The organism is Dyella sp. SG609, from assembly GCF_012275375.1.
GTDB classification, from domain to species: Bacteria; Pseudomonadota; Gammaproteobacteria; order Xanthomonadales; family Rhodanobacteraceae; genus Dyella_D; species Dyella_D marensis.
The window spans coordinates 1-213,286 of sequence record NZ_JAAZQJ010000005.1 but is presented as its reverse complement, the minus strand read 5'-3'; the positions used below and the strand labels follow the sequence as shown (position 1 = coordinate 213,286).

At 67.4% G+C, this 213,286-nt stretch carries 183 protein-coding genes; 106 read left to right on the top strand and 77 right to left on the bottom strand.

All coding sequences use genetic code 11. The features are described from left to right. The 16 genes from FHW85_RS11410 to hrpB all read left to right on the top strand — a co-directional run. On the top strand, positions 1-2,381 hold a 2,381-nt coding region (locus tag FHW85_RS11410), incomplete at its 5' end, for a YadA-like family protein (RefSeq protein WP_210427762.1). Between the two features lie 376 nt (positions 2,382-2,757). Further along, the gene (locus FHW85_RS11405; RefSeq protein WP_167253485.1) at positions 2,758-3,174 is read left to right on the top strand and encodes a hypothetical protein; all 417 of its coding nucleotides are present in this window, start codon (positions 2,758-2,760) and stop codon (positions 3,172-3,174) included. Further along, positions 3,171-5,159, top strand: coding sequence for a PPC domain-containing protein (locus FHW85_RS11400; protein ID WP_168648312.1), 1,989 nt, complete (start codon positions 3,171-3,173; stop codon positions 5,157-5,159). Before FHW85_RS11405 ends, FHW85_RS11400 begins: the two co-directional genes overlap by 4 nt. A gap of 79 nt (positions 5,160-5,238) precedes the next feature. Next, positions 5,239-6,747: a YadA-like family protein gene (locus tag FHW85_RS11395; RefSeq protein ID WP_168648311.1), complete on the top strand. Its 1,509-nt coding sequence runs from the start codon at positions 5,239-5,241 to the stop codon at positions 6,745-6,747. Between the two features lie 236 nt (positions 6,748-6,983). Next, positions 6,984-8,714, top strand: a complete 1,731-nt coding sequence (gene gspE, locus FHW85_RS11390; protein ID WP_167253489.1) for a type II secretion system ATPase GspE — start codon at positions 6,984-6,986, stop codon at positions 8,712-8,714. A 168-nt stretch (positions 8,715-8,882) separates the two neighbouring features. After that, positions 8,883-10,100 carry a type II secretion system inner membrane protein GspF gene (gene gspF, locus FHW85_RS11385; RefSeq protein WP_168648310.1) on the top strand — a complete coding sequence of 406 codons (1,218 nt, stop codon included), beginning with the start codon at positions 8,883-8,885 and terminating at the stop codon, positions 10,098-10,100. A 119-nt stretch (positions 10,101-10,219) separates the two neighbouring features. Continuing rightward, on the top strand, positions 10,220-10,624 hold the full coding sequence (gene gspG, locus FHW85_RS11380) for a type II secretion system major pseudopilin GspG (protein WP_343203571.1): 405 nt from the start codon (positions 10,220-10,222) through the stop codon (positions 10,622-10,624). Between the two features lie 96 nt (positions 10,625-10,720). Continuing rightward, positions 10,721-11,167, top strand: coding sequence for a GspH/FimT family pseudopilin (locus tag FHW85_RS11375; protein WP_168648479.1), 447 nt, complete (start codon positions 10,721-10,723; stop codon positions 11,165-11,167). A gap of 137 nt (positions 11,168-11,304) precedes the next feature. Beyond that, positions 11,305-11,676 (top strand): prepilin-type cleavage/methylation domain-containing protein, encoded by a 372-nt coding sequence (locus FHW85_RS11370; RefSeq protein ID WP_343203693.1) that lies wholly within the window; start codon positions 11,305-11,307, stop codon positions 11,674-11,676. Positions 11,677-11,747: 71 nt separating this feature from the next. Beyond that, complete coding sequence (locus FHW85_RS11365) at positions 11,748-12,455, top strand: prepilin-type N-terminal cleavage/methylation domain-containing protein (protein ID WP_282597533.1); 708 nt, start codon at positions 11,748-11,750, stop codon at positions 12,453-12,455. Next, positions 12,452-13,324, top strand: coding sequence for a type II secretion system protein GspK (locus tag FHW85_RS11360; RefSeq protein WP_168648308.1), 873 nt, complete (start codon positions 12,452-12,454; stop codon positions 13,322-13,324). Before FHW85_RS11365 ends, FHW85_RS11360 begins: the two co-directional genes overlap by 4 nt. Then, positions 13,321-14,496, top strand: a complete 1,176-nt coding sequence (locus tag FHW85_RS11355) for a PilN domain-containing protein (protein ID WP_168648307.1) — start codon at positions 13,321-13,323, stop codon at positions 14,494-14,496. Before FHW85_RS11360 ends, FHW85_RS11355 begins: the two co-directional genes overlap by 4 nt. Then, a complete protein-coding gene (gspM, locus tag FHW85_RS11350) occupies positions 14,493-15,146 on the top strand; it encodes a type II secretion system protein GspM (RefSeq protein ID WP_168648306.1) in 654 nt (217 codons plus the stop codon). Before FHW85_RS11355 ends, gspM begins: the two co-directional genes overlap by 4 nt. After that, positions 15,143-15,895 carry a general secretion pathway protein GspN gene (locus tag FHW85_RS11345; protein ID WP_167253498.1) on the top strand — a complete coding sequence of 251 codons (753 nt, stop codon included), beginning with the start codon at positions 15,143-15,145 and terminating at the stop codon, positions 15,893-15,895. Before gspM ends, FHW85_RS11345 begins: the two co-directional genes overlap by 4 nt. Before the next feature lie 3 nt (positions 15,896-15,898). Further along, complete coding sequence (gene gspD, locus FHW85_RS11340; protein ID WP_168648305.1) at positions 15,899-18,289, top strand: type II secretion system secretin GspD; 2,391 nt, start codon at positions 15,899-15,901, stop codon at positions 18,287-18,289. 243 nt (positions 18,290-18,532) lie between these two features. Further along, positions 18,533-21,043, top strand: a complete 2,511-nt coding sequence (hrpB, locus tag FHW85_RS11335; RefSeq protein ID WP_168648477.1) for an ATP-dependent helicase HrpB — start codon at positions 18,533-18,535, stop codon at positions 21,041-21,043. A 161-nt stretch (positions 21,044-21,204) separates the two neighbouring features. Here hrpB and glk read toward each other — a convergent pair whose 3' ends face one another. Then, complete coding sequence (gene glk, locus FHW85_RS11330; protein WP_168648304.1) at positions 21,205-22,224, bottom strand: glucokinase; 1,020 nt, start codon at positions 22,222-22,224, stop codon at positions 21,205-21,207. A 45-nt stretch (positions 22,225-22,269) separates the two neighbouring features. Continuing rightward, positions 22,270-23,619 carry a GH1 family beta-glucosidase gene (locus tag FHW85_RS11325; protein WP_168648303.1) on the bottom strand — a complete coding sequence of 450 codons (1,350 nt, stop codon included), beginning with the start codon at positions 23,617-23,619 and terminating at the stop codon, positions 22,270-22,272. 153 nt (positions 23,620-23,772) lie between these two features. On the opposite strand from FHW85_RS11325, the gene ugpC reads away from it, so the two are divergent. Together ugpC and hemB are read left to right on the top strand one after the other, a co-directional pair. Beyond that, the gene (gene ugpC, locus FHW85_RS11320; protein ID WP_168648302.1) at positions 23,773-24,867 is read left to right on the top strand and encodes a sn-glycerol-3-phosphate ABC transporter ATP-binding protein UgpC; all 1,095 of its coding nucleotides are present in this window, start codon (positions 23,773-23,775) and stop codon (positions 24,865-24,867) included. A gap of 117 nt (positions 24,868-24,984) precedes the next feature. Then, positions 24,985-25,977: a porphobilinogen synthase gene (gene hemB / locus FHW85_RS11315; protein WP_168648301.1), complete on the top strand. Its 993-nt coding sequence runs from the start codon at positions 24,985-24,987 to the stop codon at positions 25,975-25,977. A 167-nt stretch (positions 25,978-26,144) separates the two neighbouring features. Here the strand turns inward: hemB and FHW85_RS11310 are convergent, their stop codons facing one another. Further along, positions 26,145-26,525: a tautomerase family protein gene (locus FHW85_RS11310; RefSeq protein WP_167253516.1), complete on the bottom strand. Its 381-nt coding sequence runs from the start codon at positions 26,523-26,525 to the stop codon at positions 26,145-26,147. 10 nt (positions 26,526-26,535) lie between these two features. Next, a complete protein-coding gene (locus FHW85_RS11305; RefSeq protein ID WP_167253518.1) occupies positions 26,536-27,123 on the bottom strand; it encodes a DUF4865 family protein in 588 nt (195 codons plus the stop codon). A gap of 114 nt (positions 27,124-27,237) precedes the next feature. Here FHW85_RS11305 and FHW85_RS11300 point away from each other — a divergent pair, with 114 nt between their 5' ends. The 3 genes from FHW85_RS11300 to FHW85_RS11290 all read left to right on the top strand — a co-directional run bounded on the left by FHW85_RS11300 (position 27,238) and on the right by FHW85_RS11290 (position 31,439). Next, positions 27,238-28,134: a LysR substrate-binding domain-containing protein gene (locus FHW85_RS11300; protein ID WP_168648300.1), complete on the top strand. Its 897-nt coding sequence runs from the start codon at positions 27,238-27,240 to the stop codon at positions 28,132-28,134. A gap of 97 nt (positions 28,135-28,231) precedes the next feature. After that, the gene (locus FHW85_RS11295) at positions 28,232-30,070 is read left to right on the top strand and encodes a monovalent cation:proton antiporter-2 (CPA2) family protein (RefSeq protein WP_167253522.1); all 1,839 of its coding nucleotides are present in this window, start codon (positions 28,232-28,234) and stop codon (positions 30,068-30,070) included. Positions 30,071-30,317: 247 nt separating this feature from the next. Continuing rightward, positions 30,318-31,439, top strand: coding sequence for a glycosyltransferase family 9 protein (locus FHW85_RS11290; protein ID WP_168648299.1), 1,122 nt, complete (start codon positions 30,318-30,320; stop codon positions 31,437-31,439). On the opposite strand, the gene FHW85_RS11285 is transcribed toward FHW85_RS11290, so the two are convergent. Both FHW85_RS11285 and FHW85_RS11280 read right to left on the bottom strand, forming a co-directional pair. Then, entirely contained in the window at positions 31,424-34,888 is a 3,465-nt protein-coding gene (locus FHW85_RS11285; protein WP_168648298.1) for an ankyrin repeat domain-containing protein, read from the bottom strand. The two genes, FHW85_RS11290 and FHW85_RS11285, sit on opposite strands and share 16 nt — an antisense overlap. 69 nt (positions 34,889-34,957) lie before the next feature. Next, complete coding sequence (locus tag FHW85_RS11280) at positions 34,958-35,248, bottom strand: YcgL domain-containing protein (protein WP_167253528.1); 291 nt, start codon at positions 35,246-35,248, stop codon at positions 34,958-34,960. A gap of 313 nt (positions 35,249-35,561) precedes the next feature. Between FHW85_RS11280 and FHW85_RS11275 the strand changes: the two genes are divergently transcribed. Next, positions 35,562-37,001, top strand: a complete 1,440-nt coding sequence (locus tag FHW85_RS11275) for an outer membrane protein transport protein (RefSeq protein ID WP_167253530.1) — start codon at positions 35,562-35,564, stop codon at positions 36,999-37,001. Positions 37,002-37,065: 64 nt separating this feature from the next. Here FHW85_RS11275 and FHW85_RS11270 read toward each other — a convergent pair whose 3' ends face one another. The 5 genes from FHW85_RS11270 to FHW85_RS11250 all read right to left on the bottom strand — a co-directional run bounded on the left by FHW85_RS11270 (position 37,066) and on the right by FHW85_RS11250 (position 44,739). Further along, positions 37,066-38,247 (bottom strand): M35 family metallo-endopeptidase, encoded by a 1,182-nt coding sequence (locus FHW85_RS11270; protein ID WP_168648297.1) that lies wholly within the window; start codon positions 38,245-38,247, stop codon positions 37,066-37,068. 174 nt (positions 38,248-38,421) lie between these two features. Then, complete coding sequence (locus FHW85_RS11265) at positions 38,422-39,834, bottom strand: coniferyl aldehyde dehydrogenase (protein ID WP_168648296.1); 1,413 nt, start codon at positions 39,832-39,834, stop codon at positions 38,422-38,424. 4 nt (positions 39,835-39,838) lie between these two features. Beyond that, positions 39,839-42,286, bottom strand: a complete 2,448-nt coding sequence (locus FHW85_RS11260) for a TonB-dependent receptor (RefSeq protein ID WP_168648295.1) — start codon at positions 42,284-42,286, stop codon at positions 39,839-39,841. A gap of 67 nt (positions 42,287-42,353) precedes the next feature. Continuing rightward, positions 42,354-43,502, bottom strand: a complete 1,149-nt coding sequence (locus tag FHW85_RS11255) for an SO2930 family diheme c-type cytochrome (RefSeq protein ID WP_168648294.1) — start codon at positions 43,500-43,502, stop codon at positions 42,354-42,356. 10 nt (positions 43,503-43,512) lie between these two features. Next, entirely contained in the window at positions 43,513-44,739 is a 1,227-nt protein-coding gene (locus FHW85_RS11250) for a parallel beta-helix domain-containing protein (protein ID WP_167253540.1), read from the bottom strand. Between the two features lie 318 nt (positions 44,740-45,057). On the opposite strand from FHW85_RS11250, the gene FHW85_RS11245 reads away from it, so the two are divergent. After that, entirely contained in the window at positions 45,058-49,842 is a 4,785-nt protein-coding gene (locus tag FHW85_RS11245; RefSeq protein WP_168648293.1) for an RHS repeat-associated core domain-containing protein, read from the top strand. Continuing rightward, positions 49,839-50,228 carry a hypothetical protein gene (locus tag FHW85_RS11240; protein WP_168648292.1) on the top strand — a complete coding sequence of 130 codons (390 nt, stop codon included), beginning with the start codon at positions 49,839-49,841 and terminating at the stop codon, positions 50,226-50,228. Before FHW85_RS11245 ends, FHW85_RS11240 begins: the two co-directional genes overlap by 4 nt. Positions 50,229-51,169: 941 nt before the next feature. Here the strand turns inward: FHW85_RS11240 and FHW85_RS11235 are convergent. Beyond that, a complete protein-coding gene (locus FHW85_RS11235) occupies positions 51,170-51,463 on the bottom strand; it encodes a hypothetical protein (protein WP_168648291.1) in 294 nt (97 codons plus the stop codon). A 176-nt stretch (positions 51,464-51,639) separates the two neighbouring features. Between FHW85_RS11235 and FHW85_RS11230 the strand changes: the two genes are divergently transcribed. The 5 genes from FHW85_RS11230 (at position 51,640) to FHW85_RS11210 (ending at position 54,351) form a co-directional block, all read left to right on the top strand. Continuing rightward, a complete protein-coding gene (locus FHW85_RS11230) occupies positions 51,640-52,383 on the top strand; it encodes an alpha/beta hydrolase (RefSeq protein ID WP_168648290.1) in 744 nt (247 codons plus the stop codon). Between the two features lie 325 nt (positions 52,384-52,708). Next, on the top strand, positions 52,709-53,035 hold the full coding sequence (locus FHW85_RS11225) for a hypothetical protein (RefSeq protein ID WP_168648289.1): 327 nt from the start codon (positions 52,709-52,711) through the stop codon (positions 53,033-53,035). Between the two features lie 473 nt (positions 53,036-53,508). After that, positions 53,509-53,766, top strand: coding sequence for a hypothetical protein (locus tag FHW85_RS11220; protein WP_168648288.1), 258 nt, complete (start codon positions 53,509-53,511; stop codon positions 53,764-53,766). A gap of 11 nt (positions 53,767-53,777) precedes the next feature. After that, entirely contained in the window at positions 53,778-54,122 is a 345-nt protein-coding gene (locus tag FHW85_RS11215) for a DUF6572 domain-containing protein (protein ID WP_168648287.1), read from the top strand. Between the two features lie 4 nt (positions 54,123-54,126). Then, positions 54,127-54,351, top strand: coding sequence for a hypothetical protein (locus tag FHW85_RS11210; protein WP_168648286.1), 225 nt, complete (start codon positions 54,127-54,129; stop codon positions 54,349-54,351). Between the two features lie 63 nt (positions 54,352-54,414). Here FHW85_RS11210 and FHW85_RS11205 read toward each other — a convergent pair whose 3' ends face one another. From FHW85_RS11205 to FHW85_RS11190, 4 genes are all read right to left on the bottom strand, one after another. Beyond that, positions 54,415-54,714 carry a hypothetical protein gene (locus FHW85_RS11205; RefSeq protein ID WP_168648285.1) on the bottom strand — a complete coding sequence of 100 codons (300 nt, stop codon included), beginning with the start codon at positions 54,712-54,714 and terminating at the stop codon, positions 54,415-54,417. Positions 54,715-55,458: 744 nt separating this feature from the next. Next, positions 55,459-56,058, bottom strand: a complete 600-nt coding sequence (locus tag FHW85_RS11200; RefSeq protein ID WP_168648284.1) for a hypothetical protein — start codon at positions 56,056-56,058, stop codon at positions 55,459-55,461. 10 nt (positions 56,059-56,068) lie between these two features. Further along, complete coding sequence (locus FHW85_RS11195) at positions 56,069-57,523, bottom strand: pectin acetylesterase-family hydrolase (protein ID WP_168648283.1); 1,455 nt, start codon at positions 57,521-57,523, stop codon at positions 56,069-56,071. Between the two features lie 206 nt (positions 57,524-57,729). Beyond that, a complete protein-coding gene (locus FHW85_RS11190) occupies positions 57,730-58,815 on the bottom strand; it encodes an AraC family transcriptional regulator (protein WP_167253557.1) in 1,086 nt (361 codons plus the stop codon). Positions 58,816-58,984: 169 nt separating this feature from the next. On the opposite strand from FHW85_RS11190, the gene FHW85_RS11185 reads away from it, so the two are divergent. Continuing rightward, the gene (locus FHW85_RS11185; protein ID WP_168648282.1) at positions 58,985-59,800 is read left to right on the top strand and encodes a phosphatase PAP2 family protein; all 816 of its coding nucleotides are present in this window, start codon (positions 58,985-58,987) and stop codon (positions 59,798-59,800) included. Between the two features lie 66 nt (positions 59,801-59,866). Beyond that, the gene (locus tag FHW85_RS11180) at positions 59,867-61,243 is read left to right on the top strand and encodes a hypothetical protein (protein WP_168648281.1); all 1,377 of its coding nucleotides are present in this window, start codon (positions 59,867-59,869) and stop codon (positions 61,241-61,243) included. Positions 61,244-61,272: 29 nt separating this feature from the next. On the opposite strand, the gene putA is transcribed toward FHW85_RS11180, so the two are convergent. After that, a complete protein-coding gene (putA, locus tag FHW85_RS11175; RefSeq protein WP_168648280.1) occupies positions 61,273-64,428 on the bottom strand; it encodes a bifunctional proline dehydrogenase/L-glutamate gamma-semialdehyde dehydrogenase PutA in 3,156 nt (1,051 codons plus the stop codon). Positions 64,429-64,756: 328 nt separating this feature from the next. Here putA and FHW85_RS11170 point away from each other — a divergent pair, with 328 nt between their 5' ends. The 5 genes from FHW85_RS11170 (at position 64,757) to FHW85_RS11155 (ending at position 69,041) form a co-directional block, all read left to right on the top strand. Next, on the top strand, positions 64,757-65,242 hold the full coding sequence (locus tag FHW85_RS11170) for a DUF2244 domain-containing protein (protein ID WP_208399646.1): 486 nt from the start codon (positions 64,757-64,759) through the stop codon (positions 65,240-65,242). Positions 65,243-65,262: 20 nt separating this feature from the next. Further along, positions 65,263-66,207 carry a cytochrome c oxidase subunit II gene (gene coxB, locus FHW85_RS11165; protein ID WP_167253563.1) on the top strand — a complete coding sequence of 315 codons (945 nt, stop codon included), beginning with the start codon at positions 65,263-65,265 and terminating at the stop codon, positions 66,205-66,207. Between the two features lie 54 nt (positions 66,208-66,261). Then, a complete protein-coding gene (gene ctaD / locus FHW85_RS11160) occupies positions 66,262-67,878 on the top strand; it encodes a cytochrome c oxidase subunit I (protein ID WP_167253566.1) in 1,617 nt (538 codons plus the stop codon). 67 nt (positions 67,879-67,945) lie between these two features. Beyond that, positions 67,946-68,080: a hypothetical protein gene (locus FHW85_RS22490; protein ID WP_279589675.1), complete on the top strand. Its 135-nt coding sequence runs from the start codon at positions 67,946-67,948 to the stop codon at positions 68,078-68,080. 73 nt (positions 68,081-68,153) lie between these two features. Further along, entirely contained in the window at positions 68,154-69,041 is an 888-nt protein-coding gene (locus FHW85_RS11155; protein ID WP_167253567.1) for a cytochrome c oxidase subunit 3, read from the top strand. A gap of 154 nt (positions 69,042-69,195) precedes the next feature. On the opposite strand, the gene FHW85_RS11150 is transcribed toward FHW85_RS11155, so the two are convergent. Next, positions 69,196-69,411 carry a twin transmembrane helix small protein gene (locus FHW85_RS11150; RefSeq protein WP_167253814.1) on the bottom strand — a complete coding sequence of 72 codons (216 nt, stop codon included), beginning with the start codon at positions 69,409-69,411 and terminating at the stop codon, positions 69,196-69,198. A 59-nt stretch (positions 69,412-69,470) separates the two neighbouring features. Between FHW85_RS11150 and FHW85_RS11145 the strand changes: the two genes are divergently transcribed. From FHW85_RS11145 to FHW85_RS11095, 11 genes are all read left to right on the top strand, one after another. Further along, positions 69,471-70,211, top strand: coding sequence for an SURF1 family protein (locus FHW85_RS11145; RefSeq protein WP_168648279.1), 741 nt, complete (start codon positions 69,471-69,473; stop codon positions 70,209-70,211). Next, positions 70,208-70,810: a hypothetical protein gene (locus FHW85_RS11140; RefSeq protein ID WP_168648278.1), complete on the top strand. Its 603-nt coding sequence runs from the start codon at positions 70,208-70,210 to the stop codon at positions 70,808-70,810. Before FHW85_RS11145 ends, FHW85_RS11140 begins: the two co-directional genes overlap by 4 nt. Further along, on the top strand, positions 70,810-71,970 hold the full coding sequence (locus FHW85_RS11135) for a COX15/CtaA family protein (RefSeq protein WP_167253572.1): 1,161 nt from the start codon (positions 70,810-70,812) through the stop codon (positions 71,968-71,970). The genes FHW85_RS11140 and FHW85_RS11135 overlap by 1 nt, the downstream gene beginning before the upstream one ends. Positions 71,971-71,972: 2 nt before the next feature. Continuing rightward, positions 71,973-72,881: a heme o synthase gene (gene cyoE, locus FHW85_RS11130; RefSeq protein ID WP_167253574.1), complete on the top strand. Its 909-nt coding sequence runs from the start codon at positions 71,973-71,975 to the stop codon at positions 72,879-72,881. Between the two features lie 379 nt (positions 72,882-73,260). Further along, positions 73,261-73,494, top strand: coding sequence for a hypothetical protein (locus tag FHW85_RS11125; protein ID WP_167253576.1), 234 nt, complete (start codon positions 73,261-73,263; stop codon positions 73,492-73,494). Between the two features lie 167 nt (positions 73,495-73,661). Beyond that, positions 73,662-76,322 (top strand): magnesium-translocating P-type ATPase, encoded by a 2,661-nt coding sequence (mgtA, locus tag FHW85_RS11120; protein ID WP_168648277.1) that lies wholly within the window; start codon positions 73,662-73,664, stop codon positions 76,320-76,322. A 102-nt stretch (positions 76,323-76,424) separates the two neighbouring features. After that, positions 76,425-78,083, top strand: a complete 1,659-nt coding sequence (locus FHW85_RS11115) for a Na/Pi cotransporter family protein (protein WP_168648276.1) — start codon at positions 76,425-76,427, stop codon at positions 78,081-78,083. 334 nt (positions 78,084-78,417) lie between these two features. Beyond that, complete coding sequence (locus FHW85_RS11110) at positions 78,418-79,512, top strand: efflux RND transporter periplasmic adaptor subunit (protein ID WP_168648275.1); 1,095 nt, start codon at positions 78,418-78,420, stop codon at positions 79,510-79,512. Next, positions 79,505-82,600, top strand: a complete 3,096-nt coding sequence (locus FHW85_RS11105) for a CusA/CzcA family heavy metal efflux RND transporter (RefSeq protein ID WP_168648274.1) — start codon at positions 79,505-79,507, stop codon at positions 82,598-82,600. Before FHW85_RS11110 ends, FHW85_RS11105 begins: the two co-directional genes overlap by 8 nt. Positions 82,601-82,602: 2 nt before the next feature. Beyond that, positions 82,603-84,057 carry an efflux transporter outer membrane subunit gene (locus FHW85_RS11100; protein WP_168648273.1) on the top strand — a complete coding sequence of 485 codons (1,455 nt, stop codon included), beginning with the start codon at positions 82,603-82,605 and terminating at the stop codon, positions 84,055-84,057. 196 nt (positions 84,058-84,253) lie between these two features. After that, complete coding sequence (locus tag FHW85_RS11095; RefSeq protein WP_168648272.1) at positions 84,254-87,004, top strand: Ig-like domain-containing protein; 2,751 nt, start codon at positions 84,254-84,256, stop codon at positions 87,002-87,004. 177 nt (positions 87,005-87,181) lie between these two features. Here the strand turns inward: FHW85_RS11095 and FHW85_RS11090 are convergent, their stop codons facing one another. The 6 genes from FHW85_RS11090 to dnaG all read right to left on the bottom strand — a co-directional run bounded on the left by FHW85_RS11090 (position 87,182) and on the right by dnaG (position 93,399). Continuing rightward, a complete protein-coding gene (locus FHW85_RS11090) occupies positions 87,182-88,012 on the bottom strand; it encodes an oxidoreductase (protein WP_168648271.1) in 831 nt (276 codons plus the stop codon). A 109-nt stretch (positions 88,013-88,121) separates the two neighbouring features. Further along, positions 88,122-88,817 (bottom strand): SGNH/GDSL hydrolase family protein, encoded by a 696-nt coding sequence (locus tag FHW85_RS11085; RefSeq protein WP_343203699.1) that lies wholly within the window; start codon positions 88,815-88,817, stop codon positions 88,122-88,124. Positions 88,818-89,053: 236 nt separating this feature from the next. Then, positions 89,054-90,286 carry a serine hydrolase domain-containing protein gene (locus tag FHW85_RS11080; protein WP_168648270.1) on the bottom strand — a complete coding sequence of 411 codons (1,233 nt, stop codon included), beginning with the start codon at positions 90,284-90,286 and terminating at the stop codon, positions 89,054-89,056. 128 nt (positions 90,287-90,414) lie between these two features. Beyond that, entirely contained in the window at positions 90,415-90,876 is a 462-nt protein-coding gene (locus FHW85_RS11075; RefSeq protein ID WP_168648269.1) for a GNAT family N-acetyltransferase, read from the bottom strand. Positions 90,877-90,914: 38 nt separating this feature from the next. Then, positions 90,915-91,541 carry a DedA family protein gene (locus FHW85_RS11070; protein WP_167253594.1) on the bottom strand — a complete coding sequence of 209 codons (627 nt, stop codon included), beginning with the start codon at positions 91,539-91,541 and terminating at the stop codon, positions 90,915-90,917. Between the two features lie 118 nt (positions 91,542-91,659). Next, positions 91,660-93,399 carry a DNA primase gene (gene dnaG / locus FHW85_RS11065; RefSeq protein ID WP_168648268.1) on the bottom strand — a complete coding sequence of 580 codons (1,740 nt, stop codon included), beginning with the start codon at positions 93,397-93,399 and terminating at the stop codon, positions 91,660-91,662. Positions 93,400-93,475: 76 nt separating this feature from the next. Here dnaG and FHW85_RS11060 point away from each other — a divergent pair, with 76 nt between their 5' ends. Next, a complete protein-coding gene (locus FHW85_RS11060) occupies positions 93,476-94,123 on the top strand; it encodes a GNAT family N-acetyltransferase (protein ID WP_168648267.1) in 648 nt (215 codons plus the stop codon). Here FHW85_RS11060 and FHW85_RS11055 read toward each other — a convergent pair. Next, positions 94,120-94,290 carry a DUF1328 domain-containing protein gene (locus FHW85_RS11055; protein WP_167253600.1) on the bottom strand — a complete coding sequence of 57 codons (171 nt, stop codon included), beginning with the start codon at positions 94,288-94,290 and terminating at the stop codon, positions 94,120-94,122. The genes FHW85_RS11060 and FHW85_RS11055 overlap by 4 nt on opposite strands. Before the next feature lie 150 nt (positions 94,291-94,440). On the opposite strand from FHW85_RS11055, the gene FHW85_RS11050 reads away from it, so the two are divergent. Continuing rightward, positions 94,441-94,749 (top strand): hypothetical protein, encoded by a 309-nt coding sequence (locus tag FHW85_RS11050; RefSeq protein ID WP_168648266.1) that lies wholly within the window; start codon positions 94,441-94,443, stop codon positions 94,747-94,749. 37 nt (positions 94,750-94,786) lie between these two features. Here the strand turns inward: FHW85_RS11050 and FHW85_RS11045 are convergent, their stop codons facing one another. Continuing rightward, positions 94,787-95,230 (bottom strand): GatB/YqeY domain-containing protein, encoded by a 444-nt coding sequence (locus tag FHW85_RS11045; RefSeq protein ID WP_167253604.1) that lies wholly within the window; start codon positions 95,228-95,230, stop codon positions 94,787-94,789. Between the two features lie 199 nt (positions 95,231-95,429). Then, complete coding sequence (gene rpsU, locus FHW85_RS11040; RefSeq protein WP_014404075.1) at positions 95,430-95,645, bottom strand: 30S ribosomal protein S21; 216 nt, start codon at positions 95,643-95,645, stop codon at positions 95,430-95,432. A 55-nt stretch (positions 95,646-95,700) separates the two neighbouring features. On the opposite strand from rpsU, the gene tsaD reads away from it, so the two are divergent. The 4 genes from tsaD to FHW85_RS11020 all read left to right on the top strand — a co-directional run bounded on the left by tsaD (position 95,701) and on the right by FHW85_RS11020 (position 98,653). Continuing rightward, the gene (tsaD, locus tag FHW85_RS11035) at positions 95,701-96,750 is read left to right on the top strand and encodes a tRNA (adenosine(37)-N6)-threonylcarbamoyltransferase complex transferase subunit TsaD (protein ID WP_343203692.1); all 1,050 of its coding nucleotides are present in this window, start codon (positions 95,701-95,703) and stop codon (positions 96,748-96,750) included. Between the two features lie 128 nt (positions 96,751-96,878). Beyond that, the gene (folB, locus tag FHW85_RS11030) at positions 96,879-97,238 is read left to right on the top strand and encodes a dihydroneopterin aldolase (protein ID WP_167253606.1); all 360 of its coding nucleotides are present in this window, start codon (positions 96,879-96,881) and stop codon (positions 97,236-97,238) included. Positions 97,239-97,246: 8 nt separating this feature from the next. After that, positions 97,247-97,729, top strand: coding sequence for a 2-amino-4-hydroxy-6-hydroxymethyldihydropteridine diphosphokinase (gene folK, locus FHW85_RS11025; RefSeq protein ID WP_168648265.1), 483 nt, complete (start codon positions 97,247-97,249; stop codon positions 97,727-97,729). 75 nt (positions 97,730-97,804) lie between these two features. After that, on the top strand, positions 97,805-98,653 hold the full coding sequence (locus tag FHW85_RS11020; RefSeq protein ID WP_167253610.1) for a DUF6159 family protein: 849 nt from the start codon (positions 97,805-97,807) through the stop codon (positions 98,651-98,653). A 57-nt stretch (positions 98,654-98,710) separates the two neighbouring features. Here FHW85_RS11020 and FHW85_RS11015 read toward each other — a convergent pair whose 3' ends face one another. Together FHW85_RS11015 and FHW85_RS11010 are read right to left on the bottom strand one after the other, a co-directional pair. Continuing rightward, positions 98,711-99,457 (bottom strand): pteridine reductase, encoded by a 747-nt coding sequence (locus FHW85_RS11015; protein ID WP_168648264.1) that lies wholly within the window; start codon positions 99,455-99,457, stop codon positions 98,711-98,713. A gap of 76 nt (positions 99,458-99,533) precedes the next feature. Then, entirely contained in the window at positions 99,534-100,298 is a 765-nt protein-coding gene (locus FHW85_RS11010) for a hypothetical protein (RefSeq protein WP_168648263.1), read from the bottom strand. Between the two features lie 227 nt (positions 100,299-100,525). On the opposite strand from FHW85_RS11010, the gene FHW85_RS11005 reads away from it, so the two are divergent. Next, positions 100,526-102,676 (top strand): TonB-dependent receptor, encoded by a 2,151-nt coding sequence (locus tag FHW85_RS11005; RefSeq protein WP_168648262.1) that lies wholly within the window; start codon positions 100,526-100,528, stop codon positions 102,674-102,676. A 58-nt stretch (positions 102,677-102,734) separates the two neighbouring features. Beyond that, positions 102,735-103,937: an SAM-dependent methyltransferase gene (locus FHW85_RS11000; RefSeq protein WP_168648261.1), complete on the top strand. Its 1,203-nt coding sequence runs from the start codon at positions 102,735-102,737 to the stop codon at positions 103,935-103,937. 36 nt (positions 103,938-103,973) lie between these two features. Here FHW85_RS11000 and FHW85_RS10995 read toward each other — a convergent pair whose 3' ends face one another. From FHW85_RS10995 to FHW85_RS10980, 4 genes are all read right to left on the bottom strand, one after another. Beyond that, on the bottom strand, positions 103,974-105,977 hold the full coding sequence (locus FHW85_RS10995; protein ID WP_246866726.1) for an LTA synthase family protein: 2,004 nt from the start codon (positions 105,975-105,977) through the stop codon (positions 103,974-103,976). Positions 105,978-106,057: 80 nt separating this feature from the next. Next, a complete protein-coding gene (locus tag FHW85_RS10990) occupies positions 106,058-107,287 on the bottom strand; it encodes a multifunctional CCA addition/repair protein (RefSeq protein ID WP_168648260.1) in 1,230 nt (409 codons plus the stop codon). 32 nt (positions 107,288-107,319) lie between these two features. Then, positions 107,320-108,255 carry a complex I NDUFA9 subunit family protein gene (locus FHW85_RS10985; protein ID WP_168648259.1) on the bottom strand — a complete coding sequence of 312 codons (936 nt, stop codon included), beginning with the start codon at positions 108,253-108,255 and terminating at the stop codon, positions 107,320-107,322. Positions 108,256-108,265: 10 nt separating this feature from the next. Further along, positions 108,266-110,374 (bottom strand): transglycosylase SLT domain-containing protein, encoded by a 2,109-nt coding sequence (locus FHW85_RS10980; protein ID WP_168648258.1) that lies wholly within the window; start codon positions 110,372-110,374, stop codon positions 108,266-108,268. Positions 110,375-110,597: 223 nt separating this feature from the next. Here FHW85_RS10980 and FHW85_RS10975 point away from each other — a divergent pair, with 223 nt between their 5' ends. Then, on the top strand, positions 110,598-112,199 hold the full coding sequence (locus FHW85_RS10975; RefSeq protein WP_168648257.1) for a glycoside hydrolase family 17: 1,602 nt from the start codon (positions 110,598-110,600) through the stop codon (positions 112,197-112,199). Here the strand turns inward: FHW85_RS10975 and FHW85_RS10970 are convergent. The 5 genes from FHW85_RS10970 to FHW85_RS10950 all read right to left on the bottom strand — a co-directional run bounded on the left by FHW85_RS10970 (position 112,116) and on the right by FHW85_RS10950 (position 115,946). Beyond that, the gene (locus FHW85_RS10970; RefSeq protein ID WP_168648256.1) at positions 112,116-112,526 is read right to left on the bottom strand and encodes a hypothetical protein; all 411 of its coding nucleotides are present in this window, start codon (positions 112,524-112,526) and stop codon (positions 112,116-112,118) included. The genes FHW85_RS10975 and FHW85_RS10970 overlap by 84 nt on opposite strands. After that, a complete protein-coding gene (locus FHW85_RS10965) occupies positions 112,523-113,323 on the bottom strand; it encodes an endonuclease/exonuclease/phosphatase family protein (RefSeq protein WP_168648255.1) in 801 nt (266 codons plus the stop codon). The genes FHW85_RS10970 and FHW85_RS10965 overlap by 4 nt, the downstream gene beginning before the upstream one ends. A 97-nt stretch (positions 113,324-113,420) precedes the next feature. After that, positions 113,421-114,077 carry a thiol:disulfide interchange protein DsbA/DsbL gene (locus FHW85_RS10960; protein WP_167253630.1) on the bottom strand — a complete coding sequence of 219 codons (657 nt, stop codon included), beginning with the start codon at positions 114,075-114,077 and terminating at the stop codon, positions 113,421-113,423. 112 nt (positions 114,078-114,189) lie between these two features. After that, a complete protein-coding gene (locus FHW85_RS10955) occupies positions 114,190-115,083 on the bottom strand; it encodes a thiol:disulfide interchange protein DsbA/DsbL (RefSeq protein ID WP_168648254.1) in 894 nt (297 codons plus the stop codon). Positions 115,084-115,154: 71 nt separating this feature from the next. Continuing rightward, positions 115,155-115,946, bottom strand: a complete 792-nt coding sequence (locus tag FHW85_RS10950) for a c-type cytochrome (protein ID WP_167253634.1) — start codon at positions 115,944-115,946, stop codon at positions 115,155-115,157. A 126-nt stretch (positions 115,947-116,072) separates the two neighbouring features. On the opposite strand from FHW85_RS10950, the gene yihA reads away from it, so the two are divergent. Next, on the top strand, positions 116,073-116,729 hold the full coding sequence (gene yihA / locus FHW85_RS10945) for a ribosome biogenesis GTP-binding protein YihA/YsxC (RefSeq protein ID WP_167253636.1): 657 nt from the start codon (positions 116,073-116,075) through the stop codon (positions 116,727-116,729). A gap of 4 nt (positions 116,730-116,733) precedes the next feature. Here yihA and FHW85_RS10940 read toward each other — a convergent pair whose 3' ends face one another. Then, positions 116,734-117,234, bottom strand: a complete 501-nt coding sequence (locus tag FHW85_RS10940; protein ID WP_167253638.1) for a GAF domain-containing protein — start codon at positions 117,232-117,234, stop codon at positions 116,734-116,736. 58 nt (positions 117,235-117,292) lie between these two features. Here FHW85_RS10940 and bioD point away from each other — a divergent pair, with 58 nt between their 5' ends. From bioD to FHW85_RS10920, 4 genes are all read left to right on the top strand, one after another. Further along, the gene (gene bioD / locus FHW85_RS10935; RefSeq protein ID WP_168648253.1) at positions 117,293-117,973 is read left to right on the top strand and encodes a dethiobiotin synthase; all 681 of its coding nucleotides are present in this window, start codon (positions 117,293-117,295) and stop codon (positions 117,971-117,973) included. A gap of 48 nt (positions 117,974-118,021) precedes the next feature. After that, a complete protein-coding gene (locus FHW85_RS10930; protein ID WP_168648252.1) occupies positions 118,022-118,372 on the top strand; it encodes a hypothetical protein in 351 nt (116 codons plus the stop codon). A gap of 102 nt (positions 118,373-118,474) precedes the next feature. Continuing rightward, a complete protein-coding gene (dcp, locus tag FHW85_RS10925) occupies positions 118,475-120,667 on the top strand; it encodes a peptidyl-dipeptidase Dcp (RefSeq protein WP_167253644.1) in 2,193 nt (730 codons plus the stop codon). A 139-nt stretch (positions 120,668-120,806) separates the two neighbouring features. Continuing rightward, positions 120,807-121,190, top strand: a complete 384-nt coding sequence (locus FHW85_RS10920) for a hypothetical protein (protein ID WP_168648251.1) — start codon at positions 120,807-120,809, stop codon at positions 121,188-121,190. A 48-nt stretch (positions 121,191-121,238) separates the two neighbouring features. Here the strand turns inward: FHW85_RS10920 and FHW85_RS10915 are convergent, their stop codons facing one another. The 4 genes from FHW85_RS10915 to FHW85_RS10900 form a co-directional block, all read right to left on the bottom strand. After that, positions 121,239-122,123 carry an AraC family transcriptional regulator gene (locus FHW85_RS10915; protein ID WP_168648250.1) on the bottom strand — a complete coding sequence of 295 codons (885 nt, stop codon included), beginning with the start codon at positions 122,121-122,123 and terminating at the stop codon, positions 121,239-121,241. A gap of 90 nt (positions 122,124-122,213) precedes the next feature. After that, complete coding sequence (locus tag FHW85_RS10910) at positions 122,214-122,999, bottom strand: DNA-binding domain-containing protein (RefSeq protein ID WP_168648249.1); 786 nt, start codon at positions 122,997-122,999, stop codon at positions 122,214-122,216. After that, the gene (locus FHW85_RS10905) at positions 122,996-123,844 is read right to left on the bottom strand and encodes a DUF692 domain-containing protein (protein ID WP_168648248.1); all 849 of its coding nucleotides are present in this window, start codon (positions 123,842-123,844) and stop codon (positions 122,996-122,998) included. Before FHW85_RS10905 ends, FHW85_RS10910 begins: the two co-directional genes overlap by 4 nt. A 161-nt stretch (positions 123,845-124,005) precedes the next feature. Next, positions 124,006-124,287, bottom strand: coding sequence for a hypothetical protein (locus tag FHW85_RS10900; protein WP_167253654.1), 282 nt, complete (start codon positions 124,285-124,287; stop codon positions 124,006-124,008). Positions 124,288-124,563: 276 nt separating this feature from the next. On the opposite strand from FHW85_RS10900, the gene FHW85_RS10895 reads away from it, so the two are divergent. Next, a complete protein-coding gene (locus FHW85_RS10895; protein WP_246866725.1) occupies positions 124,564-125,025 on the top strand; it encodes a DoxX family protein in 462 nt (153 codons plus the stop codon). A 58-nt stretch (positions 125,026-125,083) separates the two neighbouring features. Here the strand turns inward: FHW85_RS10895 and FHW85_RS10890 are convergent, their stop codons facing one another. From FHW85_RS10890 to FHW85_RS10880, 3 genes are all read right to left on the bottom strand, one after another. Beyond that, complete coding sequence (locus FHW85_RS10890; RefSeq protein ID WP_167253658.1) at positions 125,084-126,451, bottom strand: glutamate--cysteine ligase; 1,368 nt, start codon at positions 126,449-126,451, stop codon at positions 125,084-125,086. Between the two features lie 245 nt (positions 126,452-126,696). Further along, complete coding sequence (locus FHW85_RS10885; RefSeq protein WP_168648246.1) at positions 126,697-128,016, bottom strand: sensor histidine kinase; 1,320 nt, start codon at positions 128,014-128,016, stop codon at positions 126,697-126,699. A gap of 67 nt (positions 128,017-128,083) precedes the next feature. Then, entirely contained in the window at positions 128,084-128,749 is a 666-nt protein-coding gene (locus FHW85_RS10880; protein ID WP_167253662.1) for a response regulator, read from the bottom strand. 386 nt (positions 128,750-129,135) lie between these two features. Here FHW85_RS10880 and FHW85_RS10875 point away from each other — a divergent pair, with 386 nt between their 5' ends. Further along, a complete protein-coding gene (locus FHW85_RS10875; RefSeq protein WP_168648245.1) occupies positions 129,136-130,755 on the top strand; it encodes an FAD-binding protein in 1,620 nt (539 codons plus the stop codon). A gap of 119 nt (positions 130,756-130,874) precedes the next feature. Here the strand turns inward: FHW85_RS10875 and FHW85_RS10870 are convergent, their stop codons facing one another. The 3 genes from FHW85_RS10870 to FHW85_RS10860 form a co-directional block, all read right to left on the bottom strand. Next, entirely contained in the window at positions 130,875-132,248 is a 1,374-nt protein-coding gene (locus FHW85_RS10870; RefSeq protein ID WP_168648244.1) for a gluconate:H+ symporter, read from the bottom strand. A gap of 190 nt (positions 132,249-132,438) precedes the next feature. After that, the gene (locus FHW85_RS10865; RefSeq protein WP_167253668.1) at positions 132,439-132,840 is read right to left on the bottom strand and encodes a RidA family protein; all 402 of its coding nucleotides are present in this window, start codon (positions 132,838-132,840) and stop codon (positions 132,439-132,441) included. Between the two features lie 33 nt (positions 132,841-132,873). Beyond that, a complete protein-coding gene (locus FHW85_RS10860; protein ID WP_168648243.1) occupies positions 132,874-134,352 on the bottom strand; it encodes a D-aminoacylase in 1,479 nt (492 codons plus the stop codon). Between the two features lie 225 nt (positions 134,353-134,577). Here FHW85_RS10860 and FHW85_RS10855 point away from each other — a divergent pair, with 225 nt between their 5' ends. Both FHW85_RS10855 and FHW85_RS10850 read left to right on the top strand, forming a co-directional pair. Beyond that, the gene (locus FHW85_RS10855) at positions 134,578-135,828 is read left to right on the top strand and encodes an amino acid deaminase (protein ID WP_210427760.1); all 1,251 of its coding nucleotides are present in this window, start codon (positions 134,578-134,580) and stop codon (positions 135,826-135,828) included. Positions 135,829-135,847: 19 nt separating this feature from the next. After that, positions 135,848-136,777: a sugar kinase gene (locus FHW85_RS10850; RefSeq protein ID WP_168648241.1), complete on the top strand. Its 930-nt coding sequence runs from the start codon at positions 135,848-135,850 to the stop codon at positions 136,775-136,777. 60 nt (positions 136,778-136,837) lie between these two features. On the opposite strand, the gene motB is transcribed toward FHW85_RS10850, so the two are convergent. Further along, entirely contained in the window at positions 136,838-137,833 is a 996-nt protein-coding gene (gene motB, locus FHW85_RS10845; protein WP_168648240.1) for a flagellar motor protein MotB, read from the bottom strand. Then, positions 137,830-138,699 carry a flagellar motor stator protein MotA gene (gene motA, locus FHW85_RS10840; RefSeq protein ID WP_167253678.1) on the bottom strand — a complete coding sequence of 290 codons (870 nt, stop codon included), beginning with the start codon at positions 138,697-138,699 and terminating at the stop codon, positions 137,830-137,832. The genes motB and motA overlap by 4 nt, the downstream gene beginning before the upstream one ends. A 175-nt stretch (positions 138,700-138,874) precedes the next feature. Here motA and FHW85_RS10835 point away from each other — a divergent pair, with 175 nt between their 5' ends. Continuing rightward, positions 138,875-139,177, top strand: a complete 303-nt coding sequence (locus FHW85_RS10835) for a hypothetical protein (RefSeq protein WP_167253680.1) — start codon at positions 138,875-138,877, stop codon at positions 139,175-139,177. A 103-nt stretch (positions 139,178-139,280) separates the two neighbouring features. Here the strand turns inward: FHW85_RS10835 and FHW85_RS10830 are convergent, their stop codons facing one another. Next, the gene (locus tag FHW85_RS10830) at positions 139,281-139,955 is read right to left on the bottom strand and encodes an outer membrane beta-barrel protein (RefSeq protein ID WP_168648239.1); all 675 of its coding nucleotides are present in this window, start codon (positions 139,953-139,955) and stop codon (positions 139,281-139,283) included. Positions 139,956-140,186: 231 nt separating this feature from the next. Between FHW85_RS10830 and FHW85_RS10825 the strand changes: the two genes are divergently transcribed. After that, complete coding sequence (locus FHW85_RS10825) at positions 140,187-141,455, top strand: N-acetylmuramidase domain-containing protein (protein WP_168648238.1); 1,269 nt, start codon at positions 140,187-140,189, stop codon at positions 141,453-141,455. A gap of 58 nt (positions 141,456-141,513) precedes the next feature. Here FHW85_RS10825 and FHW85_RS10820 read toward each other — a convergent pair whose 3' ends face one another. Continuing rightward, positions 141,514-142,149: a YceI family protein gene (locus FHW85_RS10820; protein ID WP_167253686.1), complete on the bottom strand. Its 636-nt coding sequence runs from the start codon at positions 142,147-142,149 to the stop codon at positions 141,514-141,516. Positions 142,150-142,366: 217 nt separating this feature from the next. Between FHW85_RS10820 and FHW85_RS10815 the strand changes: the two genes are divergently transcribed. Next, complete coding sequence (locus tag FHW85_RS10815) at positions 142,367-143,287, top strand: winged helix-turn-helix domain-containing protein (protein WP_343203691.1); 921 nt, start codon at positions 142,367-142,369, stop codon at positions 143,285-143,287. Positions 143,288-143,435: 148 nt separating this feature from the next. Here FHW85_RS10815 and FHW85_RS10810 read toward each other — a convergent pair whose 3' ends face one another. After that, a complete protein-coding gene (locus FHW85_RS10810; RefSeq protein ID WP_168648237.1) occupies positions 143,436-144,947 on the bottom strand; it encodes an MFS transporter in 1,512 nt (503 codons plus the stop codon). Positions 144,948-145,110: 163 nt separating this feature from the next. On the opposite strand from FHW85_RS10810, the gene FHW85_RS10805 reads away from it, so the two are divergent. The 3 genes from FHW85_RS10805 to FHW85_RS10795 all read left to right on the top strand — a co-directional run bounded on the left by FHW85_RS10805 (position 145,111) and on the right by FHW85_RS10795 (position 147,185). Then, on the top strand, positions 145,111-145,980 hold the full coding sequence (locus FHW85_RS10805) for a LysR family transcriptional regulator (RefSeq protein ID WP_168648236.1): 870 nt from the start codon (positions 145,111-145,113) through the stop codon (positions 145,978-145,980). 63 nt (positions 145,981-146,043) lie between these two features. Further along, entirely contained in the window at positions 146,044-146,643 is a 600-nt protein-coding gene (locus FHW85_RS10800) for a hypothetical protein (RefSeq protein WP_168648235.1), read from the top strand. Positions 146,644-146,702: 59 nt separating this feature from the next. Next, positions 146,703-147,185, top strand: a complete 483-nt coding sequence (locus FHW85_RS10795) for a hypothetical protein (RefSeq protein ID WP_168648234.1) — start codon at positions 146,703-146,705, stop codon at positions 147,183-147,185. Positions 147,186-147,224: 39 nt separating this feature from the next. Here the strand turns inward: FHW85_RS10795 and FHW85_RS10790 are convergent, their stop codons facing one another. Further along, positions 147,225-149,435 carry a prolyl oligopeptidase family serine peptidase gene (locus tag FHW85_RS10790; protein WP_168648233.1) on the bottom strand — a complete coding sequence of 737 codons (2,211 nt, stop codon included), beginning with the start codon at positions 149,433-149,435 and terminating at the stop codon, positions 147,225-147,227. Positions 149,436-149,939: 504 nt separating this feature from the next. Here FHW85_RS10790 and FHW85_RS10785 point away from each other — a divergent pair. From FHW85_RS10785 to FHW85_RS10750, 8 genes are all read left to right on the top strand, one after another. Beyond that, positions 149,940-150,128 (top strand): DUF6229 family protein, encoded by a 189-nt coding sequence (locus tag FHW85_RS10785; protein ID WP_167253698.1) that lies wholly within the window; start codon positions 149,940-149,942, stop codon positions 150,126-150,128. Between the two features lie 71 nt (positions 150,129-150,199). After that, entirely contained in the window at positions 150,200-153,070 is a 2,871-nt protein-coding gene (locus tag FHW85_RS10780) for a type 2 lanthipeptide synthetase LanM family protein (protein WP_168648232.1), read from the top strand. A 13-nt stretch (positions 153,071-153,083) separates the two neighbouring features. Further along, positions 153,084-154,730 (top strand): ATP-binding cassette domain-containing protein, encoded by a 1,647-nt coding sequence (locus tag FHW85_RS10775; RefSeq protein WP_167253702.1) that lies wholly within the window; start codon positions 153,084-153,086, stop codon positions 154,728-154,730. 276 nt (positions 154,731-155,006) lie between these two features. After that, the gene (locus tag FHW85_RS10770) at positions 155,007-155,594 is read left to right on the top strand and encodes a porin family protein (protein WP_167253704.1); all 588 of its coding nucleotides are present in this window, start codon (positions 155,007-155,009) and stop codon (positions 155,592-155,594) included. Positions 155,595-155,734: 140 nt separating this feature from the next. Next, complete coding sequence (locus FHW85_RS10765) at positions 155,735-156,175, top strand: hypothetical protein (protein ID WP_167253710.1); 441 nt, start codon at positions 155,735-155,737, stop codon at positions 156,173-156,175. A gap of 58 nt (positions 156,176-156,233) precedes the next feature. Next, complete coding sequence (locus FHW85_RS10760) at positions 156,234-157,076, top strand: SAM-dependent methyltransferase (protein WP_168648231.1); 843 nt, start codon at positions 156,234-156,236, stop codon at positions 157,074-157,076. 90 nt (positions 157,077-157,166) lie between these two features. Continuing rightward, positions 157,167-158,081 (top strand): M14 family metallocarboxypeptidase, encoded by a 915-nt coding sequence (locus tag FHW85_RS10755; protein WP_168648230.1) that lies wholly within the window; start codon positions 157,167-157,169, stop codon positions 158,079-158,081. Positions 158,082-158,111: 30 nt separating this feature from the next. Further along, entirely contained in the window at positions 158,112-158,672 is a 561-nt protein-coding gene (locus FHW85_RS10750; protein ID WP_168648229.1) for a hypothetical protein, read from the top strand. Between the two features lie 8 nt (positions 158,673-158,680). Here FHW85_RS10750 and FHW85_RS10745 read toward each other — a convergent pair whose 3' ends face one another. Both FHW85_RS10745 and FHW85_RS10740 read right to left on the bottom strand, forming a co-directional pair. After that, positions 158,681-160,093 (bottom strand): FUSC family protein, encoded by a 1,413-nt coding sequence (locus tag FHW85_RS10745; protein ID WP_168648228.1) that lies wholly within the window; start codon positions 160,091-160,093, stop codon positions 158,681-158,683. A gap of 87 nt (positions 160,094-160,180) precedes the next feature. Next, entirely contained in the window at positions 160,181-161,041 is an 861-nt protein-coding gene (locus FHW85_RS10740) for an aldo/keto reductase family oxidoreductase (RefSeq protein ID WP_168648227.1), read from the bottom strand. Between the two features lie 99 nt (positions 161,042-161,140). Between FHW85_RS10740 and FHW85_RS10735 the strand changes: the two genes are divergently transcribed. After that, on the top strand, positions 161,141-162,043 hold the full coding sequence (locus tag FHW85_RS10735; protein WP_168648226.1) for a LysR family transcriptional regulator: 903 nt from the start codon (positions 161,141-161,143) through the stop codon (positions 162,041-162,043). Positions 162,044-162,140: 97 nt separating this feature from the next. Here the strand turns inward: FHW85_RS10735 and FHW85_RS10730 are convergent, their stop codons facing one another. After that, positions 162,141-164,777 (bottom strand): TonB-dependent receptor, encoded by a 2,637-nt coding sequence (locus FHW85_RS10730; protein ID WP_168648225.1) that lies wholly within the window; start codon positions 164,775-164,777, stop codon positions 162,141-162,143. 588 nt (positions 164,778-165,365) lie between these two features. After that, positions 165,366-165,542: a hypothetical protein gene (locus FHW85_RS10725; RefSeq protein ID WP_167253724.1), complete on the bottom strand. Its 177-nt coding sequence runs from the start codon at positions 165,540-165,542 to the stop codon at positions 165,366-165,368. A gap of 142 nt (positions 165,543-165,684) precedes the next feature. On the opposite strand from FHW85_RS10725, the gene FHW85_RS10720 reads away from it, so the two are divergent. The 8 genes from FHW85_RS10720 (at position 165,685) to FHW85_RS10685 (ending at position 175,363) form a co-directional block, all read left to right on the top strand. Then, positions 165,685-167,169, top strand: coding sequence for a serine hydrolase domain-containing protein (locus FHW85_RS10720; RefSeq protein ID WP_168648224.1), 1,485 nt, complete (start codon positions 165,685-165,687; stop codon positions 167,167-167,169). Between the two features lie 73 nt (positions 167,170-167,242). Next, positions 167,243-168,241, top strand: a complete 999-nt coding sequence (locus tag FHW85_RS10715) for an alpha/beta hydrolase-fold protein (protein ID WP_210427759.1) — start codon at positions 167,243-167,245, stop codon at positions 168,239-168,241. 95 nt (positions 168,242-168,336) lie between these two features. Next, entirely contained in the window at positions 168,337-168,711 is a 375-nt protein-coding gene (locus FHW85_RS10710) for a hypothetical protein (RefSeq protein WP_167253728.1), read from the top strand. Between the two features lie 62 nt (positions 168,712-168,773). Then, entirely contained in the window at positions 168,774-173,573 is a 4,800-nt protein-coding gene (locus FHW85_RS10705; RefSeq protein ID WP_168648223.1) for an RHS repeat protein, read from the top strand. Positions 173,574-173,578: 5 nt separating this feature from the next. Next, positions 173,579-173,920, top strand: coding sequence for a hypothetical protein (locus FHW85_RS10700; RefSeq protein ID WP_168648222.1), 342 nt, complete (start codon positions 173,579-173,581; stop codon positions 173,918-173,920). A gap of 179 nt (positions 173,921-174,099) precedes the next feature. Further along, complete coding sequence (locus FHW85_RS10695) at positions 174,100-174,633, top strand: hypothetical protein (protein WP_168648221.1); 534 nt, start codon at positions 174,100-174,102, stop codon at positions 174,631-174,633. 83 nt (positions 174,634-174,716) lie between these two features. After that, a complete protein-coding gene (locus FHW85_RS10690) occupies positions 174,717-175,067 on the top strand; it encodes a hypothetical protein (RefSeq protein WP_168648220.1) in 351 nt (116 codons plus the stop codon). A 44-nt stretch (positions 175,068-175,111) separates the two neighbouring features. Beyond that, positions 175,112-175,363 carry a hypothetical protein gene (locus FHW85_RS10685; RefSeq protein WP_168648219.1) on the top strand — a complete coding sequence of 84 codons (252 nt, stop codon included), beginning with the start codon at positions 175,112-175,114 and terminating at the stop codon, positions 175,361-175,363. A gap of 90 nt (positions 175,364-175,453) precedes the next feature. Here FHW85_RS10685 and FHW85_RS10680 read toward each other — a convergent pair whose 3' ends face one another. Next, positions 175,454-176,068 carry a TetR/AcrR family transcriptional regulator gene (locus tag FHW85_RS10680; protein ID WP_168648218.1) on the bottom strand — a complete coding sequence of 205 codons (615 nt, stop codon included), beginning with the start codon at positions 176,066-176,068 and terminating at the stop codon, positions 175,454-175,456. 98 nt (positions 176,069-176,166) lie between these two features. Here FHW85_RS10680 and FHW85_RS10675 point away from each other — a divergent pair, with 98 nt between their 5' ends. Continuing rightward, positions 176,167-177,294 (top strand): MBL fold metallo-hydrolase, encoded by a 1,128-nt coding sequence (locus FHW85_RS10675; RefSeq protein ID WP_168648217.1) that lies wholly within the window; start codon positions 176,167-176,169, stop codon positions 177,292-177,294. A gap of 4 nt (positions 177,295-177,298) precedes the next feature. Here FHW85_RS10675 and pgaD read toward each other — a convergent pair whose 3' ends face one another. The 4 genes from pgaD to pgaA are packed head-to-tail and all read right to left on the bottom strand — an operon-like array spanning position 177,299 to position 182,990. Then, entirely contained in the window at positions 177,299-177,772 is a 474-nt protein-coding gene (pgaD, locus tag FHW85_RS10670; protein WP_168648216.1) for a poly-beta-1,6-N-acetyl-D-glucosamine biosynthesis protein PgaD, read from the bottom strand. Continuing rightward, positions 177,769-179,016, bottom strand: a complete 1,248-nt coding sequence (gene pgaC / locus FHW85_RS10665) for a poly-beta-1,6-N-acetyl-D-glucosamine synthase (RefSeq protein WP_168648215.1) — start codon at positions 179,014-179,016, stop codon at positions 177,769-177,771. Before pgaC ends, pgaD begins: the two co-directional genes overlap by 4 nt. Positions 179,017-179,022: 6 nt before the next feature. Further along, positions 179,023-180,921 carry a poly-beta-1,6-N-acetyl-D-glucosamine N-deacetylase PgaB gene (gene pgaB, locus FHW85_RS10660; protein WP_168648214.1) on the bottom strand — a complete coding sequence of 633 codons (1,899 nt, stop codon included), beginning with the start codon at positions 180,919-180,921 and terminating at the stop codon, positions 179,023-179,025. A 2-nt stretch (positions 180,922-180,923) separates the two neighbouring features. Further along, positions 180,924-182,990 carry a poly-beta-1,6 N-acetyl-D-glucosamine export porin PgaA gene (pgaA, locus tag FHW85_RS10655; protein ID WP_168648213.1) on the bottom strand — a complete coding sequence of 689 codons (2,067 nt, stop codon included), beginning with the start codon at positions 182,988-182,990 and terminating at the stop codon, positions 180,924-180,926. 422 nt (positions 182,991-183,412) lie between these two features. On the opposite strand from pgaA, the gene FHW85_RS10650 reads away from it, so the two are divergent. Continuing rightward, entirely contained in the window at positions 183,413-184,093 is a 681-nt protein-coding gene (locus FHW85_RS10650) for a response regulator transcription factor (RefSeq protein WP_208399927.1), read from the top strand. Then, the gene (locus FHW85_RS10645; RefSeq protein ID WP_167258621.1) at positions 184,083-185,087 is read left to right on the top strand and encodes an Hpt domain-containing protein; all 1,005 of its coding nucleotides are present in this window, start codon (positions 184,083-184,085) and stop codon (positions 185,085-185,087) included. Before FHW85_RS10650 ends, FHW85_RS10645 begins: the two co-directional genes overlap by 11 nt. A gap of 12 nt (positions 185,088-185,099) precedes the next feature. Here the strand turns inward: FHW85_RS10645 and FHW85_RS10640 are convergent, their stop codons facing one another. Both FHW85_RS10640 and FHW85_RS10635 read right to left on the bottom strand, forming a co-directional pair. After that, positions 185,100-185,807, bottom strand: a complete 708-nt coding sequence (locus tag FHW85_RS10640) for an aspartyl/asparaginyl beta-hydroxylase domain-containing protein (RefSeq protein WP_168648212.1) — start codon at positions 185,805-185,807, stop codon at positions 185,100-185,102. A 136-nt stretch (positions 185,808-185,943) separates the two neighbouring features. After that, positions 185,944-187,281, bottom strand: coding sequence for a carbohydrate-binding protein (locus FHW85_RS10635; RefSeq protein WP_168648211.1), 1,338 nt, complete (start codon positions 187,279-187,281; stop codon positions 185,944-185,946). 376 nt (positions 187,282-187,657) lie between these two features. Between FHW85_RS10635 and FHW85_RS10630 the strand changes: the two genes are divergently transcribed. Then, on the top strand, positions 187,658-188,038 hold the full coding sequence (locus FHW85_RS10630; RefSeq protein ID WP_167258615.1) for a YciI family protein: 381 nt from the start codon (positions 187,658-187,660) through the stop codon (positions 188,036-188,038). A 66-nt stretch (positions 188,039-188,104) separates the two neighbouring features. Here the strand turns inward: FHW85_RS10630 and FHW85_RS10625 are convergent, their stop codons facing one another. Continuing rightward, positions 188,105-188,947, bottom strand: coding sequence for an META and DUF4377 domain-containing protein (locus FHW85_RS10625; RefSeq protein WP_168648210.1), 843 nt, complete (start codon positions 188,945-188,947; stop codon positions 188,105-188,107). Between the two features lie 197 nt (positions 188,948-189,144). Between FHW85_RS10625 and FHW85_RS10620 the strand changes: the two genes are divergently transcribed. Continuing rightward, entirely contained in the window at positions 189,145-189,834 is a 690-nt protein-coding gene (locus FHW85_RS10620; protein WP_167258611.1) for an alpha/beta hydrolase, read from the top strand. A gap of 6 nt (positions 189,835-189,840) precedes the next feature. Here the strand turns inward: FHW85_RS10620 and FHW85_RS10615 are convergent, their stop codons facing one another. Next, positions 189,841-190,770, bottom strand: coding sequence for a sulfotransferase (locus tag FHW85_RS10615; protein ID WP_168648209.1), 930 nt, complete (start codon positions 190,768-190,770; stop codon positions 189,841-189,843). Positions 190,771-190,943: 173 nt separating this feature from the next. Here FHW85_RS10615 and FHW85_RS10610 point away from each other — a divergent pair, with 173 nt between their 5' ends. Beyond that, on the top strand, positions 190,944-191,420 hold the full coding sequence (locus tag FHW85_RS10610) for a putative toxin-antitoxin system toxin component, PIN family (RefSeq protein WP_168648208.1): 477 nt from the start codon (positions 190,944-190,946) through the stop codon (positions 191,418-191,420). A gap of 15 nt (positions 191,421-191,435) precedes the next feature. Further along, a complete protein-coding gene (locus tag FHW85_RS10605) occupies positions 191,436-191,621 on the top strand; it encodes a CPXCG motif-containing cysteine-rich protein (RefSeq protein ID WP_167258605.1) in 186 nt (61 codons plus the stop codon). Here FHW85_RS10605 and pncA read toward each other — a convergent pair. After that, the gene (gene pncA, locus FHW85_RS10600) at positions 191,618-192,268 is read right to left on the bottom strand and encodes a bifunctional nicotinamidase/pyrazinamidase (protein ID WP_167258603.1); all 651 of its coding nucleotides are present in this window, start codon (positions 192,266-192,268) and stop codon (positions 191,618-191,620) included. The two genes, FHW85_RS10605 and pncA, sit on opposite strands and share 4 nt — an antisense overlap. A gap of 184 nt (positions 192,269-192,452) precedes the next feature. On the opposite strand from pncA, the gene FHW85_RS10595 reads away from it, so the two are divergent. Further along, positions 192,453-192,830: a hypothetical protein gene (locus FHW85_RS10595; RefSeq protein ID WP_167258601.1), complete on the top strand. Its 378-nt coding sequence runs from the start codon at positions 192,453-192,455 to the stop codon at positions 192,828-192,830. On the opposite strand, the gene FHW85_RS10590 is transcribed toward FHW85_RS10595, so the two are convergent. Next, positions 192,827-193,753, bottom strand: coding sequence for a LysR family transcriptional regulator (locus FHW85_RS10590; protein ID WP_168648207.1), 927 nt, complete (start codon positions 193,751-193,753; stop codon positions 192,827-192,829). The two genes, FHW85_RS10595 and FHW85_RS10590, sit on opposite strands and share 4 nt — an antisense overlap. Before the next feature lie 98 nt (positions 193,754-193,851). Here FHW85_RS10590 and FHW85_RS10585 point away from each other — a divergent pair, with 98 nt between their 5' ends. From FHW85_RS10585 to FHW85_RS10575, 3 genes are read left to right on the top strand one after another with little or no spacing between them, the layout of a single operon-like run. Beyond that, positions 193,852-195,045 (top strand): MFS transporter, encoded by a 1,194-nt coding sequence (locus FHW85_RS10585; protein ID WP_168648206.1) that lies wholly within the window; start codon positions 193,852-193,854, stop codon positions 195,043-195,045. Between the two features lie 19 nt (positions 195,046-195,064). After that, positions 195,065-196,123 carry an SDR family oxidoreductase gene (locus FHW85_RS10580; RefSeq protein WP_343203690.1) on the top strand — a complete coding sequence of 353 codons (1,059 nt, stop codon included), beginning with the start codon at positions 195,065-195,067 and terminating at the stop codon, positions 196,121-196,123. Positions 196,124-196,157: 34 nt separating this feature from the next. After that, complete coding sequence (locus FHW85_RS10575) at positions 196,158-197,177, top strand: zinc-binding alcohol dehydrogenase family protein (protein WP_168648204.1); 1,020 nt, start codon at positions 196,158-196,160, stop codon at positions 197,175-197,177. A 48-nt stretch (positions 197,178-197,225) separates the two neighbouring features. On the opposite strand, the gene FHW85_RS10570 is transcribed toward FHW85_RS10575, so the two are convergent. Together FHW85_RS10570 and FHW85_RS10565 are read right to left on the bottom strand one after the other, a co-directional pair. Continuing rightward, the gene (locus FHW85_RS10570) at positions 197,226-198,593 is read right to left on the bottom strand and encodes an FAD/NAD(P)-binding protein (RefSeq protein WP_167258591.1); all 1,368 of its coding nucleotides are present in this window, start codon (positions 198,591-198,593) and stop codon (positions 197,226-197,228) included. A gap of 46 nt (positions 198,594-198,639) precedes the next feature. Continuing rightward, positions 198,640-199,206 carry a cysteine dioxygenase family protein gene (locus FHW85_RS10565; protein ID WP_243868253.1) on the bottom strand — a complete coding sequence of 189 codons (567 nt, stop codon included), beginning with the start codon at positions 199,204-199,206 and terminating at the stop codon, positions 198,640-198,642. Between the two features lie 197 nt (positions 199,207-199,403). Between FHW85_RS10565 and FHW85_RS10560 the strand changes: the two genes are divergently transcribed. Next, a complete protein-coding gene (locus FHW85_RS10560; protein ID WP_167258589.1) occupies positions 199,404-199,703 on the top strand; it encodes a hypothetical protein in 300 nt (99 codons plus the stop codon). Positions 199,704-199,783: 80 nt separating this feature from the next. Here the strand turns inward: FHW85_RS10560 and FHW85_RS10555 are convergent, their stop codons facing one another. After that, a complete protein-coding gene (locus tag FHW85_RS10555) occupies positions 199,784-200,452 on the bottom strand; it encodes an energy transducer TonB (RefSeq protein ID WP_167258587.1) in 669 nt (222 codons plus the stop codon). Between the two features lie 190 nt (positions 200,453-200,642). Next, positions 200,643-201,473, bottom strand: a complete 831-nt coding sequence (locus FHW85_RS10550) for a universal stress protein (RefSeq protein WP_168648203.1) — start codon at positions 201,471-201,473, stop codon at positions 200,643-200,645. A gap of 287 nt (positions 201,474-201,760) precedes the next feature. On the opposite strand from FHW85_RS10550, the gene FHW85_RS10545 reads away from it, so the two are divergent. The 3 genes from FHW85_RS10545 to FHW85_RS10535 all read left to right on the top strand — a co-directional run bounded on the left by FHW85_RS10545 (position 201,761) and on the right by FHW85_RS10535 (position 203,318). Continuing rightward, a complete protein-coding gene (locus tag FHW85_RS10545; protein ID WP_167258583.1) occupies positions 201,761-202,195 on the top strand; it encodes a hypothetical protein in 435 nt (144 codons plus the stop codon). 113 nt (positions 202,196-202,308) lie between these two features. Next, complete coding sequence (locus FHW85_RS10540; RefSeq protein WP_168648202.1) at positions 202,309-202,974, top strand: hemolysin III family protein; 666 nt, start codon at positions 202,309-202,311, stop codon at positions 202,972-202,974. Next, the gene (locus FHW85_RS10535) at positions 202,971-203,318 is read left to right on the top strand and encodes a TfoX/Sxy family protein (protein ID WP_343203689.1); all 348 of its coding nucleotides are present in this window, start codon (positions 202,971-202,973) and stop codon (positions 203,316-203,318) included. Before FHW85_RS10540 ends, FHW85_RS10535 begins: the two co-directional genes overlap by 4 nt. Before the next feature lie 33 nt (positions 203,319-203,351). Here the strand turns inward: FHW85_RS10535 and FHW85_RS10530 are convergent, their stop codons facing one another. Next, positions 203,352-205,127, bottom strand: coding sequence for a DUF885 domain-containing protein (locus tag FHW85_RS10530; protein WP_168648201.1), 1,776 nt, complete (start codon positions 205,125-205,127; stop codon positions 203,352-203,354). Between the two features lie 90 nt (positions 205,128-205,217). Then, positions 205,218-205,700 carry a DUF456 family protein gene (locus FHW85_RS10525; protein ID WP_168648200.1) on the bottom strand — a complete coding sequence of 161 codons (483 nt, stop codon included), beginning with the start codon at positions 205,698-205,700 and terminating at the stop codon, positions 205,218-205,220. Positions 205,701-205,795: 95 nt separating this feature from the next. Between FHW85_RS10525 and FHW85_RS10520 the strand changes: the two genes are divergently transcribed. Continuing rightward, positions 205,796-206,452 carry an RIO1 family regulatory kinase/ATPase gene (locus FHW85_RS10520; protein ID WP_343203688.1) on the top strand — a complete coding sequence of 219 codons (657 nt, stop codon included), beginning with the start codon at positions 205,796-205,798 and terminating at the stop codon, positions 206,450-206,452. A 16-nt stretch (positions 206,453-206,468) separates the two neighbouring features. Here the strand turns inward: FHW85_RS10520 and FHW85_RS10515 are convergent, their stop codons facing one another. Then, positions 206,469-207,245, bottom strand: coding sequence for a ferredoxin--NADP reductase (locus tag FHW85_RS10515; RefSeq protein ID WP_167258573.1), 777 nt, complete (start codon positions 207,243-207,245; stop codon positions 206,469-206,471). 561 nt (positions 207,246-207,806) lie between these two features. Here FHW85_RS10515 and FHW85_RS10510 point away from each other — a divergent pair. Together FHW85_RS10510 and FHW85_RS10505 are read left to right on the top strand one after the other, a co-directional pair. Continuing rightward, on the top strand, positions 207,807-208,481 hold the full coding sequence (locus FHW85_RS10510; RefSeq protein WP_167258571.1) for a response regulator: 675 nt from the start codon (positions 207,807-207,809) through the stop codon (positions 208,479-208,481). A 196-nt stretch (positions 208,482-208,677) separates the two neighbouring features. Further along, positions 208,678-212,565, top strand: a complete 3,888-nt coding sequence (locus FHW85_RS10505; protein ID WP_168648198.1) for a transporter substrate-binding domain-containing protein — start codon at positions 208,678-208,680, stop codon at positions 212,563-212,565. Positions 212,566-213,286: the final 721 nt, after the last annotated feature.

The following is a 213,286-nucleotide window of genomic DNA, read 5'->3' as shown; positions in this document are numbered from 1 at the left end:
CCAGCGTGGCGGTCGGCGGCAACGCGGTGGACGAAGACGGCGCGGCACTGCTGAACGATGCCAACGGCCAGCCGATCACCACGGCCGCCACCAGTGCAGGCGTCGGCGGCACGGCGGTGGGTGCGAGCGCGAAGGCGAGTGCACTTGGCGCATCCGCTTACGGTCTTGGCGCTGAAGCCTCCGGCTCGCTGAGCACGGCACTCGGCACGCTGGCGACGTCCAGCGGCTCGCAATCCGTCGCCATCGGCTACGGCTCTTCCGCCACCACGGCATCGAGCGTGGCGCTGGGCGCCGGCTCGCAGGCCACGCGCGCGAACACCGTGTCGGTGGGCAAGGCCGGCGCGGAACGGCAGATCGCCAACGTCGCCGCCGGCACGCAGGCCACGGATGCGGTGAACAAGCAGCAGCTGGATACCGCCGTGCAGGGCACCGCATCGAATCACTACTTCACCGCCGACGGCGCGAAAGACGGCAGCGACGATGCCGCAGCCTTCGGCGTGCACAGCGTGGCTTCCGGCGCCAGCAGCATCGCCAACGGCGAAGAGAGCGTGGCGGTGGGTTACCGCAGCTTCGCCAACGATGCGAACGGGACGGCGGTGGGTGCGAATGCCAATGCATTCGGCGTGGGTGCCTCGGCGTTCGGCAGCGGCGCCAACACCAATGCCGACTATGCGACGGCAGCCGGTTACGGCGCGGTCGCTTCCGGGAAGAACAGCGCCGCGTTCGGCGCGGGTGCGCAGGCGGCAGGCGCCGCCAGCGTGGCGGTCGGCGGCAACGCGGTGGACGAAGACGGCGCGGCACTGCTGAACGATGCCAACGGCCAGCCGATCACCACGGCCGCCACCAGTGCAGGCGTCGGCGGCACGGCGGTGGGTGCGAGCGCGAAGGCGAGCGCACTCGGCGCATCCGCTTACGGTCTGGGCGCCGAAGCTTCCGGCTCGCTGAGCACGGCACTCGGCACGCTGGCGACGTCCAGCGGCTCGCAATCCGTCGCCATCGGCTACGGCTCTTCCGCCACCGCGGCATCGAGCGTGGCGCTGGGCGCCGGCTCGCAGGCCACGCGCGCGAACACCGTGTCGGTGGGCAAGGCCGGCGCGGAGCGGCAGATCGCCAATGTCGCCGCCGGCACGCAAGGCACCGATGCGGTGAACCTCGCCCAGCTGCAGGGCGCGGTGAGCGCTAGCGTCGGCAATGCGCTGACGTACGACGCGGCCGACAAGAGCCAGGCCACCCTGGCCGGCGCCAGCGGCACGCGCCTGTCCAACCTCAAGGCCGGCGCGCGGCGCGACGATGCGGTGACGGTCGGCCAGGTGCGGGACGTGCTGCGCCTGATCGGCGGCAACGCGGACGTTGACGGCAACGGCGCCCTGGTCGCCAGCGCCTTCACCGTGCAGGGCGGCAGCTATACCAGCGTGTTCGACGCGATCGGCGCGCTCAATGGCTCGGTCAGCAACATCTACGCGGGCATCGGCGATCTCAATAACCGCCTCACCGCGCTGGATCAGCGCGTGACCACCGGCGACGGCAGCTTCGGCGGCCGGCTGGCGGTGGACGGCACAGGGCCGGCGAGTGTCGCAACGGGTTCGAAGGGCGTCGCGCTCGGTGCGGGCGCGGCTGCCGGCGGGGATCACGGCACGGCGATCGGCGGCGACAGCTACGCGGCCGGTCCCAACGACACCGCGATCGGCGGCAACGCGAAGGTCAATGCGGATGGCAGTACGGCGGTGGGTGCGAACAGCACGATCGCCGCCGTCGCCACCAACGCGGTGGCGGTCGGCGAAAGCGCCAACGTCACCGCCGCCTCGGCCACGGCCATAGGCCAGGGCGCATCCGCCAGCGCCGCCGGTGCGGTGGCGCTGGGCCAGGGTGCGGTGGCCGATCGCGCCAATACCGTGTCGGTCGGCAATGCGGCCACGCAGCGGCAGATCGTCAACGTCGCCGCGGGCACGCAGGCCACGGATGCGGCGAACGTCGGCCAGGTGGACGAAGCGCTGACCACCGCCAAGAGCTATGCCGATGCCGGCGACCGCCAGACGCTGACGCAGTCGAAGGCCTACACCGACCAGAAGCTCGGCAGCTTCGCCAGCAGCAGCGACCTGAGCGCCCTGCGCGAACACGTCGACGGGCAGTTCCGCTCGGTCAATACGCGCGTGAGCCGCGTCGGCGCGATGGGCACGGCGATGGCGCAGATGTCCTTCAGCACGCAGGGCATCAATACGGAGAACCGCGTGGGCGTGGGTGTCGGTGGCTACCGCGGGCAGGCTGCCTTGTCGGTGGGTTATTCCAGGCAGCTGTCGCCGCGGGCGAATCTGACCTTCGGCGCGGCGGTGGCGGGCGGCGGGGAAAGCTCGGGCGGCGTCGGCCTGGGCGTGGGCTGGTAAAACCTGGCATCGGGCGGAGAACTATCCGCCTGATGCCGCAAGCTGGTCAGCTTCACCAAGGCCGGTGCGTCATGCACCGGCCTTTTTTTATTGCGGCACTTGCTCCTTAAGAAATGTCCGAAAGTCGACGAACCGTGAAGGCACTTCACGGACTTCGCTGTCCATAATCGGGTCGCCATGCCGGGTCTGCTCGGGCATGGAGATCGAGCGTTTCGCCATCGCGCGCGGCCGGATACCCCACGGTCGCGCGGCATGTTCCATCGCCCTTCGACCGCACCGCCGGCCTCCGCCGGCGGCGGGCAAGTGCGGCCGCTCGAACGTCCGCGCCCCAGCAGTTTCCGCGCGGCGCACTTCATCGGATTGAGGAGTACAGGTTTTGAAGAACGAGACAAGCACGCACGCTCTGGGCCTGGCGCTGATCGCGCTTCTGGCGACGGCGGCATCGGCGGCGGAGCAGCCGGCGAAGGCGCCGGCGGCGACGCAAAGCCATCAGGTCGTCTTCCGCGACCCGCTTACCGGCGAACTGCGCGCGCCCACCGACGCGGAGATGGCGCGGCTGCAGCGCGCCACGCAAGGGGATCAGGCCTTGCTGCGCGCGCTCGGCACGCCGGCGAAGGCCGACGAGCGCCTGCGTTGGCGCGAAGTCGATCTCGGCAACGGCAGCAAGGGCAAGATCGCGACACTCCCCGACCGCTTGCAGAGCCGGCTGGTGATGGAGCGCGGTGCAGATGGCGAATATCGCATGCATCACGCGGCCGGTGCCGCCGCTGCCGCGCCGGAGGCCACCCCATGAGCCGGCGCAAACCATGGCTGATGCTGCTGGCCGGCGGTCTGATGGCCGCAGCGGGTGCGGCGCCGGCGGAAATCCGCATCAACAATCGCGATGTCGGTACCGGCACGGGACTGGACGATCCGGCCGCCGCGGCGCCCGTCGGCGGCAACCCCGGCAAGACCCGCGGCGAGCAGGCGCGCATCGTCTTCGAATATGCGGCCTCGCTGTGGGGCAGCGTGCTGAAGAGCCGCCCACCGATCATCGTGGGCGCTTCGTTCAAGAAGCTGGCATGTACTGCCGATGGCGCAACGCTGGGCCAGGCAGGCCCCGCCAACATTTTTACTTTCGCTTCGGGGGCGGGTATCCGGCCGGGTGTCGCTTATCACATCGCTTTGGCCAAGGCGTTGAGCGGGCGGGATCTGACTCCCGGGGCGGTGGACATCAATGCCGCGTTCAATGGCGCGATCGGCACGCCGGGATGCCTGGAAGGGTCGGGCTGGTACTTAGGCCTGGACGGCAACACACCGCGCGGCCAGAGCAACTTCCTCAACGTCGTATTGCACGAGATGGCGCACGGCCTCGGCTTTCTCGGCTTCGGCGATGTGGAAACCGGAGCGCCGGCGATGGACGGCGATGGTACGCCAGTGCCCGACATCTATTCGCTGTTTGCCTACGACAATGCCAAGGGCAGGCGGTGGTACGACATGTCCAACGCCGAACGCGCCAGCTCGGCGTTGAACGATGGGCATCTCGTCTTCACCGGCGCCAACGTCAGGGCCCATGCGCCGCTGGCGCTGGGTACGCGCAACGCGTTGCAGGTGACCGCGCCTGCGGCGATTGCCAAGGAGTACGGCTTCTCCCCGCTGGCGCTTGGCCCGGCGGCGACTCCCGCCAATTTCAGCGGAACCGTGGTACGCGCGGTGACCGGAAGCAATGCACAAGGCTGCAGCGCTTTCGACAACGCCGCCGCGGTGGCGGGCCATATCGCGCTGATCGACACCGGCACCTGCGACGGCGTGACGAAGGCGCGCTTCGCGCAGGCGGCCGGAGCCACCGGCGCGATCCTCGCGTACGACCCGGCCGGGCCTGACGTCTCGATCCATGCCGGCGCCGGTGTTGCGGTCACGATTCCGACTTTGCTGCTGGAGCAGGCCGAGGCCGATGTGCTCAAGGGGAATCTCGCCGGCTTGAGCGTGGCCATGCGCGCGGTGCCGGCGGGCATCGATCCGTCCGGCTACGTGCAGCTCTATGCGCCCAGGACCGTGCAGCCCGGGTCGTCCTTCGTGCATTTCGACACGCGTCTTTCGCCCAATGCGTTGATGGAATTCGCATTGAGTCCCGATCTGAAAGGCCATATCGACCTGGACCTGACCCCGTCGCTGTTCCTGGACGAAGGCTGGCGCGTCAACAGCGGCGGCCAATTGCTCGGTACCTGCGATACCGGCGTGCCGACCTGGGTGCCGGGCGGCGTGATCGTGGGCGCGAATATCGCGGCGCAGGCGAAGATGCTCGCGACCACGTCCGCCACCGTGGGCGACTATGCGGCGGGTATACGTGGCCATGCCGCCATGCTGGCCCGCATCGGCCTGCTGAATGCCGTGCAGGCGAGCAGCCTCAATGCGTGTCTCTCCGACGCGGAGCTGGCCAGGCAGTACGCCAGCTGGCGCCAGGGCGGCAATGGCGGCACGGCCTTCATCGAACTCGACAGCGGCAAGGCCTTGCCCGCGCTGGCGGGTGCGGCAGGCAGCGAGCGGCTCTATCTGCTGACCGTGCCGCCCGGCGCGCGCTCGCTGAACATCCGCAGCTTCGGCGGCACCGGCGACGTTTCGCTGGTGGTGCGCGCAGGCAACGAGCCGATGCCGACGAGTTATTCCTACCTCTCCGTGCATCCCGGCAACAGCGAGAGCGTGGTGGTGGCGCGTCCTGCGGCGGGTTCCTACTTCATCAAGCTGGTGGGCCTGCGGCCCTACGCCAACGTGAGCCTGCAGGCCACCTACAGCATGTAACAGCAGCGCCGCAGCGCCGCCGCGCGAGTGCGCGGCGGCGCGGCGCGCGCCTGTCCGACCTTTGAGGAGTGCCATTCCGATGAACAAATCTTGCAACGACAACCGCCGTGCATCCTCGGCTTTGCGTGTGTCCGTCTTGGCAGCCTGCCTGGCGCTGTACGGGATGACCGATGCGTCGGCGCAGAACGCGCCCACCGGCACCACCACCGGCGGTGCCGGAGCCACGGCCAACGGCGACCGCGGCACGGCGCTGGGCGAGAACGCGCTGGCCGACGAGGCCGACGCCACCACCACCGGCGCCGGCAGCGCCGCGCTGGGCGTTGCCGCCAGCGCGTATGGCGCCAGCAGCATCGCCAACGCCAGCGAAAGCGTGGCGATGGGTTACCGCAGCTTCGCCAACGATGCGAACAGCACGGCGCTGGGCGCGAATGCCAGCGCGTTCGGCTATGGCGCCTCGGCCTTCGGCAGCGGCGCCAGCACCAATGCCGGCTATGCGACCGCGGCAGGCTTCGGCTCCGTGGCATCCGGCCTGGCCAGCACGGCCTACGGCGAGAGCGCGCAGGCGACCGCCGCCGGCAGCGTCGCCATCGGTGGCCGCGCGCTGGACGGCGATGGAAAGCTGGTGCTGACGGACGATGCGGGGGCGCCGATCGAAGCGGCGGCCACCAGCAGCGGCATCCTCGGTACCGCCGTCGGTGCGGGCGCCAGCGCCGCCGGAGCGGGAGCCTCGGCTTTCGGCGCGGGCGCGGAAGCTTCCGGCGCGGATAGCGCAGCGCTGGGTTCGCTGGCCAAGGCGCGTGCCGACAAGGCGGTCGCCATCGGTTCGGAAGCGACCGTCACCGGCGCGTCGGGTGTGGCGCTGGGCGCCGACAGCAGCGCCAGCATGGTCAACAGCGTCGCGCTCGGTGCCGGCTCGAAGGCCTTGCGCGCGAACACGGTGTCGGTGGGCAGCGCCGGCGCCGAACGCCAGATCACCGACGTCGCCGCCGGCACGCAGGCGACCGATGCGGTGAACCTGAGCCAGCTGCAGAGCGTGCTCGGCAGCTCGGTGGGCAGCATCAATGTCGGCCTCGGCGAGTTGAGCAGCCGCCTTGCCGCGCTCGATCAGCGCGTGGCCGCCGGCAGCGCCAAGGATCCAGGCCCGGCCATCGGCTACACCCCCGACCCGGCGGCCGCTACCGGCAGCCAGGTGCAGGAAGCGCTGAGCACGGCCAAGAGCTACGCCGACGCCGGCGATCGCCAGACCCTGACCCAGGCCAAGGCCTATACCGACCAGAAACTCGGCAATCTCGCCAGCCGCCGCGAGCTGGACGACCTGCGCCGCCACGTCGACGACCAGTTCAATACGCTCGACACGCGCATCAACCGCGTCGGCGCGATCGGCGTGGCGATGTCGCTGATGTCCTCCAGCACGCAGGGCTTCGATGGCAGCAGCCTGGGGGTGGCGGTGGGCGGCTATCGCGGCCAAGGGGCGCTGTCGGTCGGCTTTTCGCGGCAGATCAGTTCGCGGGCGCGGTTGACCCTGGGCACGGCGATCGCCGGGGGCGGCGAAACCGCCGGAGGCATGGGCCTGGGCATAGGTCTTTAAGGCATAAGGAGAAAGCCGCGGCGCGGCATCGGCGCGATGGTCCGATGCTGCGCTGCACTGCTCTATTGTCCGATTAAGACAGATATTTTTGCCTTTTTCTTACGACATCTCAGTGCCGCGGGAGCATGCTCGCCACTGCCACGATGGTTGTGTTAACAATGGCGCTTCACTCGCCCGGCAGGGGCGATGCACGGAGCATCGCGGGCGCGACCTGGACTTGAGATGTGGGGTGTGTGATGTCGGCAGTGGCCAAGCCGGCGCCCGGCGATGGAGCCGCAGAAAGCAACCGCGAAGCCGCGGTATGCGACCTGCTGGTGGCGCGGGGGCGGCTGAAAGACAGCGATCTGGCGCGCGCGCGGCGGCTGCATGAAGAGTCGCCCGAGGGCACGCTGACGGCGCTGATGGCCCGCCTGGGCCTGGTGTCCGAGCGCGACCTGGCCGAGGCCTGGTCCGAATTGCTGCACACGCCCCTGCTCGCCGCGCGCGAGGCGCCGGAGTTGCCGCCGGCGGAACTGGACCTGTCCCCGCGCTTCCTCAAGCTGCACCACGTGGTGCCGGTGCGCGACGGCGACGACGGCCTGGCCCTGCTGGTGTCCGATCCGGCCGACCCCTATCCGCTGCAGGCGGTGGAACTGGCCGCCGGGCGGCCGGTCACGCTGCGCATCGGCCTGCGCTCGGAAATCGACGACCTGATCGAGCGTTATTACGGCTCCGGCCGCTCCGCCATGGGCACCATCGTGGAGAACCTCGACGGCGGCGCCGCGGTGGAGGACGACGTCGAGCACCTGCGCGACCTGGCTTCCGAAGCGCCGGTCATCCGCCTGGTCAATCTGATCCTGCAGCGCGCGGTGGAGCAGCGCGCCTCGGACGTGCACATCGAGCCATTCGAGAACCGCCTGAAAGTGCGCTACCGCATCGACGGCGTGCTGCACGAAGTGGAAGCGCCGCCGTCCAGTTCCACCGCCGCGGTGATCTCGCGCGTCAAGATCATGGCCAAGCTCAACATCGCCGAGCGGCGCCTGCCGCAGGACGGCCGCATCCAGCTGCGCGTGCAGGGCAAGGAACTGGACCTGCGCGTGTCCACCGTGCCGACCAGCTTCGGCGAGTCGGTGGTGATGCGTATCCTCGACCGCGAATCGGTGGTGTTCGATTTCTCCACCCTGGGTTTCACTTCCGCTTTCCAGCAGCGCTTCGTCGACGTGCTGGAGCGCCCGCACGGCATTTTGCTGGTCACCGGCCCCACCGGCTCGGGCAAGACCACCACGCTGTACACCGCGCTGGGCAAGATCAACACGCCGGACGTGAAGATCATCACCGTCGAGGACCCGGTCGAATACCAGATCGAAGGCATCAACCAGATCCAGGTGAAGCCGCAGATCGGGCTGGACTTCGCCGGCGCCCTGCGCTCGATCGTGCGCCAGGATCCGGACGTGATCATGATCGGCGAAATGCGCGACCTGGAAACCTGCCGCATCGCGATCCAGTCCGCGCTCACCGGCCACCTGGTGCTGTCCACCCTGCACACCAACAGCGCCGCGGGCGGCATCACGCGCTTGCTGGACATGGGTGTCGAAGACTATCTGCTCGGTTCCACCGTCAACGGCATCCTGGCGCAGCGCCTGGTGCGCCGGCTGGATCCGGAAACCGCGACGCCTTACGAAGCGCTGCCCGAGGTGATCGAGCAGTTCGAGCTGCACAAGTACACCGACGAGCGCCCGATCCGGCTGTGGAAGCCCGGCAGCAGCGCGGCCAATCCCACCGGCTACCGCGGCCGCCGCGCCATCATGGAGTTCCTGGTGATGTCCGACCCGCTGCGCCGCCTGGTGATGCAGCGCGCCGACGCCGGCGAGATCGAGCGCCAGGCGCGCGCCGAGGGCATGCGCACCATGTACGAGGACGGCATCGCCAAGGCCGTGGCGGGCATCACCACGCTCGAGGAGGTGTTGCGTGTCACGCAGGAGGGCTGAGAGCCGGGAATGGGGAATAGGGAATAGGGAATCGGCGCAAGGTCCGACGCTGCCGTTATTCCATGCGCCCTATGAAAGATCTGCCGCCCCAGCTTCCAAGGCTTGCGCCGCGCTGCTCCCTATTCCCAATTCCCTATTCCCTATTCCCCGCGCGAGCGGCAGCGGCACATGAGCCAGTTCCACTACCGCGCCGTCAGCGACACCGGCGACATCCTGCACGGCGAAATGGAAGCGGCCAGCGTCGACGAGGTGATCGCGCGCCTGCAGGACCAGGGCCACACCCCGCTGGAAGCGCGCCCCGCCAACGAGGCCGGCAGCAGCGGCAGCTTCGGCGGCCTGTTCAAGCGCGGGCCGTTCACCGGCGACCAGCTGGCGCAGTTCACCCACCAGCTGGCCACGCTATTGGGCGCCGGCCAGCCGCTGGACCGCGCGCTGGGCATCCTGCTGGACCTGCCCGAGGGCGAGCGCGCCAGGAAGCTGATCGAGCGCGTGCGCGACCGCGTGCGCGGCGGCACCACGCTGTCGCAGGCTTTCGACGAAGAGCACGGCGTGTTTCCCAAGCTCTACATCAGCCTGGTGCGCGCGGGCGAGGCCGGCGGTTCGCTGGAAGACACCCTGCGCCGCCTGGCCGACTACCTCGAGCGCAGCCAGCAATTGCGCGGCAGCATCGTCAATGCGCTGATCTATCCCGCCTTCCTGATGGTCGGCGTGCTCGGCTCGCTGGTGCTGCTGCTGGCCTATGTGGTGCCGCAGTTCGTGCCGATCTTCGAGGACATGCAGGTGCCGATCCCGCTGATCACCCAGGCGGTGCTGGCGCTGGGCAACCTGATCCAGTCGTGGTGGTGGCTGCTGGTGCTGCTGATCGGCGGCGGCATCTTCGTGTGGCGCGCGCGCATGCGCGACCCGGCCTACCGCCTGGCCTGGCACGGCAAGTTATTGCAGAAGCGGGTGGTCGGCCCGCTGCTGCTGAAGGTCGAGACCGCCCGCATCGCCCGCACCCTGGGCACCCTGGTCAAGAACGGCGTGCCGCTGCTGTCGGCGCTCACCATCGCCCGCCAGGTCACCTCCAACCGGGCCCTGGACGAGGCGCTGGCCCAGGCTGCGGAACAAGTGAAGGGTGGTTCGGGTCTGAGCCTTGCGCTGGCCCAGTCGCAGCGCTTCCCGCGGCTGGCCCTGCAGATGGTGCAGGTGGGCGAGGAGGCCGGCCAGCTCGACACGATGCTGCTGAAGGTGGCCGACACCTTCGAACTGGAGAGCAAGCGCGCGATCGACCGCCTGCTCGCCGCGCTGGTGCCGGCGCTGACCATCGTGATGACCATCCTGGTGGCCATCATCATGGCGGCGATCCTGCTGCCGCTGCTCAGTCTTACCAGCAATATTCAATGAGAGGGAATCACGTCATGAAACGTTTCGTTGTCGGGAATCGGGAATCGGGAGTAGGGAATAGGGAAAACCGCCGTACCGCGCGGCGCACTGCTTTTCCGATTCCCGATTCCCGATTCTCTATTCCCCGCCGTACCAGCGGCTTCACCCTGCTGGAAATGCTCGCGGTGATCGTGCTGATCGGCATCATCGGCGCGGTGGTGGTGACCCAGGTCGGCAAGAACGTGGACAAGGGCAAGTACGGCGCCGGCAAGGCGCAGCTCACCACGCTCAGCCAGAAGGTCGAGAACTACGCGCTGGACAACGGCTCGCCGCCGCAGCAGCTGCAGGACCTGATCGCCAAGCCGGCCAATGCGCGCAACTGGCAGGGTCCGTATGCGAAGGAATCGGAGCTCAAGGATCCCTGGGGCCATGCCTTCGGCTACAAGTACCCCGGCGAGCACGGCAACTTCGACCTCATCTTCTACGGCCAGGACGGCCAGCCCGGCGGCGACGGCTACAACGCCGACGTGGGCAACTGGCAGTAAGCGATGAAAGGGGAACGGGGAACGGGGAACGGGGAACAAGGAGCGGCGGTACGCACCGCCGCTTTTTCCCGTTCCCCGTTCCCCGTTGCCCGTTCCCTGCGCGCTTCGCGCGCACACGGCTTCACCCTGCTGGAAATGCTCGCCGTGATCCTGCTGATCGGGATCGCGGCGGCGGCGGTTTCCGTGTCGGTCTCGCAGGGCCTGGCCAGCGCGCGCGTCAATGCGGCCAGCGTCGAGATGGCCGCGGCGCTGCGCGCCACGCGCGCGCAGGCGATCGTCACCGGCAAGGAGCAGGTGTTCGACGTCGACATCCGCAAGAACACCTATAAAGGCGCCGACCATCGCGACGTGCGCCTGCCCTCGGGCATGAAGCTCTCGATCACCAGCGCCAAGGAAGACCAGCCCGACAGCAGCACCGGCCGCATCCGCTTCTTTCCGGACGGCAGCTCCACCGGCGGCCACATCACCCTGCAGCGCGAGCAGCGCAAGTGGCAGGTCAATGTGTCGTGGCTGACCGGCGCGGTGAGTGTGGTGACGACGTGACTAAGAGGGAATGGGAAATAGGGAATAGGGAATCGGTGCAAGCGCGCGATGCCCAGCCCGGTAGCGCGCCGCTTTCCTATTCCCTATTCCCTATTCCCTGTTCCCATCGCGCACAGCGCGGCTTCAGCCTCCTGGAAGTGATCGCCGCGATCCTGCTGCTGGCGATCGCCTTCACCGCGCTGATGCGCGTCACCGGCGGCTCGATCGGCCTGACCAACAACGCCGCCGACTACACCCGCGCCGCGCTGTGGGCGCACAGCCTGCTCGATACCGTCGACGCCGAGGGGCCGCTCAAGCCCGGCCGCAGCGAAGGCCGCTTCGACCAGCAATACCGCTGGCGCCTGACGGTGACGCCGTGGACGCCGGTGGACGTCGACCCGCAGCAGCAGCTGTCCTCGCTGGTATTGACCAAGCTGGATCTGGACGTGCTGTGGGGCCAGGGCCGCAGCGAGCGCACCGCGCACTTCAGCACGCTGCGCCTGACCATGCCGCCGAATGGGCCGCAGTGATGAAGTGCCGGGGAACGGGGAATGGGGAACGGGGAACACGCAGGTTGCGGATATGCCGGCGACGCTCCCGTTTGTCCATACGTCCATGTTCCCCGTTCCCCGTTCCCTGTTCCCGGCGAGCACAGCATGGCTTCAGCCTGCTGGAGGTACTCGGCGCACTCGCACTCATGGCACTGCTGCTGCTGGGCGTGTATTCGGGCGTGCGCACCGCCACGCGCAGCGTGCGTTCCGGTTCGATCGCGGTGGAGCGGCTGGACCAGTTGCGTTCGGCCCAGCAGTTCATGCGCCAGGAACTGACCCAGATCGCGGCGGTGCCGCAGGGTCGCGATCAGAACGGAGACAGTATCTATTTCACCGGCGATGCGCAGAGCATGCGCTTCGTCGCGCCGCTGCCGGGTTATCTGGGCAAGCTGGGGCCGCAGCTGCAGGAGTGGAAACTCGTGTCCAACGACAAAGGCGGCTCGCGGCTGGAAGTGCGCTTCGCGCTGTTGCCGCCCGACGGCAGCAATCCCAAGCCGCTGGGCGAACCCGAAGTGCTGATGGACGACGTGCGCGAAGGACATTTCAGCTATCGCACGCCGGACCTGCCCGACCAGCCCGGCACCTGGCAGGCGACCTGGCCCGACCCGCGCCTGCTGCCGCGCGTGGTGCGCGTGGAGCTGAAGCTCGACGGCCTGCACGACTGGCCGCGGCTGGATGCGCCGCTGCGCATCGATCCCACCGCCGGCCAGCAGATGGACCTGCTGCGTGGCCTGCGCCGCCAGCCGGTGACGCGATGAGCAGGCGCCAGGCCAGCGCGAGCCCGGCACGCCAGCGCGGCGTCGCGCTGCTGGTGGTGCTGTGGGCCTGCACCCTGCTGGCGATCGTGCTCGGCGGCTATGCGCTGCTGGCGCGCAACGAAGGCCTGCAGGCGCGCTACCAGTTCGCCCAGCTGCGCGCGCATTACGCGGCGGAGGCGGGCATCAACCGCGCCATCTATGCGCTGCTCACGCCCTCGCCGGACCGGCGCTGGATTCCCGACGGGCGCGTGTATCCGCTCCAGTACGAGGACGCCAAGGTCGGCATCCGCATCGTCGACGAAACCGGCAAGGTCGATTTCAACGCGGCCTCGCCCGAGGTGCTCAAGGCCTTGTTCCGCGCCGCCGGCATGAACGACGGCGCGGCCAACGACCTGGCCTCGCGCGTGGTCGAATGGCGCAGCTTCGGCAACCCCACGGACATGAACAACAACGCGGCCTACCTCGCGGCCGGCCGCGACTACGGCCCGCGCCACGGTCCGTTCGCCAGCCTGGAGGAAGCGCAGATGGTGCTGGGCATGGACCCGGCGGTGTATCGCAAGATCGCATCGCAGATCACGATCTGGTCGGGCCGCAATGCGCCCGATCCGAACTACGCGCCGGCGCTGGCCATGCAGGCCATTCCCGGCATGACGCCGGACCAGGCGAACGCGGCCTACGCCGCAAGACAGCAGGCCGGTACTACGCAAGGCCTAGGCGGCAGTCAGGGCGTAACGCATAGTATTCGTTCGGAGGCAACGCTACCGGACGGCACGCGGGCGATCCTGCGTGCCACGGTGCGGTTGCAGGGAGCCAGGGCCGGAACGCAACCGTACGCGGTGCTTCGCTGGCAGGAGGGAGACGGGGAATGAGCATGACCAGCTCGCTGCGACCGCAGCTCGAACAGGTGCGCCGCGCATGGCGGGCTTCGCCGTTGCCGCGGTTCTTCGCCTGGTGGGGCGGCGAGCTTGCCGCGCTGCTGCCGGCGGGCCTGCGCGCGCGCTTCGGCGGCGGCGCGGCCTGGCATCTGCTGGAGCGCGCCGGTGGCGACTGGCGCCTGCGCCGCGACGGTTCGTCCGAGCCGCTGGCGCAATGGAGCGACGAACTCGAAGCCTCCGGCCAGCAGGCCGCGCTGGCCGACGGCCTGCGCGGCGTCGATCGCGAGGACTTGCGCCTGGCCCTGTGCCTGCCCGCCGCGCAGGTGCTGCGCCGTCCGCTGCTGCTGCCCGATGCCGCGCGCGACACGCTGCGCCAGGTCGGCGCGTTCGAGATGGACCGGCAGACGCCGTTCCGCCCCGAGCAGGTGCGCTACGACATCCGCGAATTGAACGCGCCGGCGCCGGCCGGCCGCATCGCCGCCGAACTGGTGGCCGTGCCGCGCACCACGCTCGACCCGCTGCTGGGCCGGCTCGGCCAGCTCGGCATCGCGGTGGACGCGGTGGACATGGCGGTCGACGCCGGCCGCTGCGGCGTCAACCTGCTGCCGCCGGAACAGGCGTCGCGTCGCACGCGGCCGCGCCAGCGGCTGAATCTGGCCCTGGCCGCGGCGATCGTGGTGCTGGCCGGCCTGGTGCTGGGCGAGTGGCTGCACAACCGGCGCGATGCGCTGGAGCAGATGCAGGCCCAGGTCGAGACCATGCGCGGCGAGGCGCAGAAAGTCGGCGCGCTGCGCCAGCAGCTGCAGGACATCGCCGGCGCCGCCGGCTTCCTGGCCGAGCGCAAGAAGAACACTTCTTCCGCGCTGGCTGTGCTGCAGGATCTCAGCCAGCGCCTGCCGATGACCGCGTGGCTGGAACGCCTGAGCATCGACAACACCGGGCAGGTCGGTTTCCAGGGCCAGAGTCCGCAGGCGGCACGCCTGATCGATGCGCTGAAGGATTCCACTGTCATCGCCAATCCGAATTTCCAGGGCACCATCCAGGCCGACCCGCAGACCGGCAAGGAACGCTTCTACATGGTTGCGCAGCTGCGCAAGAAGATCCCGGCCAAGCCGGCGCGCCCGGGCGCGCCGGGCGCGGCCGCCAGCAGCGGAGAACAGCCGTGAAGCTGGCCGCGATGAAACCCCGCGACAGCCGCATCGCGGCGCTCCTGCTCCTGCTGGTGGCGCTGGTGATCGCTTATTTCGCGCTGCTGCACTGGTGGTTCGTGGCGCCGATGCTGGACGTCAACGCGCAGATGGCCGACCTGCGCGACACGCAATCGCGCTTCGCCGCCGCCATCGCCGAGAAGCCGCTGCTGGACAAGCGCATCGCCGCGCTGGGCCAGGGCCAGGCCACCAGCAATGCCTTCCTGCCCGAGGACGATCCCAATGCGGCCGCCGCCGGCATGATGCAGCGCGTGGTCGACGTGGTCGCCGCGCATGCCGAGGGCGGCAGCTGCGAAGTGACGCAGAAGATGCCGGTGCCCAATCCGGCCACCCACGACGAGCCTTACCGCAAGGTGGCGGTGAGCATCAGCCTGCGCTGCGACATGCAGCCGCTGGCCGCCGTGCTGCACGACCTGGAACAGGGCACGCCGTATCTGTTCGTCAACGAGATGAGCGTCTACCGCAACCCGGTCGCCGCGCAGCAGAACAACAGCGCGCCGCCGCTGGAAGTGCAGTTCACGCTGTGCGGCTACGTGCGCCAGGCCAGCGGCGGCGCGCCCGCCACGCAGGCCGCGCCGCAGCAGCCGGGCGGGGAGGACGACGCATGAACGCCGCCGCGCAGCGCCGCCTCACCCCCGTGCTCGGCGGCATCGCCGGCGTGCTCGCCCTGCTGCTGTGCGTGCTGCTGGCCGGCGTCGGCCGCGGCGTGCACTGGAATCCGCCGCGCCCGACCGAACCCCTGCCGGACATGCACGACAGCGCCGCCGACCTGCCGCGGCCGCTGCCGCTGGAGCAGTTCGGCATCGTGTGGCAGCAGCCGGTGTTCAATCCCGACCGCAAGCCGATCACCCGCGCCGCCAAGGGCGGCGCGAGCCTGGGCGAGATGCAGCTGACCGGCATCATCCTCACCTCCAGGCTGCACATGGCCCTGCTGCACACGCGCGGCCAGGACGCCGACGTGCGCGTGGCCGAAGGCGCCTCGCTGCCGGACGGCAGCTGGAAGCTGGTGGAAGTGAAGCCGCGCTCGGCGGTGTTCGAATCCGGCAGCGGCCGCACCGAACTGGAACTGCCCGCCGGCGCGCCGATCGACGCGCCCAAGGCCGACGGCCAGCCGCCGCCGCCACCGCAGCAGCCCGGCAACATGACCGGCCCGATCGCGGTGCCGCCCGGCGCCGTGCAGCGGGTGGGGCCGGGCATCGCGCCGCAGCCGCCGCCCGACAACAACGAACCCCGCCCGCAGCAGGCCGACAGCTCGCTGCAGGCCGAACGCATCCGCCAGCTCAAGGCCGCCATCCAGAAGCGTCGCGCCGAACAGCAGCAACAGCAGCAAGCCGGCAATCCTGAAGGAGCACACTGATCCATGTCCCCTTACTTCACCAAGCCGGCATGCCGCATCGGCAGCCTCGCACTGGCGGTCTGGCTGGCCGGCTGCGCCTCCATGCCGCCGCCCAAGGACGACGGCGCGCTGCAGCGCGAGGCCATGGCCGGCACCGAAAAGCCCGCGCCCGCGCCGCAGCCGCTGAACACCGGCGTCGGCCCCGCCGACAACAAGACCATCGCGCCGCAGATCAGCGAAGGCAGCGGCAACTTCATCAAGCCCACCGCGCTGGCCACGCCGCGCACGCCGGCCAGCGGCGACGGCGCGGTCACCTTCAACTTCGAGAACCAGCCGGTGCAGGCGGTGGTGAAAGCGATCCTGGGCGACCTGCTCAAGCAGAACTACACCATCGCGCCGGGCGTGCAGGGCAACATCTCGTTTGCCACGGCGGAGCCGGTGGATTCCAGCCAGGCCATGCCGATCCTGGAAACGCTGCTGTCGTGGACCGGCAATGCGCTGATCAAGCGCAACGGCGGCTACGTGGTGGTGCCGGCCAAGGAAGCCGTGGCCGGCAATCTGGTGCCCAGCCTGGGCGCCGCGGCGCCCGCCGCCGGCATGCAGGCGCGGCTGTTCCCGCTGCGCTACATCTCGGCCGCCGAGATGCAGAAGCTGATCAAGCCGTTCGCGCGGCCGGACGCGATCCTGCTGGCCGACCCCTCGCGCAACCTGATCGTGCTGGCCGGCTCGCCGCAGGACCTGGCCAACTACCAGCGCACCATCAACACCTTCGACGTGGACTGGCTGCGCGGCATGTCGGTCGGCGTGTTCAACCTGCAGCGCGCCAGCGTGGCCGAGCTGATGCCCAAGCTGGACGGCATGTTCGGCGCCAAGGGCGACACGCCGCTGGCCGGCATGCTGCGCTTCATCCCGATCGAGCGCACCAATGCGCTGGTGGTGATCAGCACGCAGCCGAACTACCTGCAGGAAGTGGGGCAGTGGATCGAGAAGATCGACCGCGGCGGCGGCAACGAGCCGCAGCTGTTCGTGTATGACGTGCGCAACATCAAGGCCTCGGACCTGGCCCAGTACCTGGCGCAGATCTACGCCAGCGGCAACGGCGGCGGCAGTTCCGGCGGCCGCGTCGGCCCCGGCCTCAACGCGGGCACGCTGGGCGGCAGCGACAACAGCTACGGCTCCGCCAGCGGCATGGGCAGCACCGCCGGCAGCTTCGGCAGCAGCACTACCGGCGGGCTGGGCGGCAGCAGCGGCGGCCTCAATGGCGGCATGAACAGCGGCCTCAACAGCGGCATCAATTCCGGCGCCGGCTTCAACGGCGGCGACGCCAGCAAGACCGGCGGCTTCGGCGGCCCCGGCGCCTCGATCGGCAGCACCTTCGGCTCGCAGCAAAGCAGCGGCGGCGCCAACCAGGCGCCGCAGCAGTACAGCTCCGAGGACGGCAGCGTGCGCATCAGCTCGGTGGACGCGAACAACCAGCTGCTGGTGCGCGCGCGTCCTTCGCAGTGGTCGGAGATCGAATCGGCGATCAAGCGCCTGGACAACACGCCGCTGCAGGTGCAGATCGAGACGCGCATCCTGGAGGTAAAGCTCACCGGCCAGTTCCAGTTCGGCGTGCAGTGGTACCTGGAAGGCCTGATCGGCGGCACCAACAACGGCAACGGCACCTACACGCCGGGCCAGCCGGGCAACCAGCAGCAGTGGGGCCTGGGCCAGGGCGGCGTCACCTACAACCCCGGCACCAGCACCTCGGCCGGCGACGCGTTCTTCTACTCCTTCATCAACCACAACCTGCAGGTGGCGGTGCGCGCGCTGGAGCAGAACGGCAATACCAAGACGCTGTCGGCGCCCTCGCTGGTGGTGCTGAACAACCAGATCGCGCAGATCCAGGTCGGCGACCAGGTGCCGATCAACCAGACCAGCGTGAACCCCGGCGTGGGCACGGCCACCTACAACCAGGTGAACTACCTCAATACCGGCGTGATCCTCAACGTGCAGCCGCGCGTGAATCCCGGCGGCCTGGTCTATCTCAACGTGCAGCAGCAGGTGAGCTCGCCGAGCTATCCGGCCGGCCAGTCCAACCCGACCATCTCGCAGCGCTCGATGGGCACCCAGGTGGCGGTGCAGAGCGGGCAGACGGTGCTGCTGGGCGGCTTGATCTCGCAGCAGGACGGCACCACCGACGTCGGCATCCCCGGCCTCAACCGCATCCCGGTGCTGGGCCGCCTGTTCGGCTCGACCAACCGCAACCGCACGCGCACCGAGCTGATCGTGCTGATCACCCCGAAGGTGATCGGCAGCAGCGAGGAAGCCAAGCAGATCACCGACGAGTACCAGCAGAAGTTCGAATCGCTGGCGCCGCTGCGCCAGCAGGCGGCGGGGGCGGCGCCGGCGTCGCAGCCGTATCCCACCAAGTAACGCGCGCACTTACCCCCTCTCCCCTGCGGGGAGAGGGTTGGGGTGAGGGGGGCCTACGGAGCGGTGAAGCGCGAGCACAAAAGCGAGCGACGCTTCGTCGATCTTCCGTAGCGAGCCCCGGCCCCTCATCCGCCTGCCGGCACCTTCCTCGCTCCTCAAAGCAGAGCACATCCATGTGCTCTCCCCGCGTGCTCCCCGGAGGGGCGAAGGGTCTCTCCGTTGAAGGCCGTTATCATTCCGGCGATGACTCTCGCCTTCCCCATCACCCCGCTGCTCCCCGAGATCCGCGCCTCCCTCGCGGCGCATCCGCGCCTCGTGCTGGAAGCGCCGCCCGGCGCCGGCAAGACGACCCAGGTGCCGCTGGCCTTGCTTGGCGAAGCCTGGCTGGCCGGCGGCAAGCTGCTGATGCTGGAACCGCGCCGTATCGCCGCGCGCGCCGCCGCGCAGTTCATGGCGCGCCAGCTCGGCGAGGAGCCGGGGCAGACGGTCGGCTATCGCATCCGCTTCGAATCCAAGGTCAGCGCGAAGACGCGCATCGAAGTGGTGACCGAAGGCATCCTCACGCGGCTGATCCAGGACGACCCGGAACTGGGCGGCATCGGTGCGATCCTGTTCGACGAATTCCACGAGCGGCATCTGGCGGGCGATCTGGGCGCGGCACTGGCGCTGGACGTGCAGGCCACGCTGCGCCCGGAGCTGCGCCTGGTGGTGATGTCCGCCACGCTCGACGGCGAACGCATCGCGCAGTGGCTGGACGCGCCGCGCATCAGCAGCCCGGGCCGCAGCTTTCCCGTGCGCGTCGACTATCCGCCGGCACGCACCCAGGAAAGCACCGAGCATCAGCTGGCCCGCGTGGCGCGGCTGGCCCTGGAGGAAAACGACGGCGACGTGCTGGCCTTCCTGCCGGGCCGCCGCGAGATCGCGCGTGCCGAGGCGGTGCTGGCGCAGACGCTGGAGCGCGGCGACGTCGACGTAGTCGCGCTGCACGGCGAGCTGTCGATAGCGGAACAGCAGGCCGCGCTGAGCCCGGCCGAGCCGGGCACGCGGCGCATCGTGCTGGCAACGAACGTGGCGGAATCGAGCGTGACCTTGCCGGGCATCCGCGCGGTAGTCGACAGCGGCCTGGCGCGCGAGCCGCGCTTCGATCCGAATTCCGGCTTTACGCGGCTGGAAACGGTGACGATTTCGCAGGCGTCGGCGGATCAGCGCGCCGGACGCGCGGGCCGCGTGGCCGAAGGCACGGCGTATCGGCTATGGCCGCAGAGCAAGCGGCTGGATCCGTCGCGGACGGCGGAGATCGCGCAGGCGGAACTGTCCGGTCTGGCATTGGAACTGGCGGCGTGGGGTGTGACGGCCGAGAGCGGCAGTCTGCCGTGGCTCGATGCGCCGCCGTCCGGTGCGCTGGCGCAGGCGCGCGAACTGCTGATCGCACTCGGTGCGCTCGATGCGAGCACGCGCATCACCTCGCTCGGTCGCCGCATGCTGGAACTCGGCGCGGCGCCACGCCTCGCCGCCGCGGCGATGCGCGCGCCGCCCGAACTGCACGCACTGGTCGCCGACCTGCTCGCGCTGATGGAAGCGCGCTCCCCGCTGCGCGGCGAACAGGCGCGCAGCGACGATTTCCGAGCGCGCGTCGATGCGCTGCACGCCTGGCGCGACCGCCGCACCGCCGGCGCGCGCGGCGGCGCCGATACCGGCGCGCTGGCCGCGATCGAACAAGCCAGCAAGGGCTGGCGTCGTCGCTTGGATTTGCGCACCGCCGCCAGCGGCGTGCCGGACAGCCACGCGGTCGGCGATCTGCTGCTGCATGCGTTTCCCGATCGCGTGGCGCGGCGCGACGACAACAATCCCCTGCGCTACACGCTCGCCAACGGCCGCGGCGCGCGCCTGCACGAAGGCACGGCCCTGCTCGGCGAACCCTGGCTGGTGGCGCTGGACCTGCGCTACGAGGCGCGCGACAGCCTGATCCTGGCCGCCGCGCCGCTGGATCCGCGCGTGCTGGAACGCGACTATCCCGCGCAGTTCCGCCGCGAGCGCGCGCTGCGCTGGAACGACGAGCGCAATGCGGTGGAGGCGTTCGAGGAACACCGCTATGCCGGCATTGTGCTGTCGCGGCGCAGCGTGCCGGTGCAGCCCGGAGATGCCTTGCCCGCGCTGCTGGCGGCGATCCGCGCGAAGGGACTGGATGCGCTGCCGTGGAGCGAGCACGCACGCCGTCTGCGGCTGCGCATGCAGGCGGTGCGGGAATGGATGCCGGAGCTCGGCCTGCCGGACGTCAGCGACGACGCGCTGCTCGCTTCGCTGGAAACCTGGCTGGGGCCTTATCTCGACGGCAAGCGCCGCTTCGATGCGCTGAGCGCGGAGGAACTGTCACAGGCGCTGTCGTCGCTGTTCGATTACGAACAACGCCGCGCGCTCGAGGCGCACGCGCCGGAAAACCTCACCGTGCCCAGCGGGATGAGCCGCCGCATCGAATACGCCGCCGGCGAACCGCCGGTGCTGGCGGTGAAGCTGCAGGAACTGTTCGGCCTGGCCGATACGCCGCGCGTGGGCAATGGCCGCGTGCCGGTGACGCTGCATCTGCTGTCGCCCGCGGGGCGGCCGATCCAGGTCACGCAGGACCTGAAAGGCTTCTGGGAGCGCACGTATCCGGAAGTGAAGAAGGAACTGAAGGGGCGCTATCCGCGGCATCCGTGGCCGGACGATCCGTGGAGCGCGACGCCGACGCACAGGGCGAAGCCGCGTGGCACCTGAACTCCCTCTCCCCAGCGGGGAGAGGGCTGGGGTGAGGGGGACCTACGGAGCGTAGAAAGCGGCAGCCTGAAGGCGAGCGATGCTTCGTCGATCTTCCACCGCGAGCACCCGCCCCTCATCCGGCTGCCGCCACCTTCTCCCCGGAGGGGAGAAGGGTTCACTTAGCCGGCTGCCGGTACCAGCGGCCTGCCGCTCTCCAACACCGCAAACGCCGCCGCCCCCAGCAGCCCGGTCTCCGGATGCACCATCGCGATCGTCGGCACCTGCTCCATGGTCTCCTTGAAGCGCCCCTTCGATTCGAAGCGTTCGCGGAAGCCGCCGCGCTGCAGCCACGGCATCAGGATCGGCAGCACGCCGCCGGTGAGGAAGACGCCGTCCCAGCCGCCCAGGCTCAGCACCAGGTCGCCGGCCACGCTGCCGAAGATGCCGGCCAGCGTTTCCACCGCGCGCACGCACAGCGGGTCGGTGCCGGCGTTGGCGTGGGCGGTGATGTCTTCGGGGGTGTATTCCTCGGCCTTCAGGCCTTCGATGTCGGCCAGGGCCAGATACAGATTGACCAGGCCGTTGCCGCAGATCATCCGCTCGTTCGACACGCGGCCGAAGCGCGCGTTGAGGCGGTGCAGGATCTCCACGTCTTCCGCCGTGTGCGCGGCGAAGCCGGCGTGGCCGCCTTCGGTTTCCAGCACCGTCCAGCGGCCGTCGCGCAGCAGCAGGCCGGCGACGCCCAGGCCGGTGCCGGGGCCGACCACCACGAAGGTCTGCGCGTGATGCGCGCCGATCTTCGGCGGCTGCGGCGCGCCCACCGGGGTGAGCTCGGCGGCGGCCAGCAGCGGCACGGCCATGCCCTGGGCGGCGAAGTCGTTGATCAGGCGCACCGAGTCGAATTTCAGCTCCGCGGCCAGCTCGTGCGCCGACACCTGCCAGGGATTGTTGGTGACCTTCACCGTCTCGCCGTCGACGATGCGGCCGGCGGCTGCGATTACCGCGCGCTCGGCCGAGCGGCCGCTGTCGGCGAAGTACTGGCGGATGGTGTCCGCCATCGACGGGAAATCCTTGACCCGGTAGCGCCGCACGCTGTCCAGCAGCAGGGGTTGGGGCAGGGCCGGGTCGGCCAGGGCGAAACGGACATTGGTGCCGCCGAGGTCGGCGAGCAGGGTGTTGGCGCTGGAAGTCGAGCTCATGAAAGGTCCTGGCAACGGATCACGCAAAGCGTGCCGGGTGCGGACTCAATCGTCCAGCACCGCGCCGTTGCTCTCGATGACCCTGGCATAGAGTTTCGCGGTCGCCTTCGGCGTGCGCTTCTGCGTGGCGAAATCGACATGGTACAGGCCAAAGCGCTTGGAGAAACCCAGGGACCATTCCAGATTGTCCAGCAGCGACCAGGCGTAGTAGCCCTTGAGGTTGACCCCGGCGTCGATCGCCTTGTGCAGCGCGCGCAGGTGCTTGCGCAGGTAGCCGGTGCGCAGCGGATCGTCCAGCACGTCGCCCTCGGCCACCGGCGGATCGTAGAAGGCCGAGCCGTTCTCGGTGATGTACAGCGGGATGTCGCCGTAGCGCTGCTTGAACCAGGTGAGCGTGTCGGTCAGGCCCTGCTCGAACACTTCCCAGCCGGTCTCGGTGTAGGTCTTGTTGGGCTGGCGCACCGGCGAGGCCTTGAGCGGGTACTGGGCCGGATCGTTCTTCACCACCGCGCGGGTGTAGTAGTTGATGCCGACGAAGTCGACCTTCTGCCGGGTCAGCTTGAAGTCGTCCTGCGGGAAATCCGGCCAGGCCTCGCCGAAGATTTCCCTCAGCTCCGGCGGATAGCTGCCGAGCAGGGCCGGATCGGCGAACTGCTCGTTCATGTAGGCATGCGCGCGGCGGGTGGCGGCCAGGTCTTCGGGGCTCTGCGAGTGCGGGTACTTCGGCTCGATGTTGAACACCACGCCGATCTCATGCTTGCCGTGCGCGCGATACGCCTGGATGCCGGCGCCGCTGGCGCGCATCAGGTTGTGCGCGGCGATCGGCGCCTCGTACTTGCTGCGGTGGCCCGGCGCCAGCGCGCCGTGCAGATAGCCGCCGTCGGTGACCACCCACGGCTCGTTGAGCGTGGCCCAGCGCTGCACGCGGCCGTCCAGCGCCTTGAACATCACCTCGGCGTATTCGGCGAACCAGTGCGCGCTGTCGCGGTTGAGCCAGCCGCCGCGGTCGTCCAGCGCCGCCGGCATGTCCCAGTGGAACAGGGTGGCGTTCGGCGCGATGCCGTGCTCCAGCAGCTCGTCGACCAGGCGCTTGTAGAAATCCAGGCCCTTCTCGTTGACCCGGCCGGTGCCTTCCGGCAGCACGCGCGCCCAGGCGATGGAGAAGCGGTAGCCCTGCAGGCCCAGCGCCTTCATCAGCTGCACGTCGTCCTTGTAGCGGCGGTAGTGGTCGCAGGCCACGTCGCCGGTGTCGCCGCCGACCATCATCCCGGGGGTGTGCGCGAAGCGTTCCCAGATGCTCGGGCCGGCGCCGTCGGCCAGCGGGGAGCCCTCGATCTGGTAGGCGGAGGTGGCGGCGCCCCACAGGAAGCCTTCGGGAAAGCGGTAGCTGGTCATGGTGGATGTCCCGGATGCCGCATCGCGGCTTGATGTAAACGTTTACATTGGAGAATATCCGAATGTTTCCCGCTTGTGCAGCCCGTCCGGCTGGCCGGCGCCCCGCCCGCATGGTTCGATCGGCCGTGCCTTGAGAGAAGAGAGACGTCATCGATGGCCAAGGTCCGCCTGGACAAGCTGCGCAAGGTCTATCCGAACGGCCACGTCGGCGTGGCGGAGGCCAGCTTCGAGATCGCCGACGGCGAGCTGCTGGTGCTGGTCGGCCCCTCCGGCTGCGGCAAGACCACCTTGCTGCGCATGATCGCGGGGCTGGAATCGATCAGCGGCGGCACCCTGAGCATCGGCGAGCGGGTGGTGAACGAGGTGGCGCCGAAGGACCGCGACATCGCCATGGTCTTCCAGAACTACGCGCTGTATCCGCACATGACCGTGGCCGAGAACCTCGGCTTCGGCCTGAAGCTGCGCGGCCAGCCCAAGGCCGAGATCGACCGCCGCGTGGCCGAGGCGGCCAGGATGCTGGAGCTGGAACAGCGCCTGGATGCGCGCCCCGCCGCGCTGTCCGGCGGCCAGCGCCAGCGCGTGGCGCTGGGGCGCGCGCTGGTGCGCGACCCGAAGGTGTTCCTGCTGGACGAGCCGCTGTCCAACCTGGACGCCAAGCTGCGCCTTTCCATGCGCGTGGAGATCGCGCGCATCCACCAGCGTCTGAAGGCCACCATGGTCTACGTCACCCACGACCAGATCGAGGCGATGACCCTGGGCCAGCGCATCGTGGTGCTGAGCGGCGGCGTGATCCAGCAGATCGACACGCCGATGAACCTGTACGAGCGCCCCGCCAACCTGTTCGTGGCCGGCTTCCTCGGCAGCCCGGCGATGAACCTGCTGCGCGGCGTGCTGTACCGCGACGGCGGCTGGAAGCTGGCCATGCCGCAGGGCGAACTGATGCTGGGCGAGCTGCCGCAGGGCGCGGCGCTGGAAGCCTGGCGCGACCGCGACGTGGTGGTCGGCCTGCGCCCGGAGGATCTGCTGCTGCAGCCCGGCGCGCACGGCGCCGCGCTCAGCGCGCAGCTGGAGGTGGTGGAGCCGGTGGGCAACGAGGTCTTCCTCAACCTGCGCCATGGCGAGCTGGCCCTGGTCTCGCGCATGCCGCCGCGCGAACTGCCGGCGCCCGGCAGCGAGCTGCACTTCGGCTTCGCGCCGGAGCGGCTGCATTTTTTCGATGCCAAGGGCGAGGGCGCGCGCATCGCGTAGGTTGGGGTGAGCGCCAGCGAACCCCCACGGGGACAGCGCGGCAAAATGCCCGATTCCCAGGCGTTGCTCCCGCCTGGCGCTAACATGCACGGGTTCCCGTCCCGACGAGACCCACTCATGAGCTTCCCCGCCATCCGCATGCGCCGCATGCGCCGCGACGCCTTCTCCCGCGCGCTGATGCGCGAGCACACCCTGCTGCCCAGCGACCTGATCATGGTCGCGTTCCTGATCGAAGGCGAAGGCCAGCGCGAGCCGGTGCCGTCGATGCCGGGCGTGGAGCGGCTGTCGATCGATGGCCTGCTGGACCTTGCCGGCGAATGCGTGCGCTTAGGGATCCCCGCGCTGGCGCTGTTCCCCTCGCCGGGCCAGCAGGTAAAGACCGAAGACGCCCGCGAAGCCTGGAACCCCGACGGCCTGATGCAGCGCGCCACGCGCGCGCTGAAGGCGGCGTACCCGCAGCTGGGCCTGATCGGCGATGTGGCGCTGGACCCCTACACCACCCACGGCCAGGACGGCCTGATCGACGGGAACGGCTACGTGATGAACGAGCCCACCGTCGAGGCGCTGATCAAGATGTCGCTGGCGCAGGCCGCGGCCGGCATGGATTTCGTGGCGCCCTCGGACATGATGGATGGCCGCATCGGCGCCATCCGCGAGGCGCTGGAAGACGCCGGCCATATCCACACACGCATCCTGGCCTACTCGGCCAAGTACGCCTCTTCGTTCTACGGCCCGTTCCGCGATGCGGTCGGCTCGGCCGCGAATCTGGGCAAGGGCGACAAGCACACCTACCAGATGGACGTCGGCAACAGCGACGAAGCGCTGCGCGAAGTGGAGCTGGATATCGGCGAAGGCGCCGACGCGGTGATGGTGAAGCCCGGCATGCCGTATCTGGACGTGCTGCGGCGGGTGAAGGATGCGTTCGGGATGCCGACCTTCGTGTACCAGGTGAGCGGCGAGTACGCGATGTTGAAAGCCGCTTCGATGAACGGCTGGCTCAACGAGAAGGCGGTGGTGCTGGAATCGCTGACCGCGTTCAAGCGCGCCGGCGCCGATGCGATCCTGACCTATTACGCGATCGATGCGGCGCGCTGGCTGCGGGGCGAATAACCGCTCTTAGCTCCCTCTCCCCTCCGGGGAGAGGGTTGGGGTGAGGGGTCGGGCGGAGCGATGAAGCAGAGGCGGTAAGCAAGCCACGCCCTGTCTAACCGTCTTGGCGAGCACCCGCCCCTCATCTGCCTGCCGGCATCTTCTCCCCGGAGGGGAGAAGAGTTGCACTAGACGTACTGCGCTATTCCATTACCAAACGACCAGTTCTCCTTCCCCGTCTCCAGCAGATTGATCAGCAGATTCTCCGGCCGCAGCCCCGGCTCCTCCGCCAGCAGCTCCGCCATGCGCTTATAAAACGCCTGCTTCTTCTCCGTCGTCCGCGTGTTGTTGCAGGCGATCTGCACCATCACCAGATCGTCGTCGCGCGCGATGCCCAGATAACCGGGGTCGTAATCGAATTCTTCCGCCTCATGCTGGCTGACCAGGATGAAGCGGTCGTTCTCCGGCACATCGAAGGCTTCGCGCATGGCGCGGTAGATGCCGTTGCGCAAGGCGGCGATGTAGGCGGCGGACTTGCCGCGGCGCAGGGCGATGCGGACCAGGGGCATGGCGGATTCCTCAGGCGGTGACGGGGGAAAGATGGCGGCGGGGCAGGGACACATGCCCGACGTCGTAAAGCTGGCGGCCATCGCGGGCCAGCTCCGGGCGCAGCTCGTGCCACAGGCGCAAGCGCACCAGGGTCCAATGCGTCGGGTCGAAGGCGCTGACCGCGGCGAGCGCGCCGTCGGCGAGATCGGCGCGGACTTTGTCGGCTTCGCGCTCGCGCAGTTCGTCCAGGTCGGTATACGGCGCGATGTTTTCCAGGTCGCGCGAGGCGCACACCGCCTGCCGGGCTTCCGGCGACACCTCGCCCCGCCACACCGACCAGGTGCGCACTTCCGGCCAGCCGAAGGCCTGCGTCACGCCGGCAAAGCCGCTGCTGCCGAGAAACGCGTTCATGCCCTCGGCGTCGTCCCATAGATAGAACGGCGCATAGAGGTTCTGCCGCGTCGGCAGGCGTGCGCCGCGGCGGTCGGCGCTGAGGTAGGCCTTGAAGCGCAGGCGCGGGAAGTCGTCGAGCATCGAACCTTTCTCGGCGATGCGGCGCCGGACGATGCCCATGTCGTAGTCGGCGGGCAGGACGAAGGCGTATTGCATGGCCAGCATGGCGGCACTCCGTGCGGTTGACGGGGCCTACCGTAACGCCACATAGTCGTCCGGAAAATCGGGAAATTCAAAACTCATCGTCCGGCAAAACCGGATGATGGCGGAGGCGGCTCCATGCGGCGGGTGAACTTCGATCTCGATGTGCTGCGCAGCTTCGCGCTGGGCGTGGACCTGGGCAGTTTCGCCAAGGCGGCGGACCGGCTGGGCCGCTCCACTTCGGCGGTGAGCGCGCAGCTCAAGAAACTGGAAGAGCAGGCCGGCACGCCGATCCTGCGCCGGCAGGGGCGCGGCATGGCGCTGACCGAGGCCGGCGAAACCATGCTGGCCTATGCGCGCCGGCTGCTGGAATTGAACGACGAAGCCGCCGCCGCGCTGCAGGGCGGCGAGCTGGAGGGCTGGATCCGGCTGGGCCTGCAGGAGGATTTCGGCGAGGCCCTGCTGCCCGACGTGCTCGGCCGTTTCGCCCGCGCCCATCCCAAGGTGCGCATCGAGGCGCGCATCGCGCGCAATGCCGAGCTGCTGGACCGCGTCGCCGGCGGCCGGCTGGACCTGGCGCTGGCCTGGGATGCCGGCACGCCGACCGTGACGCCGCATGCCGAACGCCTGGGCGAGATCCCGATGCGCTGGATCGGCCCCGCCGCCGACCTGCCCGGCTGGAGCGCGGACAGCGGCGAACCGCTGCCGCTGGTCTCGCTCGACGCGCCCTGCCTGATGCGCACCGCCGCCGCCGCCGCGCTGGACCGCGCCGGCATTCCCTGGCGCATCGCCTTCACCAGCGCCAGCCTCGCCGGCATCTGGGCCGCCGTCGCCGCCGGCCTGGGCGTGGCCTTGCGCACGGGCGTGGGCCTGCCGCCCTCGGTGCGCGCACTGGCGCCGGAGGAAGCCGGCCTGCCGCGCCTGCCGCTGCTGGGCCTGCACCTGCATCGCGCCGAGGCGGAACCGGCGCCGGCGATCGCGCGGCTGGAGGCGATCCTGCGCCAGCGGCTGGAAGGACTCTCCGCGTTCGCCTGATGCGCATCGCCGCCGCGTGCAATCGGTCCGCTTTCGTCATTCGCGCCTGCCGCGTCGCATGAAATAATCGTCCGCATCCCCTCTGCCGGCAGCGCTCGTGGACAGCCATTCCTTTCTCAACACCGCGCTGGTCTTTCTATTGGCAACGGTGATCGCCGTGCCGCTGACCAAGCGCTTCCGCCTCGGCGCCGTGCTCGGTTTTCTGATTGCCGGCGTGGTCATCGGCCCGCAGGCGCTGGGCCTGGTCGGCGACACCGAGGGCGTGGCCACCATCTCCGAATTCGGCGTGGTGCTGATGCTGTTCGTGATCGGCCTGGAGCTCTCGCCGCAGCGCCTGTGGGTGATGCGCCGCGCGGTGTTCGGCGCCGGCCTGCTGCAGGTAGCTGCCTGCAGCGTGGCGATCGGCCTGGCCTGCTATTTCCTGTTCGGCTTTACCGCCAATGCCGCGGCCATCGTCGGCGGCAGCCTGGCGCTGTCGTCCACCGCGTTCGGCCTGCAGATCCTGGCCGAGCGCAAGGAGGCCGGTTCGGCCTATGGCCGCATCACCTTCGCCGTGCTGCTGTTCCAGGACCTGGCCGCGATCCCGTTGATCGCCGCCGTGCCGCTGCTGGCCAGCAGCGCCTCGCCGCATGGCGTGGAGCCGCAGGCGATCCTGCGCACGGTGGGCGCCATCGTGGTGGTGGTGGTCGGCGGCCGCTATCTGCTGCGCCCGGTATTCCGTTTCGTGGCGCGCGCCAATGCGCAGGAAGTCTCCACCGCCACCGCGCTGCTGGTGGTGATGGGCACGGCCTGGCTGATGGAGGAAGTCGGCGTGTCGTCCACGCTCGGCGCCTTCCTCGCTGGCGTGCTGCTGGCCGATTCGGAATACCGCCACGAGCTGGAATCGCATATCGAGCCGTTCAAGGGCCTGCTGCTGGGCCTGTTCTTCATCAGCGTGGGCATGTCGATGGACATCTCCCTGCTGCTGCACCAGCCGCTGCTGGTGCTGGCGATCACGCTGGGCGTGCTGGCGGTGAAGGGCATGCTGCTGTGGCCGCTGGGCCGCATCGTCGGCGCGCTGAACCGGGCCGACACCTTGCGCATGGTGGTGCTGCTGGCCTGCGGCGGCGAGTTCGCCTTCGTGGTGCTGAAGCAGGCCGGCGAGCAGCGCCTGATCACCGAGCTGCAGCAGGGCCTGATCGTGCTGGCGATCACCCTGTCGATGGCGATGACCCCGCTGGTGGTGGCGGTGGTGGCCAAGGCGGTGGACATCAAGGCGAAGAAGCCCGACCGCGAATACGACACCATCGAGACCGCGCCGCCGCGCGTGATCATCGCCGGCTTCGGCCGCGTCGGGCAGATCGTCGGCCGCGTGCTGCGCGCGCAGCGCATTCCGTTCGTGGCGCTGGAATCCTCGGTCGAGCAGATGGACACGCTGCGCCGCTTCAACAACACCTCGCTGTTCTTCGGCGACCCGGCGCGCCCCGACCTGCTGCGCGCCGCGCAGGCAGACCAGGCCGAAGTGTTCGTGCTGGCCACCGACGACCCGGAAGCGAACCTGCGCATCGCGCGCCTGGTGCGCCGGCAGTATCCGCACCTGAAGATCATCGCCCGCGCGCGCAATCGCCAGCACGTGTTCCGCCTGATGGACTTGGGCATCGAGGAACCGGTGCGCGAGACGTTTTCTTCCAGCCTGAAGATGACGCGCAAGACGCTGGAGGCGCTGGGGCTGTCCAGCGAACTGGCGGCCGACCGCGTGGAGCGCTTCCGCCAGCACGACATGAAGCTGCTGAAGGCGCAGTACCTGGTGTACGACGACGAGACGCGGCTGGTGCAGACCTCGAGGGAAGCGCTGAACGATCTGATGCATCTGTTCGATGCGGACGACGATCCGATCGCCAAGCGGGAGCGCGAGGAAGCGGCGGTGGCGCCGGTGCCGGCGCAGGACTCCAACTGACCCGGCACGGATGGCGTAGGTTGGGGTGAGCCGCAGGCGAACCCCAACGCCGGCACCTTGATACGCCTCGCCACGTTGGGGTTACTCACCCCAACCTACGCCGTTACACCATCCCTCACTGAACGCCTGAACTTGCGCCCCCGCAGGCGCAACTCATTTCGACGCCGATCGGGAAAGATGCGCGGAGCCTGGAGCCGTGCCGCCGCGGGGCGGGCCGCGCCAGGCCGTGTTCCGAGGCCGCCGCCGCATGGCTTTGCCCGCCGCTTCACCGGTAGTGATCCGCTTCGGCCGCCTGGGCGATACCGTCCTGCTCGCGCCGCTGCTGCGCAAATTGCATCTGCGTTACGGCGCGCCATGCCGCCTCGTCTCGCTGGGCGAGTGCTCGCGCACGCTGTACGGCAGCAGCGAAGACGTCGCCGCGGTGCACTGGTTCGCCAGCCAGCATGGCTGGCTGTGGACCAATCCGCGCCGGCTTGCCGTGGCGCTGGCGCTGCGCGGAATGCGCGAGGCACCGTTCTATATCTGCGAGCCCGACGTGCGCACGCGCACCAAGGTACGGCCGATGCTGGCGCTGGCGGGCATTCCCGCAGAGCGGTGCGTATTCATCGAAGACATTCCGCTGCGCGAGGGCGAGCACTGGATCGACTGGCTGCTGCGCTTCGGCGACCTGACGCCGGAGGCATTCGCCGGCACGCCCGCGCTCGATCCGTCGCGCCACCTCCACGCGCCGTCCTTGCGCGCCACGCCGGACGAACGTGCCGATGCCAGCGTGTGGCTGAGCGCGCACGGCGTGGAGCCGACGCAGCCGCTGGTGCTGCTGCAGCCGGCGAACAAACGCACCATGCGCTGGAACGGCATGCGCGACGCGGCGGACGACGACAAGTCCTGGCCGGTGGCGCGCTGGGCGCAGCTGGCGCGCGCCATCCTGCAGTGGCAACCCGATGCGCACGTGCTGCTGTGCGGCTGCGCCGCCGAAGCGGGCTATCTCGCCGCGATCCGCGCCGAGGCGGGGCTGCCGCGCCTGATCGCGCCGGCCGGCGGCCTGCCGCTGGGCCTGCTGCGCGGCTTGATGGAGCGCGCGCACAGCATGGTGTCGGTGGATACGGGGCCGGCGCATCTGGCTGCGGCGGTCGGCTGTCCGCTGGTGGTGCTGTTCGGCCATCGCTGGCCGTCGATGTGGGCGCCGCGCAGCGCCGGCGGCAGCGCCGTCACCGTGCTGGGCGGCCTGCCGCATACGCCGCGGGTGGACGCGATCGGCGTGGAGGAAGCAGCGCAGGCGTGGTGGCGCTTGCCTGTGCGCGCAGAGCCGGCATTACCCGTCGCGGCGGCGCGACGGGTGCCGGCGCGGGCCGCTTACTCGGCCGGCTGAGCCGGCTGGCGCAGGGTCTGGCGCACGCTCGGCATGGCGCCGGCGCGCGCGGCCAGTTCGTGCGCGATATCGACCAGGCCCAATGCACGCGCCACGTCGGCCGCGGTGCGGCCGAATGCATCCGCCGCGCTGCGGTCCGCGCCGCGCGCCAGCAGCACGCGCGCCGGCGGCAGCAGCGCATGCATCGCGCATGCATGCAACGCGGTGACGCCGCGCTGGTCGGCGTGCTCGATGCGCGCGCCGGCATCCAGCAGCACCGGCACCAGCGCACCGATATGCGTGGCATCGCAGGGGCTGCCCGGGCGCAGGTGCGCGCCCAGCAGCAATTGCAGCGGCGCCATGCCTTCCTTGTCGGCCAGGTTGACGTCCGCGTTGCGCTTGAGCAGCGCATCGAACAGCCGGCGCGCGCGCAGGCTGTCGTTGTGTTCGAAGCCGAACTGCGCGGCGGCGTGGAGGGCGCCGTGGCCGCGTGCGTCGACCGCGTTGATGTCGGCGCCGCCGTCGAGCAGCTGCTCGGCGATTTCCGGATAACCCATCGCCGCGGCCACCATCAGCGCGGTGGCCTCGCCCGGCAGGCGTGCGTCCACCTTCGCGTCGTGTTCCAGCAGCAAGCCCACCAGCGCATCGCGCCGCGCGGCGACGGCCGCCGCGAGCGGGGTCATGCCATTGGCGGCGGCCAGCGAGCTGTCGGCGCCGGCATCGAGCAGGCGCGCGGCGACGTCGCGATGGCCCATGCCGCAGGCGTGCAGCAGGGCGGTGGCGCCCTGGCGGTCCTGCGTGTTCACCGGGAAGCCGAGATCGAGCAAGCGTTCCACCGCGGCCAGCGCACCGGCCGCGGCGGCGGCCGGCAGGTCGTCGGCGCGCAGCGGGCGGCGTGGACGCGCCCAGTCGCCCCAGTCCAGCCAGCGTTCGATCTCGGGATGATCGAAAGCCAGGCCCAGCGGCGTCTCGCCGTTGGCGTCGGTGGCTTCGGCGTCGGCGCCGTGGGCGACCAGCACGCGCACCAGCGGCAGCGCCTTCTCGCCATGTTCCAGCGCGGCGAACAGCGGCGTGCGGCCCTGCGTGTCGCGCGTATTCGGATCACTGCCGCGCGCCAGCAGCGCCTGCAGCACCGGCAGCTGGCCTTGCGCGGCGGCCAGGTGCACCGGCGTGCGCTCGCGCGCATCGACGCCGAACGGATCGGCGCCGCGCTCGAGCAGGCCCAGCGCGAACGCGGAAGCCGCGGCGCTGTCGTCCAGCCGCTGCAGCGCCTGCGCGAGCAGGCCGGCTCCGGCCGGACTGGCGCCAGCGGCGAGCAGGTCTTCGATGGCTTCCGCCGCGGCCGGCAGCTGCGGCAGCAGTGCGTCGAACAGGCGGCGGCCCAGCGGCGGCAGCGCGGCTTCGATGCCCTCGGCCACTTCGGCATCGTCCACCAGCTGCGGCTGCAGGCGCGCTTCCGGCGCCAGCGCATGTTCCAGCAGCCAGCGGCGGGCCGAGCCCAGGCCGGGACCGGCCAGATCCAGATAAAGCTGGGCGAGCTGCGCGGCCGGCCATTCCTTCACGCGCTGGGTGAAGGTGGACACGATGGCCCAGTGGCCGAAGCGCAGCGCGTCGAGCAGATGCGCCGGCGTGTCCGCGCCTTCGGCCAGCGCTTCGTCGAAGCGCAGGTTGGTGGGCAGCGGGGTGTCGGGGTCGAGCAGGGCGACCAGGTCCCAGCGGCCGGCGGCGGCGGCGTGGTCCAGCGCGCTGCGGCCGTCGGCGCCCGGCGTCTTCGCCTCGGCGCCGAGTGCGAGCAGGGCGCGCACGGTTTCGGCATGCGCCTGCGGCGACTGGCAGGCGAGGGTGAGCGCGTCGCGGCCGTGCACGTCGCGCACGCGCGCATCCGGCTGCGCCTCGGCCAGCAGCTGCACGATGCCGACCTTGCCGGCGCGCGCCGCTTCCATCAGGGCGGTGCGGCCGTGGCGGTCGGCCAGGGTGACGTCGGCGCCGGCGCTGCGCAGCGCGCGGCAGATCTGTTCATGGCCTTCGCCGGCCGCTTCCATCAGCGCGCTGCGATGGCGCGAATCCACCGCGTTCACCGCGGCGCGATGCTTGAGCAGCAGGCGCACGCCCTCGGCGTCGTCCTCGGCAATGCCGGACGCCGCCACCAGCGCCGGCTCGCCATCCGGCGGCGTGGGCTTGGCGCCGTGCTCCAGCAGGAACTTCACCAGCGGCCAGTTCGCCGCGCGGCAGGCGGTGGCCAGTGCGCTGACGCGGGCGCGGTTGAGCGCGTTCACCGGCGCGCCGGCATCCAGCAGCATGGCGGCCACGATGGGCTCGCCGCTGTGCACGGCGCCGTGCAGCGCGGTGTTGCCTTCCGCATCGGTAGCCAGCGGGCTGGCGCCGTTGGCCAGCAGGGTCATCACCGCATCGGGACGGCCGTGCCAGCTGTCGCGCGTGGCGGCCAGCAAGGGCGTGAGGCCGCCGCTGGCGCGGTTGACGTCGGCGCCCTTGGCGATGAGCGCGCGCAGCAGGCGCGTATCGGGCAGCAGCGCGGCGAGCATCAGCACGGGGCGCTGGTCGCGGTCGCCGGTGGGCGGCGCGGTGTTCGGATCGGCGCCGGCTTCGATCAGCGCCAGCGCGCGTTCGATATCGCCGTCGCGCGTGGCGGCCAGCAGCGCCTGCGCCTGTTCGGGCGTGCCGGCGGTACGTTCCTGTTCGTTGAGCACCGGCGCGGGCTTCGGCGTCGGAGCTTGGGCCGGTTCGCTGCGGGCGGGTGCGGACGCGCGCGCCGGGCGGCGGCCTTCGCACAGCAGCGCGCGCAAGGTGCGGTTGGCGATGACCAGGCAACCCAGCGGCAGCAGCACCACGCCGTAGATGGCCAGCGCCGCGATGCGCAGCTCCGGCGGCAGCACGCCGTACAGGCCGGCCAGCGCGATCGCCGCGAAGGCCAGCGCCAGCAGCGCGATCGCGGCCGGCAAGTAATGAGTGAAGAAGCGCTCTTCGCGCGACAGGTGCCGGCCGAACGCGATGCTGCGCGCGGTGGCGGTGAAGATCCACGAGCCGTCACTCTGCGGTGGGTACGCGTCGTCCCACACGTAGACCAGGCCGAACGCCGGCCACATCCGCCACAGCGCCGCCAGCGCCACCACCAGCGCGCCGGCCAGCAGCAGGGCCGCGCTCAGGCTGTGCGCCTGGTTCAGCCGCAGCATCGGCCACGCCACCAGCAGGAACACCAGCACCACATAGCCGGTGAACATCACCAGATGCGCCGCGCCGCGGCGCAGCACCGTGCGCAGGAACCGCGGCTCCGGATCGAAACCGATCGCATGGCAGACCGCGGCCATGGTCAGCGCGTTGGCGAGCAGCAGGGGGATCAGCGAGAGCGGGCTGGCGCTCAGCGCCGCGACGGCGACCGCGAGCAGGCCGGGCACGAACCAGAGCAGACCCTGCAGGAAAGGCGGCGGGCGGCGCGTTTTGGAATAGGACATGGGCGCGGAGTATAGGAATCGTCTGAATGAGAGAAGGTAATCAGGCGTTAACGCCCAAGGCGTGCGCACTCACTCGCCGTGTTCGTCCAGCGGCGTTTCCTTCAGCACCGGCTGCGGTGCCGCGATGCTGTTGGCCGGCGGCAGCTGCAGATGCCAGCCCTGGGCCTGCAGGTTCGCCAGCACCGCGGCGGCATCTTCCTTGGGCAGCTTGCGCTGGGCATCGAGTTCGACTTCGAGCACGAAGCGCAGTTCGCCGAGCATCTGGGTGAGCGAAGCCGGCAGCACGCTGAAGTCGCCCTGGCGCGCGAGCCAGACATAGGTATCGGCCTTGCGCAGGCTGGCGTAAACGAAACAGTGCATAGGAGTGCCCCGAAAGCGGCGGCGCGTCGAGGCGACGGGCCGGTGATGACAATCCGCCATGGTCCGCGCCTGGGCCGCGATGGTCAACGCGCGCGGCGACGATCTCCCGCAATACGTGGCCGAACAGCCGTGATCGACACCGGAACAGCCCCTCGGCTTGGCTGAACCTTTCATTGCTGCGACCGCACTTGCAAGGCTTTCGTTAAGACGGCACAGTGCCGCCCGGGGATGTCAAACGCGCGTATGAATTTTCTTACCGGTCAGCCCCTTACTGTGTGCCCCGATCCGGACTAACGATAAGCAGGAGCTTCCGATGCCGAATTCTCTCTTCTTCAAGCGCGCGGCCCGCCCGCTCGCCTTCGCCGCCCTGAGCCTGGCCGTGGCCGGCGCCCTGGTCGCGCCGCAGCGCGCCGAAGCCAGCGCCTTCCAGCTCAAGGAAAACAGCGCCAAGTCGATGGGCCGCGCCTACGCCGGTTCGGCGACGGCCGGCGGCGACGTCTCCGTAGTGGTCAACAATCCTGCCGCGATGACCGACCTGAAGGGCACCTACTTCCAGGCCGACGTCACCGCGATCAACTTCGGCACCAAGTTCAGCGGCAGCGCCCACGACGCCCTGGGCCGCCCGATCAGCGGCGGCAACGGCGGCGACGCCGGCACCACCATGCCGGTGCCCGCACTGTTCTTCGCCACCCAGGTGAGCGACCGCGTGCACATCGGCGCCGGCTTCTCGGTGCCGTTCGGCTTCCTCACCGAATACGACCGCAACTGGGTCGGCCGCTACAACGGCATCAAGTCGAAGTTCGAGTCGCTGGACGGCACGCTGTCCGCCTCGTTCGACGTGACCGACAACTTCGCCGTGGGCGCCAGCTTCATCGCCCAGCGCACCAGCGCCGAGCTGACCAGCGCGATCAACTTCAATAGCGTGGGCCTGGGCCTGGTGCAGCAGGCCGCGCAGGCCGGCGCCATCTCGCCGGCGCAGGCGGCGGCGCTGGGCCAGCAGGTCGGCCTGGTGGTGCCCCCGGGCAGCGACGGCCTGGCCCGCATCAAGGGCGACGACTGGGGCTACGGCTGGCAGCTGGGCGGCTACTGGAAGCTGACCCCGAACGACCGCATCGCCTTCAACTACCGCGCCAAGATCGACCACAAGCTGGAAGGCACGGGCAACTTCACCGTCCCGACCAACGTGCAGGCCCTGCTGGCCAACCCGACCGTGGCCGCGCTGCTGGCCGGCGCCGGCGGCGTGCCGTTCACCCACACCACCGGCACCGCCGACTTCACCACCCCGGCCACCGCCACCGCCAGCGTGTGGCACCAGGACGAGAAGTTCGGCATCGGCTTCGACCTGGCCTGGACCAAGTGGGACGTGTTCAAGCAGCTGCGCGTCAACTACGGCAACCCGGCGCAGCCGCCGAGCGTGGAAAACTACAGCTGGCGCAACACCTGGTACGCCGCCGTCGGTGGCGACTACTACGTCAACGACAAGCTGACCCTGCGCGCCGGCGTCTCGGTGGACACCACCCCGACCTACGCCGCCACCCGCAGCCCGCGCGTGCCGGACTCGACCCGCAAGTTCCTCTCGTTCGGCGTGGGCTACAAGGCCAGCGAGCACTTCGAGATCAATGCCGGCTACACGCACATCTTCGTCAACGAAGCGCACATGAACGGCGCCATCAGCGCGACCAACGACGTGCTGACCGGCAGCTCCGACGACTACGGCAACCTGCTGAGCTTGTCGGCGCAGTACAAGTTCTAAGTATTGCGGCAAGCGGAACGATAAAAACCTCCCCGTGCGAGCGGGGAGGTTTTTTTATGGGCGATCAGTGGACGTGGTTTATCGCCTCAATATAGAAGTTGTAGTTGTCGGCGTTGCGGGTGGCTTGCGTCCTGTTGGATAGCGAGAGCGCATGTGCCTGCTTGCGGCCATAGGCGTAGTCCGATGTCACCAGGTTTGGATCGGAAAGAAGGTGGCTGATTTCATGCAGCACGGTGATGGACTGACCAGAGGGGCGGTCAGGCGGCGCGCTGAAAAAGGCTTTGCAGTAATTGATCGCGCCTTCCGACTGATTTGCCCAAGCTAAGGTCTGGCGATCGTCGTACTTGGCTGGGTCGCAGCCGCAATGAAAAGGTGTGGAAAAGAGCGCATCCCAAACTGCGCTTACCACGCCCAGTGGTTTGAAATCAGTTCGATTGTGGTCGGGATAGCCAAGAAGTTCTTCGGCAAAACCTTCGTCCCGGTCTGGTTCACCAAACCAGAATACATAGTCAGGAGTTGCCTTCATTCCCCATCGAACCAGGGTGATAGGGCGGCCTTCGACCTCTTCTTCGCGCTCCTCGATATCGACGTTATCCGCCAGTAAGTTCCACGCCTCATAGTTCCACCAAGCGGCGTTGTATACGGCCCTGGAAATGGCGGCTAGTTCTTCAATGTCGCATTTTGGCGGGGTGTACCGGATTCTTTCCGCGCCTGTCTTGGCGTTCGTGCGGATAAGTGCCTTGCTGATGAAAATAGTGAGTTCGTTGCTCGCGGATTTGTACGGCGCGTAATCATCGGATTCATAAAGATCCGTCTCGCCGTAGTCCTGCACGTAGCTGACGCGAAATACCCCGCCTGCGCGCAAGTCATAGTCCTGGGCGAGGTCGATTTCCCTGTCTAGCGTCTGCCCTGGCTGGATGGCTACGTAGAAATAATGCTTCGCCTCGAACACCAGAGTGACAAAGCGCCCGATGAACTTCGCTTGCTTGCCGTTGGCATCGAGCACCGTCATGAAGTTATTCATCAGGTGATCGTCGGGATTGAAAAGCGGTGTCTTGACCCTCGGCAGGAGCAGGACTCTTGAGCTCTTGTTGGTGATCGAGACGATCACCCGGCCAGATTCCCTGGCGCTCAGGGAGTCCGGGCTGCGGAGTCTGACGACGAGATCGTTCTGTGCCGCCAGGGCATGCAGTGGAAGCATGCACAGCAGCATGAGCAAGGCGAGGAAGAGCCTGTGCGGGGACATGAGTCGATAAACTCCTTGTCGGCATGAAGCCTGCTATGGGGCTTCGGATACTCCGAACAGGGGTCCTCGTACTCAATAAGCTTTCTCCTTAAAAGCGAAGGACAGAAGCAGATTCCGACGATTCTTAGGTGGCATACGTTGCTGGGGTTCGCCTTTGGCTCACCCCAACCTACGTCAGCCGCGCTTGAGCATCAGCGCCAGCATCTTCCGGAAGCGTTCGCCATACGGCGGATTGAGCAGGCCCGCGCCATTGACCCGCGCCTGCCGGAACACCGACTTCATATGCGAGAACGTGCGGAAGCCCGCTTCGCCGTGATAGCCGCCGCTGCCGGAAGGCCCCACGCCGCCGAACGGCAGCTCATGCTGGGCGATGTGGTAGAGCGTGTCGTTGATGGTCACGCCGCCGGCGGTGGTGCGGGCGAGTACGCGGTCGACCAGGGCGCCGTCTTCCTCGAACAGGTAGAGCGCCAGCGGGTGCGGATGGGCGGCGACGTAGGCGATGGCCTGGTCGATGTCGTCGTAGGGCACCAGGGGCAGCAGCGGGCCGAAGATCTCCTCCTGCATCACCGCCATGCTTTCGCTGACGCCGGTGAGCAAGGCCGGCGTCATGCGCCGCCGCGGTACGTCGTCGGCGTCGCCGCCCATCAAGGTGACCGTGGCGCCATCGCGCTTCGCGTCATCGCGCAAGGCGGCAAGGCGCCGATACTGGCGTTCCGAAATGATGCTGGCGTACTGCTCGTTGCGCACCGGTTGCGGGTACAGGCGTGCGGCAACCTCGCGCGCAGCAGCGACGAACTCGTCGACGCGCCCGCGCGGCAGCAACACGTAATCCGGCGCAATGCAGGTCTGCCCCGCATTGAACAGCTTGCCGACCAGGATACGTTCCACTGCATTTTCGAAGCGCGCACCCGGCCCGACGATCGCCGGCGACTTGCCGCCCAGCTCCAGCGTTACCGGCGTGAGATTGGCGGAAGCCGCGCGCATCACATGGCGCCCCACCGCGGTGGAGCCGGTAAACAACAGATGATCGAACGGCAACGCGGAGAACGCCTGCGCGACATCCGCGTCGCCCGTCACCACGCACACGTCCTCCGGCTTGAAATACCGCGCCGCCAATTGCGCGAACAAGGCCGAGAAATGCGGCGTGTACTCGCTCATCTTCACCATCACCCGGTTGCCGGCCGCCAGCGCATCCACCATCGGGCCGGCAGCGAGAAACAACGGGTAATTCCACGGCACGATGATGCCCACCACGCCCAAGGGCTGCGGCCGGATCTCGTTGCGCGCCGGCAGAAACAGCAGGCCCGGCCAACTGCGCTTCGGCTTCATCCAGCGCCGGCCATGCGCCAGCGCGTGGCGGATCGCCGACAGGCTGGGAAACACCTCCAGCAGATCGGTCTCCTGCGCCGGCCGGCCGCCGAAGTCCTGGTGGATGGCCTCCGCGATGTCGCCCCGGTGCTGCGTGATCAGATCGCTCAAGGCACGCAGGCGCGCGGCGCGCCCGGACCAGCCCGGCGCGGGCTCGCGTGCGTGGGCTTCGCGCATGCGCTGGAGTTGAAGCTTCAGGTCGAGCGGTTCGATGGTCATCGGTCTAGAACTTGGCGCGGAATTCCACGCCCCACATGCGCGGCGGCGTGATGTTGGCGTACGGGGTGCCGAATACGGTGGCGGTGATGTTGTCCACACCGGTCACGTAGCGGTCGTTGAACAGGTTGCTTGCATACAGCGCGACGCCCCAGCGGTCGCCCGGCGCATGCCAGTCCAGGCGTGCGTCGGTGCGTTTCTGCGCTTCGCCCACCTTGAAGTTGGGGCTGATGATGCACTCGCCCTGCAGGCGTGAGTCGTCGTTGCAGCGGGACTTGCCGCGGTAAGCGTAGTTCAGATTGAACTCCAGCTGGCCGCTGGCGACGTTGTGCCACGTATAGGCCAGGCCCGCCGTGTAGGAGAAGCGCGGCTCGCCGGTGGGCTGGCCGGTCAGCACCGCGCCGGAATCGGCCACCGCCTTGCGGTAGGTGGCATCGATGTACGCGCCGGTGAAGTTCAGCCGCAGGTCGCGCACCGGTTGCCATAGGGCTTCCAGTTCCAGGCCCTTGGCTTCCTGGTCGGTGCTGTTGACCAGGTAGCGCGGCACGCCGGAGCCGGCGCTGTTCGGGTCCAGGCTCAGCGATTGCTTGTTGTCGTAGCGGTAGTAGTACACCGAGCCGTTGAGCATCAGGTTGTGCTCGGGGAAAGTGGTCTTCAGGCCGGCTTCGTAATTGATCACCTTCTCCGGCGCGAAGCGCGAACCTACCTGGACGCTGTTGTAGCCGCCGGCCTTGTAGCCCTTGGTTACCGAGGCGTAGCCCATCACGTCCGGCGCAAATTTGTAATCCAGCACCAGGCGCGGGCTGACGTTGTTCCAGGTGTTGTGGAAGCGCACCGGCACGCCCACGGCGTCGGTAAAGATCACGTTGTTGCCGAACGCCGCCAGCGCCATCTGCGCTTCCGGCGGCAGCATGGCCAGCACGCCGGCCTGGTCCAGCGCCTGCACGGTGCCGTCGAACTGCGGCGCGCTGCGCGGCATGTTGTACCAGGAGAAGGTTTTCTGGTCGCGCGTGTAGCGGATGCCGGTGGTGATGTTGAAACGGTCGCTGACGTGCCAGATCACGTCGCCGAACGCCGCATACGCCTTGAACTTGCCGACGTTGCTTATCGCCTCGTGCCAGGGATCGCCCAGCAAGGTGTAGGGCAAGCCAAAACCCGCCAGCGCGTTGCTGATGTCGGTCAGCGGCGTGCCCACGCCCATGATGTTGTTGGCCAGCGTGTCGAGGCTGTCGGTAAAGATATTGGTCTGGCTGGTCTGCCGCGCCTGCTCCTGGTAGTAGCTCACGCCGCCGACCCAGTCGGCGATGCCGGTGGTGCCGGAGAGCTTGAACTCCTGGTACCAGCTGTTGTTGTGCTCGATATTGGTGGTATCGAGATAGCTGACGATATGGTTGGTGCCGTCGTAGTCGCCGCGGTTGAACGTGTCGAAGCCGCGCCACGCGGTGGTGGACACCAGGCTGCCCCAGCTGAAGGAGTGGTCGAAGCTCAGCGTCACGCCGTCGAACGTGCGCGATTCGCGGCCGCCCACCGAGTCGTTGTACAGCGGTGCGTGCAGCGGGTTGAGATAGGTGGCGGGATCGGCCGGAAAGGGTGGGCGCTGGTTGGTATCGTTGGACAGCGGCACCAGTCCGAAGGCCGGATGCGGCGGCTGGTTGAGCTTCTCGTGATCCCAGGACAGCAGCATGCGCGTGTCGGGCGTGAGGTTCCAGCGGAACACCGCGCGCGTGCCCCAGTCGTTGTCCTCGCCGTAGCGCTTGCCGCTGGCGGCGTCCTTGACCCAGCCGTCGCTCTGGTTGTCGTACGCGCTGACGCGCAGCGCCATGTCCTTGTTGATGGGCAGGTTCAGCAGCGCGTCGCCATAGACCTTGCCGTAGTTGCCGACGCGCAGGCGCGCCTTGCCTTCGAAGCGATCGGTCGGCTCGTTGGTGACGATGGAGATGGCGCCGGCTGCCGCGTTGCGGCCGAACAGCGTGCCTTGCGGCCCCTTCAGCACCTCGATGCGCGCCAAGTCGTTGAAGGCCAGCAGCGCACCGCCGGAGCGTGCGGCGTACACGCCGTTGATATACACGCCCACCGCCGGCTCGGTGCCGACGCCGAAGTCGCTGGTGGCGATGCCGCGCAACTGGTAGCGCGGCTGCGTCGGCTGGTCGGCGCTGACCACCAGGCCCGGTACGAACATATCCATCTTGCTCAGGTCGGTCGCCGCCAGCGTATCCACCTGCTTGGCGGTGACGATCTGCAGCGGGATCGGCACCGACTGCATTTCCTGGCTGCGGCTCTGCGCCGTCACCGTGATGTTGTCCAGCAGCTTGGCCTTGTTCGGGTCGGCCTGGTCCTGCGCGGCGGGCGCGGCGTTCTGGTCGTCGGCATGGACGATCTGCGCGCACAGCAGCAGTGCGGTGCCTCCCAGCAGTTGGCGCAGCGCGGCGGACAGCGGACGTGGACGGATGCTCATCGGCGGTTCTCCCCTCGTGGACGGCGCCGCGTCCCCACGCGGTCGCCGTGCTGGTTCTTGTGTGTGTTCAGCGCACCGTGACGCAGCCCCCTTGCTGCGCCGCGATCCAGGCCTTGATCAGCGCCACGCCCTCGCGGTGCACGGTGCTGCGGCCCAGTTCCGGCATCATCTCGCCCGGGTCGGCCGAGGCCATGCGGTAGGCGATGATCGAGTCGTCCGGCTGGCCGGGCACGATGTCGAACAGGTGGTCGCCGGTGCCGCGGCCCGCGGCGACGGGCGGTTTGCAGATGCCGAGGTGGCGGTCTTCCGGCGCGCTGGCTTCCAGCGTCAGGCCGGTGGTGTTGGCCGCGCCCTTGGCGTTGTGGCAATGGCCGCAGTTGATGTCGAGGTAGGCGCGTGCGCGGGCATCGAGCGCGGCGTGCTCGTCCATCCAGTTGGCATTGCGCGGCGCCTGCGCGCTGGCGGGTGCGCCGGTGAGATAGCCTGCTTTGATCAAATGTTCGAGCTGGTTCTGCGTGCCGTCCGCGTAGTGGTAGTCGCGGTTGAGATGGCGCGCCTTCGGGCCGATCGGATGGATCTTGCGCGACACCCAGTCCTGCGCATGGCAGCTGGAGCACTGGCTTTCGTCGGGCACCACGTAGTTGAAGTCTTCGCGCGACTTGTCATCCGCCACCAGGGTGAGCGGCAGCACCGCGCCGGTGCGGGCGAGGTCGGCTTCGGTCTGCGCGTCGTTCCATACATAAGGAATCGCCGCCCAGCCGTCCGCGCGATGCACCAGGATGCGCGTTTCCACCAGATGCACCTTGGACAAATCCAGCCCTTCGCCGGCGAAGTCGTGCGCGCTGTCGTAGCTGCGTGCCACGTCGCCGGCCTTGCCGTCGGCCGTCTTCGGGTAATAGAAGGTCTTGCTGATCACCGTGCCGACCGGGAAGTCGAAGGTGTCGGTGGCGTCGTACTTCGCCGCCGTGCCCTTGGGCATCCAGATCGTGCGCAGCTTGTGCGCGTAGTCGGTGAACAGCGGCGTGTTGAGGTCGTACGGCACCACGCCCTGGTTGAGCACCAGCTTGCCGCCGCGTGCTTCCACCACGTGCCAGTCGCTCAGCTTCGGCGGACGGCCGTCCGCGTGGAACGCCACCGGCGCCATGCCCTGCTGGCAACCGGCAAGCACAACCGCCGCCAGCAGCGCGAAGGCGCCTTGCAGAAACCGCTTGCGCATCGCCACCGCCTCAGGACTTGGCCGCGTCGAGCACGACCGGCGGCAGCTTCGGCAAGGTGCACTCGTACGGCTTGGTGTCGGTGCTGGGGTTCTTGTAGTCGTTCGGGCCGTCGGCATTGAGCACGCCATTGGCGCCGGCGATGCAGATGCGGTCGTTGGCGCCGACCGGGCCGTGCTTGGTGTCGGCATAGCCGTCCCACAGCACGTCCGGGAAGCGGCCGCTCATGCCGTATACGGCGCTCTTCAACACTTTCAGCTTCATGCCGTCCGGCGATTCGCCGCCGCCCTTGAAGCGGTTGCCGTAGACGAAGATGCCCTTCGGATACGGGTTGTAGTCGGCCGCCACGCCCTTGGTGTTGTAGTAGTTGGTGGAGAAGTAGCTGGAGATGATCACGTTCGCGGTGCGGTGGTCGGCGATGTCGTTGTCGAAGATCTCCACCTTGTCATTGGAGTTGACCACCACGCCGGAACCGGCCGGCACGCTCGCCACCGCCGCGCCCTTGGCGGCGAAGTTGTCGAGGTTGTTGGCATTGACCTGGTTCTTGAACACGCGCGTGGCCTTGCCGGCCTGCGACAGGTTGGGCATGTTGAAGACCAGGATGCCGCCGGTGTTGCCGGTGGCGACGTTGTCGTACACGTCCGCATCGATCGAGTTCTCGATTTCGATGCCGGCCACGTTCTGCTCGGCGCGGTTGCGCCGCACCACGATGTTCTTCGACTGGCCCACGTAAATGCCGGCGTCCGACGCACCGGTGACCGAGGAGTCCTCGATCAGCACGTTCTCGGTCTTCACCGGATACAGGCCGTAGGCGCCGTTGGTGGTCTTGGGGCCATCGGTCCACGCCACGCGCACGCCGCGGATGGTGATGTTCTTGCCCTGGTTGATCTTCAGCGCGTCGCCCTTGGTGTCTTCCAGCGACAGGTTCTCGATGGTGAAGTCGCTGGCATTCACCAGCAGGCCTTCCGGCCCCACCACCTGGCCCTTGAACGACAGCACCGTCTTGTCCTTGCCCGCGCCGCGGATGGTCACGCCGTCCGTGCGCAGGCTGAGGCCGCGATTGAGGTGGTAATGCCCCGCCGGAATCTCGATCACGCTGCCCGCCTTGGCATCCAGCAACTGCTGCTGCAGCTTGGCCTGGAAGGCGTCGCCGCCTTCGTTCTGGGCGGTGGACTGATCGTGGCCGCTGCACGCGGCGAGGGCCGCGCCGAGCGCGACCGTGAGTAGCAACTTGCGCATGTCCGGCGAGCCTCCCCAGGAAACCGAATCGACGGGCTACTGTTGCGCAAGGCTTACGGCGGGGGGAGGGGGGAACCGCCAGGGGGTGGGGGGCAAAGCGGCCAACGTGGGGATGTGGCCCCGGGTGATATCTGGCCTCGGCGCGATCGCCGGGTGCAGAGGCCGGAAGCTGAGATCACCACCAATCCTTCACGCAGTCTTTGCAAACCTTCGACATTCTTGAGCAGGGTTCGCGAGCGTCCTTCCCCTGGTTGCACAAGGGGCGCCGCCAGCCGGGCCACATGCGATTGGAACGCTTGACCGTCAAAGGAGTGATGGGTGACCAGCCTTGTCCGCGCGCGCCTGCGCGCCATCTCGATGCGCTCGGTTCGCGAGCGCCTGTACCGCTTCTTCAGGCAGCCAGCGTTCGCGCTCGGTTGCATGGCCATGCTCGCCGTCTCCGCGGCGCATGCCCAGGACTACAGCGGAAGCCCCGCCGTGGCTCCGCGGCTGGCGCAGCGGCAGGCCGTTGCCAGCGCTGCCGCGACTGCGACAGTCAATGTGACCGGGCTGTGGCATGGCAACCTGCAGGCGCCTGGCGATGCAACCGCCGCGGCATGGGAAGAGGAGTACGACCTGCGGCAGGACGATAGCGGCAACGTCACCGGAACCCGGAAGACGACGCCGCAGGCGAACGGTGCAACCAACTGGTACACCTGGTCCGTCACCGGCACGGTGTCCGGCAGCACCTTGACCTTGAGCGATGCGTCGGTGGTTGCGCGGGGTTCCGGCACGAATACGCCTTGCCAGACCACGTCCACTCTCAATGTGACGGCGGACGGGGCCAGTTTCAGCGGCGCCTGGACGGCGGTGACCGGTTGCAAGCCGGGCACGGTCAGCGCCGTTCGCTTCGGCGGCGACGTGGCCAGGAATCTCGGCAGCGGCGCGCCGTGCGATGGCGGCCTGGGTTCGCCGGGCGGCGGCAGCGGCAGCGGTTCCGGTGCGAGTGGCAATGCCAATGGTTCGTCCTGCGCCGAGGCCATGGGTTCGCCCAAGGTCGGCGATCCGATCGATGCCGGCACGGGCAGCTACTACCTGCAGGAAGATGACTACACCGCCAGCTACTGGCTGACCTTCCGCCGCTTCTACAACAGCAGCGGCGCGGTGGCGCCAGCCAATCTCGGTTTCCGCTGGCGCCATAGCTTCGACCGCTCGCTGCGCCTGATCGGCACGCCGGTGGCGACCATCATCATGCTGCGGCCGGACGGCAAGCAGGAGACGTTCACCAAGTCGGGCAGCGCCTGGGCGACGGATCTTCCGGTGGACCAGCTGGCGGAAATCCGCGACGGCCAGGGCGTGCTTACCGGCTATTCGGTGTTTATCGGCGGCAGCCGCGAAACGGAAACCTATGACAGCACCGGCAAGCTGATCCAGGTGCTTGGACAGGATGGCCAGGGCATCACGCTGACCTACAGCACGACGACGTCGACGTACTACCCCCGCTTGGGGCTGCTCAAGACCGTCACCGATTCCAAAGGCCGGAAGCTGACTTTCTACTACGACAGCTCCGCGCGCCTGAACTCCATCACGTTGCCGGACAATAAAACGCTTAACTACTACTACGTCACGGCCAGCAGCAACCTGGCCCAGGTGACGTATCCCGACTCCAACTATCGTCTCTATGGTTTCAACGAAGCCGCCTATATCGGGCAGACCAGCCTGCCCAATGCGATGACCGGCATCCAGGACGAGAACGGCGCGCGTTACGAGACCATCACCTACGACGACGCAGGCCGGGCAACGTCGTCCACCTTCGCCGGCGGCGTGGGCGCTACCCGGATTGCCTATAACGCCGACGGTTCCGCTTCCGTCACCTATCCGCTGGGTAATACGGTGAAGATCGGCATGTCGTCGGTCGCAGGGTTGGCGCGCGTCAGCTCCATGGACGCACCGTGCAGCCCCGATTGCGGGCAGCGCTGGAAGAGCCGCACTTACGACAGCCGTGGTTTTCCGGCGACGTATGTGGACTTCAAGGGTGTCACCACGCAGGTCACTTACGACCAGTACGGCTTGCTGCTGCAGACCGTCGAAGCGGTGGGCACCAGCGACCAGCGCACCACGACCACGGTGTGGGACAACCAGCTCCGGCGCCCGTTGAGCCGGCGCGTGCTGGATAGCCAGGGTCACGCGGTTGCCTCGACGGGATGGGCATACAACACGATGGGCCAGGTGCTGGCTTATTGCGAGATCGATCCCGGTGCGGTCTCCGCCGCGGGCTACATCTGTTCGAATACCGGCACGGCGCCGGAGGGCGTACGCCGTACCACCTATACCTATTGCACGGCCGTGGATGCCGTGCAGTGTCCGCTGGTCGGCCTGATGCTCAGCGCCACCGGTCCGCGTACCGATATCGCGCAGACCACGACCTATCAGTACTACCTCACCGACGGCACGCAGTGGCAGCACGGTGACCTCAAGTCAGTGACGAATGCGCTCGGCCAGGTCATTACCTTTGCTGCCTATGACAAGAGTGGGCGGCCCACGCGGACGGTCGATCCGAATGGGGTCATCACTGACCTGACGTACAAGTCCCGCGGATGGCTGCTCAGCCGCACGGTGCGCGCCAATGCCAACGGGTCGGCGTCCGCGAAGGATGCCGTCACCCAGTACGGTTACAGCAACGCCGGAAACGTCATCACCGTGACCGACCCGGACAATGTCACCGCCACCTACGGCTATGACTCCGCGCACCGCCTGACGCAGATCCGCAACGGCAACGGCGAGTATGTGAACTTCACGCTGGATGCGGCGGGCAACCGCATCAAGGAACAGGTGGCTAATGCCAACAACGGCGTCGTGACGCGGAGCCTGACCCGCTCGTACAACACCTTGGGGCAGCTTACGGGCGTGCAGGACGCACTCAATCGCAGCGTCATGAGCGCGGCGTATACGGACAGCTACGACGCCAACGGCAATCTGGTGCATGCGGCCGACGGCTTGAATGTCCAGCTCAAGCGCGACTATGACGCTTTGAATCGCGTGGTGGGTGCCACCGAGGATTTCAACGGCAGCGATCAGGCGACGCGCAATGCGCAGACGGTGTATCAGTACGACGCGCTCGGCAGGATGGCGGGCGTTGGCGATCCGGATGCGCTGAACACGCTGTACGACCATAACGCGTTTGGCGATCAGGTCGGATTGCATAGTCCGGATACGGGCAATTCCAGCGCCATCGTCGACAAGGCGGGTAACGCCATTTCGGTGACTGACGCGCGTGGCGTCCAGGTCGCCCAGACGTTCGATGCGCTGAACCGGCGTACTTCGGCGACGTACCCGCAGGCGGCCGACAATGTCGCCTGGTACTACGACGAGGCCGATAGCGTTACGGGCTGCACAGGTTCGTACCCCATTGGCCGTCTGACTCGGGTGGTGGAAGCCAACGTAACCACGACCTACTGCTATGACGTGCGCGGCAACGTGGTGCGCAAGAGCCAGACGCAGGGCACGCAGACGGATGTGGTGGCTTATACCTATACCCTCGCCGATCGGCTGGCGACGCTCACTTATCCCAGTGGCGTGGTGGTCACCTATACGCGGGATATCGTCGGAAGGGTGCAGTCGGTGGCGCTGACGGCTGCTGGAACGACGAATACGATCGTCTACTCAGTCACCTATATGCCGCTCGGCCCCATAACGAGCTACATGCTGGGGAAGATCGGCTACAGCAAGCAGGTTACGCGCACCTACGACGCGAATTATGCGTTGACCGATGTTGTGAGCGCGCCGCTCAACCTGCATTTCGCCAGGGATGTGATGGGCAATATTACGGCGCTTGGCGATGTGGCGGGGGCCAGTCCGGCTACGGAGACGTATCGCTATGACGCGCTGTATCGGTTGAATTCCATCAATGATGCCACCGGCACGGCGATCGAGGCCTACACCTATAACAAGACGGGTGATCGCCTGAGCAAGAGCGCCAGTGGTCTCGCTACCGGCACCTATGGGTACCAGAGCGGTACGCATTGGCTTACCAGCATCGGCAGCAGCGCACGCACCTATGACGCCAACGGCAATACCACCGGGAACTCTACCGGCGGCGATGCGTTTGGCTATGGCTATAACGGGCGCAACCGGATGACGGTGGTGCAGCGGAATGGCCAGACTGTGGCCAACTACAGCTACAACGCGATGGGGCAGCGGATTGCGAAGGCGGTGACGGCGCCGCAGGTGGTGGCCGAGCGCTTTGCTTATGACGAAGGTAGCCAGCTGCTGAGCGAGTACGGCACGACGAATCGCGACTACATCTGGATGAATGGGCTGCCGGTGGCGGTAGTCGATGGTGTTGGGGCGACGGCCAAGGCGAGCTATGTGACTGCGGACGGGTTGGGTACGCCGCGGATGGTGAGGGATGATTCGGGAGTGGTGCAGTGGCAGTGGGCCTACCAAGGCAATGCATTCGGGGAAAAGCAGCCTACTTCAAGTAGCGGGTACCCGTTCAATTTGCGCTTCCCTGGACAGTACAGTGATGCCGAGGCTGGATTAAACGACAATATCAATCGCGCTTACGATTCCGCCACGGGGCGTTATCTTCAGAGTGATCCGATTGGCTTGGTGGGTGGGGCGGATACGTATGCTTATGTCTCCAATAATCCGCTTGTGAGTGCCGATCCCAGCGGACTAATTGTCAAGGTTGTGGAGGGTGATCCAAAAAGGGCTCGCACTTTAATGAACGCATACGCCGAGTTAAATAGGCGATCCGAGACGGCTCGTAGCATAAATGCCGATCTCGAGAAGTCTCCCATTGAGTACCAAATAAGGTATACGAGCGATCAGGCGATAGCTAACGGATATTGTCCCTCTCCTGACTATAAGGGTTGCGAGGGGTATAATCATGCCGTACTCATTGGGATGGGTGACCTTCCGTTGATTCCGACAACTGCTGGGATGCAGACTATTTCCTTGCCTGTACTAATCGGACATGAGCTAGGTCATGCTTGGGGATATCAGGACAATAATACCCAGAAGGATCCGTTAGGTGACAATGTAAGAATGATTGAGAACCCTATTCGACGCGAAATGGGGTTGCCGCTTCGAACCCGCTACAATCCGGACTGCCAAAAATGAAAAAACTAACCGTTATTGGATTAGCGCTGATCGGGCTTTCATCTGGTGCCGCTGCGATGGAGGATCTCAAAGCACCTTCTGAGCAAAGCGCTTTGGTTTGCTTTATCGATTTTCGAGTCGGTCTAGCAATTGGGCGCAATGAAGAAGAGATCGGTAGTAAAGGTCCTTGCCGTTACACGATTGACAAGAAAGTATTTCGCTCCATGCTTTTGCCGAGAAAGGATTCGGAATTTTATCAGAAGAGTAATGTGCGGGCGAAAATCATTTACTCGCCCACCGAGGTGTATTTTATTGACGCTAATGGTGTGGTGAGGTTTGGTGACCATAAGTTCGTCGTGAATAAGGACGAATTTACGAAATATGTGAAAGATATACATGGCAAATGAGGTGCCCTGGATACTGGCTGCGTCCACGGTATCGGGACCAGCAACGGAGTCAGATTCGGGCAGCTTCGATAAGGGGGGGAGGTAGTTAAGCACGCCTCCATCTCAGGCATTTACCACGGCAACGGGGTCACAATTTCGCCGCCGGGGTCAATAAGCACATAAGTGCCCATCCCCGGCGATAGCGAGGAGTGTCCACCCGTCTTGCCGCTGACCGCCAGCCGGTGTGTTGCCGTAGGCGCCAGGATCGCGCCAGTCACCCTTCTGGTTGGAGCCGCATGGCGGCTCCGATGTACCCAAACACTCAGTGGTCATCGCGGAGTCCGTCCAGGTGCGCGTCGTGCGTCGCACAGAGTCTCGGGCTGGTGGCTCGGTCCGCGTGCGGTCCTGCGTCCAACACGGGTGCCGACGGTCGCGACCTTTCAGAGTGGCTGGCTCAAAGGCCATACCCCGTTTCCGGCCTGCGACCGTCAGCATGATCATCGGAAGGCATGGATCGGATCGAACACCGTATCCTCCTGCAGCATGTGATAACAGGCTCTGGCCAGCTTGTGTGCAACGGCCTTGATGGCAACGACACGATGTCTGCGTGTGCGTTCGCGCTCATACCAGCGATGGATCGGCGGGTGATAACGGACGGCATAATTAGCTGCTTGGCTGCGGCCGTTGCCAGGTGTTGTCGGCGGTCAATGTGGCGGATTGAGTGGCTTTTGGCGCATCGCTCCGGCCGGTCCCTCACCCCAGCCCTCTCCCCGGAGGGGAGGGGGAGTCCGGAGGGTGTCGCGAGGTTGGGTTGTCGTCATTCCGGCGCAGGCCGGAATCCAGTGGCGATCGTGCCTGGTGTTCGCGAGGGCGTTTAAAAAGCGGGCCTTTGAAGGCAGGCACTCCATGCGGCGCCTCGCTACTGGATTTCGGCCTGCGCCGGAATGACGGGTGGGGGTGGGTCACCTCGTGGGTTCTGTTTCTTGTTGTACCTGCTGCCATTGCATGCGCAGATGCGCCTGCGTTGCGCAACGCGCACCCATGTCGATAAACGCGCCGATGCCTTCCAGCATTACCGGCAGCCTCTGCATGTCAGCGATGCCCCGCTCGTGGGCCAGTTCGGCCAACAGGTGAATCGCGTTATAGGCGTAGCGCAGCCACTCGGTGGCGTCGTTCAACAGGGCGTCCGGTCCCGCTTCAGGATCGGAGTAATAAGTGGCGTGACGGACTATCCATGGTTCGCCATAGATATTCATGAGCAACTCCTTGCCAGGCCAAGGCGCCCATCGATACGCCGCCTCGCGCGCTTGCTGCAACCGTTCACGCAGCTACTCATTTCGACTCAATCCGCCTGGAATCGCCGGCATCGCCTCCACGATTGTGGTCCAATTAACCGCGTCCAGTCTCATATTCGGGATAAGGTGTCATCAGCATGGGTTTGCGCAGTATCCCAACGCTCGCACTTCCGTACAAAGCCGCACTCGTCGTACTCCCGGGGCTCGATGGACTGGCCTTGCTGTCGGCGGCGTTTGCCGAGTCCATGGGGGCTGCGTTCGAATCCGTTGTGTCGATTTCATATCCGCCTGACCAGGTGCTTGGATACGACGAGCTCGAATCCTTTGTACGAAACGACCTGCCGAAGGAGCTGCCTTATGTACTCCTTGGCCAGTCGTTCTCCGGCCCGGTCGCTATCGCCATAGCTGCCTCCAGGCCGCCCGGGTTGGTTGGTTTGGTGCTCTCGACAACGTTTTCGAAAAGCCCCATGCCCTGGTTGTCCCCGTTAGCTTCGCTCACGCGCTTTGCGCCTGTTCGCCCGATGCCGCACGCGCTGCTGTCATGGGTGCTGCTCGGGCGCTGGGCCACTCGAGAACTTGACGAGGTACTCAGGGCATCGCTTCAGGCGGTCAGCTCTTCGGTGCTTCGTTTCAGAGGTGCGGCTGCACTGAGGGCCGATGTCTCATCTCGTTTGGAGGCGATATCGATACCCGTCTTGTATCTCAGGGCGAGCGATGATCGACTGTTTTCGCGGTCTGTGAGCGCGCACGTGCTTGCTGGCATTCCACATGCCGAAGTCGTGGATATCCCAGGTCCTCATCTTCTGTTGCAGGCCGCTCCGGCGGAATGTGCCAGCGCTATCGCCAGATTCGTTTCCGGGCTTGCTTCGGGGGTGGAGTAGGCCGGGGTGACGGGTGCGGAGCGGTTTCGGGTTGTTGGTGCTTATTGCCGGTACGCCGCTTCACACGCGATCTGCAGCTGCTCCGGTAATAGGGGCGGGTGACGTTAAATCTCATTAATGGTGGTGATCCGATAGCAGTGACGGATCCGACCTTGGATGAGTTTAATTCAGACTATTTTTCCGAAACTGATATGAAAAATAGTGCGAAGGCCGCCGGGATAATAGATGGGTGGATTTCCTATCTCGGAACGCCAAGTCAACAATTCTTTTACTATGACGCGCACGTGGGTGAGCAGCTTCCACTTAAATAATCAAGGGGCGCTATATGAAATGTCTATCCATACTCACGACTTTCTTGTTATTTGCGAGTCTCGGCCATGCAGAGGGTTCGGGAGCTTCAAAGATTCAACTTGATCCCTATCGATCTCAGGCAATATTCAACGCGATTGATAGATTTAAGTTGGATGGATACATGTCGAGCGGATATCAGATTGTGATCAACAGTAGGCCCGACGGCATCGAGATCGTCTTCTTTGCTCAAATCAAGGATGGCGATGAATTGGCAATGGGATCTCCTCCGGGCAAGCGGGAGGTGCACTATCTGATGGATGCAAAGGGGCAACAGGTTCTGAAGCGGTCCTTCGGGCGGTAGGTGTTCATCGAACTGGAAATATGGACGGTGACGTTAGATGCTCCGTACCTGGAAGAGATATCGAGCTATGAGTACTTTCAGCCATTGCTGCGAATCTATGCGGATTGCTTGCGACGATCCTGATTATCCGGTGGTTTTCAAGGCAAAGTTCCGTGAGTACGCAATAAAAAATACTGGATGGTGGAACAAGCTCTCTTGTAATTTCGTTCTGTCCATGGAGTGGAGACAGGTTGCCTGAAAGTTTGAGAGACGAGTGGTTCCGGCGTTTGGAGGCACAAGGCATCGATCCAGGTGAGGATCCAGTTCCGTTGGAGTTCCAGAGCGAGGAATGGTATTCAAACTAAAGAATCGACAAGGTGTGGACTGGGACGGGCGATGTTAGATGAGTTGCCCGTCAACCCACTGCTCTCACTTCGTTCTTGCCTGATCTAGCATGCTTGCCGGGTCCTGATCGAGATAGATGGCGGAAGCTGATGAAGACTATTGAGGTGGAGCTTCTTACAGACCCAGGTAATAACGCTGTTATGCGGCTGCCAGGCAGGAAGGGCGCGGGCGTGCTGGTGCAAGGGGACACGCTAAGGAGTCTGTTGGAAACGGCAGCCTCTGTCAGGACCTTGGCTGGAGGTGGTTCGGAAGAGTTGAAGGCCGAGGCCGAGGCTCTTGAAGAAATGCTGGGTGACATCTACTCGTGGTACGAGTTGGCAATCAGGGATGACAAGCCGTTCTGCTGACAAGGACCGTGATGACCATCGAAGATGACCGCGTCGTCGACTCGCTTGGAATATCCAAGTTGGACCGGAAGGCAGTCCTTCTGATTTCCGATCATCTCGATTGGGAGGATGAGGAGGGGCATGTTCGCCTGTTCGAGCGCAAGATTTCCTGCTATCTCGATTTCATCCGATCCGGCCAGATCTTTGAGTCGCTTCCCGACGCAGTGGGCTTTCCGATTCGTATCGAATTGGTGCAGCAGTACAAGCCTAGCGAGAGCGCGTTGCGCATTCTCAATGCCGCCAAGCAGCAGTTGGGCGAGATGGGATATGAATTCTCGTTTCATCCTCTTCCCGCCGGTTATCGCCGACCGTCTTGAGTGAGTGTCCTGGCCGGAATATCTCGGGCAGAATTTTTTTGGCCAACATCGAGCGATGCCGCTGCCTGCCCTGAGCGCAAAGATCGCCAGACTCCTCAGCACCCTCCTCAAGGCGGCATCACTGCTGACGGTCCTGTTCGCCGATCTGTACGTGGCTTACCTGACACAAAAGATGAAAGCGCAAAGCGGCATCTCTTCAGGATTTCGTATCAATCCGGCAAGTAGGTAAGGCTGGGGAACCCCAACATGCGATGGTCGTCGCATTGTTGGGGTTCGCTTTGCTCACCCCAACCTACGCTGGCGGTGGTGTGGTTTCGTGCTGTAACTGCAACCACTGCACCCGGCCATGCGCCAGCATCGCGCAACGCGTGCCCATGTCGATAAACGTCGCGATGCCTTCCAGCATTACCGGCAAATGCTCCGTATCGACTTCGCCGCCTTCGCGCGCCATCCCGGCCAGTACTCGGATGGCGTTGTAGGCGTACTGCAGCCACTCCGTGGCGTCGTTCAACAAAGCGTCCGGCCCGGCGTCGGGGTCGGAGTAATAAGAGGTATGGCGGACCATCCACGGTTCGCCGAAAACGTCGTTCATAAGCAGCTCCTTGCTATACGCCGCTCCCGTTCCGAGAACGGCACGTCGCCAGAACAGCACGGCGTGCCGCGACCATACGGACTCGGGATTGACCGACGGCCTGGAAGGCAGGCGCCGGGCGGCTTGATTGATGAAGTGGGTTGCGGCTTCGGTCGCTTTCGCCGTTGCACGAGGCAACGCGCCGGGTTTCGCGGCTAGGATTTATTACCTGCGAAAACTCTTAGGCCGCGGTTCTTCAACCGTGCCCGCGGTAGATGCGGACGGCCCGATTAGTCGGAGGATGTGTCGCCTTGGGGATCAGCGAGCGCGCGAGTGACGTATGATCTGGCTTAGCCATGATCAACTCCTGGGGTTGGTGATGGTTAGCGGGTCAGGGGTGTCTCACCACCCTTGGCCCGCGCTCTCACGACATTGCTGCCATGGTTGCCCGCGACGCGCATCGAAACCACAGCGCGGGCAACGCAAACACGCTAGCAGAGCAATTTAGGGTTGTCTGTAGGGAGAATCCGATTTGTAGCGCCGTCATTCCGGCGTAGGCCGGACGAGCGCGCAGCGCGAAGAACGTCCGTAGGGCGGCCCCGAAGGGGTGAGCGAAGCGAATCATCCAGTGGCGACAGCGCTCGATTGTCGCGGTAGCGTCAACAGCGCGGCCTTGAAGCACGTCGCTCCATCTAGCGCCCCGTTACTGGATCCCGGCCTGTGCCGGGATGACGGTGTTGTGGGGCTGCGATAGCTGGGTGGGTTCTATCTTCGATACGCCGCCTCACGCGCCTGCTGCAACTGCTCACGTAGATACGCATCGCGACTCATGCCGCCAGGAATCACCGGCATCGCCATCACCGCCTCGACGATCCGCCGTTCATCCTGCTTGTAACGCTGAAATTGCGCATCGGCCGCCAACTGCTGCAACCACGCCTGGTTCGCCTGATCCGCCTGTGCGCGGAACTGCTCGCCCAGCGCGTTGAGCGCATCGGCCTGCTCCTGCGGATCGTCCACCGTCACCCGCACCAGGGCGATCTGCAGGTTCATCGACTCGCCCGCGCTGATCGAACGATCCGCCTCGCGCTGGCGCAACTCCTCACGCAAGGTGTCCGCCTGCCGTTGGCGCGCCACCGGATCCAGCGAACGTGCGCGAGCGAAGAAATCGTGCACGTCGTCGCCAAAACGCTCGCGTTCCCGATACTCGCGTACCACCGCACTGTCCGCCATCGCCGCCACCGGTGGCGGCGCAGCTACCGTTGCAGCGGCACGCACCGGTGCCGCCGGATGCGGCCCCGGCCAGGCAAGCCAAAGCCCGCCCAAGCCGAGGCCACACACAGCCACAACGGCAACCACAGGTTTCATCCGTCTCACCTCACAACCCGTTACTGAGCAACTGATTCACCAGCACATACAGCGGATTCACCGGCTTCGCCCGGTCCGCCGCATCGCTGGCCTCCGAGGCGTGCAGTACGCGCCCCTGTCCATCCAGCACGTTGTTGATAAAGTCGATCAGCTCCAGATGCTGATCCTGGATATCGCCATTGCGCAGATCCACGATGGTGGTGCAGTGGCTCTCGTTGAGCGAGCGATACTGCGGGAAATAACCGCCGAAGTTATTCAGGCCATCGGTGGTCTGGCGCAGCCGGCTGGTGTCGATCGCCCACAGCTGGTGAATCAGCCGCTCCTTGGTTGCCTCGTCCGGCGCATTGGCGATTTCCGGATAGAAGCGCTCATACGAATAGCTGGAGTAATTGAGGTCTTGCCAGAAATGCGTATGGCCCAGGCGGTCGTTCGGAAACTCCGCGGACAGCGCGGGATAGATGCTGCCCATATCGCTGCGATCGAACGTGGGCAGGTAATGCTGCAGAGTATTCAGCGGCCCGTTCGCTGCATCCAGGCCCCAGGCCTGGCGGATCTGCGCGAACAGCGGCGCGGACGGATACTCCGTCGAACTGCCGCCCGCCGGTGCCGAGAAGATCGGCCCGGAATCATCGAGCAGGAACGAACGCGGCGAACCCATATCCTTGCGGCGTGCCGCATAGTTGGTAAGGCTGCCGGTGCCGCCAGCGCTGCAACCGGTGGAAAGCATCTGGCCGGGCCGCGGCAAATGATCCTTCAGCCACGCCAGCATCGCGCGCTCATTGCGCAGGCCGTTGTGATGCCAGATCAACGGCTCATGCTGCCCGCTCGGATCCGGATACACCGCCACCCGGTCGCCCGAATAGATGTCGCCGGTGCAATACGGCGCATAGACGATATTCCACTGCTGCGTCTTCAATGGCTGCAATTGCGGCGACTCGCCATTGAGCAGATTCACCAGATCCAGCAGATTGAGCCGCCCCACGAACGGGCTGACCAGCAGCGCGCCCGGGTTATTGATGGTCATGTAGTTATCGGGAATGCCATTAGGGTTGCGCGCACCGCGAATACCCGACTGGCCGGTGCAACTGCCGTAATCCCAGCATGCGCCGCCGCCTTCCATATAGACCACGGTATTGGTGGTCTGCGCACTGCGCAGCAGGAAGAATTTATACGGCGAACCATTGCCGCAGATCGCCCCGGTTTCCGGCGCCAGTTGAATGGTCTGCCATTGATCAAAAGCACCGGGCTTGAAGCCATCGGCAAAACCCGCCGGGTTGCTCAATAACGGGTAAGGCCCCAATCGCTGATCCGGCGTCACCGGATGATCGGCCTTCGGCGGGCTGATCAGATTGAGCAGCACCTGCAGCGGCGTGTAATCGCCTTCTTCGGCGTGCAGCACGGGCGCGGCATTGCAAAGCAGAAAGCCGCCCAGCAGGGCAGCCAAGGATGTGCGGCGTAGGGACATGTCGGCTCCTCCGAATCCAATCGGCACGAGATACGTGGGTCACGATCGCGTAATGCCCGGTGGTTCACCGGTACGGGCCATGCTCCCCTGGCCCGATCGACGGAGCAGACGCCTTGCGGCGGCACGCCACAAGCAAGATTGCGTGAAAACCGGGCAGGTCGGCTGCATTGCCCCCCGCACTTGTCCGGCTTGCCCCCCCGCGCAGCTCAGTCGCCGGCGTGGCGTGCGTTCTGCGGCGGCATGCCGGTCCAGCGTTTAAACGCACGCCTGAATTCGCGCGGGTCGCTGAAGCCGATTTCCGAACCGATCTCCGCCACGCTCAACTGGCCGGCGCGCAGCAGTTCCAGTGCGCGTTCGGCGCGCACGCGGTCGTGGATCTCGCGGAAGATGCGGCCGCTCTCGGCCAGCTTGCGGCGCAGCGAGCGTTCGCTGAGGTTGAGCGTGCGCGCTACGTCCAGCAAACGTGGCTGCTGGCGCAGGCGGCTGCGCAGCAGGCGTTCCACCGCGGCGACGATTTCCTGGTGCGGCTCGCCGCCATCGGGCGTCAGCTGCTGCGCGCACAGCGCGAGCGCCTGCTTCGCGGTGAGCGGATTGTGGCCGGGCAGCGGGCGCGCCAACCACGGCGTGCCGATCAGCAGGCGGCATTGCGGCGTGCCGAAGCGCACTTCGCATTCGAACAGTTCTTCGTACGCGCGCGCGTACGCCGGGCGCGGATAGCCGAACTCCGCGCGCACCGGGCGCAACTCGGGGCCGACCAGTTCGCGCGCAATCATCAGGCAGCTGGCGAACAGTTCCTCGCAGAAGAACGGCAGCAATTCGGTGTCGCCGAAGCGCGGCCACGCCACCAGCGCCACTTCGCGCTCGCTGAGCTGCTCGAAGTTGAGTTCCAGCAGGCAGCCGCAGATCTTGTGGTGGGCGATGCCGGCGAGCATGGCGTCGCCCAGCGTGCGCGAGGTCATCATGGCAAGGCCCAACAGGCCGAAGCCGCCGATGGTGCCTTCGCGGCCGATGCGCAGGCCGGCGTCGGGCACGTCCAGCGCCTGGAGGGCGCGGCGCGCGAACAGGCTGGCCTGGCGGTAGGAAACGCGCAGCGCGGGGTCGGCGATCTGGGTGCGGCTGAGCGCCAGGCCGGCGAACCAGGGACGGCTGTCCACGCCCAGGGCGTCGGCCATCTGGGCCAGGTAAAGCAGCTTGTTCGGCGGGAACTCGGCGGCCGTGTAGCGCGGGTCGTCCGCCAGCAGCGGATGCGCCGCGGACGGCGCCAGGCCGGCCAGGGTGGCGGGACGTGCCATCGTGCCTCGTGCTCCCCACGGTTGCCGGCGGCGGCCGGCGCGGAAGGCGTTTCTATAGCACGCACGGCAGGCCGGTGCTTGCGCGATGCACAAACCTTTGGCCCGCCTGCCTATTGTGATGGGACAAGAACCGCTGTGTGATGGGCGCTTGCCCCTGCCGGAGCCGAGCATGCGCCCGTCCCACTTCCATGCCCGCCACGCCGCGTGGCTGTTCGCCGCCGCGCTGGCCGGTTGCGCCGCGCCCGCCGCGAAGACCCCCATGCCTGCCGCGCAAGCAGCAAAGGGCTATCTCGCCGACCCTGCCGCCCTGCACATGGCCGAGGTGCTGCCCGCCGCGCCGAAAGCCGGCTCCGCGCGCTACGAGGCGGACCGCCAGGTATTCCGCGACACCCGCAAGCTGGAAGGCACGCCGCGCTGGGCGTTGGCCACCAGCGACGTCAACCTCGAAGTGCCCGACATGCTGCGCGACTTCAGCTGCGCGATGGGCGTGACGATGGACCCCGCGCGCCTGCCGCGTCTGGCTGCCTTGCTCAAGCGGGTGGACGAGGATGGCGTCCGCGTCACCGACCCGGCCAAGCAAGCCAACCAGCGCCAGCGCCCGTTCCTGATCGACGAAGGCGCCGTCTGCCAATCCAAGGACCGCCTGCGCCGCAGCTTCGACTATCCGTCCGGGCATGCCACCTGGGGCTGGACGGTGGGCCTGATTCTCACCGAGCTGGCGCCGGACCGCGCCAACGACGTGCTGCTGCGCGCCCGCTCCTTCGCGGACAGCCGCGTGGTGTGCGGGGCGCATAACTTGAGCGCGATCCAGGCCGGCCAGATCAATGGCTCGGCCATCGTGGCGCGGCTGCATGCGGAGCCGGCGTTTCAGGCGGATATGGTGGCGGCGCGGGAAGAACTGGCGGCGTTGCGTGCGGCGGGCACACCGGTGGACGGCGGGCAGTGCGCGGCGGAACATGCTTTGATTGAGCAGGCGCCTTATTGACGAGCGCGCGCGATCCGCGTTTGAAGACACGCTGACAACTGCATCGCGCATCAGGGAGGAAGCGTCTTGGGCAAGCGCGTCGATCGGCAGGGCAAGGCGCTTTCGTCCATGCAGAAGGGAGGCCTGCGCGCGGCTCCGGACTGGGCTAGAAAGTCCGAGTTGGTCAAGCTCGGCCCTTTGAAGAGCGGGGTGAGGAAGCCGGCGGTGCTGGCGCCGCCGGTCGCCGTGAAGCCGATGGCCAAGGTATCCGCGTCGGCGGCGGCAACGCGGGCCGCGGCGGCGCAAACGATCACGAAGCTCCACAGCCCGCCGGCGGCAAAGCCAACCCTCGCACCGGTAACGGCAACGGCAGCCGCAACGCCGCCGGGCGCAGTTGCAGCCGCAAAGCCGATGTTCACCCGCAAGATTCCGCGCAAGCCGACCGCCGCGCAGCCGGCGTCCTCGTCCAGTTCATCGACGCCGGCGGCGTCGGTGGTCAAGCGCAAGCCGGACGAGCTGTCCTTGATGCTGCCGACGACCAAGAAGGCATCGACCATGGTGCCGACGGTCAATTCGAGCATGGCGGCGGCGAGCAAGAAGGCCACCAAGAAGGTTGCCAGGAAGCTGTCCCCTTGGCGGGCTGGGTCGAGGAAGCCGGCGGCCGCCGCTGACGGCGGCGTGCCGCCGGCGGCAAAGCTGCCGGCTACGCGGCGCAAGCTGCCCAAGCGTCCGCTCGATCCGGTGGTGGCCACTTTCGCGCCGCGCAGCACCGGTGGGCGTTATCGGAACGCCGCGGAACGCGATGAGGCCCGCGCCGGCGCCGGGACGATCGGCAAATCCGTGCACGCGTTCGAGCGCCAGGCACGCAACATGCGCAGGGCGTGGCGCAACAGTGAGAACAAGGCGTCCGTTTCCGTGGACACGCCCTATGGCCCGGTCACCCTTTCCAAGTTTCCGACGCGCGACCGCGGGCCGAAGATCAGCACGACCAAGGAGGATTATGGCAACGCCTCGGTGGGCCATAAATATTCGGAGCTGGTCGACGCCTTCGTCGGCGATACGGCCGCGGGCGGGCGCAAGGCGCGAGAGCAGGCGGTGGCGCGCGAACTGCTGGGTGCGATCAAGACCGGCAAGCGGCCGGCTGACGGAGCGATCGCCGATGGACGGCAGTCGAATGCAGCCGCCAAGTTCATGGCGATCATGACGATCTCGGAGCCGGAGCGCGTGGGCGGTTCGAGCAAGCACGGGCGTTCCGTGCTGCGCGCGGTGGAAGCCGGCGACTTGTCGTTCCACGAAGGCTTCGTGGGCGACGAGCGGCAACCGCCGCGTTTTCTGATGGCGGAAACTCCGAATACCGCGCGGCGTGCCCTGGGCAAGGGGAGCTTTACCCGAGCCCGTCCGCCGGCGGGCTTCTATCCTGGCAAGGACCCGCATTTCTCCGACAGCAGCGACGACGACACCTGACGCATCCCTGCGTCAGGCCATCGCATGTGTTACTCGCCGATCGTCAGCAGCGACGCATTGCCGCCCGCCGCCGTGGTGTTGATGGTGAGCGTGCGCTCGCCCGCGAAGCGGAACAGGTAGTGCGGGCCGCCGGCCTTCGGGCCGGTGCCGGACAGGCCTTCGCCGCCGAAGGGCTGCACGCCGACCACCGCGCCGATCTGGTTGCGGTTGACGTAGCAGTTGCCGACGCGGGCGCGGCTCTGGATGAACTCCACGGTGTCGTCGATGCGGCTGTGGATGCCCAGGGTGAGGCCGTAGCCGGTGGCGTTGATCTGGTCGACCACCTTGTCCAGCTCGCTGCCCTTCCAGCGGATCACGTGCAGCACGGGGCCGAAGATTTCGCGGGTGAGCGTGGCCAGGCCGGGGATTTCATAGGCGCGCGGGGCGAAGAAGGTGCCGTTGGCGGTGGTGGCGGGGTCGAGCGCGACTTCGCCGATCTTCTTCGCTTCCTTGTCCATGCGCGCGGCGTGGTCGACCAAAATCTTCTTGGCGTCCTCGTCGATCACCGGGCCCACGTCGGTGGAAAGCTGCGAGGGGTCGCCCACCTTCAGCTCGGCCATGGCGCCGGCCAGCATGGCGCAGACCTTGTCGGCGATGTCTTCCTGCACGTAGAGCACGCGCGCGGCGGAGCAGCGCTGGCCGGCGGACTGGAAGGCGGAGGAGATGGCGTCCTTGACGATCTGCTCGGGCAGAGCGGAGGAGTCGGCGATCATCGCGTTCTGGCCGCCGGTCTCGGCGATCAGCGCGGCGATCGGCGCGTTGCGCGCGGCCAGGGCGCGGTTGATCGCCCAGGCGGTTTCGGTGGAACCGGTGAAGGCCACGCCGGCCACGCGCGGGTCGCGGGTGAGCGCGGCGCCGACGGTGGCGCCGTCGCCCGGCAGGTACTGCAGCACGTCGGCCGGCACGCCGGCTTCGTGCAGCAGCTGCACGGCGGCATGGCCGATCAGGCTGGTCTGCTCGGCGGGCTTGGCGATCACGCTGTTGCCGGCGGCGAGCGCGGCGGCGACCTGGCCCAGGAAGATGGCCAGCGGGAAGTTCCACGGGCTGATGCAGACGAATACGCCGCGGCCGTTCAAGAACAGCTGGTTGCTTTCGCCGGTGGGGCCGGGCAGCTGCTCGGGCTGGCCGAAGTAGCGGCGCGCCATGGTGGCGTAGTAGCGCAGGAAGTCGGCGGCCTCGCGGATTTCGGCGATGGCGTCGGGCAGGCCCTTGCCGGCTTCGCGCACGCACAGGGCGATGAACTCGCCGCGGCGCGCTTCGAGCTGCTCGGCGGCGTGCTCCAGGATGGCGGCGCGGCTGGCGGCCGGCAGGCGGTCCCAGCCGTGCTGCGCGGCGACGGCATTGGCCAGGGCCTTCTCCACCGTGGCGCTGTCGGCGCTGACGTAGCTGCCCACCACCTGGCGGCGGTCGGCCGGGTTGGTCACCTGCACGGTGGGGCCGGCGCTGGTGGCGCCCGGGACCAGCGGCGCGGCGGTCCACGGGCCCGACTTGGCGTTGACCGTCTCGGCCAGGGCCTTCAGTTCGTTGTCGTTGGAGAAGTTGACGCCCATGGAATTCTTCCGAAGTTCACCGTAAAGATTCACCGGCAGCGGAATGCGCGGGTGGGGAATGGATGCGAACGAGCGCACCGTTTCGCAGGGATCGGCCACCAGCTCGCGCACCGGCAGGCTTTCGTCCACCACGCGGTTGACGAAGCTGGTGTTGGCGCCGTTCTCCAGCAGGCGGCGCACCAGGTAGGGCAGCAGGTCCTCGTGGGTGCCGACCGGCGCGTAGACGCGGCAGGGCACGTTGAGGTTCTGTGCACCGATCACTTCGGCATACAGATCGGTGCCCATGCCGTGCAGGCGCTGGTACTCGTACGGGCGGCCCTTGGACAGGTGATGGATGGCGGCGATGCTGTGCGCGTTGTGCGTGGCGAACTGCGGATAGATCAGTTCCACGCCGGCATCGAACAGCTTGCGCGCGCAGGCCAGGTACGACACGTCCGTATTGGGCTTGCGCGTATACACCGGATAGCCCGGCAGGCCGTTCTCCTGCGCGCGCTTCACCTCGGCGTCCCAGTAGGCGCCCTTGACCAGGCGCACGTACCAGCGGCGGCCGGAGCCGCGGGCGGTCTCGATCAGCCAGTCGATCACGAACGGGGTGCGCTTGGAGTAGGCCTGCACCACGATGCCGAGACCGTTCCAGCCGGCCAGCGAGGGATGCGCGAAGACGTCGCCGAGGATGTCCAGCGACAGTTCCAGGCGGTCGGCTTCTTCGGCGTCCACCGACAGCGCGATGCCGTGCTTCATGGCCAGCTGGGAGAGTTCCAGCAGCTTGGCGGTGAGGTCCCGGCGGGCCAGCTCGCGCTTGGCCACTTCGTAGCGCGGATGCAGGGCCGAGAGCTTGACCGAGATCGACGGCGCGTCGGTGTGGTTGGCAAACGGGCCGCGCGCGCCGATGGCGGCGATGGCGTTGCGGTAGTCCTGCTGATAGCGCTCGGCGGTCTCGCTGGTGAGCGCCGATTCGCCGAGCATGTCGTAGGAATAGCGGTAGACCGCGTATTCCTTCTGCGCGCAGCGGTCCAGCGCCTCGTTGATGGTGCGGCCCATCACGAACTGGTGGCCCATGATGCGCATGGCCTGGCGCACGGCCAGGCGGATCGCCGGCTCGCCCGCGCGGCCGACCAGGCGGCGCAGGGCGCCGGTGAAGTCGTGGCGGGTGTCCTCGGCCAGGTTGACCAGCTTGCCGGTGAGCATCAGGCCCCAAGTGGAGGCGTTGACGAACAGCGACTCGCTCTGGCCCAGGTGCTTCTTCCAGTTGGCGTCGCCCAGCTTGTCGCGGATCAGCTTGTCGGCGGTGGCCTTGTCGGGGATGCGCAGCAGGGCCTCGGCCACGCACATCAGCAGCACGCCTTCCTCGCTGGAGAGGTCGTACTGGCGCATGAAGGATTCGACCGCGCTCTGGTCCTTGGCGCGGGCGCGCACACGGGTGACCAGGTCGGCGGCGAGGTCGATGACTTTTTCGCGCTCGGTGGGCGGCAGGCTGGCCTGCACGAGCAGGTCGTTGACCGCTTCGGTCTCGTCGCGCAACCAGGCGGCGGTGATGCGCGCGCGGGCCGGTTCCGCGCCGGTCGGGAGTTCGGGACTGAGGATGGGCTGGGTCACGGGAGGTCGATGGGCCGGGGAAGCGCAGGGAATTCCGCAATTGTACGTGGTGTGGCAGAACGGACGCATCCGTATGCCCCTCAGGCTTCAAGAGCGAGTCCTTCTCCCGCCGGGAGAAGGTGGCGGCAGCCGGATGAGGGTACGGGCGGAGCGGTGCGCATCACTCTTGCGCTCCGCCCGTACCCTCACCCCAACCCCTCTCCCGATGGGAGAGGGGCTTCATTTCGGCGCACCGCATCGCGAAGCCCGCGTCAAGCCCCTGCGTCATTCTTGCCCGTGCGGACGCCGCGGCCTATGATTCGCGGGTTCCAGGCACGCCGGTTATTCCATGATCGTGCTTCGACCAGCTGCCGCCGGCCTGCCGTGCGCGACGATTTGGCTCAAGCCTAATCGCGCCCTCAGCCGGCGCGATCTGCGTCGATGGATTGGGGTACTGGCGGCTTTGGCGCTGACGACGGCCGGACTCGGCGCATGGCAGGGCAATGTATTCGCTCCGCTGTTCGCGCTGGTCGAATCCTCCGCGGTGGCTCTCGCCCTGGGCGTAGCCTGGCGGGCCGGCGACCGCAGCGAGCGCATCACCCTCGACGCCACGTCGCTGGAGGTGCAATCCCTGCCGGGCCGGCGCAGTGCGCGCTTCCAGTCCTACTGGGTGCGCGTGCGGCTGGGGGAGGGGGCGGGACGCCATCGTCTGCTGCTGACGTCGCACGGGCGCGAGCTGGAGATCGGGGCATTCCTCACCGACGAGGAGCGCGCCGAGCTGTCGAGGAAACTCATGGTGCTGCTGGCGGACCTTCATCCCCAGCCGCGCAGGTAGGTTCAACAAGGGTGCAAGACATGACATCTGGCGGCATCAGGATCAAGGCATGGGTGGCAACGATCTGCGCGCTGTTTGCTGGCGCGGCGTGGTCCAACCCGGAACCCGGTCAGCTGAACATGACGCGCGGCGTGACCGAATGGTCCTCCGAGCCTTACTTCCTCAATAACGTCGCCCTGGGTGTCTGCGTCGTCATCGGCATCGTGGTGTTCGGCGCAATGTTCGTGGCGATGTTCCGCTTCCGCAAATCGCGCGGCGCGGTGGCCGAGAAGTGGTCGCACAACACCACGCTGGAAGTGGTCTGGACCACCATCCCGGTGCTGATCCTGATCGTGCTGGCCTACCTGGCCACCGGCGGCCTGAAGACCTTCGCCGACACCACCGGCTCGCAGATGACCGTGAAGATCACCGGTTACCAGTGGAAGTGGCGCTACGACTACGTCGACTACCAGGGCAAGCCGGTCGAGAAGGTCGGCTTCATGTCCAAGCTGGACCGCGAGAGCGACGAGACCCGCCAGCTGAAGTCCGGCCTGGACCCGAACGCGGTCAAGGTGGACGGCTACAACACCTATCTCATCAACGTGGACGAGCCGCTGGTGGTGCCGGTCGGCACCAAGATCCGCTTCGTGATCACCGCCGGCGACGTGATCCACTCCTGGTGGGTGCCGGCGCTGGGCTGGAAGATCGACGCCATCCCCGGCATCGTCAACGCGGCCTGGACCAACATCAAGGAACCGGGCGTGTACCGCGGCCAGTGCGCCGAGCTGTGCGGCCAGGACCACGGCTTCATGCCGATCGTGGTGAAGGCCGTGCCCAAGGCCGAGTTCGAGCAGTGGCTGGCGCAGAAGCAGCAGGCGGCGCAGCCGCAGCCTGCCGCGCAGCCGGCCGCTCCGGCTCCGGCTTCCAGCGCCGCCGCGCCGAGCACCGCGCAGGCGGCCGCTCCGGCGAACAGCCACCAGGGTTGATCCTTCGGCCACACGCCGTCCCACAGAATTCCGTTTAGGTAGAGGTGCAAGGCCATGGCCCACGCAGCCACCCACGATCACCACGACGACCATCACGGCGCGCCGAAGAACTTCTTCGTGCGCTGGTGCATGTCCACCAACCACAAGGACATCGGCACGCTGTACCTCGTGTTCTCGCTGCTGATGTTCTTCATCGGCGGCAGCTTCGCGATGGTGATCCGCGCCGAGCTGTTCAAGCCCGGCATGCAGCTGGTGCAGCCGTACTTCTTCAATGAAATGACCACGATGCATGCGCTGGTCATGATCTTCGGCGCGGTGATGCCGGCCTTCGTGGGCCTCGGCAACTGGATGATCCCGCTGATGATCGGTGCGCCGGACATGGCGCTGCCGCGCATGAACAACCTGTCGTTCTGGATCCTGCCGTTCGCCTTCGCGCTGCTGCTGTCCACCCTGTTCATGGCGGGCGGCGGCCCGGCCGGCGGCTGGACCCTGTACCCGCCGCTGTCGCTGCAGACCGACTCGCTGGCCTACGTGGTGTTCGCCGTCCACCTGATGGGCATCAGCTCGATCATGGGCGCGATCAACATCATCGCGACCATCCTCAACATGCGCGCTCCGGGCATGGACCTGCTGAAGATGCCGGTGTTCGTGTGGAGCTGGCTGATCACGGCGTTCCTGCTGATCGCGGTGATGCCGGTGCTGGCCGGCGCGGTGACCATGCTGCTCACCGACAAGTATTTCGGCACCAGCTTCTTCAATGCCGGCGGCGGCGGCGACCCGGTGCTGTTCCAGCACATCTTCTGGTTCTTCGGGCACCCCGAGGTCTACATCATGATCCTGCCGGCGTTCGGGATCATCTCGGAAATCATCCCGACCTTCTCGCGCAAGCCGATCTTCGGCTATAAGGCGATGGTGTTCGCGATCGCCTCGATCGCCTTCCTGTCGTTCATCGTGTGGGCGCACCACATGTTCGCGGTCGGCCTGCCGCTGGGCGCCGAGATCTTCTTCATGTACGCCACGATGCTGATCGCGGTGCCCACCGGCGTGAAGGTGTTCAACTGGGTCAGCACCATGTGGGGCGGCTCGATGACCTTCGAGACCCCGATGCTGTTCGCGGTCGCCTTCGTGATCCTGTTCACCATCGGCGGCTTCTCCGGCCTGATGCTGGCCCTGGTGCCGGCCGACTTCCAGTACCACGACTCCTACTTCGTGGTGGCGCACTTCCACTATGTGCTGGTGACCGGCGCGATCTTCGCCATCATCGCGGCGACGTACTACTGGCTGCCGAAGTGGACCGGCCACATGTACAGCGAGTTCTGGGGCAAGGTGCACTTCTGGAACAGCGTGATCTGGGTGAACGTGCTGTTCTTCCCGCAGCACTTCCTGGGCCTGGCTGGCATGCCGCGCCGCATCCCGGACTACAACGTCGCGTTCGCCAACTTCAACATGATCAGCTCGATCGGCGGTTTCCTGTTCGGCGCCTCGCAGCTGATCTTCCTGGGCGTGATCGTGCATGCCGTGTGGTTCTCCAGGAAGAAGGCCACCGACCGCGTGTGGGAAGGCGCCAAGGGCCTGGAGTGGACCGTGCCGTCGCCGGCGCCGTACCACACCTTCGAGCTGCCGCCGGTGATCCACGACGAAGAGCTCGCCCACGGCCACGTGGAAGACTGACGATGAAAGGCGCCCGCCGCGGCAGCGTGGCGGGCGCCAGCAACATTCGATGAAAGACGGCGTTCCGATGAACCAGCAACTGACGGAAACCGAACAGGCGGCGCGGCTCAAGCGCGCCAGGCGCACCGCTTACGCGGTCGCGGCGATCGCGGTGGCGGTCTTCCTGTTCTCGATCCTGCAGATGCTGTGGATCTCGAAGTAACGCAGTACCGGTTTCGCAACCCCGTGCAGTCCGGCGGGTGGAAGTAAACGAAGAAATCCACGGGAACCTCACCATGGGTCAGCAGCAAGGCGCTTATTTCGTACCGTCCAAGAGCTCGTGGCCGATCGTGGCCGCGGTCGTCATGTTCGTCACCGTGCTCGGTGCCGCGCACTGGCTGAACGCGCAGCCCGGCGAGGCCAGCTTCGGCAAGACGCTGCTGACGGTTGGCTTCGTCGGCATCCTGGCCATGTTCTTCGGCTGGTTCCGCTCGGTGATCCGCGAATCGCTGGCCGGCAGCTACAACGCCCAGGTGGACACCTCGTTCCGCATGGGCATGATGTGGTTCATCTTCTCCGAAGTGATGTTCTTCGGCGCCTTCTTCGGCGCGCTGTTCTATGCCCGCATGTTCTCGGTGCCGTGGCTGGGCGGCGACGGCCACGGCGTGCTGACCCACCAGTTCCTGTGGAGCGACTACGCGGCCGCGTGGGGCGCCAATGGCGGCGGCGGTCCGGCGCGCATCGGCGGCGACTTCCAGACGGTGGCGCCGTGGGGCCTGCCGCTGCTGAACACGCTGATCCTGCTCACCTCCAGCATCACCGTCACCATCGCGCACCATGCGCTGAAGGCCGGCCACCGCGGCAAGCTGCTGGTGTTCCTGGGCCTGACCGTGCTGCTCGGCGCCACCTTCCTGTACTTCCAGGCGCACGAGTACATGGAGGCCTACAAGGAGCTCAACCTGACGCTGCAGAGCGGCGTGTACGGTTCGACCTTCTTCATGCTCACCGGCTTCCACGGCATGCACGTGACCCTGGGCACGATCATGCTGGCGATCATCTTCTTCCGCTGCGCCAAGGGCCATTTCAGCAAGGACCACCACTTCGGCTTCGAGGCCGTGGCCTGGTACTGGCACTTCGTGGACGTGGTGTGGCTCGGCCTGTTCATGTTCGTCTACATTCTTTGATGGCTCGTCTCCGAGGCCGCCGCGCCCGGAAACGAAAAAGCCCGCCGGAAGGCGGGCTTTTTCTTTGGTCCGGGTTTGGTCCGGGAAGGGGCCTGGCCGGAATGTCGCGGGAGCGGCGCGGTCCCCGGCGGGCCGCTACAATTGCTTCTTTAATTCAGCGACCTACGCCGTGCGGATGCAGCCAGCCCATCCAGATGCCCAGCACCACCATCAGGATGAGCAGCACCGAGAGTCCGATACGGCGCGTCAACGCCCACACCGTGCGCTTGCTGCCGTCCTTGTCGGTCATCATGAAGAACAGCGCCTGGCCGAGGTTGAACAGCACCACCAGCAGCAGGATCACCAGCGCATATTTGTAGATGGTTTCCACGTGATTGGCCCGAAGCACGATGACATCCGCAGTATAGCCTCGCCCCGTGGCGGCTCCGTATGAGCCTGCTGCGGCGTCCGCGCTGGTGGGCGGTGGTGCTGACCGTGGCCGGAGTGCTGCTTTTCGTACACCTGGGCCAATGGCAGCTGCATCGCGCCGATGAGAAGGAAGCACTTCTGCGTCGCTATGCCGCAGCGGCGCAGGAGCCCGTGCGCGAATTTGCCGCGGTGGGCGAAGCGCCGCCGGCGGATGCGTTTCCGCGCGTGCGGGTGAGCGGCCGATACCTCGCCGACCGCGTCTATCTGCTGGATAACCCCAAGCACGATCAGCGCGGCGGCGTGGAAGTGTTCGTGCCGCTGCGGCCGCAGGGCAAGGAGCGCCTGCTGCTGGTCGACCTGGGCTTCCTGCCCGGCAACGGCACCGACCAGGCGCCGCCGCTGCCGCCGCTGCCGGACGGCACAGTCGAACTCAGCGGCTTCTATCAGCCGCCGCCCGGCGTGGGCTTCGAGATGGGCGGCGATGCGCTGGCGGGCCAGGCGCATTGGCCGAAGACCACGATCTATGTCGATCTGGCGCAGGTCGCCAAGGATCTCGGCGCCACCCTCTATCCGCGCGTGCTCGCGCTGGAAGCGGAGCCGGCCTCGATCTACATGCGCGAGCACACGCCCGACTTCAGCGCGATGCCGCCGGCGCGCCATCGTGCCTATGCCTTCCAGTGGTTCACCTTCGCCGTGGTGGCGGTGGTGATGTTCCTGTTCCTGCACCGCAAGCGCAAAGCCAGACAAGGGGACTTGCGATGAGCCAAACCCAGCATCCCGTGCCGCCCGCCCAGCGCGCCGGCCGCCTGAAACTGCTGCTGATCATGGCGATCTTCGCCGCGCCGATCGTCGCCGCGGGCCTGCTTACCGTCGGCGGCTACCAGCCCAGCGGCAAGGGCAACGGCCTGCCGATCAACCCGCAGCGCAACTTTGCGCAGGAAGCCGTGCGCGTGCAGCTGCCGGACGGCAAGGACTGGGCCTGGCGCGCGGACGAGCCGAAGCTCACCCTGGTCGCGCTGCCTGCGGCGGACTGCGCCGCGGCCTGCGTGGAAACGCTCAACAAGATCGCCGCCGCGCGCGTCACCTTGAACCGCAATGCGCCGCGCCTGCGCCTGCTGCTGCTGTCGGCGGCGCCGGCGGTGGGCAAGGTGGAGCAGGGCGTGTGGCAGCCCGATACCAATGCCGATTTCCGCTGGCAGCTCGGCAGCGACGCCGACGGCAAGCTGGCGCCGTGGCGTGCCACCATGCCGGGCGGGGTGGCCGCGCTGCTGGTCGAATCCAATGGCACCGCGCTGGCGCACTATCCGGAAGGCTTCGACCCGACCGGCCTGCGCAAGGACCTGCAGAAGGTGATCCGCTGATGTCCTCGCGTTCCGTGAAAATCCTGCGCGGCCTGGCACTGCTGGCCGCCGTGTTCGCCTTCGGCGTGGTGATGTTCGGCGCCTTCGTGCGGCTGTCCAATGCCGGCCTGTCCTGTCCGGACTGGCCGACCTGCTACGGCAAGGCCACCTGGCCGGAACACCAGCACGAGATCGCGCAGGCCAACCAGGCCTTCCCCGACCGCCCCTTCGAAACGCACAAGGCCTGGCGCGAGCAGGTGCACCGCTTCCTGGCCGGCACGCTGGGCATGCTGGTGTTCGCGCTGGCCCTGATCGCGAGCTGGCGGCGGCCGTGGGCGCGCTATGCGGTGATCGTGTCGGCGATCCTCGCCGCGGTCGGCGTCACCATGTACATGCGCGGCGAGCACAGCATCTCCTCGATCGTCTCGGCCTTCGCCATCGGCCTGCCGCTGCTGGCGGCGCTGGCGCTGGATCGCCCCGGCGCATGGCGCATCAGCGTGCTGGCCTTCGGCGTCATCATCTTCCAGGCCATGCTGGGCATGTGGACGGTGACCCTGCTGCTGAAGCCCATCGTGGTGATGGGCCATCTGCTCGGCGGCATCACCACCTTCGCCCTGCTGGCCTATGCGGCGCTGCGCTTTGCCGGCGTCGGCGCGCGCGACGGCAGCTATGCGCCGCTGCGCCGGCTGGTGGCGATCGGCATCGTGCTGCTGCTGGCACAGATTGCGCTGGGCGGCTGGACCTCCGCCAATTACGCGGCGCTCGCCTGCGGCACGGATTTCCCCAAGTGCCTGGGCCAGTGGGCGCCGCCGACCGATTTCCCGCAGGGCTTCGTGCTGTGGCGCGGCGTGGGCGTGAACTACGAAGGCGGCGTGCTGGACATGGCCGCGCGCAGCGCGATCCAGATCGCCCATCGCCTCGGCGCCCTGGTGGTGTTCTGCTACCTGGCCTGGCTGGCGCTGCGCGCCACCCGCCGCGGCCTGCGCGGGCACGGCCTGGCCATCGCGGTGGTGCTGGTGGCGCAGGTGCTGCTGGGCATCAGCAACGTGCACTTCGGCCTGCCGCTGCCGGTGGCCACCTTGCACAACGGCGTGGCGGCGCTGCTGCTGTTCGTGCTGCTGGCGACACTGGCGCGCACGCAGCGGCGGCAGGACGATGGCATCTTTCAGGGGCTGGGTTGAGCATGAGCCGCGTCAACGAATACATGGAACTGACCAAGCCGCGCGTCGTCGCGCTGCTGGTGTTCTGCGCCGTGATCGGCATGTTCCTGGCGGTGCCCGGCATCCCGCCGTGGCGCGCGCTGGTGTTCGGCACGCTGGGCATCTGGCTGGCCTCGGCCTCGGCCGCCGCGTTCAATCACCTGATCGACCAGCGCATCGACAAGCTGATGGCGCGCACCGCGCACCGCCCGCTGGCCACCGGCCATCTCACGCCGCGCCAGGTGGCGGTGTTCGCGCTGTCGCTGGGCGTGCTGTCGATGCTGGTGCTGGTGCTGCTGGTCAATCCGCTCACCGCGCTGCTCACTTTCGGCGGGCTGATCGGCTACGCGGTGGTGTACACGGCGTATCTGAAGCGCGCCACGCCGCAGAACATCGTGATCGGCGGCCTGGCCGGCGCGATTCCGCCGGTGCTGGGCTGGACCGCGGTCACCGGCGAGCTGCATGCGTTCGCGCTGCAGCTGTGCCTGATCATCTTCGTGTGGACGCCGCCGCATTTCTGGGCGCTGGCGATCTTCCGCCGCGACGACTATTCGCGCGCCCAGGTGCCGATGCTGCCGGTGACGCATGGCGTGGTGTACACGCGCTGGCACGTGCTGTTCTACACGGTGCTGCTGTTCCTGGTGACCTTGCTGCCTTCGCTGACCGGCTACAGCGGGCTGGTCTATCTCGGCGGCGCGGTGGTGCTGGGCGCGGGCTTCCTCTATTACGCGGTAAGGCTGCTCAATCCGCCGGATGAGTTCTTCGCGATGAAGGTGTTCAACTACTCCATCGTGTATCTCATGGCCCTGTTCGCCTTCCTGCTGGCCGACCACTGGCTGGTCGATCCGCTGCTGCAGCAGGGGCAGGGCTTCGTACTTCAACGCGCGGCGTAGCGGCGTAGGTTGGGGTGAGCCCCAGGCGAACCCCAACGCACCGCAACGTTGGGGTTCGCCTGGGGCTCACCCCAACCCACGGGCGCGCAAAAACTTTCGTTCGCGATTCAGCCATTTGTGGTTGACACTCCCGCACCGCAGCAAGACAATTCGCGCGCCCTCCGGCGCGCTGCGCCCGACGGCATCCCTGTCCGACCAACCAAGGCATATGGACGTTTACCCTAGTCGCAACGTCGACATCCGCGAGCATCGGGTGCCGGCGTCGCATAACAAGCTGATGATCTGCGGCGACCGCCTGCGGTCGGCCGGCGCTTTCCTCGACTAGGGAAGACCGGCCCACTCCTGACGGCCGCCCCAGGCCGTAACGAGGAGATGGGCTATGAAGCTCCTTCGCGATTTTTTCCGTCTGCCCGCCGCGGGCCGTTCCCTGCTGGGCCGCCGCGCCGTTCGCCGCACCTGGACCGTCACCGTGCCCGCGCCGCAGGCCGTGGCCGTGCGTGAACCGGTCACCGTCGCCATGCACAGCAAGCCCGAGTCCGCCCGCGCCCGTCCGGCCACGCGCCGCACCGCGCCGAAAGCACTCGGTCATCTTCAGCTGGTATCTCAGCGCTGAGGGCTTTGACGCCATGAAGCGCACCGTGCTCCGCAAAGGCTGGCCCCCGCCAGGCCGCGGGCGCTGGCCGCTGCAGCGGCCCTAGCGCGGGCATTCAGTGCACGCGGACTTCAGGTCCGCTGACTCGCTGGTTCGCCCTGTTACCACGCATCTCCCGGAAGCGAGTCATGATCAAGCATTCCACCCAAACCGTCGCCGGCAAGGCGTCCGGCAAGGGCGCCGGTGCGTCCGTGCGCGTCGCGGTCGCGCTCGAGGCGTTCCGCCACAACGAGGCGCTGTTCGCCGCGCTCGATACCAGCGCGGCCGGCCTGGACGCCGAGCAGATCGCCGAGCGGCTGGACCGCGACGGCATCAACGAGGTCTCGCACGAGAAGCCGCCGCACTGGTCGCACCAGCTGCTGCGCGCGTTCAAGAACCCCTTCATCATCGTGCTGCTGGTGCTGGCGGTGGTGCAGCTGGCGACCGACGGCGAGGACCTGGCCGGGCCGATCATCATCGCGGTGATGGTGGGCATCAGCGTGCTGCTGAGCTTCACCCAGGAATTCCGCTCGTCCAAGGCGGCCGAGAAGCTCAAGGCGATGGTGCGCAACACCGCCACCGTCACGCGGCGCGCCGAGGACGGCCACAGCGAGCGCATCGAAGTGCCGGTGGGCGAGCTGGTGGCGGGCGACATCGTGCACCTGGCCGCGGGCGACATGGTGCCGGCGGACCTGCGCCTGTTCAGCGCCAAGGATCTGTTCATCAGCCAGGCCATCCTCACCGGCGAATCGCTGCCGGTGGAGAAGTCCGCGCCGACGCCGGCGCAGGTGACCGAAGCTTCCACGCAGGGCGACAACCCGCTGGACCTGCCCACCGTCTGCTACATGGGCACCAACGTGGTCAGCGGCAGCGCCAGCGCGGTGGTGGTGGCGACCGGTTCGCGCACCTACCTGGGTTCGCTCGCGCACACCATCGTGGGCCAGCGCGTGCGCACCAGCTTCGACCGCGGCGTGAACAGCGTCAGCTGGCTGCTGATCCGCTTCATGGCGGTGATGGTGCCGATCGTTTTCCTGATCAACGGCCTGGACAAGCACGACTGGCTGCAGGCCTTCCTGTTCGCGCTGTCGGTCGCGGTGGGCCTGACCCCGGAAATGCTGCCGCTGATCGTCACCGCCAACCTGGGCAAGGGCGCCCTGGCCATGTCCAAGCGCAAGGTGGTGGTGAAGCGCCTGAACGCGATCCAGAACTTCGGCGCGATGGACGTGCTGTGCACGGACAAGACCGGCACGCTGACCCTGGACAAGATCGTGCTGGAGCGCCACCTCGACCTGTACGGCGAGGAGTCGGACGAGGCGCTGGAATACGGCTATCTCAACAGCCGCTTCCAGACGGGCCTGAAGAACCTGATGGACAAGGCGGTGCTGGAGCACCGCGACCTGGAGACGGTGGCGCAGCAGTACCGCATCGTCGACGAGATCCCGTTCGACTTCCAGCGCCGCCGCATGTCGGTGGTGGTGCGCCACGGCGAGGGCGACGAGCTGCTGGTGTGCAAGGGCGCGGTGGAGGAGATGCTGTCGATCTGCGCCTATGCCAAGGTTGGCGACGAGATCCTGCCGGTGACCGACGAGATGCGCGCGGACATCAAGGCGATGACCCGCGGCCTCAACGAAGACGGCCTGCGCGTGCTGGTGGTGGCGGTGAAGCACCAGCCGCCGGCGGGCCGCGCCTATGGCGTGGCCGACGAAGCCGGCCTCACCGCGGTGGGCTGCCTGGCCTTCCTCGATCCGCCGAAGGATTCGGCCGCCACCGCGATCGCCGCGCTGCATACCCACGGCGTGGAAGTGAAGGTGATCACGGGCGACAACGAGGCGGTGACGCGCAAGATCTGCCGCGAGGTGGGCCTGGACGTGCAGCACTCCGCGCAGGGCAAGCACATCGAGCCGCTCAACGACGAGGAACTCGACGCGCTGGTCAAGCGCACCACCGTGTTCGCCAAGATGTCGCCGCTGCAGAAGGCGCGCGTGGTGAAGTCGCTGCAGCGCCAGGGCCATACCGTGGGCTTTCTCGGCGACGGCATCAACGATGCGCCGGCGCTGCGCGAGGCGGACGTGGGCATCTCGGTGGATACCGCCACCGACATCGCCAAGGAGTCGGCCGACATCATCCTGCTGGAAAAGAACCTGATGGTGCTGGAGGAGGGCGTGATCGAAGGGCGCATCACCTTCGGCAACATCATCAAGTACATCAAGATGACCGCCAGCTCCAACTTCGGCAACATGTTCTCGGTGCTGGTGGCGAGCGCGTTCCTGCCGTTCCTGCCGATGCTGCCGCTGCAGATCCTGGTGCTGAACCTGCTGTACGACATCTCGCAGCTGTCGATCCCGTTCGACCGTATGGACGACGAATACCTGCGCAAGCCGCGCAAGTGGGACGCCAGCGACATCGGCCGCTTCATGGTGTGGATCGGGCCGGTCAGCTCGATCTTCGACATCACCACCTTCCTGCTGCTGTGGTACGTGTTCGGCGCCAACAGCGATGCGCACCAGTCGTTCTTCCAGTCCGGCTGGTTCGTGGAAAGCCTGCTGACGCAGACCCTGATCGTGCACATGATCCGCACCAAGCGCATTCCGTTCCTGCAGAGCGTGGCCGCGGCGCCGGTGCTGGGCCTGACCACGGCGATCATCGCGATCGGCCTGCTGGTGCCCTACACCGGCCTGGGCGCCAAGATCGGCATGGTGCCGCTGCCGCCGGTGTACTTCGGCTGGATCGCGCTGACGGTGCTGACCTATTGCGTGCTGACACAGCTGGTGAAGCTGCTTTACATCCGGCGCTACGGCCGCTGGCTCTGATGTGATGGGAACAGGGATCGGGGAACGGGGAGCCGCGGTTCTCCGCCTTTCCCGTTCCCCGATCCCCGTTCCCTGACAACCCCGACGAAGGAGGACCAAGCCATGAAAGGCACCTTCGCCCTGCTCGATATCGCCGGCTACGTCGCCCTGCTGCTGTGGGGCACGCACATGGTCACCAGCGGCGTGCTGCGCGGCTATGGCAGCGCGCTGCGCCGTTGGCTGGGCCGCTATCTCGGCCACCGGCCCACGGCGTTCGCGTTCGGCATCTGCATCACCGCGCTGCTGCAGAGCAGTACCGCGGCCGGCCTGATGGCCACTTCGTTCGCCGCCAGCGGCTTCCTCGGCCTGGCGCCGGGGCTGGCGGTGATGCTCGGCGCCAACGTGGGCACCACGCTGATCGTGCAGGTGATGTCGTTCGACATCTCGCTGATCGCGCCGGTGCTGGTGCTGGCGGGTTTCACCATCCACCGGCGCAGCGACGACGCGCGCTACGAAAACCTCGGCCGCGTGTGCATCGGCTTAGGGTTGATGCTGCTGTCGCTGCACCTGCTGGTGCTGTCGCTGGCGCCGGTGGAGAACGCGCAGGCGCTGCGCGCCGTGCTGCAGAGCCTGGCCAGCGAGCCGGTGCTGGCGGTGCTGGTGGCCGCGCTGATGACCTGGCTGTTCCATTCCAGCGTGGCGATGGTGCTGCTGGTGGCCTCGCTGGCCAATGCCGGCGTGGTGGATGGACCGGGCGCGCTGGCCCTGGTGCTGGGCGCCAACCTGGGCGGCACCCTGCCGGCCCTGCTGGAAGCGCACACGCCGGTGGCGCGCCGGCTGCCGCTGGGCAATCTGCTGGTGCGCGCGTTCGGCTGCGTGCTGTGCCTGCCGCTGCTGCATCCGCTGGCGGCGTGGCTGGCGCCGCTGGGCGCGTCGCCGGCGCGCATCGCGGTGAACTTCCATACCGCGTTCAATCTCGGCCTGGCCGTGCTGTTCATCCTGCCGGTGGAGCGCATGGCGCAGCTGCTGGTGCGGATGCTGCCGGATCCGCCGCGGCCGGACGATCCGGGCGTGCCGCAGTACCTGGACGAGGGCGCGCTGGATTCGGCCAACGTGGCGCTGGCCAATGCCGCGCGCGAATCCATGCGCATGGCCGACATGGTCGAGGGCATGCTCAAGGGCCTGGTCGAAGTGTTCGGCAAGGACGACAGCGTGCGCGCCGCCGCGATCGGCCGCATGGACCCGTGGCTGGACCGCCTGGGCGTGGCGATCCGCGAATACCTGGCGGACCTGGGCGGTGAAGCGCTGAACGAGGAAGACGGCGAGCGCAGCCAGGAGATCCTCGCCTTCGTGATCAACATCGAGCATATCGGCGACATCACCGCCAACAACCTGATGGAGTTCGCCGCCAAGAAAGCCCAGCGCGGACAAGACTTCAGCGCCGACGACATCCAGGACCTGGCCGCCATGCACGGCCAGGTGATGGAAAGCCTGCGCCTGGGGCTGGCGGTGTTCATGCGCGGCGACCTGCGCGCGGCGCAGCAGCTGGTGTCGCGCAAGGAGGCGATCTGGCGCCTGGAGAACGAAGCCTCCGAGCGGCATATCCGCGCGCTGCGCGAACGCCGCGACGGCGGTGGCGGCGGCGATGTGTACCTGCGCATCCTGCGCGATCTCAAGCGCATTCATTCGCACCTGGCGGCGCTGGCGTATCTGCCGCTGGAGCGCGCCGGGCTGCTGCAGGGCAGGCTGGTGAACGAGCCCTTGTCGAAAGCGCAGGCGTAGGTTGGGGTGAGCCATAGGCGAACCCCAACAATGCGATGCGTCCGAATGTTGCGATGTTGGGGTTCGCCTATGGCTCACCCCAACCTACGCCGACCATTTTTGAAGTTTTGAATATCGGAGAACCCCGCACTTGGACCCAGACCCGTCTAGTCACCTAACGCTGCACTGACGCCGTCTCCCGTCCACGCCTGAGCGCGTGGCCCGGACGCGGCGGACGGTGCTCCGACCGCGTCCGGGCTACCGGCAGCGCCACGCGCTGCCCGTTTCCCGCCGCCAGCCTGTCGTCATGGCCGCTTCGGCCAGGACGGCGCACGCCCATGCCTCGGGAAAACTCATGTCGTTCCGCATCAAGCATTCTTCCGTTGTCCTGCTGTTCGCTCTCGCTGCCTGTTCGCGTACGGAACAGGCGCCAGCCCCGGCGCCCGCCGTCGTCAACGACGCCGGCATCCTGCGCATCCCCGCCAACTCGCCGCTGCGCGAGCGCCTGAAAGTGCGCACCGTAGAACAGCGCGCGCTGCCGCATGCGCTGGTGGCGCCGGCCACGATCGAAGCCGATCCCAGCCATACGGTGAACGTGCTCGCGCCGGTCACCGGCCGCATCGCCGAGCTGCGCGTGAAGCTGGGTGACCGCGTCACGCGCGGCCAGGTGCTGGCGCTGATCGCGTCCGGCGACTACGCGCAGGCCGTGGCCGACCAGCGCAAGGCAGCGGATGCACAGGCGCTGGCGAAGCAGACGCTGGAGCGCGCGCAAGCCGTGCAGCAGGCCGGCGGCGCCGCGCAGAAGGATCTGGAAGCGGCGCGCAGCGGCTATGCGCAGGCGCAGGCCGAACTGACGCGCACGCAGGCTCGGCTTGCGGCGCTGGGCGAAGGCGATGCACGCGGCGTAGCGGTGCGTTCGCCTGCCGACGGCAGCGTGACCTCGCTGAGCGCGGCCGTGGGCGCCTTCGCCAACGACGCCAATGCCGCATTGATGACCATCACCGACCTGGGCCATGTCTGGGTCACCGCCAACGTCGCGGAGGACGAAGCCGCGCAGGTGGCGCCAGGCCAGTCCGCCGAGGTGGTGTTGCCGGCCTGGCCGGGCCGGCATGTCGACGGCGTGGTGCAGTCGGTGAGCGACGTGCTCGATGCCGACTCGCGCCGGGTCAAGGCGCGCATCGTGGTGGCTAATGCCGACGGCGCGCTGAAGGCGAACATGTTCGCCACCGCCACGTTCCGCGTACCGCAGCCGCGCACGCTGCTGGTGCCGCAGTCGGCGCTGCTGATGAACAACGACAGCGTTACCGTCTTCGTCGAAGTATCGCCGTGGGCCTTCGTGCGCCGCACGGTGGAGCTGGGCCAGGACGAAGGCGGCGACGCGCGCGTGCTCAAGGGCCTGGCGCCCGGCGAGCGCGTGGTGGTGGCGGGCGGAGTGCTGATCAATGATTGACAAGATCATCGCCTGGTGCCTGCACAAGCGCGGGCTCGTCTTCGGCATCGCGGTGCTGCTGGCGATCTACGGCCACTACGCGTGGACGCGGCTGTCGGTGGAGGCGTATCCGGAACTGAGCGACGTCACCGTGCAGGTGACCACCCAGGTGCCGGGCCTCGCCGCCGAGGAAATCGAACAGCAGATCACCACGCCGCTGGAGCGCGCGCTGGCCGGCACGCCGGGGCTGGCTTCGATGCGTTCGAGCAGCACCTTCGGCCTGTCGCTGATCACCCTGGTGTTCCGCGACGGCGCGGAAATCTACTGGTCGCGTCAGCGCGTGACCGAGCGTATCGCCGGCGTGACGCTGCCGCAGGGCGTGGCACCGGGCCTCGATCCCGTCTCCGGACCCGCCGGCGAAATCTATCGCTACACGCTGGAGTCGGACACGCGCAACCTGATGGAGCTGTCCGAGCTGCAGCGCTGGAAGGTGATTCCCGCGCTGCAGCAGGTGCCCGGCGTGGCCAACGTGGACAACTTCGGCGGCTTCACCAAGGAGTTCCAGCTCGAAGTCGATCCGCAGAAGCTGCTGCAGTTCGGCGTAGGCATGAACGATGTGATTGCCGCGCTCAGCGCCAACAACACCAATGCCGGCGGCGGCCGGGTCACGCGCGGCGAGCAGTCGTATGTGATCCGCGGCGAAGGGCTGATGCGTTCGCTCAAGGACATGGGCGATATCGTGGTGGTCCAGCACGGCGGCAACCCGGTGCGCATCCGCGACCTGGGCAAGCTGCAGTACGGGCATCAGATCCGCGAGGGCATTCTCGGCAAGGACGGCAATCCCGACACCATCGAAGGCATCGTCGACCTGCTGCTGGGCGAGAATCCGTCGAAGGTGCTGCAAGGCATCCACTCCAAAGTCGACGAGCTCAATCGCCAGCTCGCGCCGATGGACGTGCGCATCGTGCCCTTCCTCGACCGCGACGAGCTGGTGCAGGCCACGGTGAGCAAGGTCGGGCATACCGTGCTGGAGGGCGTCGCCCTGGTCTGCGTGGTGCTGATCCTGTTCCTGGGCAGTCCGCGCAGCGCGCTGGTGGCGGCGGTGGCGATTCCGTTCGCTTTGGTGACCACGTTTATCGCGATGCACTTCACCGGCATGCCGGCGAACCTGTTCTCGCTGGGCGCGATCGACTTCGGCGTGATCGTGGACGGGGCGATCGTGGTGACCGAGGCGATCCTGCGCAAGCGCGAGGCGCGGCCCGACGCCTACCTGCACGAAGCGGACGTGCTCGGCGCGACCAGGCAGGTGGCGCGGCCGATTTTCTTCGCCACCTTGATCATCATCACCGCCTACGCGCCGCTGCTGGCCTTCGAGCGCGCCGAGGGCAAGCTGTTTGCGCCGATGGCGCATACCGTCGGCTACGCGCTGCTGGGTGCGTTGCTGTGCGCGATCACCCTGGTGCCGGCGCTGGCCTGGCTGGCGTTGCGCAAGCCGCGCAAGATGTTCCACAACAAGCCGCTGGAGCGTCTGCAGAGCGGCTATCGTGGTCTGCTCGAACAGCTTCTGCGCCGTCCGCGCATCGCCTATGCGATCGCCGGCGCCGCGCTGGCCGCGGTGCTGGCGCTGGGCGCGAGCATCGGCCGCGAGTTCCTGCCCGATCTCGACGAAGGCTCGCTGTGGGTGCAGGTGCAGCTGCCCAGCGGCTTGTCGCTGGAGAAGGCCAGCGAGATGGCCAGCGAATACCGCCGCGTGGTGGGCGAGTTTCCCGAGGTGAGCTACGTGGTCACCCAGCTCGGCCGCAACGACACCGGCAGCGATCCGTGGACGCCTTCGCATATTGAATCCGGCGTGGGGCTGAAGCCATATGCGCAATGGCCGGGTGGCGAGAGCAAGGCGCAGTTCGTCAACCGGCTCAATGCACGGCTGCAGCAGCTGCCGGGCATCAGTGTCGGCATCAGCCAGCCGATCATCGACGGCGAGAACGATATGGTCGGCGGTGCGCACAGCCCGCTGGTGCTGCGCATCTACGGCGAGGACTTCAAGGAGCTGCGCCGCATCGGCGGCGAGATCGTGGGCGTGCTCAAGGACGTGCGCGGCACCGCGGATGCGTCGATCTTCCAGGAGCCGCCGATCCCGCAGCTGACCGTGGCGGTGGACCGCGATGCGGCCGCGCGCTACGGCATCAACGTGGCCGACATCAACACGCTGATCCAGACCGGCGTGGGCGGTGCGGCGATCACCCAGGCCTATGTGGAGGACCGCGTCTACAACGTCACCGCGCGGGTGCCGCACCAGGTGGCGGCCAGCCCCGCCGCGCTCGGCGGCCTGGTGCTGACCGCACCCTCCGGCGCGCGCGTACCGCTGGCGATGGTGACGCGCATCGTGCAGCAGACCGGCGAAAGCACCATCGCCCACGAGGGCACCGAGCGCCAGCTCACCGTGCGCATCGACAACCGCGACCGCGCGCTGTCGGACTATCTGGCCGAGGCGCAGGCGCGCATCGGCGACAAGGTGAAGTTCGATGCGCGCAAGTACCGCCTGGAATGGGCCGGCCAGTTCGAGAACCAGCAGCGCGCGCAGGCACGCCTGGTGGTGGTGATGCTGCTGGTGCTGGCAGTGATGGCGGTGCTGCTGTTCGCCGAGTTCGGCAATCTGCGCCAGGCCCTGCTGGTGCTGGCGGTGGTGCCGCTGGCCACGCTGGGCGGGCTGATCTCGCTGCACGTAAAGGGCGAGACCTTGAATATCGCCACGGCGGTGGGCTTTATCGCGCTGTTCGGCGTGGCCGTGCAGAACGGCATCATCATGGTCGCCAACTTCAACCGCATGCGCCGCGAAGGCCACGGCGTGCGCGACGCCGTGCTGCTGGGCGCCACCGAGCGCTTCCGCCCCGTGCTGATGACCGCCACGGTGGCCAGCGTCGGCATGCTGCCGGCCGCACTGGCCACCGGTATCGGCACCGACGTGCAGCGCGGGCTGGCCACGGTGGTGGTCGGCGGGCTGGTGATCGCCACCCTGCTTACCTTGTTCATCCTGCCGGCGTTCTACGACGCGCTCGAACGTTTCGTCGAGCGCCGTGCGCGCCGCATGCATCCGGCGAAGGAGATCTGATCATGCGCCAGCTCATTACCAGGTATGCGGGCTGCGCGCTCGCCCTAGGCCTTGCCGGTTGCGCCGCCGGGCCGGACTTCCATCGTCCCGAAGCGCCCAAGGCGCGGATCGAGGCTCCCTCGCTGCCGGACGGCGATACGCAGAAGATCGTCGCCGCGATGGATATTCCCGGCCAATGGTGGACGCTGTTCCACTGCGCGCCGCTGGATGCATTGATCGCCGACGCGCTGCGCCGCAACGCCGATGCGCAAGCCGCGCACGCGGCGCTGCAGGCGGCGTGGGAGAACGTCTATGCGCAGCGCGGTGCGTACTTCCCGCAGGCGAACGCGGGCTACAACCCGACGCGGCAGGACATCGCCAGGGACTTGGCCAGCCCGGCGCAGTCGGGCGCCAGCCTGTACAGCCTGACCACGGCGCAGGTCAGCGTTTCGTATGCGCCGGATCTGTGGGGCGGTACGCGGCGCCAGGTGGAGTCGCTGGTGGCGACGGCGCATGCGCAGCGCTTCCAGCTGGAGGCGACCTATCTCACGCTCACCAGCAATCTGGTGAACGCGGCGATCACGGAAGCCTCGCTGCGCGCGCAGATCGACGCCACGCGGGAGATCGTCGAGGCGCAATCGACGATCCTCGCCACCCTGCAGCGCCAGCAGGCGCTGGGCGATGTCTCCGAAGCCGCGGTGGCGGCGCAGCAGGCCGCGCTGGAGCAGAGCCGTGCCGGCCAGCCGCCGCTGGAGAAGCAGCTGGCGCAGCAGCGCGATCTGCTGGCGGCGTTGAGCGGGCGGATGCCCAATGAGCAGATCGATGCGCAGTTCACCTTGGACAGCCTGCAGTTGCCGGCGGAACTGCCGCTGAGCCTGCCGGCGCAGCTGGTGGAGCAACGCCCCGACGTGCGTGCCGCGGAAGAACAGCTGCACGCGGCCAGCGCGGCGATCGGTGTCGCCGCTGCCGCCCGCCTACCCAATGTGCAAATCAACGCCAGCTTCGGCCGCGCGGCCGGCAAGGCGGGCGCGCTGTTCGACGCGGGCAGCGGCTTCTGGAACCTCGGCGCCGGCATCACCCAGCCGTTGTTCGACGGCGGCACGCTCAAGCACAAGCAGCGTGCGGCCGAGGCGGGCTATCGGCAGGCAGCGGCGGAGTATCGCGGCACGGTGCTCGCGGCGTTGCAGAACGTGGCCGATGTGCTGCATGCCGTGGAAGCGGACGCGCGGGCGCTGCAGGCGGCGCAGCATGCGGAGCGGGCCGCCGCGCGCAGCCTGGACATTGCACGGAAGCAACTGGCGCTTGGCGACCTCAGCGAAAGCGCGCTGCTCAATGCGCAGCTGGCGTGGCAGCAGGCGCGCATCGCCCTGGTGCAGGCCCAGGCCGGACGCTACGCCGATACGGTGGCGCTGTTCCAGGCGGCGGGCGGCGGCTGGTGGCATCGCGACGATACCGTGGAGGCGGTCGGTGCGCGGTAACGGCATGGTTAGATATGGACGTTTAGACGTCCATATCGCCAACTCTTTCGCGTGGCTTACGCAATAACTTTCGATATCGCAGGGCCTTTTATGTGCGCTGTGTCACTCGCGACCATGCCATCGGTCATACCCTTGTCGTCTGGGACTGGATGATGTCCCGGCAGGGGAATCTCACAACCAAAGAGGGTGGGTAGACATGGAGTGGAAGAAGTTGCTCACTGGCAGTCTGATGACTGCCGGCATGGTGTTCGCGTTGCCTGTACTGGCCGGCACCCTGCCTGATCACGAGGAATTCGAAACCGGCTTGTACGTGCCCTTCCAGGGGACGGGTGCGCGTACGGCCCTGCTGCATTTCTCTTATCCGGGCGCCGTGCAGGGCACGCCGGTGGCGTGGTCGGTGGACCTGCTCGATGCGCAGGGCCGCGTGCTGCGCAACTGGCAGGGCCAGAGCGCGCTGCGTGCCGGCGGCACGCAGGCCAAGGTGACCTGGGACGGCCTGGGCGCCGCGGGCGCCACGCTGAGCCCGGGTTTCTACACGGTGCGCCTGCGCGCGATCGCGCTGGACAACGACACCGTGCAGCGCATCGGCACCGGCCTGCCGTCCAGCGCGCTCGCGGCGGCGGGCGTCAAGGCGCCGCAGCTGGTGGAAGAGCAGCGCTACGACGTGCTCGTCGGCAGCGTGGACAAGCCGCAGATGCCGGCGTTCACCGGCCTGCGCCACACCAGCCGCAGCAGCGCGCCGGCGACGATTTCCGCCGCGATCGTGCAGCCGCAGTCGGTGGGCGCGACGGGCAGCCTGCCGTACACCATCTACTACGGCAATCTGCATAGCCAGACCAACCACAGCGATGGCGGCGGCGACGTCTCCACCTGCGTGGACGCGCAGAATCCGCAGAGCGCACCGTACGGCCCGGCCGATGCCTACCAGTACGCGCTGAACGACGGCCTGGACATCCTAATGACGTCCGAGCACAACCACATGTACGACGGCTCGACCGGCACCAATGCCTCGGCCAGCCCGGCCACCGCGCACAATCTGTATCAGTCCGGCCTGCAGGCGGCGAGCACGTTCAACGCCGCGCACTCCAACTTCCTGGCCATCTATGGCCTGGAGTGGGGCGTGATCAGCAACGGCGGCCATCTGAACATCTTCAATTCGCCCAGCCTGCTGGAGTGGGAATACAACAGCTCCAACCAGCTGATCGGCGACGTGTTCACCGCCAAGAGCGACTACGCTTCGCTGTACACGCTGATGAAGACCAACGGCTGGGTCGGCCAGTTCAACCATCCGGCCACCAGCGGCCAGTTCAATGCCGGCGGCCAGGACCTGGGCTATACCGCCGACGGCGACCAGGTGATGGTGCTGGCCGAAGTGCTCAACAGCTCGGCCTTCTCGCATAACACCACTGAGACCGAGACCAGCCGCACCAGCTACGAAAACGCGTTCAATATCTTCCTGGAGCGTGGCTACCACGTGGCGCCCAGCTCCGACCAGGACAACCACTGCGCCAACTGGGGCGCCAGCTACACCAACCGCACCGGCGTGCTGATTCCCAATGGCACCACGCTGAGCCTCAATGCCTTCCTCGATGCGATCCGTGCCCGCCACGTGTTCGCCACCGAGGACAAGAGCGGCCAGATCGTGCTCACCGCGAACGGCCATCTGATGGGCGATCGCTTCAGCAACAGCGGCGCGCTGACGCTCACGGTGAACTACGCCAGCACCGCCGGCCACACCGTGCAGCGCGTGCAGGTGTTCGAAGGCGTGCCGGGCAGCAACGGCACGGTGGCCACCACCTCCAGCACCGCCACCACCACCATCACGCCGGCCAATGGCGATCACTTCTACTACGCCAAGATCACCCAGGACGACGGCAAGCAGCTGTGGTCGGCGCCGGTATGGGTGACCCAGGGCGCAGGCAGCGGCGACACCACGCCGCCGACGGTGAGCGCGTCGGAAAGCGGCAGCTCCGGCACCATCACGCTGTCGGCCACGGCCAGCGACAACGTGGGCGTGAGCAAGGTGGAGTTCTATGTCGATGGCGCGCTGAAGGCCACCGACACCGCCACGCCGTACACGGCCACGGTGGACTCGACCACGCTCGCCAACGGCTCGCACAGCCTGGTGGCGAAGGCGTATGACGCGGCCGGCAATGTCGGCACCAGCTCGACGGTGAGCTTCAGCGTGTCCAACAGCAGCGGTGGCGACACCACGCCGCCGACGGTGAGCGCTTCGGAAAGCGGCACTTCCGGCACCATCACCTTGTCGGCCACGGCCAGCGACAACGTGGGCGTGAGCAAGGTGGAGTTCTATGTCGACGGCACGCTCAAGGCTACCGACACCGCTTCGCCGTACACGGCCACGCTCGATTCCACCACGCTCGCCAACGGCAGCCACAGCCTGGTGGCCAAGGCCTACGACGCGGCCAACAACGTCGGCACCAGTGCGACGGTGAGCTTCAGTGTGTCCAACGGCGGCGGCACCGCCACCGAGCTGGTGAAGAACGGCGGCTTCGAGAGCGGCGCCACCTCGTGGACGCAGACCAGCGGCGTGATCAACAACACCAGCGGCGAAGCGGCCCACGCCGGCAGCTACAAGGCCTGGCTGGATGGCTACGGTTCCGCGCACACGGATTACGTGCGCCAGTCCATCACCATCCCGGCCACCGCCACCAAGGCCACGCTCGACTTCTTCATGCATATCGACACGGCCGAAAGCGGTAGTACTGCCTACGACACGCTGAGCGCGCAGGTGATCACCTCCGCCGGCAAGTACGTGACGCTGGCGACCTGGTCCAACGCCAACGCCGCGACGGGCTACCAGGAGCACACGGTGGACCTGTCGGCGTATATCGGCCAGACCATCCAGATCAACTTCTACGGGGTCGAGGACAGCTCGAATCAGACTTCGTTCGTGATCGACGATGTGAGTGTGAAGGCGCAGTAAGCCGTTAGGCCCGTCATCCCGGCGCAGGCCGGGATGACGGGTTCAGGGGGGCGTATCGGAGTCGGGTATCGAGCGGGCCGGTGGCGGACATGCGGGGACGTTCTCGCGTTGGCGATCGTGCTGTCCGTCTCGTTGGGGTTCGCTGCGCTCACCCCAACCTACGTGTTGGCCGTGCGCTCAATCGATGCGCGTATCGACCGACACCGCTTCCCACGTATCGATATCCACCAGCATCTTCTGCGCATGCCCGCGGATCGCATCGACCGCATCGCGTCCCAGCGCCAGGCGCAGCGGGGTGTCGTCGGCTTCCAGCGCCTTGGCGATCGCGGCGGCGGCCTTGAGCGGGTCGCCTTCCTGGGTCTGGTGCATGCCGTGCGCGAACTGGCGCGTGGCGCCCACGGTGTCGGCATAGGCCGGCAGTTCCGGCATGTAGCGCATGCCGCCGCCAGCCAGGTTGGTGCGGAATTGCCCGGGTTCCACGATCAGCACCTTGATGCCGAACGGCGCCACTTCGCCGGCCAGTGCCTCGGACAGGCCTTCCAGCGCGAACTTGCTGGCGGAGTAGGCGCTGAAGCCGGCGAACGAAAGCTGTCCGCCCAGGCTGGTGATATTGACGATGGCGCCGCTGCGCTGCGCGCGCAGCAGCGGCAGCGCGGCGCGGATCACGCCGGCGGCGCCGAAGAAATTGGTGTCCATCAGCGCGCGCAGTTCGGCGTCGGGGGTTTCCTCCACCGCGCCGACCACGCTGTAGCCGGCGTTGTTGATCACGATATCCAGGCGGCCGAAGCGCTCGACGCCGGCCATGATCGCGGGGTCGGCCTCGTCCGGCTGGGCCACGTCCAGGCGCTGCGCCAGCACGCGGTCCGGCGCCAGCTTTACCAGCGGGGCCAGGCGCGCGGTGTCGCGCGCGGTGGCGACGACGCTGTCGCCGCGGCCCAGCGCGTAGCGCGCGAAGGCATCGCCGAAACCGCTCGATGCGCCGGTGATGAACCAGACTTTGCCTGCCATGGAAGCCCCCGTAATCACGGTCAAGGAACGCACTCCGCGTTCCGGAGCGGCGATGCTAGCGGATCGCCGCGCGAGTTGTCGGGATGCCTTGTGGCACGTGAAGCGCGCGTCAGTGCGACAGCGCGCGCTCGATCGCTTTTTCCGCCAGCGGCGCCATGCGCGCATAGCCGGCGGGCGTGGGATGCACGCCGTCGCCGGCCAGTTCCGCGTCGAGGCCGCCATCCTGGTTGGCCATGGCGCTGTAGTAGTCCAGATACACGGCGCCGTTGGCCGCGGCGTACTGCTTGATCCACGCATTCAGCGCGCGCACCTTGTCCGCCGGCTGCAGGCCGCGGCGCCACGGGTAGTCGCTGACGGGAAGAATGGAAGCGAGGATCACGCGGATATGGTGGGCGCGCGCCAGCTCCGCCATCGAGCGCAGGTTGTCCTCGATCATCTCCGGCGTGCTCACGCCGCTGTTGCCGGCGATGTCGTTGGTGCCGGCCAGGATCAGCACGGCCGCGGGCTTGAGGTCGATCACGTCCTGGCGGAAGCGCACCAGCATCTGCGGCGTGGTCTGGCCGGCGATGCCGCGGTTCACGTAGGGCTTGCCGGGAAAGAACGCGGTGTCCTGCTGGCGGCCCCAGTTGTCGGTGATGGAGTCGCCGTAGAACACCACGCGCCGCTCGCCGGGCCTGGGCGCTTCGAGGTGCGCATTGGCTTCGCGGTAGCGCGCGAGCTGCGGCCAGTCGGCCAGGCGCTGCTGCAGCGAGGCGATGTCGTCGGGTGCGAGCGAGGATGGCGCGGCGGTGTAGAGCGGGTCGATCGCTTCGGGCCTTGATTGATCGGGCCTGGGTTGATCGAGCCTGGGTTGATCGGTCCTGGATTGATCGGGCGAGGCGTGGTCCTGGGCCGAGGCGATGGGCGCGATCAGGACAAGAGCGAGCAGCAGGGTACGGATACGGAAGGCTGGCACGGCGTGGTTCCGTTTGGACGTCCGAACGACGGGAACGTCCCTTGTAGCCGGTTCACCACGCCGATGCGAGCGGCGCGCGCACGCTTTCAGGGGTCGGGGTTCTGCTCGAACTTGCCCAGCACCTGCCACAGGTTGGCCAGCTCGCGCGCCACGTCGGCGCGGTCGCCGTCGCTGATATTGGTGATCAGCACGCGGCCGGTGCCGGTGGTGGGGTTGAACGACATCTGCACCGTGACGCCGGCATCGCCGCCGTTATGGCCCAGCTCGCCGCCGGCGGTGCGCTGCCAGAACAGGCCCTGGTCCAGGCCATCGCCCGCGCGCACGCCCTTGGGCTGCTCGCCCTTCGGCCAGGCGGGGCCGAACATGGTCTTGTACGAGGCTGCCGACAGCAGCCCGGCGCGGCCGCCGTAGCCGCTGATCATCTCGGCCAGGAACTTGCCCACGTCGTTGCACGAGGAGTACAGGCCGCTGGCCGCGTAGGACGGGAAGCTGTACGGCGCCAGCGGCTTCTTGTTCTTGTCGTACAGCGTGGCCTGCGGGCCCTGCGTGTCGGACGGCGTCCAGCCGGTGGCGTTCATGCCGAGCTTCTGGAAGATGCGTTCGCGCGTGACCATGCGGTACGGGCTGCCGGCCTTGTATTCCACCGCCAGCGCGACCACGGCCGAGCCGAGGTTGCTGTAGCGGTAGGTGCTGCCGGGCGCGGTCCTGGCGAAGTTGGCCTCGTTGTAGCTGGCGCCCATCGGCTCGAGATAGGCCTTGAGCAGGCTGCGCGTGTCGAACGAGGCGGGCGTGCCCTTGCCGTAGCTCTGCGTGTAGAACGGCTCGCGGTCGACGATGCCGGAGCTGTGCGTGGCGAGCTGGCGCAGGGTGATGGCGCTGGAGGCGTAGTGCGGGTTGTGCACGTCGAACGGCAGCTGGCGGCTTACGTCGGTATCCAGCGACAGCGCGCCGATCTGCACCTGCTGCATCAGCGCCACCGCCAGCACCGGCTTGGCGATCGAGGCCACGGGCTGCACGGTGTCCGGCGTATACGGGCGCTTGCTGGCCAGGTCCGCATAGCCGAAGCCCTTGGCGTAGCGCACGCCGGCGCGGTCGACGACGGCCACGCAATAGCCCGGCAGCGTGGACTTCGCCTGCAGTTCGTCCAGCGCCTTCTGCAGGGTGGACGGCGTGGTGGCGGCGGCCGTGCGCGGCAGCGCCCGCGCGGGCAGGCCGGCGGCCAGGCTCAGCGCGGCGGCGAGCGCGCAGGCGGAGAAGCGGGCCAAGGCATGGCCCGCGCTGCGACCCGGCAGGGTCGGCGGCGTGGTGTCGAGGTGCATGGGTTCCCTGTTCGTCCTGAAGCAATGGGGCTCCTGGGTCACGCATTTTAGCCGGGGCGGGGACCCGGATGGGGCAATTTTCGTGCGGCGCAGCACGAAAGCCGAGGCAGGCGCCTGGCTGGGTCCGCTCAGAACAGCTTGCGGTAGACCACGAAGCCGGAGTGCTCGGCCACCTGGTCGTACAGCCGCATGGCCGTGGCGTTGGTGTGGTGGGTATGCCAGTACACCCGCGGCGAGCCGGCCTGGCGGGCCTGCGCGTAAACGGCCTCGATCAGCGCCTTGCCCACGCCGCGGCCGCGGGCGGCCTCGGCGGTGAACAGATCCTGCAGATAGCAGTTCAGGCCGATCGCGGTGGTGTTGCGGTGGAACAGGTAATGCGCCAGCCCCAGCAGCGCGCCGCCGCTTTCGGCCACCAGCGCATGCACCGGTTCGCCCTCGTCGAAGAAGCGTTCCCAGGTGGTGCGGGTGATTTCCTCCGGCAGCGCGGTGGGGCCGGAGCGGCCGTAGAAGGCGTTGTAGCCGTCCCACAGCGGGGTCCAGGCGGCGAGGTCGCTGCGGCGGATGGGGCGGACGATGACGGGGTGGGGCACGAAGGATCCTCAGGCGGCCGCTGCGCTCGCCGGTGTCTTCAGGGGCCGGCGCTCTCGCGCGCCACGCGGCGGCGGTGCCGCCACCACAGCACCAGCACCACCGCCAGGACGATGCCGCCCAGCGCCCACAGGCTGCTCTGGCCGCGGCGGATCCACATCACCAGCCACTCGTGGTTGTTGGCGCCGAAATAGCCCAGGTAGACCCAGATCGGCACGCTGATCAGCGCGGCCAGGCCGTCCAGCAGGAAGAAGCGCATGAACGACACGCGGTGGGTGGTGCCGGCGGTGATGTACACCGCGGTGCGCATGCCGGGCAGGAAGCGCGCGATGAACATCAGGCGGTTGCCGTAGCGCTCGAATTTTTCCTGCACCTTGGCGTAGCGCTCCGGCGTGAGCACGCGCGCCACCACGCGCCATTGCAGGATGCGTGCGCCGTAATGATGGCCGAGCAGGAACATGCCCGCGTCGCCCAGCAGCACGCCGACCATCGACACCGCGAACATGATGTGCACGTTGCCGTAGCCCAGGCCCGTGATGACGCCGCCGGCGACCAGGGTGATGTCCTCCGGCAACGGCGCGCCGGCACCGCACAGCAGCAGTGCGATGAAGACGGCGGCGTAGCCGTTCTCGGCGAACAGCGTGACGAGTCGTTCAAGCAGATCCATCGACGTCCTTGCCTGGTCGAGCCCCGGCGGAAAGCGAGGGGCGATGATCCCACAGGCGAGCCATTCCATGGGCGCCGGCCGGCGGGGGCGAAGCGGGGGAGCATAACCGCATGGCGCTTCAGTTGGATGTGGCGGGAGGTGGGGCCACGCGCAAGGCCAGCAGCTCGCGCAGCTCCGCTTTCTCCGCGCCGTCGAGCGTGCCTTCGCGGCTGCGCGCGATGAGGAATTCGCGGCGCTGCTCGGTGGCCTGGTGTTCCATGCGCTGCAGCGCGTCGAAGAACTCCACGCGTTGCAGCTCGGGCTCGCCGACCACGGTGGCGGCCATCAGTTTTTGCAGTGCGGGATACTCCGGGCGCTCGGCGAAGTGCTCCACCAGCACCACCGGGTTGATGCCAGGGCGCGCGCGGCACAGGTCGATCAGTTCGGCGAGCAGCTCGATGCCGGGCTTGTCCAGGCGCAGGAAACCGTACGGCCGCACGACCTCGTCGGCCATGCCCGGCTGGGTCAGCAGCAGCGCGATGGCGCTGCGCACCAGGCTGCGCTGCACCGCCACCGGTCGCTGCGCGGCGCGGCGCGGCGCGGCATCGGCCTGCAGCACGGCGCGGGCGCCGGTGCGGCGTTCCAGGTCCTGCGCCATCAGGTCGCGGAAGGCGCCGTCGGGCAGGCGGGCGATCAGCGGGCGGGCGCGCTCGGCCAGGCGGGCGCGGCCGTCGAGGCTGCCGATGTCCACTTCGTGGGCCAGTTCGCCGAAGAAATATTCCGACAGCGGGGTGGCGTTCTTCAGGCGCTGCTCGAAGCCCTGCTTGCCTTCCTTGCGAATCAACGTATCCGGGTCTTCGCCGTCGGGCAGGAACAGGAAATACGCCTGGCGGCCGTCGCGCAGGCGCGGCAGCGCGGCTTCCAGGGCCTTCCAGGCAGCGGCGCGGCCAGCGCGGTCGCCGTCGAAGCAGAACACCACGTCGGGCGCGGCGCGGAACAGCACTTCGGTGTGGTCCGGCGTGGTGGCCGTGCCCAGGGTGGCCACCGCGATCGGCAGGCCAGCCTGGTGCATGGCGATCACGTCCATATAGCCCTCGACCACCACGATGCGCGCCAGGTTGCTGTTGGCCTGCTTTACCTGCCACAGCGCGAACAGCTCGCGGCCCTTGTGGAACAGCGCGGTCTCGGGCGAGTTGAGGTATTTCGGCCCCTGCTCGGACTGCAGCACCCGGCCGCCGAAGGCGATCACGCGGCCGCGGCGGTCGAGGATGGGGAACATCAGGCGTTCGCGGAAACGGTCGTATTTGTTGCCGCGCTCGTTGCTGGCGACCATGCCGGCGTCGTTGAGCAGCTGCATGCGCTTGGCATCGGTGCCCAGCGCCTTCAGCACGCCGTCGAAACCGGCCGGCGCCCAGCCGATGCGGAAGCGCGCGATGGTGTCGGCGTCGAGGCCGCGCTTCTTGCAGTAGGCCTGCGCCTCGGGGCTGTGCGGCAGCTGGCCTTCGTACCAGCGGGCGGCGCTGTCGAGCAGGCTGTAGAGGTCGGACTTGTCTTCGCGCGGGGCGTTGTCGCGGCCGCCTTCGAAAGGCACTTTCAGGCCGACCGACTGCGCCAGTTCCTCCACCGCATCGGGGAATTCCAGGCGGTCGTAGTCCATCAGGAACTTGATCGCGCTGCCGTGCGCGCCGCAGCCGAAGCAGTGGAAGAACTGCTTGGCCGGGCTGACGTAGAACGAGGGCGAGCGCTCGTTGTGGAACGGGCAGCAGGCGGTCCATTCGCGCCCGGCCTTCTTCAACGGCACGCGCCGCTCGATCACGTCGACGATGTCGACGCGGGAGAGCAGTTCGTCGATGAAGGTGTCGGGGATACGGCCGCGCATAAGCTCTCTAGTGTACGGGTGCGGTCAAGGGGCGGGGCCGGCTTATGCTGGTGGTCCATCGTCGGGGGAGGCGGGCATGGCGGCAAGTGCACAGGTGCGTTTCAGGCCGGCGGCGGCGGGGGATGTGGCGGCGGCGGTGCCGCTGATCCACAGTTCGGGGCCGGGGGCGTTCGAATACGTGTTCGCGGTGCCGGGACGCAGCGATGCGCAGGCCTTCCTGCGCCACGCCTTTGTCGACGGCGCCGGCGAATTCGGCTGGCGCAACCACTGCGTGGGGGAGTTGCACGGGCGGGTGGTGGCGGTCGGCGCCGGCTACGGGGCGTCGGCGCAGTGGGCGTTCACCTTGGCGGCGGCGCGGCAGATCCTGGCTTTCTTCGGCTGGCGGCATGCGGGCGGGGTGATCGCGCGCGGCCTGCGGGTGGAGGGGGTGATCAGGCCGCCGTCGGGGCGGATGCATTACCTGGCCCACCTGGGCGTGGAGCCCGCCCTGCGCGGGCGCGGCATCGGCGCGGCGCTGATCGAGCATCTGGCCGCGCAGGCTGCCGCTTCGGGGCGCATGCCGCTGGCGCTGGATGTGGCGGTAACCAATCCGCGCGCGCAGGCGCTGTACGAGCGCTGCGGCTTTGCGGTGACCGGGGAGCGGCCCTCCGCCCTGGCCGATGCGCGGGGACAGGTGCCCCCGCATCGGCGCATGGAGCGGTGGGGCCAGGTGATGGGGAACTAGGCGATGTGGAAGATGCCGACCACGGCCAGCAGCGCGATCAGGAACAGGATCACGAAGATCGCGAACAGGACCTTGGCGATGGTACCGGTGATGCCGGAGACCGAGTAGAAACCCAGCCAGCCGGTGACCAGCGAAACGATGGCGAAGATGATGGCCCACTTGAGCATGCGTCTCTCCTTCTCGTAGGCCGCGGCAGCGGCATCCGCGAGGGTGGCCGTGCCGGCGTGAAGGACTTGGCTGGATAATGCGTGGGCGGCGTCATGCCGCGACGCGGCTTTAACGCCGCGTTGGAAACGGTTTAGTTCGGAGATAACGCCATGTTGACGGCGATGATGTTGCGCGCGCAGCGCGCGATCGTGCGGCGCTTCGAGGAAGCGGGCGCGACGAGTACGGAATCGGCGCGCGGCGCCGAGGAGCTGAAACTGACCCCGGGCATTGCCTGGTACCAGCTGGTGGAGCGCGGCGTGCTGCGCTGCCCGGGCGAGGGGCGCTATTTCCTGGACCGCGAGCGCTGGGAGCAGGTGAGCAGCCAGCGCCGCCACCACGCATGGGTGATGGTGGTGGCCGTAATCGCGCTGGTGCTGCTGCTGTTCTGGCTGCGTACGGCGGGCGGCCTGGGCCACTAGGGGCCTTAAGTGAGGCAGGCCTCAGGTGAGGCGGGCCTCAGGCGAGGCGGGCCTTCACGCGGGCCGAGACCACGGCCATGTCGGCGCGGCCGGCGGACTGCTGCTTCACCGCGGTGACCACCTTGCCCATGTCGCGGGCGGAGCTGGCGCCGGTGCTGGCGATGGCGGCGGTGATCAGCTCGTCGATCTCCGCTTCGCTGAGCTTGGCCGGCAGGTAGGTCTCGATCACGGCGACTTCGGCGCGCTCGGCGTCGGCCAGGTCCTGGCGCTGGGCGGCGTCGAACTGGGTGATCGAATCGCGGCGCTGCTTGAGCATCTTTTCCAGCACGGCCAGGGTCTGCACGTCGTCCAGCTCGATGCGCTCGTCCACTTCGCGCTGCTTGATCGAGGCCAGGATCAGGCGGATCACGGCGAGGCGGGCCTTGTCGCCGCCGCGCATGGCGTTCTTCATGTCTTCTTGGAGCTGTTGCCTGAGGGACATGTCACTCTCCGGGGAGGGGGCTGTTGGCGTGAAGGAAACGCATAAAGCCGGCGTTGCCTGAGGCAACGCCGGCCGATGCTGGAGCGATAAGGCAGCGGCTGCGGATGCTCGCGCCGGCTGCCGTGGCATGAAAGGTGGCAGGCGGCGCCGCTGGCGCCAGGCCTCGACCTTTGCGTCCGCCGAAGGGCGGACGGCAGCCTCAGTACAGGCGCGTGCGACGCGAGGTGTCGCGCGAGAGACGGCGCAGGTGACGCTTCACCGCGGCGGCGCGCTTGCGCTTACGCTCCTGGGTCGGCTTTTCGTAGAACTCGCGCTTGCGGGTCTCGGCCAGGACGCCGGCCTTTTCACAAGTACGCTTGAAGCGACGCAGGGCAAGCTCGAACGGCTCGTTCTCGCGGACTTTTACGCTGGGCATGGAAACTCCGAGTGGTAAACTTGCCCGTCTGATCGGGCGAGCCGCGAAGTATAGCGTGGACACGAAGCAATTTTCAAAGCCCGTGCTGGGCATCGAGACGTCCTGCGACGAGACCGGGGTGGCCCTGCTGCGCTGGGAGCCCGCCGCGCCGGGCCGCGGCCTGCTGTCCCATGCCCTGTACAGCCAGATCAAGCTGCATGCCGACTACGGCGGCGTGGTGCCGGAACTGGCCAGCCGCGACCACGTGCGCAAGCTGCTGCCGCTGGTGCGCGAGGCCCTGGCCGAGGCCGGCCTGACCCCGCAGGACGTGGGCGGGGTGGCCTATACCGCCGGCCCCGGCCTGGTCGGGGCCCTGCTGGTGGGCGCCTCCGCCGCCCGGGCCATGGCCTGGGCGCTGGGCGTGCCGGCCATCGGCGTGCACCACATGGAAGGCCACCTGCTGGCCCCGCTGCTGGAGGAGGACCCGCCGGAGCCGCCGTTCGTGGCCCTGCTGGTCTCGGGCGGGCATTCCATGCTGGTGGAAGTGCAGGGCATCGGCCGCTACAAGATCCTGGGCGACACCCTGGACGACGCCGCCGGCGAAGCCTTCGACAAGACCGCCAAGCTGATGGGCCTGCCGTATCCCGGCGGCCCGGCGCTGGCCGCGCTGGCCCAGCAGGGGCGGGCGGGCGTGTTCCGCTTCTCGCGGCCGATGACCGACCGGCCCGGGCTGGATTTCAGCTTCTCGGGCCTGAAGACCCAGGTGCTGCTGGCGTGGCAGCAGTCGGACCAGTCCGAGCAGACCCGCGCCGACATCGCCCGCGCCTTCGAGGAAGCCATCGTCGACACCCTGGCGATCAAGTGCCGCCGCGCCCTGCAGGCCGCCGGCGCCCGACGGCTGGTGATCGCCGGCGGCGTGGGCGCCAACAAGCGCCTGCGCGCGGAGCTGGCCGAGGCCGGCGCCAAGGAAGGTTTCCGCGTGTATTTCCCGCGCCTGGCCTTCTGTACCGACAACGGCGCGATGATCGCCCTGGCCGGCGCGATCCGCCTCGCCGCCGGCCAGCAGCAGGACGAAAGCGTGCAGGTCTTCCCGCGCTGGGACCTGGAAACCCTGCCGGCAGTTTAGGCGCGCGTGATGCGCGCCAGGGAATAGGGAATCGTCAATAGGGAATAGGAAAAGCGGCGCGCGACGAGACGAAGCGCTACGCTTTTCCTATTCCCTACTCTCTATTCCCTGTTCCCGCCCAAAGAGCCATGGACATCGTTTTCATCGAAGACCTGCGCATCGACACCGTCATCGGCATCTACGACTGGGAGCGCCGCGTGCGGCAGACGCTGTCGTTCGACCTGGAAATGGCCTTCGACAACACCCGGCCCGCGGCCAGCGACGACATCGCCGACACGCTCAACTACAAGGACGTGTCCAAGCGCCTGATCGAATACGTGGAAACCTCCAGCTTCGGCCTGGTCGAGACGCTGGCCGAGCGCTGCGCGGCGATCGTGCGCGAGGAATTCGGCGTGGCCTGGGTGCGGCTGAAGCTGTCCAAGCCCGGCGCGGTGCGCGGCGCCCGTTCGGTGGGCGTGCGCATCGAGCGCGGCGTGCGTCCGGGCTGAGCGGCGGCATGGCACGCGTTTACCTGAGCCTGGGTTCCAACCAGCAGCCGCGGCGGTATCTGCGCGCCGCACTGGACGAACTGCGCGCGCGCTTCGGCGCCATCGAGGTGTCGCCGGCCTACCGCAGCAAGGCGGTGGGTTTCGACGGGCCGGACTTCGTCAACCTGGCGGTGGGCCTGGATACCGAGCTGGCGCCGGAAGCGCTCAACGACTGGCTGCACGCGCTGGAAGACCGCCACGGGCGCCGCCGCGACGTGCCGCGCTATTCCGACCGCACGCTGGACGTGGATATCGTGCTGTACGGCGACCTGGTGCGGCAGGGCGAAGGGCACCTGGACATTCCGCGCAAGGAACTCAAGCACGCCTTCGTGCTGCGGCCGATCGCCGACATCGCGCCAGGCTTGCGCCACCCTGTCGACGGGCGAAGCATGGCCGAGCTGTGGGCGGCTTTTCCCGCGGCGAGCGAGCCGCTGACGGTCGAGCCGCTGTAAGGACGCACTGTCGCGTTTCCGGCGCAGATGCTAGAAATCGCGGCGCAACTTTCACCAAGGGACGAGGTAGGGGATATGGCAGGCAAGTTTGCGCGCAGTTGGAATCTGATGAAGGCGAGCGCGGCGGTGCTGCGTTCGGACAAGGCGTTGATGATGTTCCCGCTGCTGTCGGGATTGTGCTGCCTGCTGGTGGCGGCAAGCTTCATCATCCCCATTGCCATTGCGGCGGCGGGCATGGAGCACGTGAGCCGCGACAAGCTGCCGCTCGGCTGGTACGTGGCGACGTTCGCGTTCTACCTGGTGCAGTACTTCGTGATCATCTTCTTCAACACCGCGCTCGCCGGCGCGGCGCTGCAGCGCCTGCGCGGCGAAGAGACCAGCCTGGCGGCCGGTTTCGCCATCGCCAAGTCGCGCGTCGGCGCGATCTTCGGCTATGCGCTGATCGCCGCCACGGTGGGCCTGTTCCTGCGCGCGCTGCAGGAGCGGCTGGGTTTCGTCGGCCGCATCGTGGCCGGCCTGCTCGGCCTGGCCTGGACGGTGGCCACCTTCCTGGTGGTGCCGGTGCTGGCCAGCGAGGAGATCGGTCCGATGGAAGCGGTGAAGCGCAGCGTGGAGCTGCTCAAGCGCACCTGGGGCGAAAACCTGATCGGCAACGCCGGGATCGGCGTGGTGTTCGGGTTGCTGAGCTTCGTGTTGATCGTGGTCATGGGCGCCCTGGTGGTCGGTGCGCTGACGACGGAGTCGCTGCCGCTGATCGTGGCGGCCATCGCGGTGGCGGTGGTGAGCCTGATCGTGCTGGCGCTGGTGCAGGCTTCGCTGCAGGGCATCTATTCGGCGGCGCTGTACCAGTACGCCGAAGAGGGCAAGGTCGGCGGCGGTTTCGACCAGGCGCTGCTGGAGCAGGCGTTCCGCACCAAGAGCTGATGCGCGCGCCAGTGCGTATCCGGAAGGGCGGCAGCGATGCCGCCCTTTTTCATGGCATCAGATCGACAGCGAGCGGCCGCCGTCGATGCGGATGACCTGGCCGGTGACGAAGGGCGCGTCGCGCAGCAGCCACAGCACGGCGCCGGCCACGTCCTGCGGCGAACCGGCGCGCCGTAGCGGCGTGCGCGCGAGCATGGCCTGCTGGTCGTCGTAGGGCTTGCCGTCGCTGGGCCACATCACCGCGCCGGGGGCGATGCCGTTGACGCGGATGTCGGGGGCCAGATCCAGCGCCAGCGAGCGCGTCATCGCGGCGAGCGCGGCTTTGGCCATGCAATAGATGGGGTGGTTGGCGAGCGGGCGTTCGGCGTAGACGTCGATCAGGTTGACGATGGCGCCATGCGTTTCGCGTAGCGCCGGGGTGGCGGCCTGGGCGAGGAAGAACGGAGCCTGCGCGTTGGAGGCGAACAGTTCGTTCCATTGCGCGGTGGTGGCGCTGCCGACCGGGGTGGGAAAGAAGGCGGAGGCGTTGTTGACCAGGGCGTCGAGGCGGCCGTAGTGCTGCAGCGCCTGTTTGATCATCGCGGGCAGGCCGTCGAGGTCCGCCAGTTCGCCCTGGATGGCCAGCGTGCTGCCCGCGCGCTGGTGTTCCAGTTCGGCCGCAAGCGCGACGGCTTCGTTGACCGAGCTGCGGAAATGCAGGACGAGGTCGTAGCCCGCCGCATGCAGCGTGCGCGCAATCTCCGCGCCGACGCGCTTGACGCCGCCGGTGATCAAGGCGACGGGGCGTTCCTGACGTGGCGGCATGCGCGGCTCCTGCGGGCGAAACAGCCGGCAGCTTGCCGGAAAGCGTGCGGGAGGTCATCCCGCGCCGCGACGTTTTCTATTTCGGCGGATGGTGCTTGTCGCTGCGCGAGCGCGTCACGCGCGCCATCACGCGCGCGGCGCCGGTCGCGGTTTTCTCCACCACCGCATTGCGGGCGCGGCGCACGGCGCCGGGTTGGCGTTCGGCGGCAGCGGCGAGGCGCGCGTCTTCGCCGCCGCCTTCGAAGTCGAAATCTCCGCCGAACATCGAGATGGCGGTGCTCGCTACTTGTCCCGTGTCGTAATACGCGTAAGCGCCGACGCCGAGCGCACCCACCACCGGCAGCCAGCGCGACAGGCCCTTGCCTACCGTGCGCTGGGTGATCTTCACGCCGACGCGCTTGGCCACGCGCTCGGCCACCGCGTACGACATGCGGCGGAACAGCAGGCGGTCGCCCATGCGCACCACCAGGTCGCGGAACGCCTGCGCGGCGGTGTGGCGGAACAGGCACCACAGCATCTGTTCGCGGCCCAGTTCCGCGTGGCGGCCGTAGGCGGCGGCGATGTCGCTGACCATCTGCGCCTGGATCTTCCAGATCGCGATCAGCTCCGGCAGCACGGTAAGCCAGCCCAGCGGTCCCGGCGGCAGCGCCAGCGAGCCGGCGGTGAGCGCGGCGCGCTGCGCGGCGCGGTTGGCGATGCGGCGTGCCTCGGTCTCCGGCTCGCCGCTGGGGTCGACCTTGCTGCCCGGGATGTCGCTGACGAAGTCGAGGATCGCGCGGGTCACGCGGCTGTGGTCTTCCGCGGTGATCACGGCGGGGAGTTGCTTGCGGTCGTCGCTCATGCGGGCCTCGGGGACTGGGGTGCCTGGTCGCGGGTGGAGTCTAGGCGTTGTCGATGAAGCCGTTGCGAATGCTGCGCCGTTATCGGCCGGTGCAGCCGCAACCGATTGTTCCCGCAAGATATTGCGCTCGAAAGCATGACTTTCGGGGCAGGTAAATGAAAGGTAGGACTGGCAACGTTATAACGTATCGAAACGCAGCCGCCCTCCACCTACTCCCCGAGTGACCGATGAAGCACACCCTGCTCGCCCTCAGCCTTGCCGCCGCCTTGTTCGCCGCCGCCGCCCAGGCCGCCGACACCGATACCACCGGCACGGACACCAACAGCGGCGCACGCAACAAGCCGCCGGCCAAGGTGCAGCAGCTGGGGGCGATCGACGTGAGCGCCGCGCTGGATATCTCGCGCAACGCGCTGTCGCCGGATACCGGCAGCAGCCAGTACGTGATCGACCAGAAGGCCATCGCGCAGCTGCCGCTGGGCGACAGCACGCCGGTGAACCAGGTGCTGCTGCAGGCGCCGGGCGTGGTGCAGGACTCCTACGGCGGCCTGCACGTGCGCGGCGACCACGCCAACCTGCAATACCGCATCGACGGCGTGATCATTCCCGAATCGATCTCCGGCTTCGGCCAGACCCTCGACACCCGCACCATCAAGAACGTGAAGCTGCTCGACGGCGCGCTGCCCGCGCAGTACGGCCTGCGCACCGCCGCGGTGGTCGACATCAGCACCAAGAGCGGCCACGACCTGGGCAATGGCGGCAGCGTCGGCATCACCGGCGGCTCGTTCGGCACGCTCAATCCGAATGCCTCGTTGTGGGGCAGCACCGACCGCTGGAGCTACTTCCTCACCGCCAACTATCTGGAAAGCGACGTCGGCATCGAAAACCCCACGCCGAGCCGCAAGCCGATCCACGACCACACCAACCAGGTGAAGGCGTTCGGCGACATCTCGTACCTGATCGACAACCAGACCCGCCTGAGCTTCCTGTTCGGCATGGCCAACAGCCGCTTCCAGATCCCGAACAACCCGGGCCAGACGCCGACCTTCGGCTATCTGGACGTCACCGATTTCGATTCGGCCAAGCTCAACGAACAGCAGCGCGAAAACACCCGCTTCGGCGTGCTCGCCCTGCAGGGCAAGCTCGGCGCCACCGACTACCAGGTGTCGGTCGGCCAGCGCTATTCCAGCCTGACGTTCACGCCGGACATGATCGGCGACCTGATGTTCAACGGCGTCGCTTCCGGCATCAACCGCAGCAACCGCGCCAGCACCCTGCAGGCGGATTTCGCCACCCCGCTGGGCGATGCCCACACGCTGCGCTACGGCGTGTACGGCAGCTTCGAGCGCGCGCCCAGCAGCACCAGCGCCTGGGTGTTCCCGGTCGATGCCGACGGCAACCAGTCCAGCACTACGCCGATCAATATCCTCGACGGCAACCGCCTCACCGCCAAGACCTGGTCCGGCTACGTGCAGGACGAATGGAGCATCGGCGAAAAGCTCACCGTGAACTACGGCCTGCGCGGCGACGTGTACAAGGCCTTCCGCACCGAAAGCCAGCTGAGCCCGCGCCTGGGCGCGGTCTACCAGGCCAGCGACGACACCACCCTGCACGCCGGTTACTCGCGCTACTTCACGCCGCCGGCGACCGAGGCGATCACCACCACCAATATCCAGAAGTTCGACGGCACCACCAATGCGCTGCCGGACAACGGCAGCAACACGCCGCTGGCCGAGCGCAGCGATTATTTCGACGCCGGCATCCAGCAGCGCATCGGTTCCTCGCTGACCCTGGGCCTGGATGCGTACTACCGCAAGGTGCGCCGCCTGCAGGACGAAGGCCAGTTCGGCGCCGCGCTGGTGTATTCCACCTTCAACTACGCCAAGGGCCGCATCCGCGGCGTGGAATTCACCGCCGACTACGACAACGGCCCGTGGTCGGCCTACTTCAACGTCGCGCTGTCGCAGGCGATGGGCGAGCGGGTGATCACCAGCCAGTACAACTTCGCGCCGGACGATCTGGCCTACGTGGCCGACCATTACATCCACCTGGACCACGACCAGAAGATCGCCTCCTCCGGCGGCGTGAGCTACGCCATCGATCCGGCCACCCGCGTCGGCGCCAATTACCTGTTCGGCAGCGGCCTGCGCCGCGACGGCACGGTGCCGAACGGCGCCTCGATGCCCGCCTACTTCCAGCTCAACCTCAGCCTGTCGCATGACTTCGAGTTCCAGAGCACCGGCAAGCTGCACACCCAGCTGGCCGTGATCAACGCGCTGGACCGCACCTACCAGCTGCGCGACGGCACCGGCATCGGCGTGGGCGCGCCGCAGTTCGGTCCGCGCCGCGGGCTGTACGCCACGGTGCAGAAGGACTTCTAAGCGGCTTGATGCACGAACGCCGCGCCCGCAAGGGCGCGGCGAGCGCTATCCTTGCGCGATGAATCCCAGCTTTTCCCGCCTTCCCGAACCCGGCGCCGACGAGCGCGCCCACTCCGACCATCTGCTGGCGCGCCTGCGCGAACACATTGCCGCGCACGGCCCCATGCCCTTCGCCGAATACATGGGCCGCTGCCTGTACGAGCCGGGCCTGGGCTACTACAGCGCCGGCGCCACCAAGTTCGGCGCGGCCGGCGACTTCATCACCGCGCCGGAACTGGGCGACCTGTTCGCGCGTTGCGTGGCGAAAGTCATCGGCCCGGTGCTGGAACTGCTTGGCGACGAAGCCGACGTGCTGGAACTCGGCGGCGGCAGCGGTGCTTTCGCCGAATCCGCGCTGCTGGCCTTCCACGCCAACGCGCAGCTGCCGCGCCGCTATCTGATCCTTGAACCCAGCGCCGACCTGCGCGAACGCCAGCGCGAGCGCCTGGCCGCGGTGTTGCCGCCGGCACTGTTCGCGCGCGTGCAATGGCTGGACCGCCCGCCGGAAGAAGCATGGCGCGGTGCGCTGTTCGCCAACGAAGTGATCGACGCCCTGCCCACCACGCGCTTCACCTTGCGCGCGGGCGAGGTCTACGAGGAATACGTCGCGCTCGACGGCGAAGGCCGGCTGATGCGCGTCGATCGTCCCGCCGACGCGCTGGTCTCCGGCGCCGTGCGCCATCTGGAGCGCGATACCGAAAGCAGCTTCGCCGACGGCTACCGCTCCGAAGTGCTGCCGCAGCTGCCGTACTGGATGCAGGCCATCGCCGGCTCGCTCACTGCCGGCGTCATGTTGTTTATCGACTACGGCTACGTGCGCCGCGAGTACTACCAGCCCGGCCGCAGCGACGGCACATTGATGGCGCACTACCGCCACCACGCGCACGCCGATCCGCTGTTCCTGCCCGGCCTCAACGACCTCACTGCCTCGGTGGATTTCACCGCGCTGGCCGAAGCCGGCAACCAGGCCGGTTTCGGCGTGGCGGCGTACCTGCCGCAGGCGCAGTTCCTGATCGCCGCCGGCCTGCAGCAGGCCTTCGAAGACGCCTATGCCGACGCACCGGACGAAGCGGCGCGCTACCGCCTGGCCCAGCAGGTGAAGAAGCTCACCTTGCCGGACCAGATGGGCGAACGCTTCCAGGCGATGGTGCTGGCGCGCGGCATGGACGTGGTGCCGCTGCCGGCCCAGATGCTCGAAGCCGATCAGGGCGACCGGCTGTAAGGGAGCGCCGTCGCCGCTGCCGGCGACGGCAGTACGTCAATGCAGGACGGGCGCCGCGCCCGCCGATCCCTGCTCCGCCTGCAGCGGCTTCACCGGCGTGTTGTCGTCGGGCCGCTTGCCCAGCTGGCGCGACTTATAAAGCTCCGCCGCCACCTGGTAGTAAGCCGTCGCCTCGTCCACCTTGGTGCGGTCCACCGGCTGCACGGGCACGCCGTCGCCGGTGTCGTAGTCCGGGCGAAGCTGTTCGAGCTTGCGCTGCGGTTCCAGCACGGTCAGCACGTCGTCGCGCAGATAGCCCAGCTTCTCGTAGGTGGCGGGGAAGGCGCGCTCGCGGCCGGGTTCCAGCTGGAACAGGTCGTAGCCGAAGAAGCGGCTGCGGTAGCTGAAATTCAGCATGCCCAGCACCGTGGGCATGATGTCGATCTGCGCCATCAGCCGGTGCACGCGCTGCGGCGGGATGTGCTTGGGCGCATAGATCCACAGCGGGATGTGATAGCGGTTGATCGGCACGCTGGTGCGGCCCGCGCTGGAGGCGCAGTGGTCCGCGGTGATCACGAAGATGGTGTCGTCGAAATACGGCTTGCTGGCGGCGCGCTTGAGGAAGTCGGCGATCGACCAGTCGGTGTAGGCCACCGCCGCCTCGCGCGTGCCGTTCTTTTCCTTCACGCGGCCGGCGGGCACGGTGAAGGGGCGGTGGTTCGAGGTGGTCATGATGTGCAGGAAGAACGGCTTGCCTTCGGCGTGAATGCTGTCCATCTGGCGCATCGCCAGGGTGTACAGGTCTTCGTCCGCCACGCCCCACACGTTCTCGTGGTGGATCGGGTCGTCCTTGTTGATGTCGTTGCGGTCGACCGCCCGATACCCGTTGTGGTTGAAGAAGTAATTCATGTTGTCGAAGTAGCCGTAGCCGCCGTAGACGAAGTCCGACTGGTAGCCGCGCGCGTTGAACACGTTGGCCACCGAGAACAGGTCCTCGTTGTTGTGCGCCTTGATCAGCGAATCGCCCGGCGTCGGCGGAATGGCCAGCGACAGCGCCTCCAGGCCGCGCACGGTGCGCGTGCCGTTGGCGTAGAGGTTGTCGAAGAACAGGCTCTGGTCGACCAGCTTGTCGAGGTTCGGCGTGATGCCGCGGTCGTCGCCGAAGGTCTGCATGAAGTCGGCCGAGAAGCTCTCGATGCTGATCAGCACCACGTTCAGGCGCTTCTCCGGCCCTTCGTGGCGGATCTCGCGGGTGAGATCGCGCGGGTCGTTGCTGACAAACGTGGCCTCGGGCGTCTTCAGCATGGTGCGCACGTCGCGGAAGGCGCGCTCGTCCGGCAGGGTGGTGTAGAAGCGCGAGTATTCCAGGTGGCTGCTGCGGAAGGCGGCGAAGAACTCGTAGATGCCGTTGCCGGAGAGTTCGTTGACGAAGTTGTTGTCGGTGCGGTCCTTCAAGGTGCCCTTGAAGGCGGCCACGGTCACCACGGTCAGCACCAGCCACACCAGCGCCACCTTGGCGCGCTGCCAGAAGCGCGTGCCGGCGTCGCGCGTGCGCAGCCCGCGGCGGCTCACCAGCAGGGCGATCAGCACGGTCAGCGCCAGCAGGCCCAGCCAGCGGCCCAGCGGATACGACTCGCGGATATTGCCGATCACCTCGGTGGTGTAGACCAGGTAATCCACCGCGATGAAGTTGAAGCGCGTGCCGAACTCGTTCCAGAACACCAGTTCCGACGCGCCCACGAACATCAGCCAGTACAGCATCAGCGCCGCCAGCAGATACAGCGCCCACTGGCCCGTGCGCGACACGTAGGCGCGCCGCGGCATCAGCCACAGGAACAGCACCATCGGCCACGCGATGTAGATGTAGGTGATCAGGTCGTACAGCAGGCCCACGCCGAAGGCGTAAGCCCAGTACAGCGGGCTGTGCGGCACGCCCTTGCCCGACATCACGAGCAGGGCCACGCGGGTGATCGCGCCGATCGCCACGTAGGCGAAGGCCAGCCACCACAGGGGGCGGAAACGCTGGCGCAGGGGCGAAGCGGAGGAATCGGCGGCTGACAAGGGGCGGCTCCGGAAATCGTGTGGGGGCCCGTCGTTGCAGGACGGCAACAGGCATCCCGGGCGTTATACAACGGAATGGCTTAGCCGTAGCTTCCGCGCAGGGCCGCAATGGCGTCGATACGGGCCTTTTCCATCGCCGCGCCCACCGCCGGCCCCTGCAGCCCCTTGGCCACGAAGGCGCCGGCGCCGATCGCCGCCGCGGCGGCGCGCGCGGCGCGCAGATACGCGGCTTGCGGGTAATCGCTGTGTTCCAGGCCCAGGCGGCCGCGCTTGTCGGCCTCGCAGGCGGCCAGGAACACCTCCAGCCGTTCCGGGCGGCGCAGCGCGTCCAGCGCGCCGAGCACGCGCAGCACGGTGGAGGGCTTGAGCTCGAAGGCGCGATGCGCGTTCAGGTGCTCGCGGCAGACCTGCTCGGCCAGCGCGGCGAATTCGGTGGGCACGCGCAGGCGCGCGCACAGCTGGCGCAGCGGTTCGACGCCGGCCTCCTCGTGGCCGAGATGGCGCGGCAGCACGTCGGCCGGCGTCAGCGCCTTGCCGAGGTCGTGCGTGAGCGCGCAGAAGCCGACCAGCTCGTTGCCCGGCGCGATGCGCGCGGCCATGTCCAGCACCATCTCGATATGGATGCCGGTGTCGACCTCCGGATGGTATTCGGCGCGCTGCGGCACGCCGTACAGTGCATCGATTTCCGGAAACAGCACGGCCAGCGCACCGCTGGCGCGCAGCACCTGCAGGAAGGCCGAGGGGCTCGGCTCGCCCAGCGCGCGGCGCGTTTCCTGCCATACGCGCTCGGGCACCAGATGATCCACTTCGCCTTCGCGCACCATGCGGCGCATCAGCTCCATGGTTTCCTCGGCCACGGTAAAGCCCAGCGGCGCGAAGCGCGCGGCGAAGCGCGCCACGCGCAGCAGGCGCACCGGGTCTTCGACGAAGGCGGGCGAGACATGGCGCAACACGCGCTGCTCGATATCGCGCGCGCCGCCGAACGGATCGACCAGGCCCCCGGCTTCGTCCATGGCGATGGCATTGATGGTGAGGTCGCGCCGCTCCAGGTCCTGCTCCAGCGTCACCGCCGGGTCCGCATGCACGGCGAAGCCGTGGTAGCCGCGGCCGGTCTTGCGCTCGGTGCGCGCCAGCGCGTACTCCTCGCCGGTGTCCGGATGCAGGAATACCGGGAAATCCTTGCCCACCGGCTTGTAGCCGAGCGCAAGCAGCTGCTCCGGCGTGGCGCCGACCACCACGTGGTCGTGGTCGCTGACGGGACGCTGCAGCAAGCGATCGCGGACGGCGCCGCCGACTAGATAGATACGCATGGCCGCGATTCTGCCATGCGCGGCGCCGCGGCTCAGCGCATGGCGCGATAGCGGTCCAGCCGCCGCTGGCGCGGCGAACCCTGCAGCAGCACCGGCAGCCAGGGCGTCAGCGGCTCGGCGCGGATGCCCAGCGCGGCATAGCCGTCCTGCTTGCCCACCGAGTCGGTGCGCAGGGTCAGGAAGTTGTCGTAGGAGAACGGCTTGCCCGGCAGCAGCTCGGCCAGGCGCGCCTGGATCCGGCCCAGCGCATCGGGCAGCGGCAGGATGCGCGTGCGCAGGCCGAGCGTGTCGCGGATGCCATGCACGATCTCGCCCAGGGTCAGTACCTCAGGACCGTACAGCTCGAACGTGCGGTCGATGCTGAGCCGGTCGTCGGCGATGCAGCGCGCGAAGGCTTCCGCCACGTCGCCCGCATAGGTCGGCGCCAGCCGCGATCCGGCGCGCGCCAGCGGCAGGACGGGCATCAGGCGCAGCAGAGCGGCGAAGCGGGAGACCAGGCCGTCGTTGGCGCCGAACATCACGCTGGACTGGTAGATGGTCCAGTCCAGGCCGGACTGGCGCACCACCGCCTCGGCTTCGCCGCGCGTCTTCAGATAGCGCGACAGGCCCTGGCCGGCCTTCAACGCGCTCATCAGATGCAGGCGTCCGACGCCAGCGGCCTGGCAGGCGCCGGTGACCCGGCGCGCCAGTTCCACATGGATTTCCTGCAGCGAACGGCCGCTGGCCGGATGCAGCGAGCCGATCATATGGATCACCGCATCGGCGCCTTCGAACTGCCGGCGCAGCGCATTGCCGTCGTAGACGTCGGTGCTGTGGATCTCCACGCCCGGCACTACCGCCAGCGCGCGGCGCCGCTCGCGGTTGCGCGACAGCAGCACGATGCGGTGCCCGTCCATGGCCAGCCGCGGCACCAGATAGCTGCCGACGAAACCGGTACCGCCGAGAATGACCAGACGCTTGGCGCTCATGACGGAAACCTCACTGCGAAGGACTGTTCGTGGCATCGCCGGCCGGCGGTGCGGGCACCGTGGCGGCCTCCGCTGGCGCCACCGCCGCCGCGGGCGCCGGGCAGCTCACCGGGCGGCGCGGCGTGTTGCGGTCGGGCAGCGCATAGGCCTGGCCGATCGCGGTCAGGCGCGACGCCAGCGGCGTGGCGTTGCCATTGAGGCGCCAGTCGTAGATCACCGCGAAGGACATCACCCGCGCCACGTACTCGCGGGTCTCCTTGAACGGCATGCTGGCCACGAACAGGTCCGGCGGCAGCGTGCCGCGCGCGGCCAGCCACTGGTCCAGGCGGGCGGGGCCGGCGTTGTAGGCGGCGCTGGCCAGCCATGGCGCGCCGTTGAAGCGTTCGGCCATCTGCGCGAGATAGCGCGTGCCCAGCACGATATTGGTCACCGGGTCGTACAGCGAATCGGCGCCGGCCCAGTTCAGCCCGTTGCGCCGCGCGACCATCGCCGCGGTATCCGGCAGCAGCTGCATCAGCCCGCGCGCATTCGCGCCGGAGCGCGCATCGGCGGCCCAGGCGCTTTCCGCGCGCAGGATCGCGTAGGCCCAGGACGGATCGATGCCGGCCTCTTCGGCCTGCGGCACCAGCCCGTCCTGGCTGGCCAGCGGAAAGCGCTGCTCGTAGTAGCGCAGCGCCTCGCCCTTGTTGAAGGTGAACACCGCGCGGTCGTACCAGCCGCGGCGATAGGCAAGGTCCACCGCGAGTTTCAGCGTGGCCGTGTCGGCGCCGTCCAGCGCCTTGCCCCATTCGCGCCGCGCCTGCCGCGGCAGGCCCACCGCATACAGCTCGAACGCGCGCTGCAGGCCGGCATGGGCGAGCAGGGCCTGTTCGCGCGGCGGATCGGGCGGCAAGGTCAGCGGGCAGATCGAATACGGCACGTCGAGCTCGTCGGCGGCCATGAAGCCGAAGAAGGTCGGTTCTTCCGACAGCGGCGCCAGCAGCTTGCGCGCTTCGTCGTCGCGGCCCAGCGCGGTGAGCGCGCGCGCGCGGAACCAGCGCCATTCGCCGTCCTGTTTCTGTTCGGGCGTCAGCGCGTCGATCGCGCTCAGCGCGGCCTGCCAGTTCTGCTGTTCCAGCGCCACGCGCACGCGCCACTCGCGGGTGGCGTCGGTCTGCGCCGGCGGCGGCAGCGAGGCGAGGCGCTGCAGGGCGTCGTCGTTGAAGTCGGTGGCATGGAACAGCGCGAGCGCGGAAAGAATGCGGCGCTGCTGTTCCTGGGTGAACTTGAAATGGCCGCGCAGCTGTTCCCAGTGGCTGTCGGCGACACTGGACTGCCGCCGCGCCAGCCGTTCCAGCGCCAGCATCGCGGCCTGCCGGCTGCGCGGCGTGTCGGGCCAGGTGCCGGCTTTCGCCGCGGCGCCGCCCGGATCGCGCAGCGCCATGGCGATGCGCTGGCCGGCCTGTGGGTCGTCGCCCGGCAGCCACGCCGCAAGCGCGGCCACGGTGCCCGCCTGGCTGGCGTCGGCGGCGCGGTCGATGCGGTCCCACAGGCGCTGCGCGGTGAGCAGGCCCTGGTCGTGCGCCGCGGCGATCACCGGATCGCAGGCATTGGGCAGATTCGGCTTGTTCCACAGCGTGGCGAGGTCGCGCTGGAAATCCAGCGCGGCGCCCTGCGTGGACGGGCCCGACTGCGCCGACGCGGGCTGCGTCTGCGCCAGCCGCGCCTGCAGCGCGTCGCAGGTCAGCGCATCGCCCAGGCCCGGCTGGTACAGCGACTGGAAGGTGGTCCAGTCCTTGCGGCGCGCCAGCTCCAGCAGATAGTCGCGGCGCAGGTCGCTGGCGGGAATCAGGTCGGGATAGCGCTTGAGGTAAGCGTCGACCGGCGCGCGGTCGAGCTGGCGCAGGTCGTGCGTGAGCGCGGCGGCTTCCAGGTACGGATACAGCGGATAGTCCGCGAGGTTCTGCGCCTGCGCGCGCCAGGCATCGCCGCCTTGCTGCGCGGTGGCATAGGCCTGCTTGAAAGCCGCGCGCTGTGCGTCGGTGGGCTCGGCGGCGTGCGCGAAGCCGGCCAGCAGCAGGCCGGCGGCAAGAGCGAGCAGGGAAGGGGCGAGACGCCGCGGCGCTGCGTGAACAGGCATGAAAACTCCTTGTGCGATGGCTTATCTGGACGAAGCAGCCGATCGATTGCGCAGTGTAGGCCGGACGATTCCTAGTCGCGGCCCCGGACCAGCCCGGCAGAATGTCAAAACTCGGCTGAGTCCTACGTTAAAGCGCGTCTTCACGCCGTCGAGCAGCGCCATGCCCCTGCTAGACTTGCCCGCTCCCAAGGCGCCATGGCCGGCGCGATTCCACAGGTAGCGCATGTCGTCCACGCCGTCGCTTTCGCCCCGCGCGCGTCTTCTGCTCTGGCTGGTGCTGGCGTTCTGCGCCTTCGCCGGAGCTTTGTGGTGGTGGCTGCTGGGCCGGCCGGTGGCGTTGCCGGATGCGCCGTCCGCGCGCATCGCCTGCGTGTCCTACGCGCCGTTCCGCGAACCGGGCGAGACACCGTACGACCTCAAGGCCTTCATCAGCCCCGAACGCATCGACGCGGATCTGCGCGCGCTGTCGCAGCGCTTCGACTGCGTGCGCACCTATTCGCAGGGCCAGGGCCTGAGCGCGGTGCCGGAGATCGCCGGGCGCTACGGCATGAAGGTGATCATGGGCATCTGGCTGGGCCGCGATCCGGTGGCCAATGCCAGGCAGGTGGAACTGGGCATCGCCGAGGCGAAGGCGCATCCGGACGTGCTGCGCGGCGTGGTGGTCGGCAACGAGGTGCTGCTGCGCGGCGAGCAGTCGCCGCAGGCGCTGGCCGAGTATGCGCGGCAGGTGCGCGCGGCGATTCCCAAGTCGGTGCCGGTCACCTATGCGGATGTGTGGGAGTTCTGGCTGCGCTATCCGCAGATGGCCAAGTCGGTGGACTACCTCACCATCCACATCCTGCCGTATTGGGAAGACGAACCCGTGCCGCCGGAACACGCCGTGCGCCACGTGGCCGAGGTCTACCAGCAGGTGAAGAGCGCCTTTCCCGGCCGCGAGGTGATGATCGGCGAGACCGGCTGGCCCAGCGCCGGCAAGCCGCGCCGCGCGGCGCGCGCCAGCGTGGTGAACGAGGCGCGCTATCTGCGCGAATTCCTCGACTACGCCGGCAGCGTCGCCATGCCCTACAACGTGATCGAAGCCTTCGACCAGCCGTGGAAGCGCGCGCAGGAAGGCACCACCGGCGGCTTCTGGGGCATCTACGACGTGCATGCGCGGCCGAAGTTCGCCATGCAGGGTCCGGTGGTCGAGGAGCCGCGCTGGTGGCTGGGTTGGCTGGCCGGCGGCGCGGGTGCGCTGCTGTTCGTGCTGGCCGGTGCGTTGCGCCGCGAATGGCGCGGCACGGCGGGCTGGGGCGTGCTGCTGCTCGCGGGTTTTGCCACCGGCACCGCGCTGGCGTGGCAGTACCGGCAGATGCTCTATGCCTGCCGCGACCTGCTCGAGTGGGCGCTGTCCTGGGCCGGGTGCGCGGGCGGGCTGGTCACCGCGATCGTGCTGGCGCGCTGGCTTGCCGCGCGTATCGGCGGCGTGGCGTCCACGGTGCTGCCTGGCGGCTGGCTGCGTTTCGCCTGGCTGTTCCTGCTTGCGCTGGAAGGCCTGCTGCTGGTGTTCGACGGCCGCTATCGCGACTTCCCGCTCGGCCTGGCGCTGCTGCCCTGCGTGGGCTACGGCCTGGCCGGCTGGCTCAGCGGCTGGACGCAGACCGCCGGCCTGCGCGTGGAAGAACGCTGCCTCGCCATCCTGGTGCCGCTGCTCGCGGCCGCGGTGGTGGCGCAGGACATCGGCCTCAATCCGGTGACCTGGCTATGGCTGGGCCTGAACCTGGCGATCGCCGTTCCCGTCCTCATCGGCTGGCGCCGCATCGGCCTGCAAGCGAATCAGCCGTAGGCAGCCCACCAGCAGCGCGAACGCGCCCGCCTCGAAGCAATACAGCTGCAATGCCAGCACGCCGCCAGCGGCGGCCAGCCACGCGCTGGCCGGGTGCTTCCAGACCAGGGCCAAGGCGGCGAAGGCCAGCGCGGCCCAGCCGTAGCCATAGCCGAGAAAGCCCAGCACCAGCATCTGCCGCCCCTGGCACCAGGCCGGCGCGGTGGCGGCGGCTTCGCACAGGTGGCCGATCGCGGCCGGTTCGATCAGGCCGTAGCGGATCCACGCCGCGAGCGCGGCGATCAGGGCCAGCAGCAGCCAGGGCAGGGACAGGCGCAGGAAGTTCATCGGCGGAGTTTGTGAGGTCGCGGCGCGACATGCTGGGGGAGGCGGATTTCCGCCGCAACCGGCAAATGATCCGAAAACGCCTGCGGCAGCGCCCACAGCTTTTCCAGCCGCAGCGCCTCGGAAGTGAGGATATGGTCCAGCGCCTTGCGCGGCCGCCAGCTGGGAAAGGTAGGCGTGGCCTGCGCCGGCGGCACCAGGCTGCACTTGGCGAACAGGTGGCGCATCTCGGTGCTGTTGGCGTCGGTGTTGAGGTCGCCCATCAGCACCGCGTGCGGGAATTCCTGCAGCACCTCGGCGATAAAGCCCAGCTGCTTCGCGCGCGCCGTGGCGCTCAGCGAGAGATGGGCGATCATCACCGCCAGCGCGTCCTGGCCCTCGCCGAAGCGCGCCAGCAGCGCGCCGCGGCCGGGGATGCGGCTGGGCAGCTGGTAATCGAGCACGCTGTGCGGTTCCAGCCGGCTGATCAGGCCGTTGGCGGTATGCGCCAGCCGCGCCATCGGACGGTTCGGCTGGTGGCTCCAGAACGGCATGCCGGAGGTCTCGGCCAGGTAGCGCGTCTGGTTGAGGAAGCCCGAGCGCAGGCTGCCGGCGTCGGCTTCCTGCAGGCCGATCACGTCGAACTGCGGCAGTACCTCGGCCAGGCGGTCGAGGTTGTCCAGCTTGCTGCGGCCGGGCAGCATGGCGTTGAGGCTGCGCGTGAAGTATTCGCTGTAGCGCTGCACGCTGGCGCCCGCCAGGATATTGCAGCTCAGCAGCCGGAGGCGGCGTTCGGCGGGGGCGGGCGCGGCGGCAGTCATCGTGACGAGATGGGGACGGTGGCTCGGAAAAACCCGGCAAGCATGACCGCCCGGACGTGAACGCGGAGCCGCCGGGCGGCTCCGCGCGGCAGGCGCATCACTTGGCGCCGGACAGCTCGCGCTGGGCCAGCCACTGGGCCAGGGCCGAGAGCTGGTCCAGCGTCTTCACTTCGTTGCTGCGGTACTTGCCGTCGACCACGATGGTCGGCGTGCCGTCCACGCCCCACTTCTGGATCAGCTCCAGATCCTTCTTGATCTGCTGGGTCACCTCGGGCGAGGTGGCGATGGCCAGGAACTTGGCGCGGTCCACGCCCTGGGTGGCGTAGTAGTCGGCCAGCTCGTCCAGGGTGGAGATCGGATAGTGCTGGTCGAACTTCTTGGCGAACAGGTCCAGGTGGGTCTTGTCGGCCACGCCGAGCTTCTCGGCCGCGTAGTAGGCGCGGGCGTAGGGCAGCCAGGCGTCGCTGAAGGCTGCCGGCAGCAGCTTGAACTTCACGCCCGGCGGCAGCTGCTTGCGCAGTTCCTCGGCCTTCGGCGCGAAATGCGCGCAGTGGACGCAGCCGTAGGAGAACACCTCGACCACTTCCACCTTGCCGTCGGCGCTGTAGCGCTGGGCGGGGGCGGCCAGGGCGACGTATTCCTTGCCTTCCGTATACGGCGCGGCGGCATTGGAATTGGACGCCGTGCAGGCGCTGGTCAGGACCAGGCCGGCCAGCAGGGCGGCGACGCGCAGACGGGCAATACGCTTGAACATGGGGTCTCTCCGCGAAACCGGCGGCCGTGGCCGCCGTGACGAATCGTGATGGCGGGCTGTTGTACCCGACCTTTGTAGCGCGCTTCTGTGACGGGTCTTACCTGGCCGGCGCTTACTTGCCCGCCGCTTCCTTGGCCACCAGCCACTTGGCGAGATCGATCGACTGGTCGTAGCCGCCGGCGCTCTGCGCGGTGAAGCGGTACTTGCCGTCGATCACCATGGTCGGCGTGGATTCGACGCCGTAGGTGCGCACGAGTTCATCGGCGCGCTTGATCTTGGTGTTGATGCTGAAGGAGTTGGCCACCGCGACGAATTCCTTCGGATCGGCGCCGAACTTGGCGTAGACCTTGGCGGCGTCGTCGATGGTCGGCAGGTCGCTGCTGGGGCGCAGGCCGGTGCCGGCGGCGTTGGAGGAAGTGAGCTCCCGGGTATCCCACACGGCTTTGAAGATCGCCTCGTGCGCCTTCGCAGCCACGCCCAGCGCCTCGGCGGCGTAGTAGGCGCGCTGGAACATCGGGAAGTTCTCCGCCGGATTGAACGACACCGGCAGGTAGGACACCTGCGTGCCGGCCGGCAGTTCCTGCACCAGCTTCTCCATGGTCGGACGGAACTGGTTGCAGGCAGGGCAGCCGTAGGAGAACACCTCGGTCACTTCGATCTTGTCGGTGTTGCTGACCTTCGGCTGCGCCGGCTCGATGCGGAAGTAGTTCTTGCCTTCCACCCACTTGCCGTCGTCGACGAAGGCCTGGGCCGCGCCTGCGGGCACCGGTGCCGCGGCCGGGGCGGGCGTCTCGGCCTTGGCGCTGTCGCCGGCGGTACTGGCGGCGGCCGGGGCGGCGGTGGCGGCAGGCGCCGGCTGCTGCGCGGGCGCGCTGGCGGCCGGGGCGGGCGCGGCCGTGGAAGCCGGTGCGGCGGGCTGCTGGGCGGCGGTGCCGTTGTCGCTGCCCTGGCTGCAGGCGGCGATCGCCAGCATCGAAACGAACAGGAACGGCAGGCGCTTGCGCATGGGAAAACCTCGGATAACGGGGAGGGGAGACAAGAACGCCGGCCAGTGGCCGGCGTCGTCGATCGGATCGATCAGGGCGTGGCGGGCTTGGCCGCCGCGCTTTCCGTGGCGTGCAGGCCTTCGACGTAGCTGGCCACCGCGGCGATGTCCTTCTCGTCGAGCTTCTGCGCAATGCTCGGCATGATCCTGGCGTGCGCGTCGTCGCCCCAGCTGGTGCCGTCGTGCATGGCCTTCAGCGTGGCCTGGATGTACTGCGCGTGCTGGCTCGTGAGCTGCGGATACATGGCGCCCGGATTGCCGCGGCCGTCGATGCTGTGGCAGGCCATGCAGGCCGGCACGCCCTTGGCGGCGTCGCCCTGGCGGTACAGCTGCTCGCCGCGCTCGACCAGGGCCTGGTCGGCCACGCCCGGCAGGGCGCTCTTGCCGGCGAAGTAGGCACCGATGTCGTGCATGTCCTGCTCGGACAGCGGCGCGGCCATGCCCATCATGATCGGGTTCTGGCGCTTGCCGGACTTGAAGTTGGTCAGCTGCTGGACGATGTACTGCTCGCTCTGCCCGGCCAGCTTGGGGTACTGCGCGTCGCTGGAGTTGCCGTCCATGCCGTGGCAGGCGCCGCAGGCGGCGGCCTTGCCCTGGCCGGCGGCGGCGTCGCCGAGCTTCACGCCGCTGTGGGCGGCTTCGGCGGCGGCGGGCTTCTCGGCGGCGGCAGGCGCGGCGGCGGAGGCCGCGGCCGCCGGCTTGGCCGACGAGGCGGCGGCGGGCTTGGCGTCCTGTGCCGCAGCGATGCTGGCGGACAGCGCAAAGACCAGGGCTACGGCACAACCGAGTACAGCGGGCCGGGAACCAGCGGGCCGAAAACTCATACACTTGTCTCCAGAAGAACTGCTATGGCTGCACGGCGCGCATGGAATCGCACCCGTAACTGGCAGAAACCTTGGAATTATCCCTGCCCCACCGGGGTCGGTCAAACCATCAGAATCATCAAGTACATGGCCCCCAATCCGCTTCAGGGCGCCCGCTTCGTGCTGGCTGCTCACCGTATCGACCAACTTCCCATGGACAACGGCGCCGAGGTCGCGTTCGCCGGCCGCTCCAACGCCGGCAAGTCCAGCGCGCTCAACAAGCTCACCGGCCATCACGGCCTGGCGCGCACCTCCAAGACGCCGGGCCGCACCCAGCAGATGGTGGCGTTCGCGCTGCCGCCGCTGGCGCAGGGCGAGGGCGCCGCGCCGCTGGACGCGCGCCTGATCGACCTGCCCGGCTACGGCTACGCCAAGGTGCCCGAGCCGCTGCGCGAGCACTGGAAGCGCGAGATCGACGCCTACCTGCACCGCCGTCAGAGCCTGCGCGGGGTGGTGCTGATCGTGGACATCCGCCATCCGCTGAAGGAATTCGACCGGATGATGCTGGCCTTCTGCCAGGACACCGCGCTGCCCTGCCACGTGCTGCTGACCAAGGCCGACAAGCTCTCGCGCAACCAGGCCGCGCAGGCGCTGGCGGCGATGCGCAAGCAGTTCGAGGCTGAAGGGCTGCAGGCCGCCACGGCGCAGGTGTTTTCTTCCTCGGAAGGCACCGGCGTGGACGAGGGGCGGGCCGCGGTGATGGAACTGCTGCAGCGCGAGCGCAACAACCCGCCCGGCGCGTAGGCGCTCAGCGCGCGGCGCTGTCCACCGCTTCCATGAAGACCGCGCACAGCGCCTCCATGCCGGCGCGGTCTTCGTCGTCGAAGCGCGCGACCAGGGGGCTGTCCACGTCCCATACGCCGAGCAGGCTGCCGTCCTTGCGCACCAGCGGCACCACGATCTCGGAGTTCGACGCCGCATCGCAGGCGATATGCCCGGCGAATGCGTGCACGTCGCGCACCAGCTGCGTCTCGCGCGTCTGCGCCGCGGTGCCGCAGACGCCGCGGCCGATGGCGATGCGGATGCAGGCCGGCTTGCCCTGGAACGGACCGACCACCAGCTCGTTGCCGTCGTACAGATAGAAGCCGGCCCAGTTGAAGTCCGGCAGGCTGTGGAACACCAGGGCCGAGAAATTCGCCGCGTTGGCGATCAGATCCGGCTCGCCGGCGAGCATGCCGCGCATCTGTTCGCACAGGTCCGCATAGTGTTCCCGCTTGCTGGCGTAGGTGGCGGTGGCGACTTCGAACATGGCGGCGGATCCGGCGGCAAAGTCCGTATTATGCGCCCACTTCCCACAGGAACGCCGCATGAGCCTGCCCGCCGTATTCGTCGCCGGCACCGATACCGGCATCGGCAAGACCCACGCCGCCTGCGCGCTGCTGCATGCGCTGCGCGAAGCGGGCGAATCGGCCTGCGGCATGAAGCCGGTGGCGAGCGGCTGCGTGGACACGCCGGACGGCCGCCGCAACGAAGACGCCCTCGCCCTGCTCGCCGCGGGCAGCGTGCCGCTGCCGTACGAGCTGGTGAATCCCGTCGCGCTGCGCGAACCGCTGTCGCCGCACCTGGCCGCCGCGCACGAAGGCGTCACCATCGCGCTGCCGCCGCTGCGCGAAGCCTTCGACGCCTTGCAGGCCAGCCACGACCGCGTGGTGGTGGAAGGCGTCGGCGGCTGGCTGGTGCCGCTGGCGCCGGGCCTGTTCGCCTCGGATATCGCCAAGGCCTGGCAGCTGCCGGTGATCCTGGTGGTGGGCCTGCGCCTGGGTTGCCTCAGCCATGCGCTGCTGACCGCGCGCGCGGTGGTGGCCGATGGCTGCCGGCTGGTGGGCTGGATCGCCAACCGCATCGATCCGGCCATGGATGCGGCGGAGGAAAACCTCGCCACGCTGCGCACCCTGCTGCATGCGCCCTGCCTGGGCGTGCTGCCGCACGGCGAAGTGGAACCGGCGCTCGCCGCGCGCCACTTGAACGTGAAGTCGATCATTGCTTGACGCACGCTGGGACATGCTTGCCCGCAGGTCCCGCACAAGGAGTTCCGCATGGCCAGCCGCAGCCACTTCTATCTCTCCATCGACGACCTGGGCCACGCCCGCGGGCCCGAGCCCAGCCTGAGCTACGAAGGCGCCGGCCCGAGCGACTTCGCTGCGGCGCTGCAGCAGGCACTGCGCGAACCGGGCCTGTTCGAGCGCTGGCGCGCGATGCAGGAAGAACCGGACGAAGTCGATCCCGCCCTGGGCAAGACCGACCCGTCGGCGCAAGTAAATGCGCAGGTCGCCGACCTGCATACGGAAGTGGATCTGATCACCGACCTGCCGATGAGCATCGTGCGGCATCGTCTGAATCTGCTGATCGGTCCGAGCTGGAAGCTGCGCGACATGCGCGCGGCGTAACGCCCTGGCGCGCCGCGGCGCCGCGGCGCGCTGACTTCCGGCCCTTGGACGCGTGCGCCGGCTGTGGTTACAGTCGGTTTTTTCATGCACCAAGGAAATTCCATGCCGCCTCTCCGCGCCCTGGCGATCGCCACCTCGCTCGCCCTCGCCGCCTGCTCGCAGCCGTCCAACGATGCGGCCAAGACCGCCGATCATCCGGCCGCCGCCGCGTCGGCGCCGGCTGCCGCCGAGGCGCCGTCGGCCAATCCGTTCTTCGCCGCCAGCACGCTGCCGTTCGGCGCGCCGCCGTTCGACAAGATCAAGGAGAGCGACTACCAGCCGGCGATCGAAGAGGGCATGAAGCAGCACCTCGCCGAGATCGAGCAGATCGCCAACAATCCGGAAGCACCCACGTTCGACAACACCTACGTGGCGATGGAAAAGGCCGGCGCGCTGCTCACCCGCGTCAACCACGCCTTCGACGCCGTCACCGGCGCCAACACCAGCGACGCGCTGCAGAAGGTGCAGGAAGACGAAGCGCCCAAGCTCGCCGCGCACCAGGACGCGATCTACCTCAACGACAAGCTGTTCAAGCGCGTCGAAGCGGTGTATCAGCAGCGCGAGTCGCTGAAGCTCGATGACGAATCGCAGCGCCTGGTCGAGGTGGTCTACAAGAACTTCGTGCACCACGGCGCCAAGCTGTCCGAAGCGGACAAGGCCAAGCTGAAGGAACTCAATAAAGAAGAGTCCACCCTCAGCACCCAGTTCACCAACAAGCTGCTCGCCGCCACCAAGGCCGGCGCGCTGGTGGTGGACGACAAGGCCAAGCTGGCCGGCCTTTCCGACGGCGACATCGCCGCCGCCGCGCAGGACGCCAAGGAACGCAAGCTGGATGGCAAGTGGGTGCTGCCGCTGCAGAACACCACGCAGCAGCCGCAGCTGCAGAGCCTGAGCGACCGCGCCACGCGCGAGGCGCTGTTCAAGGCCTCGTGGGACCGCGCCGAGCACGGCGACGACAACGACACCCGCGGCCAGATCGAGCGCATCGCCCAAGTGCGCGCCGAGCAGGCCAGGCTGCTGGGCTTCCCGAACTACGCCGCGTGGCAGCTGGAAGACCAGATGGCCAAGACGCCGGATGCGGCGCTGAGCTTCATGCACAACCTGGTGCAGCCGGCCACCGCGCGCGCGCAATCGGAAGCCAAGGACATCCAGGCGGTGATCGACCAGCAGAAGGGCGGCTTCAAGCTCGAAGCCTGGGACTGGAGCCGCTACGCCGAGCAGGTGCGCAAGGCCAGGTACGACCTGGACGAGAGCCAGATCAAGCCGTACTTCGAGCTGGACAACGTGCTGCAGAACGGCGTGTTCTACGCCGCCAACCAGCTCTACGGCCTGAGCTTCAAGGAGCGCAAGGACATCCCGGTCTACCAGCCGGACGTGCGCGTGTTCGAAGTGTTCGACAAGGACGGCACCTCGATGGCGCTGTTCTATTGCGACTACTTCAAGCGCGACAACAAGAACGGCGGCGCCTGGATGAGCAACTTCGTCGATCAGTCCAAATTGCTGGGCGCCAAGCCGGTGGTCTACAACGTCGCCAACTTCACCAAGCCCGCGCCGGGCCAGCCGGCCCTGCTGTCGTTCGACGACGTCACCACCATGTTCCACGAGTTCGGCCACGCGCTGCACGGCATGTTCGCCGACTCGCAGTACCCCACGCTGTCCGGCGCCAACACCGCGCGCGACTTCGTCGAATTCCCCTCGCAGTTCAACGAGCACTGGGGCACCGATCCGAAGATCTTCGCCCACTACGCCAAGCACTATCAGACCGGCGAGCCGATGCCGCAGGCGCTGGTGGACAAGATCAAGAAGGCCGGCAGCTTCAACAAGGGCTACGACATGACCGAGCTGGTCGCCGCCGCCCTGCTCGACATGAACTGGCACAGCCTGGGCGCCGACGCGCCGAAGCAGGACGCCGACAAGTTCGAGGCCGAGGCGCTGAAGAAGGACAAGATCGACCTCAGCTACGTGCCGCCGCGCTACCGCTCCAGCTATTTCCAGCACATCTGGGGCAATGGATACGCCGCCGGCTACTACGCCTACCTGTGGACGCAGATGCTGGCCGACGACGGCTTCGAATGGTTCAAGGAGCACGGCGGCCTGACCCGCGAGAACGGCGACCGCTTCCGCGCCATGATCCTGTCGCGCGGCAACACGGTGGAGCTGGGCAAGCTGTATCGCGACTGGCGCGGCAAGGACCCCAGCGTGGAGCCTATGCTGATCGACCGCGGCCTGAAGGCGGAGCCGGCGGCGAAGAAGTAATCCCGGTGTCGTGGCTTATCGGTGCACCAGATGGCGCACCGATAAGCCTGACGGCGTCCTGCCGGAAAGACGGGGCGCGCAGTGCAGCAATGGTTGTACGGAAAGGAAACGTTTTTCGCATTCACTTAAGGAGAAGGTCATGCAAAAACTGCCGTCCATGCTTGCATCCATCGTTCTGTCGGCCGCGTTCGGCCTGTTCGCCGCCGCATCCGCGGCGCACGCGCAATCCGCCGGCGTGGCCTTGTCGTGCGGCGTCAACGTCTGCGACGCCACCGCGACCAGCCCGGGCTCGCCCGCGCCGTTCGTCTACAACTGGTCGTTCACCGGCACCGCGCACCTGTCCGCGCCGTTCCACTGCAACAACAGCGGACCGCTGGGCCACAAAGCCGAATGCACGTTCCAGTGCCTGCAGCCGTACAACGACCACATCATCATGAAGGTCACGGTGCAGGACGCGACCGGCGCCTACATCGGCGATGCTTCGGCCGGTGCGGTCTGTAACGGTACGGCCGGCGACATCTGAGCCGGCGCAGGTTTTCGATCGGAAAGGGCCGGCCTGTGCCGGCCTTTTTCATGCCGCCAGCGCGTCCGCGCGCACCGCGCCCGGGCTGGTGCCGCTCACCCGCTTGAACAGCCGGCGGAACGCGGCTTCGCTGGCGTAGCCCAGGCGTTCGGCGATCGCCGCCACTGAGAGCTGGCGTTCGCGCAGCAGCTGCTCCGCCACGCTCACCCGCCACTGCGTGACGTATTGCATCGGCGGCATGTGCATCAGCTGGGTGAAGCGTTCGGCGAAGGCCGAGCGCGACATGCAGGCCAGCGCGGCCATCGAGGGCATGGTCCAGGGTTCGCCGGGTTTCTCGTGCACGGCATGCAGCACCTTGCAGATGCGCGCGTCGGCCAGCGCGGCGAACAGGCCCTGGCGTTCCGCGCTGCGGCTGGCGTAGTCGCACACGGCCAGCGCGAACAGCGTGTCGGCCAGCTTGTTGAGCAGCACCTGGCGGCCGGCCTGCCGGGACTGCGAGACCTGCACCATCATCTCGGCGAGCTGGCGGAACATGCTGCCGGCCTCGCTGGAACGCACCACGAAGCAGGGCGGCAGGGCGTGGCTCAAGGGATGCCGCGCATGCGCGGGGAAATGCAGCTCGCCGCAGATCAGGCTGGTGGCATCGTCGTCGTGGCCGGCGCCGCGCAGGCGGTGCGGATCGCCATGCGGCAGCACCACCAGGTCGCCCGCGGCCAGCTCCATGCGCAGGCCGATCGCCTTGCTTTCCACGCGGCAGTGGCCGGCGCCGACCAGGTGGAACAGGCCGCAGTGGTAGCGCGGTTCCTCCAGGAACCAGGAGCCGCAGTACTGCAGCTCGGCCACGATATCGACGCGCAGGTTCGACTGGAGCAGCAGGGCTTCCAGCGCCGGAGATACGGCACAGGGTTGGGCTGGGCCGGTTTGACCTGGCATGGGCTGGCCCGGGATAGAGCTGGGCAAGGCGGACATGGGCGTTCCTTTCGCAGCGGTTCGCCCAAAGCTTCGGTGCGGAGGGGCCGGCGGTTACATGCCGCCGGCCTGCAGTTCGCGGAGCAGGCCGGCGTCGACCCACTGCCGCAGCAGGGTGGCGAGGCGGGCCACGGCCTGCCCCGGCGGTGCGTCCGCCGCGGCCAGCTCGCACAGCGCAGCGAACGGTTCGCCCCGCGCCGCCGCGGCCAGCAGGGCCGCTTCGGCCGGCTCCACCGCGCGGTAGCGCACGGTCAGTTCCTGGCGCCATACCAGCAGGCGCCGCGGCCGCGCGCGCCGGCGCAGATGCGGACGCGCCGCAGCGGCGTCCACCGCAGTGCGGAAGGCGTCGACATTGGTGGACAGCGCCAGCCACTGCAGGTGCTGCTGCGGCAGCAGGCGCAGCTCGGCCCAGTCCTGCGGCGCGACGGCGGCCAGCGCTTCGGCGCCGATAGCCGGTTCGTCCGCGGCGTCGAAACAGGTGGAGATCGCCCAATCCAGTTCGGCCGCCTCGGCGAAGGCCGGCCGGTCGCGCCAGGGCAGCGCGTAGCGCAGGAACGCGGCCAGCCCCGCGCCGTGCCAGCGCAGGTTGTAGTGCTCGGAGGGGCAGGCGTCGATATAGCGGTCGAGCAAGGCGTTGAAGCGGCGCCCCGCCACGCTGGCGAGGGTGGGGAATTCGTTGCCGAGCGCTTCGCGCAGGCGTGCGCGGTAGCCGTGGCGGTAGATGGCGAGCCGGCTCTTCGCATCGGCGATGCCGTCGCCGACCAGCTCGGCCAGCGGCGTTGCGGCCGATGCCATCACCGCCCGCTGCAGGCGCAGCTGCAAGGCCTGCAGCTCGCTCATGCGGCCGCCTTCGCCAGGGGAGCGGCCAGCCGGCGCGCGTGTTCCAGCTCGGCCAGCAGTTCGCTCAGGGGCGGCATGTGGTCGTCGCGCTCGATCATGGTCGACACGGCGCCGAAGCGGCGCACCGCGGCTTCGTACAACGTCCACACCGGCGTGGGCACCGGTGCGTCGTGCGTATCCACCAGCAGCGCCTCGCCGTGTTCGTGGCCGGCGAGATGGAACTGCTGCACGCGTTCGACCGGAATGCCGTCGAGATAGCGCAGCGCATCGAAGCCGTGATTGCGCGCGCTGACGTAGACGTTGTTGATGTCCAGCAGGATCAGGCAGTCCGCGCGCCGCGCCACTTCGGCCAGGAACTCCCATTCCTCCAGCTGCGCATCGGCGAAACGGATATAGCTGGAGACGTTCTCCAGCAGGATGCGCCGCCGCAGCCGCTCCTGCACCTGGCGCACGCGCGCGACCACGTGGTCCAGCGCTTCCTCGGTATACGGCAACGGCATCAGGTCGTGCAGGTTCACGCCCTGCACGCCGGTCCAGCACAGATGGTCGGACACCCAGGCCGGCTCGATGCGCCGGGCCAGCGCGTCCAGGCGCGCGAGATAGCCTTCGTCCAGCGGATCGGTACCGCCGATCGACAGCGACACGCCGTGCATCGCCAGCGGAAAGCGCGCGCGGAAACGTTCCAGCCATACCAGCGGCAAGCCGCCGGGGACCATGTAGTTCTCGGAGACGATCTCCAGCCAGTCGACACTGTGCGGGCGGTCGAGCAGTTCCTGGTAGTACTCCACGCGCAGGCCGAGGCCGTAGCCGAGGTAGGGCGGGCGCTCGTTATCGACATGGCTCATTGCGCGTTACCTCCTCAGTCTTCAAGAGTGAAGCCTTCTCCCATCGGGAGAAGGTGGCGGCAGCCGGATGAGGGTACGGGCGAAGCGGTGCACATCACTCTTGCGCTCCGGCCGTACCCTCACCCCAACCCTTCTCCCAGCGGGAGAGGGGCTTTAAAGCATCAAGCCTTGTTCTCAGCCTGCGCCTTCTCGCAGTCCGCCTGGCTCTTCTGCATGGTGAAGCCCTGGCCCTTGCACGCATTCTGGCCTTTACAGGCATTGCTCGCCTGCTTGCATGCGCCGTGGCCCTTGCAGGCCGAGGAGTTCATGCACTTGACCGACGCCGTCGCGCCCTGGGCCTTGTCGCCCTTGGCGTTGTCGGCCATGGCGGCGGAGGCCGCGGTCAGGGCGAACAGGCCGGCGACCATCGCGGCCATCGCGCCGCTCTGCAGAGTCTTCTTCATGGTTCAACTCCCTCTCGAGGTGTGGGTGCCGCCCGGGGCGGCGGTAATGTCCAGTCCGTGCGCCGGTGGCGCGGGTCGGTCTCGACGGCGGGCATTCTGCGCGCCCCAGGGCGGGGGCGAATGTGTCCTGGTATCCGTGGTTCATGCCCGATCGTCCGGTCGCGCGGAACTTCGGCGATGCCGGACCCCGGGCAAGAAAGCGTGGACGCCCGGGCATGGCGGGGCTGCCGGGTGCGGCCGAAGATGCCGCCCACTCTCCTCGACCGGACCACTCCGATGCGTACTTTCCTTGCTGTCCAGGCCTCGCGCCTGCTCGATCTGCTGCATGCCGGACGCTGGCTGGGGCCCTTGGTCATGCGCCTGGGCTTCGGCTATTTCTGGCTGGAGACGGGCATCGCCAAGGTGCAGCACGTGGATGGCTTTGCCGAGCGCTTCGCCAGCTGGAACATTCCGTTTCCGCTGCTGAGCGCCACGGTGTCGGCCTGGACCGACCTGATCGGCGGCGCCCTGCTGATGCTGGGCCTGTGCACGCGCCTGGTCAGCGTGCCGATGCTGATCAATATGATCGTCGCGCTGACGGTGGTGGTGTCGCGCGATATCTCGGGCCTGGACGAATACGTCGAGAGCTCCGAATTCACCTACATCCTGATTCTGTTCTGGCTGCTGATGGCCGGCCCGGGCAAGGCGAGCCTGGATACCTTGCTGGCGCGCTGGCTGGGCATCCGCACGCGGGACTGAAACGCACGAGGCGCGGTGGATGCCGCGCCTCGCCGATGCCGCTGCGGTGCAAGGCAGCTCAGTAGGCGAATTCGCGGAACACCGGATCCACGCTGCCGTTCCACGCGCCATTGAACAGTTCGAGCTTGCGCTCGGCCGGCGTCTGGTTCGCTTCGACGATCTCCAGCAGCGGCTCCAGGAAGATGCTCTCGTCGGCGCCGTTGCGGTTGAGGCGGGCGCGGCGCTTGAGGCCGTGCGCGGCGATCTTCAGCGTTTCGGCGGCCAGCTCGCGTACCGAGTGGCCGCGGAACGGCAGCTTCAGCGCATGCTTGGGCACGCCGTCGCGCAGCGCGTGGCGTTCCTCGCGGCTGAAATCCTTGACCAGGTCCCAGGCCGCGCCCAGCGCCTCGTCGTCATACAGCAGGCCGACCCACAGCGCCGGCAGCGCGCACAGGCGGTTCCACGGGCCGCCGTCGGCGCCGCGCATTTCCAGGTACTGCTTCAGGCGCACTTCCGGGAAGGCGGTGGTGAGATGGTCGGCCCAGTCCTTCATGGTGGCGTGCGTGCCGGGCAGGGCCGGCAGCTCGCCGCGCAGGAAGCGCTTGAAGTCCTGGCCGGCCAGGTCGATGTAGCGGCCGTCCTGGTAGCTGAAGTACATCGGCACGTCGAGGATGTAGTCGACGTAGCGCTCGTAGCCGAAGCCGTCCTCGAACACGAAATCCAGCATGCCCGTGCGGTGCGGGTCGGTATCCGTCCACACCTGCGAGCGGTACGAGAGGTACCCGTTCGGCCGGCCGTCGGTGAACGGCGAATCGGCGAACAGCGCGGTGGCGATCGGCTGCAGCGCGAGGCTGGTGCGGAACTTGCGCACCATGTCGGCTTCGGTTTCGAAGTCGAGGTTGACCTGCACGGTGCAGGTGCGTGTCATCATGTCCAGGCCGAGCGAGCCGACCTTGGGCATGTACTCGCGCATGATCTTGTAGCGGCCCTTGGGCATCCACGGCATTTCGTCGCGGCGCCACTTCGGCTGGAAGCCCATGCCGAGGAAGCCGATGCCGAGGTCGTCGGCGATCGAGCGCACTTCGTTCAAGTGCGTGTTCACTTCGCAACAGGTCTGGTGGATGTTCTCCAGCGGCGCGCCGGAGAGCTCCAGCTGGCCGGCCGGCTCCAGGGTCACCGAGGCCTTGTCGCGCGACAGCGCCACCGGCGTGTCGCCTTCGCGCGCGACGTCCCAGCCATAGCGTTCGGCCAGGCGCTCCAGCAGCACGCGGATGCCGCGTTCGCCTTCGAAGGTGGGCGGGCGCAGGTCGTCGGTGAGGAAGCCGAACTTCTCGTGCTCGGTGCCGATGCGCCAGGCTTCGCGCGGCTTCTCGCCGGCGGCGAGATAGTCGACCAGCTGCTGGCGGTCGCCAATGGGCGTGCTCTTGACGGCACTGGGTATGGACACGATCGGCTCCTTCGCGGGAATCGCAGCACTGTGGGGGTGATCGCGGGATTTTCAAAGTGCCGCGTTACATGAAGCCCCTCTTCCCTTGGGAGAGGGGTTGGGGTTGGGGTGAGGGTGCGGGCGGAGCGCAAGAGTGATATGCACCGCTCCCGGCCGGACCCTCATCCGGCTGCCGCCACCTTCTCTCCCACGGGGACTACCTTCGGGTCGCCGAGGGGAGAAGGATTCCACCCGAAGGGTTGAGGCTAGCGATCCGGCGACGAGGCGCGCACCGGGAAATCGATCCGCATCCGCGCGCCGCGCCCGCAGCTGCCATCGAGGATGCTGAAGCTGGCGCCGTGGGCGCGGGCCGATTCCTCGACGATGGCCAGGCCCAGGCCGCAGCTGTCGCCGTCGCTGTTGGGACCGCGGTAGAAGCGCTCCTTCACCTTTTCGCGGTCGGCCGGCGGGATGCCGCTGCCGGTGTCGTCCACTTCCAGGAACGGCCGCCCGCCCTCCACGCCGCAGCGCAGGGTGACGTGGCCGCCGGCGGGCGTATGGCGGATGGCGTTGTCGACCAGGTTGATCAGCAGCTCGTGCAGCACCCAGTACACGCCGGCCACGCGCGCCGGCTGGCAGTCGGCGCCCAGGTCGATGTCATGGGCCAGGGCGCGGTCCAGCGAGGCGCTCACCACCTGGGCGATCAGCTTGCCCAGGTCCACCGGCAGGAAGCGGCTGGAGCCGTGCGCCGACGGCTCGGCGCGGGCCAGCGCCAGCAGCTGGTTGGCGGTATGCGCAAGGCGGTCGACGCCGCCATGCAGCAGGGCGATGCGTTCATGCAGCGGCGTGCCGGCGGTGTCGCGGGCCAGCACTTCCAACTGGGCCTTCACTCCGGTGAGCGGCGTGCGCAGCTGGTGCGCCGCGTTGGCGAGGAAATGCTGCTGCGACAGCGCGGAGTCGCGCACCGTGCCCAGCAGCGCATTGAGCGATTCGACCAGCGGCAGCACTTCGCTGGGCACGTTGTCGGTGGGCAGCGCGGTGAGATTGTGCGAGGGGCGGTTGGCGATCTGGTCGCGCAGCCGCTGCAGCGGGCGCAGCGCCACGCTGATGCCGAACAGGGCGATGCCGAACACCAGCAGCATCTGGATGCTGTCGTTGACGCCGAAGGACAGGTCCATCCGCTGCACCGCCATGTCGCGGCGCAGCGGCGTCTCGCCCACGGTAATGACCAGCGGCTCGCCGCCTTCGATCACGCGGTAGCTCACCAGGCGCAACCCCAGCCCCTGGTAGCTGGCGTCGGCGTAGGCGAATTCGTCGTCCTTCTCGGCCGGCACGATCGGCAGGTCTTCGGAGCCGGCGTAGGTCGAGCCCTGCGTATTGCTGACGCGATAGAAGAAGCGTTCTTCCGGCAGCGCGCGCAGCGGCGGCGGCGGATGGTCCGGCAGCATGATGTCGAACTGGCCGCCGGGCTGGCGGTGGATCTGCGTGGCGATCGCCAGTACCGCGCGCGCCAGCGAGCGGTCGAACGAGGCGTAGATCGGCGACACGATCGAGTGATGGTCGATCGCCACGCCGACCACCAGCATCACCGTCAGCGGGGCCAGCAGGTAGCCCAGCAGGCGGCGGCGGACGCTGGGGCGCCGCGGAGTGATGTCAGCCGTCCTCGAGCCGGTAGCCGAGGCCGCGGATGCCGCGGATCGAGGCCGAGTCGCCCAGCTTGCTGCGCAGGCGCGACACGTGCACTTCGATGGCGTTGCCGGAGATGTCCTCGCTCCAGCCGGCGATGGCCTGGGTCAGGCGCTCCTTGCTCACCACCTTGCCGCTGTGGTGTGCCAGGCATTCGAGGATGGACCATTCGCGGCGGGTCAGTTCCAGCGCCTCGCCCGCGGCATTGATGGCGCGGCGGCCGGCCAGGTCGATGCGCAGGCCGCCGACGGTGAGCTCGTTGGCGCTGGCGGCGCTGGCGCGGCGGATCAGGGCGCGGCAGCGCGCGGCCAGTTCCGGCAGGGCGAAGGGCTTCACCAGGTAGTCGTCGGCGCCCAGGTCGAGCGTGCTGACGCGGTCGTCCAGGCCGTCGCGCGCGGTGACGATCAGCAGCGGCAGGCCTTGGCCGGAGCGGCGCAGGCGGCGCACTAGGCTCAGGCCGTCCTCGCCGGGCAGGCCTAAGTCGATGATGGCCAGGTCGTAGTGGGCGCTGTCCATCATCCCGGAGACCGGCTCGGCGGTGCCCACGTGGTCGACCACATAGCCCTCGCCGGTAAGGCCACGGACGATGCCATCGGCCACCAGCGGATCGTCTTCGACTAGCAATATGCGCATAAGAGGCACGTTGAACGGAGTGCCCGGCATGCTAGCAGGCCCATGCCCGGGGGAAATAGCCGGTACCGGCTAAGAAAAAACTAAGGTCGCCGCGGACCGGTGCTTCGAATACGCCGCCATCACGCCTAAGCGTTTTCCACGGCGCAGGTTTCGAGCGAGCAAGCCGCCAATTTCGTACAAATACTGGATGTGCGGGATGCGCTCTGAATCTCCCGCCCAAACCACACCGCGCCCACGGGGCGCCGGCAAAAATGATCGCCACGGAGACGCCCGCGGCGCTGCCCGGAACGGGCGATCGACCTTTCCGGCACGGCGGCGGCCACTCCGTGTTTCCCCTGCTTCGACCCCCGAAGCGCCATGGATCATCAATCAGGCGAGGATTTGCCATGTCATACATTTCGATTGGAAAAGAGGATTCCCGCTACGAGACCTTGAAGAAGGGTTTCAACCAGCGCTGGCCATCTCCCGGCCAGGACGCAGGCTCGATCTACGTCTGCCGCACCGTGGAAGATGCCGAGCGCGCCTTGCAGAACGCCGTGAACCAGGGCTTGCGCCCCACCGTCCGCAGCGGCGGGCATTGCTACGAAGGCTTCGTATCCAACAATTCCGGCGGCGTCATCATCGACATCGGCCAGCTGACCGAGCTGAGCATCCACGACGACGCGGACAACCCCTTTTACCGCGTCGGCGCCGGTACGCAGAACTGGGACGGCTACGTCAACCTGTTCAAGCTCACCGGCAGCCTGCCGCCGGGCGGCTCGTGCTACTCGGTCGGCGTGGGCGGCCACGTGGTGGCCGGCGGCTACGGGCTGATGTCGCGCATGCACGGCCTGACCGTGGACTGGCTCAAGGCGGTGGAGCTGCTGACGGTGGGCAAGAACGGGGCGGTGGAGCGCCGCCTGGTCGATGCCACTAACGATCCGGACCTGTTCAAGCTCTGCCGCGGCGGTGGCGGCGGCAACGTCGGCATCATCACCAGCTATTACTTCGACCCGCTGCCCAAGGCACCCGCCAAGGTGGCGCTGTTGACGAAGCAGTATCCGTGGGCGCAGTTCGCGAACGACAAGCCCAGGTTCAAGGCTTTCCTGCAGGCCTATGCCAACTACATGAAGCGGGCCGACAGCGACCCCCGTACCTATGGCCTGTTCACCTTGTTCAAGCTCACGCATATCAGCGCGGGCAACATCGGCCTGGTGGTGCAGTACACGGACCAGAACGGACAGCTGGAAGACACCCAGCCGCTGCTCGACCTGATCAATGCCATGGACTCGGTGGCGGAGGGCGCGCCGCACACCGCCTACATGCCGGGCACGGGGCCGCTTCCGTTTGCGCGGCATCCTGTCTCGCGCCAGGCCGTCGGCGAGCTGCCGGAGGGCGCCATCGTGTACGACTGGCTGTATGCGACGCAGACGGTCAACGGTTCGGGCAACAACCAGCGCGGCAAGTACAAGTCCTCGTACATGAAGGACGTCTTCACCGAGCACGAGATGGATGCGCTCTTCAAGTACCTGGTGCAGAAGGGCGATGGCGACTTCTCGCAGTCGCTGGTGCAGGTCGATTCCTACGGCGGCGCCATCAACCACAAGGCCGCGGGCAACAATGGTTTCGATCCGGCTGCGAACAAGACTGCGGTATTCCAGCGCAATTCGATCATGAAGCTGCAGTACCAGACCTACTGGACCGACAGCGCCAACGACGAGAAGCACATCCAGTGGCTGCGCGACTTCTACTACGAAGTGCACCGCTTCGACGGCTATAACGGCACGCCGTATCCGAAGTCGCTGGCCTTGCCGGCGTCGCGCTACGAGGGCTGCTATATCGGCTATCCGGACGTCGACATGCTGACCGGCGAGGACCCGTCCAAGCCCTACTACAACTGGGGCGAACTCTATTACGGGCCGCTGTACAAGGAGCTGGTCGCCACCAAGAACAAGTACGATCCAGGCCGGATCTTCCGCTTCTCGATGTCGCTGGGGGCCACGCCGCCGCCCGTTCACCGCGGCTGACGACCGAAGCCGCGCCAGCAGGCTCTGTGCGTTGCGGGGCCTTTCGGAGCATGCCACGCGGTGGCATGGGCTATGAGGCCGATCCGGGAGCATGCGTGCTCCCGGATCGTTCGAGCCCGTCAGCCAACGATCGCGGCCAGTCCCAGGGTAAGCAGCAGCGCGATGATCGAGATCAGCGTCTCCAGCACCGTCCAGGTCTTGAGCGTCTGCGTCACGGTCATGTTGAAGTACTGCTTCACGATCCAGAAACCGCCGTCGTTGACGTGGGACAGGATCAGCGAACCGGCACCCGTGGCCAGCACCATCAGTTCCGGATGCACCGCCTTGCTCGCCGCCGCGGCGATCGGCGCGACGATGCCGCAGGCCGTGCCCATGGCCACCGTGGCTGAGCCGGTGGCGATGCGCAGCAGGGCGGCGATCAGCCAGCCCAGCAGCAGCGGCGAAATCTGCGAGGACTGCGTCGCGGCGATGATGGCGTGGGAAACGCCCGAATCCAGCAGGATGCGGCCGAAGCCGCCGCCCGCGCCCACCACCAGGATGACGGTGGCCGTCGGCGCGAGGCAGTCGTTGGTGAAGCCGAGGATGGTCTCGCGGCTGAAGCCACGGCGCTTGCCGAAGGTGTAGAAGCTCAGCAGCACCGCGACCAGCAGGGCCACCACCGGATTGCCGAGGAAGGCCAGCAACTGGTTGGCCGCGCCGCCCGGCGTGGTCAGCAGGTCGGCCCAGGTGCCGACCAGCATCAGCAGCACCGGCAGCAGCAGCGTGGCCAGCGCGATGCCGAAGCTCGGCAGCTCGCGCGACCCGTCCATCTCGACGAATTCCTTCTCCAGCGGATTGTCGCCCTCGACGACGACGTAGCGCGTGATCCAGCGGGCGTACAAAGGCCCGGCGATGATTGCCGCGGGCAGGCCTACCAGCACCGCGTAGAGGATGGTCTTGCCGATGTCGGCCTTGTACGCGGTGACCGCCAGCAGGGCCGCGGGATGCGGCGGCACCAGCCCATGGACCACCGAAAGGCCGGCCGCCATCGACAGGCCGATCAGCAGCAGCGGCAGGCCGGCGCGCCGGGCGATATGGAAGGCCACCGGTATCAGCAGCACGAAGCCGACGTCGAAGAACACCGGCAGGCCGACGATAAAGGCCACGAACATCATGGCCCAGTGCGCGCGCCGCTCGCCGAATGCGGCGATCAGCGTATGCGCGATGCGTTCGGTGCCGCCGGACTCGGCCATCATCTTGCCGAGCATGGTGCCCAGCGCGATCAGCAGCGCGATATGGCCCAGCGTATTGCCGGCGCCGGTCTCGAACGCCTTGACGATGCCCTTCATCGGCATGCCGACCGCCGCACCCAAGCCGAGCGACACGGCCAGCAGGGCGACGAAGGGATTGAGCTTGAGCGCCGCGATCAGATAGATCAGGACGCCCACGGCCACGGTTGCCGCCAGCAGCAAGGCATCGCCTTGCAACAGAAAGTTGGTTTGTATGGGGTTCATTGCCTCACCGGTGCGCGATGGATACGGGACACCGGCTCAAGATGCCTGACAAAACGCTCCTGTCGGTTGGCAATCGCCTTTGTCCGCGTTGTTTTCAGCAGACTCCTATAGCTACGCATCGCAATGATGCGAAAGCTCTTACCCGAAGGCCTGAAATCTCGGGCGCGACCGCTGAGATTCCATGGGCTGACTACGCCGCCGTCGGTTTCTTGTAGGCCACGCAGTCGACCTCGACCTTGCAGTCCACCACCATGCTCGACACCACGCAGGCGCGCGCCGGCGGGTGCGCGCCGAAGTACTGCTTGAACACGCGGTTGAACGAAGGAAAGTCGCGTGGATCGTCCAGCCACACGCCGCAGCGCACGACGTGCTCGGTGCCGTAGCCGGCTTCTTCGAGAATGGCGATCAGGTTGCGGATGGTCTGGTGCGACTGCTCGATGATGCCGCCGTGGATCACCTCGCCGTCCACCATCGGCGTCTGCCCGGAGACGAACAGCCAGCCGTCGGCACCCGCGGCGCGCGCAAAGGGCAGATGCTGGCCGCCGGTGCCGGAGCCGCCTTCGACGCCGAATCGAACGATGGGATCGGTCATGCTTGAGTCCTCGGATGTTGGAGTGGATGGAAATCAGGCGGTAGCCGCGGCGGCATGCGCCGCCGCCTGCCGGGGAAGGTAACGCCCTGCGCGCTGCGGCAGCGCGCGGCCCTGGCGATAGGACAGCACGCCGTTCACCCATACGGCCTCGATCCCGGCCGCCTGCTGCCGCGGCTGGTCGAAGGTGGCCGTGTCGCGCACGGTGGCGGGGTCGAACAGCACCAGGTCGGCCCAATAACCCGGGCGGACGAAGCCGCGCCCGGCCAGGCCGAAGCGCTCCGCCGACTGCCCGGTCATCTTGCGCACGGCGGTGGCCAGGCCGAACAGGCCGCGTTCGCGGCTGTAGTAGCCCAGCACGCGCGGAAACGCGCCCCACAGGCGCGGATGCGGATGCACGTCGTGCGGCAGGCCGTCGGAACCGATGGTGGTGGCGGGATGCGCCAGGATGTCCGAGACGTCCGCATCGGACATGTTGTGATAGACGGCATTGGCCGGTTGCAGGCGGTGCGCGGTCTCCATCAGATCCATGCCCCAGAGTTCGGCGATCTGCCTGAGCGTGCGCCCGGCCATTTCCGGATGCGGCACCGATGCGGTGACGTCGATCTCGATGTCATCGGTGACCTGCTTCAGGTCGAGCGTGGACGAGCTGGCGATATAGGGATAGGCATCGCAGCCGACCGCATGATCGCGCTGCGCCGCCTCGATGGCGTCCAGTACCTCGCCCGCGCGGCCCCAGTTGGCGGCGCCGGCGCATTTCAGATGCGAAATCACCACCGGCGCCCGCGCCTGCCGGCCGATCCGGCAGGCTTCGTCGATGGCGCCGAGGATGCCGGCGAACTCGGTGCGCAGATGCGTCGCGTAGATGGCGCCGGCCGCCGCCAGCGGCTCGGCCAGCGCCATCACCTCCTCGGTGGTGGCGGCAAACGCATTGCCGTAGGCCAGTCCGGTGGACAGGCCCAGCGCGCCATGCGCCAGCGCCTCGCGCAGCTGGCCGCGCATGGCGTCGATCTCCGCCGGCGTGGCGCAGCGGTCCAGCCGGTCCATATGGTTCTGGCGCAGCGAGGTATGGCCGACCAGGGCCGCCACGTTCACCGCCGGCTGCGCGCGCTCGATGGCTTCGACGTAGGCGGCGAAGGTGGGATAGGCAAACGCCTGCGCCGGACCGAGCAGGTTCATCGGGTCCGGCGGCTCGCCGCCCAGGGCGACGGGCGCGGCGCTGATGCCGCAGTTGCCGACCACCACCGTGGTCACGCCCTGCGACAGCTTGGGCAGCATCTGCGGCTCGCGGATCAGCTGCAGGTCGTCGTGCGTGTGCACGTCGATGAAGCCGGGCGCGAGCGTCAGGCCAGCGCCGTCGATTTCATCGATGCCGCGCCAGCGGCTGACCAGCGCGTGGCCGATCTCGGCGATGCGGCCGTCTTCGATGGCGACGTCGAACAAGGTGTCGTCCATGTCGGCGCCGCTGCCATCGACGATGCGGACGCGGCGGATAAGAGTGTGAAAGTGCTGCATGGCGATCCTCGGTCGGTAGGAAATATCTAGGCTGGTGCGTCGGTAGCTGCTGGTCGTGATGGAAAGATCTGACGGTTAATTCTGAAAATTGGATCGGTGCGATGGCGTCGGCGTTCGCGTGCGTTCAAGATCGATGACCGTTCGCCTATGATCAATTTTTTCCGTGACATCCCCCGGTATTTAGGACAATTCCCTATGCCCGACCGAAAGTCGCCGAGCGGCCTCATGGCCGCCACCGTCCATCCGCTCGACAAAGGCATCGGCGGGCTCGACGCGCCCTGTGCGCCGGAAGAGGTCGCCGCGCGCGGCTGGAATCTGTTCGAGGAAGACCTCAGCCTGCCCACGGCCGTGCTGTCGCAGCCGCGGCTCGAGCACAACCTGGCATGGATGCAGCGCTTCGCCGCCGAATACGGCGTGCAGCTCGCGCCGCACGGCAAGACCACCATGGCGCCGCGCCTGTTCGCGCGCCAGCTCGACGCCGGCGCCTGGGGCATCACGCTGGCGACGGCGCAGCAGGTGCGCGCGGCGTATGCGCATGGCGTGCGGCGCGTGCTGATGGCCAACCAGCTGGTGGGGCGGCGCAATATGGCGATCGTCGCCGAGCTGCTGGCCGATCCGTCGTTCGAGTTCTTCTGCCTGGTCGACAGCGTCGAACAGGTGCGGCAGCTGGCGGCGTTCTTCGGCGCGGCCGGGCAGCGCGTCCAGGTGCTGATCGAGCTCGGCGTGCAGGGTGGCCGCACCGGCGTGCGCGACGAGGCGCAATGGCAGGCGGTGCTCGAAGCGCTGGCGCAGGCGCAGGGCACGGTCAAGCTGGCCGGTGTGGAAGTCTACGAGGGCGTGCTGAAAGACGAGGCAGTGATCCGCGCCTTTCTGCAGCGTGCGGTCGAGGCCGTGCATGCCCTGGCGCGGGCGGGCCGCCTGGAACGTGCGCCTGCGGTGCTGAGCGGTGCCGGGTCGGCCTGGTACGACGTGGTGGCCGAAGAATTTTCCAAAGCCGATATCGGTGTGCCGCTCGATGTGGTGCTGCGCCCGGGCTGCTATCTCACGCACGATGTCGGTGCCTACCGCGCCGCGCAGACGCGCATCCAGGCCAGCAACCCCATCGCGCAGCGCATGCAGTCCAGCCTGCTGCCCGCCCTGCAGGTATGGGCCTACGTGCAATCCGTGCCGGAACCGGAGCTGGCCATCGTGGCGCTGGGCAAGCGCGATGCCGCCTTCGACGCGGGTTTCCCGCTGCCGGCCGCGCACTTCCGGCCCGGCAGCTCCGCCCCCGCGGCCGCGCCGGAGCACTGGGCGATCACCGGCATGATGGACCAGCACGCCTATCTGAAGATCGCCGCCGGCGACGATCTTCGCGTCGGCGACATGCTCGCCTTCGACATCTCCCATCCCTGCCTGACCTTCGACAAGTGGCGGCAGATTCCCGTGATCGACGATGCCGGCCAGGTGGTCGACATCGTGCAGACCTATTTCTGAGACGGCAGGACGAACAGCAATGACGCAGATCCTGGCCTTCGGCGAGCCGCTCGCCGAATTCAACCAGACCCGTCCGGACAGCGCCGCATGGCAGCTCGGCTACGGCGGCGACACCTCCAACTTCTGCATCGCCGCCGCACGCCAAGGCGCCGAGGCGGGCTATATCGGCGCCGTCGGCGAAGACCGCTTCGGCGATGGCCTGCGCCAGCTATGGGAAGCGGAGCAGGTCGAGCACACCCATGTAGTGACGGACGAACAGGCGCCGACCGGCGTGTACTTCGTGTCGCACGATGCGTCGGGACACCATTTCGACTACCTGCGCGCCGGTTCCGCCGCCAGCCGCTATGCGCCGGACCGGCTGCCGCGCCGGGCCATCGCCTCGGCGCGCGCGCTGCACCTGTCGGGCATCAGCCTGGCGATCAGCCAGAGCGCCTGCGATGCCGGCCTGGCCGCGATGGAAGAAGCGCGCGCGGCCGGCGTCATGGTCTCGTTCGACACCAACCTGCGGTTGCGCCTGTGGCCGCTGGCGCGGGCCCGCGCCGTCATGCGCGAAGCGCTGCGGATGTGCGAGGTGTGCCTGCCGAGCTGGGACGACGTCACCGCCTTGCTGAATTGCGACGACCGCGACTTCATCGTCGACACGCTGCTGGGCTACGGCGTCGAGCTGATCGCGCTGAAGATGGGCGCGCAGGGTTGCTACGTCGCCACGCTGCATCAACGCACCCTGGTGCCGGCGTACGCGGTGGAGGCGGTCGATGCCACCGGCGCAGGCGATTGCTTCGGCGGCGCCTTCGTCGCGCGGCTGGTGGCAGGCGACGATGCCGTGGCGGCGGCGCGCTATGCCAACGTGGCCGCGGCACTGTCGACCACCGGCTACGGCGCCGTCGCTTCCATTCCGCATGCCGCGGCGGTGTACGGGGCGCTGGAGAAATACGCCTGCGCTTCGTGAGTGCAGGCCAGGCCCGATAGGCATCGCGCCATCGGCGTCATCCAGCGCGAGGGGCGCGGGTCACCGCGCCCCTCGCGGATGAACCGTCAGGATCGCCACCGCCGGCGAAGCCGGCACGACAGGCGCGACATCGGGCAGGGCCGCGCCGGCCGTGGCGGCCACCGCCGGCCCGGCCTCCTGCAACAGCGACGATGCCTCCGCCTGCCTGTTCATCACGATGATGCTGATGCGCCGGTTGACCGGGTCGGCCGGATTGCTGCGGTCGAACGGCACTGAGGCGGCCAGGCCTACGACGCGGGCGATCTTGTCTTCGGTCAGGCCGCCGGCGAGCAGGGCGCGGCGTGCGGCGTTGGCGCGGTCGGCCGACAGTTCCCAATTGCTGTAGCGATGATCGCTGTTGTACGGCGCGTCGTCCGTATGCCCGGACAGGCTGATCCGGTTCGGCACGCGGTCGATGAAACCCGCCAGTTCCTCAAGAATCGTCATGGTGTACGGCCGCAGCTGGGCGCTGCCGATGTCGAACATGGGGCGGTTCTGCTTGTCGACGATCTGGATGCGCAGGCCTTCGGGCGTGATGTCCAGCAGCAGCTGGTCCTTGAACGGGGCCAGGGCCTGGCTGTTCTGGATCGCCGCCTGCAATTGCTGCATCAGGTCTTCCAGCCGCGCCCGTTCCTGCCGCCGCGCTTCTTTCTCGATCTCCTTCGGGTCCACGCTGGCCGCGATGCCGCCTTGGGCTTTGCCGCCGGGAGCGCGCGCCAGATCTTTCGCGCCACCGAGCTTGATCATGCTCGTGCTGGCGCCGCCCGGCCCGGTCTGTCCCGGTGGCGCCATGGTGGCGGTGCCCTGCGTCATGCTGGGATTCTTGAAATACTCGGAAATCGCCGCGCGCTGCTCGCGCGTGCCGGCGCCGATCAGCCACATCACCAGGAAGAACGCCATCATCGCCGTGACGAAGTCGGCGTAAGCCACCTTCCAGGCGCCGCCATGATGGCCGCCATGGCCGCGCCGCTTCACCCGCCGCACCACGATGGGCGGCAGCTGGCCCTGCTCGCTCATGCCGTGGCCTTGGCGCGCGGCGCCTTGAGGTGATCCTCCAGGTCCTGGAAGCCCGGGCGGGTGTTGGTGGAAAGCGACTTGCGCGCGAACTCCACGGCTACCTTGGGGTTATAGCCGCGCAGATTGGCCAGCAGGGCGATCTTCACGCACTCGAAGGCCTTGCCGTCCTCCTGCACCCGGTTCTCCATTGCCGCGCCGAGCGGACCGACAAAGCCGTAGCACAGCAGGATGCCGAGAAAGGTGCCGACCAACGCGCCGGCGATATGCATGCCGATGCGCGAGGTATCGCCATCGAGCTGGGACATGGTGGTGACGATGCCGAGCACCGCCGCCACGATGCCGAAGCCCGGCAGGGCGTCGGCCAGCTTGGTCACCGCCAGCGCGGGCGCCACCGCCTCCTGGTGGTGCGCTTCCAGCTCCACCTCCAGCAACTGCTCCAGCTCATGCGGATTCATGCTGCCGCCGACCATCAGCCGCAGGCAGTCGGTGGTGAATTCGATCAGGTGATGCTCGCGCAGCAGCCGCGGATAAGCCGAGAACAGCGGGCTGGACTGCGGGTCCTCCACGTGCTGCTCCAGGCTGAGCAGTCCTTCCTTGCGCATCAGGCTGAACAGGTCGTAGAGCATCGCCAGCAGATCCACATAATCCTGCTTGCGATACTTCGGCCCCTTCAGCAGCCCCAGCGCATCGCGCGCCGCCGCCTTCACCACCTTGGACGGATTGGCCGACAGAAACGCACCCAGCGCACCACCGCCGATGATCAGCAACTCATACGGCTGCCACAGCGCAAGCATCTGCCCATGCGACAACAGAAAACCGCCAAGCACGCATCCAAGCACCACGACGGCGCCGATCAGGACCAGCATATTCGCTCCGGGGGACGGAGCCTCTTGCTCCGTGTCCGGGTCTTATCGGCGCGGGGGTAAAAAAATTGAGCCGACCGGCGCCGTGATATGCGTGCTGGAAGAATGAGACGGGCGGTCAATCGCTCCCGTCCATGGCCCCCTAGACTCCGCCCATTCCAATCGCACAGGGGGATTCATGGCTGACAAGCTGAGTTACGACCAGGCGCTGTATCAGGCCAGTGCTCTTATGGGTTGGATCGACAAGGTGGGGCGCGGACCCGGCATCGTGCGGGAGCGCGGCATGACCATTGCCGAGCTGGGACCTCCGGTCGCGCTGAAGCTGCAGACGTTGGACAGCGATATCGGTTCCTCGTGGGACCCGATGGACGGAGACAGGCAGTTGCGTGCGCGCGATCGCCTGGTGGACACGCTGAAGAGGATGCGGCTGCAGCCCGGGACGTCCTTCATGATCGATCCCTCGATGTGGAAAACCGATTGACCGGACAAAGCCAGGGGGAAGGACGGGGAAGCGAGGGAGGCATGGATGCCTCCATTTCCCCGCCCGCATGGCGGCGGAGGCATCCATGCCCCGCGCGCAAGGATCAAAGCCTCTTGCGGAAACCCAGATAGACGTTGTGTTCGCGCAGATGTCCCTTCAGCTGTTCGTCGCGGGCGTGGGCGCGGTTGTCGAACAGATTCGGGTTCGTCGAAATGCGCCCCAGATCGACCTGGCGATAGCCGAGTTCCAGGTGCATGCCTGCCGCGATGCGTAGATCCGCACCGGCGCCCACGGCGTAAGCGGCGCGCACATTCCGGTGAGGTTCGAACGCCCGTTCCGGGCGGGTCTGCCAACCGGACGCCGTCGTCACCGCCACACCTGTACCGAGCATGCCGTAGAGCGACAGGTTCCGCGCCAGCGGCCAGCTCGCGTAGCCGTTGAGCATGAGCCGTTGCGTGCGGGTATGCAGCACGTTGTCATTGGCGGTGAATGGCGCCCAGCGTCCGACATGGCGCGCGTCCGATGGCAAGCTGTATTCCAGCTCGGTGCGGAAAGGCGACTGGTATTGATAGCTCAGGCCCAGGGAGCCATTGAGTGAGTGCGCCGACTTCGGATGCTGCGTGCGATGGGTGACGCGTGGGCTGGTGAGGGTCATGTCCGAGAGTTGCCGATCGGAGTCGAACAGCTTGATGGTTCCGTAAGGCCCCTGCTCCTGAGGGGCGGCCGTGGCCGCAACCGTTGCGGTCAGCAGCAAGCCGGCAATGATGCACTTCGTCATGCGTTACCTCGCTGTTAAAAGTGAGGGCAACGTATAGAAGAGGCTGTCATGCGCCCTACTCGAATTATCCAGAGATGGGTGTTGGTCCGGCGTTGCTTCGGCGGAGCCTCTCCGAAAAATCGCGTCACGCTTCCGGTAACGCAGAACTAGGGAACACCCTAGTAATAACCCCCGGGGATTAGTCCTACATTCGGCTCCATCGCGCATAGCCCCCGGCAAGGAGCGACTCCGATGACTTCGACCAGCGGTGTAGGCGGCAGCGACTCGCAGAACAACGCGCCATCGCTCGGCAATCAAGCAGCGAATCCCCATGGCGGCACGCCGCAGGCGGATGCCGTCGCGGGCACTACGCTGAGCATTCCCGCAGCGACAGTGGGCCTGGATTTCAGCCACACGGTGGCGCCTGGCGAAACGGTCGACGCACTGGCTGCGCGCTACAACGTGGACGCCAATGCCATCCGCGCCGCCAACCCGGATCTGCTGCAGCCGGCGGGCGGCAGCTTCGATTTCACCTCGTCGTTGCCCGAGCTGCAGGACGCGGTCAAGGACGTGCAGCCATGGGCCGGCGTCAGCCTTACCGTCCCGGCGGCCAATCCGCGCATGGTGATGGAACACACGGTGATGCCGGGCGAGACGATCGAATCGATCGCCAAGGACTACGACGTCAAAGCCACCGACCTGCGCCAGGCCAATCTCACGGCGCTGGCCTTGCAGAGCATGCTCACCGCGCCGCCGTCGATCGAATCCGGCCCGGGCAAGCTCGGCCTGATCGATACCTCCAGGCTCACCGGCGTGCAGCTCACCGTGGCGCAGACCTATAACAAGTACGGCGCCGCCATCGAAGGCCTGGCGGACGAAGCCGGCATCAAGGTCAAGGACGTGCTCGGCATCATCACGCAGGAAACGGGTGGCGCGATCGACCCCCATGCGCGCATGACCATCCGCTTCGAGGCACACAAATTCGACCAGGCGATCGACCCGTCGCTGCAGCCGGAATTCGATCTGCATTTCCAGTACAACCAGGCGAAGGGGCTGGGCTACAAAGGACAGAAGTTCAATGCCACGGGCGATCCGGACGATTGGCATGCGCTGCATCCGACCGGTACCGCCAAGGACCAGGACATCAACTGGTCGGCATTCAATTACGCCTATGGCATGAACCCGGAGGCCGCCGCGTCCTCCATCTCGATGGGGCCCGGCCAGGTGATGGGTTTCAACCATGCCACCGTGGGTTACGCCAGCGCGGACGCGATGTACCAGTCGCTGAAGGACAGCGCCTATAACCAGTTCGCCTCGATGACCGATTTTATCGGCGCCAACGCGTCGATGAAGAAAGACCTCAACGACGGCGATTACGACGCCTTCGCCAAGGCCTATAACGGCGGCATTGCCGGCTACGGCGACCATGTAAAGAGCTATGCGGACGCGTTCGACACCATTACCGCCGGCATGCAGCCGACGGGTGCGCCGGCCACTACGGGTCCCGTTGCCGCGCCGTAAATAGAACGCCAAGGCCGATGGAGGCAGCCAGCCGTGCCGGCTGCCTCGCATGCACTGATTACTTCTTCGCCGCCTTGGCCGCGGCTTCCTCTTCCGCGTCGGCCTTCAGATAAGCGGCATAGCCCTTCGCCTCATCCGCCTGCGTGGTGATGTGCAGCGTCACCTCGTCGCTTACCTGCGGCACGAACTTGCCCAGGCCGAAGTCGGAGCGCTTCAGCGTCGCCATCGCCTCGAAGCCCACCGCCGGCAGTTTCAGCCGCGGGTTCTCGCCCACCTTGTTGATGGTGACATCCAGCGTTACCGGCCTGGTGATGCCGTGCACGGTGAGGTTGCCCGTCACCTTCAGCTGGTTGGCCATGGCGGTGGTCTCGACCTTGGTGCTTTTGAAGGTGGCGGTGGGGAAGCGGGCCAGGTCGAAGAAGGCGGGAGAGCGCAGGTTCTCGTCCAGGTCGGGGATGCCGCTGCTCAGGTTGGCCAGGGGAATGGTGACCATTACCGAAGCCATGCGCGGATTGGCGGGGTCGAACTCCAGCGTGCCCTCGACGCGGGTGAACTGCGCCGTGGGGTTGGCGAAGTCCAGGTGGCTCCAGCGGAGGGTGCCCATGGAGTGGTTGGGCTCCAGCGTATAAGTGGCCGCCCAGAGCGGGCAGGCGGCGAGGGCGAGCGCAAGGGCGAAGGCGGTACGGCGGATCATGGGCAGGGCTCCAGGGCTGAGGTCGGCGCGGGGCCGATGGTGGGTCTCCAGCACGCATCGGCGTGCCTCGGCACCGTGCCGGCGGCGGCGTGGGAAGTCCTGAAAAAGCGTCTGAATTGGCCTGAAGAGTTCTGAAGCAAGGCCGGGTTGCCTTCGGTTGTGGCCCGCAAACGTTGATGCGACTATCCGGCGGCTTTCCCCAAGGTGGCGATAAACAGTGAGTTACGTGCCCTCCGACCCCGAGCGCTCGACGCGCGCAACCCTGCGCATCGGCGACTGGATCGTCGACCCGATGGCCGACCAGCTGTCGCGCGACGGCAACGTGCTGCGCGTCGAAGCCCGCACCATGCGCCTGCTGCTGTGCCTGGCGGACCGCGCCGGCCAGGTGGTCAGCATCGACGAATTGCTCAACGAGGTATGGGCGGGGGTGATCGTCACGCCGGATTCGGTCTACCAGGCGGTGACGTCCTTGCGGCGCTTGCTGGGGGACGATCCCAAGCAGCCGGCGTATATCGCCACCGTGCCGCGGCGGGGGTATCGGCTGATTGCGGCCGTGCAGGCCTTGCCGGACAAAACGGCCGCATCCGTTGAAATGCCCGCAGCGAAGCCGGAGCCGCTCAGGGTTCCCAGGCAGGGGCGAGGCGCCTTGGTCGGCTCAGCCCTGGCGCTCGCCGTGATCCTGCTGTCCTGCGGCGCCATCTCCGCCTACTGGCTGCTGCGCGACCATCCCGCCGCGCAGGCCGCTCGCGGCGCCCGCTCCATCGCCGTGCTGCCCTTCCTCGACCTCACCGACAAGATGAACGAGGAGCCGTTCGCCGACGGCATGACCGAGGAGCTGATCGACCAGCTCAGCAAGTTCCCCGGCATGCAGGTGTCCGCGCCGACCTCGTCGTTCTATTACAAGGACAAGCAGGTGCCGGTGGCGGATATCGCCAGGTCGCTCGGTGTCGCCTATGTGCTCGACGGCAGCGTGCGGAAGTCGGGGGATACCATGCGCGTGGCGGCGCGGCTGGTTCGCGCGGCGGATGGGTTCGTGGTGTGGTCGGCGACGTACGACCGGCCCTTGGGCGACAAGCTCAAGGTGCAGGATGAGATTGCCGGCGAGGCGGCGAAGGCGTTGACGCCAGCGATTCGATAATTAGGTCCGCACCTCTCACCTTCGTCATTCCGGCGCAGGCCGGAATCCAGTGGCGATATCGACTGGTTTTCGCGAGAAGCCATCCAGCTCTATCGCGAAAACCGCGCACTCCCGCCACTGGATTCCGGCCTGCGCCGGAATGACGGTATTAGGCTCCGTTGCCGGAGTCGGTTGCGCAGCGGCTCAATGAAGCTGTTTTTTGCGGCTTCGAACCGAACGTCACGAAGCTCGCCGCCGCCAGCACCCACGCGCCGATGCCGCCATACAGCATCACCCAGTGGAAGCCCTGGACCAGCGCGTCGTGCGCCGGCGCGCCGTAGGAAGAGAGATTGCCGGCGGCGATCTGGTTGGCGGTATCGCGTAATGCCGATGCGTCCGCCGCGCCGGGAATCGCACGTTTCAGGTACGCAAGTATCCCTTCGATCAGCAGGAACCCCATCAGCGCGATATTGATCGCCAGGGTGATCAACCGCGCGCTCATATCGATGCCCGATGCCATGCCGGCACGCGCCGTCGGCGCCGAGCCCGTCGTGGTATTGGACACGGGCGTATTGGTCATTCCCAAGCCGATGCCCGCGAGCACGCAGCCGGTCAGCAAGGCGGCCAGCCCGTGCAGCGGCATGACGAAGAAGCCCAGGCCGATGGTGAACAGGCCGGCGGGAATGACGGCGCGCGGTTGATAGCGCACTGTCAGTTTTTCGGCGAGCGGCGGAATCACCAAGGTCGGCAGCGTGTACGCGAGCAAGGCCAGGCCCGAGGTGACGACGCCATAACCCAGCACCGACTGGAAATAGATCGGCAGATAGATCATGAAAGGCCAGAAGCTGAAGTTCATACCCATCGAGCCGTACAGCGCACCGGAGAACGGACGGATCCGGAACACCGAAAAATCGAACATCGGATGCGCGTGGTTTTTCTCCACGTACAGGAATGCGGCGAAGCAGGCGGTGGCCCCGAACAGGGCGATCAGCACCAGCGGGTGGTGCAGTCCAAGCGACGGCCCCTGCGTGATGAAATAAGTCAGCCCGAATACCGCCAGCGACATCGACACGATGCCCGCCAGGTCCAGATGCCTGGCTTCCGGATCGCGCGATTCGTCGACGCTCCATGCAATCAAGGCCAGCGTGACCAGCGACAGCGGCACCTGGATGAGGAACACCCAGGTCCAGTCCAGCCAGACGGCAATCGCACTGCCGATCATCGGCCCGAAGCCCAGCCCCACGCCGAAGATGATCCCCCACGCCGCAAACGCACGGCTGCGCGCCGGCCCCTCCTGGAACTGGTGCGACAGCGCGGCGATCTGGCAGATCACCATGGCGCCGCCGCTCATGCCCTGCAGGAAGCGGCTGGCGATCAACACCGACGCATCGCGCGCCAGCCCGCAGGCCAGCGAAGTGATGCCGAACGCCACCACGCTCAGCAGCAGCATGCGCTTGCGTCCATAGCGGTCGGCCAGCGTGCCGGAGGCCATCAGTACCGTGGTGCAGGCGATGGTGTAGGCATTCATGATCCACTGCGCGCCGCTGAAGCCGGTGTGCAGCAATTTTTCCACGGTCGGCAGCACGGCCGGCACGCTGGAGATCTCCAGGCCGAACATCAGGGCCGCGAGGCAGATCGCTACGGCGGCGACGGCGTTTCGATGGGTGGGGGAGGGCGCCACGGTGGACTCCGGGTCGAAAGGCAAACGCCGGCCGCACGCGGCTGGCCGCGCGGCTTATGCATCGCCGAGGGAGGAGGGGAAGGCCTTTATTTTCGGCACGCGCCATCCATGATGGAAATGATTTATTTTTGTCGCCCCCATTAAGGCTGTTCATCAATCGCCCATGGACTTCGACCCCGCCCTGCTGCGCGCCTTCGTCGCCGTGAAAGAGGCTGGCGGCTTCACCCGCGCCGCCCAGCGCCTGAACCTGACCCAGTCCGCGATCAGCCATCAGATCCGGCGCCTGGAAGAACAGGTGGGCCGGCAGCTGCTCTACCGCACCACGCGCGCGCTGACCCTGACGGAGGACGGCGAGGAGTTTCTGCAGTACGCGCAGAAGATCCTCGACACGCTGGACAGCATGGCGCGCCGCTTCCGGCCGTCGCCGATTTCCGGCGTGGTGCGCTTCGGCGTGCTGGAGAATTTCCTCGGCGACCGCCTGCCCACTTTGCTGTGCCAGTTCGGCCGCGCGTTTCCGTCGGTGCGGCTGGATGTGAGCGTCGGCATGAACCTCGATCTGATGCCGATGATCAAGGCCGGCGAACTCGATCTGGCGGTGGTGATGACCGCGCCGGACGACAAGGAAGGCACGCCGCTGCGCCGTACGCAGTTCGTATGGGTGGCCGCGGAGACCTTCGACGTGCCCGCGGGCGCATCGTTGCCGTTCGCGTTCTTTCCTTCGCCGTGCATCAACCGCCAGGTCGGCATCGCCTCGCTGGAGGGGAAGGACGTGCCGTGGCATGTCGTATTCACTTCGCAGAGCCAGCAGGGCATCCGCGCGGCGATACTCGCGGGGCTGGCGGTGACGGTGCTGGCGCGCGACGACGTGGAGCCGGGCATGAAGATCGTCGATGGGCAGTACGGGCTGCCGTCGCTGTCCAAGGTGGACTTCACCCTGGTCTGGAGCAGCGGCGGCAAGACGCCGGCGGCGGTGGAGTTCGGGCGGATGATCGAGCAGATGACGCGGGTTCCGCTCGCGGCCAGCCACGGCTGAGCGCAGGCCGGGCGGCTGGCGCCTGCGCTATGCTTTTAGAAGAACAGGGGAAATGCATTATCCATGCGTAAATGGGGCTTGCTGCTGGTCCTCGTGCTGCTCGGGCTGGTCGCCCTGCACTGGTCGCGGCAGCGTCCGTCCGTGCCGGCTGCCGGCGTGCTTGCTCCCGCTGCGCCCATCCAGGACGACATCGCCAACGGCACCGTCCTGCAGCGTGGCGACGTCAGCCTGCTCACGCGTGCTCATTTCGAGCTCACCGCGCGCGTGCTTTCCCGCGAGGATTACCGCTTCGATGCCGGCGCTTCGCTGGCGCCGGTGGATCTGGCGCTCGGCTGGGGCCCCATGTCCGACAGCGCCGTGCTGGCGAAGATCTCGATCAGCCAGTCCCATCGTTTCTACTACTGGCGCGTCGAGGAGTTCCCCATCCCGCAACGCGATATCGAAATCTCCAGCGCCAATATGCACATGATCCCCGCCGACGATGCGGTGCGCCGCGCGCTGGAGCGGGTGCGGCCGGGGCAGGTGATCCACCTGCAGGGCTTTCTCGTCGACGCCAGCCGGCCCGATGGCTGGCGCTGGCATACCTCGATGACGCGCGAAGACACCGGCAATGGCGCGTGCGAGCTGGTGTTCGTGGAAGAAATCGGCACGGTGAGCCGCTGATCCCGCGGCAGAGGTTTTTGCCGTACCCTGCTGCCACCCCACTCCCACGGAGTACCCCCATGAAAGCGTTCTGCGCTGCTGTGCTGCTTTGTGGCTTGATCCAGGGAACGCCCGCGCTCGCCGCACCACCCGCGGCATCGCCTTTGCTCGGCACCTGGGCGGTGGACACCGCGCGCCTGCCCATGGCCGCCGCGGCGCGCCCGAAGAGCGTCACCTTCACGTTCGCCGAGGCGGGCGGCAACAAGCTCAAGACCGAGGTCGATATCGTCGATGCCGGCGACGTGCGGATCCATTCGAAGTCCACCGTGGGTACCGATGGCGTTCCGGGTTCCATCACGGGCGGCATGGAGGCCGACACCGTGGCATTGACGCAGCCGGCGCCGAACGTGCTGGTGATGGTGTTGAGCAAGGCCAGGACGCCGGGTTCGACGCGCATCTACGTCGCCGCCCCGGATGGCAAGTCGATGGTGGAAACGGCCACCTATTTCGGCGACAACGGCACGCCGATCATCCGCACCAACTACTTCACGCGCGTGCGCTGACACGGCGGCGCACGCACACGCAGACCGCCGGCGCCCGCATCAAGGCGTCGGCAGCTGCGCATCCAGGAAGGCGTAGATATCCGCAAACTCCGTCGCCTCCGCGCCCAGCGACACCTGGATGCCGTGCCCGCCGTTGGCATTGGTGCGGATCCAGATCGGCTTGCCGCTGGTATTGGCGGCACGCAGCGCGGCGGCGAACTTGCCCGTCTGCCACGGATCGACGCGGCTGTCGTTGAGGCTGACGTCCAGCATCACCGGCGGATAAGCCGTATGCGGCTTGATGTTCTGGTACGGGTCCGACGCCAGCATGTAGGGGAAGTCGGAAGCCTTGCCCGGGTCGCCGAATTCGCCGATCAGGTTGGCGCCGTTGTGCGCGTGCATCAGGCGGATCGGATTGACGAAAGCCACGCGCAATACCGCGGCGCCGAACGCCTTCGGCTCGCTCACCAGCGCGCCGCCGAGCAGCAGGCCGCCGCCGCTGCCGGAAATCAGGCTGGTGCGTTCCGGGCGGCTATAGCCCAGCTTGCTCAGCGCCTGCACGCCGGCAATGAAATCCTCCACGCCCTTGTGCTTGTTCGGGCCCTTGCCGTCCTGGTGCCAGGACTCGCCCTTCTCGCCGCCACCGCGCACGTGCGCATAGGCAAAGATATTGCCGTGCTTCACCCACTCCAGGCGCACGGGATTGAATACCGGCACCACCGACAATCCGAACGTGCCATAGCCCCACAGAATCGCGCGATGGCTGCCGTCCGCCACCGCATCCTTGCGGTGCAGGATGGTGAGCGGCACGTGGGTGCCGTCCTTGCTGACGTATTCGGTTTCGGTGGTCTCGATCATGCTGTAGTCGGCCGGGCTGGACTGGTCCTGGCCGAGCGTGTGCATGGCGCTGTCCTTGGGGTCGTAGCGCCAGGATTTCGGCGGCGTGGTCCAGCCGCGCAGTTCCAGCAGGAAGCCGTCCTGGTTGTCGTCCGCGTGGAACAGCGAGGCGGCGCCGGCCAGCGGCATCGGTACCGCGCTGGACTTGCCGCTGGCGTAGTCGATGCGCCGCACGCTGTCGATGCCGTTGCGGGTGACCTTCACGTACAAGGCGTCGCGGGCCGGCGCCAGTTTCTGCGTGTCGGTCAGCACCAGGCCGACCACGATGTCGTCTTGCTCCAGCGGAAGCACGGAGCGCGCCTGCGCCAGCGTGGCATCGGCCTGCGAGAGATCGAGCGCCAGCACTTCGCCGTTGGAGCGCTTGTGCGCGGAGACGAGATAAAGCGTGTCGCCATGGACCACGGCTTCCTGCACCTGGTCCTCCTGCGCGGCGATGCAGCGCCAGTGGACGCCGGGCTTGATCGCCTCGGCCTGCGGGGCGACGCAGTAGCGCGTCTCCGGTTGCGCGCCCGTGACGGCAGCGACGGCCCAGCGCGAGCCGGTGGGAAATTTGATAGTGGGAAAACGGTTTGACGGAATCTCGAACGAGGCATTGACGCCTTCGCCCTTGCCCGCGCGCAGCAGGATCGGATCCTGCGCCGCGGGCGCACCCAGGCGATGGAAGCGCAGGCGCATGTCCTGCAGCGGGTCGCCGTTCGTGCGCTGGTCCGCCGGGGCCATATGCGTATACGCGAAGCCGCTGCCGTCGGGCAGCCAGTCGGCCGCGAACTCGCCCCACACCGGTTCCACCGCATCGCCGGTGGGCTTGCCGGTCTTGACGTCGAACACTTCCAGCCGCGTGACTTCGGCGCCGCCGCGGTCGGTATTCACCGCCACCTTGCTCCCGTCCGGCGACGGTGCGAACAGCGTGATCGAGGCATGGCCGCCTTCGCCGGCAAGCGTGGCCGGATCGAGCAGCACACGTTCCTTGCCGTCGGCCTCGCGCAGCATCAGCGTGCCGCTGCCCTGGCCTTCCTGGCGGATAAAGAACAGGCGCCCGCCGACATGGCGCTGGGCGCGATGAACCACTTCGCTGCCGCTGGTCTTCTGCAGGGTTTCCTGCCAGGCCTTCAATGTCGGCAAAGCGTCGAGTTTCGCGCGCGTGTAGTCGCCTTGCGCGGTCAGCCACTTCTGGAATTCGGGATTCGGCTCGTTTTCCATCCAGCGGTACGGATCGCTGACCGTATGGCCGAAGATCTGCTCGGTCACGTTCACGCGGCGCGCCGGCGGCGGGCCATCGTTCTGCTTGGCGAAAGCCGCCGATGCAAGCATGCAGGCGATCAGGGCGAGGCCAAGGGAAGCGTGTCGGCGCGGCGAAGCGGACCTGCGGCTCATGCGGTGTCCTTGCGAGCGAGGAAGCGCAGGAGCTTAGCTTCGTTCGCAGGAACCTGTCGTCATAACCGCCGTTAGTCATTACTGCCGGGCGGAATGTGATCGTCATCGCACTTCGCTGGCTCGTGTGCAGCACGCAAAGAACTGCATGGCCTCGCCAGCCCATATGCCATGCGGAATCACATTGCCTTCACGTCAACGGGCGGTTGATAAACATTCGGACATGAAAGGCGCGCCCTCCAGGGCGTTTCAAGGAAACGGCCGCGGCAGCTGGCCACCGACGCATGCAGGGGGCATCGCGTGAAAGGACAGGAAGGGACGTCGCCACGGATGACATCGCCCAGTACATCGCCTCTGCTTCCGCTTCGCCGCAACGCTTCGCCACGGCATGCCTGTCCCGCTCATGCGCGGTCCGCCTGATCCCCATTCGCTTTCACCGCAGCCGCGCTCACTGCGGTAGACGCGTACGCGTCCCATCCGAGCGCACACCATCAAGGAGTACGACCCATGCAGATCGATCACATCGTGGAAGGCTGGCTGAAGGGCTCCGATAACGTGGACGGCTACGCCAATCCGGCGGGCTCGCTGTACACCGAAGGCCAGGCGGCCACCATCGCGGCCGTGACCAGCCCGGAAATCGCGCTGGATACCCGCTGCAGCGGCTGCACGGCTTCGCGCCCCGGCTTCTGCTGTTGATTTGATTCGCCGCAGCCGTGGCCGTGCCACGGCTGCGGACGAATTCCGTTCCTCACTACCGGGTGTTGAGCATGGGCGACGCGCCGTCGAACGATACGTTCCTGGGAATCATCGATCACCTCACCGCCGATGCCCGGCGTTCGCTGGCCGAACGCATCCGCGCCGTGCCGGGACTCGGCGACGGCGAAAGCGCGATCCTGATACGGCAGGCGCACCAGGCACTGCGCGACAACGCCGAGCGCAAGCTCAACCGCGTGCTGCTGCTGGAGCTGCATGCGGCGAAGCTGTCCGGGCAGCTCACCGCACCCGACGAAGGCGGCAAGTTCGCGCAGTTTCTCGAACTGGCCAGGCAGGACGCCTTCAAGGACACCTTGCGCCGCCGCTATCCGGTGCTCGAAGAGCGCCTCGATCGCGCGCTCGGCCATCAGAGCGAAGCCATTCTTACCCTTGCCCGGCGCATCGTCGCCGACCGCGCTGCCTTCGCCGCCTTGCTCGGCCAGCCCGCAGGCGCATTGCGCGCCGCCAGCCTGGGCCAGGGCGATGTGCACGACGGTGGCCAGTCCGTGGCGCAGCTGGAATTCGACGGCGGCCGGCTGATGTACAAGCCGCGTTCGGTGCGCGTCGACCAGGCGCTGGAAAGCTTTCTCCACGATCTGTTTCAAGGCGTGGCCGAGCGCATCCGCGTACCTGCGGTGCTCGATCGCGGCGCTTACGGCTGGACAGCTTTTGTCGAGCATCGCCACTGCGCCGACCAGGACGAACTGAAAACCTTCTACCGCCATATCGGGCATTGGCTCGCCGTGCTGCGCCTGCTGGGCGGCACCGACGTGCATCATGAAAACCTGATCGCCTGCGGCCCCGTGCCCTACGTGGTCGACGTGGAAAGCCTGTTCGTGCCGGAACCGCCGCCGCAGGTCACTGAGCTTGGACAGGCCGTGGATCTCGCCGACGCGATGATCCGCTCTTCGGTGCTGCGCACCGGCCTGGTGCCGTTCCGCGCGCCGGCGCTGGGCATGGATGGCGTCGATATCTCGGCCATCGGCGCCTTGCCGGGACAGCAGCCGAAGATCCGCGTGCCGGAGATCGTCAACCACGGCACCAGCGACGCGCGCGTGGGCCTGGTCAGCATCGACGTCGACATGGCGCGCAATCACCCGTGCGAGAACCCGGATATCTCGCGCTTCTGGCCGGATATCCTGGCGGGTTTCCAGCAGCTCACCGGCCGCTTCGCAGCGCTGCATCGCGACGGTGCGCTGGCGCCGAAGCTCAAGGTGTTCTTGGGCAGCCGTATCCGGCTGATCCTGCGGCCCACGCAGATCTACGTCGAGGTGATGCGCATGCTGTGGCATCCGGCCTCGCTGCACGACGAGCCGGCCGCGATCGAACGCGCGCGCGACCTGCTGGAAAAGAATTCGCAAGCCTCGCTGGTGGCGCCGCGCGACGCCGCGGCGATCCGCGCCGAGATCGACGACATGCGCTACGGCGACGTGCCTGTATTCGCCAACGAACTGGATCAGGCCCAGCTCGACGAGATCTTCGGCGCCTGGCAGGCGATGCGGCTGGACCTGGAAGAACTCACCATCCGCGGCGCGCTGGTGACAGCGCATCTCAACGGACGCCTCAACGACGACAAGCGCGCGCCCTACGATCTGCGTCCAAGCGATCCGAGCGCACGCGACCTCGACCGCCGCCGCCGCACCATGGCCGCGCTCACCGTGCAGGAACTGCTCGAGCTCTCCGTGCGCGGCGAGGACGGCACCGTCACCTGGATCAGCCCCATCCTGGGCCGCGCCGGCTGGGCCATGCGCAGCCTGCAGCCGAATCTCTATGTCGGCCTGTGCGGCGTCGCCGTCACGCTGGCGGCGTATGTGCGCGAGATGCGTGCGGGGCGTGCCGATGAAGTGGCCGGCGTGCAGGAAGCGCTGGATGGCGTGCTGATGGTGATGCGCAGTACCGAGCGGGTGCGTCCCATCGAAGCGGTGGGCGGTTTTATCGGCGTGGGCTCGCAGATTCTGTCCTGGCTCATCTTGCACGCGTTCCAGCCGCAGTCGGATTTCCTCGCGATGGCCATTGCGCGCGCCGAGGCGATGGAGCGGCGATCCTTCGGCGAGGAGCGCAATTTCGACATCCTCGAAGGCGTCTCCGGCGCCATCGTGCCGCTGCTGCAGCTGGCCGATGCCAGCGGCGATGCGCGCTGGCTGGCGCTTGCCGCAAAGGCGGCGCGGCGGCTGGAAGAGGCAGCGATCGTCGACGAGCGCGGGGCGCGCTGGCCGGCGGCGGTATACGACGAGCCGCTGGGCGGTTTCGCGCACGGGTCCACCGGCATCGGCTGGGTGTTGACGCGGCTGGGCTTGAGTGGAGCAGGCAGTGCCGAAGATCGCCGGCGCTGGCTGGCGCTCGGCGAGCGTGCCTTCGATTTCGAGGAATCGCTCTATCTGCCGGAATTCGGCAACTGGCTCGACGTGCGCAAGCCGGACAGCCGCGAATTCCCCAACACCTGGTGCCACGGCAGCGTGGGCATCGGCCTGGCCGCCTGCGACCTGTACCTGCGCACCGGCGAGGACCGCCACCTCGATACGCTGCGCCGCGCCGTGCAGGCCGCCAAACAGGGCGGCTGGGGCTACAGCCACACGCTATGCCATGGCGACCTGAGCATGTGGGAGCTGCTGCTGCGCGCCAGCCCGCTGGTGCCGGACCTGCTGCCGCCGCAGGCGATGCCGGGCAGCGCGGTGATTCTTTCGAGCATCGAGGAGCACGGCATCGTCGGCGGCCTGGCCAGGGATGCGTTCACGCCGGGCCTGATGAGCGGCATTTCCGGTTCGATCCACCAGCTGCTGCGCATGCATCCGGACTGCGATATCCCCTCGCCGCTGCTGATGGAAACCCGCCTGGGCGAGTACGCGCGCAACCGCGCCTTCGAACAGGAAGGGCTGACCGCCTGAGCGGCGCGCGTCCATGATCCTGCAGCGCTTCCTCCGCCGGCATTACCGTTCGCTCGCGGGCGCGGCGCTGCTGTCCTGCGCCAGCGCCGGCTGCACGGTGGCCTTGCTGTCGCATATCAACCGGCTGGCATCGGAAGGCCTGCACGGAGCGATGGCGCATCCGCTGGCGGCGGGCGTGTGCTGGCTGCTGGCGCTGCTGGCGGCCAATGCCTTGTCGCAGCTGCTGCTGGCGCGGCTGGGCGCCGCGCTGGTGGCGCAGTTGCGCACGGAGCTGGCGCGGCGCTTTATCGATCTCGAGTACGAAAAGCTGGCCGACCAGAAACACACCGTATTCGGCTCGCTGATCGACGACGTCGCCAACATTGCGCCGCTGGCCCTGGTGGCGCCGCTGCTGGCCTACAACCTGTTGCTCGCGGTGTTGTATGCGGGCTATCTCGCCACGGTGTCGCCGCCGTTGCTGGGCATGCTCGGCTTGTTCCTCTGCGCGAGCTTCGCCGTTTCGCTGCTGCTGGCGCGGGTGATGCGCGGCAAGCTGGACGAGCTGCGGCGTGCCAACGAGAAGGTGTTCGAGTATTTCCGCTTCATCAGCGACGGCAAGAAGGAGATGACGCTGAACGAGGCGCGCGCCGGGCACTTCACGCGCGAGCTGATGAATCCGGCGATCGGCCGCGCGCGTGGCCTGATGCTGCGCGCGCATGCGGGGCTGGGGCTCAACGAAGCCTGGTCGATGGCGGTGCTGTACGGCTCGATCTTCCTGATCGTGTATCTGGGCTATGCCTCGCTGGGGCTGACGCAGAACACCATCATCCGCTTCGTCATTGGCGCGGTATTTCTCGGCGGTCCGGTGGGTTTTCTGGTGAGTGCGGGGCGGCAGCTGGCCGTCGGCGCGGCCAGCCTGCGGCATCTGGAGCGGGTGGGACTGGATCCGGGCGGAGCGTTCGATGAACCGCCGTCGCGCGCGCCAGCATCGGCCGCGCTGGAGAGCTGGCGCGAGATCCGCCTGGAGAATGTCTGCTATCGGTATCCGGGTCACACCGGCACCCGACCGACGGTCGGTCCGATCGATCTCACGCTGGCTCGCGGCGAGATGGTGTTTATCGTGGGCGGCAACGGCAGCGGCAAGTCCACGCTGCTGCTCCTGCTCAGCTCCCTGATCGCACCGGGCGAGGGCCGCGTCAGCATCGACGGTGCACCGGTCGGGCAGGATCCGCGCGCCTATCGCGAACGCTTTACCGGCGTGTTCGGCGATTTCTTCCTGTTTCCCCACGTGCTGGATGCACAGGGCCATCCATTGTCGGATGCGCGCATCGGGCAACTGCTCGACGTGCTGGACCTGGGCGAACACGTACAGACGCGCGATGGCGAGCTGTCCCGCCTGGCTCTGTCCACCGGCCAGCGCAAGCGCCTGGCCCTGCTGCAGTGCTATGCCGAAGACCGCGATATTTTTTTCTTCGACGAATGGGCCGCCGACCAGGACGTGCATTTCCGCGATTACTTCTACCGCAGCCTGCTGCCGGCCCTGAAGGCGGCCGGCAAGACGGTGATCGCGATCAGCCACGACGACCGCTATTTCCATGTGGCCGACCGGGTGATCGCGCTGGACCTGGGCCAGATCGTCTCCGATACGCGCCCCGCGGCGCCCCGGAGCGCACTGGCCTAGCCGCTTGCGGCGGCCCGGATGCCGCAAGCCGTGTCCCGGCTCACTCGCGCGCACCCCGCACCTGCTGCTAATGTCTGCGCCCGAACCGGGGCCCGCCAGCCGCCCCCGGGGGGAGCACGGACGCGGTTCAGGCCAGAGGGATGGCTTTCCAGATCGATCCGGCCGGATCGGACGGGGCCCGAGGGGCCCATGCGTTCACCACTCCCGCCCAGGCGACGGCGGCACCGGTATGGGTGCCTCACAGGCGCATTTCACACTTACTAGGGATAGGTCTTCATGCGTCATCTGCTTCTTACCGCGTCGCTGGGCGCCGCCTTGGCCGCCTGCTCGTTCTCCGCCCATGCCGGCAATGCGGACCCGAACAACTTCTTCATCAACGCCAGCGCCGGCATGTCGCACTCCAACGTCGACGGCCTGACCGACAAGAACAGCTGGGGCTACGGCCTGAACTTCGGCTACCGCTGGCAGGACACCTGGGGCATCGAGGCCGGCTACGTCGACCTGGGCAAGCCGGAAGCCAAGGGCTTCTATTACGGCTACCCCTACGACCTGAAGCTGCACGTCAACGGCTTCACGCTCGGCGGCAACGGCCGCTGGCGCCTGTCCGACACCTGGCACGTCACCGCGCGCCTGGGTGCGTTCTTCTCCAAGTCCAAGGTCACCGCCAGCGGCGGCCTGCAGGGCGAGGATTCGGACAACGACGTCAACGTCTATGTCGGCGCCGGCATTGCCTACGACGTCAGCCCGAACTTCAGCCTGGGCCTGAACATCGATCGCTACCAGGCCAAGGCCAAGCGCTTCATCACGGGCACCAACAGCCCGCTCATGGCGTCGGCGACGCTGGAGTGGCGCTTCGGCCAGTAATGGCCTTGGCTGAAGCGCCGCTTCAGCGGATATCCCGAGCCGGGTGAGCGATTCCCCGGCTCTTTTTTTGCAAGGATCGCTGGTGTTTTGCCATCGGATGGTCTGAACTTGCACGCGGTCAATGCAGCGATACCTCGGTCATGTGGATCAATCTTCTGCCGGTCATGCTGCTGCTGTTTATCGTCATCTACCGTGTCTGCGGATGGGGCGGGAACGGCTCATTGGATCTGCTGGAAATGTCATTCGAGAGCCAGCAGGCCATGGTCCACGGCAAGCCGATGCCGGCTTCGGACCTGCTGGTCGTCCATCGCTGGCGCCCCAGCTGCATGACCAGCCGCTGGGGCGATGTCCTGATGATCGATGTGAACTGGCTCTGCCGGAGCCCCGAGGGCCTGTTCGTCCTGGGCATCGCGCAGGGCGGCGATGACGGAACCACGCCCAGCCTTTACCCGCATAAGCTGTTCCCGCGGGATATCCGCTGGGTATGGCGCAGCCTTTCCGAAGACCGGGTCCGGCAGATGCTGACGCCGACGCCGCGGATTTACCGCAAGGTCTTTGGAGTCCCGGCTCCCGGGCGTTGAGGCAGGTCCGGCGCCAAACCGGATATTCTTGGCGGCCTTGTCCAGCGGGAAATACGCCGTGCCGCATTATTCCGGTCCATTGCTGACGCTCCCGGCGGCGGAAGCGCTCAAGCAGGCGCACGCGGCGGGTGCGGGCACCTGGACCGGCTCGCTCGATCTCGGGCGTTCGAACGGCACGGCCTCGCTCCAGCCCGACGGCTGGCTCTGGAAAGACCAGCACTACCCGTACCCCGGCAAGATCAAGGACCGCACCATCTATTACTGGGACGGCGACGAGTTCGCGCCCGTCTCCCGTTTCTCCGCTTCGCTGATCAAGCTGGTGCCCACCGAATGGGGCGCGCCCACGTTCGAGATCGACGGCATCAAGATGCTGCCCACCTCGAAGGAATCCCCGATTGACGATGCGCGCCGCAAGGTGGCGCTGGTGGAGCCGCGCGGCAAGGCGGTGCTGGATACCTGCGGCGGGCTGGGTTATTTCGCGGCCTGCTGCCTGGACGCGGGCATGGGGCGGATCCAGTCGTTCGAAAAGAACCCCGACGTGCTGTGGCTGCGCACACTCAATCCGTGGTCGCCGGATCCGGATGCGCCGGCGGCGGGCGGGCGCCTGCAGCTTGCGCAGGCGGATGTCTCGCAGGCGATCGCCGCGGTGGCCGATGCCTCGGTGGACGCGGTGCTGCACGATCCGCCGCGTTTCGGCATTGCCGGCGAGCTTTATTCGCAGGTTTTCTACGAGCAGCTCGCGCGCGTGATCCGCCGCGGCGGGCGGATGTTCCATTACACCGGCAGCCCGAACAAGCTGACCAGCGACCGCGATGTGCCGCGCGAAGTGGCGCGCAGATTGGAGAAGGCGGGGTTCAGGGCGGAGTTGGCGCTGGATGGCGTGCTGGCGGTGCGGCGCTGAGGCTGCGGTGCGGATGGCGTGCGGGATGCCTCGCAGGTAAGCGGTGCTAAAGTTCCCCGCCTCACCCGACCCCGCGGAGCGCACCACGCCATGACCACCCCCTATCCGATCGGCACGCCCGGCACCCCTTGGGGTCCCGCGGAAAAGGCGGTATGGCTGGCGCGCCAGGTGAAGCACCGCAGCTACGCGGACGAAGTGCAGAGCAAGATCGACGCGCTGCGTTCGCGTTTCGACGTGACCGAATACGGCCGCCTGGACTACGCCGGCGAAAGCTATCCGCTGCTGGCGATCAGGAGCCGCGAGTGGCGCGAGGATCTGCCTATCGTGCTGGTCACCGGCGGCGTGCATGGCTACGAAACCAGCGGCGTGCATGGCGCGCTGCAGTTCGTCGACCTGCATGCAGCCGATTACGAGGGGCGCGCCAATTTGCTGATCGCGCCGTGCATCAGCCCCTGGGCTTATGAGCGCATCCATCGCTGGAATCCCGACGCGATCGATCCCAACCGTTCCTTCCGCGAGAACAGCCCGGCAGGCGAATCCGCGGCGCTGATGCGGCTGGTGGCTCCTTATCGCGATCGCGTGCTGATGCATATCGACCTGCACGAAACCACCGACACCGATGAGAGTGAATTCCGCCCCGCGCTGGCGGCGCGCGACGGCAAGCCGTCCGAGCCGGGCGAGATTCCGGATGGCTTCTATCTGGTCGACGACAGCGAGAACCCCCAGCCGGTGTTCCAGCAGGCGGTGATCGAGGCGGTGGCCAAGGTGACGCATATCGCGCCGGCGGATGCCAAGGGCGAGATCATCGGTTCGGAAGTGGTGGCGCCCGGTGTGATCCGCTATCCGCTGCGCAAGCTTGGGCTGTGCGCGGGCGTGACCTCGGCGCATTACACGACCACCACCGAGGTCTACCCGGACAGCCCGCGCGCCACACCCGAACAGTGCAATGCGGCACAGGCGGCGGCGGTCTGCGCGGCAGTAGATTTCGCGCTGGCTCACCCATAGGGCCCCGCGCTTCTTCACGGAGTGAAGTTCATGAATGTCGAAGCTACCCAGGCGATCAACCGCGAACTGAACCGGGACGAGCGCCTGCTGTGGTCCGGCCGGCCCAGCCAGGGCCTGCTGCTGCGCGGCTCGGACCTGATGATGATTCCCTTCAGCCTGCTGTGGGCGGGCTTCGCCTTCTTCTGGGAATACAACGTGGTCAGCTCCGGCAAGGCACCGCTGTTCTTCATGCTGTGGGGCGTGCCCTTCGTGCTGATGGGCCTGTACGTCACGGTCGGGCGTTTCTTCGTCGACAGCTACCAGCGCGGGCGCACGTTCTACGGGCTGACCACCGAGCGGGTGGTGATCGTGTCCGGCATCTTCAACCGCAAGGTGGAAAGCCTGTCGCTGCGCAATCTGCCGGAAATCACGCTGTCGGAGCGCTCCAACGGCAACGGCAGCGTGGAGTTCGGCGGCAAGGCAGTGTCGCAATTCATGCGCGGCTTCTACTGGCCCGGCGCCACGCGCCAGCTACCGCCCACCTTCGACCTGATCGAGAACGCCCGCCAGGTCTACAACCAGGTGCGCGAGGCGCAGCGGCAGGCGGCCTGAGGCCGCTTTCAGTCGCCGCGTAAGTTACTGCGAAGCGCGAGCAATGAAGGCAGCAAGGTCTCGGGCTCGCGCAGCGACCGCCGCGCCGCGCCGACCGCCTGGCGTATCCGGCCGGGCGTGGCGCCTTGGTCGATAAGAGCCCGCGCCGGTTCGCCGCAATCGAGCAAGGTGTCGGCCCAATCGGCCGGGTGCAGGGTGCGCCGGCGCAGCAGCAGGCGCGCGGCGCGGAAGGGAGGGGTCACTTCTTCCACGCGGTCGAGCGCGGTATTGAAGCGCGTTGCGCTGCGCTGTTCCGTGGCCGGATCCAGCGCGTCGCTCAAGGCCGCCAAGGCGTCGGCGAGCCGGCGCCGCAGCACGTCGGTAGAGCGCACGGGCAGCACGAACCAGGCGGCGGCGATGCCGATGATCGCGCCCAGCACGATCTCCTCCATGCGCAGCCACAGCAGGCCCACCGGTTCGCTGTCGCCGAAACCTTGCAGCAGCGCCAGCGCCAGGGTGACGAACAAGGCCCACCACGCGTAGCCGAACGGGCGCAGCCACACGCCAAGGAACAGCGCGGCAAGGATCAGGATAGCGCTGCTGCGATGGTCGATGCCCACATGCTGGCCCAGGCCCAGCGCGATCGCCGTGCCGGCCGCGGCGCCCAGCACGCGCATGCCGCTCTTATAGACCACGTCGAGCCGTCCGCGATTGCCGCTGTTGACGATGAACGCGGTGAGCACGATCCAGCCCCAGCGCTCGTGGAAAAACAGAAAGCCGACCACGAACGCAACCGTCAGGGCGACACCCATCTGAATCGCCATGCGCGTGCTGGCGGCGAGCCCGGGCTTGTCCGGCGCGGCGGGTTCGGCGGCCGGCGCGTCTTCGGTGTCGACCGGCGGACGTATGCGCAGCCAGCGCACCAGCAGATGAAAAACCGTCACCCAGAACAGCGCCAGCAGCGCCACCACGATCGGCACCAGCCATACCGGCAACACGCCGCTCGCCGCGGCCGGCCCTAGATGCGGCACCGTCAGCAGCACCACGAAGGGCAAGGCGATCAGGCTGCCGGCGCGGCGCGCCATCGGGCCGAAGCGGCGCAGCCAGATCGATACGAACATGCCGGCGACGAAGACCGCGGCGCCAACCCACGGGAGGTGGCGCAGCAGCAAGCCGACCCCCAGCGCCACCACACCGATCAGCGGCAATACCACGGCGGCCTCCAGCCGTCCGCGCAGGTCGCGGTCAAGCTGGCTGCGCGACAGCGAAATGCACAGCACCACGGCGAGCGTGGCCGCGCCGGCCCCGGGTGCGATGGCCAGCGCGCACAGCATGGTGGCGAGCGCCGCCAGCAAGGTGGCCGTGGCTTCGGCCAGCGCTCGCCCAAGCGCGGACGGGCTCGGGATGCGATCGCGTGTTCTTGCGAAAACGGAGCGTGACATGGGCATCGGCGGTTGGGCGGTGCGCCATCCTAATCGCTGTGCCGAAGGACGGCGCATGCCGTTGGGCATCGCCGTCCCTGTCGCCGGTCAAGCCGGCTGGGCTAGCGCATCCAGTTCGGCCATCGTCGCCGCGGACAGCGCAAGCTGCGCGGCCTGCAGGTTTTCATGCAGGTGCTTGACCGACGAGGTGCCCGGAATCAGCAGGATATTCGGCGAGCGATGCAGCAGCCACGCCAGCGCCACCTGCATCGGCGTGGCATTGAGCGCGGCGGCGATGCGCGAGAGCTCGCCCGACTGGATCGGGCTGAAGCCGCCGAGCGGGAAGAACGGCACGTAGGCAATGCCCTCCCGTGCGAGTTCGTCGACCAGCGCGTCGTCCTGGCGATGTACCAGGTTGTAGTGGTTCTGCACGCAGACGATCGGCGCGATGCCGCGCGCTTCCGCCACCTGCGCCGCGGTGACGTTGCTCAGGCCGATATGCCGGATCAGGCCCTGGCGCTGCAGCCCGGCCAGCGTGCTGACCTGTCGTGCGATCGAACCTTCGCTCGGCGCATGGGTAGCGCCGAGGATGCGCATATTGACCACATCCAGCCTGTCGAGACCGAGGTTGCGCAGGTTGTCGTGCACGGCGCGTTCGAGCTCCTGCGGCTCCTGCGCCGGCAGCCACGACGCATCGGCGCCGCGGACCGCGCCGACCTTGGTGACCAGCAGCAGGCGCTCCGGATACGGATACAGGGCCTCGCGGATGATCTGGTTGGTGACGTGCGGGCCGTAGAAGTCGCTGGTGTCGATATGGTCGACGCCGGCGGCCACGGCTTCGCGCAGCACGGCGACAGCGGCGGCGCGGTCCTTGGGCGGGCCGAACACGCCGGGGCCGGCGAGCTGCATGGCGCCGTAGCCCATGCGATTGATGCTGCGGCCGGCGAAGGAATAAGCGAGCGGGGACATGGCGGTTGCCTCATCAGTGGGTGCGGTGGGCACTATGAGGAAAGCCGGCCTGGCGGATAATCCGGTTCCATGTGCACGGGCTGTGCGAAGGACTGAACAATGGCCGAGATCAACGATCTCATGGCGTTCGTGTCGGTGGTGCGGGCCGGCGGCTTCCGCGACGCGGCGCGTACGGGCGAGCTGTCGGCTTCCGGCCTGAGCACCGCGGTGCGGCGCCTGGAAACCAAGCTGGGCGTGCGCCTGCTCCATCGCACCACGCGCAGCGTGGCGCCGACCGAGGCCGGCCAGCGCCTGATCGAGCGGCTGGCGCCGGCGCTCAGCGAAATGGAAGCGGCGCTGGACGTGCTCAACGTCTTCCGCGACAAGCCGAGCGGCACGCTGCGGCTCAACGTGCCGGCGGGCGTCGCGCGCACCGTGCTGCCGCCGCTGGTGGCCGGCTTCATGCGCGAGTATCCCGAGATCCGCGTGGACGTGGTGGTCGAGGACAGTTTCGTCGACGTGCTGTCCGCCGGCTGCGATGCGGGCGTCCGCTACGACGAGCGGCTGGAGCAGGACATGATCGCGGTGCCGCTGGGGCCGCGCGTGGAGCGCTTCGCCACGGCCGCGGCGCCGGCCTATCTGGATGCCCGCGGCAGGCCGAAGCATCCGCGCGACCTGCTCGCCCATGCCTGCCTGCGTGGACGCTTCGCCAGCGGCGCGATGCCGCTATGGGAATTCGAACGCGAGGGCGAAGTGGTGCGCGTCGACCCGTCCGGTCCGCTGGTGGTGAGTCTCGGCGGGGCGATAGACCTGAAGATCCATGCCGCGGTGGCGGGGCTGGGTGTCATCCATCTGTACGAGGAGATGCTGCGGCCATATCTGGCGCGCGGCGCGCTGGAGCCGATCCTCGAAGACTGGTGGCAGGCGTTCTCCGGGCCGTTCCTGTACTACCCCGGGCGGCGCCATCTGCCGGCGCCGCTGCGCGCTTTCGTCGATTACGTGAAGGCCGCGGCCCCGGCGTAGGTTGGGGTGAGCGCAAGCGAACCCCAACATGGCCACACGCGGCGACGTTTGTTGGGGTTCGCTTCGCGCTCACCCCAACCTACGCCGGGCCTCGGTGTTACAGCTTGAAGTTCATGCTCAAGGTGTACGTGCGGCCGTTCTTGTACGCGTTGTAGGGCTGGCTCGGCGTGCCGTTGTAGACGAAGTACGTTTCGTCCAGCAGGTTGGTGCCATCCAGCTGCAGCCGCACGTGATCGTTGAGCTGGTACGACACCGAGGCATCCAGCTGGCGGAAGCGGCCGGTGATCTGCTGCGATTCCAGCACGCCGATCTGCGTGAAGTACGGCGAGCGGCGGCTGAAGGTGACGCGTGCGCTCCACGGACCCTGCTCGTAGTACGGCGTGAGCGTGAAGGAGTTCTTGGAGTTGTACGGCAGCGGGAAGTTGTTGCTGGTGTCATCGTCCGAGTAGGTGTAGTTCGCCGCCAGGCCGAAGCCGTAGCCGAAGCTGGCCTGATAAGTGAGCGACACGCCCTTGACCTTGGCCACGCCCGCGTTCACCGGGGTCACCATCTGGTACACGGCGTTCTGCTGCGCGGTCAGGTCGTAGTAGGTGCGCGCCACGGTGTCGTACAGCACGTAGTCGCTGATGCGGCGGAAGAAGAACTCGGCCGACAGCAGGCTGTTCTCCGCGAAGTACCACTCGGCGGTGGCGTCGTAGTTGGTGGACTTGTACGGCTTGAGGTCGACGTTGCCGGAGGAGCCCGTGTGGGTGCGGTCGTCCAGCGCCACGTACGGGGTCATGTCCTGGTAGCGCGGGCGGGCCAGGGTCTTGGCGGCGGCGAAGCGCAGGGTAAGGTCGTCGCGCACGTCGTAGGCGATGTTGAACGAGGGCAGCCACTCGTTGTAGCGGTTCTTCTGGTCGACCGGCTCGTACTGGTTGTTGGCGATCACGTTGTAGCCGGTGATGCCGTTGCGCGTGTGGATGTAGCGCGCGCCGACATTGCCGCGCCAATCGGTGCCGCCGAAATCGCCCTGGATATAGAAGGCGCGGTTCTGCTCGGTGATCGCATAGGTCGCCTTCGGGTCCATCGGCGCGTCGGTGAACAGCGAATTGACGTAGTTCTTCAGGCCGCCCTTATCGATCTGCACCCAGCGCGCCATATTGCCGGCGGGGCTCAGGCCGTCGAGATAATCGCTGCCGGTCATGCCGCCCTGCAGGTTGGCGAGCGTGACGCCGCTGTTGTCGAGCGTGGGAATGCTGGCGGCGTAGTTGGTCTGGCCGTTGAAGTGGTTGCTGCTCTTGACGCCCAGCTCCACCGTATTGAACGGCCCCAGCGCCACGTCGTGGCTGAAATCGGCCTGGAAATAGCGCTCGCGGTCGTAGCTGGGCGCGCGGCTGAAGCCGGCGCCGTGGGCGAGCATCTGGCTGGCGTCGGTGGGGTCGGTGTTGTAGTTGATCTGCGGATGCTCGCCGGCCAGGTTCCAGTTATAGCCGCCGTAGCCGCGGAACTGCAGGCTGTAGATGCCCTGCGAGCCGCCCGAGGAATTGGTGTAGCCGATCTGGCTGGACGCGTTCCAGCCTTCGCCGTGCCAGTCGGCGCGCAGCTGCAGCGCACCGGTGTTGACCTTGGAGAAGCGCTCGTAGCCGTCCAGGTAGGTGGGCGCGCTGGCGCCGTACGAGCCGCCGGTGGCCACGCCGTTGGCGACGTTGACCGAGGTGGCAGCAGGTGCGCTGCCGGACCAGTCGCCGTAGCGGCTCTGGTTGTAGTTGTCGAACTTCTCGGTGACGTACAGGCCGGTGAGGTTCAGCTCGAACGACTGGTTCGGCTTCCACTGGATGCCGGTGGCCACGCCGTCGCGCTTGCGGTGCTGGGTGAACAGCGCGGTGTTGATCGCGGTCGGGTAGGTGAAGCTGCTGCCCGGCGGCACCACGCTGGCCGGGAACTGGTGATTCGGATCGGTATCGTTCGGGTCGTTGGCGCGCTGGTAGCCGAAGATCTCGGTGCCTTCGCGATGGATGATGCGGTCCGAATGCATCAGCGAGCCGAGCACGCCGAAGGTGCCTTCGTCGTTCTTCCAGCTGTACAGCACCGAGGCGTTCGGCTTGCCCTTGTCGGCGCGGTCGTTATAGCCGTAGCTGACGGTGCCGGTGAGCGTATTGGCCTTCAGGTCCAGCGGGCGGCGCGTGTTGACGATGACCGTGCCGCCGATGCTGCCTTCGTCGATGCGCGCCTGCGGCGTCTTGTACACCTCGGCGGTGCCGATGATTTCCGAGGTGAGCAGGCTGTAATTGAAGGAGCGGCCGTCCGGATGGTTCGGGTCGCTGGTCCAGTTGGTGGAGGCCACGGTCTGGCCGTTGAGCAGCAGGCGGTTCAGTGCCGGGTCGGTGCCGAGGATGCTGACCTTGTCGCCCTCGCCGAAGTTGCGGTCCACGCTGATGCCGGGCAGGTGCGACAGCGACTCGGCCACATTGGTGTCGGGGAACTTGCCCACGTCCTCGGCGGAGATCGCGTCGATGATCGAATCGGAATTGCGCTTCAGGTCCAGCGACTTCTGCAGGCTGGCGCGGATGCCGCTGACAGTGACGGTCTCCAGCTGCCTGGCCTGGCCCGGCTGGGTTTGCGGCTGGGTTTGCGGCTTGTTCGGGTCGTTGCTCTGGGCGGGAGCCGTGCCCGCGTCCTGCGCCATCGCCGTGCCGGCGCACAGCAGGGCGGACAGGATGCTGACGGCGAGCGTGCTTCTGCGGTAATCCATGGTCGATGCCTCCGATCGGGGGTTTGTGCCGGGTGTCGGGCACCCGTTCGTTTTCGTGGGGCGAACGAAACCGCACGAGCTCCAGGCTCGTGTGCGTCTGTCCGCCGATTGCTCAGTTCCTGCGCCGCGCTTCTTGTGGCCGGTACGTCAGTCCCCCCGACTGTCGATACCGTCCCGCGGCCGCTCCGTCGAACCACTCCCTTTCCACGGAGGCGTGGCGCGCAGTCTTAGGCGTGCCCGATAACGTTGTCAACGAATTTTTGCCACGATCTAAACGACGGTGGTCAACATCTAAGCTATTGAGTGCCTGAGTCTTTATGGCGCATCGCAAAAATTTGGAGCGTCTAATTTGAATCGATTCAAGCAGGGCGCCGATGTGCGCGTTTTGCAGTGCACACATGACTCGTTCTTAAAGCCGTGCCGGGGAGTTTTGTCCGGATGGCTGCGGAAGGCATGACGACGTTGTCGCAGCCGCGCCTTTCACGCGGGTGCGGCCATTGGAGCGCGGGCCAGCAACCAGGCCAGGGAGCTCGCTGGACAACGAGGGAAGTTTGGGGATGGCGCGGCGTCCGAACGCCTGAGCCGCGCTTACCGCGGCGTACGCAGAATCGAATGCCGCAACGCATCCTCTCGCTGCAGTTCATCCAGCTCGCTGGTCTCCACCGTATCCAGCACCGTATGCCCCGGGCGATGCATGCCGGGATGGTCGGCGCTCTCGGCGGGGTCGGGGACGACGTGCGTTTCGGCGGGAGTCTTGTGAGTCATGGGCGTAGCCGCGTGGGCGGATCCGGACGGGAATCCGGATGATGGGGGCGGGGATGGCGGAAGTCACGTAGCCCGGCCGGCGAAGACGCCACTAGAGTCCGGCGGACGCGTGGCTCGCCCGCGCATCCTAAGGGGAACCACCATGGCAAGGACCACGCTCGCCGCCTGCATCGCCGCAGCCGCCCTCTGGGCCGCCGGCGCGCAAGCCGCGCAGACCGCCCAGGAACGCCTCGACGAGGCGGCCCGCAAGGAGGGCAAGGTCTTTATCGAGGCCGGCAATGCCGAAGGCCTGTCCATCGCGGTGGTGAAGGACGGCAAGGCCTCGTTCTACGACTTCGGCACCGTCGAGCGCGGCAAGGCACGCGCACCCACCGCCGACACCGTCTACGAGATCGGCTCCATCACCAAGACCTTCGGCAGCCTGCTGCTGGCGCAGGCCGTGCTGGAACACAAGGCGCAGCTGGGCGACGACATGCGCCGCTACCTGCCGCCCGGCGACTATCCCGGCCTGGCCTACGAAGGGCGGCCGGTAACCTTGCAGCAGCTGGTGTCGACCACTTCGGCGTTGCCGGACAATCTGCCGGAGTCGCTGGCGCTTGCCGCCAAACAGGCCAAGCCGGGCGAGGCTCCGTTCGTGCTCGTGGCAGGACTCAATCGCTACACGCCGCCGCAGTTCCTCGCCGATCTGCACGGCGCGAAGCTGCAGCGCGAACCCGGCAAGACGCCGGCGCATTCGAACGTCGCGGCGCAAGTGGTGGGCCTGATCGATGCGAAGCTGCTCGGCAAGCCGTTCGAAACCCTGCTCGCCGAGCGCATCGAGCGCCCGCTCGGCATGGCCAGCGGCACCGACAAGGCGCGCGCCGCGCAGATGGCCGTGGGCTACACCAATGAAGGCCGCGTGGCGCCGGTATGGGATGCGCCGGTGACGCGTGCCGCCGGCGGCCTGCGCTACAGCTCGCGCGACATGGCGAAGTACGTGGCGCGGCAGCTCGACGAAAGCGATCCGGCGGTGAAGCTCACGCACCAGCCGCAATGGGGCGACCCGGGCGAGTTCGCGATCGGCTTCAACTGGATCATCGACACCACGATCGAAGGCCAGCGCCATTTCGTGCATTCGGGCGGTACCTTCGGCTTCGCCAGCTTCATGGAGGTCTATCCCGGCACCGGCTACGGCGTGGTGCTGCTGGCCAACCGCAGCGCCAACAATACGCAGGGCCAGCTGCAGATGGCGGCCAACCATATCCGCGACCAGGTGTTCGGCAAGCCGGCCGCGGAGGCGGCGCTGGAGAAGGCGTTCGCGGAGCACGGCTATGGCGATGTGGCCGGTACGGTGGCCGAGGTGGCGCGCACCTATCCGGGCCTGCACCTGAGCGAGAACTACCTCAACGGCTGGGGCTACCGGCTGCTGCAACAGGAAAAACGGCCCAAGGATGCGGTGCAGGTGTTCGCCTACAACGTGGCGCAGCATCCGCAGAGCTTCAATCCCTACGACAGCCTGGCCGAATGCCAGGAGGCATTGGGCGAGCGGGAACACGCCATCGCCAATTACCGGTTGTCGCTGGAGCGCAACCCGGACAACGAACACGCCAAGACGCGGTTGGCGGAGCTGGCGCCGGCGAAGCCATGACGGCATTGGCAGGGAGCGGCGCTTGTGCTTCGATGGCCGCCGCTCTTCGCTGCCGCTCTCGCCAGGGATTCCCATGATGTTTCGTTCGGCCGCCATGATGGCGGCACTCGTTCTGCTCGCGGCCTGCTCGAATGGCGCCGCGCCTTCTGCTTCGACCCATACAGCCGCACCGGCGCCCGCGGCCACGGCGCCGCCTGTTGCCGCCGCACCCGCCACGCCGCCGGCATATGCGCTGGAAGGCACCGAGGTGCGCGACCTGCCGTCGAAGATCCTTGGGCGCGATTACCAGCTCGACGTCTACCTGCCTGATGGCTACGCCGAGCATTCGGAGCGCAGCTATCCGGTGGTCTTCGTCACCGACGCGCCGTACGCGTTTCCGCTGATCCGCAGCATCGCCCGGCGCGTCGGCGACCACGGCAACGGCCTGCGCGACTTCATCCTCATCGGCCTTTCCTACGCCAAGGGCGACACGCCGAAGTACAGCCGCAACCGCGACTACACGCCCACGGCGAAGGGCCCGTCCAGCGCCGAGTCCGACATGCCCGGCCGCGCGCCGCTGTACGGCGAGGCGGAAAACTACCGGCGCTTTATCGCCGAAGAAGTGTTTCCCTTCGTCGCCAGCCATTACCGTGCCGACATGCACGACAAGATCTATGCCGGCCATTCCTATGGCGGCCTGCTCGGCGTGCACATGCTGCTGACCGAGCCGGGCATGTTCGAGCACTACATCCTGGGCAGTCCGTCGCTGCAGTTCGACGGCAAGGTGATGTTCGAGCGCGAACGCGCCTATGCGGCCAGCCATAAAGACCTGCCGGCGGATGTGTTCATGGCCCTGGGCGGTTTCGAAACCGTCGATCCCGGCTCGCCCGACAAGCGCTATCACAACGCCGTGGACATGGTGCGCAATGCGCAGGCCTTCGAGCGCGTGCTGAAGTCGCGGCATTACCCCGGCCTGCATATCCGCTCGGTGGTGATCGGCGACGAAGACCACCTCACCGTCTTCCCCACGCTGATCACCCACGGCCTGCAGGCTATGCTGACGCCGCCGCAGGAACCCGCCGCGACCCGGTAACTCCCGCCGCGCCTCCGTTTGCGGCACGATACGGCGCGCGCCCTGGGGGACAGGGAGGGCGCTGATCCGGCGACCAGCCACCACAGGGGGACAATATGAGCAATCCGTACGAGGCGCCCAAGGCACCGTTAGGCGACACGCTGCGCAACGATCCGGGCATCGAGCAGGTCGCCAGCGGCCAGAAGCTGGTGATCTACGCGATCCTGGTGTACCTGGCGATCATCCTGGTGCGCGGCGCCGGGGAAACCATCGCTGGCCTGCTCGCCATCGCTTCGCTGGTGCTGTCGCTGATGGGCATCCTGCGCATCAGCAGCGGGCTGGGTTATGGCACGGGGACGAAGGTGATCCTGGTGATCCTGATGTTCGTACCGCTGGTGGGATTGATTACGTTGCTGGTGCTTAATGCCAAGGCCACGAATCGGTTGCGGGAGGCGGGGTATAAGGTGGGGTTGTTGGGGGCTAGTCGTTGAGAAAAGGGAAGATTTTTTTGGAGTTGCTGTTGTTTTAGGACTGCCCCTAGAGGGAGAAAATCATGGATGAGGGTTTGATCACGTTCGACGGCGGGGCCGTCGTGGAAGATTTCGATATAGGGCCGGGGTTGCGGTGCAGCCTCGGTTTTTTTGTGGGTAAAAGTTTTGCTTGCTCGAAGGAACTGGGTATGAGGCGTTGGCTGCTCGCGGTGTTCTGTTGCGTATTCGGATTGATGTCGGTTGCTAACGCGCAGAACTGGAATACGTGGAAGTTGGGTACGCAGGCCAGCAGCTATAACCAGCTGATGTGGTCTGAGGCTGATGCCCGTGCGTTCTGGCAGCCGTATCTGGCGTCGGGTTGGCCGTATGGCGTTCCGACCTGCGTGCCTATCGGGTGGAGGGAACTACCTGAAAATGCGACGCATGGTGTTCATCAGTACACGCGCTACATGATCGGCGAAACAAGTTGTGCCGATTCTTCCGGTCATGCCAGCCTCTATACGGTGGCTACGTATGAGGTCTATACCTGCGACAACAACTCCGTCTGGTCTTACTACAAGCCGTCAGGCGAATGGTTCTGTCGAGAAGGTTATTACCTCACTTTGGCAGGTAGTGAAGCCGATAAAGGGCAGTGCCAATGCGAGCAGGGGCGAGCGGAGACGAAATATCCCATTGAGATGGGCTCCGGGAACATGTCGGAGTCGGCCGTTGACTTCGTGGGCGGCGATGGCGGGTTGACCTACACCCGCTACTACAACAGCAATCCACTGGCTCCCGATCTTGGCAGATATGGCTGGCAGAACGAGTATGCGTCCAGACACATTTACCCTTTAAACAGAAGTCTGAAGTCGTCTCTGCCTAAGGCGACGTTCCGCGCTTCATCGACTTCTTCGGTCTATGGCTCGGCCGAAGAGGCCTGCGTCCAAGGCGTGAGCGATATCGTCCAAGGCATTGGCGGAAGTGCGCCCAACCCCAACTTTGCGGGGGTTACCGCGACATACGCAGGGAGTGGCAAGTGTCAGCTCTCCAATGGAGCGGTGGTTTCGGTGCTCAACACCCTTGGCGCCCTGGCGTACTCGAAGCCCATGGGGGACGCGGCGATTGCTTTCTCCGTCTTCCGTCCCGATGGCCGCTATTACCACTTCGTCTGCTACAACGGTACCTGCTCATCAACTGGCCAGAGCGCCATTTCCCTCGCGGCGACTAGCGCCGGATTCACGCTGACCGCCGAAAATGGCGATGTCGAAAGTTACGACGTGAACGGCAATCTGCTGCAGATCGTCCGGCGTGACGGCTACACAAGAACGGTTGCGACGACGTTTGGACCCAAGTCGGATATGGGCCAAGTCAGCTCCGTGACCGACAGCTACGGGCGAGTGCTGAGCTTCAGCTACTCCACCGCCGGGCTGCTCGATCAGCTCACCTTGCCCGATCAGACGACTGTGCATTACGCGTACGACAGCATCGGCCGCCTGTCTTCCGTGACCTATGCGGATGGAAAGTCGGTCAGCTACAAGTATGAGGCCACGGGTTTCCCTCAAGCTTTGACTGCCTGGGTGGATGAAGCCAACTCCACCTACGCCACCTGGACCTACGACAGCACCACCGGCATGGCGACCGGCAGTGCGCTAAATGGCAATGTGGACACGAGCACCCTGAGTTACAGCGGCGACGTAACCACGGTAACCGACAATCTCGGCGCCCAGCGCACTTATAACTACCAGAGTATTGCCGGTGGCCGGCGGTTGATGTCGGTCATCGGGCCCGCATGCAAGGAATGCATGGGGCAAAGCATGACCTATGACGCCAATGGCTTTCTGAAGACGGCCAAGGATTGGAATGATGTCACCACCAGCTACGTTTTCAACGCACAAGGCCTGCTCCAGCAGCGTGTCGAGGGCGTAGGGACGGCGACGCAGCGTACGGCCAGCATCGGATGGAATGCGGCCCTTCGCGTACCTCTGGCGCGGACACTCAGCGACGCCGGCGGCACTGTCGTATCCAGCACCAGCTGGGTTTACAACGCGGCCGGATGGGCGCTAGCGCGCTGTGACATCGATGCTTCAACGGCCGCCAGCTACACCTGCGCTGTCACCGGGGCTGTCCCTGCTGGCGTGCGTCGCTGGACCTATACGTACTGCGATGCCGTGGATGGCACGCAATGCCCCCGCATCGGTCTGCTTCTCAGCATCACCGGGCCGCGCACCGATCTCACGAGCACGGCGCACTACAGCTACTACCTGAGCACCGACGAGTCGGGTTGCGGGACGGCGGGCGGCGCCTGCCACCGGGCGGGCGATCTTTATCAGGTCACCAATGCCATTGGGCAAGTCACCACCATGGTGGCCTATGACAAGAACGGCCGCGTCGTCCGTCAGCGCGACGCCAATGGCGTCCTGACCGATTCGACCTACACGGCGCGCGGCTGGCTGTCGACCCGCACCGTCCGCGCGAACGCGGACGGCAGTACCTCGCCGAACGACGCGGTCACGCAGATCGGCTACACGCCTTACGGTGCCGTCGCCTCGATCAAGGACCCGGACGGCGTACAGGTGACCTACACCTATGACGCCGCCCATCGCCTCACCGACATCACGGACGCCTTGGGCAACCGCATCCACTACACGCTGGATGCCGCCGGCAACAAGACCAAGGAAGAGACCTTCGACGCCAGCAACACCCTGCGCCGCTCGCTGGCCCGCAGCTACAACACGCTGGGGCAGCTGACCGGCATCAAGGATGGCCTCAATCGCACGGTCTTCGACGCGAGCTTCAGCGACAGCTACGACGGCAATGGCAATCTCGTGCGTAGCGCCGATGCGCTGGGCATCCAGCGCAAGCAAGGCTACGACGCGCTGAACCGCCTGGTCAGCACGATCGATAATTACAACGGCACCGATACCGCCACGCAGAACACCCAGAGCGTGTTCGCCTATGGCCCGCGCGATGAGCTGCAGGGTGTGAGCGATCCGGATAGCCTGAACACGACGTACGACTACGACGGACTGGGCAACGCCACCGGTCTGCACAGCCCGGACACCGGTACGTCCACCTACGTTTACGACGCCGCGGGTAATCGCATTCAGGCCACGGATGCGAGGGGCGTGGTCAGCCATAGCACCTACGATGCGCTGAACCGCATCACTGCGACTACCTATCCGACCAGCTCCGCCAACGTCAGCTATCACTATGACGAAGCCAATAGCGTTACCGGTTGCACGGGCTCCTATCCAGCCGGCCACCTGACTAGCATGGTGGAGACAGCGGTCACCACGGTCTACTGCTACGACCTCCGCGGCAATGTGGTGCAGAAGCGCCAGACCCAAGGCACCAGCGTCGATACGGTCAGTTACACGTATACCCTGGCGGACCGCCTCGCAAGCACTCGCACGCCGGATGGAACCTTTATCCAGTACGGCCGCGACAGCTTAGGGCGCATCAATGTGGTCACCGCGCAGCTGCCGGGTGCGGGCAGTGCCGGCAATGTGGTAACCAATGTCAGCTACCTGCCGTTCGGTCCTATTGCCAGCTATACATTGGGTAATGGCCAGACGATCACGCGTAGCTACGATGCAAATTACGCAGTCACGGATGTCGTCAGTCCGGCACTGAATCTGCACTTCGCACGCGATGCGATGGGCAACATCACGGCGCTGGGTAATGCGTCCGGGGCCAATCCGTCGATCGAGACTTACAACTACGACCCGCTCTATCGCTTGCTGGGACTGAAGGATGCCCAAGGTCAGGCCATCGAGACCTACACCTATAACAAGACGGGCGATCGTCTAAGCAAAGCAAGCAACGGTCTGGCAACGGGAGCCTATGGTTATCAGGCGGGTACGCACAGGCTGACGAGCATCGGAAGCAGCGCGCGCACATACGATGCCAACGGCAACACCACTGGTAACGGGACGGGCGGTGACACGTTTGGTTATGGCTACAACGACCGGAATCGCATGACTGTGACGCAGCGCAATGGCCAGACCATCGCGAGCTACATCTATAACGCGGTAGGGGAGCGGGTTGGTAAGTCGTCTGCAACCAGTCAACGTTTTGCCTACGACGAAGGCAGTCAGCTATTAGGTGAGTACGGGGTGGCAAGCCGTAGCTACATCTGGCTCGGGAGTATGCCCTTGGCGGTCGTAGATACGGTCGGTGGCACCAGTACCTTAGGCTTCGTGCATGCGGACGGATTGGGCACGCCGCGAGTGGTCACCGATGGCGCCGGGGCGGCGATTTGGCAGTGGAGCTATCAGGCAAATCCGTTCGGCGAGAAAGTGCCGAAAGCGAACGGGCAGGCTATTAACTTGCGTTTCCCGGGCCAATACTTAGATGTAGAGAATGGACTGATGTACAACGTGAGCCGCAATTTTGAGGCGCAAACGGGCAGATACGTCCAAAGTGATCCTTTGGGTCTGTTTGGTGGTCAGGTAAGTACTTATGCCTATGTCGGGGCGGATCCGATCAATTCTTCTGATCCTTTGGGCCTCGGTCCGTGGGACAACTACTACGGACTGCCGAAAGATTTTTGGAACTGGCTGCATAAGGAGGACGGGGGGAGGCTCATGAAGAGCCTGAAGGATCCCAAGACCGGTCAGATTCCGCGTGATGCTGCAATGGATGAGTATGAACGATGGAAGAATTTGCAAAAGTCCGGTCTGCAGAAGTCTGGATTGTCTGGTTTGGCTAAAACCTGTGCGATGCGAGTATCGATCGTTGCGTGGTCGATATTCTCGCCGATGAATTCTGGTCAATGCGAGGATCCCTGTGATTGTGGGGAGGTGTGTGGACCTGAGAGAAGGCGTCAGCTTTCTACGGATTTGCCGAAAGTTGAGCCGAATTACATCAAGGGTGGACGGTAGCTAATATGGAAATCAATGTTATTGCGAATTTTCCCGGTGAGGGCGCAAAATTTTCCAATTTGGGAATGCTTTTTAAGATCGAGTCCTGGTCTGATCGGTTGGGCGTGTCGATAGAGCTAGCCAGCAACGCTTCAGCATCTGATATCGATCAGGCAATTGTAGGTTTTGTCGGCGCACTTCAATCTGTGCTTGCCGAGGTGCCTGAGGGAGGGGAGCTCCGTGTCGCGGTGTACTACACACCAGATGAGGTTGCGGCGTTTATGGTCTCCCTCTCGATGGACGCCATTCGTTTGCTTGCTGAGACTGGATTGACGCTTGAGGTGACGGGCTTCCCCTGTTTGTCTTAGGCGCTGTTTTGCCTGCGCAGAGGCACTGATATGGGACGGATGCTAGGCGAGCAACTACAGGATGGGCGCGTTAACAGCTCCTTGTGCCGGCTTGGGCATCGCCATCCCCTTGGGCTTACTTTCTCAGATGAAGTTGATCGGATATTGGGCAATTAACCGTTACCTCTTTGGATCATAAGATGATGGAAGTATTTCCGGTCGCTATAGCGTTGAAGGGAGAGGCTATTTGGCTTGGCTGGGTTTCCCCGGAAGATGGGCATGAATTCTTCTTGACAGAAAAAGGGGTGCTGATTTTTTCTTGTGACGGCAAGAGCGGGCTGCTACAGGAAGTAATGAAGGTGTTTCCCGATGTTCAGTCAGGGGTTGAGAGTTTTTTTGATTTTGACTCAGTCGCTGAAGCGGCTGGTCGAGGCGTTATTCTTGATGGAAATCTTGTTTTAGATACATGGAATTTGTTGATCGATGTTCACCATACATTTGGTAGTGAAGGAAGAGTTTTTGATGAATATCACGATGTTTACTCGCGGGTATTTTCTCAGAGTGAGGCAGCGCCAATAGTTGGTGTTCAAAAAGTCGAATTGTCCGCGAGCGACATGGCAGTTGTGAGGGAGGTCTTTGACGAGGGGTTTGAACTTCTCGCTCATAAAATCAGGATTGCAAAAGCAGCTAGGGCCGAACCATCCAATGACGTTGCTGGTAAACAGAATGGATAGGCATGCCCTCATCTCTAGCGGAGGTCCCAGCCACTGCCCGCCCTTTATCCTGTGGGCTCCTGTCAGAGGGGCACGTGCAATCGATGACTAACAAGATGCTCGCTTGGCTGATGGTATTGCTGGTCATCTTTGGGGCGTGTCGATATGGCTATCCAGCAGTTTTAGTGCGTGTGTACGGGGAGGTTCCACCCGCTTGGCGGATGGATTTCACGCATATAACTATCGGGCAGATCAACTCGAAGCTGGGCGTGCCTGACGACGTGATGTCCGCCAAGGAGTATCAAGTTTGGTCGCGCGACCACTGGTGGGGAGTTGAGGAGCTAAAGGTTTCGGCACCCGGTTGCTGTGCTTCAGAATCCAGGCCGCGCGAAGCCTACTACCTGGTTCATGCGAAGGGTTTCTATGATCCAGTTGTGACGCGGCGTATTCATTAGTCTGTGCGTCCCAAGAGGATCGGTTGCTAAGTTCGAGGCTCGATATGTTGCGTCGCTTTTGGTTCAAGTTGTCTAGCAACGGCATGCCGTCCGTGCTGAACATCGGCTGCGGAATCACTGCTTACGATATGAATGACGCGTGGGCTTTTCTGTCCCGGGATGTTTTTCCGGCCCTTGGCGAAAGAGAGGTGCTGGAAGTGGTTGTTGATGTTGATGTGAGCACCCTCGATCAGACGCATGTCATCCCGAATATGGCCGCTCCGTCCAACAGAGGTGTTTGGTTTCCGCGGTTGTAGTTATTTGCTGAGATAGGGCGAGGGAGGGCTTGTGGCCGTCAGCGTGACAAAAGACGAGTAGCGTTAAACAAAAGCGGCTCCCGCCCGATCTCACGCATACCACGCCAGAAACATATCCACCGCCGACTCCGCCACCCGCTTACGTTCCCTCGGCCGCAACGGCGGTTGCCCCAGAGTGATCTGCGGCCAGAACGCGAACGTCTTCACCAGCCCTTGCAGCTGGTGCGCGGCAAACACCGGATCGTCGATCTTCAGGCGCCCATCCGCGGCCGCCGCGCGCAACCACACGGTCAGCCCTTCCTCGCGCTCATTCATCCGCGCCACCATCGCCTGCGCCCGCTCCGGCGAATGAATCGCCGCAGCAATAGCCACGCGCGCCAGCGAGACGAACGCCTCGCCGTGCAGCAGGCGCATCTTGTGGCCCACCAGTTCCAGCAGCTGGTCGCGTAGCGGGAGGTCGGGGCGGTAGACCAGCTCTTCGCCCTCCCGGCTCGCCTCCCACAGCTGGTGCATGATCTCGATGAACAGCACTTCCTTGCTGGGAAAGTGGTTGTAGACCGTGCGCTTGGAGACTTCGGCGCGGGCGGCGATGCGGTCCATGCTGGTGGCTTCGTAGCCGGCGGAGCGGAACTCGTCGATGGCGGCCTCCAGGATGGCGGCGCGCTTGAGGTCGGTGAGGCGGGTGGGGCGGGTCGGGGTCGGCATGCCCGGATTTTACACTGACGGGTTTACATTTGCCTCGCGGAGAAATTACACTGCTCGGTGTAGTTTCCTCCCCCGCCCCCTGAACCCGGGAAATCCCTATGAAGATCGTGCTGGGCCTGCTCGCCCTCGCCATCATCCTGGCCACGCTGGCCAGCCGCCGCGCGCGTGCCGCGCTGGGCGGCTACGAGGCCTCGCCGCAGCGCGGCGGCGACCGTTTCCGCAACCCGCGTCCGCGCCCGCCGGAAGGCCTGGGCAAGATGCTGAGGATCATCTGGAACATGATGCTGTACAAGCCCAAGGACGCGGTGCCGGACATGCCGCTGCCGGTGCAGCGCCTCACCCGCGCGCAGCTGGAAGCCGCGCCGGACCGCAGCCTGTATCGCCTGGGCCATTCCACCCTGCTGCTGAAACTGCGCGGCGGTTTCTGGATCACCGACCCGGTGTTCGCCGAACGCGCCTCGCCGTTCTCGTGGATGGGCCCGAAGCGTTTCCACGCGCCGCCGATCGCGTTGCAGGACCTGCCGCCGCTGCGCGGCGTGGTGCTCTCGCACGATCATTACGACCATCTCGACCGCGGCACCATCGAATTCCTCGCCGACCGCGCCGAGGTGTTCCTCACCCCGCTCGGCGTGGGCGACCGCCTGGTGTCCTGGGGCGTGGATGCGGGCAAGGTCCGCCAGCTCGACTGGTGGCAGGAAACCGAAGTGGACGGAATGCGCTTCGTCGCCACGCCGGCCCAGCATTTCTCCGGCCGCGGCCTGTTCGACGGCGACAAGACGCTATGGGCCTCGTGGGCCGTCATCGACGGCGACCTGCGCGTGTTCTTCAGCGGCGACACCGGCTATTTCGACGGCTTCAAGGCGATCGGCGAGCGGCTGGGTCCGTTCGATGTGACCTTCGTCGAAACCGGCGCCTACGACGCGCAATGGCCGTACGTGCACATGCAGCCGGCCGACTCGGTGCAGGCGCACCTGGACCTGCGCGGCCGCTGGATGATGCCGATCCACAACGGCACCTTCGACCTGGCCATGCACCGCTGGCAGGACCCGTTCGAGCAGGTGACGGCGCTGGCCGCCGAACGCGGCGTTGCCTTGTCCACTCCGCGCATGGGCGAGCGCCTGGACCTGGCCGCACCGCACGCGGGCGAACGCTGGTGGCGTTTGTTCGAAGCGCCCGCCAAGCGTCCCGCGCCGCTGCTGTCCGCGGCGGGCCACGACGCACGCTGAGCGTTCAGCAGGCGACGGCGCGCTCGTTCAGTGCGTCGTCGTCTTCGCGATGGAACACATCGCCGCCGTCGGGAAACTCCAGCACCATCCGCGGCGCGCGCTGCATCCACCTGGCCGTTTCCTGCTGCACGCCCAGCGCTCCGGCCATGGCGCGCCGGTCCACCGCGCGGCTGCGCCGTCGCCGGTCGACATGGGCGAAGCGCAGGTAGTTGTAGGACGACCAGGCCAGCATCACCACCGCGCACAGCGCCGCCAGCAACAGCAGCCTGGCCAGGTCCTGCCCGCCGTGGCCGTGCTCGCGCACCACCATCTCGATGTAGCCCAGGCGCACGCCCAGCGCCCACGCCAGCAGGGTCGCCAGCGGCAGCCACAGCGAAATCCACGCCATCCATGCCATCAGCGTGGCGGTGGTGAACAGCAGGCGGCGCGCGGGGTGCTGGCGCTCGGGGCGGTGGATCACGATCGCTTCGGCTTTCATCGTATGCCTCGGTCGGGGCTGACCCATACCGCGCGCGTGCCCTTGCGCTTGAGCAGCGCCTTCGGCAGGGCCGCCACGGTGGTGGCGGTGCTCAGCAGCCAGTAGGTCAGCGGATACCAGATCATCCAGTAGTAATTGCGGCCCACGCGTGTTTCGTAGCGGCGGTCGATCAGCGTGCTGATGCCGAACTGCAGCAGGCACACAATGCCCAGCACCACGCCATGCCATTGCGGCAGCAGGCTGGCGATATGCAGGGCCGGCGGCAGCGCGACGAACTTTCCCAGCAGCCACAGCGTCACGATGGCCAGCATCACGTAGGCCCACACCAGGCTCAGCAGGTATTCCAGCGCCACCGGCCACATGCGGCGGCGGCGCCAGCGCAGCAGTTCCGGCAGGTAGCGCAGGGTCACTTCCACGCCGCCCTGCGCCCAGCGCAGGCGCTGCTTCCACAGGCCGCGCAGGGTTTCCGGCATCAGGATCCAGCACAGCGCATTGGGTTCGTAGCGGATGTCCCAGTGGCGCATCTGCAGGCGCCAGCTGATGTCGATGTCCTCGGTCACCATGTCGGTGTTCCAGTAGCCGACGTCGTGCAGCGCGCTGCGGCGGAAACAGGCGATCACGCCGGACACGGTGAACACGCGGCCATACACGCGCTGCGCGCGCTTGATCAGCCCGATGATCGAAGAGAACTCGCCCACCTGCAGCTTGCCCAGCAAGGTGGAGCGGTTGCGGATGCGCGGATTGCCGGTGACCGCGCCCACCCGCGGGCTGCTCACCATATGGCTGACCAGCCAGTGCGTGGCGTAGTCGTCCAGCAGCGCATCGCCATCCACGCAGACCAGGAAATCGCCGCGCGCCGCCATCGCCGCCATGCGCAGGCCCATCGCCTTGCCCTGGTTGCTGGCGAAATGGATCACCCGCAGCCGCGGATACTGCTTCTGCAGTTCGTCGAGCTGGGCGCCGGTGTCGTCGGTGGAGCCGTCGTTGACCGCGATGATCTCGAAGTGCGGATAACGCTGCGCATCGAGGTGGGCGATGGTCTCGCGCACCTGTTCGCCTTCGTTATGGCAGGGCACGATCAGGGTGACGAAGGGTGCGTGCGGCAGCGCGGGCGGTTCCACCCGCAGCGGTTCGCCGCGTTCCCAGCGCAGGTAATAGATCAGCCCGCCGCTCATCCACACGAAGGACATCAGCAGCGGGTAGTAGAAGGCGTAGTCCAGCAGGACGTCCATGATCTCGCGCATGCGGCCTCACGGTTCCCGGTAGGGATGTTCGGCGGCGGAGATATACGGTCGGATCGCTTCCAGCGCGGGCCGGCCGGCGACGAAGTCGTCCGGGTAGTAGCCCAGGTGGCGCGCACCCTGCGCCTGCAGCAGGCGCAGCCGCGCGCCCAGCACGTCGGCAGGCACCGGCTTGCCGCCGGCGCGCCAGTCGGCGGCGGCCAGCTCGAATACGGTGCGGTCCATGCCGCGCGGCTGCGCGGCGACGGCGGCGGCCAGGCGCTTGAACCAGGCGTCGGTGGCCGGCTCCTGGTCGAGCTGCGGCATGGCCATCAGCGCGGTGTAGTCGTAGGCGGCGTTGAAGGCGGCCAGGCTTTGCGCGAACCAGGCTTCGGAGGCGGGCTGCAGCACGGGGCGCGCGTAGAGATTGCGCGCGGTCTTCAGCTGCGCGCGCCATTGCCGCGCGCGGTCGGCCAGTTCGCGGGTGAAGCCGATCAGGTATTGCGTGCGCTGCGCCGGCGTGTCCGATGCGAGCGGGCCGAGCGCATCGGTGTCGCGCAGGTAGGCGTCGTCGGAGAACAGCAGGCCGGTCATGCCGCCGTGCATGGCGAGGTCTTCGTAGACGTCGCCGATCAATGCGCGCACGCGCGGATCCCACGGCGCCAGGCGATAGTGATCGCCATCCTTGCCGCGGCCCAGCGCCGGCAAGTCTTTCGCCTGCGGAAAACGGAACGCCAGCACCGGCATCCATGCATACACCTCCACCTCGCAGCGCGTGCGCAGCTGCCAGGCCACGCGGGCGAACAGGTCGGCGCGCATGGGCAGGTGGCGGTTGGGGAAGTACACGGCGTCGGCCACGCCATCGCCATCCGGGTCGGCGTACGCCTGCAGCCACACCTGGGAAGGCTTGAGCCGGCGGATACGGTCGAGCAGGGCGGAGAGGTTCTTTTCCTGCTGCGCGGGATCGGTGTCGTAGACATAGTCCAGGTCCACCTGCACCACGCGCTGCGCATCGATCGCACGCTGGCGGTAGATCAGCGCAGCCAGGCCTTGCACGCCAATGTCGTCGGAGATCAGCAGGCGCGGGATATTGCGCCCTTCCGCCAGCTGCACCGGCTCGTCGTCCAGGCTGAGCGAGACATCCATGCCCAGCGCGGCCGCTTCGCCCTGCGCGATGCGGTTGTATGCGCCATACGGCCACACGATGGCCCGCGGGCGCCGGCCGGTGTGCTGGGCGATCTCGTCGGCGCTGTGCGCCAGGTCGGCGCGGATGCGTGCGCGGTAAGCCTCGGGGCTTTCGTAGCCGCTCTTCGGGTCGTAGGCCAGGCTGATCGCCGCCGGCATCAGGTTGCCCTGCGGATTGGCGAGCACGCCCTGGTGCAGGTCGTCGGTATGCGAGGCGATTTCCACCAGGCCGGAGGCGCGCATTTCCCGCACCTGCGCCCAGCTGACGAAGCATTCGCGCCCGCAGCTCTCGCCGTTGTAGTCGAAGCGCTTGCCTTCCGGCAGATCCATCCAGGAGTTCTCCACGGCAAACAGCGCGGGGTAGCCATAGGCGCGCAGCAGCGGGAAAACGCGGGTGTAGAAGCTGATCAGGCCGTCGTCGAAGGTGAGCAGCACGGCCTTCGGCGGCAGCGCGCGTTCGCCGCGGCGCGCGGCGATCACGTCGTCCAGGCTCACCATGCGGAAGCCGTTGGCGCGCAGCCATTCGAAGTGCGCGATCAAGTGGTCGGTGCTGATCGCCGTGCTGTCGCGGCGGCCGGCGTCGCGGATATCGTCGCGCACGTCGTGGTAGTTCAAGACGATGAGCGGCGGCAACGGCGCGCGTGCGGGCACGGGGCCGGACACCGCGGCAAGGCGGTCCACAGCGCCGGCCGCGGGTGCGGCCAGGGCGAGCAACAGAAGCAGGGCGTGGCGCCAGCGCGGCATGGTCATTCGCCCCAATGCACGGTGAGGTCGAGCATCACGCGGTTGTCGCGCTTGCCGTCATAAGGCTGGCTGTTCCAGCCGATGCCCCAGCCGAAGGCAAGGCCGCCGCGCGGCGCCCAGCGCTGGCCGTAGTGCGCGCTCGCCATCCAGCCGCTGCCGTAGCGGCATTCGTCGTAGCTGCCGAAGGACAGCTCCAGCTGATGGCTCCAGCTGCGCTCGTAGCGCTGGTACAGCAGGTTTTCCAGGCGCCCGGTGAGCGCGGCCCAGCGCGCGCACGAGGGGCTGTAATAGGGCACGTCGCTGCGCGAGTTGCGCGTGGCGCCGGCCCGCAGTCCGCCGTCCACGGTGAACCACGCCGCGGTGTAGGCGCGCTGCGTCCACGCCGCTTCCCAGCCGTAGCGCCGGTTGCCATCGCTGTAGCGGTCGGCGTTGGCGCTGAGCTTGATCGCGCTCAGCTCGCTGGCGCGCCATTGCGCCGACGCGTCGAGCGCATGCGCGGCGATGCCGTAGTAGTGCGCGCGCAGCGGCACGTCGGCGTCGCCGGTGTTGCTCCAGTCCAGCGCATAGGTCCAGTGATCGTCCGGCAGCCAGCGCAGGCCGGCTTCCACCGCGGTGCGGCGGGTGGCGCCGCCCACGGCGGGCAGCAGCTGCACGTAGGCTTCCAGTCCGCGCGCATAGCCGCGAAGGCCGACACCGAGGCGCTCGCGCTGCGCGTGGCCTTCCGGCAGGTTGGCAAAGGCCAGGCGGGTGATGCCGTAGAGGCGCCAGCGGTCGTCGAGCAGCGGGCTTTGCAGGGTGGCCTGGGTTTCGTGGTCGGCATCGCCGAAGTTGGGCGAGCCGCCGCGGCCGCGATCGTGTTCCAGGTCGAACTGCCAGCCGCGCTGGCGATCCCAGGCCTGGCGGGCCACTTGCACCTGCGGCTCGCGCGGCACCACGGCTTCCAGTTCGCGCATGGCCGGTTCCACGCGCGGGAAGTCGTTCAAATCGCGCCAGCCTTCGATGGCGCCGAGGCGGATCGAGGTGTCGTCCGGGTCCAGGCCCGCCGCGCCCATCAGCGTGTTTTCCGCGCGGCGCGGCCAGCCGCGCGCGCGTTCCACGTCGGCCAGCTGGTTCCACACCGGCGCGTTGGCCGGGCCTTCCGCGCGCAGCGTGTGCAGGCGCTGCCAGGCTTCGCGATAGAGCCAGGTTTCCTGGCGTACCAGGGCGGCGGCCAGATCGGCCTCGGTCTTGTGCGGATTGGCGCGCGGTCGCAGGGAACCGGGCGAAGGCAGCCACGCCGGTTCCCTGGCGGCGACGCCGTCGATCCACTGCCGCGCCTGGCGATGGCGGCCGGCTTCGAGATAAGCATGGGCGAGGCCGATACGCGGATCGGCTTCATCTTCGGAATACGGGCCGGAGTGCGCCTGCGCCGCCGCTTCGTAGAGCGGAATGGCCTGCTCCGGCTGGCGCTGCTGCAGCAGGGCATCGGCGACCGGCGCGTCGGCGTAGGCCGGCAGCGCGCCGCCGCGGCGGCTGAGCGTGCGGTAGGCGTCGACGGCTTCGGCACTGCGCGAGGCGCGTGCCAGGGCGATCATGCGGTCGGCCGCGGCGATCGCATCGTCGGCGGGCGACTCGCCGCGCACGCTCAGCGCGCGGTCGGCTTCCACATAGGGATGGCGCGTGTCGGCAGGCAGTGCCTGCGCCCAGCGCGCCTGGTGCGCGGCAGCGTCGGCTTGGAGCCGGGCCAGTTCGGCGGCGGGCAGCGGGGTGGACAACTGCTGCGCCAGTTCCAGCGCGCGGCCGGCGGCGCCGAGTTCGGCCAGCAGCGCGATGCGCAGGCGCTGCGCGTCCGCATCGGCGGGCCAGCGCAGCAGCAGGTCTTCGCAGGCGGCCAGCGCCTCGAGGCGATGGCCGGCTTCGTGCTGCGAGCGTGCGCGCGACAGCAGCTCGTCGCGCGCATTGGCCGGGCTTGCATGCAGGGAGGCGCCGCCGAGCGCGAAAGCCAGCGTAGCCAGCGCCGCGCACCCCGCGCCGCGGCCGGTCGTGGCTGGCGCGGAACGGTCGCGTTGTCGGGGCGGTACTGGATACATGGCTGCGCTGCTGCTGTGGCGCTCGTCGGACGGCGCCGGCCGGTGGCCTTGGGGACGCATTCGCGTCGTGCGCGGGTCGAGCGGCATCGAAAAGTTTCCAGACAGGCCGCGCCGGGGTAGAGCGCGGCCTGCCTCCGACACAGGGTCGACGCATGACGTCCGTGGCATGCGGGAAGGCATCTGGCGAGCCGTGTCGTCTGCCCTGGACCACCGTAGCGGTCGTGGGCCGGTCGCCGGTGAGGAAGAGTTTTCCCGGATCGGTACCCCGGCGGAATCAGAAAAGTCCTAGGCAACGAACATCGCAAAGAGCAGGCATTTCAGAGAAATCCCATGGATGCCGCGCTTGCGTGCGTGCTGCAATTTTCATGCAGCCGCGGATTGCGCCGCGCCTGGTCCGCATGGTCCTCAACAAGGTGCCCGTCATGAACTTTCCCAACACGTACCAAGCCCCTGCATTGACCCGCAAGAACCAGCGCAACCTGATCCGCGTCGCCCTGCTCGACGACCACGAATTCATCCTCAAGGGCCTGGTCTCGCACCTGCGCCAGGTCAGCGCGGTCACCGTGGTGGGCAGCCACCAGTGCAGCCGCACCTTGCGCACCATGCTGGCCGAGATTCCGGTGGACGTGGTGCTGCTGGACTATGCGCTGGGCCAGGACGACCTCGACGGCATGGCCCTGGTCAAGGCGCTGCGCTCGCGCTATCCGGAGCTGCGCATCCTGGTGGTGTCGGGGCACTGCCAGCGGGTCACCGTGAACATGCTGCTGCGCGAAGGCGCCAACGGCTTCTTCGCCAAGCACCAGCCGGCCGCGGAGATGGCCGACGCCATCGCCCGCGTGGTGGCCGGCGAAACCTATCTGCCGCCGTTCCTGGCCAAGGCGCTGCCGACGCGCCGGCAATCGCCGCTGTCGCCGCGCGAGTGGGAGGTGGTGCGCTGTTTCCTGGACGGCATGTCGGTGAGCCAGATCGCCATCAAGTTCAATCGCAGCCTGAAGACCATCAGCACGCAGAAGTCCACCGCCTACAAGAAGCTGGGCATTTTGAGCGATGCGGAGCTGTTCAAGATGCGCGAACACGTGCTGCAGGCGCGCAATGCGGCGTAGAGCGTCGTCCGCCGCCACCTACGCGATGGGGCGCTGCGATGCGCTGGCCGTGGCGCGCGCCTGCGTGCAGGCGCAGGCACGCCGGCTGCGCAAGATGGGTATCGATGCCGGCATCGAGCTGCCCTGCGGCGCCTTGCCCTGGCTGAGCCTCGACGAGCCCCGCCTGCGCCAGCTGCTGGATCTGGCGCTGGAAGGCGTCGCCCTGCGCGCGGGCGCGGGCAGCGTCCAGCTCGCGCTGTGGCGCGGGACGTCGCACGAGGGGGCGTTCCGGCTGCGCGTGGAGGCCTATGCGGACGATCCGGCGGCGGGTTCTTCATTCGAGCTCGATGTCGCCGGCAGCGAGGCGACCGAGGCGCCCGTACCGCCCGTGGGGCGGGAGCGCGCGCTGCTGGTCGAGGATCATCCCGCGCGCCGCCGCATCCTGGCCGCGCAGTTCGCCCGGCTGGGCGTGGCGTGCGATACGGCGGCGGACGCATCGGTCGCCGGCGCCTCCATCGCCGGGCACTACGGGCTGGTGTGGCTGGGCGGCGCGGCCGCGGTCGACCGCGTGGCGCTGGTCACCTCGCTGCGCCTGCTGGAGCGCAAGGACGGCCATGCGCCGGCGCGCATCGCCGGCTTGCGCAACGTCGCCGTATCGCCCGCACCGGCGCCGGCGGATATCGATGCCTGGGTCGAGTGGCCCTGGTCGCTGGACGAACTGCAGCGGTTCTGCACGGGCACGCCGCCGCAGGAGAACGAAGCTGTCGCCGTGTTCTTCCGCGAAGGCCTGCGCGATGCGGCGGCGATCCGCGCCGCGCTGGCGGCGGCGGACTGGCCGGCGGTGGTGCGCCATGCGCATCGCATCAAGGGCGGCACCGTGGTGCTGGGCGAGCACGACGTCTGCGCGCTGGCCGCGCGGATCGAGTCCGCCGCGCGCCGCACCGTGCCGGACCCCATACGGCTGCAGCGCCTGCTGTCGGTGCTGGAAGACGCGCTGCGCTGCGCGTCGATCTGACGGTTTCCCGGCCTAGCCGTTCCTGCCGGCGGCGACCATGGCCGGCAGGCGCCGGCGCGCCACCGCGCCGATGCCGGCGATCAGCAGGCGCGACAGCAGGGCCATGTCCGGCGGCAGCTGGCGGCGGCGCACGTCCAGCAGCAGGGCGATGCGCCACTGGTCGCTGTCGTTCCATACCTCGTGCGGGAAGGTGTCGTCCCACAGCATGGCGTCGCCCTCGCCGATGCGGTAATCGCGGTCGGCCAGCCGCAGCACCGCGGCCGGCTGGCCGTCTTCGCGCACCGGCACCGACAGGCCCAGCTGGTAGCGCAGCACGCCCTTGAACGGTCCGCGGTGCCGCGGGATGTGCTTGTGCGGGGCCAGGAACGAAAGCGTCGCCGAGAGCACGTCCGGCGAGGTGCGTACCAGTTCGCCCAGGAGGGGGCAGGCGGCCATGTGCTCGTCCACGTCGTTGCCGTAGACCTTGAGCAGGTACATGCGCCAGTCGTGGCCGTCGTTGTCGGAGATGGCGCGCTGCTCGGCCATCAGCTCGTGGAAGCGCGGCACTGCCTGCAGGTGCGTGGTGAGCGCCAGTGCCTCGTCGCGCAGCGCCGTCCAGGCGTCGGCGAAGCGCTGGCCGTCGGGAAAGCGTTCGGCCAGGTCGAGTACCGGCGGGGTGCCGACGCGGGCGTCGTAGAGTGCGCGCAGCGCTTGCGACGAGAGGTCGTACAGGCGGCTCATGGCGGCGATGGTTTCCGTGCCCTTGGAACGTGCAGCAATACTCGTCCAAAGGTGACTGCATCGTAACGCCGTGGCGCAGCAGGAAAGCAGCAGGAAAGTGCGGAGCGGCCGGCCTGGCCGCCCCGCACACCCGGGCTCAGCGGCCCAGGTCGGACAGGAAACGCTTGGTGTACTGCAGCGGCGACGTGCTCGGCACCGAATTACAGGTGGGCGAGGCATAGCCGGCATTGGCGCAGGGCGTGTCGCGGTCCAGCGACCAGAAATGCAGGCCGGCCAGGCCGTTGCTCACCGCATAGCTCACCACCGTGTCGGTATTGGCCAGGGTGAAGGTCTCGGCGGTGTTGTCGTTCAAGCCGATCATCGGGGTCAGCTCGATCTTGCTCAGTGGAATGCCATAGGTGTGCTGCAGGTTCCTGGCAGCCTGGATCGCCGACTGCCCCATGTCGCACACGCCATTGCTCACCACGCAGATCGACGGGCCGGCGGCGCCGTAGTCCATCACCATCAGGTTGATGGTGTAGTTGGTCAACGACGGATTCGCCTTGACCGCGCGCACCACCATGTCGCCCAGGCTGTTGACGCCGCCATAGCTGCCGTCGGACGCGGCCAGGGTGGCCAGGGTGAAGGAGAAGCGCAGGCTCGGATGCAGCGACTGGCCATAGGCCGCCGCGGCTACCAGCGCATTGATCTGCGCCTGCGACTGTCCGCCTTCGATGTCGAAATCCACGCCCAGCATCTGCGGCGTGTAGTAGCGCGCCAGGAAGTTGGCCATGCCGGAGGTGCTGCCGCAGGTGAAGCTGCCCGCCGCGCCGCCGGTGGAAACCACGTACGGCAGGCCCGCATTGGAGAGCGCCGCGACGTTGACGCTGGCGAAGGTGGCGCCGGGAATGCCGCCCCAGCTTTCGCTGCCGCATTCGCCGGTGGCGAAGGCCAGGGTGATCGCGCTGAGGTTATGCACGTAGTTGGAATACAGGCTGCCGCTGCCGACCACGGGGATCGCCGTTCCGGTCGCCGCGGCGGTCTGCATGGTGTTGGTGTTCCAGTTGAGATTGATGGTGACGTCTTTGTACGGGCTGTACAGCAGGTTGGCGCCGGTGCCCGGGGGCGGGGGAGGCGTGCCGCCGCCACCACCGCCACCACCACCGCCGCCTCCACCGCCACCGCCTCCACCCGAGCCGCCGCAGGCGCCCTGCGACGTCCACGGCTGGCCGCTGCCGGCGCCGCCGTTGTTGGTGGCCGGGTCGTTGCCCTGCGTCCACCAGTTGGCCTTGTAGTTCACGCCGTTCTCGCTGGCGACGTCGCCGCCGACGTAGACGGTGCCGGCACTCCACGCCGCCGCGCAGGCGGGCAGCGATTGCGCGATGGCATTCGATACCGGCGCGGCGCTGAGCAGGCAGGCATAGGCGAGGGCGCTGGCGGTGCTTCCGAGGACCGCCGACAACGTGCGCGATCCCACGTGTTGCTTGGCATGCATAAGACGTTCTCCTCTCTTTGATGGCGCGGCGTAGTGATTGGCCAGGGCGCCGCCGGGCCGGTGTCCCCGAGGGAAGGACGCCGGCCTTGTCCGTCGCTTGCGGGCCGCTGCGCGTGCTTGGGCAGTCGGCATGCGCCCTGGTACTGACAACGTTGTCTTCTGTTGTCCCGGCAAACTGTGAACCTGGGCGGGAAATGCGCTTCTGCGGCGCAGCACGCGAAATCCTGCGCATGGCCGCGAACGCGGGCGGGACGCGGATGGCGTGACGATCAAGTGAAATTTGACAACGTTATCAGCCGGCGCGCCAGGCGGCCGCAAGAACCGGCGGAGGGATGTACTACCATCGCGGTCCTCCCCACGACGCGAGCGGACGACCATGAAGTTCCTGGTGATGATCTATTGCGACGACAGCATGCTGGCCGAGCTGCCGGACGGGCAGTTCGACACGATGATGCGCGGTTGCCTGGACAAGGCCGACGACTTGAAGCGCAAGGGCATCCTGCTCGACAGCCAGAAGCTGGAAGCGCCCAGGCAGTCGCGCACCATGCGCATCCGCCAGGGCAACACCACCATCGTGGATGGCCCGTTCGCGGAGACCAAGGAATACCTCGGCGGCTTCAACCTGATCGAAGCGAGGGACATGGACGAAGCGATCGAGATCGCCAAGTCCTTCCCCTGGGCCAGCATCGGCAGCATCGAAGTGCGCCCGGTGGCCAGCCTGGAAGCGGAGCGCGAGCGCGTCAGCGTCGCCGCTTGAGCGCGGATACGAAAACGCCCACCCGCCGGTGCACGGCGGGTGGGCGTTTTGTTTTGGCGCGTCGGCTTATTTCTTCTTCGAGGCGACTTCCGACTCCACCACCATGTCCAGCACATAAGCGGTGGAAGGCGCATCGGCCGGTGGATTCTTGAGGGTGAAGCGCTTGACGCGCAGCACGTTGCGGATGCCCGGCTCGTGCGTATAGCCCTCGATGTCCTGGTACAGCGGCTGCCATTCGCCGGTGCTCTGCACGACGCCGTTCTGGCCGTACTTGCGCTCGCGCACCTGCAGGCATTGCTTGTTGGGAATCAGCGGATGGCTGCAAGGCTTGGCTTCGGCGGCTACTTCGAGAAATACCGTTTCGCCGGCGCTGCCGTAGCGCGTTTCCGCGGTGGGTTCGCCGGTGAAGACCAGGGTGTCGCCGTTGTCCGCGGCCAGGCTCAGCTTCGGCGCGTCGCCTTCGCTCTGCACGCTCACGCGCGGCTGCTGCTGCAGGCGCTGCGAGATGGCGCCGTCGAGAGCGGCCAGCGCCTTGTCCCTGCACGCCATCATGGTCTGCGCCATGGCACCGAGCTTCAGCCGGCCGCTTTCCACTTCGAAATGGCCGCCCAGGCGGTTGCAGGCGTTGCTGACGCTGAGCCGGTCGCGCACGAAATCCAGCTGCAGCGGCCGGTCGGGGCGCGCAAACAGCGCGTCGATGCGCTTGCCGTCGGCCGCGCTGGCGGCGCTGAGGCGCCAGTGATAGCGGGCGAGGATGCCGGCATCGAAGGTCGATGCCGTGGTGGCGATGGCAGGTGCGGGTGTGGCAGCGGATGCCAACGCGGCGGGGCTGGCGTGATTGGACGGCGTCTGCGAGCAGGCGGCCAGGGCCAGCGGGAGCAGGGCGAGCAGCAGGGGACGGTGGTTCATGGCTTCTCCTTATCGACCGTCGTTCAACGCGGGCAGCGGCACCATGGGGTTGGCGCATGGCGGCGCATGCGTCCGCGTGTCCGGCGCATATGCCATAGCCGGCGTTGCGCTTTCGTCATGACGGAGGCTTCACGCGGCCTGCGCTCCCTTGGCGCGTCAGGCCGACCGGCCATCCCTCCGACCGCAGAGGAATTCGCATGAGCAAGAAACCGAGCATCGTGCTGGTGCATGGCGCCTGGGGCGACGGTTCGCACTGGAGCAAGCTGATTCCGGTGCTGCATGCGAAGGGTTATCGCGTGAGCGCGGTGCAGAACCCGCTCACCTCGCTGGCCGACGATATCGAGCGCACCCGCCGCCTGGTCCAGATGCAGGAAGGGCCGGTGCTGCTGGTCGGCCATTCCTACGGCGGCGCGGTGATTTCAGGCGCGGGCAGCGCGCCGCAGGTGGTGGGATTGGTATATGTGGCGGCCTTTGCGCCCGACGAAGGCGAAGCGGTCGGCGCCCTGCTCGGCCGCGACGAACAGCCCGCCGGCGCCAAGGCGATCCGTCCCGACCCGCACGGCTTCCTGTGGCTGGACCGCAAGCTGTTCAAGGAAAGCTTCTGCCAGGATCTCGGCGACGACGCGGCCCTGATCATGGCCGCCGCGCAGAAGCCCACCGCCGTGCGCTGCTTCGAGGAGACGGCCGGCGCACCCGCCTGGAAGCAGCTGCCCAGCTGGTACCAGGTGTCGCTGGAAGACCACATGATTCCGCCGCAGACGCAGCAATGGATGGCGCAGCGCATCGGCGCGAAGAAGACCGTGGAACTGGCCTCCAGCCATGCCTCGCTGGCGGCGTATCCGCACGAGCTGGCGGCGCTGATCGAAGAGGCGGTCGAACAGCTCTAGCGCGGATCAGGCGCCGCTGGAGCCCAGCGCCACCACGTTGCGCGGCACCGCGTGCGGTTCGTGCGCGCCGCGCGCCTGCAGCCATTGCGCGCGCAGCTCGTCGTAGGAGGCGAGCTTGGCCTGCAGCCAGCGCTGCACCTTGGGGCCGAACAGGCTGTCCACCTTGCTCTGCGGCGCGTGCAGGCGGCCGTTGAGCGCGCGGCGCTTCCACGGTTCCTGATCGAGGTCGGCGATCACCTGGGTGCAGTTGTCGTCCAGCGACTGCGCGGGGTCGAGTTCGAGGAAGCGGCACAGCCGCTTCCATTCCTGCTGCGGCTGGGCGATCAGGTCTTCCAGGAACAGCAGGTAATGCCGCGGATGGCTCATATAGCTGCGGTGGATCTGCACCGCGCGATTCCAGCGCCGCGCCCAATGCACCGCGCCGCCGCCGAAGGCGTCGTCGCTGCCGTCGAACAGCAGGCTGGCGTCGATCAGCGAGGCGATCACTTCCGCGCCGGGGCGGATCACGTGCACGAAGCGCGCATCCGGCACCAGGCTTTCGATCTCCGGCAGATAGAGCAAGTGGTTCGGCGTCTTCTCCAGCCACATGCCGCGTTCCGCGGCGAGCGCGAGTTCGTCGAGCAGGCGGACAAAGCGGCGCTGCAAGGTATGCATGCGCAGCGACGGCCGCGGCAGCGCGTCGGGCGCCGCGGTGGTGATGCGCTGCAGGGAGAGGAACAGCTCGCGCTCGTGCTTGCGGGTGAAGCCCAGCCGCTGGCGCAGCCGCGGCGCGCGGTGCCTGGCATGTGCATCGCCCCAGCGCCAGGCCAGGTTGCCGTGCAGGTGCGCGAAGAAACCGGTCTCCGGCAGCGAGAACACGGCGGGGTGCCGGGCCAGCATGGCCTGGACGACGGTGGTGCCGGAGCGGGGGCAGCCGACCACAAAGGTTCGTTTCATCGCGAAGGCTTCCCCGGGGAACGCGTGGCCACGGACGTCATGGCCATGAGTAGCGACCAACGCAGGATTCCACGATGCGTTGACAGATGCCAGGTTCAAAAACCTGCGCCGCGCGGTTCGACAGCGCGGATGATCCCCGCTACCGTGCCGGCGTTCTCCGGCCGGCCACGTTCATGTCCGTTTCTGCGCCCGGTGCGCGCGGCGCCATGCACCGCGTGGTGCTGGACACCAATGTCTGCCTCGACCTGTTCGTGTTCCGCGATCCCGCGGTGGCGCGCCTGGCGCGCGCGCTGGCGGACGGTGCGGTGGAAGCGGTGACCGATGCCGCCTGCCGCGAGGAATGGCGCCGCGTGCTGGCCTATCCGCGGCTGGCGCTGGATGAGGCGGCTCAGCAGGCGGCGCTGGACGAGCACGACCGCTGGATTCGTCTGGCCGCCGAAGCATCGAACGCAGCGCCAGGCGTCCGCCTGCCGCGCTGCGCCGATCCGGACGATCAGAAATTCCTGGAGCTCGCGCTCGCCGCCGGCGCGGCCTGGCTGCTGAGCAAGGACAAGGAGGTGCTGCGCCTGGGCCGGCGCACCTTGCGCGACGGCCTGTTTGCGATCGCGACGCCGGCGGACTGGCTGCGCGCGCAGCCGGGCGAGGCTTGAGCTAAGGTCGCCGCCATGGAACCGGTACTGATCTATTGCCCTTACTGCGGCGAAGCGATCGAGATCTATGTCGACGACTCGGTCGAGGGGCAGACCTATGTGGAGGACTGCCAGGTCTGCTGCCGCCCGATCGTGCTCAGCGTGGCGCTGGACGAAGACGGCGCGCCGAGCGTGCGCGCGGCGCGCGAGGACGACGCTTAAGCCGCGATCGGCAGCGTCTCGATCACGCCCACGCCCATGTGGTCGAACTTGGCGCGCGTGGCCAGGTCGCTCTCCGGCGTGACCGGGCGGGTGAGATCCCACAGCACGTGGGATGTGAAACCGAGCGCGGCCGCGTCCTGCGCCGTCCACAGCACGCACACGTCGCGCGCCAGGCCGCATACGTAGACCTCGTCCACGCCGCGCCCGCGCAGCCAGTCGGCCAGCTCGGTGCTGGGGCGGGTGCCGTTGGGGCCGTAGTTCTCGCGGAAGCCGCTGTAGGAATCGACCCGGGGGTCGCAGCCCTTGCGCACGACCAGATCCAGCCTGGACCAATCGATGGCCGGATGCAGCGCGGCGCCGGGCGTGTCCTGCACGCAGTGCTCGGGCCACAAGGTCTGCGCGTGGCCGTACAGCGGGATGCGTTCGAACGGTGCGCGGCCGGGATGGCTGCTGGCGAAGGATACGTGCCCGCGCGGATGCCAGTCCTGCGTGGCGACCACATGGCGGAAGGCACGGCTGTCCAGCAGGCGGCGGATGCCCGGCACGATGGCGTCGCCTTCGTGGCAGGCCAGGCTGCCGCCGGGCATGAAGTCCGGCTGCACGTCCACAACGATAAGGGCGGCGCGTTGGCTGATGGGGTATCGCATGGAGGTGTCGCGGGCAGGGTGTCTCGGTGGCTGAGTCTAGCCCTACCGCCGCGGCTTGAGGTGTGACGCGGTGGGCGTCGGGCCGACCGCTGAGGGCCGCCGACCGGCACTGCGTCACATCCGGAGGAAATCCCCGCCTTGCAGGCATAATGCGCAAACGGTTACGCGGGACAGCGGGATACAGATGCATTACGACCAATCGTGGATGGGCTACGGGATCGTCGGTGGCCTGGAGGCCGGCGCCATCTCGGCGGTGGTGGCTTTCCTGCTGTATGCGCTGTTCAACTGGATCGGCAACCGCAACGACTGGGCCCACGGCATGCGTACCGGCTGGTCCAGCATGCTGGCCCTGCTGCTGACCGCCAGCGGCGACCTGTGGGACATGGTGTATTTCAATTACGGCCGCGTGGAATCGATCCAGTTCCTCAAGGTGAAGCTGGCCGAAGTGCACGATTTCGACGGCGTCGGCACCCGCGTGTTCTTCGAATTCCTCGGCGTGGCGGCGGGCGTGTTCCTGTCGCGCCTGCTGTTCCGGCGCAGGCACGACGACAAGGACGCCTAAGCCCGCCGCTGGATCAGCCCCAGCACCTCGTTTTCCTGCGCCTGCATGGCGCCCTGCAGATGGTCGACGAACAGGCGGATGCGCGCCGGCAGGTAGTCGCGGCTGGGATAGATCGCATAGATATGCGCTTCCTGGATGGCGCAGTCGGTCAGCACCGGCACCAGCCGCCCGGCGCGCACGTCGGCGGCGATATCCCAGATCGATTTAAACGCCAGCCCATGGCCGGCGATGGCCAGCTCGCGCATCAGGTCGCCGCTGTCGGTGGTGAGCGCGGCGTCCAGCCGCAGCGGGCGCGGCCCCTCGGGCGTCTGCAGCATCCACGGCAGGATGCCGCGGCCGGGGCGGTGCAGCATCAGGCAGGCGTGGTGGGCCAGGTCGCCGGTGTCCGTGGGACGGCCGTGTTTCTCCAGGTAGGCCGGCGCCGCGCACACCACCCGGTAGTTGAGCGCGACGCGGCGCGAGATCAGCCGCGAATCGGCCATGGCGCCGCTGCGCACGGCCACGTCCACGCCGTGCTCGAACAGGTCGAGCATGGCGTCGGAGGCGCTGATGCGCATGCGCAGCTCAGGATGCAGCGCGGCGAACTGCGCCGCCAGCGGGCCGACGTATTGCCGGCCCAGGTCCAGCGCGGTGGACACGTGCAGCGCGCCGCGCACTTCCAGCTGGCCCAGCCGCACGGCGGCGTTGGCGTCGTCCAGGTCGGCCAGGATGCCGACGCAGCGCTCGTAGTAGCAGTTGCCCTCGCCGGTAAGGGCCAGCCGGCGCGAGCTGCGCTGGAGCAGCCGCACGCCCAGCGCCTGTTCCAGCCGGGACAGCCGCTTGCTGGCCACGGCCGGCGACAGGTTCAGCTCGCGCCCGGCGGCGGACAGGCTGCCGGAGCCGACCGCGCGCACGAACAGGCGCATGTCCTCGAGTTCGACCATCTTCAATTTTCCGGAAAAGATGATTGCGCAGTTTCGGCAATTCCCGTCCGATCCGGCAAGCAGCACAGTGCTGCTTCCCTTTTCCCCAAGGCAGGCAGATGACTTCGCACGACCATTCCAGGGCCGCCCTGCTGGCTCTGTCGGTGGCGGCCTTCGCCATCGGCACCACCGAGTTCGTGATCATGGGCCTGCTGCCGGAGGTGGCGGCGGACCTCAGGGTGAGCATTCCTTCCGCCGGCCTGCTGGTGTCCGGCTATGCGCTGGGCGTGGCGGCCGGCGCGCCGCTGCTGGCCGCGCTGACCGCCCGCATGGAGCGCCGCAATGCCTTGCTGGCGCTGCTGGGCCTGTTCATCGCCGGCAATGCGCTGTGCGCGGTCGCGCCCAACTATGCGGTGCTGATGCTGGCGCGGGTGGTGGCGGCGTTCTGCCATGGCTCGTTCTTCGGCATCGGCGCGGTGGTGGCCTCGCACGTGGTGCCGCGCGGGCAGGGCGCCCGCGCCATCGCGCTGATGTTCGCCGGGCTGACCCTGGCCAATGTGCTGGGCGTGCCGTTCGGCACCTTCCTGGGGCAGTGGGCGGGCTGGCGTTCCACTTTCGGCGCGGTGACGGTGCTGGGCGTGGTCGCGGCGCTCGGCGTGTGGCGCCTGGTGCCGGCGCTGCCGGACCTGCATGCGCCGGACATGCGCCGCGAGATGGCCGTGCTGCGCCAGCCGCAGGTGCTGCTGGCGCTGGCCATGACGGTGCTGGGCTTCGGCGGCGTGTTCACCGTGTTCACCTATATCGCGCCGATCCTGCAGAGCCAGTCGCATATCGGCGTGGGCGCCACCGGCTGGGTGCTGGTGCTGTTCGGCGCGGGCACCACGCTGGGCAACCTGCTCGGCGGACGCCTGGCCGACTGGCGCCTGATGCCGTCGCTGGTGGCGATCCTGATCGCGCTGACGCTGATCCTGGTCGCGTTCACCTGGACCATGCACAGCTCCATGGCCGCCATCGCCACCGTGTTCGTATGGGGCGTGGCCGCGTTCGCCACGGTGCCGCCGCTGCAGATGCGCGTGGTGCAGCAGGCGGTGGATGGGCCGCATCTGGCGTCCACCTTGAACATCGCGGCGTTCAACCTGGGCAATGCGATCGGTGCGTTTATCGGCGGCGCGGTGATCGACCGCGGCCCCGGTCTGCCGGCGCTTGGGTTTGCCGGCGCGGCCGTTACCGCGCTGGGCCTGCTGGTCACCGTGTGGAGCATGGCGCTGGAACGGCGCCGCGCCGCGTCGGCCGCCTGCGCGGTCCATGCCTGATTCTTTCGAAGGAACTCTCGTGAGCACACAGATCAAGACCGCCCTGGTGGTCGGGGCGCAAGGTGTCATCGGCCGCAATCTGATCGACCATCTGCGCACGCTGGACGACTGGCGCGTGATCGGCCTTTCGCGCCGCGGCGGCAGCTCGGACGAACGCGTGCGCCATATCGCGGTGGACCTGCTCGATGCCGCCGACACGCAGGCCAAGCTCGCGCCGCTGGGCGACGTGACCCACGTGTTCTACGCCGCCTACCAGGACCGCCCCAGCTGGGCCGAACTGGTGCCGCCGAATGTGGCCATGCTGCGCCACGTGCTCGACGCGATCGAGCCGGTGGCGAACGGCCTGCAGCACGTGAGCCTGATGCAGGGCTACAAGGTCTACGGCGGCCACCTCGGCCCGTTCAAGACGCCGGCGCGCGAAACCGACGCGCACTTCATGCCGCCGGAATTCATGCACGACCAGCAGCGTTTGCTGGAAGCGCGCCAGCAGGGCAAGGCCTGGAGCTGGACGGCGATCCGTCCGTCGGTGGTCGGCGGCTTTGCGCTGGGCAATCCGATGAATCTGGCGCTGGCCATCGCGGTGTATGCGTCGATGTCGAAGGAGCTGGGCATTCCGCTGCGTTTTCCGGGCAAGCCCGGCGCCTACGACCGCCTGCTGGAAATGACCGATGCCGGCCTGCTTGCGCGCGCCACCGTGTGGGCCGCCACCGATGCGCGCTGCGCCAACCAGGCCTTCAACATCAACAACGGCGACCTGTTCCGCTGGAACGAGATGTGGCCGTTCATCGCCAGGTATTTCGAACTGGAAACCGCACCGCCGCTGCCCCTGTCGCTGGACAGCGTGATGGCCGACAAGGAGCCGCTGTGGCGGCAGATGCAGGCGCGGCATGCACTGGAGCCGCATGCGTATGCCGACGTATCGTCGTGGCGTTTCGCCGACTTCGTGTTCTCCTGGGACTACGACATGTTCGGCGACGGCTCCAAGGCGCGCCGCTTCGGTTTCCACGAGTACGTGGATACGCGCGCCATGTTCGCCGCCTTGTTCGACGATTTCCGCCGGCGCAGGATCATCCCTTGAACCGGCCATCCCCTTACTTGATTCCGGAGTCGCCATGAAAGCCGTCGCCTACCGCCGTTCGCTGCCCATCACCGATGCCGAAAGCCTGCTCGACGTCACCCTGCCGGAACCCCGGCCCGGCGGCCGCGACCTGCTGGTGCGGGTGGAGGCGGTGTCGGTGAATCCGGTGGATACCAAGATCCGCCAGCGCGTCGATCCGCAGGGCGCCGACAAGGTGCTGGGCTGGGATGCGGCCGGCACGGTGGTGGCGGTGGGCGGCGAGGTCACGCTGTTCAAGCCCGGCGACCAGGTCTATTACGCCGGCGCCATCGACCGCCCCGGCAGCAATGCCGAGCTGCAGGTGGTGGACGAACGCATCGCCGGCCGCAAGCCCGGCACGCTGGACATGCTGCAGGCCGCGGCGCTGCCGCTCACCACCATCACCGCGTGGGAGCTGCTGTTCGACCGCTTCGCCATCGCGCGCGGCAACGCGGCGCATACCGGCGCGGTGCTGATCGTGGGCGCGGCTGGCGGCGTGGGTTCGATGGCGGTGCAGCTGGCGCGGCGTCTGACCAACCTCACGGTGATCGGCACCGCGTCGCGCCCGGAAACGCAGGAGTGGGTGCGCGAGCTCGGCGCGCATCACGTGGTCGACCATCGCGGCGACCTCAAGGCGCAGGTACTGGCGGTGGTGCCGCAGGGCGTCGACTACGTGCTGAGCCTGACGCATACCGAGCAGCACTATCCGGTGCTGGTGGAGCTGCTCAAGCCGCAGGGCAAGTTCGGCCTGATCGACGATCCTGACGGCGTGCTCGACATCGGCCTGCTCAAGCGCCGCAGCCTGTCGCTGCATTGGGAGTTCATGTTCACCCGGCCGCTGTTCCAGACCGAGGACATGAAGGCGCAGCATCAGCTGCTCAATGAAGTGGCGGATCTGGTCGACGCGGGGGTGTTGCGCACGACTTTGCGCGAGCACGTCGGTTCGATCGATGCGGCGAATCTGCGGCGCGCGCACGAGCGGCTGGAGAGTGGCAGCGCGATCGGCAAATTGGTGTTGGGCGGTTGGGGTTCGTAAACCTCACGCTCGACCGTCATTCCGGCCTGCGCCGGAATGACGGGCTTTCTACTTGCCCAGCAACCGATCCGCCATCTGCCTTGCCTGCTGCCGGATCTCCGGCATCGCCGTCGATTCCCAGAACGTGCCGCGCAGCAGGCTGCCCATTGCATAAAGATGCGGCCAGGCCTCGCCGTCGTGGCACAGGCGGCCTTCCGTGGTGGCGGCGCAGCCCAGGCCCAGCGGGTCGGGCGTGATGTGGCCGTTGGTCGCCAGCTGGCTTACCAGCGGGTGGCCGGTGCGGCGCACGTCGGTGTTGAGGCCGATGGTCTGGATCACCAGGTCGGTATCCAGCGCCTGCGGCGTGCTGCTGCCGGTGGGCGTGATGCTCAGGTGCAGATGGTCGCCTTCCACGTCCGCCGCATGCAGGCGCGCGCGTTCGCGGCGGAAGCGGCCGGCCTGTTCCAGCGCCTGCATCTGCGCCATCACCTGCGGCGCCATGCGATGGCGCGCGCGTTCCCAGGCCCAGCGCGCGTGGCGCAGGAAGCGGGCGCGCTCCTCCTGCGGCAGGGCTTGCCACAGCGCAGGGGTGTGCGGACGCATGCTGTCGATCACCACGCGCCAGTCCTCGCTGTGCGCGATGGCGTCGCGCAGCAGGCGCATCCACGAGCGCAGATCCGGCGCGGCCTGCATCGCTTCGATCAGGTCGGCGCCGTCGTCGCTGGGCGCGCTGGCCGAGGCCAGGTGCGCTTCCGGCAGCAGGCCGTGGCGCGAGATCGCGGTGAAGCTCGCATTCGGCCACAGCGCGGCCAGCTCCAGCACCACGTCGACGGCGGTGAGGCCCAGGCCGACCAGCACCACCTTGCGCGGCGCCGGATCCGGCTGCGCCTGGGCGAGAAAGGACCACGGATTGACCACATAGCGCCCGCTGGCGATGGCCGCGTCGCTCACGCCGCTCAGCGGCTGCGGCGGCAGGCCGCCCAGCGCAAGCACCGCCGCGTCGACATGCGTGGTTTCCTCGCCCTGCAGGATGGTGACGCCGTCGTGTTCCGGCACCAGGCCGTCGACCTTGAACGGAATCACGCGCACGTCATGGCCGAGCGCCTTGGCGCGTTCCAGCGCGTGTTCGACTTCGGCTTCGAGATAATCGCCATAGAGCCGGCGCGGCAGGAAATCGGTGCCGGCGATGCTGTGGTCGCCGCGCTGGGCGAAATCCAGAAAGCCGCGCGGCTTGCTGGCGAACATGCTCATGGAAGCCGCGCGCACGTTGAGCAGATGCCGCTCCGAGCGCGTGCCGTAGGCCACGCCGCGTCCGGGCGCATCGCCGCCGGTGAACCAGTCCAGGTGCAGGGACTGCGCCGGCTGGCGGTCCAGCAGCTCGCTCAGCAGCGTCGCCGCCGCCGCGCCGCCGCCGATGATGGCGACCCGTCGATACATGCCACTCCTTTGTTGGTGGATACCGGCTGCGGAAAGGCCGAAGCGCTCAGGCGCTCAGCCGGCCGGTGATCGCGGCGCGTTGCGGCCGGGCGAGCCACTGGTCGCCCTCGGCGCTGCGCTCATACGCGAGGTACTTTGCCAGATCGCCGCCGTAGACGTGAAGCGTGAGCGCCGTGTCGTGCCGCGAAAGATTGCGGCAGCGGTGCGCATAGCCGGCATCGGCGTCGAACCAGGTGGCGTCGCCGGGGCCGAGCCAGTCCTGGCCCTTGAGGCTCAGCTCGCCGCTGGCCGCGTCGCGCGACCAGGCCTGTACTTCCAGTGCGCCGTGCACGGCCATTTCCAGGCCCCACAGGCCATCGTGGTCGTGCACGGGCGTGGCGTGATTGGCCGGCCACGCCATCACCAGGATGCTGACGCCCGGCTTGCCGCGCGTGGCCAGCAGCCAGCGCTCGAAACCGCGCTCGCGCGTGCGCAGTTCCTTCAATCCTTCGTTGAGTGCCGCACCGTCGCGATGGACCACGCGGCCCAGTTCGCGCGCCATGGCGGCGAGGTCGGGATGCTTGCCGACGCCGAGGTCGAAAGCGATATCACGCAACGCCTTGAGGGTGTGCATGGAATGCTTCATGCGATGGAGCTCGGTTGGAACCGGGCGGCAGTGGACCATGCGCACCGTTAAGGACCTGTAACACGCACGCCCCGGTTGCCCTGTGACTTCCGGGGCACATGACTTCCGTGCCATGCATCGCAGGAAGCCGCGGGCGCATGCTGTCTGCGTGGCCGGATGGATGAGCGCCACCAGGAGGAAACCTCATGTTCGTGCTAAGCGTGATCGTGATGGCGGTGCTGGCGCTGTGGCTGGTCGGCGCGCTGGTCGGCGTGGTGTTCAAGTTCACCTTCGCCATCGTGGGCGGCGTGTTCAGTGCGCTGGGCGCCTTGCTCGGGGTGGTGATCGCCGGCGTGGTGCTGGTAGCGATGGCGCCGATCGTCTTGCTGGCGCTGCTGCCGGCCTTGCTGCCGGCGCTGATGATCGCCGGGCTGGTGTGGCTGGTGGTGCGCGCGACGCGCCCCGCGCCTGCCGCTCCCGCCATCGACAAACCGGTGCAGCCATAAAGTTGCCGTGAGGGGCCGGCCGGTCGCCTTTGCGAACGGAACGGCCGGCCCCTTGTTTCACGCCGGGCTTTTGCCGCGACTCACAGCTCGCGCAGTTCGAAGCTCACCGGCACCCGCGCCCAGGCGGGCACCGCATGCCCTTGCGCCGTGGCCGGCTGGAAGCGCCAGTTGGCCAGCACCTGTTCGCGCGCGCTCTTGTCGAGCAGGTCGGAGCCGCTGGATTTCTCGATCGTCACCTGCGTGGGCTTGCCTTCGGCGTCGACCAGCACGCGCAGCATCACGGTGCCGTGCAACTTGCGGCGGATCGCCACCGACGGGAAGGTGAGCGGCGCGCTGCGGTAGGCGAGCGTCGCTTCGATCGGCGCGGGATCGGCGACCGGCGCGGTGTTGACGGCCGGCTCGATGGTCGGCACCACCGGCGGCGCGGCGATATTGCCGTCGACGGTGGGCGTGACGGCCGGTGGCTGCGGTGCCTTGGGCAAGGTGCGCGGCACGGCCGGCGGCGTCTTCGGCAATGCCTTCAGTTCGATCTGCGGCGGGGCGGGTGGCTCCGGTTGGGGCGTGATCCAGGTCACCACGATCTCGGGCGTCTTCTTGACCGCCTCGACGATCTGCGGCGCCATCGGCCGCATCACGGCCAGCAGGGCGGCGAGATTGAGCGCGATCGCCGCGCTGAGAGCGGCAATGCGGACCTTGTCGGGATGAGCGTGCGACGGACGATAAGCGACAGCCAGGCTTGCGGACGGCATGAGCGACCTCCTGACGAATGCGATGTGTTGGACGCGCCAGTCGCACGCTGCGTGGGGACGCAGAGGGATCGTGCCTGAACGCGCGTTCAGACTATGCCGGTCAGAAGCGGATGTGCAAGTAGTGTGTAGAGAGGCCGGACGGGAGTACGCTCCGGGCGATTCCTCCCGCTGAACCCCTTCCCGGATTTTTTCAGTGCGCCACCAGCATGGGCAGGTCGCCATGCATGAACAGGTGGCGGGTGGTGCCGCCCAGCACCATCTGGGCCAGGCGCGAGCGGCTCCAGGCGCCCATCACCAGTAGATCCGCCCGGTGCGCGTGGGCCGCGTCCAGGATCAGCGTGCCGGCGGCGTGGGTGGGGCCGGCGTCCAGGGTCTGGATGCGGGCGCGGATGCCATGGCGTTCCAGCCAGTCGGCCAGGCCCGGCGGGGGCAGCACCGCGATCGAATCGGCATACATCTCGCTGCCGTCCAGCAGCAGCACTTCGTCGGCCTTCTGCAGCAGCGGCGCCGCCGCGGCCAGGGCCAGGGCGGATTCGCGGCTGCCGTTCCAGGCCACCAGGGCGCGCGCGCCGAGGGTGTCGCCGATCTGGGCGATGTCCGGCACCACCAGCACCGGGCGGTCGCTGCCGAACACGCAGCGCGAGACGGTGCCGAAGCCCACCGGCGCGTCGCTGCGCTGCTGGCTGCGTTCCATCACCAGGAAGTCGTAGCCGGCGGCGGCCTGGCAGACGGTCTGCACCGTGTCGCCCTGGGCCACGCGCCACTGGCCGCTCAGGCCGCGGGAGGCGAGCAGCTGCTGCCACTGGGTGCCGTGTTCTTCCGCCTCGACGCAGCGGCGGCGGGTTTCCTCCAGCTGGACCGGCACGGCCTCCGGCAGGCTGAAGGCGGCGGCCGGCAGGTCGGCCACGTAGAGCCCGTCCAGCCGCGCGCCCAATCTGGCCGCCAGGGCCGCGGCCGCGCGCGGGCCGGGAGTGTGCAGATCGGTTTCCTGGAGGTACAGCAGCAGATCGGTGCTAGGCATGAAGCCACTCCTTCGCCAGTCCGTCCCCAGCTTACCCCGCGGGTGCCGGCGCGGATGGACGCCGGACAAAAAAAGGCCCCGCACAGTGGGCGGGGCTCAATGAGCCGGGCATCGGGGGAGAGAGGGGGAGATGCCCGGACGACGAAGAGTGCGCCCGGGCGGCTTTGCATCCTGTTCAATAGGCGTGAATATGCCATTCACGGCCGTTCATGCACGGGGCCACACAATCGCGTGTCCCGGACAGGCGCCGGGTGGGGCAAATAAGAAAAAGCTTCGAGGAGAAGGTCATGGGGAAAACCTGGCTGGGCTGTGCCGTGCTGTCGGCCGCCCTCTTTGCGGCGCTGCCGGCGCCTGCCCATGCGGCCGACGTGTCCTGCCGGATGGACTTCCAGGTCTCCGGCTGGTCGGTCTTCTATCAGACGGCTTCCGGCAGCGGCACGGTCCATTGCGACAACGGCCAGAGCATGGCGGTGCGCATCCGGGTCAAGGGCGGCGGCCTTACCTTCGGCAAGACCAAGATCACCCACGGCGTGGGCAAGTTCACCGGCGTCGACGGCATCGGCCAGATCAAGGGGCATTACGCCAATGCCCAGGTCCATGCCGGCGCGGAAAAATCCGCCGCGGCCCAGGTGCTGACCAAGGGCAATGTCTCGCTGGCGCTCAGCGGCACCGGCGAGGGCTGGAACATCGGCGTCGCCTTCGGCGCCTTCATCATCGAATAGCGCCCGTTTCCCTTCGCCGCGCCCACCGTGCGCGGCAGTATGCAAGCCCCGGCCGCGCGGGTAAGGTGGGCGGGAGCGCCAGCCGGCGCATCCCCGCTTTCGAGGAAGTCCCCATGTCGGTTTCGTCCAGCGCCGCCCCGCGCTATGCCTTCGGCGACGAACTTGCCAGCAGCGTGCTGCATGGCATCGGCATCCTGCTCAGCATCGCCGGACTCGCCACCCTGGTCGCCTATGCCGCCATGCTGGGCGATGCCCGCGCGGTGGTGGCCAGCGCGGTGTTCGGCAGCACGCTGATCCTGTGCTACACGGCCTCCACGCTGTACCACGCCATTCCCGGCGAACTGCCCAAGCGCGTGCTGCGCACGCTCGACCATATCGCCATCTTCCTGCTGATCGCCGGCACCTATACGCCGTTCACCCTGATCGCCCTGCCGGGCGCGTGGGGCTGGAGCCTGTTCGGTGCGATCTGGGCGCTGGCCATCGCCGGCAGCGCGCTGGAGCTGGGCCTGCTCAAGCGCTCGCGCAAGCTCGCCGTGCTGCTGTACGTGGCCATGGGCTGGGTCGGCATGATCGCGTTCAAGCCGCTGAGCGCGCACCTGGAAACCGGCGGCATGGCGCTGCTGATCGCCGGCGGCGTGGCGTATACCGCCGGCGTGCCGTTCTACTTGGCGCGGCGCATGCCGTATCACCACACGGTGTGGCATTTCTTCGTGCTTGCCGGCAGCGTGCTGCATTACCTGGCGGTGCTGCTGTACGTGATTCCCGACCAGGCCGCGTGAGCGCCGCCCGCCAGGAGCTGGAAGACGCCGCCACGCATCTGGGCCTGGCCCACGAGCTGCGCTTCAAGCCGATGTTCGGCGGCCTGTTCGCCTACTTCGCCGAGCGGCCCTGCGCGTGGATCGACGCCGCGGGGCTGGCGCTGAAAGTCGCGCCGGAACAGCAGGCCGAACTGCTGAAGATCGAAGGCGTCACCCGCTTCGTCCACGCCGAAGGCGCCCAGCCGAGCCGGCACTACCTGCGGCTTCCGCCCGCGCTTACCCGTGACACGCCCGTGTTCGCCGCCTGGCTGGAACGCAGCCTGCACGCGCCGCAAAAAAAGCCGGCGCGCAAGCGCCGGCCTTGAGGCGAAGCGTACCGCCCATGCGGGCGGCCGGCTTCAACGCTTCTTGTTGTACTGCGGAATGAACTGCGCACGCACCGCCTCGGCCAGCTGTTCCGGCGGCAGCAGGCCCTGGCCGATCACGAAGTCGTTGAAGGCCTTGCGGTCGAAGCGCGAACCCAGCGCCAGCTCGGTTTCCAGGCGCAACTGCTGCAGGCGCATGTAGCCGTAGAAATACGCCGTGGCCTGGCCGGGGCTGTTGAAGGTGTAGCGGTCCAGCTCCTGCCGCGCCATGGCTTCCGACAGGCCCACCTCGTGGGTGAGCACGTCGTGCGCGCGCTCGCGCGTGATCAGTCCCAGGTTGAGCATCGGATCCAGGTACGCGCGCGCCGCACGCAGCATGCGCGCCTGCAGCGCGCCGAACTGGCCGGCCGGCGGCTCGTACGGCAGCGTTTCGGCTTCCGCATACAGCGCCCAGCCTTCCACGTTCACGCTGTTGAAGGCGAACAGGCTGCGCGCCAGCGACACGCCGCGCTCCACCATCGCGGCGAACTGCAGCTCGTGTCCGGGACGGCCTTCGTGCGCGGTCAGCGTCCAGGCGGCGGCCTTGTAGGTGAAGTCGTCGTAGGAGTCGGAACTGCCCGACTTCGACGAAGGATTACCCATGGTCAGCACGAAGGTGCCCTGTTCGCCCTTGTTGTTGATGAAGGGCGGCGGATCCATATGCGGCGCCGGCACCGCCGCGGCTTCCGCCTCGGACGCCATGCGGATGGCCATCTTGCGGTCGGGCAGGGTGACGATGCGCTCGCGGCGGATGATCTCCTCGATCTTGCCGATCACCTCGTGGTACCAGGGCATCACCTGGTCCTTGGTCAGCTGCTGCTTCTTAAGCGCCTTCATCACGTCGCGGTAGTCGGTGGCCTGGATGTTCTCGGCCTTGGCCACCACCGGCGCCATCATCTGCATGGCCTGGCGCAGTTCGACGAATTCCAGCTCGGCCTGCTTGATCAGTTCCTGCGGCGGGATATCGATGCCGACCTGCTTGAGGTTGTAGGCGTACAGCGGCTCCGGCAGGCGGAAGTCGGCGCGCGTGCGCGGCAGCACCGTGCTGCGGATCCAGGCGTCGTAGTCCTTCAGCTGGCTGTCCAGCGCATCGAGCGCCGCCTTGCCGTCGGGCGTATCCAGCTTGTACTTGGCGAACAGCTGGCGGATGCCGTCGGCGTAGCGCTGGGTATTGGCCAGCTTCTGCTCGATCTCGCCCTTGTACGGGCCGAGCAGCGACTTGTTGTCCAGCCGCTCGGTGGTGCGCGCCTTGGCCAGCGTGGCGATCGGCTCGCAGCCCGGCGCCTTGCCCACGTAGCACTGCAGGCGGTTGAGCGCGAGCGCGCGGCGCTTGGGATCGACGTCGTCCTTCAGCAGCACGAACTCGCCGTTGAAAATGAGCTGCGCCACGTCCTGCACCGGCAGCATGTACTGGCGGTTGAGGTCGATGCCCTCGATCTGCTCGTCCACCGACTTGAGCATGATCTGCAGGTCCTGCCGCACATTGGCGTCCTTCTCGGCCACCAGCAGCTTCTGCAGCTTGCCCTTCACCTCGACCATGGCCGCGCGCGTGCGCTCGTCGATGCCGGGCTTGAGGTCGGTGACTTTGTCGTCGTAGCCCGGGATGCCGATCTGCGAGGCGGACTCGGGCGAGAAGCGCGCGGTCGCGTCGAGCAGCACCTTGGCGTCGGCATTGCTGCGCTCGATCCATTCGGGCGACTTGGCTTGCGCGTGGGCGGCACCGGCCGCCGCCAGCGCGGCGGCGATCACGAAGGCGAGAGGTCTGGACATGGAAGGATTCCCTGTAAGGTCTGGCCAGCCTAGGCGGCCGGCGGGTTGCGCGCCTGTGCCGAACGGCGGGGCGCCAGGCCCATCAGCCGATCAGCCGATCAGCATGGCGAAGCCGAACAGCCCGATCATCAACAGCGAAATCACCAGCTTCACCAGGGTGCCGAACAACAGCCCCAGCCAGGTGCCCACGCCCACATGGGCCGAGCGCAGCACGCTGTTGCCCGAGGCCAGCTCCCCCGCCAGCGCGCCGAGGAACGGCCCCAGCAGCAGCCCGGGGATGCCGAAGAACATGCCGGCCACCGTGCCCAGCGAAGCCCCCCACAGCGCCGTCTTGCTCGCCCCGACCCGCTTGGCTCCCAGCACGCCGGCCATGAAATCCACCAGTACGCCGAACGCGCCGAGCGCGCCGATCACCAGCAGCCAGCCGGTGCCCACGCGCTGGTATTCGTTCACCGCCGCGGCCAGCCAGATGCCGCCGAAGATCATGGGGATGCCCGGCAGCGCCGGCAGGATGTTGCCGACGACGCCGCCGATCATGAGCAGGGCGGCCAGCACGTAGAGGGCGATATCCATACAGCTCCCGGCGCGTGACGGTGGAGGATCGGCCACAATAGGCCGCATTGCGCATGGCGGGCGAGTGTACCCCGCCGCCGCTCGCGGGAAGCCACGTGGACAGCACCGACGACACCCATCTGCTCAAGGCCGACGAACTGGGCCGCATCGAACTCACGTGCCGCGATGGCGTGCGCGTGATCCGCCGCGATATCGGCGCGGCCCGCTGGTGGGCGCGCGCGTTCGCGCGCCGCGCCGCGGCCCGCGAAGCGCGCGCGCTGGCCAAGCTCGCCGGCGTGGACGGCGTGCCGGCACTGCTGGGCTGGAACGGCAGGGAATTGCTGCGCGGCTATATCGCCGGCGCGCCGATGCAGCAGGCGCAGCCGCGCGACCGCGCTTACTACCGCGATGCGCTGCGCCTGCTGGCGCTCCTGCACCGCCGCGGCATCGTGCACAACGACCTGGCCAAGGAACCGAACTGGCTGGTGCGCGAGGACGGCAGCCCGGCGCTGGTGGATTTCCAGATCGCCTGGACCCGCGGCCGCCGCGGCGCGCTGTTCCGCCTGCTGGCGCGCGAGGACCTGCGCCATCTGCTCAAGCACAAGCGCACCTACTGCGCTGACGCGCTGAGCGCGCGCCAGCGCGCCATCCTGGCCACGCCAGCGCCGCATGCGCGGCTATGGCGCGCCACCTTCAAGCGGCTGTACAAGCTGGTGGCGCGGCGGATCTTCGGCTACTGGGACAACGAGGGGCAGGGGCGCATCCGCCAGTGACGGCGCGCCCGCCGCATCACTTCTCGACGAAGGCGCGTTCCACCACGTAGTCGCCCGGCTCGCGCGTGCGCGGCGAGGCGTGGAAGCCGCGGCCGTCGAGCAGGGCGCAGGCGTCTTCCAGCATCGACGGGCTGCCGCACAGCATGACGCGGTCGGTGTCGGGGTTGAGCGGCGGCAGGCCGATGGTCTGGCTCATCAGGCCGTCGGCGATGGCGTCGGTGATGCGGCCGCGGTTGCGGAACGGTTCGCGCGTGACGCTGGGGTAATAGATCAGCTTCTCGCGCACCAGTTCGCCCAGGTATTCGTGCGCGGGCAGCTCGCGTTCGAGGTAGTCCGAATAGGCCAGGTCGTTGACGTGGCGCACGCCGTGGGCGAGCACGATCTTGTCGAAGCGCTCGTAGGTGTCCGGATCGCGGATGACGCTGAGGAACGGCGCCAGGCCCGTGCCGGTGCCCAGTAGATAAAGATGCCGGCCCGGCTTCAGGTCGTTCAGCACCAGGGTACCGGTGGGCTTGCGGCTCACCGTCACCGGGTCGCCGGGCTTCAGGTGCTGCAGGCGCGAGGTCAGCGGCCCGTTCGGCACCTTGATGCTGAAGAACTCCAGGTGTTCCTCCCAGTGCGCGCTGGCGATCGAATACGCGCGCATCAGCGGACGGCCCTCCGTTTCCAGGCCGATCATCACGAATTGTCCGCTGTCGAAGCGGAAGCCGGGATCGCGCGTCGTGCGGAAGCTGAAGAGGGTGTCGTTCCAGTGGTGCACGTCGATCACGTGCTCGGTTGCCAATGCGACCATGGGGTTACCGTTGATCTTAAGAAGATTCGTATAAGAACTGCGCGGCGGGCGCGCCACGCGCCGCCGGAGCATGAACTCGTCAGCGTGAACTCGTCAGCGTGGACTCGTTGGGGTGGCGAGGGCTGCCTGACGAGCACTGCCGGACGGCAGTCGATGCCGCTCATTATGCCATCTGGCGGCTGAAAGCGCCGAAGCCGCGTCCGGAGCGCAGATCCGGCGCCCCCCGCAAGCCCGGCCGCGACAGACCAGGAAAATTCTAAATCTCGGCGTAATCGGAGAAATCCGAGGCGGATTCGATACATTTTCGGACAAATGGGCCTCAGTCGCGGATGCCCATACACGTTCCGTTGGGGTTGAATGAAGACTTCGCATAGCCGCTCGCGGCAGTCCGCGAAAAGCAGGGGACGGCCACGCTCGTTCCACCCCGGCAGTACCGTCCGGCGCCATTCGTTTTCTCTTACGGAAAACACCGCGGGTATCGCGGTTCGAGGCCGCTCTGGACGCGCTCCCGGAGGCACCGACGCATGGCTTGGGGATCGGCGTACAGACGAGGACAGCGTGATGATTCGAGTCATCGTGGCGGACGACCACCCGGTGGTGGTGATCGGCGTCAAGACGGTGCTGGAGCGGCATGGCGACATCAAGGTGGTCGGCGAAGCTTGCAACGGCAGCGAATTGATCGACCGGCTCGACCGGCTGCCCTGCGATGTGATCATCACGGACTTCTCCATGCCCGGCGACGCCCCCGACGAACTCTCCGGCGAGGGCGGCAGCGAACCGCGCCATGCCGACGGCCTGCCGCTGATCACCTTGCTGGCCACGCGCTACCCGCAGATCCCGGTGATCGTGCTGACCATGCTCAACAACGTGGCCGTGCTGCGCGCGATCCGCGAGAAGGGCATGAAGGGCCTGGCCTACAAGAAATCGTTCGCCACCGACTTGCCGAATGCGGTGCGCGCGGTGAAGCGGGGCGATACCTATGTCAGTCCCAGCCTGCGCGAGCGCTTCCATCAGCGGGAACATTCTCCGGAAACCATCGCAAAGGAACTTTCTCCCTGCGAGATGGAAGTGCTGCGCCTGTACGGCCTGGCCCAGCTCACCGTGACGCAGATCGCTGAACGCCTGCATCGCAGCATCAAGACGGTGAGCGCCCAGAAGCGCAGCGGCATGAAGAAGCTGGGGATTCTTCACGACAGCGCGATCGGCGAGTACCTGGAGAAGCTCGGCTTTCGCTGATGCGTCATCGGGTTCGGATTTTTCCGTGTCGTTTTCAGAACACGCTGATTTATTCGCTGCGAAAGGCCTGATTACGGCAACCGTTCCGGCCGTGCATGCTGCCCGGCCCATCCGTGCGGAACGTTGCACGGTGGCGATTCGGCGGCAGATGCCGGGACAAGCGCCCCGCCATCGTTATTCATAGGAAGGTCTTTGCATGGCTTGGCTGCGCTGGTGGCTGTTCGCGATGATGCTGTGCGCCGTACGTTGCGCCGCGGCCGAAGGCGTGGTGCTGACGACGGAAGAGGAGCGCTGGCTCACCGAGCACCCGGTGATCGTGGTGGGCAGCTACCAGGAGGGCTTCGCGCCGTTCGAGAGCGTGGTCGAGGGCCGCGTGCAGGGCATGGCTCCGGACTACCTGGCCCGGCTGGCCGACATGCTCGGCGTGCGCGTCGCCTATCGCGTGTATCCGGACTGGCCGTCCCTGCTGAAAGCGGCGCAGGCCGGCTCGGTCGATCTGCTGATGAATATCTCGCCGACCGCCGAACGCGCCGCGCACCTGCAGTTCAGCCAGCCGTACTTCGAGGACTTTCCCGCCCTGGTCACGCGCATCGGCAACGAGCGCGTGAAGGACATGGCCGGCCTGCGCGACGCCACCCTGGTCAGCCTGGCCCAGGACGCCACCGCCGACACCGCGCGCGCCTATATCCCCGGGGTGAAGCTGGTGCACGCGGACAGCACGCGCGATGCGCTGCGCATGGTGGCGGACGGGCGCGCCGAGGGCTATATCGAGAACCCCTATGCCGAACGGCTGGCGATCGATGCGGCCGGCCTGCACCACCAGCTGCGCGTCGGCCCGCTGGTGGCGCTGCCGATCTCCGCGCTGTGCCTGGCCGCGCCGCACGACCGCGCGGCGCTGATCGGCGCGCTGGACAAGGCGCTGGCGCTGCTCACCAACGAGGACCACGCGCGCCTGCGCGCGCCCTGGCTCAACGGCGACATGCGCCACCCGCGCAGCGACGATGCCGCGGTGCCGCTCAGCGAGGACGAGCGCGCCTGGCTGCGCCAGTTGCCGCCGCTGCGCGTGACCATGGACCCGACCTCGCCGCCGTTCACCCTGCTGGACCGCAACGGCCAGCCCGCCGGCATCTCCAGCGACTACCTGCGCGAGATCGCGCGGGCGCTGGATCTGCGGCTCACCTACGTGCCGGCGCGCAACTGGGGCGAGGTGATCCGCGGCATGGCCGAGAGCAAGGTGGACCTGATCCCCGCGGTGTCGCCGGTCAGTCCGGAGCAGTCCCAGCTGATGGATTTCTCGGTGGGCTATCTGGACTACCCGGTGATGATCATCACCCGCACCGAGGCCAACCCCATCACCGGCCCCTACGACATGGCCGGCTGGACCGTCGCCGCCAACCTGTCGCGGCAGGACATCAAGGCCATGACCGGACGGATGCGCGGGGTGAAGGTGATCGGCGTGGCCAGCACCGAGGAAGGCCTGGCCAAGGTGATCGACGGTTCCGCCAATGCCTTCGTGGGCGATATCGCCAATGCCGACTTCGTGATCCGCGAGCGCTTTCCCGGGCGGCTGAAGATCAATGCGCCCACCGAGGACCACGTGGTGCTGGCGATGGGCGTGGCCAAGCGCTACGCGCCGCTGGTGCCGCTGATCAACCGCGTGCTGATGAACATCCCGGAGCGCAGGCAGCAGTCCATCCGCAATACCTGGCTGGCCGCGCATTACACCTTCGGCGGCAGCTGGAAGGAGATCGCGCACAAGACCCTGCCGGTGATCGCGATCGTGCTGCTGTTCCTGCTGACGGTGTCCTACGCCTATTTCCGGCTGCGCCGCGAGACCAGCAAGCGGCGGCGCACGGAGGAACAACTCACCGACGTCACCCGCCATCTGCCGGCGGTGGTCTACAAGTTCCGCTACACGCGCGAGGAAGGCGTGCGCTTCCTGTTCGTGGGCGGCAATCCGGAGCCGATGTTCGGCATCGGCGCGCAGGTGTTCATCGACGGCAAGCGCGGCGCGCTGTCGGCCATCGTCGAGGAAGACCGCGCGCCGCTGCTGGCCGAGGTGGAACGCGCCGCCAGCAGCATGATGCCGTTCCAGGCGGTGGTGCGCGTGCGGGCCTGGGGCGGCCTGCGCTGGGTATCCACCAGCGCGACGCCGCGGCTGGTCGAGGGCGTGGTGCATTTCAGCGGCTGCTGGGTCGACACCACCGAGCAGCACCTGCAGGCCGAGCAGCTGGCCCGCGCCAAGGAGCAGGCCGAGAGCGCGACCCAGGCCAAGACCGAGTTCCTCGCCACCATGAGCCATGAGATCCGTACGCCGATGAGCGGCGTGATCGGCATGCTGGAACTGCTCGGCCACACGCCGCTCAACGAGGAGCAGCGCCGCATGCTGGGCACGGTGGAGGCGTCGGCGGCGGCGCTGCTGCAGATCCTCGACGACGTGCTCGACTTCTCCAAGATGGAAGCCGGCCGCCTCAGCATCGAATACGTGCCGGTGGACGTGCGCGACCTGATCGACAGCACCGTGAGCGTGCTGTCGGCGCAGGCCCATCGCAAGGGGCTGGCGCTGGCGGTGGATATCGACGAGCGCCTGGCCGGCGAGGTCAGCGCGGAGAACGTGCGGCTGCGCCAGATCGTGCTCAACCTGGTCAGCAACGCCATCAAGTTCACCATGCTCGGCGCGGTGCGCGTCTACGTGAAGGTGCTGGAGGACAACGGCAGCAGCCAGCAGGTGCGCGTCAGCGTGGTCGATACCGGCATCGGCATGTCGCCCGACCAGGTGTACCGCCTGTTCCAGCCGTTCACGCAGGCGGAGTCGTCGACCACGCGCCGCTATGGCGGCACCGGCCTGGGTCTGTACATCTGCCGCCGGCTGGTGGAGCTGATGGGCGGCACCATCGCGGTGGAGAGCGAAGTGAACCTGGGCACCGGCATGCACGTGGAGCTGAACATGCCGATCCACCGGCGCGAACTCTCGCATCACGCGCTGCGCGGACGCACGGTGCGCATCGAGGTGGCGGATCCGGCCGTGTGGATCGCCCTGCGGCGCTATGTGCTGGCGCTGGGCATGACGGTCGAGCAGGACGGCGATGCGGCGCGCGGCCGGCATGGCCGCGACCGCCCGGACCTGCTCTTCGTCGACGAACAGTTCGGCGCCAGCCGCCCCGCCGCGGCAGGTGCCTGCATCGCGGTCACCGCCATTCCCGATCCGCACGGCTATACCAGCAGCGCCGCGGGCGTCACCGTGACCAGCAATCCGCTGAAGTGGTCCACCTTCGCCATCGCCTGCCAGCGCGCGCTGGGCCTGAGCGTGGGCGAGAGCGAGCGCGAGGCGCTGCGCGGCGCCTCCGCCGGCACCGAGGGCCGTGTGCTGGTGGCCGAGGACAACCCCATCAACCAGGCGCTGATCGCCGCCCAGCTGGACAAGCTCGGCTACGCCTGCGACGTGGTGGCCAACGGCAAGCAGGCGCTCGACGCCCTGGAAGAGCGCAGCTACGACCTGCTCATTACCGACTGCCACATGCCGCTGATGGACGGCTACGAGCTGGCCCGCGCCGTGCGCCGCCGCGAGAACCACAGCGGCCGCCACCTGCTGGTGCTGGCGATGACCGCGAACGCCATGCCTGGCGAACTGGAACGCTGCACCAGCGCCGGCATGGACGACTTCCTGCCCAAGCCCGTACGCATGCCCGAACTGCGCGCGAAGCTGGAACGCCTGTTCGGCGCGGACACGGCGGCGGTACGGCCGGTGTTCGAGGTGGACCTGGGCATGCTGCGCGAGAGCTTCGGCGACGACCACGTGATCCAGTCCCTGGTGACCGACTTCGTACGCACGACGCGCGTGGACCTGCTGACGCTGGATGTGCTGGTGGACCAGCGCCGGCCGCTGGATGTGGCGCATTGGGTGCACCGGTTGCTGGGTGGGTTGCAGTTGTTCGGGAGTAATCCGTTGACGGAGGAGGGGCAGGCCCTGGAGCAGGCGCTGAAGTCGCAGGATCGCTATGAGGTGATGGCGGATGCGTTGGCGTTTCGGAGGAGGGTCGAGGGGTACCTCGACAGGTTGGAGGTGGTTGCGCGGGCGCTGTGAGCCTTGCTCGTCATTCCGGCGTGGGCCGGGGTCCAGTTTCTGTATCGCTCGGTTGTCGCGTGGCCGCGATTTGGCCGCTTATGCAGCGGGCATTCCGGACGCCTGCCGGCGCCCGGGTCACTTTCTCTTTGCTGGCCCAAAGAGAAAGTAACCAAAGAGAAATGGCCTGAGAGCCAAGGCTCGCGACGCGACTAGAAGGAGCGGTGGGCGGCTGCGGTAGTCTGATTAACCTGGGTCTACACGAAACATCAGTGCGTTTACGTAACGCGTGCTTCAACGTGCCGTTGCCGAGAGGATGTTCAGTGACTGAGGCCAGCTTTTAGGCTTAGCCCTGTTCGTCGCGTAAGCGCACGGCGTAGGTTGGGGTGAGCCATAGGCGAACCCCAACATGGCGAGGCGCGTGAAGGTGCGGGTGTTGGGGTTCGCCTGCGGCTCACCCCAACCTACGCCGGCGTCGCGGGGTGTAACGCCACGCTCCGCCCGAACCCTCATCCGCCTGCCGGCACCTTCTCCCGGAGGGAGAAGGATTCACCCAGAGAAGCTGAGGTAGAACGCACCTTTCAAGCGGGCCTCAGTCCTTGAACATCCTCTCGGCCACGGCACGTTGAAGCACGCGTTACGTAAACGCACTGATGTTTCGTGTAGACCCAGGTTAATCAGACTACCGCAGCCGCCCACCGCTCCTTCTAGTCGCGTCGCGAGCCTTGGCTCTCAGGCCATT

What these genes read in the sequence shown, in the direction of transcription:
- FHW85_RS11400 (WP_168648312.1), top strand. Translation starts at nt 3,171, where the DNA reads ATGAGCCGGCGCAAACCATGGCTGATGCTGCTGGCCGGCGGTCTGATG.
- FHW85_RS11395 (WP_168648311.1), top strand. Translation starts at nt 5,239, where the DNA reads ATGAACAAATCTTGCAACGACAACCGCCGTGCATCCTCGGCTTTGCGT.
- gspE (WP_167253489.1), top strand. Translation starts at nt 6,984, where the DNA reads ATGTCGGCAGTGGCCAAGCCGGCGCCCGGCGATGGAGCCGCAGAAAGC.
- gspF (WP_168648310.1), top strand. Translation starts at nt 8,883, where the DNA reads ATGAGCCAGTTCCACTACCGCGCCGTCAGCGACACCGGCGACATCCTG.
- FHW85_RS11360 (WP_168648308.1), top strand. Translation starts at nt 12,452, where the DNA reads ATGAGCAGGCGCCAGGCCAGCGCGAGCCCGGCACGCCAGCGCGGCGTC.
- FHW85_RS11355 (WP_168648307.1), top strand. Translation starts at nt 13,321, where the DNA reads ATGAGCATGACCAGCTCGCTGCGACCGCAGCTCGAACAGGTGCGCCGC.
- FHW85_RS11345 (WP_167253498.1), top strand. Translation starts at nt 15,143, where the DNA reads ATGAACGCCGCCGCGCAGCGCCGCCTCACCCCCGTGCTCGGCGGCATC.
- gspD (WP_168648305.1), top strand. Translation starts at nt 15,899, where the DNA reads ATGTCCCCTTACTTCACCAAGCCGGCATGCCGCATCGGCAGCCTCGCA.
- hrpB (WP_168648477.1), top strand. Translation starts at nt 18,533, where the DNA reads ATGACTCTCGCCTTCCCCATCACCCCGCTGCTCCCCGAGATCCGCGCC.
- glk (WP_168648304.1), bottom strand. Translation starts at nt 22,224, where the DNA reads ATGAGCTCGACTTCCAGCGCCAACACCCTGCTCGCCGACCTCGGCGGC.
- FHW85_RS11325 (WP_168648303.1), bottom strand. Translation starts at nt 23,619, where the DNA reads ATGACCAGCTACCGCTTTCCCGAAGGCTTCCTGTGGGGCGCCGCCACC.
- ugpC (WP_168648302.1), top strand. Translation starts at nt 23,773, where the DNA reads ATGGCCAAGGTCCGCCTGGACAAGCTGCGCAAGGTCTATCCGAACGGC.
- hemB (WP_168648301.1), top strand. Translation starts at nt 24,985, where the DNA reads ATGAGCTTCCCCGCCATCCGCATGCGCCGCATGCGCCGCGACGCCTTC.
- FHW85_RS11310 (WP_167253516.1), bottom strand. Translation starts at nt 26,525, where the DNA reads ATGCCCCTGGTCCGCATCGCCCTGCGCCGCGGCAAGTCCGCCGCCTAC.
- FHW85_RS11305 (WP_167253518.1), bottom strand. Translation starts at nt 27,123, where the DNA reads ATGCTGGCCATGCAATACGCCTTCGTCCTGCCCGCCGACTACGACATG.
- FHW85_RS11300 (WP_168648300.1), top strand. Translation starts at nt 27,238, where the DNA reads ATGCGGCGGGTGAACTTCGATCTCGATGTGCTGCGCAGCTTCGCGCTG.
- FHW85_RS11290 (WP_168648299.1), top strand. Translation starts at nt 30,318, where the DNA reads ATGGCTTTGCCCGCCGCTTCACCGGTAGTGATCCGCTTCGGCCGCCTG.
- FHW85_RS11285 (WP_168648298.1), bottom strand. Translation starts at nt 34,888, where the DNA reads ATGTCCTATTCCAAAACGCGCCGCCCGCCGCCTTTCCTGCAGGGTCTG.
- FHW85_RS11280 (WP_167253528.1), bottom strand. Translation starts at nt 35,248, where the DNA reads ATGCACTGTTTCGTTTACGCCAGCCTGCGCAAGGCCGATACCTATGTC.
- FHW85_RS11275 (WP_167253530.1), top strand. Translation starts at nt 35,562, where the DNA reads ATGCCGAATTCTCTCTTCTTCAAGCGCGCGGCCCGCCCGCTCGCCTTC.
- FHW85_RS11270 (WP_168648297.1), bottom strand. Translation starts at nt 38,247, where the DNA reads ATGTCCCCGCACAGGCTCTTCCTCGCCTTGCTCATGCTGCTGTGCATG.
- FHW85_RS11265 (WP_168648296.1), bottom strand. Translation starts at nt 39,834, where the DNA reads ATGACCATCGAACCGCTCGACCTGAAGCTTCAACTCCAGCGCATGCGC.
- FHW85_RS11260 (WP_168648295.1), bottom strand. Translation starts at nt 42,286, where the DNA reads ATGAGCATCCGTCCACGTCCGCTGTCCGCCGCGCTGCGCCAACTGCTG.
- FHW85_RS11255 (WP_168648294.1), bottom strand. Translation starts at nt 43,502, where the DNA reads ATGCGCAAGCGGTTTCTGCAAGGCGCCTTCGCGCTGCTGGCGGCGGTT.
- FHW85_RS11250 (WP_167253540.1), bottom strand. Translation starts at nt 44,739, where the DNA reads ATGCGCAAGTTGCTACTCACGGTCGCGCTCGGCGCGGCCCTCGCCGCG.
- FHW85_RS11240 (WP_168648292.1), top strand. Translation starts at nt 49,839, where the DNA reads ATGAAAAAACTAACCGTTATTGGATTAGCGCTGATCGGGCTTTCATCT.
- FHW85_RS11235 (WP_168648291.1), bottom strand. Translation starts at nt 51,463, where the DNA reads ATGAATATCTATGGCGAACCATGGATAGTCCGTCACGCCACTTATTAC.
- FHW85_RS11230 (WP_168648290.1), top strand. Translation starts at nt 51,640, where the DNA reads ATGGGTTTGCGCAGTATCCCAACGCTCGCACTTCCGTACAAAGCCGCA.
- FHW85_RS11225 (WP_168648289.1), top strand. Translation starts at nt 52,709, where the DNA reads ATGAAATGTCTATCCATACTCACGACTTTCTTGTTATTTGCGAGTCTC.
- FHW85_RS11220 (WP_168648288.1), top strand. Translation starts at nt 53,509, where the DNA reads ATGAAGACTATTGAGGTGGAGCTTCTTACAGACCCAGGTAATAACGCT.
- FHW85_RS11215 (WP_168648287.1), top strand. Translation starts at nt 53,778, where the DNA reads ATGACCATCGAAGATGACCGCGTCGTCGACTCGCTTGGAATATCCAAG.
- FHW85_RS11205 (WP_168648285.1), bottom strand. Translation starts at nt 54,714, where the DNA reads ATGAACGACGTTTTCGGCGAACCGTGGATGGTCCGCCATACCTCTTAT.
- FHW85_RS11200 (WP_168648284.1), bottom strand. Translation starts at nt 56,058, where the DNA reads ATGAAACCTGTGGTTGCCGTTGTGGCTGTGTGTGGCCTCGGCTTGGGC.
- FHW85_RS11195 (WP_168648283.1), bottom strand. Translation starts at nt 57,523, where the DNA reads ATGTCCCTACGCCGCACATCCTTGGCTGCCCTGCTGGGCGGCTTTCTG.
- FHW85_RS11190 (WP_167253557.1), bottom strand. Translation starts at nt 58,815, where the DNA reads ATGGCACGTCCCGCCACCCTGGCCGGCCTGGCGCCGTCCGCGGCGCAT.
- FHW85_RS11185 (WP_168648282.1), top strand. Translation starts at nt 58,985, where the DNA reads ATGCGCCCGTCCCACTTCCATGCCCGCCACGCCGCGTGGCTGTTCGCC.
- FHW85_RS11170 (WP_208399646.1), top strand. Translation starts at nt 64,757, where the DNA reads ATGATCGTGCTTCGACCAGCTGCCGCCGGCCTGCCGTGCGCGACGATT.
- coxB (WP_167253563.1), top strand. Translation starts at nt 65,263, where the DNA reads ATGACATCTGGCGGCATCAGGATCAAGGCATGGGTGGCAACGATCTGC.
- ctaD (WP_167253566.1), top strand. Translation starts at nt 66,262, where the DNA reads ATGGCCCACGCAGCCACCCACGATCACCACGACGACCATCACGGCGCG.
- FHW85_RS22490 (WP_279589675.1), top strand. Translation starts at nt 67,946, where the DNA reads ATGAACCAGCAACTGACGGAAACCGAACAGGCGGCGCGGCTCAAGCGC.
- FHW85_RS11155 (WP_167253567.1), top strand. Translation starts at nt 68,154, where the DNA reads ATGGGTCAGCAGCAAGGCGCTTATTTCGTACCGTCCAAGAGCTCGTGG.
- FHW85_RS11145 (WP_168648279.1), top strand. Translation starts at nt 69,471, where the DNA reads ATGAGCCTGCTGCGGCGTCCGCGCTGGTGGGCGGTGGTGCTGACCGTG.
- FHW85_RS11140 (WP_168648278.1), top strand. Translation starts at nt 70,208, where the DNA reads ATGAGCCAAACCCAGCATCCCGTGCCGCCCGCCCAGCGCGCCGGCCGC.
- FHW85_RS11135 (WP_167253572.1), top strand. Translation starts at nt 70,810, where the DNA reads ATGTCCTCGCGTTCCGTGAAAATCCTGCGCGGCCTGGCACTGCTGGCC.
- cyoE (WP_167253574.1), top strand. Translation starts at nt 71,973, where the DNA reads ATGAGCCGCGTCAACGAATACATGGAACTGACCAAGCCGCGCGTCGTC.
- FHW85_RS11125 (WP_167253576.1), top strand. Translation starts at nt 73,261, where the DNA reads ATGAAGCTCCTTCGCGATTTTTTCCGTCTGCCCGCCGCGGGCCGTTCC.
- mgtA (WP_168648277.1), top strand. Translation starts at nt 73,662, where the DNA reads ATGATCAAGCATTCCACCCAAACCGTCGCCGGCAAGGCGTCCGGCAAG.
- FHW85_RS11115 (WP_168648276.1), top strand. Translation starts at nt 76,425, where the DNA reads ATGAAAGGCACCTTCGCCCTGCTCGATATCGCCGGCTACGTCGCCCTG.
- FHW85_RS11110 (WP_168648275.1), top strand. Translation starts at nt 78,418, where the DNA reads ATGTCGTTCCGCATCAAGCATTCTTCCGTTGTCCTGCTGTTCGCTCTC.
- FHW85_RS11105 (WP_168648274.1), top strand. Translation starts at nt 79,505, where the DNA reads ATGATTGACAAGATCATCGCCTGGTGCCTGCACAAGCGCGGGCTCGTC.
- FHW85_RS11100 (WP_168648273.1), top strand. Translation starts at nt 82,603, where the DNA reads ATGCGCCAGCTCATTACCAGGTATGCGGGCTGCGCGCTCGCCCTAGGC.
- FHW85_RS11095 (WP_168648272.1), top strand. Translation starts at nt 84,254, where the DNA reads ATGGAGTGGAAGAAGTTGCTCACTGGCAGTCTGATGACTGCCGGCATG.
- FHW85_RS11090 (WP_168648271.1), bottom strand. Translation starts at nt 88,012, where the DNA reads ATGGCAGGCAAAGTCTGGTTCATCACCGGCGCATCGAGCGGTTTCGGC.
- FHW85_RS11080 (WP_168648270.1), bottom strand. Translation starts at nt 90,286, where the DNA reads ATGCACCTCGACACCACGCCGCCGACCCTGCCGGGTCGCAGCGCGGGC.
- FHW85_RS11070 (WP_167253594.1), bottom strand. Translation starts at nt 91,541, where the DNA reads ATGGATCTGCTTGAACGACTCGTCACGCTGTTCGCCGAGAACGGCTAC.
- dnaG (WP_168648268.1), bottom strand. Translation starts at nt 93,399, where the DNA reads ATGCGCGGCCGTATCCCCGACACCTTCATCGACGAACTGCTCTCCCGC.
- FHW85_RS11060 (WP_168648267.1), top strand. Translation starts at nt 93,476, where the DNA reads ATGGCGGCAAGTGCACAGGTGCGTTTCAGGCCGGCGGCGGCGGGGGAT.
- FHW85_RS11055 (WP_167253600.1), bottom strand. Translation starts at nt 94,290, where the DNA reads ATGCTCAAGTGGGCCATCATCTTCGCCATCGTTTCGCTGGTCACCGGC.
- FHW85_RS11050 (WP_168648266.1), top strand. Translation starts at nt 94,441, where the DNA reads ATGTTGACGGCGATGATGTTGCGCGCGCAGCGCGCGATCGTGCGGCGC.
- FHW85_RS11045 (WP_167253604.1), bottom strand. Translation starts at nt 95,230, where the DNA reads ATGTCCCTCAGGCAACAGCTCCAAGAAGACATGAAGAACGCCATGCGC.
- rpsU (WP_014404075.1), bottom strand. Translation starts at nt 95,645, where the DNA reads ATGCCCAGCGTAAAAGTCCGCGAGAACGAGCCGTTCGAGCTTGCCCTG.
- folB (WP_167253606.1), top strand. Translation starts at nt 96,879, where the DNA reads ATGGACATCGTTTTCATCGAAGACCTGCGCATCGACACCGTCATCGGC.
- folK (WP_168648265.1), top strand. Translation starts at nt 97,247, where the DNA reads ATGGCACGCGTTTACCTGAGCCTGGGTTCCAACCAGCAGCCGCGGCGG.
- FHW85_RS11020 (WP_167253610.1), top strand. Translation starts at nt 97,805, where the DNA reads ATGGCAGGCAAGTTTGCGCGCAGTTGGAATCTGATGAAGGCGAGCGCG.
- FHW85_RS11015 (WP_168648264.1), bottom strand. Translation starts at nt 99,457, where the DNA reads ATGCCGCCACGTCAGGAACGCCCCGTCGCCTTGATCACCGGCGGCGTC.
- FHW85_RS11010 (WP_168648263.1), bottom strand. Translation starts at nt 100,298, where the DNA reads ATGAGCGACGACCGCAAGCAACTCCCCGCCGTGATCACCGCGGAAGAC.
- FHW85_RS11005 (WP_168648262.1), top strand. Translation starts at nt 100,526, where the DNA reads ATGAAGCACACCCTGCTCGCCCTCAGCCTTGCCGCCGCCTTGTTCGCC.
- FHW85_RS11000 (WP_168648261.1), top strand. Translation starts at nt 102,735, where the DNA reads ATGAATCCCAGCTTTTCCCGCCTTCCCGAACCCGGCGCCGACGAGCGC.
- FHW85_RS10990 (WP_168648260.1), bottom strand. Translation starts at nt 107,287, where the DNA reads ATGCGTATCTATCTAGTCGGCGGCGCCGTCCGCGATCGCTTGCTGCAG.
- FHW85_RS10985 (WP_168648259.1), bottom strand. Translation starts at nt 108,255, where the DNA reads ATGAGCGCCAAGCGTCTGGTCATTCTCGGCGGTACCGGTTTCGTCGGC.
- FHW85_RS10980 (WP_168648258.1), bottom strand. Translation starts at nt 110,374, where the DNA reads ATGCCTGTTCACGCAGCGCCGCGGCGTCTCGCCCCTTCCCTGCTCGCT.
- FHW85_RS10975 (WP_168648257.1), top strand. Translation starts at nt 110,598, where the DNA reads ATGTCGTCCACGCCGTCGCTTTCGCCCCGCGCGCGTCTTCTGCTCTGG.
- FHW85_RS10970 (WP_168648256.1), bottom strand. Translation starts at nt 112,526, where the DNA reads ATGAACTTCCTGCGCCTGTCCCTGCCCTGGCTGCTGCTGGCCCTGATC.
- FHW85_RS10965 (WP_168648255.1), bottom strand. Translation starts at nt 113,323, where the DNA reads ATGACTGCCGCCGCGCCCGCCCCCGCCGAACGCCGCCTCCGGCTGCTG.
- FHW85_RS10960 (WP_167253630.1), bottom strand. Translation starts at nt 114,077, where the DNA reads ATGTTCAAGCGTATTGCCCGTCTGCGCGTCGCCGCCCTGCTGGCCGGC.
- FHW85_RS10955 (WP_168648254.1), bottom strand. Translation starts at nt 115,083, where the DNA reads ATGCGCAAGCGCCTGCCGTTCCTGTTCGTTTCGATGCTGGCGATCGCC.
- FHW85_RS10950 (WP_167253634.1), bottom strand. Translation starts at nt 115,946, where the DNA reads ATGAGTTTTCGGCCCGCTGGTTCCCGGCCCGCTGTACTCGGTTGTGCC.
- yihA (WP_167253636.1), top strand. Translation starts at nt 116,073, where the DNA reads ATGGCCCCCAATCCGCTTCAGGGCGCCCGCTTCGTGCTGGCTGCTCAC.
- FHW85_RS10940 (WP_167253638.1), bottom strand. Translation starts at nt 117,234, where the DNA reads ATGTTCGAAGTCGCCACCGCCACCTACGCCAGCAAGCGGGAACACTAT.
- bioD (WP_168648253.1), top strand. Translation starts at nt 117,293, where the DNA reads ATGAGCCTGCCCGCCGTATTCGTCGCCGGCACCGATACCGGCATCGGC.
- FHW85_RS10930 (WP_168648252.1), top strand. Translation starts at nt 118,022, where the DNA reads ATGGCCAGCCGCAGCCACTTCTATCTCTCCATCGACGACCTGGGCCAC.
- dcp (WP_167253644.1), top strand. Translation starts at nt 118,475, where the DNA reads ATGCCGCCTCTCCGCGCCCTGGCGATCGCCACCTCGCTCGCCCTCGCC.
- FHW85_RS10920 (WP_168648251.1), top strand. Translation starts at nt 120,807, where the DNA reads ATGCAAAAACTGCCGTCCATGCTTGCATCCATCGTTCTGTCGGCCGCG.
- FHW85_RS10915 (WP_168648250.1), bottom strand. Translation starts at nt 122,123, where the DNA reads ATGCCAGGTCAAACCGGCCCAGCCCAACCCTGTGCCGTATCTCCGGCG.
- FHW85_RS10910 (WP_168648249.1), bottom strand. Translation starts at nt 122,999, where the DNA reads ATGAGCGAGCTGCAGGCCTTGCAGCTGCGCCTGCAGCGGGCGGTGATG.
- FHW85_RS10905 (WP_168648248.1), bottom strand. Translation starts at nt 123,844, where the DNA reads ATGAGCCATGTCGATAACGAGCGCCCGCCCTACCTCGGCTACGGCCTC.
- FHW85_RS10900 (WP_167253654.1), bottom strand. Translation starts at nt 124,287, where the DNA reads ATGAAGAAGACTCTGCAGAGCGGCGCGATGGCCGCGATGGTCGCCGGC.
- FHW85_RS10895 (WP_246866725.1), top strand. Translation starts at nt 124,564, where the DNA reads ATGCGTACTTTCCTTGCTGTCCAGGCCTCGCGCCTGCTCGATCTGCTG.
- FHW85_RS10885 (WP_168648246.1), bottom strand. Translation starts at nt 128,016, where the DNA reads ATGCTGGTGGTCGGCGTGGCGATCGACCATCACTCGATCGTGTCGCCG.
- FHW85_RS10880 (WP_167253662.1), bottom strand. Translation starts at nt 128,749, where the DNA reads ATGCGCATATTGCTAGTCGAAGACGATCCGCTGGTGGCCGATGGCATC.
- FHW85_RS10875 (WP_168648245.1), top strand. Translation starts at nt 129,136, where the DNA reads ATGTCATACATTTCGATTGGAAAAGAGGATTCCCGCTACGAGACCTTG.
- FHW85_RS10870 (WP_168648244.1), bottom strand. Translation starts at nt 132,248, where the DNA reads ATGAACCCCATACAAACCAACTTTCTGTTGCAAGGCGATGCCTTGCTG.
- FHW85_RS10865 (WP_167253668.1), bottom strand. Translation starts at nt 132,840, where the DNA reads ATGACCGATCCCATCGTTCGATTCGGCGTCGAAGGCGGCTCCGGCACC.
- FHW85_RS10860 (WP_168648243.1), bottom strand. Translation starts at nt 134,352, where the DNA reads ATGCAGCACTTTCACACTCTTATCCGCCGCGTCCGCATCGTCGATGGC.
- FHW85_RS10855 (WP_210427760.1), top strand. Translation starts at nt 134,578, where the DNA reads ATGGCCGCCACCGTCCATCCGCTCGACAAAGGCATCGGCGGGCTCGAC.
- FHW85_RS10850 (WP_168648241.1), top strand. Translation starts at nt 135,848, where the DNA reads ATGACGCAGATCCTGGCCTTCGGCGAGCCGCTCGCCGAATTCAACCAG.
- motB (WP_168648240.1), bottom strand. Translation starts at nt 137,833, where the DNA reads ATGAGCGAGCAGGGCCAGCTGCCGCCCATCGTGGTGCGGCGGGTGAAG.
- motA (WP_167253678.1), bottom strand. Translation starts at nt 138,699, where the DNA reads ATGCTGGTCCTGATCGGCGCCGTCGTGGTGCTTGGATGCGTGCTTGGC.
- FHW85_RS10835 (WP_167253680.1), top strand. Translation starts at nt 138,875, where the DNA reads ATGGCTGACAAGCTGAGTTACGACCAGGCGCTGTATCAGGCCAGTGCT.
- FHW85_RS10830 (WP_168648239.1), bottom strand. Translation starts at nt 139,955, where the DNA reads ATGACGAAGTGCATCATTGCCGGCTTGCTGCTGACCGCAACGGTTGCG.
- FHW85_RS10825 (WP_168648238.1), top strand. Translation starts at nt 140,187, where the DNA reads ATGACTTCGACCAGCGGTGTAGGCGGCAGCGACTCGCAGAACAACGCG.
- FHW85_RS10820 (WP_167253686.1), bottom strand. Translation starts at nt 142,149, where the DNA reads ATGATCCGCCGTACCGCCTTCGCCCTTGCGCTCGCCCTCGCCGCCTGC.
- FHW85_RS10805 (WP_168648236.1), top strand. Translation starts at nt 145,111, where the DNA reads ATGGACTTCGACCCCGCCCTGCTGCGCGCCTTCGTCGCCGTGAAAGAG.
- FHW85_RS10800 (WP_168648235.1), top strand. Translation starts at nt 146,044, where the DNA reads ATGCGTAAATGGGGCTTGCTGCTGGTCCTCGTGCTGCTCGGGCTGGTC.
- FHW85_RS10795 (WP_168648234.1), top strand. Translation starts at nt 146,703, where the DNA reads ATGAAAGCGTTCTGCGCTGCTGTGCTGCTTTGTGGCTTGATCCAGGGA.
- FHW85_RS10790 (WP_168648233.1), bottom strand. Translation starts at nt 149,435, where the DNA reads ATGAGCCGCAGGTCCGCTTCGCCGCGCCGACACGCTTCCCTTGGCCTC.
- FHW85_RS10785 (WP_167253698.1), top strand. Translation starts at nt 149,940, where the DNA reads ATGCAGATCGATCACATCGTGGAAGGCTGGCTGAAGGGCTCCGATAAC.
- FHW85_RS10780 (WP_168648232.1), top strand. Translation starts at nt 150,200, where the DNA reads ATGGGCGACGCGCCGTCGAACGATACGTTCCTGGGAATCATCGATCAC.
- FHW85_RS10775 (WP_167253702.1), top strand. Translation starts at nt 153,084, where the DNA reads ATGATCCTGCAGCGCTTCCTCCGCCGGCATTACCGTTCGCTCGCGGGC.
- FHW85_RS10770 (WP_167253704.1), top strand. Translation starts at nt 155,007, where the DNA reads ATGCGTCATCTGCTTCTTACCGCGTCGCTGGGCGCCGCCTTGGCCGCC.
- FHW85_RS10765 (WP_167253710.1), top strand. Translation starts at nt 155,735, where the DNA reads ATGTGGATCAATCTTCTGCCGGTCATGCTGCTGCTGTTTATCGTCATC.
- FHW85_RS10755 (WP_168648230.1), top strand. Translation starts at nt 157,167, where the DNA reads ATGACCACCCCCTATCCGATCGGCACGCCCGGCACCCCTTGGGGTCCC.
- FHW85_RS10750 (WP_168648229.1), top strand. Translation starts at nt 158,112, where the DNA reads ATGAATGTCGAAGCTACCCAGGCGATCAACCGCGAACTGAACCGGGAC.
- FHW85_RS10745 (WP_168648228.1), bottom strand. Translation starts at nt 160,093, where the DNA reads ATGTCACGCTCCGTTTTCGCAAGAACACGCGATCGCATCCCGAGCCCG.
- FHW85_RS10740 (WP_168648227.1), bottom strand. Translation starts at nt 161,041, where the DNA reads ATGTCCCCGCTCGCTTATTCCTTCGCCGGCCGCAGCATCAATCGCATG.
- FHW85_RS10735 (WP_168648226.1), top strand. Translation starts at nt 161,141, where the DNA reads ATGGCCGAGATCAACGATCTCATGGCGTTCGTGTCGGTGGTGCGGGCC.
- FHW85_RS10730 (WP_168648225.1), bottom strand. Translation starts at nt 164,777, where the DNA reads ATGGATTACCGCAGAAGCACGCTCGCCGTCAGCATCCTGTCCGCCCTG.
- FHW85_RS10725 (WP_167253724.1), bottom strand. Translation starts at nt 165,542, where the DNA reads ATGACTCACAAGACTCCCGCCGAAACGCACGTCGTCCCCGACCCCGCC.
- FHW85_RS10720 (WP_168648224.1), top strand. Translation starts at nt 165,685, where the DNA reads ATGGCAAGGACCACGCTCGCCGCCTGCATCGCCGCAGCCGCCCTCTGG.
- FHW85_RS10715 (WP_210427759.1), top strand. Translation starts at nt 167,243, where the DNA reads ATGATGTTTCGTTCGGCCGCCATGATGGCGGCACTCGTTCTGCTCGCG.
- FHW85_RS10710 (WP_167253728.1), top strand. Translation starts at nt 168,337, where the DNA reads ATGAGCAATCCGTACGAGGCGCCCAAGGCACCGTTAGGCGACACGCTG.
- FHW85_RS10705 (WP_168648223.1), top strand. Translation starts at nt 168,774, where the DNA reads ATGGATGAGGGTTTGATCACGTTCGACGGCGGGGCCGTCGTGGAAGAT.
- FHW85_RS10700 (WP_168648222.1), top strand. Translation starts at nt 173,579, where the DNA reads ATGGAAATCAATGTTATTGCGAATTTTCCCGGTGAGGGCGCAAAATTT.
- FHW85_RS10695 (WP_168648221.1), top strand. Translation starts at nt 174,100, where the DNA reads ATGATGGAAGTATTTCCGGTCGCTATAGCGTTGAAGGGAGAGGCTATT.
- FHW85_RS10690 (WP_168648220.1), top strand. Translation starts at nt 174,717, where the DNA reads ATGACTAACAAGATGCTCGCTTGGCTGATGGTATTGCTGGTCATCTTT.
- FHW85_RS10685 (WP_168648219.1), top strand. Translation starts at nt 175,112, where the DNA reads ATGTTGCGTCGCTTTTGGTTCAAGTTGTCTAGCAACGGCATGCCGTCC.
- FHW85_RS10680 (WP_168648218.1), bottom strand. Translation starts at nt 176,068, where the DNA reads ATGCCGACCCCGACCCGCCCCACCCGCCTCACCGACCTCAAGCGCGCC.
- FHW85_RS10675 (WP_168648217.1), top strand. Translation starts at nt 176,167, where the DNA reads ATGAAGATCGTGCTGGGCCTGCTCGCCCTCGCCATCATCCTGGCCACG.
- pgaD (WP_168648216.1), bottom strand. Translation starts at nt 177,772, where the DNA reads ATGAAAGCCGAAGCGATCGTGATCCACCGCCCCGAGCGCCAGCACCCC.
- pgaC (WP_168648215.1), bottom strand. Translation starts at nt 179,016, where the DNA reads ATGCGCGAGATCATGGACGTCCTGCTGGACTACGCCTTCTACTACCCG.
- pgaB (WP_168648214.1), bottom strand. Translation starts at nt 180,921, where the DNA reads ATGCCGCGCTGGCGCCACGCCCTGCTTCTGTTGCTCGCCCTGGCCGCA.
- pgaA (WP_168648213.1), bottom strand. Translation starts at nt 182,990, where the DNA reads ATGTATCCAGTACCGCCCCGACAACGCGACCGTTCCGCGCCAGCCACG.
- FHW85_RS10650 (WP_208399927.1), top strand. Translation starts at nt 183,413, where the DNA reads ATGAACTTTCCCAACACGTACCAAGCCCCTGCATTGACCCGCAAGAAC.
- FHW85_RS10645 (WP_167258621.1), top strand. Translation starts at nt 184,083, where the DNA reads ATGCGGCGTAGAGCGTCGTCCGCCGCCACCTACGCGATGGGGCGCTGC.
- FHW85_RS10640 (WP_168648212.1), bottom strand. Translation starts at nt 185,807, where the DNA reads ATGAGCCGCCTGTACGACCTCTCGTCGCAAGCGCTGCGCGCACTCTAC.
- FHW85_RS10635 (WP_168648211.1), bottom strand. Translation starts at nt 187,281, where the DNA reads ATGCATGCCAAGCAACACGTGGGATCGCGCACGTTGTCGGCGGTCCTC.
- FHW85_RS10630 (WP_167258615.1), top strand. Translation starts at nt 187,658, where the DNA reads ATGAAGTTCCTGGTGATGATCTATTGCGACGACAGCATGCTGGCCGAG.
- FHW85_RS10625 (WP_168648210.1), bottom strand. Translation starts at nt 188,947, where the DNA reads ATGAACCACCGTCCCCTGCTGCTCGCCCTGCTCCCGCTGGCCCTGGCC.
- FHW85_RS10620 (WP_167258611.1), top strand. Translation starts at nt 189,145, where the DNA reads ATGAGCAAGAAACCGAGCATCGTGCTGGTGCATGGCGCCTGGGGCGAC.
- FHW85_RS10615 (WP_168648209.1), bottom strand. Translation starts at nt 190,770, where the DNA reads ATGAAACGAACCTTTGTGGTCGGCTGCCCCCGCTCCGGCACCACCGTC.
- FHW85_RS10610 (WP_168648208.1), top strand. Translation starts at nt 190,944, where the DNA reads ATGTCCGTTTCTGCGCCCGGTGCGCGCGGCGCCATGCACCGCGTGGTG.
- FHW85_RS10605 (WP_167258605.1), top strand. Translation starts at nt 191,436, where the DNA reads ATGGAACCGGTACTGATCTATTGCCCTTACTGCGGCGAAGCGATCGAG.
- pncA (WP_167258603.1), bottom strand. Translation starts at nt 192,268, where the DNA reads ATGCGATACCCCATCAGCCAACGCGCCGCCCTTATCGTTGTGGACGTG.
- FHW85_RS10595 (WP_167258601.1), top strand. Translation starts at nt 192,453, where the DNA reads ATGCATTACGACCAATCGTGGATGGGCTACGGGATCGTCGGTGGCCTG.
- FHW85_RS10590 (WP_168648207.1), bottom strand. Translation starts at nt 193,753, where the DNA reads ATGGTCGAACTCGAGGACATGCGCCTGTTCGTGCGCGCGGTCGGCTCC.
- FHW85_RS10585 (WP_168648206.1), top strand. Translation starts at nt 193,852, where the DNA reads ATGACTTCGCACGACCATTCCAGGGCCGCCCTGCTGGCTCTGTCGGTG.
- FHW85_RS10575 (WP_168648204.1), top strand. Translation starts at nt 196,158, where the DNA reads ATGAAAGCCGTCGCCTACCGCCGTTCGCTGCCCATCACCGATGCCGAA.
- FHW85_RS10570 (WP_167258591.1), bottom strand. Translation starts at nt 198,593, where the DNA reads ATGTATCGACGGGTCGCCATCATCGGCGGCGGCGCGGCGGCGGCGACG.
- FHW85_RS10565 (WP_243868253.1), bottom strand. Translation starts at nt 199,206, where the DNA reads ATGCACACCCTCAAGGCGTTGCGTGATATCGCTTTCGACCTCGGCGTC.
- FHW85_RS10560 (WP_167258589.1), top strand. Translation starts at nt 199,404, where the DNA reads ATGTTCGTGCTAAGCGTGATCGTGATGGCGGTGCTGGCGCTGTGGCTG.
- FHW85_RS10555 (WP_167258587.1), bottom strand. Translation starts at nt 200,452, where the DNA reads ATGCCGTCCGCAAGCCTGGCTGTCGCTTATCGTCCGTCGCACGCTCAT.
- FHW85_RS10550 (WP_168648203.1), bottom strand. Translation starts at nt 201,473, where the DNA reads ATGCCTAGCACCGATCTGCTGCTGTACCTCCAGGAAACCGATCTGCAC.
- FHW85_RS10545 (WP_167258583.1), top strand. Translation starts at nt 201,761, where the DNA reads ATGGGGAAAACCTGGCTGGGCTGTGCCGTGCTGTCGGCCGCCCTCTTT.
- FHW85_RS10540 (WP_168648202.1), top strand. Translation starts at nt 202,309, where the DNA reads ATGTCGGTTTCGTCCAGCGCCGCCCCGCGCTATGCCTTCGGCGACGAA.
- FHW85_RS10530 (WP_168648201.1), bottom strand. Translation starts at nt 205,127, where the DNA reads ATGTCCAGACCTCTCGCCTTCGTGATCGCCGCCGCGCTGGCGGCGGCC.
- FHW85_RS10525 (WP_168648200.1), bottom strand. Translation starts at nt 205,700, where the DNA reads ATGGATATCGCCCTCTACGTGCTGGCCGCCCTGCTCATGATCGGCGGC.
- FHW85_RS10515 (WP_167258573.1), bottom strand. Translation starts at nt 207,245, where the DNA reads ATGGTCGCATTGGCAACCGAGCACGTGATCGACGTGCACCACTGGAAC.
- FHW85_RS10510 (WP_167258571.1), top strand. Translation starts at nt 207,807, where the DNA reads ATGATTCGAGTCATCGTGGCGGACGACCACCCGGTGGTGGTGATCGGC.
- FHW85_RS10505 (WP_168648198.1), top strand. Translation starts at nt 208,678, where the DNA reads ATGGCTTGGCTGCGCTGGTGGCTGTTCGCGATGATGCTGTGCGCCGTA.